Origin of the sequence: Streptomyces sp. NBC_01622, assembly GCF_045209635.1 — a bacterium.
Taxonomy (GTDB): Bacteria; Actinomycetota; Actinomycetes; order Streptomycetales; family Streptomycetaceae; genus Streptomyces.
Window position 1 is genome coordinate 6,735,603 of sequence record NZ_CP109293.1, and the last position, 230,686, is coordinate 6,966,288.

The 230,686-nt window shown below is 69.2% G+C and carries 197 protein-coding genes, 3 rRNA genes, 1 other RNA gene and 3 pseudogenes (2 of these 204 only partly in view); 131 read left to right on the top strand and 73 right to left on the bottom strand.

The features are described from left to right. From OH768_RS31080 to OH768_RS31090, 3 genes are all read right to left on the bottom strand, one after another. On the bottom strand, nt 1–2,174 hold the 5' portion of the coding sequence (locus OH768_RS31080) for a hypothetical protein (protein WP_406459088.1). The gene continues 91 nt to the left of window position 1, outside the view; only the first 2,174 of its 2,265 coding nucleotides appear in the window; its start codon is at nt 2,172–2,174; its stop codon lies beyond the left edge, outside the window. After that, entirely contained in the window at nt 2,171–3,118 is a 948-nt protein-coding gene (locus OH768_RS31085; RefSeq protein WP_406459090.1) for a hypothetical protein, read from the bottom strand. The genes OH768_RS31080 and OH768_RS31085 overlap by 4 nt, the downstream gene beginning before the upstream one ends. Before the next feature lie 141 nt (nt 3,119–3,259). Continuing rightward, a complete protein-coding gene (locus OH768_RS31090) occupies nt 3,260–4,015 on the bottom strand; it encodes a Crp/Fnr family transcriptional regulator (RefSeq protein ID WP_406459092.1) in 756 nt (251 codons plus the stop codon). 230 nt (nt 4,016–4,245) lie between these two features. Here OH768_RS31090 and OH768_RS31095 point away from each other — a divergent pair, with 230 nt between their 5' ends. The 9 genes from OH768_RS31095 (at nt 4,246) to OH768_RS31135 (ending at nt 15,761) form a co-directional block, all read left to right on the top strand. Then, nucleotides 4,246–4,791 carry a DUF1707 and DUF4190 domain-containing protein gene (locus tag OH768_RS31095; protein ID WP_406459094.1) on the top strand — a complete coding sequence of 182 codons (546 nt, stop codon included), beginning with the start codon at nt 4,246–4,248 and terminating at the stop codon, nt 4,789–4,791. 309 nt (nt 4,792–5,100) lie between these two features. Then, nucleotides 5,101–5,472: a 30S ribosomal protein S12 gene (rpsL, locus tag OH768_RS31100; protein WP_003948652.1), complete on the top strand. Its 372-nt coding sequence runs from the start codon at nt 5,101–5,103 to the stop codon at nt 5,470–5,472. A 3-nt stretch (nt 5,473–5,475) separates the two neighbouring features. Further along, nucleotides 5,476–5,946, top strand: coding sequence for a 30S ribosomal protein S7 (gene rpsG, locus OH768_RS31105; RefSeq protein WP_005481264.1), 471 nt, complete (start codon nt 5,476–5,478; stop codon nt 5,944–5,946). A gap of 39 nt (nt 5,947–5,985) precedes the next feature. Further along, a complete protein-coding gene (fusA, locus tag OH768_RS31110; RefSeq protein ID WP_406459096.1) occupies nt 5,986–8,115 on the top strand; it encodes an elongation factor G in 2,130 nt (709 codons plus the stop codon). A 143-nt stretch (nt 8,116–8,258) separates the two neighbouring features. Then, nucleotides 8,259–9,452, top strand: coding sequence for an elongation factor Tu (gene tuf, locus OH768_RS31115; protein ID WP_317880746.1), 1,194 nt, complete (start codon nt 8,259–8,261; stop codon nt 9,450–9,452). Nucleotides 9,453–9,629: 177 nt separating this feature from the next. After that, nucleotides 9,630–12,701: a glycosyl hydrolase 115 family protein gene (locus OH768_RS31120; protein ID WP_406459098.1), complete on the top strand. Its 3,072-nt coding sequence runs from the start codon at nt 9,630–9,632 to the stop codon at nt 12,699–12,701. Nucleotides 12,702–12,773: 72 nt separating this feature from the next. Further along, nucleotides 12,774–13,136, top strand: a complete 363-nt coding sequence (locus OH768_RS31125) for a hypothetical protein (protein WP_406459100.1) — start codon at nt 12,774–12,776, stop codon at nt 13,134–13,136. 73 nt (nt 13,137–13,209) lie between these two features. Then, complete coding sequence (locus OH768_RS31130) at nt 13,210–15,225, top strand: hypothetical protein (RefSeq protein WP_406459102.1); 2,016 nt, start codon at nt 13,210–13,212, stop codon at nt 15,223–15,225. Between the two features lie 8 nt (nt 15,226–15,233). Then, the gene (locus OH768_RS31135) at nt 15,234–15,761 is read left to right on the top strand and encodes a hypothetical protein (RefSeq protein WP_406459104.1); all 528 of its coding nucleotides are present in this window, start codon (nt 15,234–15,236) and stop codon (nt 15,759–15,761) included. Nucleotides 15,762–15,897: 136 nt separating this feature from the next. Here OH768_RS31135 and OH768_RS31140 read toward each other — a convergent pair whose 3' ends face one another. From OH768_RS31140 to OH768_RS31155, 4 genes are all read right to left on the bottom strand, one after another. After that, nucleotides 15,898–17,070: a hypothetical protein gene (locus OH768_RS31140; RefSeq protein WP_406459106.1), complete on the bottom strand. Its 1,173-nt coding sequence runs from the start codon at nt 17,068–17,070 to the stop codon at nt 15,898–15,900. Between the two features lie 17 nt (nt 17,071–17,087). Then, a complete protein-coding gene (locus OH768_RS31145) occupies nt 17,088–19,700 on the bottom strand; it encodes a hypothetical protein (RefSeq protein WP_406459108.1) in 2,613 nt (870 codons plus the stop codon). A gap of 182 nt (nt 19,701–19,882) precedes the next feature. Continuing rightward, on the bottom strand, nt 19,883–20,722 hold the full coding sequence (locus OH768_RS31150; RefSeq protein ID WP_406459110.1) for a helix-turn-helix domain-containing protein: 840 nt from the start codon (nt 20,720–20,722) through the stop codon (nt 19,883–19,885). A 208-nt stretch (nt 20,723–20,930) separates the two neighbouring features. Then, a complete protein-coding gene (locus OH768_RS31155) occupies nt 20,931–21,422 on the bottom strand; it encodes an ATP-binding protein (protein WP_406459112.1) in 492 nt (163 codons plus the stop codon). A 140-nt stretch (nt 21,423–21,562) separates the two neighbouring features. Here OH768_RS31155 and OH768_RS31160 point away from each other — a divergent pair, with 140 nt between their 5' ends. Beyond that, complete coding sequence (locus OH768_RS31160; protein ID WP_406459114.1) at nt 21,563–22,432, top strand: helix-turn-helix domain-containing protein; 870 nt, start codon at nt 21,563–21,565, stop codon at nt 22,430–22,432. Then, nucleotides 22,429–22,620 (top strand): DUF397 domain-containing protein, encoded by a 192-nt coding sequence (locus tag OH768_RS31165; RefSeq protein WP_406459116.1) that lies wholly within the window; start codon nt 22,429–22,431, stop codon nt 22,618–22,620. The genes OH768_RS31160 and OH768_RS31165 overlap by 4 nt, the downstream gene beginning before the upstream one ends. 48 nt (nt 22,621–22,668) lie before the next feature. Here OH768_RS31165 and OH768_RS31170 read toward each other — a convergent pair whose 3' ends face one another. After that, on the bottom strand, nt 22,669–23,823 hold the full coding sequence (locus OH768_RS31170; RefSeq protein ID WP_406459118.1) for a right-handed parallel beta-helix repeat-containing protein: 1,155 nt from the start codon (nt 23,821–23,823) through the stop codon (nt 22,669–22,671). 620 nt (nt 23,824–24,443) lie between these two features. Here OH768_RS31170 and rpsJ point away from each other — a divergent pair. The 31 genes from rpsJ to truA all read left to right on the top strand — a co-directional run bounded on the left by rpsJ (nt 24,444) and on the right by truA (nt 41,810). Next, nucleotides 24,444–24,752, top strand: coding sequence for a 30S ribosomal protein S10 (gene rpsJ, locus OH768_RS31175; RefSeq protein WP_003948644.1), 309 nt, complete (start codon nt 24,444–24,446; stop codon nt 24,750–24,752). Between the two features lie 17 nt (nt 24,753–24,769). Further along, nucleotides 24,770–25,414, top strand: a complete 645-nt coding sequence (gene rplC / locus OH768_RS31180; RefSeq protein WP_262064200.1) for a 50S ribosomal protein L3 — start codon at nt 24,770–24,772, stop codon at nt 25,412–25,414. Nucleotides 25,415–25,419: 5 nt separating this feature from the next. Continuing rightward, a complete protein-coding gene (rplD, locus tag OH768_RS31185) occupies nt 25,420–26,076 on the top strand; it encodes a 50S ribosomal protein L4 (protein ID WP_388113708.1) in 657 nt (218 codons plus the stop codon). Beyond that, the gene (gene rplW / locus OH768_RS31190) at nt 26,076–26,495 is read left to right on the top strand and encodes a 50S ribosomal protein L23 (protein ID WP_200681734.1); all 420 of its coding nucleotides are present in this window, start codon (nt 26,076–26,078) and stop codon (nt 26,493–26,495) included. The genes rplD and rplW overlap by 1 nt, the downstream gene beginning before the upstream one ends. Before the next feature lie 38 nt (nt 26,496–26,533). Further along, on the top strand, nt 26,534–27,370 hold the full coding sequence (rplB, locus tag OH768_RS31195; protein WP_019055517.1) for a 50S ribosomal protein L2: 837 nt from the start codon (nt 26,534–26,536) through the stop codon (nt 27,368–27,370). A 12-nt stretch (nt 27,371–27,382) separates the two neighbouring features. After that, nucleotides 27,383–27,664, top strand: coding sequence for a 30S ribosomal protein S19 (gene rpsS / locus OH768_RS31200; protein ID WP_019055518.1), 282 nt, complete (start codon nt 27,383–27,385; stop codon nt 27,662–27,664). 40 nt (nt 27,665–27,704) lie between these two features. Beyond that, entirely contained in the window at nt 27,705–28,052 is a 348-nt protein-coding gene (gene rplV / locus OH768_RS31205) for a 50S ribosomal protein L22 (protein WP_006604878.1), read from the top strand. Next, nucleotides 28,052–28,903, top strand: coding sequence for a 30S ribosomal protein S3 (rpsC, locus tag OH768_RS31210; RefSeq protein ID WP_019072283.1), 852 nt, complete (start codon nt 28,052–28,054; stop codon nt 28,901–28,903). Before rplV ends, rpsC begins: the two co-directional genes overlap by 1 nt. Nucleotides 28,904–28,908: 5 nt before the next feature. Further along, on the top strand, nt 28,909–29,328 hold the full coding sequence (rplP, locus tag OH768_RS31215) for a 50S ribosomal protein L16 (RefSeq protein ID WP_010986348.1): 420 nt from the start codon (nt 28,909–28,911) through the stop codon (nt 29,326–29,328). Continuing rightward, nucleotides 29,328–29,552: a 50S ribosomal protein L29 gene (gene rpmC / locus OH768_RS31220; RefSeq protein ID WP_003998824.1), complete on the top strand. Its 225-nt coding sequence runs from the start codon at nt 29,328–29,330 to the stop codon at nt 29,550–29,552. Before rplP ends, rpmC begins: the two co-directional genes overlap by 1 nt. Continuing rightward, a complete protein-coding gene (gene rpsQ / locus OH768_RS31225) occupies nt 29,552–29,839 on the top strand; it encodes a 30S ribosomal protein S17 (RefSeq protein WP_019072282.1) in 288 nt (95 codons plus the stop codon). The genes rpmC and rpsQ overlap by 1 nt, the downstream gene beginning before the upstream one ends. A gap of 128 nt (nt 29,840–29,967) precedes the next feature. Next, on the top strand, nt 29,968–30,336 hold the full coding sequence (gene rplN, locus OH768_RS31230; RefSeq protein ID WP_003998823.1) for a 50S ribosomal protein L14: 369 nt from the start codon (nt 29,968–29,970) through the stop codon (nt 30,334–30,336). Between the two features lie 2 nt (nt 30,337–30,338). After that, the gene (gene rplX, locus OH768_RS31235) at nt 30,339–30,662 is read left to right on the top strand and encodes a 50S ribosomal protein L24 (RefSeq protein WP_019072281.1); all 324 of its coding nucleotides are present in this window, start codon (nt 30,339–30,341) and stop codon (nt 30,660–30,662) included. Next, nucleotides 30,662–31,219: a 50S ribosomal protein L5 gene (gene rplE / locus OH768_RS31240; protein WP_019072280.1), complete on the top strand. Its 558-nt coding sequence runs from the start codon at nt 30,662–30,664 to the stop codon at nt 31,217–31,219. The genes rplX and rplE overlap by 1 nt, the downstream gene beginning before the upstream one ends. Nucleotides 31,220–31,224: 5 nt before the next feature. Beyond that, nucleotides 31,225–31,410, top strand: coding sequence for a type Z 30S ribosomal protein S14 (locus OH768_RS31245; protein WP_003948630.1), 186 nt, complete (start codon nt 31,225–31,227; stop codon nt 31,408–31,410). Nucleotides 31,411–31,649: 239 nt separating this feature from the next. Further along, a complete protein-coding gene (rpsH, locus tag OH768_RS31250) occupies nt 31,650–32,048 on the top strand; it encodes a 30S ribosomal protein S8 (protein ID WP_013001411.1) in 399 nt (132 codons plus the stop codon). Between the two features lie 21 nt (nt 32,049–32,069). Continuing rightward, nucleotides 32,070–32,609, top strand: coding sequence for a 50S ribosomal protein L6 (gene rplF / locus OH768_RS31255; RefSeq protein WP_043676830.1), 540 nt, complete (start codon nt 32,070–32,072; stop codon nt 32,607–32,609). A 3-nt stretch (nt 32,610–32,612) separates the two neighbouring features. Then, entirely contained in the window at nt 32,613–32,996 is a 384-nt protein-coding gene (rplR, locus tag OH768_RS31260) for a 50S ribosomal protein L18 (protein WP_019055526.1), read from the top strand. Between the two features lie 37 nt (nt 32,997–33,033). Further along, nucleotides 33,034–33,639 carry a 30S ribosomal protein S5 gene (gene rpsE, locus OH768_RS31265; RefSeq protein WP_006376045.1) on the top strand — a complete coding sequence of 202 codons (606 nt, stop codon included), beginning with the start codon at nt 33,034–33,036 and terminating at the stop codon, nt 33,637–33,639. Beyond that, entirely contained in the window at nt 33,639–33,821 is a 183-nt protein-coding gene (gene rpmD, locus OH768_RS31270; protein ID WP_006376032.1) for a 50S ribosomal protein L30, read from the top strand. Before rpsE ends, rpmD begins: the two co-directional genes overlap by 1 nt. A 2-nt stretch (nt 33,822–33,823) precedes the next feature. Next, on the top strand, nt 33,824–34,279 hold the full coding sequence (gene rplO / locus OH768_RS31275) for a 50S ribosomal protein L15 (protein WP_043676833.1): 456 nt from the start codon (nt 33,824–33,826) through the stop codon (nt 34,277–34,279). Between the two features lie 168 nt (nt 34,280–34,447). Continuing rightward, nucleotides 34,448–35,761, top strand: coding sequence for a preprotein translocase subunit SecY (gene secY, locus OH768_RS31280; RefSeq protein ID WP_406459126.1), 1,314 nt, complete (start codon nt 34,448–34,450; stop codon nt 35,759–35,761). Beyond that, nucleotides 35,761–36,432: an adenylate kinase gene (locus OH768_RS31285; protein WP_359608888.1), complete on the top strand. Its 672-nt coding sequence runs from the start codon at nt 35,761–35,763 to the stop codon at nt 36,430–36,432. The genes secY and OH768_RS31285 overlap by 1 nt, the downstream gene beginning before the upstream one ends. 103 nt (nt 36,433–36,535) lie before the next feature. Next, nucleotides 36,536–37,372, top strand: a complete 837-nt coding sequence (gene map, locus OH768_RS31290; RefSeq protein ID WP_406459128.1) for a type I methionyl aminopeptidase — start codon at nt 36,536–36,538, stop codon at nt 37,370–37,372. A gap of 250 nt (nt 37,373–37,622) precedes the next feature. Next, nucleotides 37,623–37,844 carry a translation initiation factor IF-1 gene (gene infA, locus OH768_RS31295; protein ID WP_003948620.1) on the top strand — a complete coding sequence of 74 codons (222 nt, stop codon included), beginning with the start codon at nt 37,623–37,625 and terminating at the stop codon, nt 37,842–37,844. 59 nt (nt 37,845–37,903) lie between these two features. After that, nucleotides 37,904–38,017: a 50S ribosomal protein L36 gene (rpmJ, locus tag OH768_RS31300; RefSeq protein WP_003998809.1), complete on the top strand. Its 114-nt coding sequence runs from the start codon at nt 37,904–37,906 to the stop codon at nt 38,015–38,017. A 206-nt stretch (nt 38,018–38,223) separates the two neighbouring features. Then, on the top strand, nt 38,224–38,604 hold the full coding sequence (gene rpsM, locus OH768_RS31305; RefSeq protein ID WP_019055531.1) for a 30S ribosomal protein S13: 381 nt from the start codon (nt 38,224–38,226) through the stop codon (nt 38,602–38,604). Nucleotides 38,605–38,673: 69 nt separating this feature from the next. Then, nucleotides 38,674–39,078, top strand: coding sequence for a 30S ribosomal protein S11 (gene rpsK / locus OH768_RS31310; protein ID WP_003956432.1), 405 nt, complete (start codon nt 38,674–38,676; stop codon nt 39,076–39,078). A gap of 120 nt (nt 39,079–39,198) precedes the next feature. Then, complete coding sequence (locus OH768_RS31315) at nt 39,199–40,221, top strand: DNA-directed RNA polymerase subunit alpha (RefSeq protein ID WP_406459131.1); 1,023 nt, start codon at nt 39,199–39,201, stop codon at nt 40,219–40,221. Between the two features lie 83 nt (nt 40,222–40,304). After that, nucleotides 40,305–40,811, top strand: a complete 507-nt coding sequence (gene rplQ, locus OH768_RS31320; RefSeq protein WP_406459133.1) for a 50S ribosomal protein L17 — start codon at nt 40,305–40,307, stop codon at nt 40,809–40,811. Between the two features lie 153 nt (nt 40,812–40,964). Continuing rightward, complete coding sequence (truA, locus tag OH768_RS31325; protein ID WP_406459135.1) at nt 40,965–41,810, top strand: tRNA pseudouridine(38-40) synthase TruA; 846 nt, start codon at nt 40,965–40,967, stop codon at nt 41,808–41,810. On the opposite strand, the gene OH768_RS31330 is transcribed toward truA, so the two are convergent. The 6 genes from OH768_RS31330 to OH768_RS31355 all read right to left on the bottom strand — a co-directional run bounded on the left by OH768_RS31330 (nt 41,811) and on the right by OH768_RS31355 (nt 50,290). Then, the gene (locus OH768_RS31330; protein ID WP_406459137.1) at nt 41,811–43,847 is read right to left on the bottom strand and encodes an acyltransferase family protein; all 2,037 of its coding nucleotides are present in this window, start codon (nt 43,845–43,847) and stop codon (nt 41,811–41,813) included. A gap of 49 nt (nt 43,848–43,896) precedes the next feature. Further along, nucleotides 43,897–44,997: a sugar phosphate nucleotidyltransferase gene (locus tag OH768_RS31335; RefSeq protein ID WP_406459139.1), complete on the bottom strand. Its 1,101-nt coding sequence runs from the start codon at nt 44,995–44,997 to the stop codon at nt 43,897–43,899. A gap of 16 nt (nt 44,998–45,013) precedes the next feature. Further along, nucleotides 45,014–46,243 (bottom strand): glycoside hydrolase family 113, encoded by a 1,230-nt coding sequence (locus OH768_RS31340; RefSeq protein WP_406459141.1) that lies wholly within the window; start codon nt 46,241–46,243, stop codon nt 45,014–45,016. Between the two features lie 24 nt (nt 46,244–46,267). Further along, nucleotides 46,268–47,719, bottom strand: a complete 1,452-nt coding sequence (locus OH768_RS31345; RefSeq protein WP_406459143.1) for a glycosyltransferase family 2 protein — start codon at nt 47,717–47,719, stop codon at nt 46,268–46,270. 234 nt (nt 47,720–47,953) lie between these two features. After that, complete coding sequence (locus tag OH768_RS31350; RefSeq protein WP_406459145.1) at nt 47,954–49,327, bottom strand: glycoside hydrolase family 26 protein; 1,374 nt, start codon at nt 49,325–49,327, stop codon at nt 47,954–47,956. Nucleotides 49,328–49,411: 84 nt separating this feature from the next. Beyond that, on the bottom strand, nt 49,412–50,290 hold the full coding sequence (locus OH768_RS31355; RefSeq protein ID WP_406459147.1) for a hypothetical protein: 879 nt from the start codon (nt 50,288–50,290) through the stop codon (nt 49,412–49,414). Nucleotides 50,291–50,671: 381 nt separating this feature from the next. Here OH768_RS31355 and rplM point away from each other — a divergent pair, with 381 nt between their 5' ends. The 3 genes from rplM to glmM all read left to right on the top strand — a co-directional run bounded on the left by rplM (nt 50,672) and on the right by glmM (nt 53,240). Further along, nucleotides 50,672–51,115, top strand: a complete 444-nt coding sequence (rplM, locus tag OH768_RS31360) for a 50S ribosomal protein L13 (RefSeq protein WP_013001400.1) — start codon at nt 50,672–50,674, stop codon at nt 51,113–51,115. A 44-nt stretch (nt 51,116–51,159) separates the two neighbouring features. After that, on the top strand, nt 51,160–51,687 hold the full coding sequence (gene rpsI / locus OH768_RS31365; RefSeq protein ID WP_262064184.1) for a 30S ribosomal protein S9: 528 nt from the start codon (nt 51,160–51,162) through the stop codon (nt 51,685–51,687). Between the two features lie 194 nt (nt 51,688–51,881). Continuing rightward, nucleotides 51,882–53,240, top strand: a complete 1,359-nt coding sequence (gene glmM, locus OH768_RS31370; RefSeq protein ID WP_406459150.1) for a phosphoglucosamine mutase — start codon at nt 51,882–51,884, stop codon at nt 53,238–53,240. 36 nt (nt 53,241–53,276) lie between these two features. On the opposite strand, the gene OH768_RS31375 is transcribed toward glmM, so the two are convergent. Beyond that, on the bottom strand, nt 53,277–54,221 hold the full coding sequence (locus OH768_RS31375) for a DUF389 domain-containing protein (RefSeq protein WP_406459152.1): 945 nt from the start codon (nt 54,219–54,221) through the stop codon (nt 53,277–53,279). Nucleotides 54,222–54,243: 22 nt separating this feature from the next. After that, a complete protein-coding gene (gene coaA, locus OH768_RS31380; RefSeq protein WP_406459154.1) occupies nt 54,244–55,212 on the bottom strand; it encodes a type I pantothenate kinase in 969 nt (322 codons plus the stop codon). A gap of 178 nt (nt 55,213–55,390) precedes the next feature. Here coaA and glmS point away from each other — a divergent pair, with 178 nt between their 5' ends. Continuing rightward, nucleotides 55,391–57,238 (top strand): glutamine--fructose-6-phosphate transaminase (isomerizing), encoded by a 1,848-nt coding sequence (gene glmS, locus OH768_RS31385; protein ID WP_406459156.1) that lies wholly within the window; start codon nt 55,391–55,393, stop codon nt 57,236–57,238. A 7-nt stretch (nt 57,239–57,245) separates the two neighbouring features. On the opposite strand, the gene OH768_RS31390 is transcribed toward glmS, so the two are convergent. Continuing rightward, nucleotides 57,246–57,641, bottom strand: a complete 396-nt coding sequence (locus OH768_RS31390) for a hypothetical protein (RefSeq protein ID WP_406459158.1) — start codon at nt 57,639–57,641, stop codon at nt 57,246–57,248. 200 nt (nt 57,642–57,841) lie between these two features. Between OH768_RS31390 and OH768_RS31395 the strand changes: the two genes are divergently transcribed. Both OH768_RS31395 and OH768_RS31400 read left to right on the top strand, forming a co-directional pair. Next, nucleotides 57,842–58,255 (top strand): hypothetical protein, encoded by a 414-nt coding sequence (locus OH768_RS31395; RefSeq protein WP_406459160.1) that lies wholly within the window; start codon nt 57,842–57,844, stop codon nt 58,253–58,255. A gap of 22 nt (nt 58,256–58,277) precedes the next feature. Then, entirely contained in the window at nt 58,278–59,258 is a 981-nt protein-coding gene (locus OH768_RS31400) for a CehA/McbA family metallohydrolase (RefSeq protein ID WP_406459162.1), read from the top strand. Here OH768_RS31400 and OH768_RS31405 read toward each other — a convergent pair. Together OH768_RS31405 and OH768_RS31410 are read right to left on the bottom strand one after the other, a co-directional pair. Next, complete coding sequence (locus OH768_RS31405) at nt 59,245–59,445, bottom strand: DUF397 domain-containing protein (RefSeq protein WP_406465514.1); 201 nt, start codon at nt 59,443–59,445, stop codon at nt 59,245–59,247. The genes OH768_RS31400 and OH768_RS31405 overlap by 14 nt on opposite strands. 8 nt (nt 59,446–59,453) lie before the next feature. Next, nucleotides 59,454–60,305: a helix-turn-helix domain-containing protein gene (locus OH768_RS31410; RefSeq protein ID WP_406459164.1), complete on the bottom strand. Its 852-nt coding sequence runs from the start codon at nt 60,303–60,305 to the stop codon at nt 59,454–59,456. Between the two features lie 188 nt (nt 60,306–60,493). On the opposite strand from OH768_RS31410, the gene OH768_RS31415 reads away from it, so the two are divergent. Next, entirely contained in the window at nt 60,494–60,907 is a 414-nt protein-coding gene (locus OH768_RS31415) for an ATP-binding protein (protein WP_406459166.1), read from the top strand. A gap of 136 nt (nt 60,908–61,043) precedes the next feature. On the opposite strand, the pseudogene OH768_RS31420 reads toward OH768_RS31415, so the two are convergent. The 3 genes and pseudogenes from OH768_RS31420 to OH768_RS31430 all read right to left on the bottom strand — a co-directional run bounded on the left by OH768_RS31420 (nt 61,044) and on the right by OH768_RS31430 (nt 63,916). Beyond that, nucleotides 61,044–61,831 (bottom strand): annotated as a pseudogene (locus OH768_RS31420) (DUF5995 family protein). Nucleotides 61,832–61,963: 132 nt separating this feature from the next. Continuing rightward, complete coding sequence (locus tag OH768_RS31425; RefSeq protein ID WP_406459168.1) at nt 61,964–62,881, bottom strand: aminoglycoside phosphotransferase family protein; 918 nt, start codon at nt 62,879–62,881, stop codon at nt 61,964–61,966. A 150-nt stretch (nt 62,882–63,031) separates the two neighbouring features. Further along, nucleotides 63,032–63,916 (bottom strand): RNA polymerase sigma factor SigF, encoded by an 885-nt coding sequence (locus OH768_RS31430; RefSeq protein WP_019072256.1) that lies wholly within the window; start codon nt 63,914–63,916, stop codon nt 63,032–63,034. A gap of 278 nt (nt 63,917–64,194) precedes the next feature. Between OH768_RS31430 and OH768_RS31435 the strand changes: the two genes are divergently transcribed. From OH768_RS31435 to OH768_RS31460, 6 genes are all read left to right on the top strand, one after another. Next, complete coding sequence (locus OH768_RS31435) at nt 64,195–64,566, top strand: STAS domain-containing protein (RefSeq protein WP_406459171.1); 372 nt, start codon at nt 64,195–64,197, stop codon at nt 64,564–64,566. Nucleotides 64,567–64,717: 151 nt separating this feature from the next. Next, nucleotides 64,718–65,245 carry an ATP-binding protein gene (locus OH768_RS31440; protein WP_406459173.1) on the top strand — a complete coding sequence of 176 codons (528 nt, stop codon included), beginning with the start codon at nt 64,718–64,720 and terminating at the stop codon, nt 65,243–65,245. Nucleotides 65,246–65,395: 150 nt separating this feature from the next. Continuing rightward, nucleotides 65,396–66,097 (top strand): LPXTG cell wall anchor domain-containing protein, encoded by a 702-nt coding sequence (locus tag OH768_RS31445; protein WP_406459175.1) that lies wholly within the window; start codon nt 65,396–65,398, stop codon nt 66,095–66,097. A gap of 31 nt (nt 66,098–66,128) precedes the next feature. Beyond that, on the top strand, nt 66,129–66,977 hold the full coding sequence (locus OH768_RS31450; RefSeq protein ID WP_406459177.1) for a hypothetical protein: 849 nt from the start codon (nt 66,129–66,131) through the stop codon (nt 66,975–66,977). Continuing rightward, nucleotides 66,974–68,086 carry a hypothetical protein gene (locus OH768_RS31455; RefSeq protein WP_406459179.1) on the top strand — a complete coding sequence of 371 codons (1,113 nt, stop codon included), beginning with the start codon at nt 66,974–66,976 and terminating at the stop codon, nt 68,084–68,086. Before OH768_RS31450 ends, OH768_RS31455 begins: the two co-directional genes overlap by 4 nt. Next, complete coding sequence (locus tag OH768_RS31460) at nt 68,083–69,420, top strand: hypothetical protein (RefSeq protein WP_406459181.1); 1,338 nt, start codon at nt 68,083–68,085, stop codon at nt 69,418–69,420. Before OH768_RS31455 ends, OH768_RS31460 begins: the two co-directional genes overlap by 4 nt. Before the next feature lie 803 nt (nt 69,421–70,223). On the opposite strand, the gene OH768_RS31465 is transcribed toward OH768_RS31460, so the two are convergent. Further along, nucleotides 70,224–71,720 (bottom strand): oligopeptide:H+ symporter, encoded by a 1,497-nt coding sequence (locus OH768_RS31465; RefSeq protein WP_406459183.1) that lies wholly within the window; start codon nt 71,718–71,720, stop codon nt 70,224–70,226. Between the two features lie 334 nt (nt 71,721–72,054). Here OH768_RS31465 and OH768_RS31470 point away from each other — a divergent pair, with 334 nt between their 5' ends. Then, a complete protein-coding gene (locus OH768_RS31470; protein WP_174447603.1) occupies nt 72,055–72,732 on the top strand; it encodes a response regulator transcription factor in 678 nt (225 codons plus the stop codon). 6 nt (nt 72,733–72,738) lie between these two features. Then, nucleotides 72,739–74,016: an ATP-binding protein gene (locus OH768_RS31475; protein ID WP_406459186.1), complete on the top strand. Its 1,278-nt coding sequence runs from the start codon at nt 72,739–72,741 to the stop codon at nt 74,014–74,016. An 18-nt stretch (nt 74,017–74,034) separates the two neighbouring features. Here OH768_RS31475 and OH768_RS31480 read toward each other — a convergent pair whose 3' ends face one another. Next, nucleotides 74,035–74,544, bottom strand: a complete 510-nt coding sequence (locus tag OH768_RS31480) for a GtrA family protein (RefSeq protein ID WP_406459188.1) — start codon at nt 74,542–74,544, stop codon at nt 74,035–74,037. Nucleotides 74,545–74,720: 176 nt separating this feature from the next. On the opposite strand from OH768_RS31480, the gene OH768_RS31485 reads away from it, so the two are divergent. From OH768_RS31485 to OH768_RS31500, 4 genes are all read left to right on the top strand, one after another. Beyond that, entirely contained in the window at nt 74,721–75,860 is a 1,140-nt protein-coding gene (locus OH768_RS31485) for a 5-(carboxyamino)imidazole ribonucleotide synthase (RefSeq protein WP_406459190.1), read from the top strand. Next, nucleotides 75,857–76,402 carry a 5-(carboxyamino)imidazole ribonucleotide mutase gene (gene purE / locus OH768_RS31490; protein WP_078532605.1) on the top strand — a complete coding sequence of 182 codons (546 nt, stop codon included), beginning with the start codon at nt 75,857–75,859 and terminating at the stop codon, nt 76,400–76,402. Before OH768_RS31485 ends, purE begins: the two co-directional genes overlap by 4 nt. A 5-nt stretch (nt 76,403–76,407) precedes the next feature. Next, nucleotides 76,408–77,586 carry a dipeptidase gene (locus OH768_RS31495; protein ID WP_406459192.1) on the top strand — a complete coding sequence of 393 codons (1,179 nt, stop codon included), beginning with the start codon at nt 76,408–76,410 and terminating at the stop codon, nt 77,584–77,586. A 130-nt stretch (nt 77,587–77,716) separates the two neighbouring features. Further along, nucleotides 77,717–78,859 carry a dipeptidase gene (locus OH768_RS31500; protein WP_406459194.1) on the top strand — a complete coding sequence of 381 codons (1,143 nt, stop codon included), beginning with the start codon at nt 77,717–77,719 and terminating at the stop codon, nt 78,857–78,859. 8 nt (nt 78,860–78,867) lie between these two features. Here OH768_RS31500 and OH768_RS31505 read toward each other — a convergent pair whose 3' ends face one another. Then, entirely contained in the window at nt 78,868–79,245 is a 378-nt protein-coding gene (locus OH768_RS31505; RefSeq protein ID WP_406459196.1) for a VOC family protein, read from the bottom strand. Between the two features lie 14 nt (nt 79,246–79,259). After that, complete coding sequence (locus OH768_RS31510) at nt 79,260–79,625, bottom strand: VOC family protein (RefSeq protein WP_406459198.1); 366 nt, start codon at nt 79,623–79,625, stop codon at nt 79,260–79,262. Nucleotides 79,626–79,709: 84 nt separating this feature from the next. On the opposite strand from OH768_RS31510, the gene OH768_RS31515 reads away from it, so the two are divergent. Then, nucleotides 79,710–80,210: a CGNR zinc finger domain-containing protein gene (locus OH768_RS31515; RefSeq protein WP_406459200.1), complete on the top strand. Its 501-nt coding sequence runs from the start codon at nt 79,710–79,712 to the stop codon at nt 80,208–80,210. A 124-nt stretch (nt 80,211–80,334) separates the two neighbouring features. Here the strand turns inward: OH768_RS31515 and OH768_RS31520 are convergent, their stop codons facing one another. Next, a complete protein-coding gene (locus OH768_RS31520) occupies nt 80,335–81,678 on the bottom strand; it encodes a UDP-glucose dehydrogenase family protein (RefSeq protein ID WP_406459202.1) in 1,344 nt (447 codons plus the stop codon). Nucleotides 81,679–81,854: 176 nt separating this feature from the next. Here OH768_RS31520 and OH768_RS31525 point away from each other — a divergent pair, with 176 nt between their 5' ends. Beyond that, the gene (locus OH768_RS31525) at nt 81,855–83,012 is read left to right on the top strand and encodes an acyl-CoA dehydrogenase (protein ID WP_262064219.1); all 1,158 of its coding nucleotides are present in this window, start codon (nt 81,855–81,857) and stop codon (nt 83,010–83,012) included. Between the two features lie 62 nt (nt 83,013–83,074). Here OH768_RS31525 and OH768_RS31530 read toward each other — a convergent pair whose 3' ends face one another. After that, entirely contained in the window at nt 83,075–84,370 is a 1,296-nt protein-coding gene (locus tag OH768_RS31530; RefSeq protein ID WP_406459205.1) for an LCP family protein, read from the bottom strand. A gap of 119 nt (nt 84,371–84,489) precedes the next feature. Here OH768_RS31530 and OH768_RS31535 point away from each other — a divergent pair, with 119 nt between their 5' ends. Then, the gene (locus OH768_RS31535; RefSeq protein ID WP_406459207.1) at nt 84,490–85,014 is read left to right on the top strand and encodes an acyl-CoA thioesterase; all 525 of its coding nucleotides are present in this window, start codon (nt 84,490–84,492) and stop codon (nt 85,012–85,014) included. A gap of 28 nt (nt 85,015–85,042) precedes the next feature. Here the strand turns inward: OH768_RS31535 and OH768_RS31540 are convergent, their stop codons facing one another. Beyond that, the gene (locus tag OH768_RS31540) at nt 85,043–86,497 is read right to left on the bottom strand and encodes an LCP family protein (protein WP_406459209.1); all 1,455 of its coding nucleotides are present in this window, start codon (nt 86,495–86,497) and stop codon (nt 85,043–85,045) included. A 126-nt stretch (nt 86,498–86,623) separates the two neighbouring features. Here OH768_RS31540 and OH768_RS31545 point away from each other — a divergent pair, with 126 nt between their 5' ends. Next, the gene (locus tag OH768_RS31545) at nt 86,624–87,658 is read left to right on the top strand and encodes a glycosyltransferase family 2 protein (RefSeq protein WP_406459211.1); all 1,035 of its coding nucleotides are present in this window, start codon (nt 86,624–86,626) and stop codon (nt 87,656–87,658) included. A gap of 27 nt (nt 87,659–87,685) precedes the next feature. On the opposite strand, the gene OH768_RS31550 is transcribed toward OH768_RS31545, so the two are convergent. Further along, nucleotides 87,686–89,128: an LCP family protein gene (locus OH768_RS31550; protein WP_406459213.1), complete on the bottom strand. Its 1,443-nt coding sequence runs from the start codon at nt 89,126–89,128 to the stop codon at nt 87,686–87,688. On the opposite strand from OH768_RS31550, the gene OH768_RS31555 reads away from it, so the two are divergent. Continuing rightward, complete coding sequence (locus OH768_RS31555; RefSeq protein WP_406459215.1) at nt 89,121–89,276, top strand: hypothetical protein; 156 nt, start codon at nt 89,121–89,123, stop codon at nt 89,274–89,276. The genes OH768_RS31550 and OH768_RS31555 overlap by 8 nt on opposite strands. A gap of 87 nt (nt 89,277–89,363) precedes the next feature. On the opposite strand, the gene OH768_RS31560 is transcribed toward OH768_RS31555, so the two are convergent. The 3 genes from OH768_RS31560 to OH768_RS31570 form a co-directional block, all read right to left on the bottom strand. Next, on the bottom strand, nt 89,364–91,091 hold the full coding sequence (locus OH768_RS31560; protein ID WP_406459217.1) for an LCP family protein: 1,728 nt from the start codon (nt 91,089–91,091) through the stop codon (nt 89,364–89,366). Between the two features lie 207 nt (nt 91,092–91,298). Further along, the gene (locus tag OH768_RS31565) at nt 91,299–92,423 is read right to left on the bottom strand and encodes an LCP family protein (RefSeq protein ID WP_406465516.1); all 1,125 of its coding nucleotides are present in this window, start codon (nt 92,421–92,423) and stop codon (nt 91,299–91,301) included. 268 nt (nt 92,424–92,691) lie between these two features. Then, the gene (locus OH768_RS31570; RefSeq protein WP_406459219.1) at nt 92,692–93,429 is read right to left on the bottom strand and encodes a TIGR03089 family protein; all 738 of its coding nucleotides are present in this window, start codon (nt 93,427–93,429) and stop codon (nt 92,692–92,694) included. Nucleotides 93,430–93,557: 128 nt separating this feature from the next. Here OH768_RS31570 and OH768_RS31575 point away from each other — a divergent pair, with 128 nt between their 5' ends. Together OH768_RS31575 and OH768_RS31580 are read left to right on the top strand one after the other, a co-directional pair. Then, nucleotides 93,558–94,877 carry a peptidoglycan recognition protein gene (locus OH768_RS31575; protein WP_406459221.1) on the top strand — a complete coding sequence of 440 codons (1,320 nt, stop codon included), beginning with the start codon at nt 93,558–93,560 and terminating at the stop codon, nt 94,875–94,877. A gap of 107 nt (nt 94,878–94,984) precedes the next feature. Then, on the top strand, nt 94,985–96,067 hold the full coding sequence (locus OH768_RS31580) for a sugar phosphate nucleotidyltransferase (RefSeq protein WP_406459223.1): 1,083 nt from the start codon (nt 94,985–94,987) through the stop codon (nt 96,065–96,067). Nucleotides 96,068–96,170: 103 nt separating this feature from the next. Here the strand turns inward: OH768_RS31580 and OH768_RS31585 are convergent, their stop codons facing one another. From OH768_RS31585 to OH768_RS31600, 4 genes are all read right to left on the bottom strand, one after another. Continuing rightward, nucleotides 96,171–97,172 (bottom strand): DNA-3-methyladenine glycosylase family protein, encoded by a 1,002-nt coding sequence (locus OH768_RS31585; protein WP_406459225.1) that lies wholly within the window; start codon nt 97,170–97,172, stop codon nt 96,171–96,173. Between the two features lie 153 nt (nt 97,173–97,325). Further along, nucleotides 97,326–98,642, bottom strand: a complete 1,317-nt coding sequence (locus OH768_RS31590) for a coenzyme F420-0:L-glutamate ligase (protein ID WP_406459227.1) — start codon at nt 98,640–98,642, stop codon at nt 97,326–97,328. Further along, nucleotides 98,639–99,598 carry a 2-phospho-L-lactate transferase gene (gene cofD, locus OH768_RS31595; RefSeq protein WP_262064231.1) on the bottom strand — a complete coding sequence of 320 codons (960 nt, stop codon included), beginning with the start codon at nt 99,596–99,598 and terminating at the stop codon, nt 98,639–98,641. The genes OH768_RS31590 and cofD overlap by 4 nt, the downstream gene beginning before the upstream one ends. A gap of 34 nt (nt 99,599–99,632) precedes the next feature. After that, a complete protein-coding gene (locus OH768_RS31600; RefSeq protein WP_406459230.1) occupies nt 99,633–100,142 on the bottom strand; it encodes a cysteine dioxygenase in 510 nt (169 codons plus the stop codon). Between the two features lie 608 nt (nt 100,143–100,750). On the opposite strand from OH768_RS31600, the gene OH768_RS31605 reads away from it, so the two are divergent. The 3 genes from OH768_RS31605 to OH768_RS31615 all read left to right on the top strand — a co-directional run bounded on the left by OH768_RS31605 (nt 100,751) and on the right by OH768_RS31615 (nt 106,412). Then, nucleotides 100,751–101,014: a WhiB family transcriptional regulator gene (locus OH768_RS31605; RefSeq protein ID WP_406459232.1), complete on the top strand. Its 264-nt coding sequence runs from the start codon at nt 100,751–100,753 to the stop codon at nt 101,012–101,014. 185 nt (nt 101,015–101,199) lie between these two features. Beyond that, nucleotides 101,200–104,919, top strand: a complete 3,720-nt coding sequence (locus tag OH768_RS31610; RefSeq protein ID WP_406459234.1) for a glycosyltransferase — start codon at nt 101,200–101,202, stop codon at nt 104,917–104,919. Then, nucleotides 104,916–106,412 carry a DUF5719 family protein gene (locus OH768_RS31615; protein ID WP_406459236.1) on the top strand — a complete coding sequence of 499 codons (1,497 nt, stop codon included), beginning with the start codon at nt 104,916–104,918 and terminating at the stop codon, nt 106,410–106,412. Before OH768_RS31610 ends, OH768_RS31615 begins: the two co-directional genes overlap by 4 nt. 30 nt (nt 106,413–106,442) lie before the next feature. Here OH768_RS31615 and OH768_RS31620 read toward each other — a convergent pair whose 3' ends face one another. Then, nucleotides 106,443–106,892 carry a metallopeptidase family protein gene (locus OH768_RS31620; RefSeq protein WP_019072215.1) on the bottom strand — a complete coding sequence of 150 codons (450 nt, stop codon included), beginning with the start codon at nt 106,890–106,892 and terminating at the stop codon, nt 106,443–106,445. 279 nt (nt 106,893–107,171) lie between these two features. On the opposite strand from OH768_RS31620, the gene OH768_RS31625 reads away from it, so the two are divergent. The 6 genes from OH768_RS31625 (at nt 107,172) to OH768_RS31650 (ending at nt 113,103) form a co-directional block, all read left to right on the top strand. Beyond that, nucleotides 107,172–107,591, top strand: a complete 420-nt coding sequence (locus OH768_RS31625) for a DUF3499 domain-containing protein (protein WP_406465518.1) — start codon at nt 107,172–107,174, stop codon at nt 107,589–107,591. Nucleotides 107,592–107,801: 210 nt separating this feature from the next. Next, entirely contained in the window at nt 107,802–109,166 is a 1,365-nt protein-coding gene (locus OH768_RS31630; protein ID WP_406459238.1) for a phosphomannomutase/phosphoglucomutase, read from the top strand. Between the two features lie 202 nt (nt 109,167–109,368). Further along, complete coding sequence (locus tag OH768_RS31635) at nt 109,369–109,539, top strand: Trm112 family protein (protein ID WP_019072213.1); 171 nt, start codon at nt 109,369–109,371, stop codon at nt 109,537–109,539. A 31-nt stretch (nt 109,540–109,570) separates the two neighbouring features. Next, nucleotides 109,571–110,698, top strand: a complete 1,128-nt coding sequence (locus tag OH768_RS31640) for an SIS domain-containing protein (protein WP_406459240.1) — start codon at nt 109,571–109,573, stop codon at nt 110,696–110,698. A 109-nt stretch (nt 110,699–110,807) separates the two neighbouring features. After that, entirely contained in the window at nt 110,808–111,959 is a 1,152-nt protein-coding gene (gene manA / locus OH768_RS31645) for a mannose-6-phosphate isomerase, class I (RefSeq protein WP_406459242.1), read from the top strand. Nucleotides 111,960–112,119: 160 nt separating this feature from the next. Beyond that, the gene (locus OH768_RS31650; RefSeq protein WP_406459244.1) at nt 112,120–113,103 is read left to right on the top strand and encodes a cation diffusion facilitator family transporter; all 984 of its coding nucleotides are present in this window, start codon (nt 112,120–112,122) and stop codon (nt 113,101–113,103) included. A 36-nt stretch (nt 113,104–113,139) separates the two neighbouring features. Here OH768_RS31650 and lepB read toward each other — a convergent pair whose 3' ends face one another. Together lepB and OH768_RS31660 are read right to left on the bottom strand one after the other, a co-directional pair. Continuing rightward, nucleotides 113,140–113,700, bottom strand: coding sequence for a signal peptidase I (gene lepB, locus OH768_RS31655; protein ID WP_406459246.1), 561 nt, complete (start codon nt 113,698–113,700; stop codon nt 113,140–113,142). A gap of 103 nt (nt 113,701–113,803) precedes the next feature. Beyond that, nucleotides 113,804–114,253 (bottom strand): annotated as a pseudogene (locus OH768_RS31660) (PTS sugar transporter subunit IIA); the annotation flags it as partial. 376 nt (nt 114,254–114,629) lie between these two features. Here OH768_RS31660 and ahcY point away from each other — a divergent pair. Together ahcY and OH768_RS31670 are read left to right on the top strand one after the other, a co-directional pair. Further along, a complete protein-coding gene (gene ahcY, locus OH768_RS31665; RefSeq protein WP_406459248.1) occupies nt 114,630–116,087 on the top strand; it encodes an adenosylhomocysteinase in 1,458 nt (485 codons plus the stop codon). 163 nt (nt 116,088–116,250) lie between these two features. Beyond that, nucleotides 116,251–116,865, top strand: a complete 615-nt coding sequence (locus OH768_RS31670) for a hypothetical protein (RefSeq protein WP_406459250.1) — start codon at nt 116,251–116,253, stop codon at nt 116,863–116,865. 60 nt (nt 116,866–116,925) lie between these two features. On the opposite strand, the gene OH768_RS31675 is transcribed toward OH768_RS31670, so the two are convergent. After that, on the bottom strand, nt 116,926–118,005 hold the full coding sequence (locus OH768_RS31675) for an RDD family protein (RefSeq protein ID WP_406459252.1): 1,080 nt from the start codon (nt 118,003–118,005) through the stop codon (nt 116,926–116,928). Between the two features lie 128 nt (nt 118,006–118,133). Here OH768_RS31675 and OH768_RS31680 point away from each other — a divergent pair, with 128 nt between their 5' ends. The 4 genes from OH768_RS31680 to rrf all read left to right on the top strand — a co-directional run bounded on the left by OH768_RS31680 (nt 118,134) and on the right by rrf (nt 124,874). Then, nucleotides 118,134–119,141, top strand: coding sequence for a stage II sporulation protein M (locus tag OH768_RS31680; protein ID WP_406459254.1), 1,008 nt, complete (start codon nt 118,134–118,136; stop codon nt 119,139–119,141). Nucleotides 119,142–119,703: 562 nt separating this feature from the next. Then, a 16S ribosomal RNA gene (locus OH768_RS31685) occupies nt 119,704–121,231 on the top strand. A 312-nt stretch (nt 121,232–121,543) separates the two neighbouring features. Next, nucleotides 121,544–124,665 (top strand): 23S ribosomal RNA (locus OH768_RS31690). 92 nt (nt 124,666–124,757) lie between these two features. Further along, nucleotides 124,758–124,874, top strand: a 5S ribosomal RNA gene (rrf, locus tag OH768_RS31695). Together the 16S, 23S and 5S rRNA genes form the textbook arrangement of a ribosomal RNA operon. A 96-nt stretch (nt 124,875–124,970) precedes the next feature. Here rrf and OH768_RS31700 read toward each other — a convergent pair. From OH768_RS31700 to OH768_RS31720, 5 genes are read right to left on the bottom strand one after another with little or no spacing between them, the layout of a single operon-like run. After that, on the bottom strand, nt 124,971–126,281 hold the full coding sequence (locus OH768_RS31700; protein ID WP_406459256.1) for a DUF58 domain-containing protein: 1,311 nt from the start codon (nt 126,279–126,281) through the stop codon (nt 124,971–124,973). After that, nucleotides 126,281–127,273 (bottom strand): AAA family ATPase, encoded by a 993-nt coding sequence (locus tag OH768_RS31705; protein WP_406459258.1) that lies wholly within the window; start codon nt 127,271–127,273, stop codon nt 126,281–126,283. Before OH768_RS31705 ends, OH768_RS31700 begins: the two co-directional genes overlap by 1 nt. Then, a complete protein-coding gene (locus OH768_RS31710; RefSeq protein ID WP_406459260.1) occupies nt 127,270–128,463 on the bottom strand; it encodes a DUF4350 domain-containing protein in 1,194 nt (397 codons plus the stop codon). Before OH768_RS31710 ends, OH768_RS31705 begins: the two co-directional genes overlap by 4 nt. Then, on the bottom strand, nt 128,460–129,245 hold the full coding sequence (locus tag OH768_RS31715; RefSeq protein WP_406459262.1) for a DUF4129 domain-containing protein: 786 nt from the start codon (nt 129,243–129,245) through the stop codon (nt 128,460–128,462). The genes OH768_RS31710 and OH768_RS31715 overlap by 4 nt, the downstream gene beginning before the upstream one ends. A gap of 4 nt (nt 129,246–129,249) precedes the next feature. Continuing rightward, nucleotides 129,250–130,599 (bottom strand): hypothetical protein, encoded by a 1,350-nt coding sequence (locus OH768_RS31720; protein ID WP_406459264.1) that lies wholly within the window; start codon nt 130,597–130,599, stop codon nt 129,250–129,252. A gap of 140 nt (nt 130,600–130,739) precedes the next feature. Between OH768_RS31720 and mtnA the strand changes: the two genes are divergently transcribed. The 7 genes from mtnA to OH768_RS31755 all read left to right on the top strand — a co-directional run bounded on the left by mtnA (nt 130,740) and on the right by OH768_RS31755 (nt 139,811). After that, a complete protein-coding gene (gene mtnA / locus OH768_RS31725) occupies nt 130,740–131,879 on the top strand; it encodes an S-methyl-5-thioribose-1-phosphate isomerase (RefSeq protein WP_406459266.1) in 1,140 nt (379 codons plus the stop codon). An 8-nt stretch (nt 131,880–131,887) separates the two neighbouring features. Continuing rightward, on the top strand, nt 131,888–132,577 hold the full coding sequence (mtrA, locus tag OH768_RS31730) for a two-component system response regulator MtrA (protein ID WP_187284748.1): 690 nt from the start codon (nt 131,888–131,890) through the stop codon (nt 132,575–132,577). A 1-nt stretch (nt 132,578) separates the two neighbouring features. Then, nucleotides 132,579–134,663 (top strand): MtrAB system histidine kinase MtrB, encoded by a 2,085-nt coding sequence (mtrB, locus tag OH768_RS31735; RefSeq protein WP_406459268.1) that lies wholly within the window; start codon nt 132,579–132,581, stop codon nt 134,661–134,663. Further along, nucleotides 134,653–136,491, top strand: a complete 1,839-nt coding sequence (locus OH768_RS31740; protein ID WP_406459270.1) for an LpqB family beta-propeller domain-containing protein — start codon at nt 134,653–134,655, stop codon at nt 136,489–136,491. The genes mtrB and OH768_RS31740 overlap by 11 nt, the downstream gene beginning before the upstream one ends. 243 nt (nt 136,492–136,734) lie before the next feature. Beyond that, nucleotides 136,735–137,856, top strand: a complete 1,122-nt coding sequence (locus tag OH768_RS31745; RefSeq protein ID WP_406459272.1) for a ComF family protein — start codon at nt 136,735–136,737, stop codon at nt 137,854–137,856. Between the two features lie 313 nt (nt 137,857–138,169). Beyond that, complete coding sequence (hpf, locus tag OH768_RS31750; protein WP_406459274.1) at nt 138,170–138,862, top strand: ribosome hibernation-promoting factor, HPF/YfiA family; 693 nt, start codon at nt 138,170–138,172, stop codon at nt 138,860–138,862. Between the two features lie 205 nt (nt 138,863–139,067). Then, nucleotides 139,068–139,811: a response regulator gene (locus OH768_RS31755; protein ID WP_406459276.1), complete on the top strand. Its 744-nt coding sequence runs from the start codon at nt 139,068–139,070 to the stop codon at nt 139,809–139,811. A gap of 3 nt (nt 139,812–139,814) precedes the next feature. Here the strand turns inward: OH768_RS31755 and OH768_RS31760 are convergent, their stop codons facing one another. Together OH768_RS31760 and OH768_RS31765 are read right to left on the bottom strand one after the other, a co-directional pair. Then, nucleotides 139,815–140,990: a winged helix-turn-helix domain-containing protein gene (locus OH768_RS31760; protein ID WP_406459278.1), complete on the bottom strand. Its 1,176-nt coding sequence runs from the start codon at nt 140,988–140,990 to the stop codon at nt 139,815–139,817. A gap of 58 nt (nt 140,991–141,048) precedes the next feature. Next, a complete protein-coding gene (locus OH768_RS31765) occupies nt 141,049–141,618 on the bottom strand; it encodes a GNAT family N-acetyltransferase (protein ID WP_406459280.1) in 570 nt (189 codons plus the stop codon). A 268-nt stretch (nt 141,619–141,886) separates the two neighbouring features. Between OH768_RS31765 and secA the strand changes: the two genes are divergently transcribed. Next, nucleotides 141,887–144,700 (top strand): preprotein translocase subunit SecA, encoded by a 2,814-nt coding sequence (secA, locus tag OH768_RS31770; RefSeq protein ID WP_406459283.1) that lies wholly within the window; start codon nt 141,887–141,889, stop codon nt 144,698–144,700. Between the two features lie 199 nt (nt 144,701–144,899). Here secA and OH768_RS31775 read toward each other — a convergent pair whose 3' ends face one another. Continuing rightward, complete coding sequence (locus OH768_RS31775; RefSeq protein ID WP_406459285.1) at nt 144,900–145,703, bottom strand: Rv3235 family protein; 804 nt, start codon at nt 145,701–145,703, stop codon at nt 144,900–144,902. A 321-nt stretch (nt 145,704–146,024) separates the two neighbouring features. On the opposite strand from OH768_RS31775, the gene OH768_RS31780 reads away from it, so the two are divergent. Together OH768_RS31780 and OH768_RS31785 are read left to right on the top strand one after the other, a co-directional pair. Next, nucleotides 146,025–146,540 carry a DUF6912 family protein gene (locus OH768_RS31780; protein WP_406459287.1) on the top strand — a complete coding sequence of 172 codons (516 nt, stop codon included), beginning with the start codon at nt 146,025–146,027 and terminating at the stop codon, nt 146,538–146,540. Nucleotides 146,541–146,626: 86 nt separating this feature from the next. Then, nucleotides 146,627–147,292 (top strand): HAD family hydrolase, encoded by a 666-nt coding sequence (locus tag OH768_RS31785; protein ID WP_406459289.1) that lies wholly within the window; start codon nt 146,627–146,629, stop codon nt 147,290–147,292. 45 nt (nt 147,293–147,337) lie between these two features. Here the strand turns inward: OH768_RS31785 and OH768_RS31790 are convergent, their stop codons facing one another. Further along, nucleotides 147,338–147,904 carry a DJ-1/PfpI family protein gene (locus OH768_RS31790; RefSeq protein WP_262061144.1) on the bottom strand — a complete coding sequence of 189 codons (567 nt, stop codon included), beginning with the start codon at nt 147,902–147,904 and terminating at the stop codon, nt 147,338–147,340. A gap of 672 nt (nt 147,905–148,576) precedes the next feature. On the opposite strand from OH768_RS31790, the gene OH768_RS31795 reads away from it, so the two are divergent. Both OH768_RS31795 and OH768_RS31800 read left to right on the top strand, forming a co-directional pair. After that, the gene (locus tag OH768_RS31795; protein WP_406459291.1) at nt 148,577–153,508 is read left to right on the top strand and encodes an NAD-glutamate dehydrogenase; all 4,932 of its coding nucleotides are present in this window, start codon (nt 148,577–148,579) and stop codon (nt 153,506–153,508) included. Between the two features lie 136 nt (nt 153,509–153,644). Continuing rightward, nucleotides 153,645–154,112, top strand: coding sequence for a GtrA family protein (locus OH768_RS31800; protein ID WP_406459293.1), 468 nt, complete (start codon nt 153,645–153,647; stop codon nt 154,110–154,112). Here OH768_RS31800 and OH768_RS31805 read toward each other — a convergent pair. Beyond that, nucleotides 154,109–154,957: an ABC transporter ATP-binding protein gene (locus OH768_RS31805; RefSeq protein WP_406459295.1), complete on the bottom strand. Its 849-nt coding sequence runs from the start codon at nt 154,955–154,957 to the stop codon at nt 154,109–154,111. The two genes, OH768_RS31800 and OH768_RS31805, sit on opposite strands and share 4 nt — an antisense overlap. After that, complete coding sequence (locus tag OH768_RS31810) at nt 154,950–155,867, bottom strand: ABC transporter permease (protein WP_406459297.1); 918 nt, start codon at nt 155,865–155,867, stop codon at nt 154,950–154,952. The genes OH768_RS31805 and OH768_RS31810 overlap by 8 nt, the downstream gene beginning before the upstream one ends. 436 nt (nt 155,868–156,303) lie before the next feature. On the opposite strand from OH768_RS31810, the gene OH768_RS31815 reads away from it, so the two are divergent. Then, on the top strand, nt 156,304–156,930 hold the full coding sequence (locus tag OH768_RS31815; protein WP_406459299.1) for a TetR/AcrR family transcriptional regulator: 627 nt from the start codon (nt 156,304–156,306) through the stop codon (nt 156,928–156,930). 20 nt (nt 156,931–156,950) lie between these two features. Here the strand turns inward: OH768_RS31815 and OH768_RS31820 are convergent, their stop codons facing one another. From OH768_RS31820 to OH768_RS31830, 3 genes are all read right to left on the bottom strand, one after another. Next, entirely contained in the window at nt 156,951–157,898 is a 948-nt protein-coding gene (locus tag OH768_RS31820) for an ADP-ribosylglycohydrolase family protein (protein WP_406459301.1), read from the bottom strand. Next, on the bottom strand, nt 157,898–158,878 hold the full coding sequence (gene galE, locus OH768_RS31825; RefSeq protein WP_406459303.1) for a UDP-glucose 4-epimerase GalE: 981 nt from the start codon (nt 158,876–158,878) through the stop codon (nt 157,898–157,900). The genes OH768_RS31820 and galE overlap by 1 nt, the downstream gene beginning before the upstream one ends. 68 nt (nt 158,879–158,946) lie before the next feature. After that, entirely contained in the window at nt 158,947–160,218 is a 1,272-nt protein-coding gene (locus tag OH768_RS31830; RefSeq protein WP_406459305.1) for a glycosyltransferase 87 family protein, read from the bottom strand. A 182-nt stretch (nt 160,219–160,400) separates the two neighbouring features. Between OH768_RS31830 and OH768_RS31835 the strand changes: the two genes are divergently transcribed. Next, nucleotides 160,401–162,086: a hypothetical protein gene (locus OH768_RS31835; protein WP_406465519.1), complete on the top strand. Its 1,686-nt coding sequence runs from the start codon at nt 160,401–160,403 to the stop codon at nt 162,084–162,086. Here OH768_RS31835 and OH768_RS31840 read toward each other — a convergent pair. Then, entirely contained in the window at nt 162,046–162,519 is a 474-nt protein-coding gene (locus OH768_RS31840; protein ID WP_406459307.1) for a MarR family winged helix-turn-helix transcriptional regulator, read from the bottom strand. The two genes, OH768_RS31835 and OH768_RS31840, sit on opposite strands and share 41 nt — an antisense overlap. Nucleotides 162,520–162,648: 129 nt before the next feature. On the opposite strand from OH768_RS31840, the gene OH768_RS31845 reads away from it, so the two are divergent. Next, nucleotides 162,649–163,062: an organic hydroperoxide resistance protein gene (locus tag OH768_RS31845; protein ID WP_362983390.1), complete on the top strand. Its 414-nt coding sequence runs from the start codon at nt 162,649–162,651 to the stop codon at nt 163,060–163,062. 71 nt (nt 163,063–163,133) lie between these two features. On the opposite strand, the gene OH768_RS31850 is transcribed toward OH768_RS31845, so the two are convergent. The 8 genes from OH768_RS31850 to OH768_RS31885 all read right to left on the bottom strand — a co-directional run bounded on the left by OH768_RS31850 (nt 163,134) and on the right by OH768_RS31885 (nt 178,795). Beyond that, nucleotides 163,134–164,396 (bottom strand): hypothetical protein, encoded by a 1,263-nt coding sequence (locus tag OH768_RS31850; RefSeq protein WP_406459310.1) that lies wholly within the window; start codon nt 164,394–164,396, stop codon nt 163,134–163,136. After that, the gene (locus tag OH768_RS31855) at nt 164,393–166,615 is read right to left on the bottom strand and encodes a CDP-glycerol glycerophosphotransferase family protein (RefSeq protein ID WP_406459312.1); all 2,223 of its coding nucleotides are present in this window, start codon (nt 166,613–166,615) and stop codon (nt 164,393–164,395) included. The genes OH768_RS31850 and OH768_RS31855 overlap by 4 nt, the downstream gene beginning before the upstream one ends. Nucleotides 166,616–166,622: 7 nt before the next feature. Next, nucleotides 166,623–168,848, bottom strand: coding sequence for a CDP-glycerol glycerophosphotransferase family protein (locus OH768_RS31860; RefSeq protein ID WP_406459314.1), 2,226 nt, complete (start codon nt 168,846–168,848; stop codon nt 166,623–166,625). Nucleotides 168,849–168,994: 146 nt separating this feature from the next. After that, nucleotides 168,995–171,253 carry a CDP-glycerol glycerophosphotransferase family protein gene (locus OH768_RS31865; RefSeq protein ID WP_406459316.1) on the bottom strand — a complete coding sequence of 753 codons (2,259 nt, stop codon included), beginning with the start codon at nt 171,251–171,253 and terminating at the stop codon, nt 168,995–168,997. A gap of 154 nt (nt 171,254–171,407) precedes the next feature. Further along, nucleotides 171,408–172,316, bottom strand: coding sequence for a carbohydrate ABC transporter permease (locus OH768_RS31870; RefSeq protein WP_406459318.1), 909 nt, complete (start codon nt 172,314–172,316; stop codon nt 171,408–171,410). Further along, entirely contained in the window at nt 172,313–173,653 is a 1,341-nt protein-coding gene (locus OH768_RS31875) for a carbohydrate ABC transporter permease (protein WP_406459320.1), read from the bottom strand. Before OH768_RS31875 ends, OH768_RS31870 begins: the two co-directional genes overlap by 4 nt. A 7-nt stretch (nt 173,654–173,660) precedes the next feature. Next, complete coding sequence (locus OH768_RS31880) at nt 173,661–175,046, bottom strand: ABC transporter substrate-binding protein (RefSeq protein WP_406459322.1); 1,386 nt, start codon at nt 175,044–175,046, stop codon at nt 173,661–173,663. 155 nt (nt 175,047–175,201) lie between these two features. Next, a complete protein-coding gene (locus OH768_RS31885) occupies nt 175,202–178,795 on the bottom strand; it encodes an FHA domain-containing protein (protein WP_406459324.1) in 3,594 nt (1,197 codons plus the stop codon). Between the two features lie 335 nt (nt 178,796–179,130). Between OH768_RS31885 and OH768_RS31890 the strand changes: the two genes are divergently transcribed. The 4 genes from OH768_RS31890 (at nt 179,131) to OH768_RS31905 (ending at nt 184,390) form a co-directional block, all read left to right on the top strand. Continuing rightward, the gene (locus OH768_RS31890) at nt 179,131–180,843 is read left to right on the top strand and encodes a serine/threonine-protein kinase (protein WP_406459326.1); all 1,713 of its coding nucleotides are present in this window, start codon (nt 179,131–179,133) and stop codon (nt 180,841–180,843) included. Between the two features lie 145 nt (nt 180,844–180,988). Continuing rightward, entirely contained in the window at nt 180,989–182,230 is a 1,242-nt protein-coding gene (locus OH768_RS31895; protein ID WP_406459328.1) for a serine/threonine-protein kinase, read from the top strand. A gap of 139 nt (nt 182,231–182,369) precedes the next feature. Further along, nucleotides 182,370–183,476, top strand: coding sequence for a peptide chain release factor 2 (gene prfB / locus OH768_RS31900; protein WP_043679296.1), 1,107 nt, complete (start codon nt 182,370–182,372; stop codon nt 183,474–183,476). A 323-nt stretch (nt 183,477–183,799) separates the two neighbouring features. After that, complete coding sequence (locus OH768_RS31905) at nt 183,800–184,390, top strand: hypothetical protein (RefSeq protein WP_406459331.1); 591 nt, start codon at nt 183,800–183,802, stop codon at nt 184,388–184,390. A 96-nt stretch (nt 184,391–184,486) separates the two neighbouring features. On the opposite strand, the gene OH768_RS31910 is transcribed toward OH768_RS31905, so the two are convergent. Continuing rightward, complete coding sequence (locus OH768_RS31910; RefSeq protein ID WP_043679302.1) at nt 184,487–184,678, bottom strand: hypothetical protein; 192 nt, start codon at nt 184,676–184,678, stop codon at nt 184,487–184,489. Nucleotides 184,679–184,929: 251 nt separating this feature from the next. On the opposite strand from OH768_RS31910, the gene ftsE reads away from it, so the two are divergent. From ftsE to ssrA, 5 genes are all read left to right on the top strand, one after another. After that, nucleotides 184,930–185,619, top strand: a complete 690-nt coding sequence (gene ftsE / locus OH768_RS31915) for a cell division ATP-binding protein FtsE (protein WP_019065989.1) — start codon at nt 184,930–184,932, stop codon at nt 185,617–185,619. A 55-nt stretch (nt 185,620–185,674) separates the two neighbouring features. Further along, nucleotides 185,675–186,592, top strand: coding sequence for a permease-like cell division protein FtsX (gene ftsX / locus OH768_RS31920; protein ID WP_406459333.1), 918 nt, complete (start codon nt 185,675–185,677; stop codon nt 186,590–186,592). A gap of 67 nt (nt 186,593–186,659) precedes the next feature. Then, complete coding sequence (locus OH768_RS31925; protein ID WP_406459335.1) at nt 186,660–187,844, top strand: S41 family peptidase; 1,185 nt, start codon at nt 186,660–186,662, stop codon at nt 187,842–187,844. 81 nt (nt 187,845–187,925) lie between these two features. Beyond that, nucleotides 187,926–188,471, top strand: coding sequence for an SsrA-binding protein SmpB (smpB, locus tag OH768_RS31930; RefSeq protein ID WP_406465521.1), 546 nt, complete (start codon nt 187,926–187,928; stop codon nt 188,469–188,471). A 94-nt stretch (nt 188,472–188,565) separates the two neighbouring features. After that, nucleotides 188,566–188,953: a transfer-messenger RNA gene (gene ssrA / locus OH768_RS31935) on the top strand. Nucleotides 188,954–189,021: 68 nt separating this feature from the next. Here ssrA and OH768_RS31940 read toward each other — a convergent pair. The 6 genes from OH768_RS31940 to OH768_RS31965 all read right to left on the bottom strand — a co-directional run bounded on the left by OH768_RS31940 (nt 189,022) and on the right by OH768_RS31965 (nt 198,345). Further along, on the bottom strand, nt 189,022–191,892 hold the full coding sequence (locus tag OH768_RS31940) for a glycoside hydrolase family 3 C-terminal domain-containing protein (protein ID WP_406459337.1): 2,871 nt from the start codon (nt 191,890–191,892) through the stop codon (nt 189,022–189,024). Nucleotides 191,893–191,999: 107 nt separating this feature from the next. Beyond that, nucleotides 192,000–193,010 (bottom strand): LacI family DNA-binding transcriptional regulator, encoded by a 1,011-nt coding sequence (locus OH768_RS31945; RefSeq protein ID WP_406459339.1) that lies wholly within the window; start codon nt 193,008–193,010, stop codon nt 192,000–192,002. Next, nucleotides 193,010–195,283 (bottom strand): alpha-xylosidase, encoded by a 2,274-nt coding sequence (gene yicI, locus OH768_RS31950; RefSeq protein WP_406459341.1) that lies wholly within the window; start codon nt 195,281–195,283, stop codon nt 193,010–193,012. Before yicI ends, OH768_RS31945 begins: the two co-directional genes overlap by 1 nt. 16 nt (nt 195,284–195,299) lie before the next feature. Further along, nucleotides 195,300–196,124 carry a carbohydrate ABC transporter permease gene (locus OH768_RS31955; RefSeq protein WP_406459343.1) on the bottom strand — a complete coding sequence of 275 codons (825 nt, stop codon included), beginning with the start codon at nt 196,122–196,124 and terminating at the stop codon, nt 195,300–195,302. Beyond that, nucleotides 196,121–197,080, bottom strand: a complete 960-nt coding sequence (locus OH768_RS31960) for a carbohydrate ABC transporter permease (RefSeq protein ID WP_406459345.1) — start codon at nt 197,078–197,080, stop codon at nt 196,121–196,123. Before OH768_RS31960 ends, OH768_RS31955 begins: the two co-directional genes overlap by 4 nt. Then, a complete protein-coding gene (locus OH768_RS31965; RefSeq protein ID WP_406459347.1) occupies nt 197,077–198,345 on the bottom strand; it encodes an ABC transporter substrate-binding protein in 1,269 nt (422 codons plus the stop codon). Before OH768_RS31965 ends, OH768_RS31960 begins: the two co-directional genes overlap by 4 nt. 241 nt (nt 198,346–198,586) lie before the next feature. On the opposite strand from OH768_RS31965, the gene OH768_RS31970 reads away from it, so the two are divergent. Continuing rightward, nucleotides 198,587–198,874 (top strand): hypothetical protein, encoded by a 288-nt coding sequence (locus OH768_RS31970; RefSeq protein WP_406459349.1) that lies wholly within the window; start codon nt 198,587–198,589, stop codon nt 198,872–198,874. Nucleotides 198,875–198,890: 16 nt separating this feature from the next. On the opposite strand, the gene OH768_RS31975 is transcribed toward OH768_RS31970, so the two are convergent. Continuing rightward, on the bottom strand, nt 198,891–200,090 hold the full coding sequence (locus tag OH768_RS31975) for an MFS transporter (protein WP_406459351.1): 1,200 nt from the start codon (nt 200,088–200,090) through the stop codon (nt 198,891–198,893). Between the two features lie 84 nt (nt 200,091–200,174). Here OH768_RS31975 and OH768_RS31980 point away from each other — a divergent pair, with 84 nt between their 5' ends. From OH768_RS31980 to OH768_RS32040, 13 genes and pseudogenes are all read left to right on the top strand, one after another. Then, nucleotides 200,175–201,143 carry a LysR family transcriptional regulator gene (locus OH768_RS31980; protein ID WP_406459353.1) on the top strand — a complete coding sequence of 323 codons (969 nt, stop codon included), beginning with the start codon at nt 200,175–200,177 and terminating at the stop codon, nt 201,141–201,143. A gap of 492 nt (nt 201,144–201,635) precedes the next feature. Then, nucleotides 201,636–202,481 (top strand): hypothetical protein, encoded by an 846-nt coding sequence (locus OH768_RS31985; RefSeq protein ID WP_406459355.1) that lies wholly within the window; start codon nt 201,636–201,638, stop codon nt 202,479–202,481. A 62-nt stretch (nt 202,482–202,543) separates the two neighbouring features. After that, nucleotides 202,544–204,715, top strand: a complete 2,172-nt coding sequence (locus OH768_RS31990) for a bifunctional polysaccharide deacetylase/glycosyltransferase family 2 protein (RefSeq protein ID WP_406459357.1) — start codon at nt 202,544–202,546, stop codon at nt 204,713–204,715. After that, nucleotides 204,712–206,001 carry an acyltransferase gene (locus tag OH768_RS31995; protein ID WP_406459359.1) on the top strand — a complete coding sequence of 430 codons (1,290 nt, stop codon included), beginning with the start codon at nt 204,712–204,714 and terminating at the stop codon, nt 205,999–206,001. Before OH768_RS31990 ends, OH768_RS31995 begins: the two co-directional genes overlap by 4 nt. 145 nt (nt 206,002–206,146) lie before the next feature. Beyond that, nucleotides 206,147–206,284 (top strand): annotated as a pseudogene (locus OH768_RS32000) (hypothetical protein); the annotation flags it as partial. Nucleotides 206,285–207,202: 918 nt separating this feature from the next. Beyond that, nucleotides 207,203–208,558 (top strand): nitrate/nitrite transporter, encoded by a 1,356-nt coding sequence (locus OH768_RS32005; protein ID WP_406465523.1) that lies wholly within the window; start codon nt 207,203–207,205, stop codon nt 208,556–208,558. 127 nt (nt 208,559–208,685) lie between these two features. Continuing rightward, nucleotides 208,686–209,846 (top strand): uroporphyrinogen-III synthase, encoded by a 1,161-nt coding sequence (locus tag OH768_RS32010; RefSeq protein WP_406459361.1) that lies wholly within the window; start codon nt 208,686–208,688, stop codon nt 209,844–209,846. Between the two features lie 340 nt (nt 209,847–210,186). Continuing rightward, nucleotides 210,187–210,780, top strand: a complete 594-nt coding sequence (locus tag OH768_RS32015) for a CGNR zinc finger domain-containing protein (protein WP_406459363.1) — start codon at nt 210,187–210,189, stop codon at nt 210,778–210,780. A gap of 329 nt (nt 210,781–211,109) precedes the next feature. Further along, a complete protein-coding gene (locus tag OH768_RS32020; protein ID WP_019056398.1) occupies nt 211,110–211,631 on the top strand; it encodes a sigma-70 family RNA polymerase sigma factor in 522 nt (173 codons plus the stop codon). A gap of 38 nt (nt 211,632–211,669) precedes the next feature. Beyond that, nucleotides 211,670–212,431 carry an anti-sigma factor family protein gene (locus OH768_RS32025; protein WP_406459365.1) on the top strand — a complete coding sequence of 254 codons (762 nt, stop codon included), beginning with the start codon at nt 211,670–211,672 and terminating at the stop codon, nt 212,429–212,431. Nucleotides 212,432–212,583: 152 nt separating this feature from the next. Then, on the top strand, nt 212,584–214,920 hold the full coding sequence (locus tag OH768_RS32030) for a HelD family protein (RefSeq protein ID WP_406459367.1): 2,337 nt from the start codon (nt 212,584–212,586) through the stop codon (nt 214,918–214,920). A gap of 328 nt (nt 214,921–215,248) precedes the next feature. After that, nucleotides 215,249–216,676, top strand: a complete 1,428-nt coding sequence (locus OH768_RS32035; RefSeq protein WP_406459369.1) for an NAD-dependent malic enzyme — start codon at nt 215,249–215,251, stop codon at nt 216,674–216,676. 405 nt (nt 216,677–217,081) lie between these two features. Next, nucleotides 217,082–217,363, top strand: a complete 282-nt coding sequence (locus OH768_RS32040) for an HU family DNA-binding protein (RefSeq protein ID WP_019056394.1) — start codon at nt 217,082–217,084, stop codon at nt 217,361–217,363. Nucleotides 217,364–217,468: 105 nt separating this feature from the next. Here the strand turns inward: OH768_RS32040 and murA are convergent, their stop codons facing one another. Beyond that, nucleotides 217,469–218,815: a UDP-N-acetylglucosamine 1-carboxyvinyltransferase gene (gene murA, locus OH768_RS32045; RefSeq protein ID WP_043679363.1), complete on the bottom strand. Its 1,347-nt coding sequence runs from the start codon at nt 218,813–218,815 to the stop codon at nt 217,469–217,471. Between the two features lie 254 nt (nt 218,816–219,069). On the opposite strand from murA, the gene OH768_RS32050 reads away from it, so the two are divergent. From OH768_RS32050 to OH768_RS32095, 10 genes are all read left to right on the top strand, one after another. Next, the gene (locus tag OH768_RS32050; protein ID WP_406459372.1) at nt 219,070–219,645 is read left to right on the top strand and encodes a YqgE/AlgH family protein; all 576 of its coding nucleotides are present in this window, start codon (nt 219,070–219,072) and stop codon (nt 219,643–219,645) included. A 29-nt stretch (nt 219,646–219,674) separates the two neighbouring features. Continuing rightward, nucleotides 219,675–219,962 (top strand): DUF3039 domain-containing protein, encoded by a 288-nt coding sequence (locus tag OH768_RS32055; RefSeq protein ID WP_026178118.1) that lies wholly within the window; start codon nt 219,675–219,677, stop codon nt 219,960–219,962. A gap of 194 nt (nt 219,963–220,156) precedes the next feature. Continuing rightward, complete coding sequence (locus OH768_RS32060; protein ID WP_406459374.1) at nt 220,157–221,452, top strand: extracellular solute-binding protein; 1,296 nt, start codon at nt 220,157–220,159, stop codon at nt 221,450–221,452. 4 nt (nt 221,453–221,456) lie between these two features. Further along, the gene (locus tag OH768_RS32065; RefSeq protein WP_406459376.1) at nt 221,457–222,338 is read left to right on the top strand and encodes a carbohydrate ABC transporter permease; all 882 of its coding nucleotides are present in this window, start codon (nt 221,457–221,459) and stop codon (nt 222,336–222,338) included. Next, complete coding sequence (locus tag OH768_RS32070) at nt 222,335–223,180, top strand: carbohydrate ABC transporter permease (protein ID WP_406459378.1); 846 nt, start codon at nt 222,335–222,337, stop codon at nt 223,178–223,180. The genes OH768_RS32065 and OH768_RS32070 overlap by 4 nt, the downstream gene beginning before the upstream one ends. A gap of 52 nt (nt 223,181–223,232) precedes the next feature. Continuing rightward, nucleotides 223,233–224,822 (top strand): beta-N-acetylhexosaminidase, encoded by a 1,590-nt coding sequence (locus tag OH768_RS32075; RefSeq protein WP_406465525.1) that lies wholly within the window; start codon nt 223,233–223,235, stop codon nt 224,820–224,822. 235 nt (nt 224,823–225,057) lie between these two features. Then, entirely contained in the window at nt 225,058–225,951 is an 894-nt protein-coding gene (locus OH768_RS32080; protein WP_200714545.1) for a xanthine dehydrogenase family protein subunit M, read from the top strand. Beyond that, nucleotides 225,948–227,669, top strand: a complete 1,722-nt coding sequence (locus OH768_RS32085) for a 2Fe-2S iron-sulfur cluster-binding protein (RefSeq protein ID WP_406459381.1) — start codon at nt 225,948–225,950, stop codon at nt 227,667–227,669. Before OH768_RS32080 ends, OH768_RS32085 begins: the two co-directional genes overlap by 4 nt. Then, nucleotides 227,666–229,981 carry a xanthine dehydrogenase family protein molybdopterin-binding subunit gene (locus OH768_RS32090; RefSeq protein ID WP_406459383.1) on the top strand — a complete coding sequence of 772 codons (2,316 nt, stop codon included), beginning with the start codon at nt 227,666–227,668 and terminating at the stop codon, nt 229,979–229,981. Before OH768_RS32085 ends, OH768_RS32090 begins: the two co-directional genes overlap by 4 nt. A gap of 257 nt (nt 229,982–230,238) precedes the next feature. Beyond that, nucleotides 230,239–230,686, top strand: partial view of an SUKH-4 family immunity protein gene (locus OH768_RS32095; protein WP_406459385.1) — the 5' end (the start) only. 728 nt of this gene lie beyond the right edge of the window; 448 of the gene's 1,176 nt are visible here — the first part of the coding sequence; its start codon is at nt 230,239–230,241; the stop codon falls past the right edge of the window.

The following is a 230,686-nucleotide window of genomic DNA, read 5'->3' on the forward strand; positions in this document are numbered from 1 at the left end:
AGCCGCTGGTGGTCCTCGGGCGTGGCCACCAGCGCCGGGAGCAGGGCGGCGAGCGCCCACTCGGTGGCCGTGGCGCGGTCGGCGATCAGTACCCACGCCTTCAGCACGTCCAGCGCGGGCCGGGTGGTGCGCAGATCGGCCAGCGCGGCCCGCCAGAGGTAGGGGATGCCGTACGCCGAGGCGCTGCCCGCGGCCACCGCGCGGGCGTACCAGTCGAGGACCAGCGGCATGCCGTAGCGCTCGTCGCCCTCGGTGCGCCCGCAGGCGTTGACGAAGCCGGCGAGCGTGAGGTCGCGGACCGCGCGGTCGTCGTCGAGGTGCTGCCGCAGCTCCGCGAGCACCCGTTCCTCGGCCGAGGAGAGCAGCAACAGCCCTACGGCCTCGGCGAGTTCACGCCCGATCTCCAGGTCCAGGTCCTGGTCGTTGTCGTAGAGCCGGCGTACCGCCTTGCGCAGAGCGGCGAGTGCCTGCTCGGGGCGCTCCGAGCCGATCAGGCCGTACGACCGGACGCCCACCCAGCGGCGGCGCTCGTCGTCGCCCTCGCACCAGTCGTCGAGGATGCGCGGGATGTTGGGGGTGTCGATGAGATGGGCGAGGGTCAGGGAGTTGACGGCGACCAGCCGGTGCCGGAACAGCTTGGAGGTGGCCCACACCTCGATGACCAGGGCCATCGCGGAGGGCAGGTCGGTGCGGGCCAGGATCGCGACGGTGGACGCGGCGCGGGTGCGCACCAGCGGACGGCCGTCGTCGGCGAGCCGGCGCAGCCAGTTGATGAGGGCCGGGCGGGCCGACGGATGGCCGGTCCACAGTTCGCGCAGCAGCACCAGCGAGGCCCGCTCGTCCAGGAATCTGGCCTTCTGCTGGGCGACCGGGCCCCACTCGGTGTGCTCGTCCTCCTCGTATCTCGTGGCGCGGGCGAGCTGGAGGCGCTTGCCGATGTGGGTGCCGAAGACGGGGACCTCGGGGACGCGGGCGGGGTTCTCGGTCTCCTGGAGGAACCGGTAGAGGAGGTCGCTGAGTTCGGCGGTGAGGGCGTACGGGCCGCCGTCGAAGGCGGCGAGCGCGACCAGGAACGCCTTGTCCCGCAGATGGATCGCGCTCTCGTCCTCCTCGAACCACTCCTGGACCTGGTTCTCCAGGGAGATCAGTGAGAACTGCGCGATGGCGTCCTCGGTGATCTCACCGGCCGCGAACCGGCCCAACTGCCGTGCGAACGCGGCTACTTCGCGCAGCTGATGGTCGCGGGTGAGGAACTCGACCACGTCCGGCAGGTCCAGCAGCTTGGCCGCGGTCTCCTCGTCGGTGCGCGTGCGCACATGCGCGGCGAGGACCTCGGCCGCGCTCGGTGGCCGCCACTCGACCTTCGGTACGTCCTCCAGTACGGCGGTGGGGCCGACGGTGATGACCAGATAGGCGTCCTGCTCGACGAGCCGGTCCTTCGAGGCGAGGACGTGCGGTTCGCGCAGGGGGCGGTCGCGGCGGGTGGCGAGGTCGCTGACGAGGTAGCCGCGGGCCTGGTCCTCGGCGCTGAACCCGTCGGCGAGGGAGGCCGGGCTGGTGTCGCGCACCAGGGTGCGGACGGGGTCGGCGCCCAGCCGGTGCAGCAGCATCAGGGCGGCGGTGTGGCGGCCCGTGAAGCGGGCGCCGGACAGCACCAGGACACGGTCGCTGCGCAGCCGTTCGAGCAGTCCGGACATGTACTCCTCGTCGGCGACGAAGGTCTCGGCCAGGCGTTCCAGGACGATCCGCGGGACCTCGCCGGAGGCGGAGGCGGGCGCGGACAGGCCCGGTATCGCGTAGTGGATCTCCGTCTTGCTGCCCATGATGACGTCGCCGGTGACCCGGCCGCCGCTGACGCCGTGCTGGTCGTGGCCGACGAGGCCGCCGCCGAAGCGGGAGCGGTCGCCGACGTGCATGCTGCGCGGGCTGTGGTCGATCAGGTCCCGGCGGGCCGCCCAGGCGGTCTGCGGCTGGTCGCGTTCCTCCGCGTCGTCGTCATCGCCGCCCTGCGGGGTGTCGTCGGCGGCCTGGTCGCCCTGCTTCGAGTCACTGGAACCCTTGGCGCCCTTGGCGCCCTTCTGGTCCTTCGGGCCCTTCTGGTCCTTGGCATCGGCCGTGCCGCCGGACCCCGCTCTCGGCTTCTCCGCCTTCTCCGGTTCCTCCTCGCCGCTCATGCGCCGTCCCTCCGCTCCTGCCCGCCGAGGTGGACGTCGCCGGTGACCTGGCCGCCGCTGACGCCGTGCTGGTCGTGGCCGACCAGGCTGCCGCCGAAGGACGGCGGACCGCCGTTGAAGTTGAAGACGACACCCGGCGCCGGGGCTCCCCGTGTTCCGTCCGGCGCCGGGCGGTTCTCCGGTGACCCGCCCTGCGGCGGCACCCGCTCCTCGCGGTCGTCCGGCGCGGGGGCGTCCGAAGCCGGGGACTGCGATGCGGGGGCATCGGGCGCGGGTGCTTCCGAACCCGGGGCCCGGGGCGCAGGGCGGTCCCCCGATCCGCCCTGCGCCTCCCCCTCCCCCGCGTCACCGTGGTTCTCGCCGGCCGCCCCGTCGGGCACCGGTCCTTGCAGCCAGGCCTCCAGCGGGCCGTTCTTGCTCGCCACCGTCACCCGGTGGAAGTCGTCGGCCGGGATGCCCGGGTGGTCGTGGCGGACGACTCCCGCGTACAGGGCGTCCGAGACGCACAGCGCGAAGTCGGCGGCGCGCTCGCGCAGGGCGGCGCGCAGGACGTCCGCGTCCAGCAGCCGGCAGGCGTGGTTGAGGTCGGAGCCGACCCAGCCGTCGTGCTGGTCGACGGCGACGTAGCCCGTGGCGACGACACCGCGCAGCCGGATCTGCGCGGAGCGGGACGCCATGCGGTTGACCGCCTTCAGCCGGACCGGCACCTCCGTGAGCAGGGCCCGCAGCAGCGCCGTGACGGGGGCGCTCGCGTCGATCAGCTCCATCACCGAGTCGCCGCGGTCGGCCCGCAGCCGCCGGGTCTCGTCGATGCCCGCGCTCTCCAGCGTGCGGTCGGTGATGTCGTAGAGCATGCGGCGCAGATAGGCCTGTTCCACGTCGTCCCGGTCGCTGTACCTCTCGATGTCCAGCAGCAGGATCGTGCGGCTCACGGGGTCGCTCATGGTCGCCTTTCGCGGGGGCGTGCTTGTTCGGACTGCGCGGGGGCGTGCTTGCTCAGAGCAGCAGCGTGAGGCTGACGGGACCTCAGCGGTGAGGGAGGATGACGCACTTGGACTGTGAAGGGGTTCACAGTCCCGGTCCGTTCAGTCGTCCACCGGCCCCGGCGGCGACGGGATCCCCGCGGTCGGGCCCGCGGCGGCTATGCGGCGCAGGATGTCCGGGCGCATGATCAGCATCGCGCGGCGGCCGGTGGACACGGCGCCCTTGTCCCGTAACTCCTTCAGCAGGCGCTGCACCATCTCCCGGGACGCCCCGACCGACCCCGCCAGCTCCTGCTTGCTGAGGGGCACGGCCAGTTCGATGCCCTCCGGAGTGCGGCGGCCGTGGGTGCGGGTCAGGTCCAGGAGCAGCACGGCGAACCGTTCCCGCACACTCATCGACGCGAACTCCAGCCGGCGCCGGTCGGCCGCGCGGGTGCGGTCCGTGGTGAGGCCCAGGAGGGCGAAGGAGGTGGCGGGCGAGCGGTTGAGGAAGCCCTTGAACTGGCCGCGCTCCACCGCCACCGCCCGCACCGGTTCCAGCGCGGTCACCGTGGCCGACCGCGGGCGCCCGGTGAGCGCGGCCGACTCGCCGACGATGTCGCCGGGGCCGCGCAGCGCGAGCAGGGCCTCGTAGCCGTTGGCGGCCGAGGCGGTGACCTTGGTCCAGCCGTGCACGAGAAAGAGCACGTGCGTGGAGGGTTCGTGCTGGCGGACCAGGACCATCCGGGGGGTGAAGTCCAGCGCGCGTCCCAGGGCCAGCAGCGCCGAGCGGTCCTCGGCCTCCAGCCGGGCCAGGAACGGCACCTGGTCGTCCAGACCTCCGTCGTCCGGCGTGTACGCCGTTATCCCCGTTGTCATTTACATCCCCCGAATTCCGACAGTGGGTCGATCAACGTACTGAAAGCACGGAGTCGCGGAGAGTGAAAGCGCGGAAACCGGCCACTGGCGGAAGCGCGTGCGTCAGCATGCCGGTTCGCGCCACTCGGGCCGATGCGGCCGGGGAAGTGCCGGGTGGGGAACCGGTGCCGTTTTCGACACGTTGGAGCATCATGGAGGCATTCGGTCTCCGGCGCCGGGGGAGGTGTTCCGTGTCGTACCCGACACCGTGGCAGGGGCAGGGACCGCAGCCGTGGCACGGACAGGGCGGGGCGTCGATGCTGGCGGCGACCGCCGACCGCGAGCGGGCCGTGGACGTGCTCCGGGCGGGCTTCGCCGAGGGGCGGCTGCGGGAGGACGAGCTGGAGAAGCGGATCGCGCGGGCCTACGACGCCCGTACGGTCGGCGAGCTGATGCTGCTGGTCGCCGATCTGCCCCAGGGTCCGCAGGCGACCGTCGTCCAGGCGCCGCCGCCCGGTTTCCGTCCGGTGCCGCCGACCTTCCTGCCGGCTCCGCTGCCGCCGACCAACGGTAAGGCGGTCGGCGCCCTGGTCTGCGGTCTGCTGATCGTGCCGACGCTGGGCCTGACCGGCATCCCCGCGGTGATCCTGGGTCACACCGCCCGCGCCGAGATACGGCGGACCGACGAGGTCGGTGACGGGCTGGCGCTGACCGGGCTGGTCTTCGGGTGGCTCGCGGTCAGCGCCTGGACCCTGTTCCTCCTGCTGCTCGTGGTGGCCGGAGTGAGCTCCAGCTGACCCCTCCGTACCGTAGATTCGAAGATCGCGGAGGGGGTGCGGCTTCGGCTTGTTCCGTGCCGAGCCGTGGGTGACACCCATTTGTTTTGACCGCAGCGAATGAGGTAGGTACGCTCATACCTTGTGCCTGGGGTGTGCCCTGGCCCTCGTGCGTGCCTTGAACCGCACTAAGGGGGCCGACACTGGCCACCGCAATCTGCGCCCCTTTTGCTGCCCGGCGAAAGTCTGCGGGATTCGACACACCCGACCGCGTGGGTCGGCGACGTTCCAGGTTAGCTTCACCATCGGCACACAGAAACCGGAGAAGTAGTGCCTACGATCCAGCAGCTGGTCCGGAAGGGCCGGCAGGACAAGGTCGAGAAGAACAAGACGCCCGCACTTGAGGGTTCGCCCCAGCGTCGCGGTGTCTGCACGCGTGTGTTCACGACCACCCCGAAGAAGCCGAACTCGGCCCTGCGTAAGGTCGCGCGTGTGCGTCTGACCAGCGGGATCGAGGTCACCGCTTACATTCCGGGTGAGGGACACAACCTGCAGGAGCACTCCATCGTGCTCGTGCGTGGCGGTCGTGTGAAGGACCTGCCCGGTGTTCGCTACAAGATCATCCGCGGCTCCCTTGACACCCAGGGTGTCAAGAACCGCAAGCAGGCCCGCAGCCGCTACGGCGCCAAGAAGGAGAAGTAGAAAATGCCTCGTAAGGGCCCCGCCCCGAAGCGCCCGGTCATCATCGACCCGGTCTACGGTTCTCCTCTTGTCACCTCCCTGATCAACAAGGTGCTGCTGAACGGCAAGCGCTCCACCGCCGAGCGCATCGTGTACGGCGCCATGGAGGGCCTGCGCGAGAAGACCAGCAACGACCCGGTCATCACGCTGAAGCGCGCGCTGGAGAACATCAAGCCCACGCTTGAGGTCAAGTCCCGCCGTGTCGGTGGTGCGACGTACCAGGTTCCGATCGAGGTCAAGCCCGGTCGCGCCAACACGCTCGCGCTGCGCTGGCTGGTCGGCTACTCCCGCGCCCGTCGCGAGAAGACCATGACCGAGCGTCTGCTCAACGAGCTTCTCGACGCTTCGAACGGCCTCGGCGCGGCCGTCAAGAAGCGCGAGGACACCCACAAGATGGCCGAGTCCAACAAGGCCTTCGCGCACTACCGCTGGTAGTCGCAGACCCCATCGAGACCGAGAGAAGACTGAAGCCTTATGGCTACCACTTCACTTGACCTGGCCAAGGTCCGCAACATCGGGATCATGGCCCACATCGACGCGGGCAAGACGACCACCACCGAGCGGATCCTCTTCTACACCGGCGTCAGCTACAAGATCGGTGAAGTCCACGACGGCGCCGCCACCATGGACTGGATGGAGCAGGAGCAGGAGCGTGGCATCACGATCACCTCTGCTGCCACCACCTGTCACTGGCCGCTTGAGGACAACGACTACACGATCAACATCATCGACACCCCGGGGCACGTCGACTTCACCGTCGAGGTGGAGCGCTCGCTGCGCGTCCTCGACGGTGCCGTCACGGTGTTCGACGGTGTCGCCGGTGTCGAGCCGCAGTCCGAGACGGTGTGGCGTCAGGCCGACCGTTACGGCGTCCCGCGCATCTGCTTCGTGAACAAGCTCGACCGGACCGGCGCGGAGTTCCACCGCTGCGTCGACATGATCAAGGACCGCCTCGGCGCGGTGCCGCTGATCATGCAGCTTCCGATCGGTGCCGAGATGGACTTCAAGGGCGTTGTGGACCTGGTCCGCATGAAGGCGCTCGTGTGGTCCGCCGAGGCGGCGAAGGGCGAGATGTACGACGTCGTCGACATCCCGGCCACGCACACCGAGGCTGCCGAGGAGTACCGCGGCAAGCTGGTCGAGGCCGTCGCGGAGAACGACGACGAGATCATGGAGCTGTTCCTGGAGGGCCAGGAGCCCACCGAGGAGCAGCTGTACGCCGCGATCCGTCGTATCACCATCGCGTCCGGCAAGTCCAAGGACGTCACGGTCACCCCGGTGTTCTGTGGCACCGCGTTCAAGAACAAGGGCGTCCAGCCCCTGCTCGACGCGGTCGTGCGCTACCTGCCGACCCCGCTCGACGTCGAGGCCATCGAGGGCCACGACGTCAAGGACCCCGAGGTCGTCGTCAAGCGCAAGCCGTCCGTGGACGAGCCGCTGTCCGCGCTCGCGTTCAAGATCATGAGCGACCCGCACCTGGGCAAGCTCACCTTCGTCCGGGTCTACTCGGGCCGCCTGGAGGCGGGTTCGGCAGTGCTGAACTCGGTCAAGGGCAAGAAGGAGCGCATCGGCAAGATCTACCGCATGCACGCGAACAAGCGTGAGGAGATCGAGTCGGTGGGCGCCGGCGACATCGTCGCCGTCATGGGCCTGAAGCAGACCACCACCGGTGAGACGCTGTCCGACGACAAGAACCCGGTGATCCTGGAGTCCATGGACTTCCCGGCGCCGGTCATCCAGGTCGCGATCGAGCCCAAGTCCAAGGGCGACCAGGAGAAGCTGGGTGTCGCCATCCAGCGTCTCGCGGAGGAGGACCCCTCCTTCCAGGTCCACTCGGACGAGGAGACCGGCCAGACGATCATCGGCGGTATGGGCGAGCTGCACCTCGAGGTGCTGGTCGACCGTATGCGCCGTGAGTTCAAGGTCGAGGCCAACGTCGGCAAGCCGCAGGTCGCCTACCGTGAGACGATCCGTAAGGCCGTCGAGCGCGTGGACTACACCCACAAGAAGCAGACCGGTGGTACCGGTCAGTTCGCCAAGGTGCAGATCGCGATCGAGCCGATCACCGAGACCGACGGTCCGGCGTACGAGTTCGTGAACAAGGTCACCGGTGGCCGTATCCCGCGGGAGTACATCCCGTCGGTGGACGCCGGTGCGCAGGAGGCCATGCAGTTCGGCATCCTCGCCGGGTACGAGATGACGGGCGTCCGCATCACGCTGCTCGACGGTGCCTACCACGAGGTCGACTCCTCCGAGCTCGCGTTCAAGATCGCCGGTTCGCAGGCGTTCAAGGAGGCCGCCCGCAAGGCGTCCCCCGTGCTCCTTGAGCCGATGATGGCCGTCGAGGTCACCACGCCCGAGGACTACATGGGTGACGTCATCGGCGACATCAACTCCCGCCGTGGCCAGATCCAGGCCATGGAGGAGCGTGCCGGTGCCCGCGTCGTGAGGGGCCTCGTGCCGCTCTCGGAGATGTTCGGCTACGTCGGCGACCTCCGCAGCAAGACCTCGGGTCGCGCAAGCTACTCGATGCAGTTCGACTCCTACGCCGAGGTTCCCCGGAACGTCGCCGAGGAGATCATCGCGAAGGCCAAGGGCGAGTAACACACACCGTTTGCACGCTTTAGGCTTGACACCGACCGCCGGGGCTCACCCGGGAGGGCAGACCCCGGCGGACGGCATCCCAGCAAAGATCACCTGGCGCCGATGAGTAAGGCGTACCAGAACCACTCCGCAGGAGGACCCCAGTGGCGAAGGCAAAGTTCGAGCGGACTAAGCCGCACGTCAACATCGGCACCATCGGTCACATCGACCACGGTAAGACGACCCTCACGGCCGCCATTACCAAGGTGCTGCACGACGCGTACCCGGACCTGAACGAGGCCTCGGCCTTCGACCAGATCGACAAGGCTCCTGAGGAGCGCCAGCGCGGTATCACGATCTCGATCGCGCACGTCGAGTACCAGACCGAGACGCGTCACTACGCCCACGTCGACTGCCCCGGTCACGCGGACTACATCAAGAACATGATCACGGGTGCGGCGCAGATGGACGGCGCCATCCTCGTGGTCGCGGCCACCGACGGCCCGATGCCGCAGACCAAGGAGCACGTGCTCCTGGCCCGCCAGGTCGGCGTTCCGTACATCGTCGTCGCCCTGAACAAGGCCGACATGGTGGACGACGAGGAGATCCTGGAGCTCGTCGAGCTCGAGGTCCGTGAGCTCCTCTCCGAGTACGAGTTCCCGGGCGACGACCTGCCGGTCGTCAAGGTCTCGGCGCTCAAGGCTCTCGAGGGCGACAAGGAGTGGGGCCAGACGGTCCTCGACCTGATGGCCGCCGTCGACGAGTCGATCCCGACCCCCGAGCGTGACGTCGACAAGCCGTTCCTCATGCCCGTCGAGGACGTCTTCACGATCACCGGTCGCGGTACGGTCGTCACCGGCCGTATCGAGCGTGGTGTCCTGAAGGTCAACGAGACCGTTGACATCATCGGCATCAAGCAGGAGAAGACCACCACCACGGTCACCGGCATCGAGATGTTCCGCAAGCTGCTCGACGAGGGCCAGGCCGGTGAGAACGTCGGTCTCCTCCTCCGTGGCATCAAGCGCGAGGACGTCGAGCGCGGCCAGGTCATCATCAAGCCCGGCTCGGTCACCCCGCACACGGAGTTCGAGGCCCAGGCGTACATCCTGTCCAAGGACGAGGGTGGCCGTCACACGCCGTTCTTCAACAACTACCGTCCCCAGTTCTACTTCCGCACCACGGACGTGACCGGCGTCGTGACCCTCCCCGAGGGCACCGAGATGGTCATGCCGGGCGACAACACTGAGATGACGGTTACGCTCATCCAGCCCGTCGCCATGGAAGAGGGCCTGAAGTTCGCCATCCGTGAGGGTGGTCGCACGGTGGGCGCCGGCCAGGTCATCAAGATCAACAAGTAGTCCTGATCTGATCTGGTAGCAGTTTCCGGAGGGGCCCGTACGACTTCGGTCGTACGGGCCCCTTCGCCGTGCCCGCTGTTACGAAACTATTCGGCGCGTACGACCCGTTGTCCCCTCCGGTCGCTCGTCCCACCATTTGTCATGCCACTGAGCAAATTCGCTTGGGAGGGATGAGTCATGGGCGAGTATGTGAGCCGAAGAGCCGTTCTGGGAGCGGGACTTGCCGCGGTACCGGTGCTGTCGTCACGGGCGGGGTCGCCGGCGGTGCGGTCCACGGACGCGGGGGCGTACATCTCCTTCTCGCCGAGCGCGGGAGCCTTCCCCCTCGTGGGCGCCCCGGTCGTGGTGGACCCCGACGATCACCCCGGAGTCGTACGGGTAGCAGGGGACCTCCGGGCCGACATCGAACGGGTCGTCGGCGTACGCCCCGGAAGCGCGCCCGCCCGCTTGGCGGTTCTGGTCGGCACGATCGGCCGCAGCGCGCTGATCGACGGGTTGGTGGCCGCCGGAAAACTGGACGTGTCCGGGATCCGTGGCAGCTGGGAGACCTCGCTGCAGACGGTGGTCGAGCGTCCGATGCCGGGCGTGGACCGAGCCTTCGTCGTCGCGGGGAGCGACCCGCGCGGCACGATCTTCGGTGCGTACGACGTGTCGTACGGCATCGGGGTCTCGCCCTGGCACTGGTGGGACGACGTACCGCCGACGCCTCGTGACGAGGTGTGGGTGCTGCCGGGGCGGTACTCGCAGGGGACGCCGGTGGTGAAGTACCGGGGCTTCTTCATCAACGACGAGAACCCGGCGCTGGGGACCTGGGCGCCGGCGTACTTCGGGCCGGGCAAGGCGCCGGGGTATCCGGGCGGGTTCACCGCGGACTTCTACGGCCGGGTCTTCGAGGTGCTGCTGCGGCTGAAGGGGAACTACCTCTGGCCGGCGGTGTGGGGCCGGGCGTTCGCGGAGGACGACCCGCAGAATCACCGGCGGGCGTCGGAGTACGGGATTGTCATGGGCACGTCGCATGAAGCGCCGATGATGCGCGGCATCGAGGAGTGGAACCGGCACGCGGTGGCCGCCGTCCGCGACTCGTCCGGCACGATCGTGACACCGGGACACGATCCGTACGGCGGCACGGGCGAGTGGTCGTACCGGCTCAACTCCCAAGCAATCCAGGCCTATTGGCGGGCCGGAGTGCAACGCATGGTCGACCAGGGCTTCGAGGGCGTCGTCACGCTCGGCATGCGCGGCAACGGCGACACGAGCCTTCCGGACGGCGACGGCATCGAGTTGATGCAGGAGATCATCGCGGCGCAACGGCGGATCATCGAGGAGGTGACGGGCCGCCCGGCGGCGGAGACCCCGCAGGTGTGGACGCTGTACAAGGAGGTCCAGCGGTACTGGGACCGGGGGTTGAGGGCGCCGGACGACGTCACGGTCGTACTGACGGACGACAACTGGGGGAACATCCGCAAGCATCCGGACGCGGCGGAGCACCGGGCTGGTGGTTACGGGCTGTACTACCACTTCGACTATGTGGGCGCCGGGCGGAACTACAAGTGGGTGGACACGGCGAACCTGCGGAACGTGTGGGAGCAACTGCACGCGGCGCACGCGTACGGGAATCGTGGGTTGTGGGTCGCGAATGTGGGCGACCTGAAGGGGAACGAGCTGCCGACCGAGTTCTTCCTCAACTACGCCTGGAATCCGGAGGGTTGGGACCTCGCACGGCTCGGGGAGTGGGAAGGGCGGTACGCGCGGCAGAACTTCGGGGCGGCGGAGGCTGTCCCGATTTCCGAAGTCCTGGCGGAGTACGGGCAGTTGCAGGCGCGCCGCAAGCCGGAACTGCTGAACCGGCGGATCACCCTCGTCGACGGCCAGGTGGTCTACGACGACCAGCGGACGCCGTTCGCCTTCGGGCACCGGGAGTTGGAGCGGGTCACGGAGGAGTGGCGGGAGCTGGGGCGACGGGCCGAGCGGATCGGCCGGCGGTTGCCGGGTGGCGGGGTGCGGGACGCGTGGTTCGAACTAGTCGGGTACGAGGTGCTGGCGACCGCCAACCTGTATGAGCTGCGGTCGGCCGAGTTCACGAACCTGCTCTACGCGGCGCAGGGCCGGGCCGCGACGAACTCCCTGGCGGACGCGGCGGAGGCGGCCCTCGTGCGGGACTTCGCCCTGGCCGACCACTTCAACTCGGCGGTGGCGGGCGGGAAATGGCGCGGCTTCCAGACACAGCCGCACATCGACTACGGGGATGTGGAGCGGTACGGGCCCAATGCCGGGTGGCAGCAGCCGGAGCGGGACAACGTGGCGTTGCCGGATGTGCTGTTTCCGGCGGTGCGGCGGATTGAGGTGGGGGAGGGGGCGGTGGGGGCGGAGTTGGGGGTGGCGGTGGATGGTTCGGAGACGGGGGTGTGGTGGCCGGGGGGTGCGTCGGGGGTGGCGGCCGTACTGCCTGTGTTCAGTCCGTATCAGACGAGGCCGCAGCAGTTTGTCGAGGTGTTCAACCGGGGGCGTACGGCCTTCGACTACCGGATCGATACGTCGTCGGTGCCGTGGTTGGCGGTGGAGCGGGCGCGGGGGCGGGTGGAGCGGCAGGTGCGGGTCGAGGTGGCGGTGGACTGGGCGCGGGTGCCGGTCGGACGTGCGGAGGGGGTGTTGACGGTGACGGGTGCGGGGGTGTCGGTGCCTGTCACCTGCGTCGCCGAGAAGCCGTCGGCCCGGGGGCTGCGGGGGTTCGTGGAGGCGGGCGGCTATGTGGCGATCGATGCGGAGCACTACGACCGGGCGGTCGGCGGGTGGCGGCGTATCGACGGCATCGGCCGGACGGGGGCGGGGGTGACGCCGTGGCCCGTGACGCTGCCCAGGCAGACGCCGGGTGGGGCGGGTTCGCCGCGGCTGGAGTACGAGGTGAGCTTGTTGGCGGCGGGTGAGGTGACGGTGTGGGCGTATCTGTCCCCTCGTAACCCTGTGTTGCCGACGGGCGGTCTGCGCTACGGCGTCTCCCTGGACGACGGGCCGATCGAGACCGTAGACATCAACGTCGGTGCTGATGACGGGCTGTTGAACGCGGTGTGGGCCCGCAACACCTCCGACAACGTCAACGCGACCGCGACGAAACACTCCGTGACGAAGGCGGGGGTCCACCGGTTGAAGTTCTGGATGGTGGACCCGACGGTGGTGCTGCAGCGGCTCGTGATCGACACGGGGGGTCTGCCGGCGCTGTACCTGGGGCCGTTGGAGAGCCGGCGGGTGTAGCCCGTGGTTGTGCGCGGAGGGTGACGGGTGGGCGTTTCGGGTGGCGTGCCGGGTGTGTTGGACATTTCGGGGGTGCCGAATGTGCCGGGGGTTTCGGCGCGGGGGAGGGACCTGGCTTCGTCGCCGGGGGAGAAGCAGGCGGCGGCAAGGGCGATCGAGGACCACATCGAGCCCGGCACGTGTGCGGCGGGGCGGTGGGCGGACGACGAAAACGGTGCCGCTGTACGGGAGTTCGCCGCGAAGGACGGGGACGGCTGGGTGGCGTCGGCGGCCCTGAAGAAGGCGCACGGGGCGTGGGCGGACCAGGTGAAGAACCTGATGGACCGGCTCGGCGCGGAGAAGGACGCGCTGCGGAGCGGGAACGCGGTGCTGACGAGTACGGATCTGGCGGTGGGGTCGACGTTGCGACAGCAGTCCTCGCTGGACACGTACTGAGGCCGGCCGGATACGTGTTGAGGTCATCGGAGCTATTGGGGCGACTGGGCGCATGCCGACGTATCACGAGATCATGACCACCGACCTGGCCGCGCTGACCACGGCGGCCGAGCGCTGGGACGGCATGGCGGGCGAGTTCGAGAAGCAGGAGACGGCGTACCGGCGGGATGTGCACGGCATCTCCATGGGCACGTCGTGGACGGGGCTCAGCGCCGACGCGGCGAACGCCCGCTTCGACACCACGCTCAAGGAGTTCGGGTACGCGCAGACGGAGGCCAAGGCGATCGCGTCGCTGCTGCGGGACGCGTACGAGCGGTTCGTGGAGCTACGGGGCCGGGTGGAGACGGCGCGCTGGGACGCAATCCGGGCGGGCATGCGGGTCTCTGAGCATGGAGTGGTGAGCCCCGGCCCCGACCAGCCGGACACCCCCGCCGATCCGCATACCGCGCAGCAGTGGCAGGACCGCATCACCAAGGCGGTACGTGATGTGACGGACGCGGACACGGGCGTCCGGGTCGCGCTGGCGCGGGTTGTGGTCGACTCCGAACTGCTCGCGGGCGGGCTGGGGTTCAACGGCAGGGCGATGGGTGACGTCGAAGCGTACGAGGCCGAGGAGACGGAGGGGTACCTGCAAAAGCTGGGCAGGGGCGGTGAGTTGACGAGCACTCAACTCGCCGAACTGGAACGGTCGTTCCGCGACAACAGCGAGGACGAGGGGTTCTCGCGGATGGTCCTGGACGACCTCGGGTCCACCGGCACGATCAAGCTCACGAACGAGCTGAACGACCGTATCCACGTTCAGGGCGGCGCGGGTGCGGGGGCGTACTCGGCGATCGAGACGGGCCTGGCGAACACCCTCGCTACGGCGACGAAGGACACGAAGTCTAAGTGGTACGGGAAGTGGCGCACCGAGATGCGGCACGCCGGCCTTGCGCACTACGCCACGGACGCCCAGGGCCTCCACCTGGACAAGGCCGTCGGCTACCAATCACTGGTCACACTGATGCGGAAGGGCCACGGCTACGCCCCGGGGATGGTCGAGGACCTCACCGGCGACATGATCGCGGCGGAGAAGAAACACCCCGGGATCTGGCAGGTGAAGGGTACTTGCGCCGGTTCGCGTGGCGGTTGGTTCGCCAACGACCCCGTCGACGGCATGCTCGGCATCATGAGCCGCGACCCGGCGGAGGCGGCGCGTTACCTTCATTCCGACGCCCACATGAAATACCTCATGAAGGACCGCGACTGGAATGTCACCCTGAACGACGAGGGGGCTTCGAAAGGGGGCCATTATGTGTCCCGGTTGGACGGTGACGATCGGGCTGGGTTCGGGGCGGCGTTGCAGGCGGGGGCTACGGGGATCGATCCTGCGGATTCGGATGGGGTTCGTGTGGGGGATCGGGCGACGAACGATGCGGTGTTCAAGTCGGCGTTGAATTATTTGTCCGACAGTGGGGATAAGTTTCCGCCGTCATTGCGGAGGCCGATGGCCAACGTGCTCATCAATCATGGGGATACGGTGCATGCGGCCATGGGTGAGGTCGACGTCAGCAAATCCCCCCTGGATCAGCACCGGCTTTTCGAGGTCGCGAAGCAGGTGTCCAAGGATGAGGGGGCGTACGGCACACTGAACGGCGGGATGAACCAGGCCATGGTGTCAGCCATTCACCACGACCACTCGAACTCGGCCGACTCCCTCAGCGCGGCCGGCCGCACGGTTGGCTTCCTGGAGGAGGCCCGGGTCCAGGCTGCGGGGGAACCGAAGGTCGCGGAGTTCGAGACCAAGCCGTTTTTTGACAAAGCGATTAGCTATATCCCTGTGGTTAGTGGCGATGTGCAGACTGGGTTCGACTATGTGACGGAGCAGTGGCTGGCTGATGAGCAAAAGAGGCTCGATGACAAGCAGACCGAAGAGAATGTAAAGGTCTACTACAGGAGGAACGGACAGCTCATGGGTCTCTCAGAGGAGTGGAGCAAGACGCATCGAGTCGTTGACAGTCTCTACTTCAACCCGCAGCAGGAAATTCGTCGATCCGCGACCGACGGGATCACGAACGCCAAAGGTGTGTCTGGGGATCAGCCCAAGTGAACTCATGTATGCGCGCCGTTCTCCTAGGCTTGTCCGTACTTGCTGTCTCGGTCTTCGTGGTGTCTTGCGACGACCCGGCCGACCACCAGATCCCGAAAGCCATTTGCGGTACCCATATCGATCCCTCGGTGAGTCGTCCTTTGGTGACATCCGACGCGGACCTGCACGAGTACAACCGTGTGGATCGTTCCGAAGCGATCACAGCCCCCTGCGTCTTGCTGTCCGGCCCTGACCCGGTCCTTGATCTCGGCTTCTCGTGGGACCCGAACCCGACTGACTTGATGTACCTGGCAGAGGGCACCGGGTCGGTCTCGCACGTGACGGATCCCCACGCCATCAACTTCACCTACAAGACGATCGTCGGCACCGACGGAGCCATCTCGACCACTCCCTGTAAAACCAAGGGCGGCGACTACTTCACCCTCACCCTCCAAGTCCCCCAAATCAGCCTCATGGACCAGACCCACCGCAAGGACATCGAGAAGTTCATGCGGGCCTACTTCCCGGCGACCCTCAAGACCTTGGGGTGCAGGTGACAGAGTCCCGCTGTCTGCGAGCCCGTCATGAACTCGAAGCATGAAGAATGCGGCGGCCCGGGCTGCGGAGGCAGGTACGGTCCCCCCAGCCAGGGCCACGACTACTGTGCCCGCGGCGTGGTCGGGATGTCGGCCGTCAGGGCACCTCCAGGATGGTGTCGATGATCCCCTGGGCGTACGCCTGCAGCTGCTCGGACCGTGTCTTGTTGAACTTCGCCGGCAGGATCTTCCGCCCGGGGTTCTTGGCCACCCGTAGCTCCGGCGACGGGGTCTGCAGCAGGGCTTCTCCCTTCTCGGACATCATCTGGACCCCGTCGAGGAAGGCCCAGCTCTCCTGGATGTCGTCGACCTCGACGGTGAACACGGGGGCGCCGGGACGCGCGCCGAGGCCCTTCGAGGAGGGGACTTCGACGGGTCCCCAGTCGCCGAGGGAGAAGGCCTCGGGCGTAGTGCTCGCCTTGGCGTAGTGGACGACGGGAACGGCCTCGGCCACGTGATTGCCGCGTACGAGCGTCGGGTCCAGCTTGGCGATGGCCTGTGCGGCCTTGAGGGCGAGAGCGTCGTCCGCCCTGCCTTCCTGGGTGCGTGCCGAGTCGAAGCGTCGGTCCGTCCCCTTGCCGTCCTTTCCCGCGCTCTGCACCGGGAAGGCAGGGTCCAGGAGGGGGTCGAACTTGCAGATCTCCAGGTCGAACTTCGGGCAGTCCTTGCCGAGTTGGTATCTCGGGTCGACGAAGATGCCCGGGAAGTTCACCCCCTTGATGGCGGAGACGCCGTCCCAGTTCTTGATGTCGTCGTCGCTCATGCCGGTCTGGGCCTTTCTGCCCGGCAGCTGGTCCCTGGTCACCGGATGGGTGCCGTGGACGCTGACGATTCTGATCGGCCGGAACTGCTCGACGAACTGGATGACGTACCGGATCTCCGGCAACTGGGGCAGCGTCCGTTTGGCTTCCCGCAACTCAGTGCCGTCCCGGCCGATCAGCAGCCCTTTCTTCAGGACGCTCAACGGCTCTCCCGGCGGGGGGAAATGGCGGGCGGGGTGAAAGTCCGCACCGCCGGGGCGCGGGATTTCCCGCCAGGTGTTGTCCGTGTCTCCGCGCTTCCACTCGTCGGCGCGGGCAAGGAGCCCCCGTTCGGGAAAGACGTCGGGGATGACGACCGCCCCGAAGCGGGTCGGCTTCTTCCGGGCCGCCAGCTTGGTCCGGATCCAGTGCGCCACCTCGATGCCGCCCTGCTCGCTCTCGTGGATCCCCGCCACGATGAGGACGAACTGCGGCTCCGAGCCGAAGAAGACATAGCTGTTCGCGGTCATGAAGGGTCACCGGCCCTTCACTGAGGGGTCCAGTTGCCGTGGCTGTCGAGCTTCCCGAAGTCGGGGGTCCACTTGCCGGCCACGATGCGGCCGGGCACCCAGAAGTCACGGCCGTCGACCTGGAACTTGCGCCACTCCGGCAGCGTCTCGTCCGCCCTGAGCCTGACGAGGGTGGTCGGCAGCGAGACCTCCCAGGGATCGCCCTGCGGCACCTCGTCGCCGGGCGCGTCGTCGCGGGCGCGGATCTCCTCGGTGATCGGGAGGTAGTCGGTGTCGGTGATGCCCGGCACGGCACCGCCGCTCCAGATCTGCCCGATCATGAGGAAGTACCGTACGTCGCCTTCGAGTTGAGGGCGGACCGGTACGACGACCCGGGCGGCGCCCGCCTTGAGGAATTCGGCGAACAGCGGGTCGGGGTCGTCCGCGAGCGCGTTGGCGTACCACGTCTCGCGGCGGGCCCAGTAGTACGGGTAGAACACGTACATCATGTGTTCCCACTCGAAGGCCTGCTCGAAGAAGCGGATGAACGCCTCCTGGTCGGAGCCGACGACGTTCTGGTTCGAGTGCGGCGGAACGTTCGGGCGCGGGAAGGCGGGCGCGGTGGTGTTCACCTTGACGTCGTCGATGTCCGCGTCGTAGAGATCGGTGCCGGAGAGGAGGGCGATGCACGCCTTCTTGAGTTCCGCGCGCTCGATCAGCCTGTTCTGCGCCGGATTGCGGCCGAGCGACACCGTGCCGGCCGCCTGCACCGCCTGGGCCTTCACCTTGTCCTGGTAGACGCTCACCAGGTTCTCGTGGGCGTTGACCAGCGAGTTGTACGTGTCGAGCCGCCACTGCTCCAGCGCGGTGTCGGTCCGTGCGCACGCCACCTCGACCGTGACCGCGAAGTCCCGTGCCTGCTGGGTCTCCACGGCGATCGGTATGCTGCCCTGCTCGTTGATCAGCGTGTTGTCGGGGTCGGGCAGCAGCGCGGCGCCGGGCGGCAGGGTGCCGGCGCCCTTGCACTCGAAGCGGTGTTTGCCGACGAACACCCACATCCGCTCGTCGCCGTCCTCCTCCTCGAAGAGGGTGAAGGCGCCCTGGGCGGTGATGGCCGTCGCCTGGTACCCCTGCGGGATCGTCAGGTCGTCCACGACCGCCAGGTGGTCGTGGTCGTCCTTGTTCCCGGTGAGGCTCTTCGCGACGGTGGTGAAGGGCTCCGGGGGCGCGTTGACCCCGAGGGCGCCGTACTTGCCCATGAACGTGCCGTAGTACGTGGCCGAGTTGAGCTCCGAGGACACGTCGGCCGGTGTGAGCGGCCGGGAGACGACCGTGGACTTGAGGAGCCCGTCCGGGCCGAGATCACCGGGCCGGACCGCGCGCCAGGGCGGTGTGTTCGCGCTGTCGTTGACGACGACGAAGGGCTCGGGCGGTGTGATCGTCGCCTGGACGCCCTTCACGGTGGTGGCGTCGACGATGAAGGCCGCCGGTTCCGGGACCGTGAGGTCGAACATCAGGCGGCTGCCGTAGTTGAAGGTCTGCGCCTCGTAGACCTTGTTCACCCACTGGTAGACGCCGCTCACGTTCGCGTTGCCCGGGCCGGTGTTCTCGAACGAGTGGAGTTCCCGGTCCTTGAGCACCTCGATGGTGCGGGTCGTCTCCTGCCGCCGCACCGTCTCGGTGACCTTCGTCGCCGCCCGGTTCGTCACGTCCCGCGCGTGATCGGTCGCGACCTTGGTGGACTCCTCCTTCGACAGCTTGTAGGCCACGCTGGCGTTCGCGTTGATCTCCACGGCGCCGTACTTCGCGGAGACGTTCACGCCACCGTTGATCGACAGATCCTCGCTGACGGTGTTCTGCACCTCGTTCTTGAAGTCGAACCGCTCGGTCACGTCGAGCGAGGTCGTCGTCTCCGTCGTCTTCGAGGTCTCCGTCACCACGGTCGTGTCGAGGGTCAGGTTGTGGTGCTTGAGCTTCTCCCGCTTCTCGCCCTTGAGAATGTTCTCGATGTTGGCGACGTCCCCGGGCTCGTACCGGGTGAGCTGCTGCTTGACGACGAGCAGGTCTCCGACGCCGACCGGCTGCGGCAGACCGCTCCGCAACGGGAACACCGCGGTCGGCAGCACCAGCGATTGGCTCAGCGCGCTCTGGATCTCACCGGCGGTCTCCAGGGAGGTGTCGGCTGCCGCCACGCGCGTGATCAGCCCCGTCAAGCGGGTGAGCTGGGCGAGATCGCTGATCGGGTGCGAACGCGTGGCCGGCAGCAGGAAGAGGGCGACGATCGTGTCGTGCACGTTCTGCACGAAGAGCTTGAAACCCGCGTCGGCGACCAGGACCTGCGGCGTCTTCCCGAACCCCGACTTGATCACGGCGGTCAGGTCCGCGGCGTGCTGAGCCGTCGCGGCGGTCGCTGCCAGTTTGTCGTAGGCGCCCTGGTCCGGGATCGCGTCGCTCTCCTTGATGAACCCCGGGCCGTAGTCGCCGATCAGGTACCGCCCGGCGACCGTCTGCGCGGCGTCGACCGGACTCTCGCTCTGACGGGCTGAGGCCAGCGCCTTCTGGAACGCGCTGGACGACTGCAGATCTATGGAATGTGTCGGTGCGGTGCGCGCGGGCGCGCGCAGCGCAACAAAACGGAACAGGTCAGTCACTTTTTTCCCCCGTTGCATACGCATCTAAGGCGTGTGCCGGGAGTCTTACGCTGCGCCGTTGCTGATCGGTACCCCTATGGCCGGATCGGGGTTGTTTGTGCCGGTGAGCGGTCAGTGCTGTTTCGCGGAGCCCTGATCCGGGTAGCGCGGCAGGCCCACCGTCGAGATCGTCCACTCGGCGATCAGAGATCGGATCGGCAGTCGCGGCAGCGACCGGGTTCGGGCGCGCGGAAGGCGTGGTCGCAGCCTTCGCAGTTCTGGAGTGGGTATCGGACTGCCGGTGGTGGTGCCGGGGCGCGGAACGCTGGCGGGGGCGGCAGTTGGGCCGTCAGACGGTGGGCCAGGAGGGCTGCGGGCCGTCGTAGTCCTTCGGGCGGCAGGTCGGTCGTCAGGGCGTGGCGTACGACGCTGGGGGTGACGTCTCGTTCCAGCCAGGCCGCGACCCCGGGGGCGAGGTGGGTCGTGTCGCAGGTCGAGAGGATCAGGCGGGGGTCGTGGCGGCGGAGGTCCGTGAGGAGGTCCGTGGCCCGCTGGATGAGGGCGGGGGAGGGGTAGGCCGGGCGCGGTACGGGCGGCAGCGCCCTGCGGGGTGTGCCCTTCTTCGGCGTCGGCGGTGTGTGGGTGTCTCTACGGTGGCTGCCGGGCTGGTTGCAGGAGATCGTGCGGGTGATGATGCGGCCGTCGGGGATGCGGTGGCGTTCGCGGCGGAGGTAGCCGTGGGTCTCCAACTCCCGTAGCGCGGCGGCGATTCGGGTCGTGCCCTCGGGGAAGCGGGCGGCGAGGGTCTTGATGTCGGCGCGGGCGCCCTTGGGGAGGGACTGGATGTGGACGCCGAGTCCGATCGCGAGAGCCGACAGTTGCGGGTGCTGGGCGAGGTGGTTGCCGATCACCGTGAAGCGGGTGGTGTGGCGGGAGTTGTCGTGCGTGAGCCCGCTGTGCGCACCGTGCCGCTGGTTCGGGTGTTTGTCGGCGGTGTGCCGGGACTGGGCGTGCGGGGGCGCGGTAATGTCGTGTGTATCCATCGGGAAGCTGTATCTCTTCCTTGGTGGTCAGGCCCTCGCCTTGGGATGCCAGTCCCGGCGAGGGCCGTCGTATGTCTGCGGTTGTGTTGGCCTGAGCGTAGATCACGCAACCCGTCCGGAATCCAGCCCAGTTGGCGATGTTCACCCACATGGGTGATCGGCGGGCTGTGCTGCCGGGAGGGTGGGGTGGGGCTTGGTGAGGGTCCTTTCACCGTCGTGGTTCTTGGGAAAGAGCGCCCCTCGCACCGGAGCACGAGGACCCGTGCTCCGGTTCCGGTGTGAGGTCCAGTTCCGCCCAGATCGTCTTGCGTGGGTTCGGTCCCCGAGCTACGCCCCAGCGGTCGGCGAGCGCCTCGACGAGGAGGAGTCCCCGGCCGGACTCGGCGTCGGTGGCTGGGTGTTGGGGACGGGGCGGGCGGTCGCCGCAGGTGTCGGTGACCTCGATGCGCAGGGTGCCGCCGACGACGTAGAGGGTCAGTCTGAAGTCCCGGCCTGGTACGCGGCCGTGCGTGGCCGCGTTGGCCGCCAGTTCGGCAACGACGTGCTCCGCCGGATCCAACGGGAGGTCCCAATCCCGGAGTTGCTGTACCGCGAGCAGGCGGGCCTGGCGGGCTCCGCGGGGTGTGGGTGGCAGGAGTGCGCTGAAGTTGGGGATGGGGTTGGCGAGTTGGACCGCGGGCTCGGCGGTTCCTTGATTCATGTCACTCAGCGTGGCCGAACGTGTTTGCCTTGACGTGCGATGACGCCTGTACGTATCCGCCCTGTCCCGTCGTTGTCTCGCGTTGTCTCGGCTGTCTCCGACGACGTACGGGTACCGGTGCGCGTTGGAGGTGGGTGGCCATGAATGACGAAAGCGTGAGCAACGAGAACGAGGGTGTGGACGAGGCCGGCTGGGACCTCGAACCCGGGGACGAGAGCGCGCCGTTGGTGGAGGCCGTGGGGCGACTCGTCAGGTTCTGCCGGGAGCAGGCCGGGATGCGGGTGGCCGACTTCGCCAAAGTCATGGGGTACGGCGAGGACATGATCCGCAAGATCGAGCGCGGGGCGCGGATTCCTCGGGTGGAATTCCTGGACCGTGCCGACGATGTCCTGAACGCGGGTGGGCATCTGCGGGCGTTCCAGGAGGACGTGGAGAAGGCCCTGTATCCGAAGAAGGTGCGGGATCTGAAGAAGAAGGAGGACATGGCGGTCGAGCTTCAGCTGTACAGCAACCACAACATTCATGGGTTGTTGCAGACACCGGAGTATGCGCGGGCGCTGCTGGGGACGTGGCGGCCGACGTACTCGCAAGGCGAGCTGGAACGCATGCTGGCAGGACGTATGGCGCGCAAGTCCATCTTCGAGCGCGAGCCCGCGCCTGAACTGAGCTTCGTGCAGGAAGAGGTGACCCTGCGCCGCCCGGTCGGAGGCACAATGGTGCTGCGCCGACAGCTTGAGCACATGCTGGAGGTGGCTCAGTTGCCTTACGTAGAACTCCAAGTGATGCCAACGGCCCGCGCAAACCATCCTGGAACGGGCGGACGGATCCAGGTGCTGAAGTTCGCCGACGGTTCGGGGGCAGGGCGTATGGACGACGATTTCGGGGGCCGACCGGTCGACAACCCGAGGCAGCTACGGGTCCTTGAACTGCGGTATGGCATCATCCGGGCCCAGGCTCTCACGCCAGAGGAGTCGCTGGCCTTTATCGAGCAAGTGCTGGGAGAAACATGATCCGCGAGCCTTCTGAGTTGCTGTGGTTCAAGAGCAGCTACAGCGACAGCAGCAACGGCAACGACTGCGTCGAGATAGCCACCACCCCGCACACCATCCACGTCCGCGACTCCAAGAACACCCAGGGCCCCCGCCTCACCCTCGCCCCCACCGCCTGGACCGACTTCGTGGCGTACGCCGCCGAGTAGTACCAAGTCGGCCGGTCCAGGCAGGCAGTCAGTCGGAGGGGGCCGTCCCTACGGGTTCACCACCTTGCCGCCGAACGTCACCGCGAGGTTGCCGCCCGAGGTGAAGGACCAGCCCAGGCTCCCTGAGTAGGGCCCGCAGCGTGCACCGTTCGTCCCCGTCCAGAACTGGTTCGAACTGTCCGCGTCCCCGACGGTCTTGTCGTTCGAGCCGCTGACCGCGAACCGGCACGACGTGTTCGTGCGGAACACCGACGTACCCGTGTCGAACGAGAAGTTGCGCTCCGCGTTGTCGATGCCGACGTTGTTCGAGATCGTCATCGTGCCCGGGTTGCTGTTGTAGGTGAACCCGTGATGGCCGTTGCCGTAGGCGATGTCGTGCCGGACGACGTGGTTGACGGCGATGTCGTCACCGCCGAGCTTGTAGCCGTTGCGGTCGCCGTTCGCGTTCTGGGTGCCGTCGGTGAGGGTGCCGTTGCCGTAGGAGAGGGAGTACTCGATGGTCACCGGGCCGATGGCGCCGGTGTCGGTCTTGGTGTAGAGGTCCCAGCCGTCGTCGATGTTGTTGTGGGAGACGTCGTAGCGGAAGACGTTCCCGGTGCCGGTGGTGAGCTTCGCCGCGAAGCCGTCGGCGTTCTCGCCGCCGGAGTCCTCGTTGTCGTGCGACTCCGAGCTCACGATCAGGTTGTTCGAGGGCCACTGGGAGCTCGGCGTGCTGGAGGAGATGCGGCCCAGCTGCAGACCCGTGTCGCGGTTGTACGCCGTCACCGCGCGCTCGACGACGTTGTTGCTGCCGCCGACGTAGATCCCGTTGTCGCCGGCGTGCTCCACGGTGAGGCCGTAGAGGTGCCAGTAGTTGGCGTTCAGCTGGAGCCCGCGGTTCGACGAACTCTCGCTCTGCGCCGAGAAGTTGAGGACCGGGGTCTCGCCGGAGTAGGCGGTCAGGGTGGTCCGCGCGCTCGACGTGCCGTCGCTGCCCACGGGGACGGTGACGGTCGACGAGTAGTTGTACGTCCCGCCGCGCACATAGATCGTGCCGCCGGACTCGATGCGGCTGATCGCCGTGGCGAGGGTGGTGGGGGCGGAGAGGGTGCCGGCCGCGCTCGCGGTACCGGTCGGTGACACGTACTGGGTGGCGTTCGCGGCCTGCGCCGGGGTGCCGGAGAGTGCTACGAGTGTGCCGGCCACCAGGCCGACACACGCCATGACTGGTCTCACTTGCATCGTTCTGCCTCCAGGGTCGTCCCATGACCAGGGGTGCCGTGCAAGGGAAAGCGCTTTCCCGCGTTCTCGTGAGGGACCGTAAGCGCTTGCTGTGGACGCGTCAATGGATGTGTACTTGATTCTCATTCACAGAGGTGAACGGCGATGGGGGCTGGGCGAGTCGCGTGCCGGGCGCGCGTGTTTGACCTGCGTCACTCCAGGGGTAATCTCTACGCCCCGATTGGCCAGCCCCCTGCCCCATATGGCAGACTGTCCGAGTTGCTCGGTCGAGTGTTGATGCTGCGCGCCTCCCGTCGGGAGGACCGGAAGCGAGTCCCACGGTACTCGTCGTCCCAACTGTCTTAACGGCAGCGCTGGGACGGACGTACGGGAATCTTTCGGGAAGTGTCAGTGCGGCGCCGACCAGGCACCCGGTGGGCTTCTTCGCCCTCGGCCTGCGGTTCCGGAAGGGCCGTGCTTTCCCAGCTGGGAAGTTCCGTATATGGGACTTCTGTGTCGGTGAGAGCGCGACACACCCGACCGCGTGGGTCGGAGGAATCGTGGAGAGCAGAAGGGCGTACCGGGGTGCAGAGCGTTACTAGAGACAGGACTACTGAGTAGCCATGGCGGGACAGAAGATCCGCATCCGGCTCAAGGCCTACGACCACGAGGTCATCGACAGCTCGGCGAAGAAGATCGTCGAGACGGTGACCCGCACTGGTGCGTCGGTCGCGGGCCCGGTGCCGCTGCCCACTGAGAAGAACGTGTACTGCGTCATCAAGTCGCCGCACAAGTACAAGGACTCTCGCGAGCACTTCGAGATGCGCACGCACAAGCGCCTGATCGACATCCTCGACCCCACCCCCAAGACCGTTGACTCTCTGATGCGACTCGACCTCCCGGCCGGTGTCGACATCGAGATCAAGCTCTAGGGGTCGGTGAGCTGAAGATGGCAAAGCAGATCAAGGGCATCCTGGGCGAGAAGCTCGGCATGACGCAGGTTTGGGACGAGAACAACCGTGTTGTTCCCGTGACCGTGGTCAAGGCCGGCCCCAACGTCGTGACCCAGGTCCGTACGAACGACAGTGACGGCTACGAGTCGGTCCAGATCGCCTTCGGCGAGATCGACCCGCGCAAGGTGAACAAGCCCCTCAAGGGTCACTTCGCCAAGGCCGATGTCACGCCGCGTCGCCACCTCGTCGAGATCCGCACCGCGGACGCCTCCGAGTACACGCTCGGCCAGGAGATCACCGCTGAGGTGTTCGAGGCCGGCGTCAAGGTCGACGTGACCGGCAAGAGCAAGGGCAAGGGCTTCGCCGGTGTCATGAAGCGCCACAACTTCCGGGGCCTCGGCGCCGGCCACGGTGTCCAGCGCAAGCACCGCTCTCCCGGCTCCATCGGTGGCTGTGCCACCCCGGGCCGTGTGTTCAAGGGCGTCCGCATGGCGGGCCGCATGGGCAACGAGCGGGTCACCACCCAGAACCTGACCGTTCACGCTGTTGACGCGGAGAAGGGACTGCTCCTCATCAAGGGAGCCATCCCGGGTCCGAACGGCGGCCTCGTCCTGGTCCGTACCGCGGCCAAGGGGGCCTGAGGACTATGAGCACCATTGACATTCAGTCGCCCTCCGGCGACACCGCCGGGACCGTAGAGCTCCCGGCCGAGATCTTCGACGTAGAGAAGATCAGCATCCCGCTGCTTCACCAGGTCGTCGTCGCACAGCTGGCCGCCGCCCGTCAGGGCACGCACAAGGTCAAGCGTCGTGGCGAGGTCCGCGGTGGCGGTAAGAAGCCGTACCGCCAGAAGGGCACCGGCCGCGCCCGTCAGGGTTCGACCCGCGCCCCGCAGTTCGCCGGCGGTGGCGTCGTCCACGGCCCCACGCCGCGTGACTACTCGCAGCGGACCCCGAAGAAGATGAAGGCCGCGGCCCTGCGCCACGCCCTCACCGACCGGGCCCGCAACGCTCGCATCCACGTCATCACCGGCGTGATCGAGGGCGAGACCCCCTCCACCAAGGCCGCCAGGAGTTTCCTCGGCAAGGTCAGCGAGCGCAAGAACGTGCTCCTGGTCATCGAGCGCTCCGACGAGGCCGCGCTGCTTTCCGCGCGCAACCTGCCCCAGGTCCACATCCTGGAGCCGGGCCAGCTGAACACGTACGACGTTCTCGTCTCGGACGACGTGGTCTTCACCCAGGCCGCTTTCGAGTCCTTCGTGTCTGGCCCCCAGGCCGCTGACACCGAAGGGAGCGAAGCCTGATGGCTACGCGTCACCCGAGCATCGCCTCGAAGGCCGCCAAGGCCAAGAAGGTCGCGCGCATCGCCAAGGCGAAGCGCCACGAGACCGAGGGCAAGAACACCGTCGAGACGCCGATCAGCAAGTCGTTCACGGATCCCCGTGACGTGCTGCTGAAGCCGGTCGTCTCGGAGAAGAGCTACGCGCTCCTCGACGAGGGCAAGTACACCTTCATCGTGGCCCCGGGCGCCAACAAGACCCAGATCAAGCAGGCCGTCCAGGCGGTCTTCTCGGTCAAGGTCACCGGGGTCAACACGATCAACCGCCAGGGCAAGCGCAAGCGCACCAAGACCGGTTTCGGTCAGCGCGCGGGCAGCAAGCGCGCGATCGTGACCCTCGCTGAGGGCGACCGTATCGACATCTTCGGCGGTCCGGCCGCGTAAGCGGGTCGGATCGTCCGATATCGGACGAGGACTGAGAAATGGGAATCCGCAAGTACAAGCCGACTACGCCGGGCCGCCGTGGCTCCAGCGTCGCCGACTTCGTCGAGGTCACGCGGTCCACGCCGGAGAAGTCGCTGGTCCGCCCGCTGCACAGCAAGGGCGGCCGTAACAATTCCGGTCGTGTGACCGTTCGCCACCAGGGTGGCGGACACAAGCGCGCCTACCGCGTCATCGACTTCCGTCGCCATGACAAGGACGGCGTGCCGGCGAAGGTCGCGCACATCGAGTACGACCCCAACCGCACCGCGCGCATCGCGCTGCTGCACTACGCGGACGGCGAGAAGCGCTACATCCTCGCCCCGCGCAACCTGCAGCAGGGTGACCGTGTCGAGAACGGTCCCGGGGCCGACATCAAGCCGGGCAACAACCTGGCGCTCCGCAACATCCCGGTCGGTACCACGATCCACGCGATCGAGCTCCGTCCCGGTGGCGGCGCCAAGTTCGCCCGCTCCGCCGGTGCCTCCGTGCAGCTGCTCGCGAAGGAGGGCACGATGGCCCACCTTCGTATGCCTTCCGGTGAGATCCGCCTGGTCGACCAGCGCTGCCGCGCCACGGTCGGCGAGGTCGGCAACGCCGAGCAGAGCAACATCAACTGGGGCAAGGCCGGCCGCAAGCGCTGGCTTGGCGTTCGCCCGTCCGTCCGTGGTGTCGCGATGAACCCGGTCGACCACCCGCACGGTGGTGGTGAGGGCAAGACCTCCGGTGGTCGCCACCCGGTCTCCCCGTGGGGTCAGAAGGAGGGTCGTACTCGTTCGCCGAAGAAGGCTTCGAGCAAGTACATCGTCCGCCGCCGCAAGACGAACAAGAAGCGCTAGGAGCGGGTTTAGATGCCGCGCAGTCTCAAGAAGGGACCCTTCGTCGACGGACACCTCATCAAGAAGGTGGACGTACAGAACGAAGCCGGTTCCAAGAACGTCATCAAGACCTGGTCCCGCCGCTCGATGATCGTCCCGGCCATGCTCGGCCACACGATCGCGGTGCACAACGGCAAGACCCACATCCCGGTGTTTGTCACCGAGTCGATGGTCGGCCACAAGCTCGGCGAGTTCTCGCCGACGCGCACCTTCCGGGGTCACGTCAAGGACGACCGGAAGTCGAAGCGCCGCTAGCGCGGGGTGAACGACCATGACAAACACTGAAGGGACAACCATGGAAGCCAGGGCCCAGGCGCGGTACATCCGCGTCACGCCCATGAAGGCCCGCCGCGTGGTGGACCTCATCCGTGGCATGGACGCCACGGAGGCTCAGGCGGTCCTGCGTTTCGCCCCGCAGGCCGCGAGCGTGCCGGTCGGCAAGGTGCTTGACAGCGCCATTGCCAACGCCGCACACAACTACGACCACACCGACGCCGGCAGCCTCGTCATCTCCGAGGCATACGTCGACGAGGGTCCGACCCTGAAGCGGTTCCGTCCGCGTGCCCAGGGCCGCGCCTACCGGATCCGCAAGCGGACCAGCCACATCACCGTGGTCGTCAGCAGCAAGGAAGGAACCCGGTAATGGGCCAGAAGGTTAACCCGCACGGGTTCCGGCTCGGCATCACCACGGACTTCAAGTCCCGGTGGTACGCCGACAAGCTGTACAAGGACTACGTCAAGGAAGACGTCGCCATCCGTCGGATGATGACGTCCGGCATGGAGCGCGCCGGCATCTCGAAGGTGGAGATCGAGCGCACCCGTGACCGTGTGCGTGTGGACATCCACACCGCGCGCCCGGGCATCGTCATCGGCCGCCGCGGCGCCGAGGCCGACCGCATCCGTGGTGACCTGGAGAAGCTGACCGGCAAGCAGGTCCAGCTGAACATCCTCGAGGTCAAGAACCCGGAGACGGACGCTCAGCTGGTGGCCCAGGCCGTCGCCGAGCAGCTGTCCTCCCGCGTCTCCTTCCGCCGTGCCATGCGCAAGAGCATGCAGTCGGCGATGAAGGCCGGCGCCAAGGGCATCAAGATCCAGTGCGGTGGCCGCCTCGGCGGCGCCGAGATGTCCCGCTCGGAGTTCTACCGCGAGGGCCGTGTGCCCCTGCACACGCTCCGCGCGAACGTCGACTACGGCTTCTTCGAGGCCAAGACGACCTTCGGCCGTATCGGTGTGAAGGTCTGGATCTACAAGGGCGACGTCAAGAACATCGCCGAGGTCCGCGCCGAGAACGCCGCTGCCCGTGCGGGTAACCGCCCGGCTCGCGGTGGCGGCCCGGGCGGCGACCGCCCGGCCCGTGGCGGTGGCCGCGGTGGCGAGCGTGGCGGCCGCGGCCGCAAGCCGCAGCAGCAGTCCGCGCCGGCTGCCGAGGCCCCCAAGGCCGAGGCTCCCGCCGCCGCTGCCGCTCCGGCTGAGAGCACCGGAACGGAGGCCTGACCGAAATGCTGATCCCCCGACGGGTCAAGCACCGCAAGCAGCACCACCCCAAGCGTCGTGGTCAGGCCAAGGGCGGTACGCAGGTTTCGTTCGGCGAGTACGGCATTCAGGCCCTCACGCCGGCGTACGTGACGAACCGCCAGATCGAGGCCGCCCGTATCGCGATGACCCGCCACATCAAGCGTGGCGGCAAGGTCTGGATCAACATCTACCCGGACCGCCCGCTCACGAAGAAGCCCGCCGAGACCCGCATGGGTTCCGGTAAGGGTTCTCCCGAGTGGTGGATCGCGAACGTGCACCCGGGCCGGGTCATGTTCGAGCTGTCCTACCCCAACGAGAAGATCGCCCGTGAGGCCCTCACTCGCGCAGCGCACAAGCTGCCGATGAAGTGCCGGATCGTCAAGCGCGAGGCAGGTGAAGCGTGATGTCGGCCGGTACCAAGGCGTCCGAGCTGCGCGAACTGGGTGACGAGGAGCTTCTCGCGAAGCTCCGCGAAGCCAAGGAAGAGCTGTTCAACCTCCGCTTCCAGGCGGCGACCGGTCAGCTCGAGAACCACGGTCGGCTGAAGGCCGTCCGGAAGGACATCGCGCGGATCTACACCCTGATGCGTGAGCGCGAGCTGGGCATCGAGACGGTGGAGAGCGCCTGATGAGCGAGAGCAACGTGACTGAAGAGCAGACCGCTTCCCGCGGCTTCCGCAAGACCCGTGAGGGTCTCGTCGTCAGCGACAAGATGGACAAGACCGTCGTCGTCGCCGTCGAGGACCGCGTGAAGCACGCGCTGTACGGCAAGGTCATCCGCCGTACGAACAAGCTCAAGGCCCACGACGAGCAGAACGCCGCAGGCGTCGGCGACCGCGTCCTCCTCATGGAGACGCGTCCGCTGTCCGCGACGAAGCGCTGGCGCATCGTCGAGATCCTCGAGAAGGCCAAGTAGGTAATTCCCGCAAGGGAATTCCAATAGATACCGCCTGCGGGGAATTTCCCGCAGGACAGTTCCGCCAGGCTCCAAGGGCCGTTCACCGAACGGCCCTTGGGGAACCGGCAGACGATCAGGAGATAGACGTGATCCAGCAGGAGTCGCGACTGCGCGTCGCCGACAACACTGGTGCGAAGGAAATCCTTTGCATCCGTGTGCTCGGTGGCTCCGGTCGCCGCTACGCGGGCATCGGTGACGTCATCGTCGCCACCGTCAAGGACGCGATCCCCGGTGGCAACGTGAAGAAGGGTGACGTCGTCAAGGCCGTCATCGTTCGCACCGTGAAGGAGCGCCGTCGTCCGGACGGCTCGTACATCCGCTTCGACGAGAACGCCGCCGTCATTCTGAAGAACGACGGCGACCCTCGTGGCACCCGCATCTTCGGCCCGGTCGGGCGTGAGCTGCGCGAGAAGAAGTTCATGAAGATCATCTCGCTGGCTCCGGAGGTGCTGTAAGCATGAAGATCAAGAAGGGTGACACGGTTCAGGTCATCACCGGCAAGGACAAGGGCAAGCAGGGCAAGGTCATTGCCGCTTACCCGCGCGACGAGCGCGTCCTGGTCGAGGGTGTCAACCGGGTCAAGAAGCACACCAAGGCCGGCCCCACCGCAAAGGGCTCGCAGGCCGGTGGCATCGTCACGACCGAGGCGCCGATCCACGTCTCCAACGTCCAGCTGGTCGTTGAGAAGGACGGCAACAAGGTCGTCACGCGTGTCGGCTACCGCTTCGACGACGAGGGCAACAAGGTTCGCGTTGCCAAGCGGACGGGTGAGGACATCTGATGACTACCACCACCACTCCGCGTCTCAAGACGAAGTACCGCGAGGAGATCGCGGGCAAGCTGCGTGAGGAGTTCTCCTACGAGAACGTCATGCAGATCCCCGGCCTCGTCAAGATCGTGGTCAACATGGGTGTCGGCGACGCCGCCCGTGACTCCAAGCTCATGGACGGTGCCGTCCGTGACCTGACCACGATCACCGGTCAGAAGCCGGCCATCACCAAGGCCCGCAAGTCCATCGCGCAGTTCAAGCTGCGCGAGGGTCAGCCGATCGGTGCCCACGTCACGCTCCGTGGCGACCGCATGTGGGAGTTCCTGGACCGCACCCTGTCGCTCGCGCTTCCGCGCATCCGCGACTTCCGTGGTCTGTCTCCCAAGCAGTTCGACGGTCGTGGCAACTACACCTTCGGTCTCACCGAGCAGGTCATGTTCCACGAGATCGACCAGGACAAGATCGACCGCGTCCGGGGTATGGACATCACCGTGGTGACCACGGCGACCAACGACGCCGAAGGCCGTGCCCTTCTCCGTCACCTCGGCTTCCCCTTCAAGGAGGCGTAAGCGAGATGGCGAAGAAGGCTCTGATTGCCAAGGCTGCTCGTAAGCCCAAGTTCGGAGTACGTGGCTACACGCGCTGCCAGCGCTGCGGCCGTCCGCACTCCGTGTACCGCAAGTTCGGCCTCTGCCGCGTGTGCCTTCGTGAGATGGCTCACCGTGGCGAGCTGCCGGGCGTGACCAAGAGCTCCTGGTAGTCCGGTAGTTCCGGACTCCCGAAGCTCTCGGTAAGCAAAGGGTACGGTCAGGTGCCCACCCCTCCATGGCTTAGGCTAGGGGGGTTGGGCGCCTGATTGCCGCCCATACGCACGCGGACCCTGTCCGCTAATGAATGCTTACTACGCCGTAGGTCCACCGCACCGCACCCGCCTCGTCTCGGATCGAGGAGAGGGATGGGCACCTGGAAACCCCGGCGAGAGAGGCCGAAGGCCAATTCATGACCATGACTGATCCGATCGCAGACATGCTTACGCGTCTGCGGAACGCGAACTCGGCATACCACGACTCAGTGACGATGCCGGCGTCCAAGATCAAGTCTCACATCGCGGAGATCCTCCAGCAGGAGGGCTTCATCACGGGCTGGAAGGTCGAGGACGCCGAGGTCGGCAAGAACCTCGTCCTCGAGCTGAAGTTCGGCCCGAACCGTGAGCGCTCCATCGCGGGCATCAAGCGGATCTCCAAGCCCGGTCTCCGGGTGTACGCGAAGTCCACCTCCCTGCCCAAGGTGCTCGGTGGCCTCGGCGTGGCGATCATCTCCACGTCGCACGGTCTCCTCACCGACAAGCAGGCCGGCAAGAAGGGCGTAGGCGGAGAAGTTCTCGCCTACGTCTGGTAGCGGAAGGGAACGGAAGAAGCTATGTCGCGTATTGGCAAGCTCCCCATCACGGTTCCCGCCGGCGTGGACGTCACCATCGACGGCCGTACGGTCTCGGTCAAGGGCCCCAAGGGCTCGCTGACCCACACCGTTGCTTCGCCGATCGACATCGCCAAGGGTGAGGACGGCGTTCTCAACGTCACCCGCCCCAACGACGAGCGTCAGAACAAGGCCCTGCACGGCCTGTCCCGCACGCTGGTGGCGAACATGATCACCGGCGTGACCGAGGGTTACGTGAAGAAGCTCGAGATCAGCGGTGTCGGTTACCGCGTTGCGGCCAAGGGATCGAACCTCGAGTTCGCGCTCGGCTACAGCCACTCGATCACGGTCGAGGCGCCCGAGGGCATCTCGTTCAAGGTCGAGAACCCGACGCACTTCTCGGTCGAGGGCATCGACAAGCAGAAGGTCGGCGAGGTTGCGGCCAACATCCGCAAGCTGCGCAAGCCCGACCCGTACAAGGCCAAGGGCGTCAAGTACGAGGGCGAAGTCATCCGGCGCAAGGTCGGAAAGGCGGGTAAGTAAGCCATGGCATACGGTACGAAGATCGCTAAGGGCGACGCTTACAAGCGTGCTGCCATCAAGCGTCGTCACATCCGCATCCGGAAGCACATTTCCGGTACGGCTGAGCGTCCGCGCCTGGTCGTGACCCGCTCCAACCGCCACATCGTGGCCCAGGTCATCGACGACATCAAGGGTCACACCCTGGCGTCGGCGTCGACCCTGGACACCTCGATCCGCGGCGGCGAGAGCGACAAGTCCGCGCAGGCCAAGTCGGTCGGCGCCCTGGTCGCCGAGCGCGCCAAGGCCGCCGGTGTCGAGGCTGTCGTATTCGACCGTGGCGGCAATCAGTACGCGGGGCGCATCGCCGCCCTGGCGGACGCCGCCCGCGAAGCCGGACTGAAGTTCTAGTCGCTTCCGTAGCTAGCGGAAAGAGAGAGGTAATCCAATGGCTGGACCCCAGCGCCGTGGAAGCGGTGCCGGTGGCGGCGAGCGGCGGGACCGGAAGGGCCGTGACGGCGGCGCTGCTGCCGCCGAGAAGACCGCGTACGTTGAGCGCGTAGTCGCGATCAACCGCGTCGCCAAGGTTGTCAAGGGTGGTCGTCGCTTCAGCTTCACCGCGCTGGTCGTGGTGGGCGACGGTGACGGCACCGTGGGTGTCGGTTACGGCAAGGCCAAGGAGGTGCCGGCCGCCATCGCCAAGGGTGTTGAGGAGGCCAAGAAGCACTTCTTCAAGGTCCCCCGTATCCAGGGCACCATCCCGCACCCGATCACGGGCGAGAAGGCCGCGGGCGTCGTCCTGCTCAAGCCTGCTTCCCCCGGTACCGGCGTTATCGCCGGTGGCCCGGTGCGAGCTGTCCTGGAGTGCGCCGGCGTTCACGACATCCTGTCGAAGTCGCTCGGTTCGTCCAACGCGATCAACATCGTGCACGCGACCGTGGCGGCCCTCAAGGGCCTGCAGCGTCCCGAGGAGATCGCGGCCCGCCGCGGTCTGCCCCTCGAGGACGTCGCCCCCGCGGCTCTCCTTCGTGCACGTGCCGGGGCGGGTGCGTAATGGCTCGCCTCAAGGTCACGCAGACGAAGTCGTACATCGGCAGCAAGCAGAACCACCGTGACACGCTGCGGTCCCTTGGTCTCAAGGGGATCAACACCGTGGTCGTCAAGGAGGACCGCCCCGAGTTCCGCGGAATGGTGCACACCGTCCGCCACCTCGTGACGGTTGAGGAGGTCGACTGATCATGGCGGAGAACAACCCGCTCAAGATCCACAACCTCCGTCCCGCCCCGGGCGCCAAGACCGCCAAGACCCGTGTGGGTCGTGGTGAGGCGTCGAAGGGTAAGACGGCCGGTCGTGGAACCAAGGGTACGAAGGCCCGTTACCAGGTTCCGGAGCGCTTCGAGGGTGGCCAGATGCCCCTCCACATGCGTCTTCCGAAGCTGAAGGGCTTCCGCAACCCGTTCAAGACCGAGTACCAGGTCGTGAACCTCGACAAGCTGGCGTCCCTGTACCCGGAGGGTGGCGAGGTCACCGTAGAGGGTCTCGTCGCCAACGGTGCGGTGCGCAAGAACAGCCTCGTCAAGGTCCTCGGCCAGGGCGAGATCTCCGTTGCGCTGCAGGTGACGGTGGACGCCGTCTCCGGTTCCGCCAAGGAGAAGATCACCGCCGCCGGCGGTACCGTCACCGAGCTCGTCTGAGCGCGATGACATAAGCGATCCCGACCGGGGATACCCCATAACGGGGTATCCCCGGTTGGTCGTTCCACGGGGGCAGAGTCGCCGGTAAGGTGGCCTGCACTGTTCTTATTCGTCGAACCTCAAGACCGTCACCCTTGACGCACGCGCGCGGGGGTCGCAGGAGGCACCGTGCTCACCGCGTTCGCCCGGGCGTTCAGGACGCCCGACCTGCGCAAGAAGCTGCTCTTCACGCTCGCCATCATCGTGGTCTACCGGGTCGGTACCCACGTTCCGATCCCGGGCGTCAACTACACGGCCGTACAGCAGTGTGTGACCGAGGCCTCCGGCAACCAGGGCCTCTTCGGGCTGGTCAACATGTTCTCCGGCGGTGCGCTGCTGCAGATCACGGTCTTCGCGCTCGGCATCATGCCGTACATCACGGCAAGCATCATTCTGCAGCTGCTGACCGTGGTGATCCCGCGTCTGGAGGCCCTCAAGAAGGAGGGCCAGGCCGGTACGGCGAAGATCACGCAGTACACGCGCTATCTGACCGTGGCGCTCGCCATCCTGCAGGGCACCGGCCTGGTGGCCACCGCCCGCAGCGGCGCCCTCTTCTCCGGCTGCACGGTCGCGACGAGCATCGTCCCGGACCGTGCCATCTTCACGACCATCACCATGGTCGTCACCATGACCGCCGGCACCTGCGTCGTGATGTGGCTCGGCGAGCTCATCACCGACCGCGGCATCGGCAACGGCATGTCGATCCTGATGTTCATCTCGATCGCGGCCACCTTCCCGTCCGCGCTGTGGGCCATCAAGAAGCAGGGCACGCTGGCCGGCGGCTGGATCGAGTTCGGCACCGTCATCCTCGTCGGCCTGGTGATGGTCGGCCTGGTGGTCTTCGTCGAACAGGCCCAGCGCCGCATCCCGGTCCAGTACGCGAAGCGCATGATCGGCCGCCGTTCCTACGGCGGTACGTCGACCTACATCCCGCTGAAGGTCAATCAGGCGGGTGTGATTCCCGTCATCTTCGCGTCCTCGCTGCTCTACATCCCGGCTCTGGTCGCGCAGTTCTCCAGCGGCGACTCCGCCTGGAAGACCTGGGTGACACAGAACCTGACCAAGGGTGACCACCCGATCTACCTGGTCAGCTACTTCCTGCTGATCGTTTTCTTCGCGTTCTTCTACGTGGCGATCTCGTTCAACCCCGAGGAAGTCGCCGACAACATGAAGAAGTATGGTGGCTTCATCCCGGGCATCCGGGCTGGCCGGCCCACCGCTGAGTACCTGAGCTACGTACTCAACCGGATCACCTGGCCGGGTTCGCTGTATCTGGGTCTGATCGCTCTCGTACCGACGATGGCGTTGGTCGGTTTCAACGCAAGCGGCAACTTCCCGTTCGGCGGGACCAGCATCCTCATCATCGTGGGCGTCGGTCTCGAGACGGTGAAGCAGATCGAGAGCCAGCTCCAGCAGCGCAATTACGAAGGGTTCCTCCGCTGATGCGAATCGTCCTCGTCGGGCCGCCGGGCGCCGGTAAGGGAACGCAGGCTGTGCGACTGGCCAAGACGCTGCACATCCCGCACATCTCCACGGGCGACCTCTTCCGTGCCAACATCAGTCAGGCCACGGAACTCGGCAAACTGGCGAAGTCCTACATGGACGCGGGCAACCTGGTCCCGGACGAGGTCACCATCGCGATGGCCAAGGACCGCATGGAGCAGCCGGACGCCGTCAACGGCTTCCTCCTGGACGGGTTTCCGCGCAATGTGTCGCAGGCCGAGGCGCTGGACGAACTGCTGAAGACCGAGGGCATCAAGCTGGACGCGGTCCTCGACCTGGAGGTCTCCGAGGAAGAGGTGGTCAAGCGCATCGCCGGCCGCCGCATCTGCCGGAAGGACTCCAGCCACGTCTTCCACGTGACGTACAGCCCGCCCAAGCAGGACGGTGTCTGTGACACCTGCGGCGGCGAGCTGTACCAGCGCGACGACGACTCCGAGGACACGGTCCGCACCCGGCTGGAGGTCTACCACACGCAGACCGAGCCGATCATCGACTACTACAAGGCCCAGGGCCTGGTGGTCACGATCTCCTCGCTCGGCCCGGTGGACGAGATCACCCAGCGCGCGCTGGACGCGCTGAAGCGCGACGACGAGGGCAACGACGACAAGTAGTCGCCCGGCAGATCCGGCCGCGGTGCCCCCAGGGGCGTCGCGGCCGTACTGTTGTGTACAGCCATATCCCAAGTGACGCGGAAGACGGAGAGCGCAGGCCCCCATGGTGCAGATCAAGACCCCCGAGCAGATCGTCAAGATGCGCGAGGCGGGGCTGGTCGTTGCCGCGATCCACGCGGCCACGCGTGAAGCGGCCGTACCCGGCGCGAGCACGAAGGATCTGGACGAGGTCGCCCGCAAGGTCCTCGCCGACCAGAACGCGAAGCCCAACTTCCTCGGCTACGGCGGCTTCCCGGCCACCATCTGCACCTCGGTGAACGAGGTCGTCGTCCATGGCATCCCGTCCGACGAGGTCGTCCTCAAGGACGGCGACATCATCTCCATCGACTGCGGCGCGATCATCGACGGCTGGCACGGCGACGCGGCGTACACCGCGTTCGTCGGCTCCGGCCACGCCCCGGAGCTGATCGAGCTCTCCCGGGTGACCGAGGAGTCGATGTGGGCCGGCATCGCCGCGATGAAGCTCGGCAACCGCCTGGTCGACATCTCCCGCGCGATCGAGACGTACATCCGCCGCCAGCCGAAGCCCGGCGGCGGCAAGTACGGAATCGTCGAGGACTACGGCGGCCACGGCATCGGTACCGAGATGCACATGGACCCGCACTTGCTGAACTACGTGGAGAAGCGGCGCGGCAAGGGCCCCAAGCTGATCCCCGGTTTCTGCCTGGCCATCGAGCCGATGGTGTCGCTCGGTACGCCGAAGACCGAGGTGCTCTCCGACGACTGGACGGTGATCACGACCGACGGGACGTGGTCGTCGCACTGGGAGCACTCGGTCGCTCTGACGGAGGAGGGGCCGCTTGTGCTGACGGCTCCCGACGGGGGTAAGGCGAAGCTGGCTGAGTACGGGATCACGGCTGCGCCGGATCCTGTTGCGTAGTTGTCCGGCTGACCGCCGGTGGGGGCTGGTCGCGCCCACGCGGCGGAGCCGCACATGTCACAGTCCCGCGCCCCTAAATACTCTCAGCGCGCTTAGTGATCTACGCCCCGGGGCATCCTCCATCGATTCGTCTTTCCGAGGGCCCTGACGTAGACTGACTCGTCGGCTCTCGTGCACCCGCATGTCCGCATGCACCCCGCAAGGGGAACGCGCGCGAGTCGATCAAGGTAGTCGATTCGAAGGGCGAAGCGTGGCCAAGAAGCAAGGTGCCATCGAGATCGAGGGCACTGTCGTCGAGTCTCTTCCGAACGCCATGTTCAAGGTCGAGCTCCAGAACGGCCACCAGGTCCTGGCACACATCAGCGGCAAGATGCGTATGCACTACATCCGTATCCTCCCTGACGACCGGGTCGTGGTGGAGCTGTCTCCGTACGACCTCACGCGTGGCCGGATCGTCTACCGCTACAAGTAGATCTTGCCCAGGTTCCGCGCAAGCGGCGCCGCAGGCAACTGACCCGGAGAACCTCACCAATGAAGGTCAAGCCGAGCGTCAAGAAGATCTGCGACAAGTGCAGGGTGATCCGCCGTCACGGTCGGGTCATGGTCATCTGCGAGAACCCGCGCCACAAGCAGCGCCAGGGCTGACGCACGACCTTCCCTCTGCATCGATTCGCAGAGATTCGCGCGACGCGAGCAATACATGTTCATACGCAGGACCCGGGCGTAGTAGGCGCCCGACACCCCCGGCTCGGAGGCTGGGGACCCACGCCGTACCAAATCTTCGAACGAAGAGGCCGGCGGCTGGGGTCCGGTTCTGCGGAAGACCTCCGAAGATCAACTGGAGCCATTGAATGGCACGCGTTTCCGGTGTCGACATCCCGCGCGAAAAGCGCGTGGAGGTCGCCCTCACCTACGTGTTCGGCATTGGTCGGACCCTTTCCCAGCTGACGCTGGCCGAGACCGGCATCGACCCCAACACCCGCGTTCGCGACCTCTCGGAAGAGCAGCTCGTCGCGATTCGCGAGTACGTCGACGCCAACATCAAGACCGAGGGTGACCTCCGTCGCGAGATCCAGGCCGACATCCGCCGCAAGGTGGAGATCGGCTGCTACCAGGGTCTCCGTCACCGTCGTGGTCTGCCCGTTCGCGGTCAGCGCACCAGCACGAACGCTCGTACCCGCAAGGGTCCGCGTCGCGCCATCGCCGGCAAGAAGAAGCCGGGCAAGAAGTAGTCCGCAGCGGACAACGCTTCATCAGCGGTCTTCGCTGTAGGACCGACCACCTCCCCGTAGGAGTAATAGATGCCCCCCAAGGGTCGTCAGGGCGCTGCCAAGAAGGTGCGCCGCAAGGAAAAGAAGAACGTCGCTCACGGCCACGCGCACATCAAGAGCACGTTCAACAACACGATCGTCTCGATCACGGACCCCTCGGGCAACGTGATCTCCTGGGCCTCCGCCGGCCACGTCGGCTTCAAGGGCTCGCGCAAGTCCACCCCCTTCGCCGCGCAGATGGCCGCCGAGTCGGCCGCCCGTCGCGCGCAGGAGCACGGCATGCGCAAGGTCGACGTCTTCGTGAAGGGCCCGGGCTCCGGTCGCGAGACCGCGATCCGCTCCCTCCAGGCCACCGGTCTTGAGGTCGGCTCCATCCAGGACGTCACCCCCACCCCGCACAACGGCTGCCGTCCGCCGAAGCGCCGCCGCGTCTGACGCACGGCCGGTAGTTCTGGGTTTCCGGGCGGTACGGCTTTTCGGAGCCGTATCGCCCGTACCCTTGCAGTAACAGCAGGACATCAAATAGTGGGTGTCCATGACTGAAGGAATCACCTCATGCTGATCGCTCAGCGTCCGTCTCTGACCGAAGAGGTCGTTGACGAGTTCCGTTCCCGGTTCGTGATCGAGCCGCTGGAGCCCGGCTTCGGCTACACCCTCGGCAACTCCCTCCGTCGTACGCTCCTCTCCTCGATCCCCGGTGCCGCTGTCACCAGCATCCGGATCGACGGCGTTCTGCACGAGTTCACCACCGTGCCGGGCGTCAAGGAGGACGTCACCGACCTGATCCTCAACATCAAGCAGCTCGTTGTCTCCTCGGAGCACGACGAGCCGGTCGTGATGTACCTGCGCAAGCAGGGTCCGGGTCTGGTCACCGCCGCCGACATCGCGCCCCCGGCCGGTGTCGAGGTACACAACCCCGACCTGGTCCTCGCCACGCTGAACGGCAAGGGCAAGCTGGAGATGGAGCTCACGGTCGAGCGTGGCCGCGGTTACGTCTCCGCCGTGCAGAACAAGCAGGTGGGTCAGGAGATCGGCCGTATCCCGGTCGACTCGATCTACTCGCCGGTGCTGAAGGTCACGTACAAGGTCGAGGCGACGCGTGTCGAGCAGCGCACCGACTTCGACAAGCTGATCGTCGACGTCGAGACGAAGCAGGCGATGCGTCCGCGTGACGCGATGGCGTCGGCCGGCAAGACCCTGGTGGAGCTGTTCGGTCTCGCGCGCGAGCTGAACATCGACGCCGAGGGCATCGACATGGGCCCGTCCCCCACGGACGCCGCCCTGGCCGCCGACCTCGCCCTGCCGATCGAGGAGCTGGAACTCACCGTCCGCTCCTACAACTGCCTCAAGCGCGAGGGCATCCACTCCGTGGGTGAGCTCGTGGCTCGTTCCGAGGCCGACCTCCTGGACATCCGCAACTTCGGTGCGAAGTCCATCGACGAGGTCAAGGCGAAGCTGACCGGCATGGGCCTGGCCCTGAAGGACAGCCCGCCCGGATTCGACCCGACCGCAGCCGCCGACGCCTTCGGCGCCGACGACGACGTGGACGCGGGTTTTGTGGAGACCGAGCAGTACTGATCGGTTGTTGCCGGTGAGCGTCCGCTCGCCGGGTCCTGACCCCGGTACCTGATACGGCCGGGGCAGATACCAAGGAGAAAGAAATGCCGAAGCCCACCAAGGGTGCCCGTCTGGGCGGCAGTGCCGCGCACGAGAAGCTCCTCCTCGCGAACCTCGCGAAGAGCCTCTTCGAGCACGGCCGTATCACCACCACCGAGGCGAAGGCCCGCAAGCTGCGGCCGTACGCCGAGCGGCTGGTCACCAAGGCGAAGAAGGGCGACCTTCACAACCGCCGTCAGGTGCTCCAGGTGATCACGGACAAGAGCGTCGTCCACACGCTCTTCACCGAGATCGGCCCGCGCTACGAGAACCGTCCCGGTGGCTACACCCGTATCACCAAGATCGGTAACCGTCGTGGTGACAACGCGCCCATGGCTGTCATCGAGCTCGTCGAGGCGCTGACTGTTGCACAGGCTGCGACGGGTGAGGCCGAGGCGGCGACCAAGCGTGCCGCGAAGGATGCCGAGGCTGTTGTCGAGGCTCCGGTTGAGGTCGTCGAGGACGCGAAGCCGGCTGAGGTCGAGGCCGACGAAGAGGCCAAGGACGCGTAAGTAGTCCTTTGGCTGCCGGTCCGTCGTGGCTGGTCGCGCGCACGCGGCGGTAGCCGCAAATCAGCACAGCCCCGCGCCCCTATCGGGGCGCTTCAGTGGGCCCGTTCCTTTCGAGGGACGGGCCCGCTTTTGTGTACCTGAAAGGATCTCGGTGTGAGTGACGAAGTGGCGGCCGGGTTCGTACGCGTACGGCTCGACCTTTCCTACGACGGGACCCTGTTCTCCGGGTGGGCCAAGCAGGCCGGGGGGCGGCGGACCGTTCAGGGGGAGGTCGAGGACGCGTTGCGGACCGTGACGCGGGCGGGGGCGGCGGCGTACGACCTGACCGTGGCGGGGCGGACCGATGCCGGGGTGCATGCGCGGGGGCAGGTGGCGCATGTCGATCTGCCGGGGGAGGTGTGGGCGGAGCACCGGGAGAAGCTGCTGAAGCGGCTCGCGGGGCGGCTGCCGAAGGACGTGCGGGTGTGGGGGGTCGCGGAGGCTCCCGAGGGCTTCAACGCGCGGTTCGCGGCGCTGTGGCGGCGTTACGTCTACCGGGTCGGGGACCGGCCGGGGGGAGTGGACCCCCTGCTGCGGAACCATGTGCTGTGGCACGACTGGGAGTTGGACGTCGACGTGATGGATGCCGCCGCCAAGTCCCTTGTGGGGGAACATGACTTCGCCGCCTACGCCAAGAAGCGCGAGGGGGCGACGACGATCCGGGAGATCCTCGACTTCGGGGTGCGGCGGCGGGGTGATGGTGTCGTCGAGATCGAAGTCCGTGCCGATGCCTTCTGCCACAACCAAGTGCGGTCCATGGCCGGCGCGTTGCTGTTCGTCGGCGACGGGCACCGGGGCGCGGACTGGCCACGGAAGGTGCTGGACGCGGGGGTGCGGGACAGTGCCGTGCATGTCGTACGGCCGCACGGGCTGACGCTGGAGGAGGTCGCGTACCCGGCGGACGAACTGCTGGCGGAGCGGCAGCGGCAGGCCCGCCGGGTGCGGGGGGTCGTGAACTGATCAGCCGGCCAGGGCCTTCTGCAGGGTCGGCTTGAGGTAGGGGGCCAGGGACTTCGCGTAGCCGGCCGTGATGTGGCTGGAGTCGAAGTAGACGATCTGGTGGGAGATCACGGTCGGGCAGACGCCGCTCGCGCAGAACGCGGGCAGTACGTCGATGACCTCGGCGCCGTGCCGTACGGCCACCTTCTGCTCGGTGGCCCGGAACGCGGGGAACTGGATGGCCGCGTCCTGCTTGGGGTTGCAGGCGGGGACGTCGTCGGTGTGGGTGGCGAGGCAGTCCGGGACGTTCCTGCCGGGCTGGGGTGTGTCCGTGATGTAGATGAGCTTGGCGCCGGACGCCTCCAGGACCTTGAAGGCCTTCTCCGCGCCGGACTCCGTCACCTCCTGGCGGATACGGCTGGTGACGACGACCACTTCGGGGTGGAGTGTCTTGATCTCCTCGAACGCCGATTGCCGCCAGCTGTCGCACTCGGAGTACTCGCGGTTCAGCTCGGGGTTGGTGATCGAGTAGATCTCGGGGGAGCAGCCGCCCTTCGCCATGGTCACCACCTTGGTGTGCAGCTGCTGTCCGAGCTGGTGGAAGGCGTCGCCCCACTGCCAGGCGTGCGAGTCGCCGATGACGACCGTCGTGGTCCTGCCCGCGGTGTCGCCGATGACGCAGTTGTCGCGCATGACGAACTTCTTGACGTCGGTGTCGTCGATGCAGCCGTAGTGGGTGTGGTCCTCCTTGGAGTTCGGGAGGGCGTTGAGGGTGGTGGCCGAGAGCTTCTTCTGCAGTACGGAGCTCTTCACCGAGTCGGCGTCGGAGTAGCCGACGCTGCCCGAGCTCGCGACGGAGCCCGAGGTCGAGAGGTTCAGCGGAGCGACCATCGCGAAGGCCATGGCCCCGGCCGCCGCGGCGATGGCGGTGGCGCCGGTGAGGATGCCCTTCCAGGGGCGGGCGACCAGTTCCTTGTTCGTCCTGAAGCGGAGTTCGAAGCTGTAGTACATGAGGATCGCGAGGAAGAACGACAGGAAGACGACGCGGAAGCGGTCCGAGTACGACATGTCCCGGCCCACGATGTCCGGCCAGAGGATGAGGATCGGCCAGTGCCAGAGGTACCAGCCGTAGCTGACGTTTCCGATGAAGTTGAACACCGGGTTGTCCAGCAGCCGTTCCACGCCCAGGCGGGGAGCCGCGCAGCCGCCGGCGATGATCATGCAGGCGCCGAGTACCGGGCCGCCCACCGCGTATCCGGGCAGGGGCGTCTCCTTGGTGATGAGGAGCGCGGTGCCGATCGTGGTGACGAGGCCCAGCCAGGAGACGACGCCCGCGAGACCGACGTTCATCCGGGACAGGAGGGGCGCGCTCAGGGCGAGGAGGATGCCGCAGGCGAGTTCCCAGATACGGGTCTGGGTGCCGAAGTACGCGAGGGGCTGGTTCGAGGCGGTCTGCTTGACGGACAGATACAGCGAGCCGGCCACCACGGCCACGAGGAACACCGCGACCAGGGCGCGGTTGCGGAAGACCAGACGGCTGAGCCAGGCCACGGCGACGAGTGCGATCGGGGCGGCCAGATAGAACTGCTCCTCGATGCCCAGTGACCAGAAGTGCTGGTACGGGGACTGGGTGCCGTCGTTGGCGAAGTAGTCGGTGCCGGTCTCGGCGAGGCGCCAGTTCATGACGCTGAGCGCCGAGGAGAGGCCGTCCTTCATGTCGGAGCGGAACCTGAGCGGGCTGGCGTAGAGCCATGCCAGGCCCGCGGTGACGACGATGACGAGCGCCATGCCCGGGGCGAGCCGCCGCATGCGGCGCGCCCAGAACTTGCTCAGCGACACCTTGCCGGTCTTGTCGATCTCGGCGAGCAGCTGGCTGCCGATCAGGAAGCCGCTCAGCACGAAGCTCACATCCACACCGCCGTGGATGTCGACCAGGCCGACGTGCATGCTGACCACCATCATGATGGCGACGGCACGCAGGCCCTGGATGTCCGGCCGGTACTTGCGAAGACGCTCTGTCTTCGGGGCCGTTGCTCGATGGCGGGTGAGGGTCGTCACGGTTCTCCAGTAACTGTCCGGACGGGCCGGTGGGGGCGGGCCGGTGAATTCAGTGGGCCGTCAGGCAGGCGGCGGCCGTGCCGCTGACGCGGACGCCTTGGGCGGGGATGCGGATGCCGCACGACAGCCGCAGCTGGGCGGGCAGTTCGTTCTCCGCGCCGATGTGCGCGTGGCAGCCGACCACGACCTCGCGCAGGAGCGATTCCCGGCCGATCGTGGAGTCGTGGTCCACCACCGACTCGTGGATCCGGGCGCCCTCGGCCACGGTGACACCGCCGCCGATGATGGAGCGGTCGACGACCACGTGCGGGCCGATGACGGCCTGCGGGCCGATCGTCGAGCCGCCCGTGACACGGGCGGTCGGGGCGATGGTGGCCGTGGGGTGGATCAGGGCCTGGGCGTACCGCTCCACGAGGGGGGAGGTCACCTTGCCGGTGACCAGGTCGGCGGAGCCGTGGACGAAGGCCAGCGGGGTACCGAGGTCGCGCCAGTAGTCGTCGGTCGTGTGGCCGACGATGGGCCGGCCCTGGGCGACGAGCTGCGGGAAGGTCTCCTGCTCGACGGAGACCTCGCGGCCGGCCGGGATGGCGTCGAGGACGGACCGGCGGAACACGTAGCAGCCGGCGTTGACCTGGTCGGTGACGCACTCCTCGGCGGTCTTCGGCTTCTCCAGGAAGGACAGCACCCGGCCGGCCCCGTCGGTGGGGACCAGGCCGAAGGCGCGCGGGTCGGCGACCCGGGTGAGGTGCAGGGTCACGTCCGCTTCCCGGGCCTCGTGGAGTTCCACGATGCCGCCCAGGTCGACGCCGGACAGGATGTCGCCGTTGAGGACGAGGACCGGGGCGTCGGGGGCGTCGCCGCGCAGCAGCCGGCCGGCGTTGCGGATCGCGCCGCCGGTGCCGAGCGGGACCTCCTCGACGGCGTAGGAGATCTCCAGGCCCTGGGCGAAGTTCTTGAACTCCTCCTCGAAGAGGCCGGCGAGATAGGAGGTGGCGAACACGACGTGCTCGACGCCGGCGTCCATCAGCTTGGCGATCTGGTGCCGGATGAAGGAGGAACCCGCCACGCCGAGCAGCGGCTTCGGGGTGTGGTTCGTCAGGGGGCGCAGCCGGGTTCCCTTGCCGCCCACCAGAATGATGGCTTCGCGCATGATTGCCTCGCTCTCGTCAGCCGGCGGTCGTGGTACCGGGGCCCGCGTAGTCGGAGGTGAAACAGGACTTGATGGCCTTCTCGGAGAGCGGGCGACCGGCGAAGTCGAGCCGGGAGGCGATCTTGTCGTCGGGTTTGACGTTCGGGTTGGTGTCGAAGTAGACCGACCACCAATAGACGCCGCTCATCTTCCGTTCCTGGACGACCTTGCAGACGGCCGTGTACCAGTTGGCCTGCACCTGCGGGTTGACGGTCCGCTTGGCGTAGAAGTTGCCGGGGGAGTGGTAGGCGCCGTTCATGGCACCGATGCCGGCCTCGGAGATGGTGATCTTCGGCAGCGGTCCGGTGGCCTTCTTGTCCAGCCAGTCGTTCCAGCCGGCGACGAGGGTGGTCACCGACGCGGTGTCCGCGACCTTCACCGGGAAGTACGCGTCGACACCGAGGTGGGTGACGGGCATGGTGATCGGACCCTCGACGTAGTTGTCCCAGTTCGCGTCGTACGCGACCTCGCCGCTGAAGGTCTGCTCGGCGCCGTGCACGAGCGCCTCCCAACGGGGGTCGCCCTCCATGGAGTTCAGCTCGGTGCCGATGACGAAGCTCGCCGCCCGCTCACTGTGGGCCGCCTTCAGATAGGGCGTCATGAACGCCTTGTAGGAGGCGAACCAGGCGGCGCGGTCGGTGGGCTTGATGTTTCCGCGCCAGCCGCCGTTGGCGGTGTCGAGGGACTTCTCGTCCATGAGCGGCCGTACGGTCGTCCGCAGCCCGGCCTCGTGGAAGATCCGGAGGACCTGGGCGAGCCGCTCGGGGGTGGGGGTCTTGTCGCCCCGGCTGATCTTCGTGGACGTACGGGTGCCGGTGTAGAAGGGGAAGCTCACGCTGATCGAGTTGGCGTGCAGGCCGACCACGTACTCGGCCTGGGTCCTGGCCTGCTGCTCGACGTACTTGAGGGAGTGCTTGGGGTTGTCCTCCCAGTAGAGCTGGACGCCCCACTGCGGCATGCCCTTCTTCCACTCCTCGGTGACCTTGGCGGGGCTCGCGTCGGCCGGGGCCGAGGTGTCCGGGGTGGTGCCGTCGGCGGAGGTGGTCTTCGGCGTCGTGGTCTTGTCCCCCTTGAGGACGAGGGTCGGCAGCATCGAGCCCGATTCCCAGCGCAGCGGATGGTCACCGGCGACGAACGGCACCACGAGCACGAAGGAGATGACGGATACGGGCAGCACGGCGAGCAGAGGCAGGCGGGCGCGCTTCATGACGTGTCGTTTCTTCTCTTCGGATCAGGCGGGCTTGGCGATGACGACGAACTTGTTCTCCTCGCGGCGCACGAACTTCCAGAGGCCCTTGATGCCGCCGATTCCTTCGAGGAGGGAGAACAGGGGCAGCATCAGGAGCACCGCCATGGGCTCCCACCACTTGCGCTTGCCGTTCGCCGAGGCGATCGCGTTGAGCCGCAGCCCTTCCCAGTACGCCCAGATCACATAGGCGAAGCTGATCGACCACAGGATGACCACGGACTGGGTCACGGGCGAGGTGTTCATGTTGCCGATGAACCAGCCGACGAAAATGATCGTGCCGACGTGCTGCAGCGGGCCCAGGATCCAGCTCGTCACGCAGATGGTCAGGAACCAGCGGTAGCGGAGCGGGACTTTGCGGTTGCAGCAGAGGGCGACCAGGCCCCAGGCCCAGCGCTCGCGCTGCTTGATGAAGTCCTTCGCGTTGGCCGGGGAGGCGCCGTAGCAGCGGCCGTTGAACCAGTCGCTGCGGCCGGGGTAGATACGGCAGAACGTCAGCGCCAGCCGGGCGTCCTCGACGATCTCCTTGGGGCCGAAGTCCCAGCCGATCTCGGCCTCGATGGACGCCCGCAGCACGAGCAGTTCGCCGTGCACGCCCGCGGCCGGGGTGCCGAGACCGGTGAAGGCACGGAACCGCGCGATGTCGTCGGCGGGGCGGATGGCGTCGGCGAACCAGGTGAGCTTGGACACCGCGTTCTCGCGCGGGTACGTGAGGATGCCCTGCGCCATGTGCTTGACCTCTTCCGGGGTCGCACGGCGCTGGCGGTTGATGAACTGGGCGAGGGAGGCCGCGGTGTCGGGGCCCACACCGGTGTCGTCGTCCATGTGCAGCACCCACACGTGGTCGAGGGCCTCGCCCTCCTCGATGCGCAGCTCATGGGCGTAGTTGTTGGCGCGGGCCTTGAAGCGGGTGCCGTTCTCGGTCTCGTAGGCCTTCGGCACGGTGACCACCCGGATCAGGGGCGAGGTCGCCGCCAGCGCGTCGATCCGCTCGGCCGCCTCGCAGCCCTCTTCGGTGAGGACGTCCACCCGCATGTACGGGAACCACTCGGGGAGGTGCTCCACGTAGGAGAGGACGGAGCGCTCCAGGGCCGGGTACGTGTCGTGCCGGCCGATGGTGGGCACGAGCGTGATCAGGAAGTCCTGGTCGACCGGAGCGGGCGGGGTCATCAGGTGGGCCCTGCGCAGCCGTCGGCGGATCAGCATGAAGCCCTGGAAGGAGACCAGGACACCGGGTACCGGCAGTGCCCAGCAGATGGTGATCACCCAGGCGAGCGGTGAGTCGCTCGGGGTGTACGACCACAGACTGAAGACGAGCAGGAACACCAGGGGGACGACGAACGGCAGGATCCCCGGCTTCCACGAGGCGGTGCGCTGTGCCAGTTTCGCGTTGTGCCGCGAATGCGGCATACCCCCGTCGACCAGTGTCGTTGTCACGACTGCGGAACTCCCATGAGATCGGTGGTGCGTCGAGGCAGCAGCAGATCTCGGCACGGCACGCCTACGCGCGTCGCGCTCGTTTACTTCGGGTTCTGCCCCCGACGCCTTCGTTGGCGCCTCGGCCACTCAGAAGCCCCCCCGGGCGCCCAAAAAACGCTGGCCGAACAGCTGCACGATCGTCGCACACTTGCTTCACGCAAGGAATACGGGTGTGAAAGGTGTAGTCAAAAGTTAATCAAACTGGCTCTTGTGCAGTGATGTCCATATAGCGGCCGAAGCCGTGATCACCTGCGTGGAGGCGTAGGTTCCGCGCACATCGGCCACCGTGTTCTGGCCCGTCGGCGCGGAGACGTTGTCGTACGACAGAGCCTGCCCCCACACGCTCCACAGCACCCAGGGAGTCCGGCTCAGGGTGTGCGGCTGCGCCGCGTTCAGCGGGACATGGAAGGACTCGGCCATGGCCCTGGGCCTGCGGTACCGCTCCAGCCCCCGGTACCAGACCTCCGTCCAGGCGCCCGGCCCGTACGGCTTCTCCGGGGAGCCGCTGTAGTCGTCGACACCGACCACGTCCACGTAACGGCCACCGGGGTAGTAGGCGTGCGGCGACGGGTGACGCGAGCCGTCCCAGGCGACCGGCGCCCACACGAAGATCAGATTGTGCAGGCCGCGCCGGGTGACGAGATGGTCGTATGTCGCACGCCACAGTTTTTGGTATACGGCCGGATCCTGCCCCGACCACCAGAACCCGTGGCCCAGTGCCGTGTTCATCTCGTGGTACGGCCGCAGCAGCACCGGCACACCGCGTTCCGCCAGGTAGCCGAGGTGGTCCGCGAGATAGTCCAGGTCGTGCAGCAGGGCCCGGTGCTCGGCGGTGCCCTCGGTGACGACCCGGCTGAACCAGCCGGGGTCCTTCGCGGCCGGCGAGTTGCCGTGCAGGGTCTGCGGGAACCCCTTGATCTCGCTGCCCGGGTACGGCTGGTGGAAGGAGAAACCGACGATGCCCGCCGGTGCACCCCCGTTGTGCGGCAGCGAGATCTCCGCGCCGCCCGCACCGCAGTCCGTGTGCGTGCCGGAGGGCCGGTACGAGCCGTCGGCGGCCCGGGGCAGACCCGCCCACACCCCGACCGCGAGATCCACCGCGTCCTCGGCGTACCCCCACAGGCGCCGGCAGCCGGGCCAGGCGCGGGAGTACGAGCGGGACTCGCCCACCGCCCAGCCCGGCTGGCCGTACCCGGGGCCCAGGTCCAGCTCCACGAAGCCGGGCAGCCGGCCGGTGATGTCCTGGGCCTTCTTGTAGTAGTAGCCCGGCTGCTTCAGGCCCCGGTAGTCGCCGTACGACACGTTATAGCGCTCGTTCTGCAGCTCCACGTGCTGGCCGATGACCGTCCGGGAGGCCTCGCCGCGCCGGGCCCTGTTCTCCAGGCCGGCCAGCAGCGCGTAAACGTTCCGGGCGGCGGGCGTCGCCTTGGGATCGCGGTCGCGCAGCTCCGCGGGGACCTCGCCCGGGCCCTGCCCGGTGGACTCGTGCCGGGTCGCCCACCAGGCCAGCGGGGCGAGCGCGGCGGCGGACACCCCGGCCGCGATGAGCTGAACCCGCCCGCGCATGCGCATGATCCCCGACCCCTCCCCGACCGACCCGGGGTGATTCTGCCCCGTACGGGAGAAGAGGGGTCGGCGCGGGCGCCGTTTCTAGTTCTGCGCCGCCGCCGAGGCCTGTGCCTCGCCCCGCCTGCCGATCTGGCGGAACGCGAACTCGGCCAGGTCGTCGCCGGTGGTGAAGACCTTGGTGTCCTTCGTCGTCACGTCCGTGCCGTTGGTGAAGCCGGCGATCGTGAAGTAGGCGTAGCGGCCGTAGGAGTTGGTGGTCGTGCGGCACACCGCGCCGTCGCAGAACGGCTTGACGCCCTTGCCGGACAGCGACCGGATGACGGCCTTCTTGTCCGCCTGGGTCTTGACCTTCGTCGCCTGGGCCTCCGAGTCGAAGACGGCCACGCCGACCGTCACCGCGACGTTGTCCTTGGTGTAGGTGACGCGCATCAGGCGGGTGCAGCCGTTGGCCGTGAGGACCTTCGGGAGGGTCGACTGGGCGGCCGGGGCACAGTTGGTGGTGTCGGCCGTCGGGCCCTTCTTGTACACGGTCGAGCCCATGGTCAACTGCGTGCCGGGGAACAGGAGTTCCGCGCTGAGCGGCGCGGTGTCCTTGGCCTTGCTGGAGATGAACTCCTTCGGGTCCAGCGGCGGCGGCGCGCTGGTCGGCGCGAAGGACGGCGAGGTGGCGCCGACGCTCGGCAGGGACCCGCTCGCGGGCAGGTTCGTCGGCTTCCCGGAGGCGGTGTCGTCGCCGTTCGCCGACACCACGGCCATGGCCACGGCCGTCCCGACGGCTATCGTCGCGACCGCGCCGCCGCCTATGAGCAGCAGTCTCTTGCGTCGGTTGCGCGTCTCCGCCCGGTCGGCGAGCGCGGCCCAGTCCGGGGTCTCGTCGTCGACGTTGCCGCCCCACGGCTGCTGCGATTGCGGTTTCCAGGGATCCCACTGGGACTGGGGTCCCCCCTGCCCAAAGCTCATGGGTCGCATCCTAGACGGGGCAACGGCCGTGCACGTGCGTCTCAATGAGCCCTGGAGCAACTGGCGTTGGAGCCGTCACGGTATGTGTCCGGACCATCGCCGTGCGCTGCCGCGGCGAACGCTTCCGGGCTCCGCGAAATCGCGGGTGGCCGGCAGGTCGCACCCCGTTTTGACCCGTCCGGGGCAGCGCGAGTACTCTTGCGGTTTGTTATGCGTATCGGCTTGGTCGTTCTCACGCGAGAGGCCCTTACGTAGGTTCCCTGGAGCAGTTACCAGTGGGCGGCATACGGGCGCTGGACCCGGCACTGTCGTCCCCAGCTGCACGATCGCTTCAGTGATGCCATGTTTCAGCACCCATCCACTGAAGAAGAAGGCTGCGAAGTGCGTACGTACAGCCCCAAGCCCGGCGATGTGACTCGCCAGTGGCACGTCATCGACGCGCAGGACATCGTCCTGGGCCGTCTGGCTACCACTGCCGCGAACCTCCTCCGTGGCAAGCACAAGCCGACCTATGCCCCGCACATGGACATGGGCGACTTCGTCATCATCATCAACGCCGACAAGGTTCACCTGTCCGGCAACAAGAAGACCCAGAAGCTGGCGTACCGCCACTCCGGCTACCCGGGTGGTCTGCGCTCCGTCCGCTACGACGAGCTGCTGGCGAAGAACCCCGAGAAGGCCGTCGAGAAGGCCATCAAGGGCATGATCCCCAAGAACACCCTGGGCCGTCAGATGATCAGCAAGCTGAAGGTCTACTCGGGCGACCAGCACCCGCACGCTGCCCAGCAGCCGGTGCCGTTCGAGATCACCCAGGTCGCGCAGTAGTTCCGGCCACACCCCCTAAGACAGAAAAGAATCTGAGGAGAACCGTGGCCGAGACCACCGTTGAGCAGCCGGTCGAAGACACCGAGACCGAGCTCGTCGACATCGAGAGCTACACCACCGAGTCCGAGGTGCCCGTCGAGGGCGAGTACACCTCGGAGTCGCTCGCCGGCCGCTTCGGCGACCCGCAGCCGGCCGCCGGCCTGGGCCGCCGCAAGAACGCCATCGCGCGCGTTCGCATCGTGCCCGGCACCGGCAAGTGGAAGGTCAACGGGCGCACGCTCGAGGACTACTTCCCGAACAAGGTCCACCAGCAGGAAGTCAACGAGCCCTTCAAGGTGCTCGAGCTCGACGGCCGCTACGACGTCATCGCCCGCATCTCGGGTGGCGGCGTCTCCGGCCAGGCCGGCGCCCTGCGCCTCGGCGTGGCCCGCGCGCTGAACGAGGCCGACGTGGACAACAACCGCGCCGCCCTCAAGAAGGCCGGTTACCTCCGTCGCGACGACCGTGCGGTCGAGCGCAAGAAGGCCGGTCTCAAGAAGGCCCGCAAGGCTCCGCAGTACAGCAAGCGCTAAATCTCGCCTGCTGTCTGTACTCCGAACGCCCCGGCGGCACGCCACTCGTGCCGTCGGGGCGTTCGTTTATCACAGTCCGGGGCGTATAACGGCACAAGGCGCTCAAAGGCTTGTGTGATCGGATGGCCAGGCATCCTATGCCTGGAACGCAGGACTTTCGCCCTGCAGAACTTTCGCCTTCCTCAGGAGGACAAGTGGGACGACTCTTCGGCACGGACGGCGTGCGCGGTGTCGCCAACGCGGATCTGACGGCCGAACTGGCCCTCGGCCTCTCCGTCGCGGCGGCACATGTGCTCGCCGAGGCGGGCACCTTCGAAGGCCACCGGGCAACGGCCGTGGTCGGGCGGGACCCGCGCGCGTCCGGGGAGTTCCTGGAGGCCGCCGTGGTCGCCGGCCTCGCCAGCTCGGGAGTGGACGTACTGCTCGTCGGTGTGCTGCCCACCCCCGCGGTGGCGTATCTCACCGGTGTGCTGGGCGCCGACCTCGGTGTGGTGCTCTCCGCGAGCCACAACGCCATGCCCGACAACGGACTGAAGTTCCTCGCGCGCGGCGGGCACAAGCTCGACGACGAGCTGGAGGACCGGATCGAGAAGGTCTACGAGGAGCACCGCACCGGCGCCCCCTGGGACCGCCCGACCGGCTCGGGCGTCGGCCGGGTCCGGCACTACAACGAAGGCTTCGACCAGTACGTCGCCCACCTCATCGGCGTGCTCCCGAACCGGCTCGACGGGCTGAAGATCGTCCTCGACGAGGCGCACGGCGCCGCCGCCCGCGTCTCCCCGGAGGCCTTCTCCCGGGCCGGCGCCGAGATCATCACCATCGGCACCGACCCCGACGGCCTCAACATCAACGACGGCTGCGGCTCCACCCACCTCGGGCTGCTCAAGGCCGCCGTCGTCGAGCACGGCGCCGACTTCGGCATCGCGCACGACGGTGACGCCGACCGCTGCCTGGCCGTGGACCACACCGGCGAAGAGGTCGACGGGGACCAGATCATGGCCGTACTCGCGCTGGCGATGCGGGAGCGTTCCGCACTGCGCTCCGACACCGTCGTCGCGACCGTCATGTCGAACCTCGGCTTCAAACTGGCCATGGAACGCGAGGGCCTGACCCTCGTCCAGACCGCGGTCGGCGACCGCTATGTCCTGGAGGAGATGAAGGAACACGGCTACGCGCTGGGCGGCGAGCAGTCCGGGCACGTCATCATCCTGGACCACGCGACCACCGGCGACGGCACGCTGACCGGCCTGATGCTGGCGGCCCGGGTCGCCGACACCGGCCGTACGCTCAAGGACCTCGCGTCCGTGATGGTGCGGCTGCCGCAGGTACTCATCAACGTGCCGGACGTGGACCGGACTCGGGTGGGCACGTCTGCGGATCTGGCGGCTGCGGTTGCCGAGGCTGAGCGTGAACTCGGGTCCACGGGGCGGGTGTTGCTGCGGCCGTCCGGTACGGAGCCGTTGGTACGGGTGATGGTCGAGGCCGCTGACATCGACCAGGCGCGGTCGGTGGCCGGGCGGTTGGCGGATGCCGTGAAGTCGGCGCTCGCTTAAGAGGGTTGAGCCGGTGGTCGTGAAGTCGGCGGCCGGTTACGTGAGTTGAGCGGCGGTGCGCTCACGCTGCCAGGCCCAGATGGTTTTCTGTGCCAGCAGCGTGAGTGTGCCCGCGACCACGATCCCGCCGAGGTTGGCGAGGAGCTGCCAAGTGGAGCCCCACGTCTGGGAGTAGTCCCGGTAGCTGAAGGCCACGGCGGCGTTCGCGGCGGCCGGTACGGTCGTCACCGATATCGCCACGCCGATCAGCGCACCGGACTTGGCGGACGTCAGCGACAGCGTGCCCGCGATGCCGGCCAGGAAGGCCACGACGAAGGACATCCAGTCGGGCTTCCAGATGAAGGCGGTGTTGGGCCGGGCCGCCTCCACCATGGACTTCTCGAACAGTCCGAAGGCGTCCACCAGCCAACTGAAGCCCGCCGTCAGCACCATGGCCGCGGCGAACCCGGCCAGCAGCGCCCACAGCGACCGCCACACCAGCCGCGGCGCCTTCCGCACCAGCGCCGTGGAGATCCCCGCGAGCGGCCCGAACTCCGGTCCCACCGCCATCGCGCCCACGATCAGGATCGCGTTGTCCAGCATCACACCGCAGGCCGCGAGCATCGTGGCGACGGTCAGGAACGCGACGTAGGTGACGGTGAGCGTCGACTCCTCGTGCGTCGCGTCGGCCAGGTGCTCCCACAACACCGCGTCCGCACCCTCGCCGGGCGCCTCGTCCTGAGCGGTGTCCGCCCGCTCCGACAACGACAGGTCGATGTTCTCGACGGCAATCGAGCCGGTCCGGTCGACCCCCAACTCCCTCAGCCCGCCGATGAGTTCGTCACCGGCCTCGCGGGCGACGTCGCACATCACGACATCGCCGGTCGGGTTGCGGGCGGCGCCGGTCAGCACGACGAGGTGCGTGGTGCCGACGGTCGTCTCGATCAGCCGGACCACGTCGTCGGTCCGGTCGGCGGGGGTGATCAGGCGCAGGTGCAGCATGACGCACTTCTATCAGGCCGCTCTACAGCTTCCGCAGGCTGAGTCGCCGCACCTTGTGGTCGGGGCCCTTGCGGACGACCAGGGTGGCGCGGCCCCGGGTGGGGGCGATGTTCTCCACCAGGTTGGGCTTGTTGATGGTGCGCCAGAGGGTGCGGGCGTAGTCGACGGCCTCGTCCTCGGAGACCTGGGTGTACTTGCGGAAGTAGGAGTCCGGGTTCTGGAACGCGGTGGCCCGCAGCTTGCGGAACCGGTTCAGATACCAGCGCTCGATGTCCTCGGCGCTCGCGTCGACGTACACACTGAAGTCGAAGTAGTCGGCGAGACCGACCCGCGTACGGCCGTCCTTGCCGGGGAGCGCGGGCTGCAGCACGTTCAGCCCCTCCACGATCAGGATGTCCGGCCGCCGGACGGTGAGCCGCTGATCGGGCACGATGTCGTAGATGAGATGCGAGTAGACGGGCGCGGTGACCTCGTCCTTGCCCGCCTTGATGTCGGCGACGAAACGGGTGAGCGCCCGCCGGTCGTACGACTCCGGGAAGCCCTTCCGCGACATCAGCCCGCGCGCCCGCAGCTCCCGCGTGGGCAGCAGGAACCCGTCGGTGGTGACCAGCTCGACGCGCGGATGCTCGGGCCAGCGGGAGAGCAGCGCCTGGAGGAGACGTGCGACGGTCGACTTTCCTACGGCCACGGAGCCGGCGACGCCTATCACGAACGGGGTGCCGGACTGGGAGCCCTGCTCGCCCAGGAAGGTGTTCAGCGCGCTTCTGAGGCCGTCCGTGGCGCCGACGTAGAGGTTGAGGAGTCTGGACAGCGGGAGGTAGATGTCCCGCACCTCGTCGAGGTCGATGACATCACCGAGGCCGCGCAGCTTCTCGACCTCGTCGGCGGTGAGCGGCAGCGGCGTCTTGTCGCGCAGCGCGCTCCACTCGGCTCGGGTGAGGTCGACGTAGGGAGTCGCCTCCGGCTTGTGCCGGTGGGCGCTCCGGGGCATCGGGGAGACCGGAGAGATCACAGTCCATTGTTAACGGAGTTTGAACGGGGTGGTGGGTGGGGTGCGTCACCCCGGGTGTCCGAAAGCCCTAGCAGGCGCTTCTGCCGGTGGCCGGAATTTCCGAAATCGGGCACGAAGTGCCGTGTTCGGGCGGGCCTCGGCGCCTAGGCTGCCGCGCATGTGCGGAATCGTGGGATACGTGGGGTCGCAGTCGGCGCTTGATGTGGTGATGGCCGGACTGAAGCGACTGGAGTACCGGGGTTACGACTCGGCGGGCGTCGCCGTGCTCGCCGACGGCGGGCTGGCGGCGGCCAAGAAGGCCGGGAAACTCGTCAATCTGGAGAAGGAACTGGTTGATCGGCCGCTGCCGGCGGGGTCGACCGGTATCGGGCACACACGCTGGGCCACGCACGGCGGTCCTACGGACGCGAATGCGCATCCTCATCTCGACAACGCCGGCCGGGTCGCCGTCGTCCACAACGGCATCATCGAGAACTTCGCCTGTCTGCGGGCCGAGTTGACCGAGCGCGGCCACGATCTCGCCTCCGACACGGACACCGAGGTGGTCGCGCATCTGCTGGCCGAGGAGTTCTCGGCGTGCGCGGACCTCGCGGAGGCGATGCGGCAGGTGTGCCGACGCCTGGAGGGCGCGTTCACGCTGGTCGCCGTGCACGCGGACGAGCCGGACGTGGTCGTCGGCGCGCGCCGCAACTCGCCGCTCGTGGTCGGGGTCGGCGAGGGCGAGGCCTTTCTCGCCTCCGACGTCGCCGCGTTCATCGCCCACACCCGGTCCGCGATCGAACTGGGCCAGGACCAGGTGGTCGAGCTGCGCCGCGACGGGGTGACGGTCACCGGTTTCGACGGCGCTCCGGCCGAGGTCCGCTCCTACCACGTCGACTGGGACGCCTCCGCCGCCGAGAAGGGCGGCTACGACTACTTCATGCTCAAGGAGATCGCCGAGCAGCCGAAGGCGGTCGCCGACACCCTGCTCGGCCGGATCGACGCGGCGGGCCTGCTGACGCTGGACGAGGTCCGCATCCCCGTCCACGAACTCCGCGAGATCGACAAGGTCGTCATCGTCGCCTGCGGTACGGCCTTCCACGCCGGGCTGATCGCCAAGTACGCCATCGAGCACTGGACGCGCATCCCGTGCGAGGTGGAACTGGCGAGCGAGTTCCGCTACCGGGACCCGATCCTGGGCGCGCGGTCCCTGGTCATCGCCATCTCGCAGTCCGGCGAGACGATGGACACGCTGATGGCGCTGCGGCACGCGAGGGAGCAGGGCTCAAAAGTCCTGGCCATCTGCAACACCAACGGGTCGACGATTCCCCGTGAGTCGGACGCGGTGCTCTACACGCACGCCGGCCCGGAGGTCGCCGTGGCGTCGACGAAGGCGTTCCTGACACAGCTGGTGGCGTGCTACCTGGTCGCCCTGTATCTCGGCCAGGTGCGGGGCACCAAGTGGGGCGACGAGATCCAGGCCGTCATCCGCGACCTCTCGCAGATCTCCGGCGAGGTCGAACGGGTGCTGGAAACCATGGAGCCGGTACGGGAGTTGGCGCGATCGGTGGCTGCCAAGAACACCGTGCTCTTCCTGGGACGGCACGTCGGCTACCCGGTCGCTCTCGAAGGTGCCCTGAAACTCAAGGAGTTGGCGTACATGCACGCCGAGGGCTTCGCGGCGGGGGAGTTGAAGCACGGACCGATCGCCCTGATCGAGGAGGGCATGCCGGTCGTGGTCGTCGTGCCGTCCCCGCGCGGCCGTTCCGTCCTCCACGACAAGATCGTGTCCAACATCCAGGAGATCCGGGCGCGGGGCGCGATGACCATCGTGATCGCGGAGGAGGGCGACGAGACGGTCGTCCCGTACGCCGACCACCTGATCCGGATCCCCGCCACCCCGACTCTGCTGCAACCCCTCGTCGCCACCGTCCCGTTGCAGGTCTTCGCCTGCGAACTCGCCACGGCCCGCGGCAACGAGGTGGACCAGCCCCGGAACCTGGCGAAGTCGGTGACGGTGGAGTGAGCGGCCTTCAGTCAACTGCCAGGACTTCAGCGAGACTTACGGCGGGACAGCCGAGCATGCCGGTCGGCGCGCGACGCTGACGCGGCGTCAGAGTGGTCACGAAGACCGCCGCTTCGGCGGCGGTCTTCTCACCGAGCAGCGCTGCTTCCCTGACCTTCCCGTAGGGCAGCAGAGTCCGCGCGGAAAAAGGCAGCGCCATCTTCCTCGCCCCGCCGTCCGAGACACCACGCCGCTGCACGATCCGACCCACGACTCGCGCACCGAGCGTCTCCAACTCCCGCGCCGCCGAATCCATCAGCGCGGCACAGTCCTTCTGCCTGCCGGAGAAACAGCCGACGATCACGACATCGGCATCCGCGACCGCGAAAGCGGGAGCCCGGTGCCGGGCCGCTTCCGCTCCCACGCGATGAGTTGGACGCCGGTCGCGCCGTCGACCCTGATGCATGGCCTACAGGCTAGGGGCACATCATCTGCGGCGATACACGATTTTCCCGTGTTCCGCGTGTGCGCTGAAAGCGCGATGAGGCCGTGGTGAAACCGGCCGGGCGCAAGCTCTGTTCCAGAAGGTCAGAAGGAAGGCCCGCCCACTCCAAGGAGCACACCATGGCTATCACCCTCACCCTCGCCGACCAGGACAAGGCCACTCTGCGTACTGCCGCGTACGGCGCTGTGTCGCTCATGGCGGCGGCGGGTGCGGCCGGCTCGCCGCACCGGATCGCCGCCCGGGGCAGCATCGCACTGACCTCCTCGACCGGTCAGGTCGGCCACGTCCTCGCCGAGAAGTCGAAGATCGGGGGCCTGAGCGGCAGGTCCGTGGCCGAACTCGCCGACCAGGTGCTGCCGGCCCTGACGGCAACCATGCGTCTGCTCGGCCGGCAGGACCCGGCCGAGGCCGACAACTTCCGCACCACCGTCACCCTCGCCGTGGAAGAGTCCGTCCGGACCGTAAAGGGCGAGCCCGGTCCCATCATGACCGAGATGATCCGCAAGATCACGGGAGTGCTGGACGCCGTGTGAACGGGCCGCGTAAGGAGTGAGGATGCCGAGTGAGGTGCGCGTGGCCGGTCGGACGGACGGCTGGTACCGAGGCGACTGCCACGTGCACTCGGTGTCCTCGAACGGCGGTGAGCTGACACCGGAAAGTCTCGCCGGCGAGGCCCGTGCGGCCGGGCTGGACTTTCTCGCGGTCACCGAGCACAACAACGCGGATACGCATGGTACTTGGGGTCGCTGTGCCGGTGACGATCTGCTGGTGGTCCTGGGGCAGGAGGTCACCACCCGTACCGGGCACTGGCTCGCGCTGGGTGTCCGGCACGGGCAAGTGGTCGACTGGCGGTACGGCGTGCGGGACGAGGTGATCGGCCGGTGGCTGGACGAAGTCCATCGGGGCGGTGGGCTGTGTGTCGTGGCCCATCCGCACGCGCCGTACGACTCGGGCACGTTCCTGTATCCGGACCAGGGGTTCGACGCGGTGGAGGTGTGGAACGGGCCATGGAGCTCGGACCTGCCCTGGCAGGCCGACAACGAGGCGGCGTTGGCGGAGTGGGGGCGTGGTCTCGGTGAGGACATCCGGCAGGGCGGGTGGCGGCCGGCGATGGGGAACAGTGACGCGCACTTGTCGGGCCAGATCGGTGTTCCGCACACCGTGGTGCGGGCCGGGGAGTTGAGTAGGGACGCGGTGCTCGCCGGGATTCGGGCCGGGCGGAGTTGGATCGCGGAATCGGCCGTTGTCGAGTTGTCGTTCACGGTCTCAGCCGATGCTCAACGCGTGTGCATCGGTGGGCAGTTGGAGAGCCGCGGTAGACCGGTGGTGGCTCGGGCGGGCGTGCATGGTGTGCCTTCGGGGGTGGTTAGTTTTCACACCGGGTCGGGCAAGGCCCACGTCGCTTCGCTGTCTGCCGCGGGAGTGGGCGCGGTGGAGTGGCGTACCAGTGCGCGGGAGTCGGCGTTCGTCCGCGTCGAGGTGCGTCATCCGGGTAGCCGGATGGCGGCTCTGAGCAACCCGGTCATTCTGCGCTGAGGAACAGGCCCGCCTTCACGCCGCGTATGAGGTGGGTCAACGGGGCGGTGGTGGTGGTGAGTTCGGTGGTGGGGGTGTCGCTTTCGCGGAGGTGGAGGGTGGTGGTGGTGGCGGCGAGTTCGACGCAGGTGTTGCCTTCGCCGCCGTCCGAGAACGTGGACTTCTGCCAGTGCAGGGCGTGGCTCATGGTGCGTCTCACAGCTCCTTCGTCAGGTGGTGGATGAAGTCCCTTGACGCCGTGGGCTCCAGCGATGCCTTCTCCACCTTACGGAAGAGTGTTCGGAGCCGTTTCAACTGTGCTTCGGCATCGATGAACATGGTTCCGCCTGGAGTGTCCCTGAGTCCGGTGTCCAATTGGGCCAGTGGACCGCCCATGTACATCATCGAAGCGCCGGCACCGGCGAAGCCGTCCTGGTCGGTCGGGATGACGCGCACGGTGGCGTGCCCCCGCTCGATCTCGTCCAGGATGCGGCGGAGTTGAGCGATGGACGCCTGGCGGTCGGCCACACGGAGTCGCAGTGCGAACTCGTGGATGATCGTCTGGTACGGCGTCGGGTTGTCGCCCTCGATGACGGCTCGCCGTTTCATTCGGTGGTCCACCCGGTGCGCCAGCTCGCTCTCCGGCAGCTCCGGACGCATGTACCCGAAGACCGCCCGCGCGTAGTCCGGTGTCTGGAGCAGCCCGGGGACATGCGTGATGACGACTTCGCGCAGAAACTTCGCATGATGCTCTGCCTCGGCCACGTCCAGGTTCACCTGTGGCAGGACTCCCTTGTACTCGTCCCACCATCCGCGCGTGCGCTCGGTCGCCATCGCCACGAGGGCTTCGATCAACTCCTCGTCCGTACACGCACAGTGGGCCGCGAGCCTGCGGAGCCGCTCCTCGTTGATCGCTGAACTTCCGGCTTCGATCTGGCTCATGTGCGCCGAACTCGCCCCAAGTAGCCCAGCCACCTCTTTGGCCGGCTTGCCGGCGGCCTCCCGCAGTTTGCGCAGCTCGGAACCCAGACGCGTGTGTCGAGCGGTGGGCTGGTTCCGCATGGTCATCCGAGTAACTGCCTCTCCGGGACTCCTCGTTCGGGGTCAGATTACGCGAGGCGGTTGCGAGGGTATGAATTTACACCCTACTCTCGGTGATGCGACGTACACGCTGCGGAAGCGCACCGCCTCGTCCTGCCATGACGGTTGCGGCAATGCCACCGCCTCTCACTCCTCCCCTCACCTGGAGCTGCCGCATGCCCGAAACCGAGTCCGAACCCTGGGAGTACTTCCTCTCCATCCCGAACGACCGCCGTGCCGTCACTGTCTGCCGCCGCACCCTGCGCCTGGTCCTCACCGTGCACGGACTCATCGGCGTCGCGGACACTGCCGAACTCCTCGCGACGGAGCTCGTGGCCAATGCGGTACTGCACACCAAGGGGTCGGCGATGCTCCGGGTGCGGTGGTCGGCGGGGGTGCTGCGGGTCGGGGCGTGGGACGCGGACCCCGAACCCCCTGAAACGCCGGGTCAGTTGGCGAATCTGCTGGACGCCGAGGCGGGGAGAGGGCTCGCGCTGGTGCGGGCCTGCGCCGACGGCTGGGGCTGGCAGCCGTTGTCGAGGAACGGGCGGCGCGGCAAGTACGTGTGGTGCGATCTGGGCGTGGCATAGTGCCCAGTTCGTCACTTCTGGCGGCACCTGCTGGCGGAGCAGGCGCGGGACGAGGGCAGGGAAGAAGGGCGAGCCGAAGGGTGGGCGGCGGCCATTCTGCATACCCTTCAGCGACGCCAGATCGGGCCGCCGGGCCTCACCCCGTCCCCTTCTGTGCGGAAGCCCGCTTCATCGCACTGTCCAGATGCGTGATGGCCGCCGCCACGTCGTCGCTCTCCGTATGGCGGATCAGTTCCAGGGCCGGGCGGACCAGGGCGCCCGGGCGGGCGATCAGGCGGGCCAGTACGGCGGCTCGGATGTCGAGGCGGTCGATGGTGGCCTCGCGTTCCTTTTCGTTCTGGCCGGCCAGGATGACGGTGTTGTGCCAGGCCTCCTGGCGGGACTGGACGATGCTGAAGTCGAGGATCTGCTCGTCGGTGCGGCCGCCGACCCTGTCCAGGAGTGACAGGAGCGGGGACAGGGCGTCCACCGAGTCCTGCACGGCCAGGACTACCCGCGCGAGGATGTCGTTGATCAGCAGGTAGTCGTGTTGGAGGGCGTGGATGTCCGCGCCGGGGCTGGTCCGCGCGGCGGCGACGGCGAGGTCCAGGTTGATGTGCGGGTTCACGCCGAGGATCAGGTGCTGGACGATGACGGTGTCGCGGTCGTCCAGCAGTCCGAACGTCTCGCGCCAGCAGCGCGGTCCGCCGCGGTCGCGGAGCCAGGCGTCGTGGGCCTCGAAGTAGCGGTTGCCGAAGAGCGTGTCGAAACGGTCCATCCGGGGCCGTCCTCGAACTGACCGGCGTGGATGGCCGTACGGATCTCGACGGTCACCTCTCGGTACAGGGCCGCGAAGTAGCCGATCCGGTCACCGGCGCGGGTCGCCTCCCGCACGATCTCGGCGAGCCCGTCCACCACTTCGTCGATGTTCTGTGCTGCCGCCATGTCCAACTCCCGTTCCCTGGCGCCCAGTTCGGCCCGCGCTCCGGCTGCTGTCCTGTCCGCGACATCGCCTACGGCCCCGTCCTGTCACCGTGCGCCGGAGGCCGAGCCCGTTTTCCCCACCTCCGGTGCCGATCACCGGCCGACCGACGCGGTGAGGCGTCGTAGCGCGGCCTGGGCGGGTGGACCCCAGGTCGGCTTGCCTCCGGGGCGGCCGTGGTCGCCCGCGTGGCCGATGTGGAGGCCGGCCAGCGCGCGCAGCACCGCGCAGCCACGGGCGCGGCGCAGGGTCGCGGCGTCCGGGGCGGGACGGTAGGCCTCGTGGAAGAGGTCCGTGGCGCCGTCCGGGAGGAGGATCCAGGCGGCGGCGAGATCGTAGGCCGGGTCGCCTGCGCAGAGGTCGCCGAAGTCGATCACGCCGGAGAAAGTGCCGTTCGTGGTCAGGACGTTGGCCGGGTGCAGGTCGCAGTGGAGCCACAGTGCGGGACCCGTCCAGCGGGGTGCCGCGACGGCGTCCTCCCAGACCGCCTCGACGGCGGCCGGGTCCCGGATCAGGCCCAGTTCGGTGGCCGAGGCGAGGCCTCGCGCGAAGCCTTCGGAGTGGTCGGCCGGCGGGCCACCGCGGTCCCGGCCCGCGGGCGCTCCCTCGGGCGCCGGGCGGTGCAGGGCGGTCAGGAAGTCGGCCAGCGCTACGGCCGCCTCGGCGGCGCGGGTCGCGGGGGCGCGGTCGGCCGGCTCGCCGGGGACCCAGGTGGTGACGAGCCAGGGCCGGGGAAAACGTTCGGAGGGTTCACCGAGGCGCTGCGGGACCGGGACCGGCAGCGGCAGGCGCGGGGCGAGACCGGGCAGCCAGGCGTGTTCCTTGCGCAGCAGCGCGTCCGCGGACTCCGTCGCCCACGGCAGGCGGACGGCGAGGTCGTCGCCGAGCCGCCACACCTGGTTGTCCCAGCCGAGCGCGCCGAGCTTCAGCGGGCGGTCCGCCAGGTCGGGACACTGCTCGCGCAACAGGTCCCGGATGAGGTGTTCGGTGATGTCCGGCTCGGTGGCTGTCATGGGCAACAACCGTAGTGGGGCGGTGAGTTGACCGACTCCGAAGAGTCCGGACCCGGCAAACGGCCTGAGCGCGGCGCACGCACACGCGCGCCGCGCTCAGCACAGGCAACAGGCAAGGGAGGTCGACTGCCCCGAAGGGGCGGCCGAGGGTCACTCCTCGACCGTCAGTCCCTTTCGCAGCTTCACCAGCGTGCGCGACAGCAGCCGCGACACATGCATCTGCGAGATGCCCAGTTCGTCGCCGATCTCCGACTGCGTCATGTTGGCGACGAAGCGCAGGGAGAGGATCTGCCGGTCCCGCTGCGGGAGTTCGGCGATCAGCGGCTTCAACGACTCGACGTACTCGATGCCTTCGAGCCCGTGGTCCTCGTAGCCGATGCGGTCCGCGAGCGCGCCCTCGGAGTCGTCCTCCTCGGGCTGGGCGTCGAGTGAGCTGGCGGTGTAGGCGTTCGACGCCGCCATGCCCTCGACGACCTCGTCGCGGGAGAGCTTCAGGCGCTCCGCCAGCTCGGCCACGGTGGGGGCGCGGTCGAGTTGCTGGGCCAGTTCGTCGCCGGCCTTGGCCAGGTCGAGCCGGAGTTCCTGCAGTCGGCGCGGGACGCGCACGGACCACGAGGTGTCGCGGAAGAAGCGCTTGATCTCACCGACGATGGTGGGCATCGCGAAGGTGGGGAACTCGACGCCGCGGCTGAGTTCGAAGCGGTCGATCGCCTTGATCAGGCCGATCGTGCCGACCTGGATGATGTCCTCCATCGGCTCGCTGCGCGAACGGAAGCGGGAGGCGGCGAACTTGACCAGCGCGAGGTTGAGTTCGACGAGCGTGTTGCGGACGTACGAGTACGCGTGCGTCCCTTCTTCGAGGGACTCCAGCCGCTCGAAGAGCGTCTTGGACAGAGCACGTGCGTCTACGGCTCCGACCTCGTCGTACGGGGGGATCTCCGGGAGCCCCTCGATGATGGGATTGGGATCCAGTTGTGCCGGTGGGGGTGTCGACGTCGCTGTCGGGGTAGGCGATGCGTCGAGCCGGGGTGACATGGTGTCCTCCATCGTTCTCGGCATATGGCTGCCGGAGCCGGTGCGTGCACTGCGGAGTGCGGCGCCTCCAAAGCCGGTCGTGTCGGTCGGGTCGGTCGTAATCGCATGTCCAAAAACTTGTCTCTACTAGCCCTACCCGTTTTCCGGAGCCCGCCGCAAGTGCGGTGCGTACCCATATGTCCATTTATGGGCGGTTGTTCGGGTGTCGGAGAGTGTGAGGAAGGCGTAGTGTTCCAGGGCGAACGTCAACAGCCACGACCTCGGGAGAGAGAGACGGCATGGACCGCGGGACGGTCGGCAGCGCACAGTCTGGCCGGCTTCTGGTCGAGGTGCGGAAACAGGGCCTCAGCGCCGTCGTGACACCGGCGGGTGAGTTGGATCACCACACCGCCGATCTGTTGCGCGAACCGCTGGACGACCTGCTCGCCCATGGGCACGCACGGCTCGTCGTGGACTGCTCACGGCTGGAGTTCTGCGACTCCACGGGCTTGAACGTACTGCTCGGCGCACGCCTGAAGGCGGAAGCCGCGGACGGCGGAGTGCATCTCGCGGCGATGAAGCCCGCGGTGGCGCGCGTATTCGAGATCACAGGGGCGGATGCGGTCTTCACCGTCCACGACACCCTTGAGGCTGCTCTCGCCGACGAATAAGGGGTGTTTTGCCGGTTCGCCCGGGCAGGAGAACATCTGAACCTGTCGGCGACCGGAGCGACGAAAACGCCCATGGCCCACGTACTACTGACTGTTGAAAACGTACCGACTCTTGACTCGTGAACCGGTGAATCGGTGAGGTGAAGCGCTGATGAGCACCACCCGGCCCTACCCGCCGGGCGACCGCCCGGAGCCCGGTGGCGCTGCGGGGGCGCCCGCGGGGGGCGCTTCCGTGCCGTCCGCCGGGGACGACACCGAACCGGCCGTCGGCCGGCACACCCGCAGACTCAGCTTCGCGGGTGAGAGCGGGGTCGTCCCGCTCGCCCGCGACTTCGCCCGCCAGGCCCTGTACGCCTGGGGCTGGCTGCCCGCCGAGGGCGCCGACCGGCGCGCCGCCGCCGAGGACGTGCTCCTCGTCGTCTCCGAGCTGGTCACCAACGCCTGTCTGCACGCCGAAGGACCGGACGAGATGTGGATCACCTGCGAGAACAAGGTGATCCGGGTCGAGGTCTCCGACCGCGGCACCGGCCAGCCCGCCCCCAGAACCCCGCACCGCGCCGGCCGCCCCGGCGGCCACGGCATGTTCATCGTGCAGCGGCTGTGCCTGGACTGGGGGGTCGTACGGACTCCGGGGGTCACCGGAAAGACCGTGTGGGCGGAGCTGGGAGCACCGGCGTAGCGCGGGCGACGGCCCCACAAGAAAATCGTTTCCCCGACAACTGACGCACGCCGGATCGTCACAACTCCGGCGTGCGCTTTGCCTTCCCTCCTCACGACCCCGGGCGTACCTTGACGGCCGATCTGATGTGCCGTCAGGAATGAGGGGACCGTGTCGTACCAGAAACGAACCGCAGCGCTCGCGTCCGTCGCGGCCCTGGCCGGCTCGGCGGTATTCATGGCCGCCCCCGCAGCCCGGGCCGACGTGGTCGACGTCAACTACAAGTGCCAGACACCGATCGGCGTCAAGACCGCCGTCTCGCCGATCGACATCAAGGGAGTCAAGAGCGGCAGCGGCTACAAGCTCACCATGTCCTGGCAGAAGGGCGTCTCGTCCAGCCCCGTCGAACTCGGCAAGGGCGCGATGAGCCCGAGCGCCACCATCAAGGTGGGCGGCGCCGACAGCGGCACGGTCTCCGTGTCGGGCCCCGCCAACGCCGCCGCGATCCCCGCCAACACCCCCATCAAAATCAACGACTTGACCGGCACGTACACCCCGAAGGCGAGCGGCAAGGTCACGTTCACGGCGGCCATTCTCACCATCAAGGCCCTCGGTACGACGACCACGTGCACCCCCACCAACAGCCCCGGCCCGTCCCTCACGCTGGACGTCACGGCGGCGAGCGGATCATCGGGATCCAGCGGCTCGACCGGAAGCGACACCGGTACGGACTCCGGCGGCACGCTCCCCAAGACCGGCCCCGACGACTCGGTCATCGCCCTCGGCACGCTCGGCGGCACGGTGCTGCTCGCGGGCGCGGCGGGCACCCTGTGGTTGACCCGGCGCAACCAGACGGCCCGCGCCCGCCGTTGACAGCCCCCGCACGTCCGCCGTGGAGCCGCCCATGCTGTCGACCGCCCGCGTCCTGTGCCTGTCCCTCCTCGCCGTGTTGACGGCCGCGCCCACCGCGACGGCCGCCGGCGGCTGGTCCCTCGCGCCCGCGGGCGGCGGACGCCCGGCCTGCTACGCCGAGGGCGAGCCCGGTACGACCCTCCAGGACACGGTGTCCGTGACCAACCCCACCACCCGGCCGGTCACCGTACGGCTGCGCGGCACGGGCGTGCCGGTCACCTTCGCCGCCACGGCAGTTCGCGTACCCGCGCGCACCCGCGCAGACATCCCGTTCACGGTGAACGTCCCCGCGACCGCCGCACCCGGCGACAGCACCGGCACGATCGCGGCCCGCGACACGGACGGCCGGGAGGCGACGGTAGGACTCCAACTCCACGTCAACGGCCCGGAGTTGTCCGCACTGACCGCCGAGCACCTCGCGGTCCACGGCGACCGCATCACCTACGACCTGGTCAACCGCGGCACCACACTCCTCACCCCGAGCCTCGCCGTCCACGCCACCGGCGTCCTCGGCACCCACCTCGACCGCGCCCCGCGCACCCTCTCCGTCCAACTCCCGCCCGGCCGCCGCCTGAAGCTCACCGAACCCTGGCACCACCCCGCCCTCGACGCGGTCGACATCCGCCTCACGGTCACGGCACCGGGCGGCGCCCACGCCACGGCGGAGACGTCGGCACGCTTCGTGCCATGGGGCGCGGTGGCGGGGACCGCGGGTGCGCTGACGGCCGGGGGCGCGCTGTCTCTCCTACGACTACGACGTCGGTGGCGCCGTAGGGGCGACGACGGTCGCGCGGCCGAAGTTCCGCGTACGGAAGCCGAGTTGACGGGAGCGATGATGTGAGCGGCAAGGTGCGGATCTCGGCGCTGGTGGCGGCGGGCGCGCTGCTTCTGCTGCCGTTGGCGGGGGCGACACCGGTCGCGGCGGCCGACGGACCGAAGGTGACGCTCTCCAAGTCGCAGGCGGGGACCGGCGGTTCGATCACCGTCTCCGGCAGCGGGTGGCGGACGCACGCCCTGCTGATGGTGCTGATCTGCGGGCAGGCCACGCCCGCGCGCGGCGTGATCGGTGGCACCAACTCCTGTGCCAACGCGGACGGTCGGGCCGTCACGACCGACGCCAGGGGTGTCTTCAGCAAGAAGCTGCCGGTGTCGGAACCGCCGGTGCCCTGCCCGTGCGTGGTGCATGTGGCGACGGTGACGGGTGCGAGCGCGTCGGCGGACGCCGTCTTCCAGGTGGCCGGACACGCCGTCGAACCGCTCCCCGCAGAGCCCGCCGCCGGACGGCTGTCGGTCCTCTCCGACCCCCGACTGGACGGTTCCAGCGGGCTGCTGACCTGGTTCGGGGCACCGGCGTCCCGCACGCTCGTCTTCACCGTCGGCAACGCCGGCTCGTCCCCCGTCAAGAACCCGGTGTTCCAAGTCGGCACCTCCCACGGGGTGTTCGCACCGCAGTGGGACGACCAGCAGTTCAGCGGCACGATCGCGCCCGGCGGCAAGGCGGAGATCAAACTCCCGGTCGAACTGTCGGCCGGGGCGCACGGCGACTACAGCGTCTCCCTGAAGTACGGCGGCCGGGTGCTCGCCGAGGAGCCGTGGGGTGTGGGCCGTCCCTGGGGAGTGACCCTGTTCTGGATCCTGCTCTGCGTGGTCGTACCGGCGGCGGTGTTCCGCGTCGGCATGGCCGTGGTGGACCGGCTACGGCCGCGCAAGGCCGGCCGCAGCAAGGGCCCGGCCCGGCACCGGGGCCTGCGGCTGCGACCGCGGCTGCCCGAACAACTCGCCCTGCGCCTGCCGAAGTCCGGCACGGCCGTACCGACCACAACCCCCGTGACCTCGACCCTGCCGTGGTTCACCCCGGACTCCGATCCGGGCACGGCCGGCCGGCTCTCCGCACCGCACGACGACAGTCCGACGAGTCCAACGACTCCCACCAGGAAGGGACTTCAGTGAGAAAGCGAAGGAGAGTCATACCGGCCGGCGGACGGCGGGCAGGTGCGGCGGCCGCCGCGTTGATCCTCGGCGGCGCGGGCGTCCTGCTCGGCATGAGCGCCGGGTCCGCGCAGGCCGCCGAGGTGTCCTACGCCACCCACTGCGTGCCGCCCGCGGGCATCGACCCGGTCGACGGCACCACCAAGGTCGAGATCACCGCGCCCGCCACGGCACACGTCGGCGACACGGTCGACATCGTGTGGAAGTTCACGCAGGCCGCGTCCAAGAACCCCGACATCATCGACCTGCCCGCCAACTCCGTTCAGCCGTCGGGGACTTTGAAGGCGGGAGGCGCGCAGACCGCCGACATCGCGATGCTGGGCCCGCGCGAGAACCCGGCGATCCCCAAGGGCGGCGCGATGACGCTGTCCGACATGAAGGGCACCCTGAAACTGACGACGGCCGGCGAGGTGACGCTGACACCGGGCGGGTACACCGTCAACGCGTTCGGGACGGACACCAAGTGCGCGCCGACGGTGACGGTCCCGACGTCGGCGACGATCGACGTGACAGCGGGGGACGGCAGCTCGTCGAGCACATCACCGACCCCGACGGACTCGACATCCGCATCCGCATCGGCGTCGGAGTCCGCGTCCGAATCCGCCTCCGAATCGGCCTCCGAGTCCGCGTCGAGCAGCCCCAGCGACTCGGTGTCCGCGAGCTCGAGCGACGGCACCGGCAGCGGCCAGACCGACTTCACCGGCAAAGAGGTCTCCGTCCCGTACGCGTGCAAGACGCCGATCGGTGACAAGAGCGCGACCTCGCCCGTGCAGATCAACGCCAAGAAGGACGGCGGGAGTTACGACCTCACCGTGCAGTTCAACGGCTCCGTGATGGACAGCCCCGCCGACATCCCGGCGAACTCCGTCAGCCCCTCGATGGAGGTGGTACTCGGCGGCGCCGACAAGGGCACCGTGCATGTGGAGGGACCGACGAACTCCTCTGCCATCAAGTCCGGCGATCCGATCGAGATCCCGGACCTGACGGGCACGTACAAGCCCGGCGCGAGCGGTACGTCGACACTCGCTCCCGGGGTCCTGACGGTCAAGGCCCTCGGCACGACGACGACCTGCACGCCGACCAAGTCCGAGGTCTCCCTGACGCTGGACACCACGGAGCAGGCGAGCGGCGCGTCCGGCAGTACGTCGACGTCGACGTCGACCTCGGGAGGGCTGGCCGAGACAGGATCCGACAGTCACGGGGGTCTCAAGGCGCTCGGGCTGGTGTCCGGTACGGCGATTCTGTTGGGTGTGGCGGTGTTTACGTTCCTGCCTGGGCGGAGGCGGCTGCGGTAGACAAGTGCTGGTTGGCCACTCGCTTCTTTGTCAGTGTCGGGCTTCCGCGGAGCGAGTAAAGGGCGCTCCCTGCGGTCGCGTCGCCTTCGGCGATTCCGCTGCGCTCCACCCTTGACTCGCTCCGCTCCAGCCCGTTTGAGAAGCGAGCGAGCGGCCGGGAGGAATGGGGGGCCGAGGCATACCAGCCCCTTGCCTGTACTGCGTTGCGGGCCGGTACTACGGGGCGCGTCAGCGTCTCGCCGGCACGCCGGGTGTGCTTAGCGGCCAACCGCCGGTGGGGAGAAGGAGGAGGGGCGTGGGGGGTGGGGTGGGGGGTCTGAAAAAGTGTGACACTTCGGATGGAAAGTGACACACTTTTTTGGGACCCCTACCCCACCCCCCGGGCGGTCGTGCCTCGCCCGCCACTCCTGCCTGCTTGAAGCCGTCTGATCCGCGACGTCCTGGAGACCCGGCGTGCGCAGCCTGCCCCCCCCCGACATGAACATGAAGGGGTCCCCCCACTCGCGGTTGGCCGCTGAGCCGGCGCGGCGTGCTGGCGAGACGCGGACGCGCTTCCGCTCCGCCGGTTGCGGACGCAGCCGGCGTGAGGGGTGGGCGGACCTCGGCCCCCCATTCTTCCCGGCCGCTCGCTCGCTTCTGAAACGGGTTGGAGCGGAGCGAGTCAAGGGTGGCCCGCAGGGTCATCGCCGAAGGCGACGCGACCGCAGGGAGCGCCCTTTACTCGGTCCGTGGAGGCCCGATACTGACAAAGAAGCGAGTGGCCAACCAGCACCACCAAAACCCCGGCAGCACGAACACCGGCGTCAGTGCACATCCCCCATAAGCTCCCGCACCTTCTTCCGGTACATCCACACCGCCGCACCCGCAAGCACCGCAAGAACAGCCTGCAACGCGACGATGCCCGTCTTGTTCAGGTCCACTCCGGCGATCGACAGCAGACCCGTCGTCGCGTCGCCCGCCGTGACCGCGAGGAACCAGACGCCCATCATCTGGGAGGCGTACTTGGCCGGAGCCATCTTCGTGGTGACGGAGAGGCCGACGGGGGAGAGGGTCAGTTCGCCGACCGTCTGGACGAAGTAGATCGCCACGAGCCACATCGCCGCCGCCTTGTGACCGCCGTCGGCGATCGCGAGCGGGGCCAGGAAGAGGAAGAAGGACGCGCCGATGAGGATCAGGCCCATCGCGAACTTCGTCGCCGTGCTCGGCTCCTTGCCGCGGCGGGCCAGGGCCAGCCAGGCCCAGGCGAAGACCGGGGCGAGGGCCATGATGAGGACCGGGTTGACCGACTGGTACCAGGAGACCGGGAAGTCCCAGCCGAAGACGGTGTTCTTCGCGGAGGAGTCGGCGAACAGGGACACCGTCGAGCCGCCCTGGTCGTAGATCATCCAGAACACGGCCGCGGCGACGAAGAACCAGATGTACGCGGACATCTTCGACTGGTCGGCGCGGTCGAGGGTCTTGTCGCGCTTGATGCGGGCGATGACCAGCACCGGGATGAGCAGACCGGCGACGGTGATCGGGACCAGCAGCCAGTTCAGCGTGTAGTGGCCGGAGAAGCCGACGACAGCGTAGAAGACGATCGCGACGGCCGCCCAGAGACCCGACTTGCGGAGCGTGGCGGCCTTCTCCTCGGCGGACAGCGGCGTGGGGACGACGTCCGAGCGGGAGCTGAGGTGACGGGTGCCGAGCAGGTACTGCGCGAGGCCCAGCGCCATGCCGACCGCGGCGAGCGCGAAGCCGAGGTGCCAGTTGACGTTCTCGCCGACGGTGCCGATGACCAGTGGTGCGGCGAACGCGCCGACGTTGATGCCGATGTAGAAGAGGGTGAAGCCGCCGTCGCGGCGCGGGTCGTCGGGGCCCTCGTAGAGGTGGCCGACCATCGTGGAGATGTTGGCCTTGAGGAGACCCGAGCCGATCGCCACCAGGCCGAGGCCCGCGAAGAACGTGCCCGAGGTGGGCAGGGCGAGGGTGAGGTGGCCGAGCATGATGATCACGCCGGCGACCGCGACGGTCTTGCGGGGTCCGAGGACCCGGTCCGCGAACCAGCCGCCGGGCAGGGCGAGCAGGTATACGAGGGACAGGTACACCGAGTAGATCGCGGTAGCGGTGGCCGCACTCAGGTGGAGGCCGCCGGGGGCGACCAGGTACAGGGGAAGCAGGGCCCTCATGCCGTAGTAGGAGAAGCGCTCCCACATCTCGGTCATGAAGAGTGTGGCCAGTCCGCGGGGGTGGCCGAAGAAGGTCTTCTCGGAACCGGGGGTGCCCGGAGTCACCGAGTCCTTCGTCAGGCTGGACGCCATGGTCGATCCTTGCTGGTCGGGCCTTGTTGGCCGGGAGGGCCGCACACAAAAAAGACCTTCAGCAGTAAATGCTCGCCAAAGGTCCCCAGTGTCACTACAAGCGGTCAGGTCACCATACGGCAGGACAGTGCCGTATATGGAAGGACTTGAGACACGGATCACAGGAAGAAGTGGAACCGCGGGCGCCGATTCGAAGGTGGATATCAGGATGACATCCCACAGACGCAGGTTCCGACCGCATCCTTCACCGGAGCACACCCGACTTGCCCCAAGGTAAGAATCACTCGTGGCGATCACACCCCGACCGCTGTCCGAGGCGGACTACCATCACCTTATGACCCGTGTACTGCTCGCCGAGGACGACGCGTCCATCTCGGAGCCGCTGGCCCGCGCTTTGCGACGGGAAGGTTACGAGGTCGAGGTGCGCGAGGACGGACCGACAGCCCTCGACGCCGGCATCCAGGGCGGCATCGACCTGTGTGTCCTGGACCTGGGCCTGCCCGGCATGGACGGTCTTGAAGTGGCCCGCCGACTGCGCGCCGAGGGCCACACCGTCCCCATCCTCATCCTGACCGCGCGCGCCGACGAGGTGGACACCGTCGTAGGCCTCGACGCGGGCGCCGACGACTACGTCACCAAACCCTTCCGGCTCGCCGAACTGCTCGCCCGTGTCCGGGCCCTGCTGCGGCGCGGCGCCGCCGAGCCCGCGCAGCCGCCCGCCACGCACGGCGTCCGGATCGACGTCGAGTCGCACCGTGCGTGGATGGGTGACGAGGAACTCCAGCTCACCGCCAAGGAGTTCGACCTGCTGCGGGTTCTGGTGCGGGACGCCGGGCGGGTGGTGACTCGTGACCAGTTGATGCGCGAGGTCTGGGACACCACGTGGTGGTCGTCCACCAAGACCCTCGACATGCACATCTCCTGGCTGCGCAAGAAGCTCGGAGACGACGCGGCGAACCCCCGGTACATCGCCACGGTGCGGGGTGTCGGGTTCCGGTTCGAGAAGAGCTAGCAGCCCGTGCGTCGTCGGCTCATCCAGTCAACGCTCGCCGTGGTGCTCGTGGTCATCGCCGTGTTCGGTGTGTCCCTTGTCATCGTCGAGACACGCACGATCAGCAACAGCGCCCAGGAACGAGTGGATTCCGAGGCGCTCCGGCTGGCCAGCATCGTGGACAGCCGGATCCTCGGCGCGGAGATCGTCGACTCGGAGGTGCTGCGCACCCAGGTCACGGAGGACCGCTACGCCGTGATCCGCATCCCGGGCGACCCGGTGATCGAGGTCGGCACCAAGCCGACGGGTGACGTCATCCACTCCACCGCCAAGGGCGAGGAGGGCGAGACGGTCACCGTGGTGGAGCCGCGCTCGAACGTCACCCGCGAGGTCGGGCGGACGCTGCTCATCATCGGTGCCGTGGCGCTGCTCGCCGTGGTGGCCGCCGTACTGCTCGCGGTACGGCAGGCCAACCGGCTCGCCTCGCCGCTCACCGACCTCGCGGAGACCGCCGAGCGGCTCGGCTCCGGCGACCCGCGGCCCCGGCACAAGCGGTACAGCGTTCCGGAGCTGGACCGGGTCGCCGATGTCCTCGACTCCTCCGCCGAGCGCATCGCCCGCATGCTCACCGCCGAGCGCAGGCTCGCCGCGGACGCCTCGCACCAGTTGCGTACGCCGCTGACCGCGCTGTCCATGCGCCTTGAGGAGATCACCCTCACGGACGACCCGGACACGGTGAAGGAGGAGGCGACGATCGCGCTGACGCAGGTCGAGCGGCTCACCGACGTCGTGGAGCGGCTGCTGACCAACGCGCGTGACCCCCGTACCGGCTCCGCCGTCTCCTTCGACCTCGACGAGGTCATCCAGCAGCAGCTGGCCGAGTGGCGTCCCGCCTACCGCAGCTCCGGCCGCGCGATCGTCAGCTCCGGCAAGCGGCATCTGCAGGCCGTCGGCACCCCGGGCGCGGTCGCCCAGGTGCTGGCCGCGCTGATCGAGAACTCCCTGATGCACGGCGGCGGCACGGTCGCCCTGCGCACCCGGGTCACCGGCAACCAGGCCGTCGTGGAGGTCACGGACGAAGGTCCGGGGGTTCCGACCGATCTCGGTGCAAGGATCTTCGAGCGGACGATCAGCGGCCGCAACTCCACGGGGATCGGCCTGGCGGTCGCGCGTGACCTCGCGGAGGCGGACGGCGGCCGGCTGGAGATGCTGCAGGCGCAGCCGCCGGTGTTCGGCCTGTTCCTGTCGCGCACGCCGCCGACGAAGCGGCTGCCGACGGACGAGGAGGAGCCCACGGTCCGCTGAGGCGGAGAAGGCTGCTGGTCAGCTCACGCGCTGCTTGGGGCGGGGCAGCGGCTCCGACGGCGGCTTAGGGAAAGCCTCGGCCTCCACCACCGGTTCCTCGGCCGGCAGCGCCTTGAACACCCAGCTGCGGTACGACCAGAAGCGGAACAGCGTCGCGATGCCGATGCCGAGCACCTTGAAGACATTGCGCTGCAGCGAGCTGTCCCAGCCGAAGCCGTAGATCGCCGCGAACAGGACGCCGTTCTCGATCACCAGGCCGACCAGGCTGAACGCCAGGAACAGGGTGAGTTCCTTGGTGCGGGCGCTCTTGTCGCGGTCGCGGTAGGTGAAGTAGCGGAAGCCGACGTAGTTGCACCCGATGGCGACGATCGTCGCGATCACGTTGGCGCGCACGGCCTGCAGGCTGGTCAGATGCCACAGCAGGTTGGAGACCGCGAAGTTCACCACGGTGCCCACCACGCCCACCGCGCCGAACTTGGCGACCTCGCGCGCGAGCCGTTTGAAAGGCCCTTCGGAACCACGTTCCATGGGTGTGCAGGCCCCTGTCATCTCGGATGTCATCGCGGATTCGTCGACCCAGCCATGCTAACCATCGCATTCCTCCGCCGCCCGTGAAGCCGCTCACAGGTCGGGAAGAGACGCGGAAAAGAACGGTAAGAGGTACGGAAATCGGGCCGCCGTGGCGTGACCGATACCCTGGGGGAGTGACGTTCCCGGTAGTCGGCATGGTCGGCGGGGGGCAGCTCGCTCGTATGACACACGAGGCGGGCATCCCGCTCGGCATCAAATTCAAGCTTCTGAGTGACACCCCTCAGGATTCCGCGGCGCAGGTCGTCGGCGATGTCGTCATCGGCGACTACCGCGACCTCGACACGCTGCGTGACTTCGCGCGGGGCTGCGATGTGATCACCTTCGATCACGAACACGTACCCACCGAGCATCTGCGCGCCCTGGAGGCGGACGGCATCCCCGTGCGCCCGGGCCCGGACGCGCTCGTGCACGCCCAGGACAAGGGCGTGATGCGGGCCAAGCTCGTCGAGATCGGTGTGCCGTGCCCGAGGCACCGCATCGTCGCCGACCCGGCGGATGTCGTCGCCTTCGCGGCGGAGGGGGACGGCTTCCCGGTCGTCCTCAAGACCGTCCGCGGCGGCTACGACGGCAAGGGCGTGTGGGTCGTCGAGTCGGCGGAGGAGGCAGCCGACCCCTTCCGCGCCGGCGTCCCGGTCCTCGCGGAGGAGAAGGTCGACTTCGTACGGGAGCTGGCGGCGAACGTCGTACGCTCCCCGCACGGCCAGGCCGTCGCCTATCCGGTCGTCGAGTCCCAGCAGGTGAACGGCGTCTGCGACACCGTCATCGCACCCGCCCCCGACCTCGACGAGTCCCTCGCCCTCCAGGCCGAGGAGATGGCGCTGCGCATCGCCAAGGAACTCGGGGTCGTCGGCCATCTCGCCGTCGAACTGTTCCAGACCGGCGACGGCCGCATCCTCGTCAACGAACTCGCCATGCGCCCGCACAACTCCGGCCACTGGACCCAGGACGGCGCGGTCACCAGCCAGTTCGCCAACCATGTCCGCGCGGTCCTCGACCTCCCGCTGGGCGACCCGCGCGCCCGCGCCCCCTGGACCGTCATGTGCAACGTCCTGGGCGGCGACTACCCGGACATGTACTCCGCGTACCTGCACTGCATGGCCCGCGACCCCCAGTTGAAGATCCACATGTACGGCAAGGACGTGAAGCCCGGCCGCAAGGTGGGCCACGTCAACACCTACGGCACCGACCTGGCCGACGTCCTGGACCGCGCCCGCCACGCAGCCGGCTATCTGAGAGGCACGATCACCGAATGAGCTCCGTCGCAGGACCCGCCGTCGTAGGAATCGTCATGGGGTCGGACTCCGACTGGCCCGTCATGGAGGCCGCCGCGAAGGCGCTCGACGAGTTCGAGATCGGCTACGAGGTCGACGTCGTCTCCGCGCACCGCATGCCGCGCGAGATGATCACGTACGGCGAGCAGGCCGACGGCCGCGGCCTCAAGGTGATCATCGCGGGCGCGGGCGGCGCCGCCCACCTCCCGGGCATGCTCGCCTCGGTGACCCCGCTGCCGGTGATCGGTGTCCCCGTACCGCTGAAGTACCTGGACGGCATGGACTCGCTGCTCTCCATCGTGCAGATGCCGGCCGGTGTCCCCGTCGCCACCGTCTCGGTCGCCGGCGCGCGCAACGCGGGCCTGCTCGCGGCCCGCATCCTGGCCACCCACGACGAGGAACTCCTCGTCCGGATGCGGGAGTTCCAGCAGGAGCTGAACGACCAGGCCACCGAGAAGGGCAAGCGGCTGCGCGCCAAGGTCGAGAGCGGCGCCGGCGGCAGCGGCTTCGGCTTCGGGAAGTGACGGGCATGACGTCGCTGGACCAGGCCCGGGAGCTGCTGCGCGAGTTCCCGGTCGTCGACGGGCACAACGACCTGCCCTGGGCGCTGCGCAAGCAGGTCGGCTACGACCTCGACGCCCGCGACATCGCCGTACACCAGAACGCGCATCTGCACACCGACCTCCCGCGGCTGCGCGAGGGCGGTGTCGGTGCGCAGTACTGGTCGGTGTACGTCCGCTCGGACCTGCCCGACCCGGTGCCGATGACGCTCGAACAGATCGACTGCGTACGGCAGTTGCTGGCCCGCTACCCGCAGGAACTGGCGCCCGCGCTGACCGCCGCGGACATGGAGTCGGCGCGCGCGGAAGGCCGTATCGCCTCGTTGATGGGTGCGGAGGGCGGGCACTCGATCGCGGGCTCCCTCGGCACGCTGCGGGGGTTGTACGCCCTCGGCGTCCGCTACATGACGCTCACCCACAACGACAACGTGGCGTGGGCGGACTCGGCGACGGACGAACCGGGGGTCGGCGGGCTGTCGGCGTTCGGCCGGGCGGTCGTGCGGGAGATGAACCGCGAGGGCATGCTCGTCGACCTCTCGCACGTGGCGGCGACGACGATGCGCGACGCGCTGGACACGTCGACGGCCCCGGTGATCTTCTCCCACTCCTCCTCCCGGGCCGTCTGCGATCACCCGCGCAACATCCCGGACGACGTGCTGGAGCGGCTGCCCGCCAACGGCGGTGTGGCGATGGTGACGTTCGTGCCGAAGTTCGTGCTCCAGGCCGCCGTGGACTGGACGGCCGCCGCCGACGACAACATGCGCGCGCACGGGCTGCACCACCTGGAGACCACCGAAGAGGCGATGAAGGTGCACCGCGCCTTCGAGGAGCACCACCCGCGCCCGGTCGCCACGGTCTCCACGGTCGCCGACCACCTCGACCACATGCGCGAGGTCGCGGGCGTCGACCACCTCGGCATCGGCGGCGACTACGACGGCACGGCCTTCACCCCCGACGGCCTCAACGACGTCTCCGGCTACCCGAACCTGATCGCGGAACTGCTCGACCGCGGCTGGTCCAAGGCCGACCTGGCCAAGCTGACCTGGCGGAACGCGGTACGGGTGCTGGGCGCGGCGGAGGACGTGGCGCGGGACGTCCAGGCGACGCGGGGGCCGTCCAACGCGACGATCGAGTCGCTGGACGGCTGACGAACGGGTGGCCGGTACGGCGCGGGAGCGGCCACTCCCGCGCCGTACCCCGAACGCCCCGCCCACCAGGAAGCCCCCACGTCGGCGTGCGACGGTGACCGTATTGCCGTAACGACGTACGGAGCCCGCCATGGCCGACCTCCAGGACCAACTGCATGCCACGACCGAGGTCGGCGAGCTCGACGACTTGGTCCATGAGCCCTTTCCCGCCGGGCCCTTCCCGCCGGACAGCGCGGAACCGTACGACCCCGTCTCCGACCCGGCCGCGGCGCCCCTGGAGCGCGCGCACGCCATCCTCGCCGCGCACCCGGTCGCCGACGGCTACAGCGGGCTGCCGTGGGCGCTGCGGCATCTGCCGTGGTTCGACCTGGAGCTGGGGGAGAGTTCCGTGGACACCGATGTGCCGCGGCTGCGCGAGGGGCATGTCGGCGCGCTGTTCTGGTCGCTGCACCTGCCCGAGGGGCTGGCCGGGGACCGGGCGGTCGGCGCCACCCTGGAGCAGCTGGACCTGGTGAACACGGTGGTCCGCGCCCACCCCGAGGGCCTGCGCCTGGCGTACACCGCGGGGCAGACCACCGACGTGCGCAACTGCGGCCGTATCGCCGTGCTGCTGGGCCCCGCCGGAGCCGCCGCGCTCGGCGACTCGCTGGGCATCCTGCGTTCGCTGCACGCGCTGGGGCTGCGCGTGCTCACGCTGTCCGGGGTGTCCTGGGCGAGCGAGGCGGGGCTGACCCGGTTCGGCGAGGAGGTCGTCCGCGAGATGAACCGGCTCGGGGTGCTCGCCGACCTCTCCGGCGCCTCCGAGGAGACGATCCGCCGCGCGCTCGCGGCCTCGAAGGCGCCGGTGCTGTTCACCCGTTCCGCCGCCCGCACCCTGCGCCCCCACCCGGCGAACCTCTCCGACGGACTCCTCGCCGCGGTCGGCGCCGCCAAGGGCCTGTGCATGGTGCCGCTCACCGCCGAGCAGACCGGCCCGTCCGTCCGGGACGTCGCCGACCACCTCGACCACGTCCGCCGGGTCGCGGGCCCGGAGTCCGTCGCCCTGTCCGGCACCTACGACGCCGGCACCGCCCACCCGCAGGACCTCGCCGACGCCTCCTGCTACCCGAACCTCTTCGCCGAGCTCCTCCACCGCGGCTGGTCCGAGCCCAACCTCGCCCTGCTCAGCTGGGGCAACGTCCAACGCGCCCTGCGCAGCGCCGACTTCACGGCCCACGCCGCACAGCAGCGCCGCGAGCCGTCGACGGCGAAGATCGCCGAGCTGGACGGGTAGATCTTCGGCTAGTGGTCGATCCGGCAGAGGCAGAAGGGGTGCCCTGCCGGATCGGCGTACACCCGGAAGTCCTCCTTGTCCTGCCGCTCCAACAGCCGCGCGCCGAGCGCCAGTACGGCCTTCTCCGCCGCCTCGATCTCCTCCCAGGTCGACCCGGCGTCGAAGTCGAGGTGGAACTGCTGCGGCCGGTCCGTGCGCGGCCACTCGGGCGGGACGTACTCCGTCACCCGCTGGAAGGCGATCCGCGGCCCGTCCGGGATGTCGAGGACGACCCACTCCTCGTCGGCGGCGCGGGGCGTGCCGCCCAGGACGCCGCCGTAGAAGCCGGCGAGCGCGAGCGGGTCCGGGCAGTCGATCACGGTGGAACGGAAACGTACGGCAGTCATGGTGACCTCCTCGGTCAGCAGGCGCAGAGGCAGAACGGGTGCCCCGCGGGGTCGGCGTACACCCGCCAGCTGCGCGAGCGGTCCTCGGTGTCCAGCGGGGTCGCGCCCAGCGTCAGGACGCCCTTCTCGGCCGCGTCCAGGTCCTCTACGGTCAGGTCGAGATGGAACTGCTGCGAGTCGCCGGGCGCCGGCCACTTCGGCGGTACGTGCCCCGGTGCCTCCTGGAACGCCAGCGACTGTCCGCCGGGCACCCTCAGATCCACCCACTCTCCCCCTCCCTCCACTTCGACGGTGCCGCCCAGGACCCCGGCGTAGAACGCGGCGAGCGCGCGCGGGTCGGGACAGTCCAGGACGACGACACCCAAGTCGGCGATGGCCATGACGGACTCCTTCGGGTTACCTATACATGGCTTGAGTCAGTAACGGTTACCTCATGCTCCCGTATAGGAGGTAACATCGCAAGCATGAGTGAGAGAGTTTCCGCGCCCGGCGACCTGGCCCTGATCGAGGACCTGGTGAACACGCTGGACATCGAGGCGGGCACCGACGCACTCGACACGGAGGTCGGCCGGGCCCCCTTCGGACTCACCGCGCACCAGGTCCCGTACGCCCGCGAACTCCGCGAGTCCCTGCGTGCCACCCTGCTCGCCCACGCGGGCCACCCCGCGCACCAGGACGTGACGCCGCTCGGCGAACTCCTCGCGCGTGCCCCGCTGTTGATCGCGCTCGACGCCCGTGACGGTTCCGCCCGGCTCACCCCCGCCGACACGGAATCCCTGCTCTCCCGCGTCGCGGCGGCGATCGCCCTGTCCCTCGTCGCGGGTACCTGGCCCCGCCTCAAGGCCTGCGAGGCCCCGACCTGCCACTGGGCGTACTACGACCGCAGCCCGGCGGGCCGGGGCCGCTGGTGCTCGATGGCGGTGTGCGGGGCGCGCGCGAAGATGCGGCGTTACCGGGCCAAGTAGCCCTTGCAGAAGGCGACTTGGGCGGTCACGACGCCGAGTGCAGCCCAGTGGTGCAGAATGCAGCCAGACGCCGGTCCGGCCGACTGAGCCTCGGCCGGACCGGCGTCGCCTGCCTACGCCCGCGTCATGCGGTGGGACGGCCCATCGCGCGGAACGTCCAGCCCGCCTTCCGCCACAGCTGCGGGTCGAGCGCGTTGCGCCCGTCGAGGACCACCCGGGCGCGTACTGCCTCGCCGAGCGTCGCGGGGTCCAGCTCCCGGAACTCCCGCCACTCCGTCAGGTGCAGGACGACATCGGCGCCCCGCACGGCCTCCACGGCGGTGTCGGCGTAGCCGAGCGTCGGGAACAGCCGCCGGGCGTTGTCCATGCCCTTCGGGTCGTACACCGTGACCTGGCCGCCCTGGAGGTGGATCTGGCCGGCGACATTCAGCGCGGGGGAGTCGCGGACGTCGTCCGAGTCCGGCTTGAAGGCCGCGCCGAGCACGGCGACCCGCTTGCCCAGGAAGGACCCGCCGCCGAGCGCCTCGCGCGCCATCTCGACCATCTGGCCGCGCCGCCGCATGTTGATGGAGTCGATCTCGCGCAGGAAGGTCAGCGCCTGGTCGGCGCCCAGCTCGCCGGCGCGCGCCATGAACGCCCGGATGTCCTTGGGCAGACACCCGCCACCGAAGCCGATCCCGGCCCGCAGGAACTTCTTCCCGATCCGCTCGTCGTGCCCGATCGCCTCGGCCAGCTTCACGACATCGCCGTCCGCGGCCTCGCAGACCTCGGCCATCGCGTTGATGAAGGAGATCTTGGTGGCGAGGAAGGAGTTCGCGGCCGTCTTCACCAGCTCGGCGGTCGGGAAGTCGGTCACGACGAACGGCGCTCCGGCCGCGATCGGCACGGCGTACACCTCGCGCAGCAGCTTCTCGGCCCGCTCGCTCCGTACACCGACCACGATCCGGTCCGGACGCAGCGTGTCCTGGACGGCGAACCCCTCGCGCAGGAACTCCGGGTTCCAGGCCAGCTCGGCGTCCGCACCGGCGGGGGCGTGCGCGGCGAGATAGGCGGCCAGCCGGTCCGCCGAACCGACCGGCACGGTGGACTTGCCGACGACGAGCGCGGGGCGGGTGAGGTGCGGGGCGAGCAGCTCGAAGGCCCGGTCGACGTACGACATGTCGCAGGCGTACTCGCCGTGCTTCTGCGGGGTGTTCGTGCACATGAAGTGGACGTCGCCGAACTCCGCGACCTCCGCCCAGTCCATGGTGAAACGCAGCCGCCCGCTGGATCCCTCGATACCGGCGACATGCTTGCGCAGCAGCTCTTCCAGCCCCGGTTCGTACATCGGGACCTCAGCCCGCTGGAGCATCGCGATCTTCTCGGGCACGACGTCCAGACCCAGCACCTCGAAGCCCAGTTCGGCCATGGCCGCGGCGTGCGTGGCGCCGAGATAGCCGGTGCCGATCACGGTGATCTTGAGGGCCATGGATGCTCCAGAAGGTCTACGGACGGATGCGCGCCCGAGCATAGTCGGACGCTCTGACGGGCAACTTTCCCCTGTCGCCAAGCTCACGTATCACTCCCGTGGGCGGGCCCCTAAAATTTGGGTTACTTAACGGTAATTAGCGCCGTCATCACAGCGTCCTTGGAGCGTGAGAGACCTTGGCCGGATCGGCTGACTTCGACCTGTACCGCCCGTCAGAGGAGCACGACATGCTCCGCGACGCGATCCGCTCACTGGCCGAGGCGAAGATCGCGCCGTACGCCGCAGCGGTGGACGAGGAGTCCCGCTTCCCGCAGGAGGCGCTCGACGCCCTGGTGGCGAACGACCTGCACGCCGTCCACGTGCCCGAGGAGTACGGCGGCGCGGGCGCGGACGCGCTGGCCACGGTGATCGTGATCGAGGAGGTGGCCCGGGTCTGCGCGTCCTCCTCCCTCATCCCCGCGGTGAACAAGCTGGGCTCGCTCCCCGTGATCCTCTCCGGCTCCGAGGACCTGAAGAAGCGGTACATGACGCCGCTCGCCAAGGGCGACGCGATGTTCTCGTACGCCCTCTCCGAGCCGGACGCGGGCTCGGACGCGGCCGGCATGAAGACGAAAGCGGTCCGCGACGGCGACCACTACGTCCTCAACGGTGTGAAGCGCTGGATCACCAACGCGGGCGTCTCCGAGTACTACACGGTGATGGCGGTGACGGACCCCGAGAAGCGCTCCAAGGGCATCAGCGCCTTCGTCGTCGAGAAGTCCGACGAAGGTGTCTCCTTCGGCGCCCCGGAGAAGAAGCTCGGCATAAAGGGCTCCCCGACCCGCGAGGTCTACCTCGACAACGTCCGTATCCCGGCCGACCGCATGATCGGCGCCGAGGGCACCGGTTTCGCCACCGCGATGAAGACCCTGGACCACACCCGCATCACGATCGCGGCGCAGGCCCTCGGTATCGCGCAGGGCGCCCTCGACTACGCCAAGGGCTACGTCAAGGAGCGCAAGCAGTTCGGCAAGCCGATCGCCGACTTCCAGGGCATCCAGTTCATGCTGGCCGACATGGCCATGAAGATCGAGGCCGCCCGCCAGCTGACCTACGCGGCGGCGGCCAAGTCCGAGCGCGGCGACAAGGACCTCACCTTCCAGGGCGCGGCGGCCAAGTGCTTCGCCTCGGACGTGGCGATGGAGGTCACCGTCGACGCGGTCCAGCTCCTCGGCGGCTACGGCTACACCCGCGACTACCCGGTCGAGCGCATGATGCGCGACGCGAAGATCACGCAAATATACGAAGGAACGAACCAGGTTCAGCGCATCGTGATGGCGCGCAACCTGCCGTAACGGCGAATGCGGAAGGGGGCCCTTGGTGGACAAGGGCCCCCTTCCGCATGTGACCGGTCGTGTCAGCTGCCCGAGACGGTCACCTTCTGGTCGTTGTTCAGCTCGTTGACCAGTGTCTTGACCTTCGCCTTGTCCCAGAGGAGGTTGCCGCCGGTGGAGCCGGAGATCGGCATGTTCATCGAGGTGCCGTCGCCGCCGCTGACGCCCTTCATCGCCCAGAACATGGACGCCAGGTCCCAGAGCGACATGTCCTTGTCGACCGAGAGCGAATCCAGGCCCGCGCCGAGCGTCGGGTAGAGCTTGAAGGGGTTCAGCAGGGTCCCCGGGGTCGCCACCTGGTGGGCCAGGGCGGACAGGAACTTCTGCTGGTTCTTCGTGCGCTGCAGGTCGGAGGCGGCGAACGCGTGCCGGGTGCGGACGAAGGCCAGGGCCTCCTCGCCGTTCAGCGTCTGCTTGCCCGCCTTGAAGTTGGCGCCCGAGTACGAGTCCTTGAAGCCCTTGTCGATGTCGATGGTGACCCCGCCGACCGCGTCCACGATGTCCGCGAAGCCGTTGAAGCCGATCTCGACGTAGTGGTCGATGTGCAGGCCCATGTTGTACTCGACCGTGCGGACGAGCAGCGTCGGCCCGTCCTCCGCGTACGCGGCGTTGAGCTTCTCCTGCCGGCCCGTGTTCGGGTACGTCTTGCCGGAGGAGGAGCCCACGTACGACGGGACCGTGACGTTCGAGTCGCGCGGCAGCGAGATCAGCGTGTCGCCGTTGCCGCCGACGTGCAGGATCATCATCGAGTCGGTGCGCTTGCCCGCGGCGGACCCGGTGTGCAGTTTCTTCTTCTCGGCGGCCGTCAGCCCCTCGCGGCTGTCGGAGCCGACGATCAGGTAGTTCGTGCCGTCGCCGCCCGCCGGCCGGTCGATCACCTTCGACAGGTCGACGTCGCGGTTCAGCTTGGAGTCGGCCCAGAAGTAGGTGCCGATGGTGGTCGCGACCAGCACGGTGACCACGGTGATCGCGGTCCACTTGATACGACGCCGCCAGTTCGGCGCGCGCCGCGGACCCCGCCCGTCGTCCGGCCCCTCGGGTCCGCCCGGCCCACCACCGCCGTAGACCTGGCCGGTGTTGTAGCCGTCGTACCCGTTGTTGTCGTAGCCGCCCTGGCCGTAGCCGTTCTGGCCCTCGTCATAGCCCTGGCCGCCCGTGTACGACGGCTGCGGCGGGACTCCGGCGCCGTACGGCGGGGCCTGCGGGCCGCGTCGTACCTGGCGCATCACGCGTGCGCTCTCCGGCTGTGCGTTCGCGCCACCGCGTCCGTACTCGTTGCCGCGGTTGCCGCCGGACCATCCCTCGGGCCAATCGTTCATGGGGCCCAGTGTGCAGGTAGCGGCCATGTCGTTTACAAGGGTCGTAGGAAAATCAGGGCACTGCTGTTGCGAAGCCAACACAAAGTCCGCAGATATCCGCTCGGCATAGGGTGGCGTCCATGACAGATCTGCCGGGCAAGCCGACGTCCGCCTCCCGGACCACCCTCAGCCACATCATGACCAACGCCGACACGAACCTGCTGGGGACCGTGCACGGCGGTGTGATCATGAAGCTGGTCGACGACGCGGCGGGCGCGGTCGCCGGGCGGCACAGCGGCGGCCCGGCCGTCACCGCGTCGATGGACGAGATGGCGTTCCTGGAACCGGTCCGGGTCGGCGACCTCGTCCATGTGAAGGCGCAGGTCAACTGGACCGGCCGGACCTCGATGGAGGTCGGTGTGCGGGTCCTGGCCGAGCGGTGGAACGAGTCGACCCCGGCCACCCAGGTCGGCTCGGCGTATCTGGTGTTCGCCGCCGTCGACGCCGACGGCAAGCCCCGGCCCGTACCGCCGGTGATCCCGGAGACCGAGCGCGACGAGCGCCGCTGCCAGGAGGCCCAGATCCGCCGCACCCACCGCCTGTCCCGCCGCCGCGCCATCATGGAACTGCGCGAGAAGCGGGCGGCGGAGGGCCTCGACGACTGAGGGCGGCTGAGGCCCGGCACCGGCGCCGTTACGAGCAGCCCACCTCGTCCCCCGCCACCACCCCGAACTCGCCCTGCTGCACATCCGCCGCCCGCACCCGAGTGACCTGGTTGAAGTCGCTCCCGGCGATCACCTTCAGCAGCGGCCCCTGACCCTTCACCGCCCGCAGCTCGCTCCCGGGCAGCGCCGCCGCGAGGGACTTCGCGGACCGGTCCCAGCGGGGGTCGTAGGCGACGACCGTCCGTCGTACGGCGTGGTCGGCGGCGCTCGCCGGCTGGTGCGTCGTACGGAAGCCGGTCGCCGCCAGTGCCGCGTCGACCCGCTTGCCGAGGCCGGCGGTCGCCGTCCCGTTCTCCACCTGGACCCGGATCTGCTGCGGGGCCACATCCACCTTCACGGCATTGGCGCGCGGCGCCCGGGGCACGGTCAGCGGCTTGTCGTCGCGCAGGGACTCGAAGAGCTTCGCCGCTTTCGGCTCGTCCCACTTCAGGGTGGAGCCGATGCCCTTCACGACGTGTCCCATCTGCCCGATGGGCACGGTGGTGAACTCGGAGGAGGACGGCGAGAAGGAGCGCATCGCGCGGCCGAGGTCGAGGAGTTCGTCGGTGCCGAAGCCCTTGTCGGCGCGGACCGAGCCGAGCACGGCGCGGGTCACGTCGCGGAACTTCAGCGGGTTCAGCAGCACCCCGGAGGAGGTGGCCTGGTCGATCAGCGCCGCCAGGAAACGCTGCTGGCGCTTCATCCGGCCGAGGTCGGAGGCGCCGTCGACGTGCCGGGAGCGGACGTACTGGAGGGCCTGACCGCCCATCAGGGTGTGCGATCCGGCGGGGAGATCGAGGCCGGTGTACGAGTCCTTCAAGGGTTCGGCGGTGCAGATCTTCACTCCGCCCAGGACGTCGACCGTCTTCATGAAGCTGGTGAAGTCGACCTCCAGGTAGTGGTCGATCTTCACGTGGGTCATGCTCTCGACGGTCTGCACGGTGAGGTTGGGGCCGCCCTCCGCGTACGCCGCGTTGAGCTTGACGGGGTGCGGGCCGTGGCGTTCGCCGGTGGTCCGGTCGGTGTGCGGGGGCGTCTCGGCGTAGGAGTCGCGCGGCAGGCTGACCACGCTGGCCCGCTCCCGGTCCTCCGAGATGTGCACGATCATGATGGTGTCGGTGCAGTGACAGGGGGCGCCGCCGAGGTGGTACTTGTGCCGCTCGTCCTCGGTGATCTTGTCCCGGCCGTCGGTGCCGACGAGCAGGACGTTCATGCCGTGGCCCGCCCGCGGCCGGTTCTTCATGTCCTTGAAGGGGTCGACGCGGGCGATGTCCGCGTCGAGGCTGCTGACCACCGCGTGCCCGATCCCGGCGGAGGCGAGCACCACCACGGACAGCGTCGTCGCCGTCCGCATGGCCCAGCGCGGCTTCTTCGGCCGTACGGGGGGCCGTGGGCGGCGCCGCGGTGGACGGGCGGCGGGGGAGCGGCGGGGCGGCGTGGGCATGGGGGACACCTCCGCGAGGGCCGTACGTGGGATCTTGAGCACCGTAGGCCCATACGATCTGATACCACCGCAGCCGCCCGGGCGGGGCGCGTCCGTGTCCCCCGTTCGCGGTAACGTGAGCCCCCTATGAACGCCAAGCCCGACGTGCGACTCCCCGCCGTTTCTGTGATCATGCCCGTCCTCGACGAGGAGCGGCATCTGCGCGGAGCCGTCCAAGCGATCCTCGCGCAGGAGTACGCCGGCGAGATGGAGGTCGTGCTCGCCCTCGGTCCCTCGAAGGACCGCACGGACGAGATCGCGGCCGAGCTCGTGCGCGAAGACCCCCGTGTCCACACCGTCCCGAACCCGGCCGGCCGCACACCCGCCGCCCTCAACGCCGCGATCAAGGCCTCCCGCCATCCGATCGTCGTCCGCGTCGACGGCCACGGCATGCTCTCGCCGAACTACATCGCCACCGCCGTACGGCTCCTGGAGGAGACCGGCGCGCAGAACGTCGGCGGCATCATGCACGCCGAGGGCGAGAACGCCTGGGAGGACGCGGTCGCCGCCGCGATGACCTCGAAGATCGGCGTGGGCAACGCGGCCTTCCACACGGGCGGCGAGGCCGGCTCCGCCGAGACGGTCTACCTCGGGGTGTTCCGGCGCGAGGCGCTGGAGCAACAGGGCGGTTACAACGAGGAGTTCATCCGCGCCCAGGACTGGGAGCTGAACTTCCGCATCCGCGAGGCGGGCGGCCTGATCTGGTTCTCGCCGGAGCTGAAGGTGTCGTACCGGCCGCGGCCGAGCGTGAAGGCACTGGCCAAGCAGTACAAGGACTACGGCCGCTGGCGGCACGTCGTCGCCCGCTACCACGAGGGCTCCATCAACCTGCGCTACCTCGCCCCGCCGACCGCCGTGTGCGCGATCGCGGCCGGCCTCGTGGTCGGCGCCGCCCTGACGCCCTGGGGCTTCCTGATCCCGGGCGGCTATCTCGCGGCGATCGCGCTGGGCTCCCTCCCGGCGGGCAAGGGCCTCTCGCTGAAGGCCCGCCTGCAGATCCCGGTCGCCCTCGCCACCATGCACATGTCGTGGGGCTACGGCTTCCTCACCAGCCCCAAGTCCCTTGCGAAGCGCGTCATCGCCTCCCGGCGGCCCGCGGTGCTCAGCCCGTCCAACAGCTGAGCACCGCCATGACGACGGCCCGGACCGCTACCAGACGTAGTTCGGGTCGATGTCCATGCACGCCGTGGTGTCCGAGCCGTTGAGGGCGGCGGCCGACGCCGGTGTCGTGTTGTCCTCGGCCGGTGCCTTGTACGTGGTGCCGGTGCTCCAGTCCGCGCCGACGACCAGGGTGACCCCGGAGACGCTCGTGGACTTCTTCACCGCGCTCGTCGGGATGCCGAGCGCCTTGGCGACCCGCTGGGCGTCGCCCTCCAGATCGGCGCTCGGATATCGGACGACCGTCCTGGCCTCGCTGAGGATCGCCGACGAGTCCGCCACCGCCTCCTTGAAGCCCTTGCCGACGAGGAGCTGGGCCACCGCGGTCGCCCGCCCCCGTACCGCGCTCGTCGTGCTGGTGCGGGTGCCGTTCTCCACCTGTACGGCGATCTGGTCGTCGGCGGCGGCCGGATCGGTGGACGCCTTCACCGCGGTCGTCTTCTTCTTGTCCTTGCCGTCCAGCGCGATGTCCTCACGGACCAGCCGGAAGAGCTGCGCCGCGTCGGCCGGCCTGGGCACCACCCGGCCGCTGCTGCCCGAGTACTCCCAAGGCATCGTCGTCATGGTGATCCGCTTGGTCGGAACCTTCTTCAGTTCCTTGCTCAGGTCGTACAGCTTGGCCACGGTCCCGAGACCGTTGTCGACCGTGATCGCCTTGGTGGCCGTCTCGGCGAGGCTGCGCAGCTTGCCCGGGTTGCTCAGCGTGGCGTTCTCACGCAGCTGGCGGACCATCGAGTTCATGTACTGGTGCTGGGCCTTGGTCCGCGCGATGTCGGTGTCGTCCTCGAAGCCGTAGCGCGTGCGCAGCCATTGGAGGGCCTGTTTGCCCTTGACCGGTGTAGTGCCCGCCTTCAGCTTCAGACCGGAGCCCTTGCCCGAGGACGTGTGCGAGTAGACGTTGGCCTTCACACAGACCGGCACCCCGCCGATCGCGTCCGCCATCGACACCACACCCGAGAAGTCGACCATCATGAAGTGGTCGATGTGGATGTCGGTCAGCTTCTCCCAGGTCGCCACCGTACAGCCGGGGCCGCCGCGGCCCAGCGAGTCGTTGGTGATGACGTTCGTCTCGGCCGCGTACTTCTTGCCGGTGTCCGGGTCCGTGCACTTGGGGATGTCCACCAAGGTGTCGCGCGGCATGCTCACGACCGACATGTTCGAGCGGTCGGCCGAGACGTGCAGCAGCATCTGGACGTCGGCGCGGGCCGGGGACCCGAAGGTGTCCTTCGCGCCGCCGAGCTTCTGGTTCTCCGCGGAGTCCCGCGCGTCCGAACCGATCAGCAGGATGTTCAGCGGGGTCTGCCCGGCCGCGTTGGCCTTGGACGCGGCAGCCCGGTCCTTCTCGTCCCCGAGGTTCAGGGGGTCTTTCTTTATGTTGTTGTTGAGGTGCTGGTAGTACAGGTATCCGGCGCCGGCCGTCCCGAGTATGACCACCGCGAGAACGGTCGCCGACCAGCGCAACGCCCGGCGTCTACCGCCCTTGCGTCTGCCCCTGCCACCGTCCGCCCGTCTCTTCCCGTCCGCCGGTGTGAGCGACATCGTGTCCTCAACCGCCGGCACCTCCCCACGCACGCTGCTCTGAGTCAAGTCCCCACCCCTCCCACGCCGCGCCCTGACGCACGGGTCCGCCCCGCGCCCCGTTAGACGCGGAACGGACCCGTGTGGTCACTTACTTGGCGCACTCAACCTTGTCCGCCGTGGACTTCTGGACCCCCTCCGGCGTCGACCCCGCGGTCGAGGTGAGCGGAACGCCGGCTCCCTTGAAGTCCTTGCCCAGGGTCAGCGTCATCGCCGGCAGCCCCTGGGAGTTCTGCACACTCTTGCCCGGCTTCATCGCGGACCCCGAGAGGCCCATGATGGCGGCGAGCCGTCGAGCCTGGTCCGCCTGGTCGGGTGCGTACTCGAGGGTCGTCTTCGCGAGCGCCGCCGGAGCGTTGCCCGCGTTCTCGGACTTGAGCACGCCCTCATCATTCTGCAGCCACGTAAGAGTTTCCTGTGCGCTGCCGGCGACGGCCCCTCCGTTGAGGATCCGCACCCGCACCGCGGAGGCGGCGGACTTGGTGCCCTTGAGCCGGGCGGCCACGGCGGCCTTCTCCTTCGCGGCCTTCTGCTTGACCGCGGTGAAGGAGGTGTCGCTCTTGATCAGCGAGAACACCTGCGGGGCGGTCGTGTTGTTGAGGACGACCGTCACCGGGGTCTTCTCCGCCGGGTTGTCGACGACCGGCACGGTGGTGAAGGTCAGGTTCTTCGGGTTGAGCTTGCCCAGCTCCAGACCGAGGTCCTTCAGCTTGCTTATGCTGTCGAGGTTGTCGTCGACGGTCAGCGCCTTGGTGCCGGCCTCCGCCAGCTTCAGCATCTTCGCGGGGTTGGTGAGCGTGGAGTTGGACTTCAGCTTCCGCATCAGCGCGCTCAGGAACTGCTGCTGCAGCGTGATCCGGCTCAGGTCACCGCCGAAGCCCACCGAGTGCCGGGTCCGCACGAAGGCCAGCGCCTGCTCGCCCGTGAGATTGTGCGTGCCCTTGGACAGCTTCAGATGCGAGTCCGAGTCGTCGATGTTCTTCGCCAGACAGACCTCGACACCGCCGACGGCGTCCGTCAGCGTCTTCACGGCGTTGAAGTCGGCCACCATGAAGTCGTCGGGCTGGATCCCGGTCAGCTCGGTGACGGTGCGCACCGTGCAGCTGGGCGTGCGGCCGCTCTGGCCGAGGCTGGTGTTGAAGCGGACGCCCGTCGAGCCCGGGATGACCTTCGACGTGCCGTCCGACTGGGTCGTAGGACAGTCCGGGACATCGGTGATCAGGTCACGGGGGATGCTGAGCGCGGTCGCGTTCGAGCGGTCCTTGGACACGTGCAGCAGGATCGTGGTGTCCGCGTGGCCGACGCTGCCGGCGTCGCCGTAGCCCTCGTTGCCCGCGCCCGTGCGTTTGTCGGTGCCGATCACCAGCAGGTTGATGGCCTTGCCCTTGCTGAAGCCACCGGTGCTCGCGCCGTCGTCGGAGACGGCCGTGATGTTGTCGTTGAGGTGCTTGATGTAGAGGTAGCCGGCCGCGGAGACGGCCACCAGCACGAAGGCCAGACCGCCGCCGGTCCACATCAGGATCTTCTTGCCCTTGGCCTTCTTCTTCACCGGCCGGCGACCGCGCCGGGCGGGTGGCTCCTCGGGCGCGCCCCGCCGTCTGCGCGGCGCAGGCACCTCACGCCCGGGGGTCCTCGGGACCGTCTCCCGCTCCGGCGCCGCCACGCTGCGGTTCTGCGCAGTGGCTCTACGGGGCCCCGGCACCGCTGACTGCGGTGTGGAAGGAGTCAGTCGCAGTTCGTATTCACCAGTGTTCGGATTGAGTACCCACTGGTCTGCGGGGTCGATGTTGTCCGCCCGCCTACGGCCTTGCGCGTCCACGGTTTACCGAATCCTCCGTCGGGGCCACGCGGCGCCTTCCCCCTTCAGGCGCTCGGGTCTCGTTCATCCGGTGCGCAAGCACACCGGATCGCTCACACTATCCGGCCAGTTGAGCGTCAAGTGACGGCGGTGACAAATTCCACGTCCCTACAACCGGTCAATCCGCCCTATTTTTCGGAACAGAAGTTCGTCGACTTGGTGTGCGCTTTACCCGCAGCCGTCCTCGGCGGCGGTGTTCCCGCGAAATGTCGGCGCGGACGTGGCCCCCGAACCGGGCGCCGGATTAGGGGCGTTTGCACCGGAATCCCGTGGAACTTCGGGAACTTCCCCGGTCACCGCGACCGTCGCGTCCGTACGAATCCGGGCGAACAGCTTTTCGGCCTCGGGCTCCACGAGTTGGTCGCGATTCGCGTTATAGATGTACGACTCCCGCGGAACGGTGAGGAATTGCACATGTTCGGTGGGGATGTCCCGTACGTCGCGCACCAGTTCGTACAGTCCGCGCAGACTCGCGAGATCCGGATCGGTCGTCAGGGACGAGGTGGCGGCGTCCAGCACCGGATACAACTTCGCCGGATTGAACAGCACGTCGTCGCTCTGCACCTTGTTGACAAGTGCGCCCAGGAATCGCTGCTGACGGTCCATCCGGTCGGTGTCACTGCCGTTCCCCAGCGACTTCCGCGCCCGCACGTACCCGAGCGCCTGCTCCCCGTCGAGCGTGACCCGCCCCGCCGGCAGCCTCAACTTGGCAGCCTTGTCGCGAATAGGCGCTTTAAGACAGACCTCCACCCCATCAACAGCATCGACCATGTCCTTGAACCCATGGAAGTCCACCACCATGTGATGGTCGATCCGCACGTCGGTCAGCTTCTCCACGGTCCGGATCGTGCACCCCGAACCCCCCACCTGGAACGCGTAGTTGAACATCGCGAACATCGGCTCGGTCCGCGTCCCGTCCGGCCGCAGACACCCCGGCACATCCACCATCAGATCCCGCGGCAAGGACACCGCGGTGGCGCTGCGCCGGTCGGCCGCCAGATGCAACAGGATCGTCGTGTCCGACCGCTCGGTCCCCGAGTCCCGCCCGTACTTCGCGTTCCCGTCCCCGGACCGCGAGTCGGACCCGATGAGCAGAATGTTCTGCGCCCCCTTCACGAGGGCGGTGGGCCGCTCCTTCTCGTACCGGGCGAGCTCGGCCGCGGCGGCGTTGTCCGGCGTGATGTTCCCGTCGAGCTTCGCGTAGACGGCCCACCCGGCCCCGACGGTCCCGAGAACGACCACGCCGACCCCGAGCCCCACCCCACGCACCCACCGCCGACGCCGCCGCCGCACAAGCCCCGCCCCGGAAGCGGAAGCCCCCGCACCCGGCCCGAGAACCCCTCCTGCGGTGTCGTCGAACACGTGCGGTTCCACCCCTCATGGCCGTCGTGCGAGCGCGTGGTCCTGCGTGTGGTTCTGCTCTTACGACCATGGCGTGGATGGGGTGGGGAGGCGGACGGTGGGGGTCCATTCGGGTGACTGGATGTACCTGGGGGGCGCGGGGAACTGCGCGACCGGCCACAACGGACCCGCACCCGCCGTACGACCCCCGCCACCCCCTTCAGTAGCGCGTCACAGTCACCCGCTCACTCTCAACGCGCTTCGCCAAAGCCCCCTCGCCCAGCTGATCGAGATTCCGGCACAACACCACGGACCCCCCGGAGGCCAGCGGCGCATACAACCCCGCACTCAACCCCTCCCAGGTGTCGTACGACAGCCCGGACAACACCCGGGCCCCCGCCTCGCCGTCGGCCCGAGCCCGCTCGACAACCTGCACACCTGTCAACTCCACCCCGCCCACGACCAGGGCGGGATCCTCAGGATCGACCGGCGAGAACGCCACGAACCGATCCCCCTGGCTCGGCACCTCGACGGCATAGTCGGCGAACCCGGCCGGAGTCTGCGGAAACCGCCCCCCAAGAGGCCGCAGCGCAAGAGCCACCCGCTCCCCACCGCAAGCCCGAGCCGCTTCCAGCGAGTCGGGCCCGCTCACGACCACGTCGGCCGCCGCAGGATCCCCGTCCACGTCCGCGACCACCCCCACCGACGAACACGCCAGCAACCACACCGCCGTCTGCCAGTGCGCCGGCAGCAACAAGACGACCCGATCACCGGGCCCCGCCCCAAGATCCCCCTGAAGGAGATTCGCGGTCTTGGCCACCCAATTGGCGAAGGTGGCCACGGACAATTCGACACGTTCCCCCGTGGCGTCGTCGTAGAAGGTCACCAGGGGGCGGCCGGGATCCGCGGCGAGCGCGGAACGCAGCAGGTCGGCAGGGGTGCGATCGGTGGCGTTCACCCGCGAAAGCGTACGCGGGCGCGCGACCGTACCCGCAGTGCGGGACCACCGGTTCGGACGAACGGCAGCCGACGGTCCGTCAGATCCCAAATAGACAGATATATAAGACTATGTTCAGGATCAGGGGCATGCGTGGATTTCTTGCTTCCTCGATCGGCGTCACCTGCGCCGCCGCACTGGCCCTCCCGCTCACCCTGCCCGCAGCCGCCGTGCCGACCAAGGCTCCGGCTCGGGCGGCGCAGCCGACGAGCGGCGCGAGATCCGCGCCGACGGCCGCCGAACCGGACCTCCCCGGCAGCACCCAGTCGCTGCCCCTCGCCCCCACCACCCGCGACCGCACCCGGGGCGCGGCCCCCGAACAGGGCCTGACCCGCGACGACATCCACCGCTTCGCCCTCGTCGGCGTCACCTGGGACGACCCGGACACGGAACTGCGCGGCCGGGTCCAGGTCCGCACCCGGGCCACCGGCACCGGTCAGTGGTCCGGCTGGCAGGACGTCGACACCCACAACGAGGACCACGGTGCCGACCCCGGCACCGCCGAACGCGATTCGGGCCACGTCCACGGCTCCACGGCTCCGCTGTGGGTGGGCGACTCGGACGGAGTGGACGTACGCGTAAGAGCGGACCGGGGCGCGACACGGGCCGTAGGAGACCAGGCGTCCGCGCTCCCCACCGGACTGCACCTGGAACTCGTGGACCCGGGCGCGGAACCCCCGGCCGCGGGCGCCCGCGCGCCCGCCCGCCGCGCCGCCCTGCCCCTCGCCGCCACCGAGCTCCCGGCGCTGAGCCGGGCGGCCACCGAGCGGGAGGCGGTCACGAGGTACGGCCGGTCCAAGCCGTACATCGGGCCGCGCCCGCGCATCATCACCCGGCGCGGCTGGGGCGCCGACGAGAAGCTGCGGGAGAAGGGGTTCGTGTACACGAAGAAGGTCAAGGCGGTCTTCGTGCACCACACCGCCTCCGGCAACAACTACAGCTGCTCGCAAGCCCCTTCAGTCATTCGCGGTATCTACCGCTACCACGTCAAGAGCAGTGGCTGGCGCGACATCGGCTACAACTTCCTCGTCGACCAGTGCGGAAACATCTACGAGGGGCGCGCCGGGGGAGTGGCGAAGCCGGTCCGGGGCGCACACACCCTCGGTTTCAACACGAACAGCACGGGGATCGCCGTCCTCGGAACCTTCGGCACCGCCAAACCGTCCTCGGCGGCAATGACGGCCATCGCCCGCCTCGCCGCGTGGAAGCTCGGGCTCTACGGAGTCAATCCGCGCGGCAAGACATACCTGAAGTCCGGTGGTGGCAATCTCTACCGAAAAGGAAAGAACGTACGACTCAACGCGATCTCCGGCCATCGGGACGGTTTCGCCACGGAGTGCCCAGGACGGCAGCTCTACGGCAGGCTCGGCTCGGCCCGCTCCACGTCGGCCCGGTTCCAGGGCCGCTGACGGCGGGGGTGCCGGGGAAGGGTCTGCGGGACGCGTGCACGGTCCGCATACACTGGCCGGCCGAAATGGACAGTTCGGCCGGTCCCGGCAGGAAGCAGAGACGACAGGTGACAGAAGCGATCCTCCTGGTCGGCGGCAAGGGCACCAGGCTGCGCCCCCTCACGGTGCACACCCCGAAGCCGATGGTCAGGGCGGCGGGGGTGCCGTTCCTCACGCATCAGCTGGCGCGGGCGAGAGCGGCGGGCGTGGAACACATCGTCCTGGCCACTTCCTATCTGGCGGAGGTGTTCGAACCGCACTTCGGTGACGGTTCGGCCCTCGGCCTCCACATCGAGTACGTCACGGAGGACGAGCCCCTCGGCACGGGCGGCGCCATCCGCAACGTGGCCCCGCGCCTCCACTCGGCCCCCGACGACCCGGTCCTGATCTTCAACGGCGACATCCTGACCGGCCTGAACATCAGGGCCCTGGTGGACACCCACGAGGCGACCGGCGCGGACGTCTCCCTCCACCTCACGAAGGTCACCGACCCGCGTGCCTACGGCCTGGTCCCCACCGACGAGACCGGCCGCGTCCTGGCCTTCCTGGAGAAACCGCAGACCCCCGAGGAGATCGTCACCGACCAGATCAACGCGGGGGCGTACGTCTTCCGCCGCTCGGTCATCGACACGATCCCGGCGGGCCGCCCGGTGTCGGTGGAACGGGAGACCTTCCCGGACCTCCTCGCCGCCGGCGCCCACCTCCAGGGCCTGGTGGACTCGACGTACTGGCTGGACCTCGGCACCCCGGCGGCCTTCGTCCGCGGCTCGGCGGACCTGGTCCTGGGCCGCGCCCCGTCCCCCGCGATCCCCGGCCGCTGCGGCGACCGTCTGGTCCTGCCCACGGCCCGGGTCGCCCCCGACGCCAAGCTGACGGGCGGCACGGTGGTGGGCGAGGGCGCGTTCGTGGCGGAGGGCGCGCGGGTCTTCGGCTCGACGATCCTCCCCGGCGCCGTCATCGAACCCGGCGCCGTCATCACCGACTCCCTCATCGGCACCCGGGCCCGTGTCGGCGAACGCTCCGTCCTCACCGGCACGGTCATCGGCGACGGCGCGGTCATCGGCGCCGACAACGAACTCCGGGACGGCATGCGGGTGTGGTGCGACGCGCGGATTCCGGCGGGGGCGGTGCGGTTCTCTTCGGACCAGTAGGAGGGGACTTTTCGACTTGCCGAGTCGGGTGGTGGGTGGGCATAGGCACGGGGGTCTGGGGGGCAGAGTCCCCAGGGACGCCCGCCCCCACCCACCCGCACGCTCACAACTTCCCGATGTCCCCGCGAGGCATCTTCGGCGCCCGCCGAGCCGGGGTCCGCCCGCTCAGCAGAATCAACCGGGCCGCCCGATGCCGCTGCCCCGCATACGGCTCCAGCAACGACAGCATCACCGCGTCGTCCGCGTCCCGGTCCCCGGCGAGCGCCCACCCCACGATCCCCGGCAGATGCAGATCCCCCACGGTCACCGCGTCCGCCGCCCCATGACTCCGCTGCACGGTCTCCGCGGACGTCCACGGCCCCACCCCCGGCACGACCTCCAGCCGGGCCCGCGCCTCCTCCGCCGGCATCGACACCGCCTGCTCCAGCCGCGCGGCGACCCGTACGGCACGCAGGATCGTCGACGCCCGCTTGTCGTCGACCCCGGCCCGGTGCCACTCCCAGGACGGAATCAACGCCCACGCGCGCGGCGCCGGCATCACCCACATCCGCCCGCCGACGGGCCCCGGCGCGGGTGACCCGAACTTCCGCACCAGCGACCGCCAGGCCCGATACGCCTCGTCGGTCGTCACCTTCTGCTCCAGCACCGACGGAATCAACGACTCCAGCACCAGCCCGGTCCGCGTCAGCCGCAACCCCGGCCGCCGGTGCTGAGCGACAGCCACAAGCCGATGCCGGGGCACGAACGCGTCGGGGTCATCGGCGGCACCGAGCATCTCCGGAAACCGCTCCAACAACCACTCACCGCCGGGCCCCCAGGCCTCGCCGCGAACTTCCGAGCCCCGTGCGGTGACCCGCAAGGTTCCAGGTCCCACAGGCGTGAGGCTGGCCCGCCACAGGGACCCGTCCGCGTCCGCCCGAAACGTGGGATCCCCGGGCCCCCGCCGCAACGGCCCGAGCACCAGCCCGAGATCAAGCGGCCAGTCCGGCACCCACCGCCGCACCCGTCCCGCTTCGGTCACTTGCCGAGGCACACCCCCAGGCACGACAACATCCCCACCCCGCACGGTTGTACGGGTGGGCCGATGAACGAAACGTCCGGCCACAGTGAGATCCAGGGGTGAGGTGAGTTACCTGAGGAGTGTCAGGAGCCTAGGCCCAAAGGGGCGCGGGGCTGTGTCAAGTTGCGGCTCCGCCGCGTGGGCGCGACCAGCGACATACGACCCGCACCCGCAAACGAACACAGCTCCAACGGCGATTCAGCGCACCTCGACAAAAGCCGACGCATCCCGCTCAGCCCGAGCCGCAGGCGACGCGGCCGCATGCCCCACAGCCACCGCCCCCATCGGATCCCACCCCTCCGGCAGCCCCAGCACCTCCCGCACGACATCCCGGCAGAACATCGTCGAAGACACCCACGCCGACCCCAGCCGCTCCCCGGCAAGCGCCACCAGGAAGTTCTGCACACCCGCCCCCACGGCCACCACGAACATCTCCCGCTCGGCCCCGTCCCGCCGCGCGTCCCCGTACGTGTGCGACCCGTCCATGACGAGACACGGCACCACGAGATACGGCGCCCCGCGCAACACGTCCCCACGCCGCACCCGCTTGGCGATGGACTCCTCGGACTTCCCGTCCCGCCGCAGATCCGCGACCCACGCGTCCCGCATCGCGTCCAGCAACGCACCCCGCGACTCGGCCGACTCCAGCAGCACGAACCGCCACGGCGTCGTGTGATGCGGCGCCGGCGCGGTCACCGCCGCGGCCACGGCCCGCCGTACCGCACCGGGGTCGACCGGCTCGTCGGTGAACGCCCGTACCGTACGGCGCTGGGTCACCGCTTCCCGTACCGCCTCCGACGTCCCCAGCCGGAACATGTCGTCGCGCCCGCCCCGCACCATGGCCCGCGCCCCCGTCCCGTCGCCCTCGGAGGTCACGACGTGCGGCAGCCCCCGCACCACCGCGACCGGCAGCCCCGCGGCCTTGCCCTTGACGAGATCACCGGCGGCGGCGAGTTCGTCGGCGGTCGCCACGACCGTCGCGCTGAGCGGGTTGCCGTAGACATCCGTGCCCCCGCGCAGATCGTCCAGCACCCGCACCCCGGCGGCGCCGATCGCGACGTCCGTGAGCCCCGTGCGCCAGGGCCGCCCGAAGGTGTCGGTGACGACGACGCCGATGTCGACGCCGAGCGCGTCCCGCAGGCCGTCCCGGATCGCGCGCGCGGAGGCGTCCGGGTCCTCGGGCAGCAACAGCACTGTCCCGGCAGGGGTGTTGGAGGCGTCGACCCCGGCGGCGGCCATGATCAGACCCTGCCGGTTCTCCACGATCCGCAGAGCGCCGCGCCGCGCCACGACCCGTACGGTCTCGGCGTCGATCGCGGCCTCCCGGTCGGCCGCCTCGACGATCCGCCCCTCCGCCTTGGACACGATCTTCGAGGTGACCAGGAGCACGTCCCCGTCGACGAGCCCGGGCTCGGCGGCGGCGATCAGCTTGGCGAGGTCGTCCCCGGCCGCGACCTCGGGCATCCCGGGCACGGCCCAGACCCGGTAACCCTCCACCGGCGGTTCCTCGCTCATACGGCCCGCACCTCCTCCGCCAGCGCCAGCGCCTCCCGCGCCATCCGCGCGGTCGCCTCGGTGTCGGTCATCATCAGCGGTACGGCCCGGCAGCGGATCCCGGCCGCCTCGACGTCCGGTACGGAGGCGGCGTCCACGGTGTCGACGAGCCAGCCGTCGAGCAGCCCGGAGCCGTAGTGCTCGGCCACCGCGGTCGCCGTGGACTCCACGCCCACCGCCGCGAGGACCTTGTCGGCCATCCCGCGCACGGGCGCGTCCCCGACGATGGGGGAGAGGCCGACCACGGGCACCCCGGCCTCGGCGATCGCCTCCCGGATGCCGGGTACGGCGAGGATGGTGCCGACGGACACGATCGGGTTGGACGGCGGGAAGAGGATGACGTCCGCCTCCGCGATCGCCTCCAGGACGCCGGGCGCGGGCTTGGCCTGCTCGGCCCCGACCGGTACGACGGCTTCGGCGGCGACCGAAGCGCGCAGCCGTACCCAGTACTCCTGGAAGTGGATCACCTTGCGTTCGCCGTCCAGCTCGACGGCGACATGCGTCTCGACGCGGTCGTCCGTCATGGGGATCAGCCGCACCCCGGGCTGCCAGCGGTCGCACAGCGCCTCGGTGACCGCGCTCAGCGGATACCCGGCGCCGATCATCTGCGTCCGCACGATGTGCGTGGCGAAGTCCCGGTCGCCGAGCCCGAACCACTCCGGCCCGACCCCGTACGCCCCGAGCTCCTCCTTGAGGTGGAAGGTCTCGTCGGCACGGCCCCAGCCCTGCTCCTCGTTGATGCCGCCGCCGAGCGTGTACATCACCGTGTCGAGGTCCGGGCAGACCTTCAGCCCGAAGAGGTGGATGTCGTCCCCCGTGTTGCCGATCACCGTGATGTCCGCGTCCGGCACGGCCTGCTGAAGACCGCGCAGGAACCGGGCACCACCGATACCTCCTGCAAGAACCACAATGCGCATGGGCACAAGTCTTGCAGGCGGGTACGACAACGCGTCAGGCAGTCACGGCATCGACTGGTTCGAGCCCCGTCCGCCGCGCGCAGGCCGTGTGCATGGGCATCTCGGTCAGTCCCGGGAAGTAGACGTGCAGGCTTATGGCCGGTTCGAGGGTGTCGTTGACGACCTCGTGGACGTACCCCGGCGCGAACACCCGCTGCGCACCCGCCCCCAGCGCGCGCGTGCCCCGCTCGGTGCGCTCGGTCAGCGTGCCGTCCAGGACGGTCAGCACACCGGAGGAGGGGCCGTGGTCGTGCAGCCCGCTGCCCTGTCCGGGCACCCAGGACAGCAGCCACACCTCGTAGCCGGGGCCGGCGCTCAGCCGGTGGTACCAGCGGGTCGTCGCGTCGTACTCGACGAGATGTTCCCACTGGGCGCGGTCGGCGGCGACCGAGCGCGCCAGGCCGACGAACTCGGCCACGGTGGCCGGGTGTTCGCGCGGGGCCCGGAGGAGGTGCGGGACTTCGAGGATGTCGCCGGCGATCTGGAGGTCGCTGTCGCTGTTCATGGGGGTGCGGTGGTTCCTCGGCGTAAGAAGTAACGGCGGGGGCTGGGTGTCACCAAAAAACGAGAAAACAGGTAGGGCCGGAGCGCGTAGGGCTCAACAGCCGGAACAGCAACAACAGCTACAGCGAGCGTGGGCAGCACCGAGGGACCCGGCGGAGCGGGTCGAGGTGAGTGCCAAGTTCGCGAGCATGCCCACAAGAACATCGGTTCACACCCGCACTGTCAACTCGACGCCCGGTATGTGGGACATGTTTCACCTCATCCGGTTCATCTGGGAGGTGAAAGGTTTGTTCAGGAGGCTATCGGGACACATGGCGCACAACCGGGCGCATAAACCCCGTGGAACGAGATCGAACTCCTGAGCGTCCTCCCCCGTACAGGCTCCGTCCCGGGGTAGGAGGCCCGTGAGGGTCTCTGCCGCCTGTCAAGGTTTATGCCGATTTGAACACTTTCCGCTAGGCCTTGGTTCCGCAGAGTGAATAAGGGGCCCAATAGCAGATCTCGGCTTGACTCGCCCGGATCAGCACACTTGTAATTTCACTCGTGTCGTTCAGCCGACATCGGTAACGGCTACATCACGGGGACGCGAAAGACAGACGAGGGGCGCACATGACCGAGCTGGTGCAGCAACTGCTGGTCGACGACGCGGACGAGGAACTCGGCTGGCAGGAGCGCGCGCTGTGCGCCCAGACCGACCCCGAGTCCTTCTTTCCCGAGAAGGGCGGCTCCACCCGCGAGGCCAAGAAGGTCTGCCTCGCCTGCGAGGTCCGCTCCGAGTGCCTCGAATACGCCCTCGCCAACGACGAACGCTTCGGCATCTGGGGCGGCCTCTCCGAGCGCGAACGCCGCCGGCTCAAGAAGACCGCCGTCTGAAGCGCACGGCATGCCTCGGGACATATCTCGGGATCTACTGAACGGCCCGTCGCAGCTGGGTTATCCACAGGCGGCGGGCCGTCGCTGTGCCCAGCCGATAGTGTGGGCGATCGTCCGAGACGTACCGCAGTCCCCTCGGGACGCATGCGTCCACCGCAGTCCATCGAACCGGGGCCCGTACCTCGATGTCCGTGCACAGCCACACGGCAGCCCAACACGACGCTGCCACTCCTGAGTTCCCGCGTCACGTAGTCACCGCGGTGCTCGTCTCCCACGACGGCGCCCGCTGGCTGCCCGACGCGCTCGCCGGGCTGCTCGGCCAGGAACGCCCCGTGCAGAGCGTCATGGCCGCCGACACCGGCAGCGCGGACGACTCCGCCCAGTTGGTCACCGACACCCTCGGCGCCGACCGCGTGCTGCACCTCGCCCGGCGCACCGGCTTCGGCCAGGCCGTCGAGGAGGCCAACCGCACCGCCCCCGTGCTGACCCCGGACGACCTGCCGTACCTGAAGCGCCCCAGCGGCTGGGACCCCGTCACGCGCACATGGCGCGACGACGCCTACGACATGCCGGAACTCCCGCACGGCGAGCCCGTCCAGTGGCTGTGGCTGCTGCACGACGACTCCGCCCCGGAGCCCGACGCCCTGGCCCAACTGCTGCGCGTGGTGGACCAGGAGCACGAACTCGGCCGCGACGACGTGGCCGTCGTGGGCCCCAAACTGCGCGGCTGGTACGACCGCCGGCAGCTCCTGGAGGTCGGTGTCACCATCGCCCACTCCGGGCGCCGCTGGACCGGCCTCGACCGCCGCGAACAGGACCAGGGACAGCACGACCACGTCCGGCCCGTGCTGTCTGTGTCCACCGCCGGGATGCTCATCCGGCGCGACGTCTTCGACGAACTCGGCGGCTTCGACCGCCGGCTGCCCCTGATGCGCGACGACGTCGACCTGTGCTGGCGCGCCACCGCCGCCGGCCACCGCGTCCTGGTCGCCCCCGAGGCGGTCGTACGGCACGCCGAGGCGGCCTCCCGCGAGCGCCGCGCGGTCGACTGCGCGGGCCGCACCGTCGCCTCCCCGCACAAGGTCGACAAGGCCGGCGCCGTCTACACCCTGCTCGTCAACAGCCGTACGGCCGTGCTGCCCTGGGTCCTCGTCAGGGTCGTCGTCGGCACTGTGCTGCGGACCCTCGCCTATCTCGTCGGCAAAATCCCCGGACAGGCCCTCGACGAGATCCGCGGCCTCCTGGGGACCCTTCTTCGTCCCGAGCGGATCATCGCCGGACGGCGCAGGCGCGGCACCCCGCAGATCGACAAGGCGGAGCTGCGGCCGCTCTTCCCGCCGCCCGGCGCGACCCTGCGGGCCACCTTCGAACAGGCCGCCGCCAGCTTCGTCGACACCTCCGACCCCGAGATCACCTCGGGGGCCGGCCGGCACGGCGGCGCGGTCGAGTCCGGACCCGGCGGCGACGACGCGGACTTCCTGGAGATCGAGCAGTTCGCGCGCGTGAAGCGCATCGCCCGCAAGCCCGGCCCGGTGCTGTTCCTGGTGCTGCTGCTCGTCTCGCTCGTCGCCTGCCGTGGCCTGCTCGGCAGTGGCGCGCTCACGGGCGGCGCGATGCTGCCCGCACCCGGCGACTCCGGCGAACTGTGGTCCCGGTTCCTGGACTCCTGGCACCCGGTGGGCGCCGGCGGCACCCCGTCCGCGCCGCCGTACCTCGCGTTCGTCGCGATGCTCTCCTCGCTGCTGTTCGGCTCGACCGGCCTCGCCGTCACAGTCCTGCTGGTCGCCTCGGTGCCGCTGGCCGGCTTCACCGCCTACTTCGCCTCCCGCCCGCTCGTCGAGTCCCGCCTGCTGCGCGCCTGGGCCGCCGTCGTCTACGCCTTCCTCCCCGCCGCCACCGGCGCTCTCGCGGGCGGTCGCATCGGCACCGCCGTACTCGCCGTGCTGCTCCCGCTGGCGGCCCGCGCGGGCATCGCCGCCAGCGGTCTGACGCACTCCTCGGGCGCCCGCGGCAGCTGGCGCGCCACCTGGGCCTACGCCCTGCTCCTGACGGTCACCACCGCCTTCACGCCGATCATCTGGCCCATCGCCCTGATCCTCGGCATCGCGCTGCTGGTCGTGCGCAGGGGCGACATCACCGCCTACGGCCTGCGCTTCCTGGCCCAGTTGGGCACCCCGCTGCTGATCCTGGCGCCCTGGTCGCTGACGCTGCTCCCGTTCGGCTTCTTCCAGCAGGCAGGCCTGGAGTACGGCTCCGGGTCCGCGTCCCCGCTCGACCTGCTCGGCGCCAGCCCCGGCGGCCCCGGCACGGTCAACAGCCTGATGCTCATCGGCATCGTGCTGGCCGCGCTCGCCGCCCTGCTGCGCAGCGAGCGCACCTTCGGCATCCGGGCCGCCTGGGGCGTCGCCCTGGTGGGCCTCGTCTTCGCCGTCCTGTCCAACAGCTCCACCTGGGCCGGCCCCGCGACCCTCGTCTACGGCCTCGCCCTCCTCGCCGCCGCCGCGCTCGGCGCCGACGGGGCACGCGCGCGTGTCGCCGAGCAGAGCTTCGGCTGGCGCCAGCCGGTGGCCGTCCTGATCGCCTTCGCCTCGGCCGCCGGCCCGCTGCTCGTCGCCGCCGGCTGGATGCTCGGCGGCGCCGACGGCCCCCTGGAGCGCCGCGACCCGACACAGGTGCCTGCGTTCGTCGCCGAGGAGAGCGACACCCAGGACCAGGCCCGCACCCTCGTCCTCGACAGCGACTCCGCCGCCCACGTCGGCTACATGCTGGTGCGCGGCTCCGGCGCCCGCATGGGAGACGGCGAGTTCGCCGCGGCGGACGGCGAGAACAGCAGACTCGACAAGGTCGTCGCCAACCTCGTCGCCGGCTCCGGCGCCGACCAGGCCGACGAACTCGGCGGCTTCGCCGTGCGCTACGTCCTCGTCCACAAGGGCGCGCCCCGCGAGGTCAGCCGCGTCCTGGACGCCACCCCCGGCCTCAGCAGGCTCAGCCAGGCCGACGGCAGCGCCCTGTGGCGGGTCAACGCGCAGGTCTCCCGCGCGGCCATCGTCGCCGGTACCGCCGCCCCCAAGCCGGTCGCCGCAGGACCCGTCGACATCCACACCACGATCCCGTCCGGCGCCACCGGCCGCGTCCTGCGCCTCGCCGACTCGGTCGCCGCCGGCTGGACGGCCACCCTGGACGGCAAGCAGCTCACCCGCACCACTGTCGACGGCTGGGCCCAGGGCTTCGAACTCCCGTCCTCCGGCGGCCGGTTGGACGTCACCTACGACGACCCGATCGGGCACACCGCCTGGCTGTGGACCCAGGGCGCGCTCGCTCTCGTCCTCGTCGTGCTCGCCCTGCCGGGCCGCCGCCGTGACGTCGACGACGACCTCCCCGAGGAGGAGTTGATCCCGGCCCAGGCTGTCGCGGGCGAGGGCCGCCGGGCCCGCCGTCTGCGCGCCCAGGCGGAGACCGAGGCCGCCGCCCAGGCGGACGAGCCCGTCGGCACCGGGGAGTTCGACGCGTTCGGCTCGGACACCACTCCTCCTCCTGCGGAGGAGGCCGCCGCCGCGATCCCGCAGCAGCAGTCCTACAGCGACTGGGACGCCGCGAGCTACGCGGGCGCCGAGTACGGCCCCTACGGCGGCGAGCAGTACCAGGCCGACCAGCAGTACCCGGCGGGCACCTACGACCAGTCGTACCAGGCGGACCCCTACCAGGGCGGCCAGTACGACCCGTACGCCTACGGCGGCCAGCCCCCGGCACCGGCCTACGACCCGACGTACGAACAGGGCTACGACCAGAACCAGGGGCAGGACCAGGGCTACGACCCGAACTACGACCCCGCCTACGACCCGGCGTACGACCCCGCCCAGCAGTATCCGCACGGCAGTGAGCGCCCCGACGGGAGCCAGCAGTGAACCGCACCACCCTGTCCTTCCTCGCCGGCGTGGCCGCGCTCGCCGCCGTCACCGGGTTCGCCGAGATGAAGACACCGGCCGCGCCCGGCGCGCACACCGCCAAGGCGGCCGCCCAGCTGCCCGTGGAGCGCACCAGCCTGCTGTGCCCGGCGCCGAGCACCTCCGACCTCGCCGACACGTCGTACACGTCCTTCACGCCCGTCACGACGGGCACGGACGACAGCGGCAAGGCCGAACTCCAGGCCGCGGGCGAGGAGTCGGGCGACGGCACGAGCAGCAAGAACAAGAAGAAGCCCGCCAAGCCCGTCCTGGCGCCCAAGGCCCCCGGCACGCCGGCCACCGGTGACAGCTCCGGCGCCGACTCGCCCGCGCTGCTCGGCACGGCCGAGGGCAAGTACGCGCCCGGCTGGACCGTCCAGGAGACCACCGAGGTCGCCGCGGGCAACGGACGCGGCCTCCAGGGCGTCAACTGCACCGCCCCGGACACCGAGTTCTGGTTCCCGGGCGCCAGCACCTCCGCCGACCGCACCGACTACGTGAACCTCACCAACCCGGACGACTCCGCCGCCGTCGTCGACATCGACCTCTACGGCAAGGACGGCGACCTCAAGTCGACAGTGGGGGAGGGCATCACGGTCGAGCCGCACGCCGACGAGCCGATCCTGCTGTCCACGCTCACCGACAACCAGGAGACCGACCTGACCGTGCACGTGGTCGTGCGCAGCGGCCGGGTCGGCGCGTCCGTGCAGGCCCTCGACGCCAAGCTCGGCGGCGACTGGCTGGCCGCGTCCACCGACCCGGCGGGCAGCCTGGTCATGCCGGGCATCCCGAAGGACGCCACCTCGGTACGGCTGATCGCCTTCACACCGGGCGACTCGGACGCCGACCTGAAGGTGCGGCTGTCCTCGCCCACCGGGATGATCACGCCGGCCGGGCACGAGACCGTGCACGTCAAGGCGGGCATGACGGTCGGCGTCGACCTCGGCGACGTCACCCGCGGCGACCCGGGCTCCCTGGTCCTGACGCCGACCGACCAGTCCGTGCCGGTCGTCGCCGCGCTGAAGGTCGTACGGGGCAAGGGCAGCAAGCAGGAGACGGCGTTCATCCCGGCGACCGGCGCGGTCGGCACGCGCGCGACGGCCGCCGACAACAGCAGCAAGGGCTCCACGCTGTCCCTGGTCGCGCCCACCCGCACCGCGACCGTCAAGGTCACCGCGTCCGCGGGCAGCGGCGGCGGTACGCCGGTCTCCAAGACGTACACGATCAAGGCCGGTACCACACAGGACGTCGAACTCCCGGTCCCCGGCGGCCTGAAGGGCACCTACGCGCTGACCGTCGAGCCCCAGTCGGGCGGCCCGGTGTACGCGGCCCGGACGCTCTCGGCGACCGAGGAGGGCGTACCGGGCTTCACGATCCAGACACTGCCCGACGACCGGGGGACGGTGTCGGTGCCGCAGACGGACGAGGACCTGTCGGTCCTCCAGAAGAAGTAGCGGCCCGCGATCCCACGCGCGCGGGGAGGGTCAGTCCTCCCCGTAGCGCGGATCCACCGTCTCCGGGGTGAGCCCCAGCAGTTCGGCGACCTGCTCCACGACGATCTCGTGGACCAGGGCCGCGCGTTCGTCGCGCCCCTTCGTGCGGATCTCGACCGGCCGCCGATAGATCACCACGCGCGCGGGCTGCCCCTCACGGGCGGCGATCGTGCCCCCCAGGGGCACCGACTCGTCGTTCCAGCCCTCGCCCGCACCACCCAGTCGAGGGACTTCGAGGACGAGGAAATCGATGTCGGCCAGCTGCGGCCAGCGTCGCTCCAGACGCTCCACGGAGTCCTGCACCAGATCCGCGAACGCCTCGGCCCGGCTCGCGGCCAGCGGAACCTGCGGCGGTGCGATCGGGCCGCGCATGCCCCGGCCGTGGCGATCGCGGCGGCGGGGCCCGGGGCCGGCGGCAGGGGGCGGTACGGGGGTGTCCATCACTGGTGAAGCGTAGTCCCCGTCAGGTCCCGCCGCCGGACTCCACTCGCCGTCCGGGGGCTCGGGCGCCATGTCGCCGGATGACCATTCCAGCCAAGGTTGGGCTCGATTCCGTATGTCTCCAAGTCCGTCGCTCTCAAGGCAATTGACGGTGTTTGTACCGAGTGATGACCGGACCCGATCCCGTTCGAGATCCCGAGAAGGGGCGTTCGCGCAGGTCAGTGGCGTGTTGTCGGAGAGGTGTGTGGGGCGTTTCACAACCCGACACGGTGGAGTGACCTGGGAGAGAGTCGTCGCGGCCCGCTCAAGAGTGCGGTACCGTCCAACGTCGTGAGCCCTGTACGTCGCTGTTCGCGCACCGCTTGCGGCCGGCCCGCCGTCGCGACGCTGACGTACGTCTACGCCGACTCGACCGCGGTCCTCGGCCCGCTCGCCACCTACGCCGAACCCCACTGCTACGACCTGTGCGCCGAGCACTCCGAGCGCCTCACCGCGCCCCGCGGCTGGGAGGTCGTCCGCCTCCTCGACAGCTCCGCTCCGGCGCGCCCGAGCGGCGACGACCTGGAAGCGCTTGCCAACGCGGTCCGCGAGGCGGCCCGCCCGCAGGAGCGGGCGGCCAGGGGCGGGGCTCGTACGGCGGACCCGATGGAGGTCGCGCGCCGGGGGCATCTGCGGGTGCTGCGGTCGCCGGACAACTGAGCTGGACAGCTGAGCCGGACAACTGGGGGCGGCTGTCCGGGAGTTCGTTCAACGATCCCATGGTGACCCTGCCCGCTGGAGGGACTTGCTGCGCAGAGTCCTGCCCCGAGCTCAGGTAAGAGTCTGTGGACGGCTCAGTTACCGCACGTCGCGCTGTCGGTGCGGGCGGGTAGTTTGGGGCGACCGATAGGACTTTCTGGAGGGTTGGCCGTGTCTGCTGATTTGTCGCAGCTCGTGAAGGCGTACGACGTACGGGGCGTCGTCCCGGACCAGTGGGACGAGTCCTTGGCCGAGTTGTTCGGGGCGGTCTTCGTCCAGGTGACCGGCGCCAGTGCGATCGTGACCGGGCACGACATGCGGCCCTCGTCCCCCGGGCTCTCCGCCGCCTTCGCGCGCGGGGCGGCGGCGCGCGGCGTCGACGTGACCGAGATCGGTCTGTGCTCCACGGACCAGCTGTACTACGCCTCGGGCGCGTTCGGCCTCCCCGGCGCCATGTTCACGGCCTCGCACAACCCGGCGAAGTACAACGGCATCAAGATGTGCCGGGCGGGCGCGGCCCCCGTCGGCCAGGACACCGGCCTCGCCGAGATCCGCCAACTCGTGGAGTCCTGGCTGGACTCGGGCGCCCCCGAGGTCTCCGGCCCGACGGGAACGATCACGAAACGGGACACGTTGGAGGACTACGCGGCGCACCTCCGCGGCCTCGTCGACCTGACCTCCATCCGCCCCCTGAAGGTCGTCGTCGACGCGGGCAACGGCATGGGCGGCCACACGGTCCCGACCGTGTTCGCCGGTCTGCCGCTCACCCTGGTCCCGATGTACTTCGAGCTGGACGGCACCTTCCCGAACCACGAGGCCAACCCGCTCGATCCGGCCAACATCGTCGACCTCCAGGCGCGCGTCCGCGAGGAGGGCGCCGACCTCGGTATCGCCTTCGACGGTGACGCCGACCGCTGCTTCGTGGTCGACGAGAACGGCGACCCGGTCCCGCCGTCCGCGATCACCGCCCTGGTGGCCGCCCGCGAGCTGGCGAGGAACGGCGGCACGGGCGTGATCATCCACAACCTGATCACCTCCTGGTCGGTCCCCGAGGTCGTCAAGGAGAACGGCGGCACACCGGTACGCACGCGCGTGGGCCACTCCTTCATCAAGGCCGAGATGGCGAAGTCCGGCGCGATCTTCGGCGGTGAGCACTCCGCGCACTACTACTTCAAGGACTTCTGGAACGCCGACACGGGCATGCTGGCCGCCCTCCACGTCCTCGCCGCGCTGGGCGGCCAGGACGGCCCGCTCTCCGCCCTCGTGGCCCAGTACGACCGTTACGTGGGCTCCGGCGAGATCAACTCCACGGTCGACGACCAGGGGGCCCGCCTCGCGGCGATCCGCGCCGCCTACGAAGGCCAGGACGACGTGACCCTCGACGAACTCGACGGCCTCACCGTCACCTCCGCCGACTGGTGGTTCAACGTCCGCCCCTCCAACACGGAACCGCTGCTGCGGCTCAACACGGAGGCGCGGGACGAGGCGACGATGGGGAAGGTGCGGGACGAGGTGCTGGGGATCATCAGGGGCTGACGGTTTCTTCTCTATGCCGGTCGGGAGGTTTCGGCCCGTCCGGCGTTCGAGAACGAGGCCGTTCAGGCCGAAGCGGGGTCTGGGGGCGCAGCCCCCGGGTCCGTCGGCCCCAACCCCGGCACGCACCCCCCCCACCGGCGGTAACCTGACCAGGCACATCCGCACGCACCGTCGTAGACATTCCGCCTCGGAGGGACACCCCATGCCGCTCGAAGCCGGCCTCCTGGAGATCCTGGCCTGCCCGGCCTGCCATGCCCCCCTCAAGGAGCAGGACACCGAGCTGATCTGCACCGGTGAGGACTGCGGCCTGGCCTACCCCGTACGGGACGGCATCCCCGTCCTCCTCGTCGACGAGGCCCGCCACCCCGCGTAACCGACGACGACGCGATCGGAGGCCGCCGCCCATGCTCGACGAATCGCTGCTCGACTCCCCGGAGGCACTGGCCGAGGCCGACCGCCGAACCCTGCTCCGCGGTGCCGCCGAAGCCGGTGCGAGGGTGCGCACAGCCGCCCGGCACGCCGCCGAGGCCGGAGTCCACGACCTGAAACCGGACGGCCGCCCCCGCGCCATCCTGATCGCGGGCCCCGGCGCCGCCGCCACCTGCGTCGCCGACCTGCTCGGCAAGCTCGCCGGCGCCAGCAGCCCCGTCACCCGCCTGGCACCCACCGGAGTGGCCTCCGCGGCCGGCGCCCTGCGCTGGGAACTCCCGGGCTGGGCGGGCTCCGTGGACCTGCTGCTGATCACCACCCCGGACGGCAGCGAACCCGGCCTCTCCCTGCTCGCCGAACAGGCCTACCGCCGCGGCTGCACCGTCGTCGCCGTGGCCCCGACCCGCAGCCCTCTCGCTGAGGCCGTGGACGGCGCCCACGGCCTCTTCGTACCGATGGCGACCGCACCGTACGAACACGACGAACCGCTGGCCGCCTCCGCCCCCGGAGTCCTCTGGGCGCTGCTCACCCCGCTGCTCGCGCTCCTGGACCGCACCGGCCTGCTCAGCGCGCCGCCGGAGGCCCTGGAGAAGGTCGCCGACCGGCTCGACCAGGTCGCCGAGCGCTGTGGGCCCGCAGTCGTGACGTACAGCAATCCCGCCAAGACCCTGGCCGCCGAACTCGCCGACTCGCTCCCGGTGATCTGGACGGAGGGCGCGTCGGCGGGTCCGGCGGGCCGCCGTTTCGCCGCCGCGCTCGCCGAGTTGGCCGGCCGCCCCGCGCTCGTCTCCGAGCTGCCCGAGGCGCTCGCCGAGCACAACGCCCTGCTGGCCGGCCCGCTCGCCGCGAGCGCCGACCCCGACGACTTCTTCCGCGACCGCGTCGACGAGGCGCCCGCGCTGCACGCGCGCGTGGTGCTGCTCCGGGACCGCCCGATCGGCGGCCTCACCGCGGCCCCGACCGCCCGTGACCTGGCCCTCAGCCACGACACGCCGATCAGCGAGCTGGAGCCCGAGGACGGCGGCGAGTTGGAGACCCTCGCGGAGCTGATCGCCATGACGGATTTCGCCGCCGTTTACCTGGCGCTCGCCTCGGGCGCCTGATCTTGTCGTCGAATCCCTGAGCCGCCGTACACCGTCGTACGGGGCGCGAAGCCACGTCGTACCCAGGTAGTCCTCGGGTCGTACGCAGAGAGAACCGGTAGAGAGCCACATGGACCGCCTCGACAACACCATCCGCCCCTACGCCTGGGGTTCCACCACCGCCATCCCCAAGCTGCTCGGGGTGGAGCCGAGCGGTGAGCCGCAGGCGGAGATGTGGATGGGCGCGCACCCGGGCGCACCCTCGCGCACCGCGCGCGGGACCCTCGTCGAGGTCGTCGAGGCCGCTCCGGAGCGGGAGTTGGGCGAGAAGGCGGTCGCGAAGTTCGGCCCCAGGCTGCCCTTCCTGCTGAAGATCCTCGCCGCCGGCGCCCCGCTGTCCCTCCAGGTGCACCCCAACCTGGAGCAGGCGAAGGAGGGTTACGCCGACGAGGAGCGCAGGGGCATCCCGGTGGACGCCCCGCAGCGCAACTACAAGGACGCCAACCACAAGCCCGAACTGATCTGCGCGCTCACGGAGTTCGACGGCCTGTGCGGCTTCCGCGACCCGTTGGAGGCAGCCGAACTGCTCGCCGGCCTGGGTGTCGACTCCCTGAAGCCGTACGTCGACCTCCTGCACGCGCACCCCGAGGAGGCCGCCCTGCGCGAGGTCCTCACGGCGATCCTCACCGCCGACCCGGAGGAGATGCGCCACACGGTCACCGCGGCGGCGACCGCCTGCACCCGCCTCGGCGGCGACTACACCCCCTACGCCGACATCGCCCACCACTACCCGGGCGACCCCGGCGTCATCGCCGCGATGCTCCTCAACTACGTCCGACTCCAGCCCGGCGAGGCCCTGTTCCTCGGCGCCGGCATCCCGCACGCCTACCTCAACGGGCTCGGCGTCGAGATCATGGCCAACTCCGACAACGTCCTGCGCTGCGGCCTGACCCCCAAGCACGTCGACGTCCCCGAACTCCTGCGCGTCGTCCGCTTCGAGGCGAGCGACCCCGGAGTGCTGCGCCCCGAGGCGTCCCCGGACGGTGAGGAGGTCTACGAGACGCCCATCGAGGAGTTCCGGCTGTCCCGGTACGTCCTCCCGGCGGGCACAGGCGTCCACGACCTCACCCTCGACACCCCGCAGATCCTGCTCTGCACAGCCGGTGCGGTGACGGCGGGCGAGTTCGAACTCGCCCCCGGCCAGTCGGTCTTCGTCCCGGCCGGCGACAAGGCCGAGGTGTCCGGAGTCGGCACGGTCTTCCGGGCCACTGTGATCGTATGACCGGGGCTGTGGATACCTGACGAGTCGCCGCCGGGCAGGGCTGCAAGAATGGCCCACCGGCAAAGGGCGGGCAAAGACGGTCGGACGGCCCATCCGGGGGCAGACGTCCGACGTGGACGTCCGGCACAGACGTACGAAGGCGAAGGGACACCGCGAACACATGAGCGCGTCAGGCGGCACCAGGGCGATCGTGGCGGCACTCGGCGCCAACCTCGCGATCGCGGTATCGAAGTTCGTGGCGTTCGCCTTCAGCGGCTCGTCCTCGATGCTCGCCGAGGGCGTCCACTCCCTCGCCGACTCCGGCAACCAGGCCCTTCTGCTGATCGGCGGCAAGAAGGCCCAGCGCGAGGCCACCCCGCAGCACCCCTTCGGCTACGGCCGCGAGCGGTACATCTACGCCTTCCTCGTCTCGATCGTCCTCTTCTCGGTCGGCGGCATGTTCGCCGTCTACGAGGGCTACGAGAAGATCAAGCACCCTCACGAGATCGAGCACTGGTACTGGCCGGTGGGCGTCCTCGTCTTCGCGATCATCGCCGAGGGCTTCTCCTTCCGTACGGCCATCAAGGAGTCGAACGAACTGCGCGGCACGCACTCCTGGTCGCAGTTCATCCGCCGCGCCAAGGCCCCCGAGCTGCCGGTCGTCCTCCTGGAGGACTTCGGCGCGCTCATCGGCCTGGTCCTCGCCCTCGGCGGCGTCGGCCTGGCCCTGCTCACCGACGACGGCATCTGGGACGGCATCGGCACCCTCTGCATCGGCATCCTGCTCATCCTGATCGCCTTGGTCCTGGCCGCCGAGACCAAGTCGCTGCTGCTCGGTGAGTCCGCCGGCATCGAGGACGTCCAGAAGATCGAGGCCGCCATCGTCGACGGCCACACCGTCACCGGCATCATCCACATGCGCACCCTCCACCTCGGCCCCGAGGAACTGCTCGTCGCCGCCAAGATCGCCGTCCAGCACGACGACACGGCCGCCGAGGTCGCCACCGCGATCAACGCCGCCGAGTCCCGCATCCGCGAAGCGGTCCCGATCGCCCGCGTCATCTACCTCGAACCCGACATCTACAGCGAGTCCGAAGCCACCAAGGGCCCCGACCGCGAAGCCACCCCCGGAGGCCCGGCCCAGCACCCGGCGGCCGGGCACTGACTTCCCCGGCTCCTACGACGGGCTCTCCCCATCCGGCTACCCCTGCTGCACGGGCCACGGCGCCACCGGGGCCGCCCTCCGCCGCCGGACGGCGGACTCGGCCACCGTCCCGTCGTGATCGCTCGCGAAGAAACGCGAGTCCATCGCGTTCGCACGGTTGTCACCGAGCAGGAACAGCCGCCCCTTCGGGACCTTCACGTCGTACGTCTTGTGCACACCGTCGACATCGCCCAGCTCGACATACGGCTCCGACAGCGGCTTTCCGTTCACGGTGATCCGCGCGTCCGTGCCCGATCCAGCGCAGCACACCACCTCGTCGCCGCCCACCCCGACGACCCGCTGCATCACATTCCCCGAGAACCCGTACCGGTCCGGCGCCGAGAACAGCACCACATCACCGCGGCGCACCTCGCCACCGTCCACCTTCTCGAAGATGATCCCGTCACCCGCCTTGTACGTCGGCACCATGCTCTGGCTGCTGATGGTTGAACTCCCTACGAGTTCCGCGCGTACACGCAGGGAGCCGAGCGGCAGCACCACCCCCAACAGCCCCACCAGCACAGCCGCGACCCCCAGTCCCCGCCCCTTGCCCGGCATCGTTTCCCTCCCCACGCGGCACTTCCGCGGCGCAGAGGGTAGCGGGCGACTGTGAACAGACTGTGCAGGCCCGCGACCTGCCGCAGCCGCGGGCCTGCCACCGCTAACCGACCTCGCTCAGCACACCGAGCACCGCCGCCTCGTCACCGGCCGCCAACAGCCGCTTCCGGAACCCGGCATCCGTCAACTTCCGCGACAACAGCGCCAGAATCCGCAGATGCTCATCACCGGCCGCCGCCTCCGGTATGGCGATCATGAAGACCGGCCGGGCCTTCGTACCGTCCAGCGAGTCCCACTCGACCCCCTTCGCCGACCGCGCGAACCCGACGACCGGCGCACTCACCGCATCCGTCTTGGCATGCGGAATCGCGATCTCCTCCCCGAGCCCGGTCGTCCCCAACTCCTCCCGCCGCAACGCGGTCGCCACCAACTCCTCGACGTCCACGACCTTGCCGGTCCGCACCAACAGCCCGGCTACCTCACGGATCGCGGCCTCCTTGCCGACCGCGTTGAGGGGGACCTTCACGGTCTGCTCGGTGAGGCGGCCTGAGACATCCGCCGCCCGACTCAAAGACGCAAACATCCCTGATCGCCCGCATCCACCCCCTTCCCACCGACGTTCGTACGCACCCCGTCGACGCCCTCCCGGAAGCCCGATCCGACGCCGGGCGCCCGCTCGGTTCGGCTGGAACTGTCCGGAGCGGACTGGGGACCGCCGGTCCTACCGGTGTAACTTGGGACGGAGCCAGACGTCGCTGCTGATGGCGGTCGGGCGGTCCCACCGCGGACCGGCCGAGGGAGAGAGGGCCTCCGACGGACTGCGCTGCGCGCACGCGGGCATGCCTGTGTCCTCCTTGGGGCACCCCTGTGTCCGCCGCCGCGCAGACCAGCCGTACCCACCTCGCCCCAACCCCGAGGAGTACCTCGCAATGACGACTGTCGACAACCGACAGGACTTCAAGGTCGCCGATCTCTCCCTGGCCGAGTTCGGCCGCAAGGAGATCACCCTCGCCGAGCACGAGATGCCCGGCCTGATGTCGATCCGCCGGGAGTTCGCCGCCAGCCAGCCGCTGGCCGGCGCCCGCATCATGGGCTCGCTGCACATGACCGTGCAGACCGCCGTCCTCATCGAGACCCTGGTCGCCCTGGGCGCCGAGGTCCGCTGGGTGTCCTGCAACATCTTCTCCACCCAGGACCACGCGGCCGCCGCCATCGCCGTCGGCCCGAACGGCACGCCCGAGAACCCGCAGGGCATCCCGGTCTTCGCCTGGAAGGGCGAGACCCTGGAGGAGTACTGGTGGTGCACGGAGCAGGCGCTGACCTGGCCGAACACCCCCACCGGCGGCCCGAACATGATCCTGGACGACGGCGGCGACGCCACCATGCTCGTCCACAAGGGCGTCGAGTACGAGAAGGCCGGCAAGGTCCCCTCCCTCGACACCGCCGAGTCCGACGAGCACCGCGTCGTCCTCCAGGTCCTGCAGCGCACGATCAGCGACGGCTCGCAGAAGTGGACCCAGCTCGCCTCGGAGATCCGCGGCGTGACTGAGGAGACCACGACCGGCGTCCACCGTCTCTACGAGATGCACCGCGACGGCACCCTCCTGTTCCCGGCGATCAACGTCAACGACGCCGTCACCAAGTCGAAGTTCGACAACAAGTACGGCTGCCGCCACTCCCTGATCGACGGCATCAACCGCGCCACCGACGTCCTCATCGGCGGCAAGACCGCGGTCGTCTGCGGCTACGGCGACGTGGGCAAGGGCTGCGCGGAGTCCCTGCGCGGACAGGGCGCCCGCGTGATCATCACCGAGATCGACCCGATCTGCGCCCTGCAGGCGGCGATGGACGGCTACCAGGTCACGACGCTCGACGAGGTCGTCGACAAGGCCGACATCTTCGTCACCACGACCGGCAACAAGGACATCATCATGGCCGCGGACATGGCCAAGATGAAGCACCAGGCGATCGTCGGCAACATCGGCCACTTCGACAACGAGATCGACATGGCCGGCCTCGCGCAGATCCCGGGCATCGTCAAGGATGAGGTCAAGCCGCAGGTCCACACCTGGACGTTCCCCGACGGCAAGGTCCTCATCGTGCTGTCCGAGGGCCGCCTGCTGAATCTGGGCAACGCCACCGGCCACCCCTCGTTCGTGATGTCCAACTCCTTCGCGGACCAGACCCTGGCCCAGATCGAGTTGTTCACCAAGCCCGAGGAGTACCCGACCGACGTCTACGTGCTGCCCAAGCACCTCGACGAGAAGGTCGCCCGCCTCCACCTGGACGCGCTCGGCGTGAAGCTGACCACGCTCCGCCCCGAGCAGGCCGCCTACATCGGCGTAGAGGTCGAGGGCCCGTACAAGTCGGACCACTACCGCTACTGAGCCGACGACCCTGTCCGCTGTGACCGCGTCCGTGCACTGACGCGGTTCTCAGCGACAGGTCCTCAGCAGCAGATCCTCCGAGGCAGGCCCCCGCACCCCCGTGTCGGGGGCCTGCCCCTTTGGTTCCTTTGGCCGGACCGGCCCGTCAAGACCCAGGACCCCGATGCCCCGCGGCCGATATTCGCTCCACGATCCGCACGATCACACCCCCTTCGCAGACGAGCACTTCCAGTGCGCCCCCGGCCCCTCCGGCTGGCGCTACGTCTCCCAGCTCACCGCTCCCTCCGGCGATCACCACGGCTCTGTCGACCTCACCCTCGACGAACTCGGCCGTCCCATCCGGCTGGAACTCCACGCGGCGGGCTGGCAGGTGCGCGGCGCCGCCCTCGACGGCGTCACCTGGGTCCGCACCGACCCCACCGGCACCGATGCCTCCGAAGGCAATGTCCGCGCCCACGCCTTCACCGGCACCTCCCCCGCGTTCCTCATCGCCACCACCCGTCTCCTGCGCCTCACCCCTTCCTCCGCCGCGACCCGCGTCCGCCTCGTCACCTTCACGGACCCGGTCCTCGCCCCGCGCACCGTGGACCAGTCCTGGGCTCTGCTGAAAAGAGAAACACACGGCACTGACAACGGCCCTCTGACCGTGGACGAATACCAGGTCACAGCCCTGGACACGGGCGAGCAGCACGCCGTGCACATCGCCGGCGACGTCGTGCTCGCGGCCCCCGGCATCGAACTGGAGGAGCTGGAGTCGCCGCCGTCCGTCTTCGGCTGAGCAACGCCGTTCCCGGTCGGCCGACGGGGAGGGGATTCCGGTCCGGCCGGTGAGGGGGGCTCAGGCGGGCGGCGCGAATCCGGTGGAGGGCCGAGGCTCGGCGGGCGATGCCTTCTGCGGCGCTGGGGGCTGCGGGCCGGGCGTCGGTGGGACCGGATCGGCTCCCGTGCCGCCCGCGGTGGGCGAAGGGGGAGTGGCTGGGGCCGACCAGCCAACGGGAGCCGGCGCGGGAACAGAGCCGGAAGTCTGAGGAGGAGCCGAAGACTGCTGAGGAGCCGACGACGGCTGCAGCGCCGCGTTGCCGAAGGCGCCCGGCACACCGGTCCCAGGCCTGACCCCGCCTGCCGACGCGCTCCCGAACGCCTGAGACGGCGAATAGCCGCCTACCCCACGGTTCCCGAAGGCCCGCCGCATGTCCCTCTCCTGCCGCTCCTGCACCACTGCCGCCAGATATGCGGCCGGCGGAACACCTTGCGGCGCCGGGGCTCCCGTACGGGCGACGAGATCCGTGGCAAGCCGCTCGGCCATGGCCCAACCCACCTGCGGATCCAACTGCTGCATCCGCGTCAGGTATTGCCGGATGGCCAGCCACAACCCATCGGGAACGGCGGACAGATCAAGCTCGGCGAAACGTCCCGTCAGCCAGAGTGGCGGAGGCGGCACGAAGGACGTCTGTCCGGCAGGCACCCTTTCCCGTACGACCAAAGTGCCCGCGAACACATCCCCGAGTCGTCGACCACGCGCCGAAACGAGCGAGGCGATACAGGCGACGGTCCCGAACGTCATCAGGATCTCGACCACACCGATGGCACCCCGCACGAGGGCGTGCCGGAACCGGATCGGCCCGCCGTCGTCCCGTACCACGCGCAGCCCGAACGCCAGCTTCCCGAGCGAACGCCCATGACTCAGCGTCTCCACCGCTATGGGCGCGCCCACCAGAACCAGCACGAAGGCCGCGATCGACAGCGCGATCTGCGCCGCGTCGTCCAAAGAGGCCGTGGAGAACATCAGAGCCACGCTCACACCGATGTAAGCGGCCATGGCCACGATCAGATCGAGCAACACCGCCAGCGCCCTGCTGGGCAGCCTCGCGGGGCGCAACTCCAACGCCACCGCCTCGCCCGTCACCAGCTCACTCACGCCTGCCGCCCTTCCCCTGCCCTGCCCCTGGAACAGCCAGTCTGCCAAGCTGAGGGCACATCGCGCCCCAGTACGACAAGCTGATCCACGACCAGTAGTCGACGAGCAGCCGAGGAGCAGGCAACCAGATGGACCTCGACGTCTTCGTCTCGGCCCACCGAGCCGAGTGGGACCGCCTCGACGCGCTGCTCCGCCGCCAGCGTCGCCTCAACGGTGCCGAGGCCGACGAACTAGTCGCCCTCTACCAGCGAACGGCCACCCATCTCTCCCTGATCCAGTCCAGCGCCCCAGACCCCCAGCTCACCGGTCGGCTCAGTCAACTCGTGGCACGCGCGCGTAGTGCGGTGACAGGAACCCGTCGAGCCTCATGGCGTGATGTCACGCACTTCTTGGGGCACAGTTTTCCGGCCGCGGTCTACAGGGCACGCCACTGGTGGGTCCCCACCGCGCTGCTGTCGACGGTGGTCGCGATCCTCCTGGGCTGGTGGATAGGTACCCACCCCGAGGTGCAGTCCTCCATCGCGGCCCCAAGCGAACTGCGCCGGCTCACCCGCCCCGGGGGCGAGTACGAGACCTACTACTCCAGCCACCCGGCAGCCGCCTTCTCGGCGCAGGTCTGGACGAACAATGCCCAAGCCGCCGCGCTGTGCCTGGTCCTGGGAGTCTTCCTGGGCCTACCGGTCCTCTGGATCCTCTTCGAGAACATGCTCAACCTCGGGGTCGGCATCGGCCTGATGTCGTCGGCCGGCCGACTCGACACATTCCTTGGCCTGATCCTTCCGCACGGCTTGCTCGAACTGACGGCAGTCTTCGTAGCGGCGGGTACGGGCATGCGCCTCGGCTGGACCCTCATCGACCCCGGCCCACGCTCGCGCCGCACCGCCCTCGCCGAAGAGGGCCGAGCCGCCGTGGGCATGGCCATCGGCCTGGCCTTGGTCCTCTTCGTCTCCGGCGCCATCGAAGGCTTCGTCACCCCGTCTGGCCTCCCCACCTGGGCCCGCATCGGCATAGGCGTCATCGCCGAAGGCACCTTCCTGTCGTACGTCTACGTCCTGGGCGGTCGTGCCGTACGCGCCGGTGAGACAGGCGACGTCGAGGCATCCGAACGCAGCTCAACCGTCCCTACGGCTGCCTGATGTGCGGGCACTCCCGCTGAGCTGCTAGTCTCCTCTTCGCCCCAAAGGAGCCGTTGACACGGACCGGTCGGGGAGGTAGATTTGAACAGTTGCCTAGAACTGGATCTGGTCCGGTCGGCAGCAGCGAGTGTCTGTCTGCTTCTTGGAACTTTGATTCCGAAGAAGCCACACTCCCGATGAATCGGAAAAGAGCGGCCGGTAAGTCCGGCCCGGAACTTCTGATAAAGTCGGAGTCGCCGGAAAGGGAAACGCGGAAGCGGAAACCTGGAAAGCACCGAGGAAATCGGGACTGGAAACGGTCTGATAGAGTCGGAAACGCAAGACCGAAGGGAAAAGCCCGGAGGAAAGCCCGAGAGGGTGAGTACAAAGGAAGCGTCCGTTCCTTGAGAACTCAACAGCGTGCCAAAAATCAACGCCAGATATGTTGATACCCCGTCTGCCGGACATTGTTCCGGTGGCGAGGTTCCTTTGAAGAAAACATACAGCGAGGACGCTGTGAACGATCATCTTATTCCGGTGGTTGTTCCGCTCTCGTGTGTGTGCACCCGATTACGGGTAAACATTCACGGAGAGTTTGATCCTGGCTCAGGACGAACGCTGGCGGCGTGCTTAACACATGCAAGTCGAACGATGAACCACTTCGGTGGGGATTAGTGGCGAACGGGTGAGTAACACGTGGGCAATCTACCCTGCACTCTGGGACAAGCCCTGGAAACGGGGTCTAATACCGGATGATACTCCCGCACTCATGTGTGGGTGTTGAAAGCTCCGGCGGTGCAGGATGAGCCCGCGGCCTATCAGCTTGTTGGTGAGGTAATGGCTCACCAAGGCGACGACGGGTAGCCGGCCTGAGAGGGCGACCGGCCACACTGGGACTGAGACACGGCCCAGACTCCTACGGGAGGCAGCAGTGGGGAATATTGCACAATGGGCGAAAGCCTGATGCAGCGACGCCGCGTGAGGGATGACGGCCTTCGGGTTGTAAACCTCTTTCAGCAGGGAAGAAGCGCAAGTGACGGTACCTGCAGAAGAAGCGCCGGCTAACTACGTGCCAGCAGCCGCGGTAATACGTAGGGCGCAAGCGTTGTCCGGAATTATTGGGCGTAAAGAGCTCGTAGGCGGCTTGTCACGTCGGGTGTGAAAGCCCGGGGCTTAACCCCGGGTCTGCATTCGATACGGGCTAGCTAGAGTGTGGTAGGGGAGATCGGAATTCCTGGTGTAGCGGTGAAATGCGCAGATATCAGGAGGAACACCGGTGGCGAAGGCGGATCTCTGGGCCATTACTGACGCTGAGGAGCGAAAGCGTGGGGAGCGAACAGGATTAGATACCCTGGTAGTCCACGCCGTAAACGGTGGGAACTAGGTGTTGGCGACATTCCACGTCGTCGGTGCCGCAGCTAACGCATTAAGTTCCCCGCCTGGGGAGTACGGCCGCAAGGCTAAAACTCAAAGGAATTGACGGGGGCCCGCACAAGCAGCGGAGCATGTGGCTTAATTCGACGCAACGCGAAGAACCTTACCAAGGCTTGACATACACCGGAAAGCATTAGAGATAGTGCCCCCCTTGTGGTCGGTGTACAGGTGGTGCATGGCTGTCGTCAGCTCGTGTCGTGAGATGTTGGGTTAAGTCCCGCAACGAGCGCAACCCTTGTCCTGTGTTGCCAGCGTGCCCTTTGGGGTGACGGGGACTCACAGGAGACCGCCGGGGTCAACTCGGAGGAAGGTGGGGACGACGTCAAGTCATCATGCCCCTTATGTCTTGGGCTGCACACGTGCTACAATGGCCGGTACAATGAGCTGCGATACCGTGAGGTGGAGCGAATCTCAAAAAGCCGGTCTCAGTTCGGATTGGGGTCTGCAACTCGACCCCATGAAGTCGGAGTTGCTAGTAATCGCAGATCAGCATTGCTGCGGTGAATACGTTCCCGGGCCTTGTACACACCGCCCGTCACGTCACGAAAGTCGGTAACACCCGAAGCCGGTGGCCCAACCCCCTTGTGGGGAGGGAGCTGTCGAAGGTGGGACTGGCGATTGGGACGAAGTCGTAACAAGGTAGCCGTACCGGAAGGTGCGGCTGGATCACCTCCTTTCTAAGGAGCACTTCTTACCGATCCCTCCGGGGTGAGGTCAGAGGCCAGTACATCGGCGAATGTCCGGTGCTGGTTGCTCAAGGGTGGAACGTTGATTATTCGGCACTCGTGACTGTCTTCTCCTTCCAGTACTGCTCTTCGGAGCGTGGAACGTCGAGGGAAGCAGCAGGAGTGCCGGGCACGCTGTTGGGTGTCTGAGGGTACGGCCGTGAGGCCGCCTTCAGTGCCGGCCCCAGTGAACTCCGGTGCAGACCGGGGGTGATGGGTGGTTGGTCGTTGTTTGAGAACTGCACAGTGGACGCGAGCATCTGTGGCCAAGTTTTTAAGGGCGCACGGTGGATGCCTTGGCACCAGGAACCGATGAAGGACGTGGGAGGCCACGATAGTCCCCGGGGAGTCGTCAACCAGGCTTTGATCCGGGGGTTTCCGAATGGGGAAACCCGGCAGTCGTCATGGGCTGTCACCCACTGCTGAACACATAGGCAGTGTGGAGGGAACGCGGGGAAGTGAAACATCTCAGTACCCGCAGGAAGAGAAAACAACCGTGATTCCGGGAGTAGTGGCGAGCGAAACCGGATGAGGCCAAACCGTATGCGTGTGAGACCCGGCAGGGGTTGCGTATACGGGGTTGTGGGATCTCTCTTCTGTCGTCTGCCGGCGACAGGACGAGTCAGAAACCGTTGATGTAGGCGAAGGACATGCGAAAGGTCCGGCGTAGAGGGTAAGACCCCCGTAGCCGAAACATTGACGGCTCGTTTGAGAGACACCCAAGTAGCACGGGGCCCGAGAAATCCCGTGTGAATCTGGCGGGACCACCCGCTAAGCCTAAATATTCCCTGGTGACCGATAGCGGATAGTACCGTGAGGGAATGGTGAAAAGTACCGCGGGAGCGGAGTGAAATAGTACCTGAAACCGTGTGCCTACAAGCCGTGGGAGCGTCGCGCATCGAGTTTACTCGGTGCGTCGTGACTGCGTGCCTTTTGAAGAATGAGCCTGCGAGTTTGCGGTGTGTTGCGAGGTTAACCCGTGTGGGGAAGCCGTAGCGAAAGCGAGTCCGAACAGGGCGGTATAGTAGCGCGCTCAAGACCCGAAGCGGAGTGATCTAGCCATGGGCAGGTTGAAGCGGCTGTAAGAGGTCGTGGAGGACCGAACCCACCAGGGTTGAAAACCTGGGGGATGACCTGTGGTTAGGGGTGAAAGGCCAATCAAACTCCGTGATAGCTGGTTCTCCCCGAAATGCATTTAGGTGCAGCGTCGTGTGTTTCTTGCCGGAGGTAGAGCACTGGATAGGCGATGGGCCCTACCGGGTTACTGACCTTAGCCAAACTCCGAATGCCGGTAAGTGAGAGCGCGGCAGTGAGACTGTGGGGGATAAGCTCCATGGTCGAGAGGGAAACAGCCCAGAGCATCGACTAAGGCCCCTAAGCGTACGCTAAGTGGGAAAGGATGTGGAGTCGCAGAGACAACCAGGAGGTTGGCTTAGAAGCAGCCACCCTTGAAAGAGTGCGTAATAGCTCACTGGTCTAGTGATTCCGCGCCGACAATGTAGCGGGGCTCAAGCGTACCGCCGAAGTCGTGTCATTCCAGCAATAGCCCCAACGGGTGCTGGGATGGGTAGGGGAGCGTCGTGTGCCGGGTGAAGCCGCAGCGGAAGCTAGTGGTGGACGGTTCACGAGTGAGAATGCAGGCATGAGTAGCGATACACACGTGAGAAACGTGTGCGCCGATTGACTAAGGGTTCCTGGGTCAAGCTGATCTGCCCAGGGTAAGTCGGGACCTAAGGCGAGGCCGACAGGCGTAGTCGATGGATAACCGGTTGATATTCCGGTACCCGCTGTGAAGCGTCAAACATCGAGCCCGTTGATGCTAAGGCCGTGAAGCCGTTCCGGACCCTTCGGGGAAGGGAAAGTGGTGGAGCCGCCGGCCCAAGACGGTAGTAGGTGAGTGATGGGGTGACGCAGGAAGGTAGTCCAGCCCGGGCGGTGGTTGTCCCGGGGTAAGGGTGTAGCCCGTCATCCAGGCAAATCCGGATGACACGAGGGTGAGACCTGATGCCGAGCCGATTGTGGTGAAGTGGATGATCCTATGCTGTCGAGAAAAGCCTCTAGCGAGTTTCATGGCGGCCCGTACCCTAAACCGACTCAGGTGGTCAGGTAGAGAATACCGAGGCGTTCGGGTGAACTATGGTTAAGGAACTCGGCAAAATGCCCCCGTAACTTCGGGAGAAGGGGGGCCATCACCGGTGAGAGGACGTGCTCCTTGAGCTGGGGGTGGCCGCAGAGACCAGCGAGAAGCGACTGTTTACTAAAAACACAGGTCCGTGCGAAGCCGTAAGGCGATGTATACGGACTGACGCCTGCCCGGTGCTGGAACGTTAAGGGGACCGGTTAGTCCGACTTCGGTTGGGCGAAGCTGAGAACTTAAGCGCCAGTAAACGGCGGTGGTAACTATAACCATCCTAAGGTAGCGAAATTCCTTGTCGGGTAAGTTCCGACCTGCACGAATGGCGTAACGACTTCTCGACTGTCTCAACCATAGGCCCGGTGAAATTGCACTACGAGTAAAGATGCTCGTTTCGCGCAGCAGGACGGAAAGACCCCGGGACCTTTACTACAGTTTGATATTGGTGTTCGGTTCGGCTTGTGTAGGATAGCTGGGAGACTGTGAAGCTTGGACGCCAGTTCAGGTGGAGTCGTCGTTGAAATACCAGTCTGGTCGTGCTGGATGTCTAACCTGGGTCCGTGATCCGGATCAGGGACAGTGTCTGATGGGTAGTTTAACTGGGGCGGTTGCCTCCTAAAGAGTAACGGAGGCGCCCAAAGGTTCCCTCAGCCTGGTTGGCAATCAGGTGTTGAGTGTAAGTGCACAAGGGAGCTTGACTGTGAGACCGACGGGTCGAGCAGGGACGAAAGTCGGGACTAGTGATCCGGCGGTGGCTTGTGGAAGCGCCGTCGCTCAACGGATAAAAGGTACCCCGGGGATAACAGGCTGATCTTCCCCAAGAGTCCATATCGACGGGATGGTTTGGCACCTCGATGTCGGCTCGTCGCATCCTGGGGCTGGAGTCGGTCCCAAGGGTTGGGCTGTTCGCCCATTAAAGCGGTACGCGAGCTGGGTTTAGAACGTCGTGAGACAGTTCGGTCCCTATCCGCTGCGCGCGCAGGAACATTGAGAAGGGCTGTCCCTAGTACGAGAGGACCGGGACGGACGAACCTCTGGTGTGCCAGTTGTTCTGCCAAGGGCATGGCTGGTTGGCTACGTTCGGGAGGGATAACCGCTGAAAGCATCTAAGCGGGAAGCCTGCTTCGAGATGAGTGTTCCCACCCACTAGATGGGTTAAGGCTCCCAGTAGACGACTGGGTTGATAGGCCGGATCTGGAAGGCGGGTAACCGCTGGAGGTGACCGGTACTAATAGGCCGAGGGCTTGTCCTCAGTTGCTCGCGTCCACTGTGTTGGTTCTGAAACCACGAACAACCCCATGCCCATGGTCACGGGTGTGGTGCGGTTGATGTGTTTCATAGTGTTTCGGTGGTCATAGCGTGAGGGAAACGCCCGGTTACATTCCGAACCCGGAAGCTAAGCCTTACAGCGCCGATGGTACTGCAGGGGGGACCCTGTGGGAGAGTAGGACGCCGCCGAACAAATATTGCGAAAACCCCTGTACCGTTTATTCGGTACAGGGGTTTTCTGCGTTTAAGGGGTCCTGAAAAGGGTCTGCTTTTCAAGCAAACCCTGGATTACAGACGTCCCGCAGCCTTGAGAGCCAGATATGCGTCCGCCAGTGCCGGTGCGAGGTCGTCCGGTGTCGCGTCGACGATGGTGACGCCATGCCGGCGGAGTTTTTCCGCAGTGCGGTCGCGTTCGGTCTGGGCGCGTGCTGCGGCTGCCGCCTCGTAGACCGCCTCCGTGGTTCCACGGGCCGTAGCCATGCGCGCGATGTGCGAATCTGCTACGGACGCCACCAGAACCGTATGGCGCTGGGTGAGTTGGGCGAGTACGGGAAGCAGGCCCTCTTCGACGGGGGCCGCGTCGAGGCTTGTCAGCAGGACGATCAGGGAGCGGCGGGGTGCCGTGCGGATTGCGGTGGCGGCCAGGCCTCGGGCGTCTGTTTCGACGAGTTCCGGTTCGAGGGTCGCCATCGCGTTGACCAGTGAGGGGAGTACGTCGCGTGCTGTGCGGCCCTGGACGAGGGCGCGGACGCGGCGGTCGTAGGCGAGGAGGTCCACGCGGTCGCCGGCCCGGGATGCCAGGGCTGCCAGGAGCAGGGCGGCGTCCATGGAGGCGTCGAGGCGGGGGGCGTCGCCGACGCGGCCGGCCGAGGTGCGGCCGGTGTCGAGGACCAGGAGGATGTGACGGTCGCGTTCCGGGCGCCAGGTGCGTACCGCGACCGTCGTCTGGCGGGCGGTGGCGCGCCAGTCGATGGAGCGGGTGTCGTCGCCAGGGACGTATTCGCGCAGGCTGTCGAACTCCGTTCCTTCGCCACGGGTCAGCACGCTGGTGCGGCCGTCGAGTTCGCGCAGGCGGGCGAGCTTCGACGGGAGGTGCTTGCGGCTGGTGAACGGGGGCAGGACGCGTACTGCCCAGGGGACCATGTGGGTGCCCTGGCGGGTGAGGAGGCCGAGGGGGCCGTAGGAACGGATGGTCACTCGGTCTGCTTGGCGGTCGCCTCGGCGGGTGGGGCGTAGGCGGGTGGTGAGGCGGCGGCGTTCGCCGGGCGGGACTGTCAGGCGGTGGCGGGAGGCAGCGAATTCCGTGCCGGGGAGCCAGCTGCTGGGGGGCCAGGCGTCCCGGATGCGGGCTTGGAGCAGGCGGCGGGACGGGTTGGTGACGGTCAGGGTGACGTCGGCAGATTCGCCCAGGCGTACGGTGGCGTCGCCCGAACGGGTAAGGCTCAGGCGGCGTACGGGGGCGGCCAGGGCGAAGTCGCAGGCGCAGGCCACCGCCAGGGGGACGTTGACGGCCAGGATGCCTGTCCAGCTGGGTTCCCAGATGCCTACGGGGAGGGAGCCCAGGGCTGCGAGGAGGGCGGCGCGGCCGGTGAGGGCCATCAGCGGGGGACCGGGACGTGGGCGAGGATCGCGTTGATGACGGAGTCCGCTGTCACGCCCTCCATCTCGGCCTCGGGGCGCAGTTGTACGCGGTGGCGGAGGGCGGGGAGTGCCAGGGCCTTCACGTCGTCGGGGATGACGTAGTCGCGGCCTGTGAGCCAGGCCCATGCGCGCGAGGTGGCGAGGAGGGCGGTGGCGCCGCGCGGGGATACGCCGAGAGCGAGGGACGGCGATTCGCGGGTGGCCCGGCAGATGTCGACTACGTAGGCGGTGATTTCGGGGGAGATCGTTGTCTTGGCGACCGCCGCGCGGGCTGCTTCGAGGTCGGCCGCGCTTGCTACGGGGCGCAGGCCGGCGGCGTGCAGGTCGCGTGGGTTGAAGCCTTCGGCGTGGCGGGTGAGGACATCGATCTCGTCCTGGCGGGAGGGGAGAGGGATCGTCAGTTTGAGGAGGAAGCGGTCGAGTTGGGCCTCGGGGAGGGGGTACGTGCCCTCGTACTCGACGGGGTTCTGCGTCGCGGCGACCAGGAAGGGGTCGGGGAGGGGGCGCGGGGTGCCGTCGACCGTGACCTGGCGTTCCTCCATCGCTTCGAGGAGGGACGACTGGGTCTTCGGCGGGGTGCGGTTGATCTCGTCCGCGAGGAGGAGGTTGGTGAAGACCGGGCCGGGCTGGAAGCGGAACTCGGCGGAGCGGGTGTCGTAGACCAGGGAGCCGGTGACGTCGCTGGGCATCAGGTCCGGGGTGAACTGGATGCGCTTGGTGTCGAGTTCGAGTGCGGATGCGAGGGCTCGGACGAGCAACGTTTTGGCGACTCCGGGGACTCCTTCAAGTAGAACGTGTCCGCGGCAGAGGAGGGCGACGACGAGGCCGGTCACGGCGGGGTCCTGGCCGACCACGGCTTTGGCGATCTCGGCGCGCAGGGATTCGAGGGAGGCTCGGGCGGCGCCCGGATTCCCCGCAGGCCCGGCGTTGTCAGTGGTCGGGTCCATCATGGACGGCGTACCTCTCTTTCGAGGGCGTCGAGTTGGTCGGCGAGTGCGATGAGGGCCGCGTCGTCGCTGGGCGGCGGGCCGAAGAGGAGGGCGTGCAGGGTCTGTCCGTCGCCGTGGAGGTGCGCGGAGAGCGCGGGGAGCAGGGCTTCGGGCGCGTGCGCCTGGGAGACGGGGACGCCTACGAGGGGGGCGAGGCGAGTGCGGGTGGTGGAGCGCAGAGAGGTGGCCGCGCGGTCGCGGGCGTTGGCCTTGCGGTAGAGGCGGGCGCGGCCTTCGACGGTTTCGGAGGCGCGGATCGCCACGGGGAGTCTTTCGGGCACCAGGGGGCCGAGTCGGCGTGCCCGCCACAGGGCGGCCAGGGCTGCGGCGATGAACAGCTGCAGGGTGCCCCAGAGCCAGCCCGAGGGGAGCAGGTCGAAGAAGCTCTGGCTGCCGGAGTCGGTGGCCGAGGTGTCGGACAACGAGGGGAGGTACCAGACCAGATGGGGGCGCGAGCCGAGGAGTTGGAGGGCGAGCGAGGCGTTGCCCTGCTTGTCGAGACGCTTGTTGAAGAGGATGTCGGGTGCGCCGATGACGACGGTGTCGCCGCCCCCAGACGTGTCCGGGAGCCGGAGCAGGGTCGGCCGGCCGTCGCTGGGGTAGCACTCGTCGGCGTCGGTGGCCGTCGTCGTGTACCGGTAGTCACCGGTTTCCGCGTCGCCCGCGCGCTGGGCGGCGGGCATCGAGCAGTCGGGGGAGAGCGGCGAGTCGAAGCTGGGCCCGGAGTCCACGGTGACCTTGGGGGCGAGCCGGTTCAGGGACGGGGCGCCGGGGGCGACGAGGACCGTACGGCTGCCGGAGTTCGCGAACGCCGCGTGCAGGCCGGCCTGTTGATGCTTGGTCAGCAGGTCCGGGACGGCGACGAGCAGGGTGGTGTCCGGGCCGGCCGCGGCGCGGGCCTGGGCCAGGGTCGAGACCACGCGCGTGGACACGCCCCGGTCGCCGAGGAGTTCGGCGACGGCGCGGCTGCCGTAGGGGTCGGCGGAGCGCGGGTCGAGGTCGCCGTGCCGGGCGTCGGAGCGGATCGCGGCGATCGCGACGGCGGCTGCCATGAGGAGCACGAGCGCGAGGACGATGCCGCGCGCGCGGGTCCACACCTGGCGGACGGTGGGCGAGGCCGAGGTGGCGGGAAACGTGGCCTCCGTGGTCATTCGGTGGCCCCCTGGCTGGTGTGGTGGGCCGTGCTGTGGGCGCTGCTCGTGAGGACGGACCTGGTCCGTTCCAGGCCGTGGTCGAGTTCGGCGATGCGGCGGTACGACTGCTCGCTCGCGCCGCGTCCGCCGTACGTCACGTCGTCGAAGTGTCCGGCGGCGGCGCGCAGTTCGTCCGTGTGCGACGGGAGTGCGCGGCCGGCTTCGGCCACCGCCTCGTCGGCGGTGCGGCCGGGGCGGACATCGAGCAGGGCGCGTTCCTCCAGGGAGCGGACGATGGCACGCATGCGTTCCTGCACAGCGGGGTTCCAGTGTCCCTGCGCGGCGTGTGCCTCGGCGGCCGAGCGGTGTTCGGCGGCGCTTCGGGGCCGGTCGTCGAACAGGGCGGCGGTGGAGGCGGGTTCGCGGCGCGGGGTGCCGAGGCGCCACCACAGGGCGGCCACAACCGCGAGGACGACCAGGATGACGACGATCAGGCCGAGCGTTCCGCCGGGTGTCGCCTCCGATGCCCTGCTGAACAGTTTGTCGACCCAGCGCGAGATGGCGTCCAGGGCTCGTTGCACCAGGCTGGGGTCGTTCTCGTGGTACATCTGCTTGGACAGTTCACGCCGGGCCGCCTCCCGCGCGGGGTCGCGCGGGATCGTCACCGGCGGCTCGTCCCCCGAAAGGGCCGACGACCGTACGACCGTGCCGTGGGCGCGCAGCAGTGCCCTCGTGGCCGATTCGACGGTGTGCGGCAGCGCCGCGGGCACCGCTGTGAGAACTCCCCCCGCCAGGCTCACCGCATCAGCTCCCCGGGGTGGGGCCGGGGGCGGCGGTGCCGTAGTCCTGGACGCCGGCGGCACGGGCCAGGTCGAGGTCGAGGGCCTCGCGACGGATGCGCTGGTCGATGTACAGGAGCACGGTGACGCCCGCCGTGATCGGGAACGAGATCATGCGGCCGATCACCGCGCCGAGGCCGCTGATGATGAGGTACGTCCAGCCGACGTCGCCGGTGCCGTTGACGAGGCCGCTGAGGCCGTCGCCGCTCAGCAGTCCGGCGATGAAGGCGAACGGGATCACGAGGATGGACGACAGGATGCTCGCGATGATCTGGGCGAGCAGCTGGATGCCGAAGATCCGCCACCAGGAGCCGCGCACCAGCTTCGCGGAGCGGCTCATCGACTTCACGATGCCCTGCTTCTCCAGCATCAGCGCGGGCGAGGCCAGGGAGAAGCGGATCGCCAGCCAGAGGGTGACGACGCAGCCGGCGAGGCCACCGATGACGGCGAGTGCGATGCCCCCGTCCTGGGATCCCGTGACGGCCACGATGATGCCGGGCACGGTGGGGATGCCGATCAGGGCGATGGCCATGAGGATCAGCAGGCAGATCAGGCCGAACAGCTTGAGCACCTGGGGGCGGGCGTCACGCCAGGCTTCCGTGGCGGTGACCGGCTTGCCGAGGACGGCGCGGCTGGTGACGGCCGTGAGCAGGGCGGTGGCGATCACCGTGCCGATGAGGGCGACCAAGTAGACGACGCCGGTGCTGAGGAAGGCCTCGCTCATCGCGCGGGTGACTTCGGAGGCGCTGGCGTTCGGGTCGTCGAGGGCGCTGGTGCTGCTGAGGTCGCTGAAGGCGAAGCCCTGGACGAGGACGACGATGGTCTGCATGACGACCGCGACGGTGAGCGAGATGCCCAGGACCGTGCGCCAGTAGGTGCGCATGGTGGAGACGGCGCCGTCGAGGATCTCGCCGACGCCGAGCGGGCGGAGCGGGATCACACCGGGCTTGGCCGCGGGCGGGGGACCGCCCCAGCCGGCTCCCCAGCCGGGAGCGCCGTAGCCGCCGGGCCCGCCGTATCCCCCAGCGCCTCCGGGGCCCGCCGGGCCGCCGGGGTGGCCTCCGCCCCAGCCCGGGCCGGGTGGTGGGGGCGGTGGCTGGCCCGGGCCCGGGGCGCCGGTGGGCGCGGACCACTGGGCGGGTGGCGGCTGCTCCTTGGACCACTGAGGGCCGGTGCCCGACGGGTCCGTGCCGGGCTGGTCCGCGGGCTGTGCGGGGCCGGAGCTGTCGGTCGGCTCGGCGGGACCGGAGGCGCCGGGCTCGGGCCCGTCGGGTGGGGCGGATCCGGGCGAGGCCCAGCCCGGAGTGTCGTTCATCGTCGCTCCTTCACGGTGCCCGTCCGCGGGCGCGGCGGCAGGTTGGCAGCCATCGTGCCATGGGGTGGTCGACCGGTGACCGGCCGCGGTATGGGCTGCACACCTTCAATTGTCCGCCGGATACGGGGCAGACTGACCGCATGGCTGATCAGTACGCGCAATCCGGCGAGGACGGCCGGCCGACCGAGATACCCGCGATCCGCTGGGACGAGCCCCCCGAGGGGCCCGTACTGGTCCTGCTCGACCAGACGAGACTGCCGGCCGAGGAGGTCGAGCTGGTGTGCACGGACGCCTCCGCGCTGGTGGACGCGATCCGCTCGCTGGCGGTGCGCGGGGCGCCGCTGCTCGGCATCGCGGGGGCGTACGGCGTCGCGCTCGCCGCCGCGCGGGGCTTCGACGTGGACGAGGCCGCGATCGCGCTGGCGGGCGCCCGGCCCACCGCGGTGAACCTCTCCGTCGGCGTGCGCAGGGCCCAGGCGGCACACCGTAACGCGGTGGCCAAGGGGGGTGATCCCGAGCAGGCGGCCGGGGCCGCGCTGGCGGCGGCGCGGCGGTTGCACCGGGAAGACGCCGAGGCCAGCGCACGGATGGCCGCACACGGGCTGGCCCTGCTGGACGAGCTGTTGCCCGGCGGCGGGCACCGGATTCTGACGCACTGCAACACCGGAGCGCTGGTGTCGGGCGGAGAGGGCACGGCCTTCGCGGTGGCGCTCGCGGCGCACCGGGACGGGCGGCTGCGGCGGCTCTGGGTGGACGAAACGCGTCCATTGCTGCAAGGTGCTCGCCTGACGGCTTATGAGGCGGCACGCAATGGAATGGCGTACACCTTGCTCACGGACAACGCGGCGGGCTCCTTGTTCGCGGCCGGGGAGGTGGATGCGGTGCTGATCGGGGCGGACCGGATCGCCGCCGACGGTTCGGTGGCGAACAAGGTGGGGAGCTATCCGCTCGCCGTGCTCGCCCGGTACCACCATGTGCCGTTCATCGTGGTGGCGCCGGTGACGACGGTGGACCCGGACACGCCGGACGGGGCGTCCATCGAGGTGGAACAGCGCCCGGGTTTTGAGGTGACCGAGGTCACAGCACCCCAGGTGCCGGTGACGGGAGCGGGAGGCGGGATTCCGGTGGCACCCCTGGGGACCCAGGCGTACAACCCGGCGTTCGATGTGACGCCTCCAGAGCTGGTGACGGCGATCGTCACCGAAGAAGGCGCTGTTTCGCCTGTGACGGCGGAGGCGCTGGCAGAGCTGTGTGACAGGTCACGACAGGTAACGATTTAGTTAATGGGATGATGTCGTTTATGAAGGGACGAGTCCTTGTCGTCGATGACGACACCGCACTGGCCGAGATGCTCGGCATTGTGTTGCGTGGTGAAGGTTTTGAGCCGTCTTTCGTAGCCGACGGCGACAAGGCGCTGGCCGCTTTCCGTGAGAGCAAGCCCGACCTGGTGCTCCTGGACCTGATGCTGCCCGGACGGGACGGTATCGAGGTGTGCCGCCTGATCAGGGCGGAGTCCGGGGTGCCGATCGTGATGCTCACGGCGAAGAGCGACACCGTCGATGTCGTGGTGGGCCTGGAGTCGGGCGCCGACGACTACATCGTGAAGCCGTTCAAGCCGAAGGAGCTGGTCGCCCGGATCCGGGCGCGGCTGCGGAGGTCCGAGGAGCCGGCGCCCGAGCAGCTCGCCATAGGCGATCTGGTCATCGATGTGGCCGGTCACTCCGTGAAGCGCGACGGGCAGTCGATCGCGCTGACGCCGCTGGAGTTCGACCTGCTGGTCGCGCTGGCCCGTAAACCGTGGCAGGTGTTCACGCGTGAGGTGCTCCTGGAGCAGGTCTGGGGCTACCGGCACGCGGCGGACACCCGTCTGGTCAACGTGCATGTCCAGCGGCTGCGTTCCAAGGTCGAGAAGGACCCGGAGCGGCCGGAGATCGTGGTGACCGTCCGTGGCGTCGGTTACAAGGCGGGACCGAGCTGACATGTCCAGGGACAGTGCCGCTTCGGCACCCGGGGGGACCGGGGCCCGCCCGAGGCGGCCTGTCGGCCGGACGGCGGCGGGCTCCCGCTGGGCACGCCTGTTGGAGGGCGGGCTGCTGCAGGGCGGGGTCCACGGTAGCCCGGTCCTCCGCCTGTTCATGCGCTGGGTGCGCCGGCCGCTGTTGCCGGTCATGCGGCTGTGGCGGCGCAACATCCAGCTCAAGGTCGTCGTCACCACCCTGCTGATGTCGCTGGGCGTCGTCCTGCTGCTCGGCTTCGTCGTCATCGGACAGGTGCGCAACGGCCTGCTGGACGCCAAGGTGAAGGCCTCGCAGAGCCAGGCCACGGGTGGGTTCGCCGTGGCCAAGCAGCGGGCCGACGAGGCGGCCAGCGGGACCGCGGACGACGGCTCCGCGACCGACGGCAACTCCACACAGAACGTCATCTCCTGGATGAGCGACCTCGTGTCGTCGCTGTCCAGCGGCGGTCAGGGAGCCTTCGACGTGGTGACGCTGCCGGCGGGCGCGGACAGCGGCGGCGGTCGCAGTCCGCGCGGTTCCGGGTACGTCGACCCGTCCGCCAGCGTGCCCGAGGACCTGCGCGCCCGCGTCAACGACAACACGTCGGCGGCCCAGAGCTACACCCGGATCATCTACAGCAACGGCAAGGAGTCCCAGCCCGCGCTGGTCGTCGGCAAGCAGGTCAACGACCCGAACAACAACCCGTACCAGCTGTACTACCTCTTCCCGCTCACCCAGGAGGAGAAGTCGCTCAGCCTGGTCAAGGGGACACTCGCGACGGCCGGGCTCTTCGTCGTCGTACTTCTCGGGGCCATTGCCTGGCTCGTGGTGCGGCAGGTCGTCACGCCGGTGCGGATGGCCGCCGGAATCGCCGAGCGGCTGTCCGCCGGGCGCCTCCAGGAGCGGATGAAGGTCACCGGTGAGGACGACATCGCGCGGCTCGGCGAGGCCTTCAACAAGATGGCGCAGAACCTCCAGCTGAAGATCCAGCAGCTGGAGGACCTGTCGCGGATGCAGCGCCGGTTCGTGTCCGACGTGTCGCACGAGCTGCGGACGCCGCTGACGACCGTACGCATGGCGGCCGATGTCATCCATGACGCGCGCGTGGACTTCGATCCGATGACCGCGCGGTCGGCCGAACTGCTGGCCGACCAGCTGGACCGGTTCGAGACGCTGCTCGCCGACCTGCTGGAGATCAGCCGCTTCGACGCGGGAGCGGCGGCCCTGGAGGCCGAGGCGATAGACCTCAGGGAGGTCGTACGGCGGGTCATCAGTGGGGCCGAGCCGCTCGCCGAGCGCAAGGGCACGCAGATACGCGTCGTCGGCGACCAGCAGCCCGTGGTCGCCGAGGCCGATGCCCGGCGGGTGGAGCGGGTGCTGCGCAATCTCGTCGTCAACGCCGTGGAGCACGGTGAGGGCAAGGACGTCACAGTCAAACTCGCCACGGCGGGCGGGGCGGTCGCCATCGCGGTGCGCGACTACGGGGTGGGGCTCAAGCCCGGCGAGGCGACCCGGGTGTTCAGCCGCTTCTGGCGGGCGGACCCGGCACGCGCGCGTACCACCGGTGGTACGGGGCTGGGGCTGTCCATCGCCCTGGAGGACGCGCGGCTGCATGGCGGCTGGCTGCAGGCGTGGGGTGAGCCGGGCGGTGGTTCGCAGTTCCGGCTGACGCTGCCGAGGACCGCCGACGAACCGCTGCGGGGCTCGCCGATACCCCTGGAGCCCAAGGACTCACGCCGTAATCGTGGACTTAATGACGCCGGTCTGCCGAGCGGGGGTGGGGACAAGCGCGCGACGGTCCCGGTGCAGCCGATGGGTGACCAGGGACCGCCGATACCCGCGCGGACCCCGATCGCCCCGAGGCTGACCGCCACGACCGCGACAGCCGACCCGACGGCGCTGCCCGGCAACGGCGCCCGCGTGGTGCCCCGGCCGACCGGCGGCACACGGCGCCAGGAGGACCGGCCGACCGCGGACGCGCCTCGGAGCGACACCGGGCGCGGTACGGACCCGGGCGTCGTACCGGAGGAATCGAACAAGCAGGGGGAGGCATCTCGTGGGCGCTGACCGCGACGGGGGCGCCCGGCGAAAGCCGGCACGCGCGGCGGCTTACGTCGCGTGTGCCGTCGTAGTGCTGGCGGGATGTGCCTCGATGCCGGACAGCGGGGACCTCCGGGGTGTCGAGTCGACGCCGCGGCAGGACACCCAGGTGCGGGTTTTCGCGATGCCTCCCCGGGAGGACGCGACGCAGGCGGAGATCGTGCAGGGCTTCCTGGAGGCGCTGACCAGCGACGATCCGAACTACAAGACGGCACGCCTGTACCTGACCGCCAAGGCGGCGCGGAACTGGCAGCCGGAGGCGTCCACCACGGTGCTCGCCGACGGGCCGAGCACGGAGGTCGTCCATCCCCCCGGGGGCCGGGAGGACAGTGACGCCTTCACGTACGCGCTGACCGGTGACCGGGTCGCCACGGTGGACTCGCAGCAGGCGTACTCGCCGGCGGACGGGCAGTACAGCCAGCGGGTGCACCTGGAGAGGGACGCGAAGAGCGGGCAGTGGCGCATCGACGGGCTGCCCCAGGGCGTCGTCATGGGCAGCTCGGACTTCCAGCGCAACTACATGTCGGTCAACAAGTACTACTTCGCGTCGAACACGACAGCTGGGACGACCTCGCAGCCGATCGCCGTGGCGGACCCCGTGTTCGTACGGCGGCGGGTGGACCCCATGACGCAGATGGTGCGTTCGCTACTCGACGGGCCCACCAGCTGGCTCGGGCCCGTGGTCAGGTCGAGCTTCCCCACCGGGACGGCTCTGCGCAAGGGGGTCACTTCGCTGACCCCCGACGACCAGAACAAGCTGACCGTCCCGTTGAACCAGAAAGCCTCGCGGGTAGGGCTGACCCGGTGCAACGAGATGGCGACCCAGATCCTCTACACGCTTCAGACCATGACCCCCACGGTGGACGAGGTCGAGCTGCAGGCCGCCAACGGCGCACAGCTGTGCGTGTACTCCGAGAACAACGCGGAGTCCCTCGTGACACGCGGCCCCGTGAACCACCCCGTGTACCTGTACTTCCTCGACGACAAGCACCGGGTGGTGCGGATACCCGGCGGGAGCAGGGGCACGCACACCGAGGCGGTGCCGGGTGCGCTGGGTGAGGGCACCAAGCCGCTGGGATCGGTGGCGGTGTCGCGCGACGAGGAGAGCGGGGCCGGGGTCGGTCTCGACGGGAAGTCGCTCTACGTCGGGTCGATGGTGTCGGGCGCGTCGCTCGGGGACCCCGTGCTGACCAGCCAGGGCAAGACGGCGGCCGACCGGCTGACGGCTCCCAGCTGGGATGTGCAGGGCGACCTCTGGGTGGCCGACCGGGACCCGAAGAACCCCCGGCTGCTCCTGCTGCAGAAGGGCGCCGGCCAGCCGATCGCGGTCGACACCCTGGGGCTGGACGGCCGGATCGAGTCAGTTCGGGTGGCGGCCGACGGGGTGCGGATCGCGCTCGTTGTGGAGAAGGACGGCAAGCGGTCCCTGCTGGTCGGGCGGATCCAGCGGAGCGGCGCGACCGGGGAGCAGCCGGTGGTCTCGGTCCTCGAACTGCGTTCCGCGACCCCGGACCTGGAGGAGATCACGGCCATGTCGTGGGCCGGGGACAGCCGGCTCGTGGTGGTCGGGCGCGCGAAGGGCGGCGTGCAGCAGATGCGGTACGTCCAGGTCGACGGCTCCACTCCGGAGGGCCCGGCACCCACGGCCCTGACCGGCGTGAAGGAGATCGCCGCGTCCGACGACGACAAGCTGCCGCTGGTGGCCTACTCGGAGGACGGGATCGTACGGCTGCCCACCGGGGCGCAGTGGCAGAAGGTGGTCAAGACGGGGTCGGCGCCGGTTTACCCGGGGTGAGGACGATCGCTGGTCCAACCGGGTTGAGATGCTTGCCGGTTGACCTGGGGTGAAGCAGTGAGGAGCGGCCGTCTCCGGTCGGGCTGAGGCTCGGCGGGAGACGGCCGTTCGCGTGTTCCGGGGCGAGGTCGCACTCGTGTGGGGGACGGCTGTCGGCGGTTGCGCGGAGTTGTCCACAGGTAGGCGTCCACCGGTTGTCCACAGGGGTGGCCGGTCGGCGAGGGCCTTGGCACAGTGGTGGCCATGCGGGGGTGGTGGCGGGACCTCACGGATCTGGTGCTGCCGGCCGAGTGCGGAGGCTGCGGGACGCCTCGTACGGTGCTCTGCCCGGAGTGCCGTGCCGCCCTGAGCGGGGTCGTACCGAGCCGGGTGCGACCGGTGCCCGAGCCGTCCGGGCTGCCGGCGACGTATGCGGCGGCTCCTTACGCGGACGAGGTGCGCGCGATGCTCCTCGCCCACAAGGAACGAGGCTCACTGGCCCTCGCGGGGCCACTGGGCGCCGCTCTCGCGGGCGCTGTGCGGGCGGGACTCCGAGAGTGCCGGGCGCGGGGCCATGGGGCTGTGACGGGGCAGGACAGGGGGTTGGCGGGCCAACCCGGGAGTTCGGCGGGGTGGGGTGGAGGTTCGGCGGGGTTGGACGGGGACTGGGTGCCGGGATTCGGCGAACTGGGAGAGGAAGGCGACGAGGGCGAGTGGGAAGACTGGGCTGAGGGGGTGGCGGGGGCGCGGCAGGCACCCGTGGGAGCACGGCGGGCAGCTGCGGGGAGACACGGGCCGGTCGTAGACGGCGCCCCGTTCCGGAGCGGTGTCGAGGCGCCGGTGTTGCTTGTTCCCGTGCCCTCCGCGCGTGGCGTGGTGCGGGCTCGCGGGCATGATCCGGCGCGGCGGATCGCTCTCGCGGCGGCGGGGGAGTTGCGGCGGAGCGGAACGCCGGTCCGGGTGGTGGCCGTGCTCCGGCAGCGGCGGTGGGTGGCCGACCAGTCGGGGCTCAACTCCCGGCAGCGGCTGGAGAATCTCGCCGACGCCCTGGAGGTGGTCGCTGGTGGTGCCCGGTTGCTGGTCGGCGGTCCGGTCGTGCTCGTCGACGACCTGATGACGACGGGGGCCTCGTTGCGGGAGGCGGCGCGTGCCGTGCGTGAGGCGATCACCCGCGACGGACCAGGAGGGGCAGTTGGAGCAACTACGGCTGTGTACGCGGGTGTGTCCCGGGAAGGCAGAGGGGAACAGATGCAGGCATCAAAGGAGAAGGGGAGACACATGGCACTCAGTGCACCGGGAATCGTGGGTGTGAACGGCCCCGGTGACCTGATCTGCGCAGCCGTGATCGCGGCGTCGCCAGATTCCTTCGAAATAAACCGGAACTGACTGCAAACTTGCGTCGTTGCAGGTAACGACAGGGCCAATTCACCTGAACGGAGGTACGCCGCGGTAGAGGGTGACGACATCCGTCCGGGCGAGATATGTTCGGTTGTGAGAGAAAGGCGCAGGCCGCACCTCTCCTATCCGAATGCCGTGCTGCGGGTTTTCTGCAATCACCCGCGGCCATGGGGTGGAGATCTTGCCCCTGGGGGAGGAGGAGGTGGAAGTCACCGAGTCCGAGGTTCCGGGGTGACCGGGGCCTGGTGCAAAAGGGAGACGCTCCGCAGCGAAGCGGAGTGATCCGGGAACGGAGTTCTGCGTGGACATCGTCGTCAAGGGCCGCAAGACCGAGGTGCCCGAGCGGTTCCGCAAGCACGTGGCCGAGAAGCTGAAGCTGGAGAAGATCCAGAAGCTCGACGGCAAGGTGATCAGCCTCGACGTCGAGGTGTCCAAGGAGCCCAACCCCCGACAGGCCGACCGTTGCGACCGAGTGGAGATCACACTCCGCTCCCGCGGTCCGGTGATCCGGGCGGAGGCATCGGCCAACGATCCGTACGCGGCGCTCGACCTCGCGGCGGAGAAGCTGGATGCCCGGCTGCGCAAGCAGCACGACAAGCGTCACACGCGCCGCGGTGCCCGTCGGCTCACGGCCGCCGAGGTCCCCGACCACGTCCCGGGCGCGGCGACGCTCAACGGCAACGGCCACGCCGCCCCCGACGAGCAGTCGGACGGTGTGCCCACCAAGAAGATCGGTTCGCTGGAAGTGAAGGGCGAAGGGCCCCTCATCGTCCGAGAGAAGACCCACGTCGCTTCCCCGATGTCCCTCGACCAGGCCCTCTACGAGATGGAACTGGTCGGACATGACTTCTACCTGTTCGTCGACTCCGAGACCAAGGAACCGAGTGTCGTCTATCGACGGCACGCCTACGACTACGGCGTCATCCACCTCAGCACGGACCCGATGGTCACCCAGGCGCAACCGCCCGCGGCGGGCGGCACGTTGCGCGGCTGACCCACCCGGCGACAGCTGAGCCGGTGCCCCTGGAGCGTGTGTGCGCCCCCAGGGGCACCGGTGTGCGACCACTTCGCGCCCCGCTCCGTGACCGCACTGTCGTCCAGGCATGGAATCATGGCCGCACAGGGCCCAACCGGTGGGCCGCTGCCTTGGGTTGGCGATGGCGCAGGACCACAGGCCACAGCCTTCAGGGGGAGGAACGATGGCGGAAAGCTTCGGACCGATGCATGTCGAGGATGCCGATGGCGTCGTCGCCATGGGCCCGGAAGCGGGCTCGACACGCAAGGAGCCGATCAGAGTCCTTGTCGTGGACGACCACGCCCTCTTCCGCCGAGGCCTGGAGATCGTGCTGGCGGCCGAGGAGGACATCCAGGTCGTCGGCGAGGCGGGCGACGGTGCCGAGGCCGTGGACAAGGCCGCGGATCTGCTGCCGGACATCGTCCTGATGGACGTACGGATGCCGAAGCGGGGCGGAATCGAGGCGTGCACCTCCATCAAGGAGGTGGCGCCCAGCGCGAAGATCATCATGCTGACGATCAGCGACGAAGAGGCCGATCTCTACGACGCGATCAAGGCGGGTGCGACGGGTTATCTCCTCAAGGAGATCTCGACCGACGAAGTGGCTACCGCCATTCGCGCCGTGGCCGACGGACAGTCGCAGATCAGCCCCTCCATGGCGTCGAAGCTGCTCACCGAGTTCAAGTCGATGATCCAGCGCACCGACGAACGCCGATTGGTGCCCGCGCCACGGCTCACCGACCGTGAGCTGGAGGTTCTCAAACTCGTCGCCACCGGAATGAACAACCGCGATATCGCCAAGCAGTTGTTCATCTCCGAGAACACCGTGAAGAACCATGTGCGCAACATCCTGGAGAAGCTGCAGCTGCACTCCAGGATGGAGGCCGTCGTCTACGCGATGCGGGAGAAGATCCTCGAAATCCGGTGACCCTCACGCCAGCAGGCGCAGGAGCTCTCCGGCGAGGGGCGCACGCAGTTCGGGGGCGTCGACCCGCTCCACGCGTACGTCCGTGCAGTCCACCCAGCTCGCGGCCTCGACCAGGGCCTGCGCCACGGACGGGACGGCCTTCGCGCCGTCCAGGGTGACCTGCTTGGCCACCAGGGTGCGGCCCTCCCGCGCCGGATCGACGCGGCCGACCAACTGGCCGCCGGCGAGGACCGGCATCGCGAAGTAGCCGTGGATCCGCTTCGGCTTGGGGACGTAGGCCTCCAGGCGGTGGGTGAAGCCGAAGATCCGCTCCGTGCGTGCCCGCTCCCAGATCAGGGAGTCGAACGGGGACAGGAGCGTGGTGCGATGCCGACCGCGCAGGGAGGTCTCCAGGGCCGCCGGGTCGGCCCACGCCGACTTGCCCCAGCCCTCCACCGTGACCGGGACCAGGCCCGAGTCGGCGATCACCGTGTCGACCTGCTCGCCCTTGAGGCGGTGGTAGTCGGCGATGTCCGCGCGCGTGCCGACGCCCAGTGACTGGCCCGCCAGCCGGACCAGACGGCGGAGGCACTCGGTGTCATCCAGCTCGTCGTGCAGCAGCGGCTCCGGGATCGCGCGCTCGGCGAGGTCGTACACCCGCTTCCAGCCGCGGCGTTCCACGCACACCACCTCGCCGTACATGAGCGCGCGCTCGACGGCGACCTTGGCGCCGGACCAGTCCCACCACTCGCTGGTGCGCTTGGCGCCGCCCAACTCGGTGGAGGTGAGGGGGCCTTCGGCGCGGAGCTGCTTGATCACCTGGTCGTAGGTGCCGTCCGGGAGGTCGTGGTTCCAGTGCGGCCGACTGCGGTAGGCGCGACGGCGGAAGGCGAAGTGGGGCCACTCCTCGACGGGGAGGATGCAGGCCGCGTGGGACCAGTACTCGAAGGCGTGCGTCTGGGTCCAGTACGCATCCTCGACCGTCTTGCGGGGGACGGCGCCCAGGCGGGCGTACGGGATGAGTTCGTGGGAGCGGGAGAGGACCGAGATGGTGTCGAGCTGGACCGCGCCGAGATGGCGGAGCACGCCGCGCACGCCCGCGCGGCGGTCGGGGGCGCCGAGGAAACCCTGTGCGCGCAGGGCGATGCGGCGGGCGTCGGCTGCCGACAGGTCGGTCGTGGGGCGCGGGGCACTCGTCATGTCTCCGCACGATAGAGGGTGCCACTGACAATGCGCGCTGACCTGCGGATTCGCCTCGCTACGGCTGCGCGGGCAGGTAGGGCGCGGTCGAGGGCAGGCCCAGGTCCGACGGGAGCAGGGAGGCGACCCAGCAGTCCCGTCGTACGCCCTTGTTGTTGATCGCGGAGCGGAGCGTGCCCTCGATGGTGAAGCCGGCGTGTTCGGCGACCGCGCGGGAGCCCTTGTTGCCGACCTCCGCGCGCCATTCCACGCGGTCGATCGACAGCCGGGTGAAGGCCCAGCGGGAGACGGCGACGGTGGCCTCCGTGATGTAGCCGTTGCCGCGGTACTGCTTGGTGGCCCAGAAGCCGACCTCGCCGACGCCGAGCGAGCGCATCGTGATGCCGAGCATGCCCACCAACTCCCCTTCGGGGAGAAAGACGCCGAAGGTGAACATCGAACAGTTCGCCCAGCCCTCGGGCACCAGCTGCTCGGTGAAACTCCGCGCGTGCTCCGGGAGGTAGGGCGAGGGGATCGTCGTCCAGCGCTGGATCTCGGGGTCCTGGGCCGCGGAATACACGACATCGGTGTCCTGCGGGCCGACGCTGCGCAGGAGGAGGCGGTCGGTCGTGAGTGTGACGGGTTCCATCGGCCGATTCTGCTCGGGGGCGCACAAGGACGCCATGCTTTTGCGCTGCGTGAGCGAGTGATCACATTTCGCGCAATTCCTCGGAATGACGCGGCACCATCGGCGACTCCCGGCCGTTGTCCCCTTTGAAGCGTTTTTGAAGTAGTGGACGGTCGGCGTCCCCGGCAGGCTCCCGGCGTGGCGGGGTCCTCGCATACGATGGCCGTTGCTCAGCCATGTCATTGGAAACCGACCGTCCCAGGCCCGACCGGCAAGGAGACCAACCCCCGTGTCCGTCCTCTCGAAGATCATGCGTGCAGGCGAAGGCAAGATCCTGCGCAAGCTGCACCGCATCGCGGACCAGGTCAACTCCATCGAAGAGGACTTCGTCGACCTCTCCGACTCCGAGCTGAAGGCCCTCACCGAGGAGTACAAGCAGCGCTACGCCGATGGTGAGACCCTGGACGACCTGCTCCCCGAGGCGTTCGCCACCGTGCGCGAGGCCGCCAAGCGCGTCCTCGGCCAGCGTCACTACGACGTGCAGATGATGGGCGGCGCGGCCCTGCACCTCGGCTACGTCGCCGAGATGAAGACCGGCGAGGGCAAGACTCTGGTCGGCACCCTGCCCGCGTATCTGAACGCTCTCTCCGGGGACGGCGTCCACCTCATCACGGTCAACGACTACCTGGCCGAGCGCGACTCCGAGATGATGGGGCGCGTCCACAAGTTCCTGGGCCTCGAGGTCGGCTGCATCCTCGCCAACATGACCCCGGCCCAGCGCCGCGAGCAGTACGCGTGCGACATCACCTACGGCACGAACAACGAGTTCGGCTTCGACTACCTGCGCGACAACATGGCGTGGTCGCAGGACGAACTGGTGCAGCGCGGCCACAACTTCGCGATCGTCGACGAGGTCGACTCGATCCTCATCGACGAGGCCCGTACGCCGCTGATCATCTCCGGCCCGGCCGACCAGGCCACCAAGTGGTACGGCGACTTCGCCAAGCTGGTCACCCGCCTGAAGAAGGGCGAGGCCGGCAACCCGCTCAAGGGCCTGGAGGAGACGGGCGACTACGACGTCGACGAGAAGAAGCGCACGGTCGCCATCCACGAGGGCGGTGTCAGCAAGGTCGAGGACTGGCTGGGCATCGACAACCTCTACGAGTCGGTGAACACCCCGCTGGTGGGCTACCTGAACAACGCCATCAAGGCCAAGGAGCTCTTCAAGAAGGACAAGGACTACGTCGTCATCGACGGCGAGGTCATGATCGTCGACGAGCACACCGGCCGTATCCTCGCCGGCCGCCGCTACAACGAGGGCATGCACCAGGCGATCGAGGCGAAGGAGGGGGTGGACATCAAGGACGAGAACCAGACGCTCGCGACGATCACCCTCCAGAACTTCTTCCGCCTCTACGGCAAGCTCTCCGGCATGACCGGCACGGCGATGACCGAGGCCGCCGAGTTCCACCAGATCTACAAGCTCGGCGTCGTCCCGATCCCGACCAACCGGCCGATGGTCCGCAACGACCAGTCCGACCTGATCTACCGCACCGAGGTCGCGAAGTTCGAGGCGGTCGTCGACGACATCGCCGAGAAGCACGAGAAGGGGCAGCCGATCCTCGTCGGTACGACGTCGGTCGAGAAGTCCGAGTACCTCTCGCAGCAGCTCGCCAAGCGCGGCATCCAGCACGAGGTGCTGAACGCCAAGCAGCACGACCGTGAGGCGCCGATCATCGCCCAGGCCGGCCGCAAGGGCGCCGTGACGGTCGCCACCAACATGGCCGGCCGCGGTACGGACATCAAGCTCGGCGGCAACCCCGACGACCTCGCCGAGGCGGAGCTGCGGCAGCGCGGCCTCGACCCCGAGGAGCACATCGAGGAGTGGGCCCAGGCCCTGCCCGCTGCCCTGGAGAACGCCGAGCAGGCGGTCAGGGACGAGTTCGAGGAGGTCAAGGACCTCGGCGGCCTCTACGTCCTCGGCACCGAGCGGCACGAGTCGCGGCGTATCGACAACCAGCTGCGCGGTCGCTCCGGCCGCCAGGGCGACCCGGGCGAGTCCCGCTTCTACCTCTCCCTCGGCGACGACCTGATGCGGCTGTTCAAGGCCCAGATGGTCGAGCGCGTGATGTCCATGGCGAACGTCCCGGACGACGTGCCGATCGAGAACAAGATGGTCACGCGCGCGATCGCGTCTGCCCAGTCGCAGGTCGAGCAGCAGAACTTCGAGACCCGCAAGAACGTCCTCAAGTACGACGAGGTCCTCAACCGGCAGCGCGAGGTCATCTACGGCGAGCGCCGCCGCGTCCTGGAGGGCGAGGACCTGCAGGACCAGGTCGTGCACTTCATGGACGACACGATCGACGCGTACATCACCGCGGAGACCACCGAGGGCTTCCCGGAGGACTGGGACCTCGACCGGCTGTGGGGCGCGTTCAAGCAGCTCTACCCGGTGAAGGTCACCGTGGAGGAGCTGGAGGAGGCGGCCGGGGACCGGGCCGGTCTGACCGCCGAGTTCATCTCCGAGTCCATCAAGGACGACATCCACGAGCAGTACTCGGGCCGCGAGGAGCAGCTCGGCTCCGAGATCATGCGTGAGCTGGAGCGCCGGGTCGTGCTGTCGGTCCTGGACCGCAAGTGGCGCGAGCACCTCTACGAGATGGACTACCTCCAGGAGGGCATCGGCCTGCGCGCGATGGCGCAGAAGGACCCCCTGGTCGAGTACCAGCGCGAGGGCTTCGACATGTTCACCGCCATGATGGACGGCATCAAGGAGGAGTCCGTCGGCTATCTGTTCAACCTGGAGGTCCAGGTCGAGCAGCAGGTCGAGGAAGTCCCCGTGGAGGACGACAAGCCGTCGCTCGACAAGGAGGACACGGTGCCCGCGCAGGCGAGCGCCCGTCCCGAGATCCGCGCCAAGGGGCTCGACGCACCGCAGCGGCCGGACCGGCTGCACTTCTCCGCGCCCAGCGTGGACGGCGAGGGCGGCATCGTCGAGGGCGACTTCACCAGCGACGACGAGCCGGTGCGCTCCGAGGCGGACGGCCTCACGCGCGCGGAGCGCCGCAAGCAGGGGCGCAGGGGCAGCCGTCGCAAGAAGTGACGGTCGCTCCGCGCGGGCGCGGCGAGGCGTGACAGGCGCCCCTGAGTGAGGGGCTGAGCCTGTCGGGGCCGCTGCCCGTGGCGAGACCTTGAAGGGCCGGGCATCGTGAAGGTGCCCGGCCCTTCGGCGTGCGTGTGCGTGCGCGGGCTGCGGCGAGCGAGCCCCGCCCGTCAACTGCCGTCGGCCGCGCGAGCCTTCCTCAGTCGTCGTCCGGGGTGTGCGGAGCGCGAGGTCCGCCCCGTTCCACCGCCGTGCAGCGCCAGCGGAGGTCCGCGCCCCGTTCCAGCCGGAAGGCCATCGCCCGTACCTGATCACCGGCGCTGATCCGGGCGAAGGCCTCCACGGCGCCAGGGCGGGCGACGTAGTAGCCGATGTCGCGGACAACCGGGCGGGTGCCCCGGGTGGCACGCAGGGGGCCGTGTTCGGCGAGCCGGATCAGCTCGTCGTAGGCGCGGCCGGCGGTGTGCCGGAGCATCCAGTGGACGGGCCGCTGGCCGCTCAGCACGGCGAGGAGGCGGTCGGCGAAGAGGTCGGTGGGGCGAGGCTGCGGAACACGGCTCGGTGCGGCCTGGGCGGGCACGGTGCGGGGTACGGCCCGGCCCGCGGTGGGCGTTGACGTGGCAGGCGCTGTGCTGCGACCCGGCGCCGGCGCGAGAGCGGTCGGGACCGAGCCCTGGCCGGACGTGACCGTGGGTGTCGCACGAGCCGCGCCCTGGCCAGACGCGGCTGTGGGCGACGTGCGCGCTGCGCCCCGGCCCGCCGTCGCGGAGGGGGAGGTCGCGCGGGGCGCCGGGGTCGCGTCGTAGGCCGCCTCGGTTCCGGGCGTCGCGAGACGTGCGTCCCCGACGGCGGCGGGCGCGATCGGCAGGGCCTCGCCGGTCGTCGTACGGGACGTGCCCCCGCCCTGTCCGCGTGGCGAAGCCGTGCCCGGGCGGCGTGGGTCGCGGCGGGTCGGAGGGCGGGTCGGGGTGTGCTGGGCGGCCCTGGTCATGACTTTGTGCATGGAGGTCCCCGTGTCGTCGGCCCGGGATGTACCGGGAAGTAACTTGCTGGTTGGGGATCTTGTACGGGGCCGTGGACGAGGGTGGCAAGGACGGGGAGGGGCGGGTCGGAGGGGCCGGATTGTTCACTTATCCGAGTGATTGGTGGGCCTCCTGGCCCATCAGTGCAGGGGTGCTCCGGGTGAATTTCCGGCGTGGGGTGGACGCCTCCAGTGGTGCGGGTGGGGACTCGATGGGGGACGCGCGCACGTATCCTGGAGGCCCTCCCGGAGGCATGGCACCGTCCTCCGCGAGGCACTCTCCGACTACGAAAGCGGCCAGCCATGCGCGTCTACGTCCCCCTGACCCTCCCCGGTCTCGCCGAGGCGTACAAGACGGGTGAGCTGGGGACGGGACCCTTCGTCGCGTACGCCGTCACACCCGCGCTGCGCGAGTGGTATCTCTCCGACGACATCGAGGAGTTGGAGTACGCGGCGCTGAACCGGGCCGCGCTGGCCTCGCTGCGACTGCTCGCGGCCGACGTCGACGCGCCGCGGCGGCGGGTCGTGGTCGCCGTCGACGTACCCGACGGCGCGGCGCACGCCGACCCCGACCGCGGACTCGACCCGGCGGCGCTCGGCGAGGTGCGGGTGAGCGGAACTGTGGCGCTGGCCAAGGCGGCGGCCGTGCACGTGGATCTGGGTGACGCGGAGAAGGACGTGAGCGCCGCCGCCGACGCGCTCGCGGCGGCGGACCGCGGGGACGACGACGCGCAGTTCGTCGTGGACGGGGCCGAGGACCACGAGCTGCTCTGGTACGCGACGCAGGAGATCCCGAACCTCGTCGGGCTGGCCGACTGAGCCCGCCCGGCGGCGGCCGACCGGCCGGAGATAGCCGTTGACCTGCGGTTCTCTTGATTGTCAGTGGCGGCGGGTACGTTTTTGGCATGGGGATGCAAGCAAACGCGCACATCGTCTGGGACTGGAACGGCACGCTGTTCCACGACAATGACGCGATCATCGGGGCGACCAACGCGGCGTTCGCCGAGCTCGGGCTCAAGGCGATCACGATGGAGGAGTACCGGACGCTGTACTGCGTGCCGGTGCCGAAGTTCTACGAGCGGCTGCTGGGGCGGCTGCCCACCGACGCCGAGTGGGAGGTCATGGACGACACCTTCCACCGGTACTACGCCGAGCACCGGGTCGTCTGCGGACTGACTGAGGGCGCTGCGGACCTGCTCGCGGGCTGGCGGACGGCGGGGCGCAGCCAGTCGATCCTCAGCATGTACGTCCATGACGAACTCGTCCCGCTGGTACGGGAGTTCGGGATAGAACCGCACTTCATACGGGTCGACGGGCGCACCGGGCCCTCGGGTGGCAGCAAGGCCGAGCACATGGTGCGGCACCTGGAGGCGCTGGCCGGCGTGGACCCCGCGCGCACGGTGGTGATCGGCGACGCGGCCGACGACGCCGTGGCCGCCCTGCACGTGGGGGCCCGGGCCGTGCTGTACACCGGCGGTTCGCACGGCCGGGCCAGCCTCGAAGTGGTCGGCGTGCCGGTGGTGGACTCGCTGGCGGAGGCCGTCGCGGAGGCGGAGCGGCTGGCGGCGTAAGGCGGCCTGTCAGCGTGGTGCCGCAAGAGCCACCGCGCCCCCAGGTCACGTCACCGGCGCCTTCGCCCGCAGCACCGTGAGGAACTCCCGCATCCAGCTGGAGTGATCCGGCCAGGCGCGGGCGGAGACCAGCGTGCCGTCGACGACGGTCTCGGCGTCCTGGAAGGTCGCGCCGGCGGACTGCATGTCGAGTTCAAGGGCGGGGTAGGCCGTGACGCGCCGGCCGCGCAGGCCGTCGATCGCGGCGGTGAGCAGGGGGCCGTGGCAGATCTGGGCCACGGGCTTGTCCGTGTCGAAGAAGGATTTGAGGATCTTGCGGAGTTCGGGATCGTTGCGGAGGTACTCGGGGGCCCGGCCGCCGGGGATGACGAGGGCCGCGTACTGGCCGGGATCGACCTCGGAGAAGGCGAGATCGGCGGGCCAGGTGTAGCCGGGTTTCTCGGTGTAGGTGTCGAAGCCGGGTTCGAAGTCATGGACGACGAACTGGAGCTTCTTGCGCTCGGGGGCCGCGATGTGGACGTCGTAGCCCTCCTCGCGCAGGCGCTGGTAGGGGTAAAGGACCTCCAGCGACTCCGCTGCGTCGCCGGTGACGATGAGGATCTTCGCTGTCATGTCGGTGCGCTCCTCCGTGGCCGTGGCGGGTGTCTTCGCCGGGCGTCATGGATCCGCGGGTTCGGCGGCTCAAGGGCCTGAGTGCTCAAGGGCTCATGGGTCCAAGGATCCAAGGGCTCATGAGCAACGTGCCGCGTGCTGGAGTGCTTGCCAAGGGCCCTCGTCGCGCGGACGCCGTCACCGTCCCGCCTGCCCGTGAATACGACGATTTCACTCTCTACGCCCCTGTGCATAACGTCAAAGTTCCACCCTCTGTTTTGTACACATCCGGCTCGTGACGAGCCCCCGGTGAGGAGCGATAGCCTTGTGGCGTGATCAGCGCGATATTTCGCGGGGGCATCGTCGCCCCTGCTCCGCGCCCGGCGAACACGGACGACATCCGTGACCGGGCGGCGGTCGCTGGTCCCAGGGCCTGTTCCACAGGTCCGCGCGGGCGGGACGGAGCTCCAAGGGCTCCCAGGACGCCGTGTACACCCCTGGTACCGGCGCGGCAGAGAGCAGCGTCACACCCTTCGGGCGTGCCGAAAATGGCTGATAACCCACCGCTCATCTCACCTTGCGGCATAGCGTCTCAGCAGACCGGACACCCCGGGCCGTGGCGTCGAGCCGCAGGGGAAGACATCGAACTTCCTTCTACGTCACGCAACGGCGCGCGACAGGAGCCAGAGGACAATGCAGACCAAGCTGGACGAAGCCAAGGCCGAGCTGCTCGAACGGGCTGCCCGGGTAGCTGAGAACAGCCCGGTCGGGGGGCACCTACCGACCGGGAAGACGGACGAGAGCACCCCGGACCGGGACACCGTGCTCGCGTTCCTCCAGCGCTACTACCTGCACACCGCCCCGGAGGACCTCGCCGACCGCGACCCGGTCGACGTCTTCGGTGCCGCCTACTCCCACTACCGGCTGGCCGAGACCCGACCCCAGGGCACGGCGAACGTACGGGTGCACACCCCGACGGTCGAGGAGAACGGCTGGACGTGCAGCCACACCGTCGTCGAGGTCGTCACCGACGACATGCCCTTCCTTGTCGACTCCGTGACCAATGAACTGACCCGCCAGGACCGCGGCATCCACGTCGTGATCCACCCGCAGGTCGTCGTCCGCCGTGACCTCACCGGCAAGCTCATCGAGGTGCTCACCACCCCGCCCTCCGGCGAGCTGCCGCACGACGCGCACACCGAGTCCTGGATCCACGTCCAGATCGACCGCGAGACCGACCGAGCAGACCTGAAGCAGATCACCGCCGACCTGCTGCGCGTCCTGTCCGACGTCCGCGAGGCCGTCGAGGACTGGGAGAAGATGCGCGACCTGGCGCTGCGGATGGCCGACGAGCTGCCCGCCGAGCCAACCGCCTCCGACCTGCCCTCCAGCGAGGTCGGCGAGGCCCGCGAGCTGCTGCGCTGGCTGGCCGCCGACCACTTCACCTTCCTCGGCTACCGCGAGTATCAGCTCCGCGAGGACGACTCCCTCGCCGCGGTCCCCGGCACCGGCCTCGGCATCCTGCGCTCCGACCCGCAGCACGGCGGCGAGGATCACCACCCGGTGAGCCCGTCCTTCGAGCGGCTCCCGGCCGACGCCCGCGCCAAGGCCCGCGAGCACAAGCTACTCGTCCTGACGAAGGCCAACAGCCGTTCCACGGTGCACCGGCCGTCGTATCTCGACTACGTGGGCGTGAAGAAGTTCGGCGAGAACGGCGAGGTCGTCGGCGAGCGCCGCTTCCTGGGCCTGTTCTCCTCGGCCGCCTACACCGAGTCCGTCCGCCGGGTTCCCGTGATCCGGCGCACGGTCGACGAGGTGCTGGAGGGCGCCGGCTTCTCGCCCAACAGCCATGACGGGCGCGACCTGCTGCAGATCCTGGAGACGTACCCGCGCGACGAGCTGTTCCAGACCCCGGTCGACGAACTCCGCTCGATCGTCACGTCCGTGCTCTACCTCCAGGAACGCCGCAGGCTGCGCCTCTACCTGCGCCAGGACGAGTACGGCCGCTACTACTCGGCCCTCGTCTACCTCCCGCGCGACCGCTACACCACCGGCGTCCGCCTCAGGATCATCGACATCCTCAAGGAAGAACTCGGCGGCACCAGTGTCGACTTCACCGCCTGGAACACCGAGTCGATCCTCTCCCGGCTGCACTTCGTGGTCCGCGTCCCGCAGGGCACCGAACTGCCCGAGCTGTCCGACGCCGACAAGGACCGCATCGAGGCCCGCCTGGTGGAGGCCGCCCGCTCCTGGGCCGACGGTTTCGGCGAGGCGCTGAACGCCGAGTGCGGCGAGGAGCGCGCCGCCGAACTGCTGCGCAGCTACGGCAACGCCTTCCCCGAGGGCTACAAGGCCGACCACAACCCGCGCGCCGCCGTGGCCGACCTGGTCCACCTGGAACAGCTCACCGAGGAGCAGGCCTTCGCGCTCAGCCTCTACGAGCCGGTGGGCGCGGCTCCCGACGAGCGCCGCTTCAAGATCTACCGCAAGGGCGAGTCGGTCTCCCTCTCCGCCGTGCTGCCGGTCCTCAGCCGCCTCGGCGTCGAGGTCGTCGACGAGCGGCCGTACGAACTGCGCTGCTCGGACCGTACGACGGCGTGGATCTACGACTTCGGGCTGCGGATGCCCAAGTCGCAGAACGGCAACGGGGATTACCTCGGCGACGACGGCCGCGAGCGGTTCCAGGAGGCGTTCGCCGCGACCTGGACCGGGCAGGCGGAGAACGACGGCTTCAACGCGCTGGTGCTGAGCGCCGGGATCGACTGGCGGCAGGCGATGGTGCTGCGGGCGTACGCCAAGTACCTGCGGCAGGCCGGTTCGACCTTCAGCCAGGACTACATGGAGGACACCCTCCGCAACAACGTCCACACCACCCGGCTGCTCGTCTCCCTGTTCGAGGCGCGGATGTCGCCGGACCGGCAGCGCGCCGGGCGCGAGATCGTGGACGCCCTCCTCGAAGAGCTCGACGCGGCCCTCGACCAGGTGGCGAGCCTCGACGAGGACCGCATCCTGCGGTCCTTCCTGACCGTCATCAAGGCGACCCTGCGCACCAACTTCTTCCAGGAGGCACGCGGCGGGCACGCGCACGCGTACGTCTCGATGAAGTTCGACCCGCAGGCCATCCCGGACCTGCCCGCGCCGCGGCCGGCGTACGAGATCTGGGTGTACTCGCCGCGCGTCGAGGGCGTGCACCTGCGCTTCGGCAAGGTCGCGCGCGGCGGGCTGCGCTGGTCGGACCGGCGCGAGGACTTCCGCACCGAGATCCTCGGCCTGGTCAAGGCGCAGATGGTGAAGAACACCGTCATCGTGCCGGTCGGCGCCAAGGGCGGCTTCGTCGCCAAGCAGTTGCCGGACCCGAGCGTGGACCGCGACGCGTGGCTCGCCGAGGGCATCGCCAGCTACAAGATGTTCATCTCGGCCCTGCTCGACATCACCGACAACCTGGTGGCCGGCGAGGTCGTCCCCCCGGCGGACGTCGTCCGGCACGACGAGGACGACACCTACCTGGTGGTCGCCGCCGACAAGGGCACCGCGACCTTCTCGGACATCGCCAACGGGGTCGCCGAGAGCTACAACTTCTGGCTCGGCGACGCCTTCGCCTCCGGCGGCAGCGCGGGCTACGACCACAAGAAGATGGGCATCACCGCGCGCGGTGCCTGGGAGTCCGTCAAGCGGCACTTCCGTGAGCTGGGCGTCGACACCCAGACCGAGGACTTCACGGTCGTCGGCGTCGGCGACATGTCCGGTGACGTGTTCGGCAACGGCATGCTGCTCAGCGAGCACATCCGCCTGGTCGCCGCCTTCGACCACCGGCACATCTTCCTCGACCCGACCCCGGACGCGGCCGTCTCGTACGCCGAGCGGCGCCGCATGTTCGAGCTGCCGCGCTCCAGCTGGGCCGACTACAACACCGACCTGCTGTCGGCCGGCGGTGGCGTCTTCCCCCGTACGGCCAAGGCGATCCCGGTCAACGCCCACGTCCGCGAGGCCCTCGGTATCGAGGACAAGGTCGCCAAGATGACGCCGGCCGACCTGATGAAGGCGATCCTCAAGTCGCGGGTCGACCTGCTGTGGAACGGCGGAATCGGCACGTACGTCAAGGCCAGCACCGAGTCCCACGCGGACGTCGGCGACAAGGCCAACGACGCGATCCGGGTCGACGGCGCCGATCTGCGCGTCAAGGTCGTCGGCGAGGGCGGCAACCTGGGCCTGACCCAGCTCGGCCGGATCGAGTTCGCCCAGCATGGCGGCAAGATCAACACGGACGCGATCGACAACAGCGCGGGCGTGGACACCTCCGACCACGAGGTGAACATCAAGATCCTGCTCAACGGCCTGGTCACCGACGGCGAGATGACCGTGAAGCAGCGCAACAAGATCCTCGCCGAGATGACCGACGAGGTCGGCGCGCTCGTCCTGCGCAACAACTACGCGCAGAACACCGCGATCGCCAACGCGCTGGCCCAGTCCAAGGACATGCTCCACGCCCAGCAGCGCTTCATGCGCACCCTGGTCCGCGAGGGCCACCTCGACCGGGCCCTGGAGTTTCTGCCCACCGACCGCCAGATCCGTGAACGCCTCGCCCAGGGACAGGGGTTGACCGGTCCCGAGACGGCCGTCCTGCTGGCGTATACGAAGATCACGGTCTCGGACGAACTCCTGCACACCACGCTGCCCGACGACCCCTACCTGCGTACCCTGCTGCACGCCTACTTCCCGACCGCGCTGCGTGAGAAGTTCGCCGAGCAGATCGACACCCACGCGCTGCACCGCGAGATCGTCACCACGGTCCTCGTCAACGACACGGTCAACACCGGCGGTACGAGCTTCCTGCACCGCCTCCGCGAGGAGACCGGGGCCTCCCTGGAGGAGATCGTCCGGGCGCAGACCGCGGCCCGCGCGATCTTCCACGCCGCCGAGGTGTGGGACGGCGTCGAGGCCCTCGACAACACCGTCGAGGCCCCCGTCCAGACCCGCATCCGGCTGCACTCGCGCCGCCTGTGCGAGCGAGGCACCCGCTGGCTGCTCAACAACCGGCCGCAGCCGCTCCAGCTCGCCGAGACCGTCGACTTCTTCGGCGACCGCGTCGAGCAGGTCTGGTCCCAGCTGCCCAAGCTGCTGCGCGGCGCGGACCTGGAGTGGTACCAGCAGATCTACGACGAGCTGACCGGCGCCGGCGTCCCCGCCGAACTCGCCACCCGCGTGGCCGGCTTCTCCTCCGCCTTCCCGGCGCTCGACATCGTCTCGGTGGCCGACCGCACGGGCAAGGACCCGATGGACGTCGCCGAGGTCTACTACGACCTCGCCGACCGCCTCCACATCACCCAGCTCATGGACCGCATCATCGAGCTGCCCCGCGCGGACCGCTGGCAGTCCATGGCCCGCGCCTCCATCCGCGAGGACCTGTACGCGGCCCACGCGGCCCTCACCGCCGACATCCTCACGTCCGGCAACGGCACCTCGACCCCCGAGCAGCGCTTCGCCGCGTGGGAGAAGAAGAACGCCGCGATCCTCGGCCGCGCCCGCACCACCCTGGACGAGATCCAGGGCTCGGAGATGTTCGACCTCGCCAACCTGTCGGTGGCGATGCGGACGATGCGCACCCTGCTGCGGACGCATTCGTAGTCCCTACGACCGTCTCGTCGTAGTCCCTGCGACGGCACAGGCGCCCCGGGCCGCAATGGCTCGGGGCGCCGTTTTCATGGGGTGTCTTAGGCGTATTCAGGGGGAGCGCTTACTCAGCCCCGCTAAGCCTGGTGGTGTGACTCTGAACCTCACCGAGGAACGCGCGACCGCCGCCCCCGTACGGCCGGTGCGGAAGGTCGTCCTGGAAGTCGTGAGATTCGGGATCGTCGGCGGCAGCGGCGTTCTCGTCAACTTCGCGGTCTTCAACGCCCTGCTGCACGGCCTGCGCTGGCCCGCGATGCTCGCGACCGTCCTGGCCAGCTGCGTCGCCATGGGCGCCAACTACCTCGGCTTCCGCTACTACACCTACCGCGACCGCGACGCCCCAGGCGCCCGCCGCATCGCCCTGTTCTTCGCCTTCAGCGGCATCGGCGTCCTCATGGAGAGCGGACTCTTCTACGTCGGCTACCACGGGCTGGGCCTCCACGGTCCGCTCGGGGCGAATGCCGTGAAGGCCCTGTCGATCGTGCTCGCGTCCGCGTTCCGTTTCCTGGTCTACCGCACCTGGGTGTTCCAGGACGAGGACGTCCAGAAGGACTTCTAGGCGGCCTTCTCCTTGGGCTTGTCGGCGCCGCCCGTGAAGGCCTCGTAGGCCTCCAGGACTTCTTCGGTCGGCCCGTCCATCCGCAGCTCGCCGCGCTCCAGCCACAGCACGCGGTCGCAGGTGTCGCGGATCGACTTGTTGTTGTGGCTGACGAGGAAGACCGTGCCCGCGTGCTGCCGCAGCTCGCGGATCCGCTCCTCGGAACGCCGCTGGAACGACCGGTCGCCCGTCGCGAGTGCCTCGTCGATCAGCAGGACGTCGTGGTCCTTGGCGGCGGCGATGGAGAACCGCAGCCGGGCGCCCATGCCGGAGGAGTAGGTCCGCATGGGGAGGGTGATGAAGTCGCCCTTCTCGTTGATCCCGGAGAAGTCGACGATGCCCTGGTAGCGCTCCTTGACCTGCTCCCGGGACATGCCCATGGCCAGGCCCCCGAGGTAGACGTTGCGCTCGCCGGTCAGGTCGCCCATCAGGGCCGCGTTGACGCCGAGGAGGGAGGGCTGACCGTGGGTGTAGATGCGGCCGTTCTCGACCGGGAGCAGGCCGGCGACCGCCTTGAGCAGGGTCGACTTGCCGGAGCCGTTGGTGCCGATCAGGCCGATCGCCTCGCCCTTGTAGGCGACGAAGGACACCTTCTTGACCGCGTGCACCTTGCGCACGCCCGCCGCCTTCTCGGCCTTCTCGCGGCGCAGCATGCGGTTGAGGGCGGCGGTCGCGGAGCCGCGTCCGGCGCCGGTTCCGTTGACCCGGTAGACGATGTCGACGCTGTCGCAGACGACGGTCGGGATCGTGCTGTCCGCGGCCACGGGGGTCCGCTCGGTGTGGTACTCGATGGTCTGCTCAGCCACGGCCGTACGTCTCCTCAGCCTTCCAGAAGTAGATGAAGCCGCCGACTCCGGCGATCAGCGCCCAGCCCAGTGCGGCCGGCCACACGTGTGGGGGGAGCTGGCTGGCGTGGAAGCTGTCGATCAGCGAGTAGCGCATCAGGTCGATGTAGACGGCCGCCGGGTTGGTCTCCAGGGCGAGCGTCACGATGTGCGGCAGGTGGTCCTTGCTGGTCAGCTTGTCGATGCTCCACATGACGCCGGATACGTACATCCAGGTGCGCAGCACGAACGGCATCAGCTGCGCGATGTCCGGCGTCTTCGCACCCATCCGGGCCATGATCATCGAGACGCCCGCGTTGAACGTGAACTGGAGGATCAGCACCGGGATCGCCATCAGCCAGGAGAAGCTGATCGGCACACCGAAGCAGAGCAGGATCACGACGAGGGCGGCCATCGAGAACAGCAGCTGCTGGAGCTGCTGCAGCGCGAACGAGATCGGCAGCGCGGCCCGCGGGAAGTGCAGGGCCCGGACCAGGCCGAGGTTGCCGGAGATCGCCCGGGTGCCCGCCATGATCGAGCTCTGCGTGAACGTCCAGATGAACACGCCCGTCACCAGGAACGGGATGTAGTCCGGCACGCCGCGCTTCGTCCCCAGCAGGATGCCGAAGATGAAGTAGTACACCGCCGCGTTCAACAGCGGCGTCATCACCTGCCAGATCTGGCCCAGCTTCGCCTGGCTGTACTGCGCGGTCAGCTTGGCGGTGGCGAACGCGGTGATGAAGTGGCGCCGCTCCCACAACTGCCGGACGTACTCGGGCAGGGAAGGGCGGGCGCCACTGACCGTGAGGCCGTGGCGGGCGGCGAGCGCCGCGAGGTCGTCTTCGTCGGCCGGGGCCGGCGAATGGGGCGGTGTGTGGAGGACCTGGCTCACATCCGCTGCTTTCGCTCGGGGGGAGGGGGTGCGCGCGTCCGGCTGCCGTGTTCCGTTGCCCGGCGTTTCCTTACGTTTCTCTTTACGTTCTCTTACGTCGGGACGGGACCGTATCGTCGCAACGTGAGCGTAGGCCGATTCGGCGTCGGAACGCAACCGTTTCGTCGTGACGGATGTGATCGGGTCGTTAGGGTCGTTGGGTTTGCGTCGGGACGGGTCTGTTGCGTCGATACGGGGTGGGGCGGGGGCGTTGTGGCGACGGGCCGGTTCCGTCCCCGCGACGAGCCGGTAGCGTCGCAACGCCCCGCCTCCGCCGTCGGCCGCCCCCCATAACCGGCCGGCCGCCGTCCGCGTCACGGCGAGTCCGTTTCGTCGCGACGCGCCCCACCCGCGTCGGAACGCAACCGTTTCGTCGCAACGCCCCTATGCTTGAGCTATGACGACGAACGCCGACGAGCCCAAGACACGTCAGCGCCGCCGAACCCCCGCCGGGGCGGCCGTACTCCGCGAGGATGTGACCGAAGCCATTCGGGCGGCGGTCTTCGAGGAGCTGGCGGCGGTCGGGTATGCCCGGATGTCGATCGAGGGGATCGCGCGCCGCGCCGGAGTGGGCAAGACGGCGGTGTACCGCCGCTGGCGTTCGAAGCTGCACCTGGTGCTCGACGTCGTGTCGGCGATCGCGGTGATGGGGCTGCCGACGCCGGACACCGGTTCGCTGGAGGGTGACCTCCGGATGCTGTACGAGGTGACGTCGCGGGCCCTGCGCCACCCGGTGGCCTCGCAGATCATCCCGGACCTGCAGGCCGAGGCGGCCCGGAATCCGGAGATCGCCGACGCGATGCAGAAGGCGTTGCGCGAGGGTCAGGAGGGTGTGGCCAGCAAGATCCTCGCGGCGGCGGAGCACCGTGGTGAGATCCGCCCCGGCATGGACGAGGACTTGGCGCTGGACCTGATCTCAGGCCCCCTCTACTGGCGCGCTGTGGTGATCCGCAGCCCGAAGCTGCCGAAGGGATACCTGGGGTCGCTGGCCCGGGCCACCACGGCGGGACTGAAGGCGCTGTAGGGCTCGACCGACCCGGCGAGTCACCCTTCTTGTCGGTCCAGCCGCCGCGCCAGTTCCCCGAGTTCAGCCGCCCGCAGCACCCGTCCGCCGAACCCCGGCAGCGGTACGTGCAGGGCCTCGCTCCAGCGTTCAGGGATCGCCGCGCTCCCGTACACCGCCCCGGCGAGCCCGCCCGTCACGGCGGCGACGGTGTCCGTGTCGCCGCCGAGGTCGATCGCGGCGCGCAGGGCGTCCTCGTAGGAGGACGTGGTGCGTACGGCCCAGAGGGCGGAGCCGAGGCAGGGCCAGACGGCGCCGTTGAACTCCGTTGCCAGGTCGGGGTGCCAGTCGGGGGAGAGGACGACGGCGTACCGCTCCCGGTGGTCGGGGTGGACGTACCCGAGGGTCTCCTCGACGGCGTCGAGAGGGTCGCGGTCCTCCAGCGCGACGCGCACCAACTCGTGGAGGACGGCGGTGCCCTCCCAGGCCGCGCGGTCTCCGTGGGTGAGGGCGGAGATACGGCGGGCCGCGTCCATCGTGGCGTGGCGTCCCGCGCGCGAGAAGTGGACGGCCGACGGGGCGGCGCGCATCAACGCGCCGTTCCCGGCGCCCCGTTGGCTCGTCCGGAAGTGCAGGGCGGCGGCCAGGTCCCAGGGGTCGCCGCTGCTCAGCACGGCCTCGGTCTGCAGGCCGATGTCCTTCGGATCGGCGGCTGCCCATCGCCGGAACCGCCCGAACATGTCCGGGAGTTGGAGCCCGTCGCACTCCAACAACGACTCCGCGACGAGTACGGCCATCTGCGTGTCGTCGGTCGCCTCGCCCGGGTCCCAGCCGCCGCCCCCGCACATCTCACCGCCGTCGCCAGGCGCCGGAAACCGGGCGGAGAAGGCGCCCTCGGGCCCGAACTCGAAGGGCGCGCCCAGCGCGTCGCCGACGGCGGAGCCGACGACGGCGCCCACGGCGCGCTCCGCCCTGGAGGAACGGTCCATCAGGCTCGCGCGGCCCCCGGATACAGCCGCACCCACCCCTCCCACGCCGACGCGATCATGTCCTGGACGTCGTGCTTGGCCTTCCAGCCCAGTTCGGTGGCGATGCGGTCGGCGGAGGCGACGACGCGGGCCGGGTCGCCGGGGCGGCGGGGGTGGATGGTCGGAGGACGGTCGTAGCCGGTGATCGCGTTGATGCGGTCGATCATCTCGCGGACCGAAACGCCTTCCCCGCGGCCGATGTTGAGGGTGAGGGCGCGGCCGGGGGAGGCCTGGAGGGCGCGGGCCGCGGCGACATGTGCCTCGGCCAGGTCGACGACATGGATGTAGTCGCGGACGCAGGTGCCGTCCGGGGTGGCGTAGTCGTCGCCGAAGATGCGCGGAGGCGCGTCCTCGGTGAGCTTCTCGAAGACCATGGGGACGAGGTTGAAGACGCCCGTGTCCGCGAGTTCGGGGCTCGCGGCCCCGGCCACGTTGAAGTAGCGCAGAGAGGCCGTGGACAGGCCGGTCGCCCGGCCCGTCGCGCGGACCAGCCACTCACCCGCCAGCTTCGTCTCGCCGTACGGCGACATGGGGACGCACGGTGTCTCCTCGGTGACCAGTTCCACGTCCGGCATGCCGTATACGGCCGCCGAGGACGAGAACACGAAGGACGGGACGCCGGCCGTGGTCACCGCCTCCAGGAGGACGCGCAGGCCCTCGACGTTCTCCCGGTAGTAGTGCAGCGGCTGGTCGACCGACTCGCCGATCTGTTTCTTCGCCGCGAGGTGGACGACTCCGGTGACGTCCTGGTCGGCGAGGGTGCGGGCCACGAGGTCCGCGTCCAGGGTCGAACCCAGCACCAGGGGCACGCCGTCGGGCACGCGCGCGGCGATGCCGGTGGACAGGTCGTCGTAGACGACGGTCTGTTCGCCCGCCTCGGTCATCGCCCTTACGACGTGTGCCCCGATGTAGCCGGCTCCGCCGGTGATCAGCCAGGTCATGTGCGGCCGTCCCATCCGTCACTCGATCAGTGGAGGCGCGTCCCTCACGCTCCCCGGGCCTCAGTCAATCAGGCGCCGGAGTGTGCCGCGGTCAACTGCTGGGACTCCCCGTGGGGGCCGGAGGGCCGCACGCGCGCGTGCGGAGTCGCCGGAACCGCCCTCGATGACCGCCACAGACGGACGAAGGAGAGGACGGCCGCGGTGGCCAGCAGACCGTTGCGTACGACCATCAGGGCGCAGCCCGTCCACGTGCTGTGGATGACGTCTCCGTACAGGGCGGGGAACTCGACGGAGCTGATCGCGGTCGCCGCCACGATCAGCGCGGCCACCGGGCGCTGCACGGTGTGCCGGGAGGTCAGGCAGACGGCGGCCAGGCCGAGCAGCCAGATCATGTACTGGGGGCTGATCACCCGGCTGGTCACGGTGAACAGCAGGACGGCGCTCAGCGCGGCGTCGTAGGGGGTCGCGTCGGTCCAGCGGCGGGCCCGGATCCGCCACAGCAGCAGGAACCCGAAGGCGACCGCCGTGAGCGCGAGGGAGGCGTCGGCGACGGCGGCGACGTGCGGTCCCGTGAACTCCATCGCGCCGTACTGGTAGTGCGCCCGGCCCGGCCAGCCGACGTGGGTCGCCAGGCCGAGGAGCGTGCCGCCCAGTGACTCGATCTGTACGCCTCTGCCGCCCTGTTGGCGCAAGAAGGCGAAAGGATTGTTGAACAAGGCTACGAGCATCATGAGCGACAAGACCCCCGTCCCCACCGCCCACGACCACACCGACCGCGTCGCCCGCCCCCTCGGCACCCCCAGCAGCACCAGCGCCGGCCACACCTTCACCAGCGCGCCCAGTGCCGCGAACGCGCCGCACGCGCGCGTGGAGCGCGACAACGTCAACAGGGAGATGACGGCGAACGCTGTGACCTGCACGTCGTAGCGGACGAGCGGCATGTGCAGGAGGAGGGGGAGGCAGGCGATCCAGTAGGCGGCGCCGCGCAGGCTGTGGCCGGAGCGGGTGCCCGCGCGGGCCAGGACCACGGTGATCAGCGCGTCGGTGGCGAGGGTGAAGGCGACGAACGCCTGGAAGTACGTCAGGTCCGGCAGCAGCGCGGGGGCCAGCAGGACCGGTCCTGCACCCGGCGGGTACTGCCACAGGTGGTCGTGGGCCGGGAACGCGCCCTGCGACAGGACCCCGTACCAGTGGTAGTAGAGGCGCCACACCTCCCGGGCGACCGCGCCCCGGCCGAGCAGGGGCAGGCCGTTGTACGCGAGGAGGAGCAGCATTCCGGCGCGGGTGGCGAGCCAGGCGAGCGTGAGGGCGGGGAGGCGGTGTCTGCGGACGGCGTTCATCACAGCGGATCGTAAGCCGGGTGAATGCCGCAGGAATGCTAATACACCGTCAATCGCCGGTAAGAGCTTGCTAACAGTACAAAATCAGCCAGGTGGACAGCCAAGGTGAGGGCGAGTACGGGCACGGGCGCGGGCGACGGACGCGTGCGGAGGTCGTGGCCGTCGTCGTGCCGGTGGTCGTCATGCTCGCGTTGGGGCTGTGGGGGCTCGACCGTGGCGGGATGTGGGGCGACGAGGGCGTCACGTTCCTGGTGGGGCGGCGCACGGTGCCGCAGATCTGGCGCCTGTTGCACGGCGTCGACGCGGTGCACGGCCTGTACTACCTGCTCATGCACGCCGTCCTCGCCGTCCACCCCGGCGAGGTGGCCCTCCGCCTGCCGTCGGTGTGCGGCGCGGCGGCGGCGGCGGGCCTGGTCGCGGCCCTCGGCATCCGGTTGGCCCGCCCCCGGGTCGGCCTCTGGGCCGGCCTGCTCTACGCGATCACCCCGCTGACCGGCCACTACGCACAGGAGGGCCGGTCGTACGCCATTGTCGCGGCCGGAGTCGCCGGGGCGACGCTGCTGCTCGTGCGGGCGCTGGAAGGGCGCTCGTGGTGGCCGTACGGCGCCGTCCTCGCCGTGACCTTTCTGCTGCACGAGTTCGCCGTACTGGTGCTCTGCGCGCACGCGTTGACGCTGGCGGCGGCGCGGGTGCCCAGGGCGGTGTGGGCCGGCTGGGGGCGTGCGGCGGGCGTGGTGGTGGGGGTGCTGCTGCCGTTGGCGTGGGTGTCCCAGCGGCAGTCGGGGCAGGTGGCGTGGCTGCGGGTGCCGGACCGGGACACCACCGAGCGGCTGGCCCGGGGCTTCCTTGCCGTCGCCCCGACCGGAGTCGCCTTCTGGACCTCGGTCCTGCTGATCCTGCTGGGACTCGGCGGGGGACGGCTCGCGTCGGTCGCGCTGCCGTTACTGGTGGTGCCGCCGGTGATCCTGCTGACGGTCTCGCAGTTCCGGCCGCTGTTCCATGAGCGGTATGTGCTGTACGCGCTGGCGGGGGCGCCGTTGCTGGTGGCAGCGGGGGCGGACTGGCTGGTGGGGATGGTGGGCCGGCTGTGGCCGGGTGGTCTCCCGAGTCCGGAAATCGCCCATGAGGCGGGCCGAGTGGCTGGGGTCGAACGCCACCCCCAGCTGGTCGGTGCCCTGGTCCCGGGCGGTCACCGCTCACCACTCGACCGTACGTCCGAAGCCGAAGCCGAAGCCGAAGCCGAAGCCGGAAGCCGCCCACCGCGCCCCGCACAGCCGGACGCCCGCCGCCCGCCCCGCCGCACCGCCCTCCCCCTCCTCACCCTCGCCGGCGTGTTGGCCGTAGCCGTCCCCTTCCTTCACGGCCTCCCCGCCTACCGGAACGACCGCCTGGCGGCCCACCGTCCCGAGAACCTCGCCGCGGTCTCCGCGCTGGCCGGTCGTGAGCTGCGGCCCGGCGACCCCGTGCTGTTCCTGCCGTCGTTCTGGCGGGTGACGGAGTTGGCGTATCCGAGGCCGTTCGCCGGGGTGCGGGACCTGGCGCTGGCGGAGTCGGGGGCCCGGTCCGGGACGCTGAGCGGGCGTGAGGTGGCGCCGGGGGAGTTGCGGCGGCGGCTGGACGCCGTGGACCGGGTGTGGATCGTCGCGCAGTCGAATCTGCTGCCGTCCCGCTGGGTGCCGGGCGACCCGGCCGACCGGGTCAAACTCGACGTCGTGGACGGGGAGTTCGCGTGTCGGCGGCAGTATGTGAGCGGACGCGTGAAGCTGGCTCTCTACATCCGCCGAATGCCTCCGCAGCACCTGGTCGTGCCTGCTCCAGAACCCATGGTCATGCCTGCTCCAGCGCCGCCGAGTCCAGCGCGTCGGTGAGTTCGTCGAGGCGTGCCCGCAGCGCGCGGATCTCGTCGACGTCGAAGCCGGTCGCGCCGAGGATGCGGCGCGGCACGTCGAGGGCGCGTTCGCGCAGGGCGACGCCCTCGTCCGTGAGCCGCACGTCCACCGAGCGCTCGTCGCGGGCGCTGCGCTCACGCCGTACCAGACCGGCCGTCTCCAGCCGCTTGAGCAGCGGGGACAGGGTGCCGGAGTCGAGCCGCAGGTGTTCGCCGAGCTTCTTGACGGGCAGCTCGCCGTGCTCCCACAGCACCAGCATCACCAGGTACTGCGGGTACGTGAGCCCGAGATCCTTGAGGAGCACGCGGTAGACGCCGCCGAAGGCGCGTGACGCGGCGTTCAGAGAGAAGCAGATCTGCTGGTCCAGGTGGAGCCAGTCGCTGGTGGGCGTGTCGGCGGGAGTGGTGGTCATGGTTCCAGGGTAGCGCTAGCGGGCCATTTAGTTGTGTGCAATTAAATTGTGTGCTCTACTTGTCGTCGTGAGGGGGCCCGGACACCCGGGCCGAACGCCTCGTAAAGACTTCCGAGAGGGATGGTTTCCATGGACGCGATCTACACCGCCGTAGCCACCGCCACCCACGGCCGTGACGGCCGCGCGGTCAGCAACGACGGCAAGATCGACCTTCAGCTCGGCATTCCGGTCGAAATGGGCGGCAACGGCCAGGGCACCAACCCTGAGCAGCTGTTCGCCGCCGGCTACGCCGCCTGTTTCGGCAGCGCCCTCGGCCTCGTCGGCCGGCAGTCCAAGGTCGACGTCACCGACGCGGCCGTGACCGCCGAGGTCGGCATAGGCAAGCAGGGTGAGGGCTTCGGCCTCAAGGTGACGCTGCGCGTCGAGCTCCCCGACACGGTGGACGAGGCGACCGGCCGCAAGCTGGTCGAGACCGCCCACCAGGTCTGCCCCTACTCGAACGCCACCCGCGGCAACATCGAGGTCGACCTCGTCATCGAGTAGTCACATCGAGTACGACGCTTCTACGACCCCGGCGACGAGCGCTGATCACCTCGTCGCCGGGGTCGACCGCGTCACCTCACCGGCTGAGCCTGCTGCCCGTGCGCCTGCACCGGCACGGCAGCGACCGCCTTCCCCCGCGCCACGCTCTCCAGCAACAACGGCACCCCCACCACCGGCAGCAGCCACACCAGTACGACCAGCCGCCCGCCCCACACGCTGATGTCCGGGTGCGCGGCCTGCGTGAGGATCCCGGTGAACGCGGCCCCGATCAGGAACACCCCGAACACCGGCCGCCGCAGCGCGCCCCACGCACCGGCGCCGAGCGCCGCCGCGAGCACCGGCTGCCACAGCTGCTGCCGCGTCCACTCCAGCCAGAAGTTCGCTTCCAGGTGCAGGAATTCGGGGTACAGCCGGGTGCGGTCGGGCAGCGCGTAGTGATCGGTCAGCAGGTCCTGGAGGCTGTCGGTCTGCGACGGGTAGTTCAGCAGGCTCGCCAGCAGCAGCGTGCCTACGGCCGCCGCCGCGCCGAGTGCCGCGATCACCACCCACGCCCGCCGCCGCTGTCGTACGGCGATCAGCGCGCCCGCACCGGCCAGGCACAGCCCGAGGAACAGGGCCTGCGAGTGCTTGACCGTGAAGAGCAGGAGCAAGGAACCGCCGACCAGGGCGAGCCCGGCACGCGTACGGCGGCCCTGCGACACCAGCGCGCAGCCCCACACCGCTGCCAGAGTCAGGACCATCATCAGGCCCTCGGTCATGGGGCGCATCGCGGTCGTCCCGCACGGCAGGACGTAGTAGAGGGCCTGCCCGGTCAGCGCGAGCGGCACCGACACGGACAGCGTGCGCAGGATCAGGAACACGAGGATCCCGCCCGCGACGGTGAGGAGGACACTCGACGTCCACAGCCCCCACACCGGCCCGAGCAGCGTGACGAACGGGACCAGGAACACCGGGTATCCGGGCCGCACTTCGAAGATCCGCATGAACCGCTCGGGCATGAACGGCGTGATGAACCCGCCGCTGTTCCCGGCCCGCAACTGCGCGTCCACCACCCGCCATTGGGCGGCCCGGCACTTCTTCGCGACCCGCGCGGCCGGGTCCTTGCCGTGGAAGTTCAGCACGTTCACGCTCTGGTCCCGCCGCGCGATCGCTCCCCTGCTCGCGCAGTAGTAGTCGATGGTGACCGTCGCCGCCCCGCGCTTGCTCTCACCGCTCAGACTCAGCGCGTACGACAGGTAGTTCTTGGTGTCGGGGGTGTCCCGGCCGGTGACGTTGGCGAGTTGGAGCACCGCGAACACGGCGGCCAGCACCAGCACCCACGTGCGGGGCCTCATGAGGACGCCAACTGGTCGTGACCGGCGGTGGGGGAGGGTACGCGCGTGACGGATCCGGCCGGCGGCTGCCAGTCGTCCTCACCCAGCAGCAGTGTCCGTACGACCCTCTCGGCGGCGTTCCCGTCGTCGAACTCGCAGTAGCGCGACCGGAATTCGGCCCGCAGCCGCGTCGAGTCCTCGTCCCGCCAGGCACCCGAGGCGAACAGCCACGCCAACTCCCGGTAGGAACCGGACACATGGCCCGGTGGCGCGGCGGTGACGTCGAAGTACGTGCCCCGGCTCGCCGCGTACACCTCCCGGTCGTCGGCGTGGAGGACGATCGGGCGGTCGAGGTTGGCGTAGTCGAACATCAGGGCCGAGTAGTCGGTGACCAGGGCGTCGGACGCCAACATGAGGTCTTCCACGGAGGGTTCGTCGGTCGCGTCGACCAGCACACCCCGCCGGTGCAGGTCCGCGAGACCCATGCCTCGCGCGGGACCGGTCGACAGCGACGGATGCAGGCGTACGACGAGGGTATGTTCCGGGCCGAGATCCTCCGCGAACCGGGCCAGGTCGAGGCGGTCGACGTGGCCGCTCCGGACGTACTCGCGGCGGGTCGGCGCGTACAGCACGACGGTGTGCTCGGCGGGGATGCCGAGCCGTTCCCGAACCGCCGCCCCCGCCCCCGGTGTTGCTCGGACGAGGACGTCGTTGCGCGGGCTGCCCGTCCGCTCCGATGCGAAGTGGCACGGATACGCCCGCTCCCACACCAGCTCCGAGTGCCGGTTGGCGACCAGGCTGTGGTCCCAGCGGTCGGCACGGCGCAGCATCTGCGGCACGTCGACGCCGTAGCGGGCGCCGGGCTTGTCCAGCAGGTCGGCCGCCATGTACTTGAGCGGGGTGCCCTGATGGGTGTGGATGTGGACGCTGCCGGGGCGCTTGGTGAGGGTGCCGGGCCAGTTGACGTTGTTCACGAAGTACTTTGCCCGCGCGGTGACTTGGTGATAGCGCGGGGTGTTGAGGAGGACGTGCTCGACGTCCGGCGGCAGCAACGCGGCCTGTTCCGCGTCCTGTACGACCCACACGCCCCGGAGCTGCGGCGCGATCTCCCGCGCCTTGTAGTACACGGCGGCCGGGTCGCCGAGCACCCCGCGGTGCGAAAAGGCCGAGTACACGACGAGGTTGGGGTCGAGCGACCGGCGGGCGTGCAGCGCGGCCCAGCCGCCCTTGACCCGCCCCGCCGCCGACTTGCGTGCTTGCAGCGCCCGCCGTTCGAGCTGCCGTGCGGCCCGGCCCGCCTGCCGCCTGACCTGGTACAGCGCGTAACTGCCCTCCAGGACACGGACTTCGGCGTCCACCGCCACGCCCGCCGGCTTGTGCTTGGCGAACAGTTCGGCCGTACGGCGGAAGAACTCGGCCTTGTCGGACGGGGGCAGGCGGTCCGGCTTGCCGAGGATGTCGAGACAGTGCTCGCCCATCTTGCGGTGCAGGTAGGGGCGCCAACTCGCCAGCTCCGGGCGGGAGTCGACGAACGCGAAGACCCGCTCGTACTGGTCGTGGATGTCGAAGTGCTTGCGGCTGGTGGTGGACAGGATGTTGCCCTGCCGCCGCTGCCGGTAGTTGAGGCAGATCCGGTCGAGGGTGGCGATCCGCTCGGCGCTGAGCAGCACCGGGAACGTCCAGGGCGTGTCCTCGTAGTAGCCCGGCGGGAACTCGAAGGCGTGCTTGTGCACGAACTCCCGGCGGTACACCTTGTTCCACACGACCATCAACAGGTCCAGGATCTCCGGGTGTTCGGCGACCGTGAAGGTGTCGTCGACCTCCGTCAGGACGTGCGCGAGGACATTGCGCCGGGTGCCGCCCCACCAGTAGGTGCGCGCGTAGTCGAAGACCAGCACGTCCGGGTCGCCGCTCGCGTCGAGCCGGTCGGCCATCGCGCGCAGCGCGCCGGGCGTGAGGGTGTCGTCGCTGTCGAGGAAGAAGAGGAAGTCGCCGGTGGCCAGGGGCATTCCGGCGTTGCGGGCGCGGCCGAGGCCGACGTTCTCCGGCTGGTGCAGCACCTGTACGCGCGGGTCGCGGGCCGCGTACTCGTCGAGGATCGCGCCGCAGCCGTCCGGCGAGCAGTCGTTCACGGCGATCACCTCGATGTCCCGGTAGGACTGCTCCAGGACCGAGTCGAGGCACTCGCGCAGAAAGCCCTGCACCTTGAAGACGGGGACGATGACGCTGAAGCGGGGCACTTCGGGTTCAGCTCCTTACGAGGGTGGCGGCGGGGGCCGGGACGCGCTCCGCGAGCGGGATCACGGGCGGGACCGCCGCCGGCGGCTCACCGAGGAACACCCGGCGCACGACCCGTTCGGCGGCCAGTCCGTCGTCGAACTCGCAGAAGCGGGACCGGAATTCGGCCCGCAGGGCGGTGGACGCCTTGTTCGCGTACGAGCCGTCGCGGAACACCTGGGCCAGTTCCTCGGGCGTGCGGGCCACCGGGCCCGGCGGGGCCTCCATGAGGTCGAAGTAGACGCCCCGCGTCTCCCGGTAGACCTCCCAGTCGTCGGCGTACACGACGATCGGCCGGTCGAGGTTGGCGTAGTCGAACATGATCGACGAGTAGTCCGTGACCAGCGCGTCGGCGGCCAGGCACACGTCCTCGGAGGAGCGGTGCCCGGTCACGTCGATGATCCGGCCGCTGCTCTTCGCCCGTCCCTGGTCGTGGAAGTAGTGGGCGCGCAGCAGCACGACCACGTCCTCACCGGCCGCCGCGCAGAAGGCCTCCAGGTCGAGGCCGGTGTCGAAGCCGGTCCGGTAGTCGCGGTGGGTGGGCGCGTACAGGACGGCCGTCTTGCCCTCCGGTACGCCCAACTCCCGCCGGACGCGGGCCACTTCGTCGGCCGTCGCCGTGTAGTACACGTCGTTGCGCGGATAGCCGTACTCCAGCGCCTCGTAGGAACCCGGGAAGGCGCGCTCCCACATCTGCGTGGAGTGCCGGTTGGAGGAGATGTTGTAGTCCCAACGGTCCACCCGGCCGAGCAACTTGGCGAAGCTGCCGGTCGCGGCGGCCACCACCGGGTACGTCGACTGGTCCACGCCCATCTTCTTCAGCGGGGTCCCGTGCTGCGTCTGGACGTGCACGCTGCCGGGCCGCTTGACGACGCCCTCCGCGAAGTTGGCGTTGTTCACCAGGTACTTGGCGCGGGCCAGCACCTCCCAGTACTTCCGGCTGCCGATGACGGCGTGCTCGACGCCCTCCGGGACGGCGTCCACCGCGTCCGGCTCGACCAGGAACACCGAGCGGATGTGCGGGGCGAGTTCACGTGCCTTGGCGTGGATCGCGGCCGGGCTGCACGCGTAGCCCCGGCCCCAGTAGGCGCTGTAGACCGCCAAGTTGGGGTCGAGGGGGCGGCGCAGGTCTAGGGCGTAGCGCAGGCGGGTGCGGAGCATCCAGGGGCGGGGGACCCTCCCCCAAGCTCTCGACTTCGCTCGACTCGGGGGGACCCCCATGGCCGCCCCCGACGCCGCCCGGTTGGCGCCTCGCAGCGCCCGGAACGCCGAGTACGCCCCCGACGCCAGCAGTCGGTGCTGGACCCCCACACTCCCGCCCGGCGCGCGGAAACCGGCGGGCCGGTGCGTGCGGTACAGCCGCCCCGCCCGGCGGAAGAAGGCGCGGTGCCCGGAGGGGAGGCGCTCGGGCCGGGAGGCCGTCTTCAGCACCACCGCGAAGAGCTGTTCGAACAGGGCGCCGGACAGCTCGCTCCCGGCGGCACGCGTCAGCACCATGTCGACCTGGTCGAGGAGTTGGTGGTGGTGCGCGCCCGGCAGGTTGAGCCGGCTGCCCTGCCGCCGCAGCAGATGCCGTACGACCACCGAGCGCAGCACCGCCACCCGCTCGGCGGCGACGGTGACCAGCCCGCCCCAGCCGAGGTCGGTGAACGGGCCCTCCGGGAACGTGAGTTGGTGGTCGGCGAGGAAGACGCGGCGGTAGGCCGCGCTCCAGGCCGGGAGCTGAACGCCCGTCAACTGCGGTGCCTGGGCGGGGGAGAAGGCGCCGGCCGGGGTCTTCGCCAGCAGCGGGGCGGCCGGGTTTGTGGGTTCGCCCTCCCACCACGGGGTCCGCTCGTGCTCGAAGTACAGGACGTCGACGTCGCTCGTCTCCGTCAGCCGGGCGTGCAGTGCGGCCAGCGCGCCCGGGGCGAGGGTGTCGTCGCCGTCCAGGAACACGACGTAGGCGCCGGTCGCCGCCCGCAGGCCGGTGTTGCGTGCCCCGCTCAGGCCCGCCGAGGGTGGTGAGTGGACCGGGGCCACCCGGGAGTCCCGTCCGGCGTGGGCGTCGGCGACGTCGCCGGCCGGGGAGCCGGGGGCGTCACAGACCGGGATCAGCTCGAAGTCGCCGTAGGACTGCGCGAGGACCGAGTCCAGGGCCTGGGAGAGCCGGCCGGCGACCCCGTGGGACGGGACGATGATGCTGAAGCGGGGCATTCTGTTCTTTCTCCAGTGGTCCGGAGGGGTCCGGGTCAGTGCGCGCGGTGGCCGGGTCGCCCGGTCGGACGCCAGGTGGACGGCCGGGTCGGTGTCGGCCGCGAGGGGCTTGATGGCATGCGAACTCCCCGGTGTGGGAACGGCGTTCAGAGGCGGTCGGTGACGGGCTGGGACGCCGTGGGCTGCGGCACGGTGGCGAGCGGGGAGGGCGTGAGGCTCGCGGCGGCGGACGGGACCGGGTGGCGGTCGGCGAGCGGTACGACGGGCGGGAGGTCTCTCTCGCCCAACACCACGTGGCGTACGACCCGTTCGGCGGCGCGGCCGTCGTCGTAGGGGCAGAAGCGCTCGCGGAACGCGGTGCGGAGTTGGGTCGAGCGGGAGCCGCGCCAGTGGTCTGTCGCGAAGATGTCGATCAGTTCGTCCTCACTGCGCGCGACGGCGCCCGGCGGGAAGGCGCGCAGGTCGAAGTAGGTGCCGCGGGCCGCCTCGTAGGCCTCCCAGTCGTCGGCGTGGATGACGATCGGGCGGTCGAGGTTGGCGTAGTCGAACATCAGGGACGAGTAGTCGGTGACCAGCGCGTCCGAGGCGAGGCAGAGCGATTCGACGCTGGGGTGGTCGGTGACGTCGATGATCCGGCCGGACGCGGGGGCGAGGGGGCCCTCGTGCCAGTAGTGGGCGCGGGCCAGCACGACGAAGCGCGGGCCGAGGCGGCGCAGTACGCGGTCGAGGTCGACGTGGGCGCGCTGGACGCGGCGGTAGTCGCGGTGGGTCGGTGCGTAGAGGAGGGCGATGGCGTCCTGCGGGATGCCGAGCGACTCGCGCAGGCGGTGCACGTCGGCCGAAGTCGCCTGCTGGAACACGTCGTTGCGGGGATAGCCGTAGGCGAGCGTGGTGTAGCTGCCGGGGTAGACCCGCTCCCAGGTCAGGGTGGTGTGGCGGTTGGGGGACAGGACGTGGTCCCACTTGTCGACGCCCTTGAGGAGTTCGTCGAAGTCCATGTCCCGTGCGGCGGCCGGGCGTTCCTGGAGGTCGAGGCCCATGTGCTTGAGCGGGGTGCCGTGTTGGGTCTGGATCAGCACCTGGCCGGGGCGCTTGACCAGCCGGCGGTCGAAGTTGACGTTGTTGACGAGGTACTTGGAGCGTGCGAGCGCCGTCCAGTAGGAGGCGGTGTTGGGGCGCAGCCTGCGGGTGGCGGCCGGGATCGTGTGGTGGTGCTCGGGGCGGGCGACCCACGCGGTGCGGATGTGCGGGGCGTGGGTGCGGAACGCGGTCTCCAGCGCGCCCGGGTTGCAGCTGTGGCCGCGCCCCCAGTAGGCGGCGAACACCGCGCGATCCCTTAGCGGGAGCCGGAGTTGGACGCGGTAGTGGAGCTGGAGAACGGCTGCCCTGAGCGTGCGGAGGGCCTTCGCGGTGAGCTTGACCGTGCTGCGCCGCCAGCTCATCGCCTTCTGCACGGCCCGGAACGTGCGGTGCACGCCGAAGTGCACGAACGTGTGCCGCATCCGGGTGCGCAGCGGGACCGAGGTTCCGGGGATGCGGTAACGGCGGTAGTGGGCACGGGCCTTGCGCAGGAACTCGGCGCGGCTGCCGCGCGGCAGCCGGTCCGGCTTGGTGAACACCGTCGCGAGGTGGTCGACCATACGGCGGAACAACACCGGCCGCCACTGCGCGAGTTCGGGGCGCGCGTCGACGAACGCGAAGACCCGGTCGTACTGGTCGAAGACGTCGAAGTGCTTACGGCTGGTGGTGCCGAGGATGTTGCCCTGGCGGCGCTGGCGGTAGTGGACGCAGACCCGGTCGAGGGTCGCGATCGTCTCCGCCGCCATCAGCACCGGATAGGTCCACGGGGTGTCCTCGTAGTAGCCGGGCGGGAAGGCGAAGCCCTGGCGCTCGACGAACTCCCGGCGGTACGCCTTGTTCCAGGCGACCATGATGACCCGCAGCAGCCCGGGGCGGTCCTCCAGGCGGAAGGGGGCCGGGCCCTGTTCGGTCAACTGGGCGGCGGTCTTGTTGCGTTGGGCCTCGCCGGACCAGTAGGTGCGGGCGTAGTCGAAGACGAGGACGTCGGGTTCGCCGGTCTCCTTGACGCGGTCGGCGATCGAGCGCAGCGCGTCGGGCGTGAGCGTGTCGTCGCTGTCGAGGAAGACCAGATAGTCGCCGGTCGTCTGTGCCAGACCGGCGTTGCGGGCGCGGCCGAGGCCCTGGTTCTCGGGGAGGTGGACGGCGCGTACGCGGGCGTCGCGGGCCGCGAACTCGTCGATGATCGCGCCGCAGGCGTCCGGCGAGCAGTCGTCGACCGCGATCAGCTCCAGATCGGGATACGACTGGGAGAGCACCGATTCCAGGCATTCGTGCAGGTACGCCTGGACCTTGTACGCGGGGACAATGACACTGAACCTGGGCAAGGGACATCCATGGGTCGGTCGGCGCGGGCGTTCTGCCCGGGAACGGCCGATGGAGTGACTTGGTTACGCCGCGTACGGCATACGGGGGACGCACGGTGAACGCGAAGGGGCGGGCCGGTGACGGCCCACCCCTTGAGCTATGTGCGGTTTATTACTATTTGACCGCGCCCGCCATGACACCGGACACGAACTGCCGCTGGAACGCGAAGAACACGGCCAGCGGGATCACCATGGAGATGAACGCACCGGGTGCCAGTACGTCGATGTTGTTGCCGAACTGGCGTACCTGGGTCTGTAGTGCGACCGTGATCGGCTGGGTGCTGGACTTGGTGAACACCAGCGCGACCAGCATGTCGTTCCACACCCACAGGAACTGGAAGATGCCCAGGCTCGCGATCGCGGGCCCGCCGAGCGGCATCACGACCCGCGCGAACAGCCGGAGTTCGCCGGCTCCGTCGAGGCGGGCCGCTTCCAGCAACTCGCGCGGGATCTCGGCGAAGAAGTTCCGCAGCAGGAACACCGCGAACGGCAGCCCGTACCCCACATGGAACAGGATCACCCCGAAGATGGTCCCGAACAGGCCGATCTTGCCGAAGAGTTCGGCGATCGGGATCAGCGCCACCTGCACCGGCACGACCAACAGGCTGACCACGCCCAGGAACCACCAGTCGCGGCCCGGGAACTCCATCCACGCGAACGCGTAGCCCGCGAGTGCGCCGATCACCACGACGAGGACCGTCGCCGGGACGGTGATCAGGACGGTGTTCCACAGCGAGCTGGTGATGTCGCTGTTCTCCAGCAGTGTCTTGTAGCTGTGGAAGGTGAGTTGGGAGGGCTGGCTGAAGACCTTCCACCAGCCGCTCGCGTTCATGTCCTCCGGGCTGCGCAGCGAGGACAGCAGCAGCCCGATCGTCGGCACCAGCCAGAACAGGCCGACGACGATCAGGAACACCCGGACCAGACCCCCGCTCGCCGCCGCCGCGAGCCGTCCGCCGAGCGACTCCCGTGCCTTGACGACCTCAACAGGCCCTGTTTTCCCCAGAGTTCCGGCATCCGTCGTCATCGCCGCACCTCCCGCCGCAGCCGGCGCACATTGAAGAGCATCACCGGGATCACCAGCAGGAGCAGGAACACCGAGATCGCGCTGGCGATCCCCGGCTGGCCCTCCGAGAAGCCCTTCCGGTACAGCTCAAGGGCGAGCACGTTGGCGTCGTCCTGCGAGGAGCCGGGGGCGATGATGAAGACCAGGTCGAAGATCTTCAGCACATTGATCATCAGCGTGACGGCGACGACCGCGAGCACCGGTGCGAGGAGCGGTACCGTGACCCGCCGGAACACCTGCCACTCGTTGGCACCGTCGACCCGCGCCGCCTCCAGCAACTCCCTTGGCACACCCGCGAGTCCGGCCGCGATCAGCACCATCGCGAACCCGGCCCACATCCACACGTACGACCCGATGATGGCCGGCGTCACCAACGACGGGCCGAGCCACTCCACACCGTTGTACGGCGCCTTGAAGTTGCTTGCCGGGAGCCGTAGTTGGGCTCCGTCGGCGCTCGCGGGCAGCGTGAAGGCGCCGTCGCCCGCGGCCTTGGTCGAGGCGACCACCTTGCCGTCCTTGACGGCCTCGATGCGCATCCCGCCGTAGCCGAGCTCCGACGGGTCGACCGCGCCGAGCTTGCCGACGCCCTTGCCGCGGGTGAAGTCCTGCCAGGTCGTGCCGGTGATCTTCCCGGGCTCGGGCTTCGCGGCTACGGCCTTCTTCGCGCTGTCGGGCATCTGGTCGGGGGCGACGCCGACCAGCGGGAGTGTGACGGTCTGGCCGGTGTGGACCGTCGTACTGGTGATGAAGCCGCCGTGGTCCGCCTTGAGCGGGGACTGGCGGCCCGGGTGGGCGTTGGGGAACGCCGACGACGAGACGAACGTGTCGTGGATGCCTACCCAGACCGCGTTGGCGACGCCCTTGTGCGGGTCCTGGTCGTAGACGAGGCGGAAGATGATGCCGGCGGCGAGCATCGAGATCGCCATCGGCATGAAGACGACCAGCTTGAACGCCGTTCCCCAGCGCACGCGTTCGGTCAGCACCGCGAAGATCAGACCGAGGGCGGTGGCGACCGTCGGCGCGAAGATCACCCAGATGATGTTGTTCTTCAGGGCGGTGCGGATGCCGTCGTCGGTGAACAGGGCCTTGTAGTTGTCGATGCCGGCGAAGCCGTCGCCGGCCTGGTTGCCGAAGCTGCGGACCAGCGAGTACCCGATCGGGTAGACCACGAGCGCGCCGAGCAGCACCAGGGCGGGCAGCAGGAACAGCACTGCCACGGTCCTGCGGGTGCCGGTCACGCTCTTGCGGTTGCGGGGAGGGACGGAGGCCCCGGGAGCCTCCGCCGCTGCCGATGCCATCGCCGGCTCAGCTCCCGCTCGCGTACGCCGCCGCCGCGTCCTTCTCCAGCTGCGTCTGCGTGCCCGCGATGTTCGTCGGGTTCTTCAGGAAGTCCTGGAGGTCCTTCCACTCGCCCTTGCCCGGGGTACCGCCGAAGGACTGCGGGGCCTGGTCGGACATGTCGAAGCGGAAGTCGTCACCGGCCGCGATCAGCGACTTGGCGATCGTCCGCTGCACCGCGTTCGGGTACGCCGAGTCCGGCACGTTCTTGTTCGGGGAGAGATAGCCGCCCAGCTTCGCCTGGATCGTCGCTGCGTCCGGCGAGGCCAGGAACGTGGCCAGCGCCTGGGCCGCCTTGGAGTCCTTCAGGATGACGGCCGCGTCGCCGCCGGAGACCACCGGCGCGGTCGAGCCCACCGACGGGAACGGGAACACCTTGGCGTCGGTGCCCACCTTCGCCTTTGTCTCACCGATGTTGACCTGCACGAAGTCGCCCTCGTAGACCATCGCGGATTTCGGCTGGTCGCCGCCGGTGAAGGTCTGGGTGACCGAGGCGGGGAACTCCGTCTGCAGCGCGCCGTTCTGGCCGCCCGCGATGTACGCCTTCTTGCCCCAGATCTGCGCCAGCGTGGTCAGCGCCTCCTTCACGGAGGGGTCCGTCCACTTGATCTTGTGCTGGGCGAGCTCGTCGTACTTCTCCGGGCCCGCCTGCGACAGATACACGTTCTCGAACCAGTCGGTGAGCGGCCAGCCGTCCGCGCCCGCGATCGAGAAGGGGGTGACGCCGGAGTCGTAGACCGTCTGTGCGGTGGTCAGCAACTCCTGCCAGGTCTTGGGCTCCTTGGCGCCCGCGTTCTCGAAGACCTTGGCGTTGTACCAGATCAGCGACTTGTTGGCGGCCTTGTAGTACACGCCGTACTGCTTGCCGCCGACCTTGCCGATGTCCTGCCAGCCCTGCGAGTAGTTCTTCTGCAACTCCGCGAGCGCGTCGGCTCCGAGGGGCTTGGCCCACTTCTTGTCGACGGCCTGTTTGATCGCGCCGGGCTGCGGGAGCATCGCGACGTCCGGCGGCTGGCCGCCCGCGATCTTCGAGCCGAGGAAGTTGATGATCGGGTCCTGGGCGGGCACGAAGGTGACCTTGGCACCCGTGCGCTTCTCGAACTCCGCGAGGACCGCCTTGAAGTTCTTCTGCTCGGCACCCGTCCACACGGCGGCCACTTCGAGGCTTTCGCCGTTCAGTTTGGGGAGGGCGACCGTGCCGGTGCTCTCCGAAGGGGTGCTGGACTTGCCGCTGTCGCTCTTGTTGTCGCTGCCTCCACAGGCGGTCAGCGAGAGCGCCAGTGCTCCCGCGGCGACAACTGCCGCTGTGCGTACGGTGGTGCGTGTCCCGTTTGTGCTGCTCGTGCTGCGCATCACTGCCCCGTTCTTCGTTCCTCGTCGAACGCTCGAACGCTTCCGTGCGCACTGGTCTACGCCCGGTGCTTGAACGCGGCAAGATGGCGTTCGCTGTCAAGACCGCGATCGTGATTGGGTCGTGACGTGGGGTTGTGTGGGCGACCTGTGAACGATCAGAGGAGTGACGGGACCTCCGCCGCCGACACCGAACGCGTCGCCCGCTCCAGCGCGCTGGCCAGCAGCGCCAAGTCCGTGGGCCCGTTGCCCAGTTCGCGGACCGGGCGGCGGGCCGGGGGGTCGCCCATGCGCTGCCACTCCAGGGGGACGACCGTGGGGCGGAGCGTCGCCGTGCGCGGGATACGGCCCGTGACGCGACCGCCCTGGAAGGGGGTGCTCCGGCCGTCCGGGAGGGTCAGCCGACCGCGGCCGGGCGCCGGTTCCTCCGGACCCTGGGTCGTCGGGTCGAGGGTGACGCGGAGGGTGGCGTGCCGGGCGGGTTCCGTCTCGGCCGTACGGGCGTCCAGCGTGGCCACCGCCACCAGGTGCACGCCGAGCCGCTCGCCCTCGCGGGCCACCGCCTCCAGCGCGCGTATGACGGAACCGGCGGCGGGGCGGCCGGGCGAGCCCAACGGCGGCTTCACCAGGGCGTCCAGGTCGTCGACGACCACGACAAGACGGGGCAGCGGCGGTGCCGCCTCCGTCTGCTGCCGGGCCGCCGCCGGGCGCAGCCGGATCGTCGAACTCGTCGGACTCTCCAGATCCCCGGCACCGGACGTGCCGCGCTGAGCGACGATCCGGCCCGACACCTCGTGCCGGGAGTGCCACTCGGCGAACCCGATCCGGCCCAGCAGCTCGGCCCGCCGCTTCAGCTCCGCGCTCAGGGACTGCGCGAACTCCCGCATCCGCACAGGGTCGTTGGCCGTGAGATGGGTGGTGACATGCGGTACGTCCGTGCAGACCCGCAGGCCCTCGCCGTGACCGCCGCCCGCGCCGACACTGTCCCGGCCGTCGATCAGCACGATGCCCAGCCGGTCGGGACGCTCGGCCGCCGCGAGCGAGGCGACCACCGCCCGCAGCGACTCCGTACGGCCGCTGCCCGGCGGGCCCTCGATCAGCAGATGCGGGCCCTCGGAGGCGAGGTCCGCGCTGACCGGCCCGCGCGGTCCGGCCCCGAGCACCGCCCAGGCCCGGCCGCCGAGCGCGTCCTTGTCGTCACCCGCGTCCGCCCAACGCGCCAGCAGGGACGCCGGGGTGGCCCGCGCCAGCCCCAACTCGTCCAGCAGCCGCGCCGATTGGGGCAACGGCGCCGACACGCGTGCGTGCCGCTCATCCGTCGCGCCGTCGGCCCTGAGCGGCGCCAGCGCCCGCGCGAACCGCTCGGCCCACGCGAGCGAGACCGCGTCCACGGCGGCTACGGTGCCTTCGCCTACGGGGCCGTTGGAGTCGGGCCCGACCGGAGTGGAGTCCGCCGAGCCGGGATCGGACACATGCGAGGCAGGCGCACTGGGGCGTGCCTCCACCGCGCCGGGCTGCTGAGCTCCGCCGTGCGCGACCCGCAGCAGCCGCAGGGCCGTCGCCACGTCACCGCTGAGCAGCGCGACCGCGCCGCACTCCCGGAACGTCGGCGCCGCCGCGCAGGCCGCCTCGTAGGTCTCCGTCACCGGTGAGGTGGGCGAGGCGGCCTCCGTCTCGGCGAGGCACACGACGTGGATACCGGCCCGGGGCCCGTCGTGGGCCAGCCGCGCCACCGCCTCGCGCACATCGGCCCCACCGGGGTCACCGTCCACCACCAGCACGGTGTACGGCCCCGCGAACCCGTCCGCCGAGCCGTCACCGTCGTCGGTGCGGGCCCAGGAGGGTCGGTGGACGGCCCCACGCACGGGGTCGGCGGTGTCGGACGAACGGGGCCGGGTGGCACCGGAGTCCGGATCGTCGAAGGCGCGTGGGCCGGGTGCGCCGGAGCGGTCGTGATGGGCCTCGTCGGTGATCGAGTACGCGGTGGAGGCGCTCGCGCCCGGCTGGTGACGGTCCTCCGGGTGCCGTGCGGTGCCCGGCCGTCCCTCCGCCGGACCGCGCTGCGCGCCGATCCCCGGAGTACGCCGGCCGGCGTTGAAGGAGTTCCCGTAGGTGGCCCTCGGCCCGCCCCCGACGTGCGTGTCCGTGGCGTGGTCCTCCAGGCGCCGCAGGAGCTCGTCCGTGCGGGCCGTGGCCTGTTCGCGGTCGTAGGCCAGCAGGAGGCGGCAGTCCTGGCCGTGCCCGGGACGCAGATGCGGCAGCCAGCCGAGCCAGGACCACTCGGCGGTGCGCTCGGCCACCGGACGCGCCCGGTCCGTGCTGATCAGCACGATCTCCAAGGCGTCCGGGGAGTGCAGCGCGGCGAGCTGGGCCACCACCGCGCGGGCAAGCCCGGCCAGCCGTGTGCGCGGTCCGGCCAGGCCCAGCGCGCCGACCTCGCGGAGCCCGGAGGTCACCGGCACCGCGGGCAGTAGCGTCGAGCCGTCCGGTGTCGCCCGGTCGGCGGTGCCGAGCCGCACGGTGAGCGCCTCGGGGTGACCGGGGCCGCGCTCCCACAGCCGGGGTCCCGGGCCCAGGGCGGTGAGCAGCAGGGCGGCCGGGTCGGGCCAGGTGTCCGGCTGCTGGGCGGGCACGGGCGGGGTCGGCGCGTTCTTGCCGGCGCCCTCCCCGTCGTAGGAGTCGTAGGAGTCGTAGGAGTCGCCGTACGAGCTGTCGTACGGCGAATCGGGGTCCTCGGCCGGTGACTCGCCGCGTGCGCCCGTCAGGCGGCGGGCCCACTTGCCGATGCCGCCGCGCCTGCGCACGCCCTGCGGCACCTCGGTGCCCCGGAGGGGGGTGCCCTTGCGTCCGCCGTCGCCGGGTTCGTCGTGCGCGGGGATGTGGGAGGTCGTCGTCCGCGCGGAGAACGATTCCTCGGCGCGGACGTCCCCGGGGGCCTCGCCGAGCGTTCCGAAGCGGCCGGCGTGGGTGTCCCCGCCGTAGGGGACCACGCGGTGCTCGATGCCCGGGGCGGCGCCCTGGCCGGGCACCACGGGCGGCTGCGCGCGGGGGCCCGCGGGGGTGCCGGGGGACACGCGTACGTGGCCCTCGCCGTCGGGGGTCGTCTCGGCGCGCGCTCCCGGGCCGCCGGACGGGGTCAGCCGCAGGGCGGACTCGCCGATCCGCAGCAGCGCGCCCGGGGCGAAGCGCACCGGGCGGGTGCCCACGCGCGTGCCCGACAGCGTGGTGCCGTTCGTCGAGCCCAGGTCGGCGACCGAGACCCGGCCGCCGGGGTCGACCGTGACCGCGCAGTGCAGCCGGGAGACGTCCGGGTCGTCGAGCGGGACGTCGGCGTCGGCGGAGCGGCCGATGTGGATCTGGCCGCCGTGGAGCAGGTGCACCCCGCCCGCGTCCGGGCCCGCGACGACATGGAGCTGGGTCGGGGCGTCGTCCAGCTCGGGGTGTGCCTCGGGCTCGGCGGGGGCGCCCAGGGACAGCACCGCGCCGTCCGTCAGCGGGGGCTCGCCGAGTGTGCAGCGCTGGGTGTCCAGGCGCTCCACGCCCGCGTAGAGCACGATCGGGGCGCCGGACTCGCGGCTCCGCTCGGGCGTGGACGCGGCCGGGTCGGCGGAGACCGCCGAGGCCAGCGCCGACGCCACCGCGGCCAGGGCCGTGCCGGCGGGCGCGGTGACCAGCACATCGCAGCTCGCGGAGCGGCCCCGCGGCTGCGCGGGCGGCCCCAGCGGGTCTACGACGGTCAGCCGGATCTGCATCGCCGTCAGCGGTCCCTTCTGCCCCGGGCGCGGAATATTCCCCCACCCCGCGCGAGCACATCGGCCAGTTCTGCACGCATCCTCGCACCTGCCACTGACAATGCGCCCGGGGCCCGGCAGCAAGTGATCTTGATTGGTCAGCTCTGTCCCCAAAAGTGCCTGACCAGTGCCGCACCGGTAATCGAGTGAGACCGGTCATGTCCGGGCTTCGGCAACCAGGAGACCGGGGTAAGCGTCTTTCCTTCGAACATGTACGGCAGCGCTTACGTAGGTAGCCCCAAGAGGGGCGGCACTACAGTGGACCGGAACACAGACAAGCAGCAGGGAGCGCAGACGTGCGGCCGGTAGGCAGCAAGTACCTCCTGGAGGAGCCGCTCGGACGCGGCGCCACGGGCACCGTCTGGCGGGCCCGCCAGCGTGAGACCGCGGGCGCCGAGGCGGCTGTCCAGGGTCAGCCCGGCGAGACCGTCGCGATCAAGGTCCTCAAGGAAGAACTCGCGAGCGATCCCGACATCGTGATGCGGTTCCTGCGCGAGCGGTCGGTGCTGCTGCGCCTGACCCACCCGAACATCGTCCGGGTCCGCGACCTGGTCGTCGAGGGCGATCTCCTGGCGCTTGTCATGGACATCATCGAGGGCCCCGACCTCCACCGCTATCTGCGCGAGAACGGCCCCTTCAGCCCCGTCGGCGCCGCGCTGCTCACCGCGCAGATCGCCGACGCGCTCGCCGCCAGCCACGCCGACGGCGTCGTCCACCGCGACCTGAAGCCGGCGAACGTCCTGCTCAAGCAGGGCGGCGGCCAGATGCACCCGATGCTCACCGACTTCGGCATCGCCCGCCTCGCCGACTCCCCGGGCCTGACCCGCACCCACGAGTTCGTCGGCACGCCCGCGTACATCGCGCCGGAGTCAGCCGAGGGCCGCCCGCAGACCTCCGCCGTGGACATCTACGGCGCCGGCATCCTGATGTACGAGCTGGTCACCGGCCATCCGCCGTTCTCCGGCGGCTCCGCCCTCGAAGTCCTGCACCAGCACCTGAGCGCCGAACCGCGCCGCCCCTCGACCGTCCCCGACCCGCTGTGGACGGTCATCGAGCGCTGCCTGCGGAAGAACCCGGACGAACGGCCCAGCGCCGAGAACCTCGCCCGCGGACTGCGCACCGTCGCCGAGGGCATTGGCGTGCACGCCAACTCCGCGCAGATCGCCGCCGCCGAGAACGTCGGCAGGCTGCTCGCCCCCGACCCCGCGCCCGCCGCCGTACCGGGCGTGCCCGGCGCCGCGGACCCGACGCAGGTCCTCTCGCACGGCGCGGGCGGCTTCGACCCGAACGCGGCGACCAGCGTCCTCCCGCACACCGGCGGCCCGTTGGGCGCCGCCGACCCGACCACCGTGCTGCCGAGCCGGGGCGCGGCCGACCCGACCACGGTCATGCCGCAGAACCCGTACGGCCAGCAGGGACAACAGGACCAGCAGGGACAACAGGGCCAGCCCGGCGGCCCCGGCCCCGAGCAGCCGCACCCCTGGCAGAACCAGCTGCGCGCCGCCCGCGACCGCAACGAACAGACGCAGTTCCAGCCCTACCTCGACCCGGGCGAGGACCCGCTGCGCCGCCGCCCCCAGCGCCAGGTCTCCCGCCCCCAGCAGCCGCCGCAGCAGCCCCGCCAGGCCGCCCAGCAGCGCCCGCAGCAGCGGCCCTCACAGCGCCAGCAGCCCCAGCAGGGCTACGGCTATCCGCAGCAGCAACAGCCGCAGCAGTACGCCCCGCCGAGGCAGCCGCAGCAACCCCAGCAGCGGCCGCAGGAACCGGCGCGCGAGCCCCGTCAGTCGCGGCAGCGCAATGCCAACCCGATGAAGATCCCCGGGCTGGGCTGCCTGAAGGGCTGCCTTTTCACGATCGTCCTGCTGTTCGTCGCGGGCTGGCTGGTCTGGGAGCTGACCCCGCTTCAGGACTGGATCGGCACCGGCAGGAGCTACTGGCGGGAGATCAGCCACGTCGCCGGACAGGTGAGCGGCTGGGTCAAGGATCTGAGTTCCGCCGGGGGCAACTGACCGCCGATCGACCGCCGTAAAGCCCCAAGTCCGGCGTTGTGTTGGTGATTTGTCGACACCCAGTGGGTGATTTCCGCCCTGGCGGTGAAGGTTGGCTCATCCGACGCGTAGTTTTAACGACAACACGCGTCTGGATGGAGCAGTCTTGGCACGGAAGATCGGCAGCCGGTACACCGCCAACCAGATCCTGGGGCGGGGCAGCGCCGGCACGGTGTGGCTGGGCGAGGGTCCCGAGGGGCCCGTCGCCGTCAAGCTGCTGCGCGAGGACCTCGCGTCCGACCAGGAGCTCGTCGGCCGCTTCGTGCAGGAGCGCACCGCCCTGCTCGGCCTGGAGCACCCGAACATCGTGTCCGTACGGGACCTGGTCGTCGACGGCAACGACCTCGCCCTCGTCATGGACCTGGTCCGCGGCACCGACCTGCGCACCCGCCTCGACCGGGAACGCCGGCTCGCCCCCGAGGCGGCGGTCGCGATCGTCGCCGACATCGCGGACGGACTCGCGGCGGCCCACGCGGCAGGCGTCGTGCACCGGGACGTCAAGCCGGAGAACGTGCTCCTCGACATGCAGGGCCCGCTCGGCCCCGGCGGCGCGCACCCCGCCCTGCTGACGGACTTCGGGGTCGCCAAACTCATCGACTCCCCGCGCCGCACCCGCGCCACGAAGATCATCGGCACGCCCGACTACCTCGCCCCCGAGATCGTCGAGGGCCTGCCCCCGCGCGCGGCCGTCGACATCTACGCCCTGGCGACCGTCCTCTACGAACTCCTCGCCGGATTCACCCCGTTCGGCGGCGGCCACCCCGGCGCGGTCCTACGACGCCACGTCACCGAGACCGTCGTACCGCTGCCGGGGATCCCCGAGGAGCTGTGGGCGCTGCTCGTCCAGTGCCTGGCGAAGGCCCCGGCGTCCCGGCTGCGCGCCTCCGAGCTCGCGGCCCGGCTGCGTGAACAGCTGCCGCTGCTCGCCGGGATGCCCCCGCTGGACGTCGACGAGCCCGACACCGAGCAGGAGGACGCGGAGCCGGAGGAGGCCCCGGTGGCCACGCCGGCGCGCGGCGAGCGGGTCCGGCGGGGGGCCGTACCGCTGGTGCCCGGCGCCAAGCCCGCCGACTCCAACCGGGACACGCACACCTCGATGCGGGTGCCCGCGCCGGACGAACTGGCCGGCGGGGCGCGCGGGACGGCACGGGCCCCGCGCGCGGCGGGCGCCCCGCGCCCCGGCTCGGCCCGGCACCGGGCGGCGACCCGGCGCCGACGGCTGACGCTCGGGGCGGCGGCGGTGGTGCTGGTCGCGGCGGTGGGGGTCGGTACGTGGGCGGCGACGTCGGGGGGCGACTCCGGCGCGAACTCCCCGGACACGAAGAACTCGGCACCGGCTTCGCCGTAGGGGGCCTTCGGCACTTCTCGGCCGACCGAGACGGGTGGTGGGCGGGCATAGGCCGGGGTCCGGGGGGCGTAGCCCCCGGTGACGTCCAGTCGCCGCAGGCCCGGCGCACCCCGCTTGGCGGAGCCGTTACGCTGGAGGCGTGGCAGTCGTCGATGTTTCCGAAGAGCTCAAGTCCCTCTCCTCGACCATGGAGTCGATCGAGGCCGTCCTGGACCTGGACAAGCTGAGGGCAGATGTCGTCGTCCTTGAGGAGCAGGCGGCAGCGCCCTCCCTGTGGGACGACCCGGAGGCGGCGCAGAAGGTCACCAGCAAGCTGAGCCACCTCCAGGCCGAGATCCGCAAGACCGAGGCCCTGCGCGGCCGGATCGACGACCTCTCGGTCCTCTTCGAGATGGCCGAGGAGGAGGACGACCCGGACACCCGCGCCGAGGCGGAGAACGAGCTGACCGCCGTCAAGAAGGCGCTGGACGAGATGGAGGTCCGCACCCTTCTCTCCGGCGAGTACGACTCCCGCGAGGCCGTCGTCACCATCCGCGCCGAGGCCGGCGGCGTCGACGCCTCCGACTTCACCGAGAAGCTCCAGCGCATGTACCTGCGCTGGGCCGAGCGCCACGGCTACAAGACGGAGCTCTACGAGACGTCGTACGCCGAAGAGGCCGGCATCAAGTCGACCACCTTCGCCGTGCACGTCCCGTACGCCTACGGCACGCTCTCGGTCGAGCAGGGCACCCACCGGCTTGTCCGGATCTCGCCCTTCGACAACCAGGGGCGCCGTCAGACCTCCTTCGCCGGTGTCGAGATCCTGCCGGTCGTCGAGCAGACCGACCACATCGAGATCGACGAGTCCGAGCTGCGAGTGGATGTCTACCGGTCCTCCGGTCCCGGCGGCCAGGGCGTCAACACCACCGACTCCGCGGTCCGCCTCACCCACCTCCCCACGGGCATCGTCGTCTCCTGCCAGAACGAGCGCTCGCAGATCCAGAACAAGGCCAGCGCGATGAACGTGCTCCAGGCCAAGCTGCTTGAGCGGCGCCGCCAGGAGGAGCAGGCCCGGATGGACGCCCTCAAGGGCGACGGCGGCAACTCCTGGGGCAACCAGATGCGTTCGTACGTCCTGCACCCGTACCAGATGGTCAAGGACCTGCGTACGGAGTACGAGGTCGGTAACCCTGAGGCCGTGTTCAACGGCGAGATCGACGGCTTCCTGGAGGCCGGAATTCGCTGGCGCAAGCAGCAGGAGAAGTAACTCCGAGAGTCGCTTTCGAGTGACTTTGTCGACTTGGCAACTGCCGTCCACCGGGCGGCAGTTGCCTTTCGTGTATCCGGATGTCTGGGTTTTACATCACACTCACAGGTTCCATCCACCAGCAAAGAACCCGTAGTTGGACATTGCGCTCGCAACGGCCTTGACGTTGCTGTGAAAAATGGGAAGGGTGAAGCGTGGCATGCGTGTCTCTGGGGCGCATGTGAACCGGGGGAGCCGAGCTTTCGCCAGCCGCTACCCCTGTCGATCACGGCCCCGGACACCGACGCACCACTGACGACGAGCTACATGGGGGTAGCAACCTAATGACGAAGAAGACGCGGATCCGTGTCGCGCGCATAGCGGCGGGCGCGATCATCGCCGCCGGCGCCTCGCTGACCGCCGCGGGTGCCGCATCGGCGCTCGACCTCACCGCGAGCGCGGACGACAGCGGGATCTCCGTGAACGTCAACCTCGACGACACGACTCCGCCCGCGACCCCGACCGACACGGGCGTCCCGACCATCCCGGACAGCACGCCGCCGGCCACCCCGACGTCCACGCCCGTCTCGACGCCTCCCACCGACGAGCCGACCGAGCCCACGGACAACCCCACCGAGCCGACGGACGAGCCGACGACCGACAGCCCGTCGGACGGCAGCACCAGCGGCTCCGGCTCCACCGGTGGCAACAACACCGACCCCGACGGCGGCTCCTCCGCCCAGGAGGCCGGCACCTCCGCCCTCACCGACACCGGTTCCGACACCTCGGCCCAGGGCAGCGGTGACGAGCTGGCCGAGACCGGCGCGGGCCAGACCGCGTTCCTGCTGATCGGCGCCGCGACGATGATCGCCGGCGGCATCGGCTTCCGCGTGCTCCCGCGTCTCGCGAGCGGCCGCGGCGGTGCGGCTGCCTGACGGTAGCCGTCCTCGCACGGACCGTACGCACGTCGTACGACGAAGGGCCCGGAGCTTGTCGCTCCGGGCCCTTCTGCGTGTCCTCGTCCAGGCCGCCTACGCGGTCTGGTGCGCCACCAGCGCCAGCGCCGCGATCAGCACCGCGAGCAGGGCGATCAACGCCATGGGGTTGAGATTGCCCCACGGGTTCTCCTGCTGCAGCCGCTCGCGGTTCGCGCGGCAGACGGGACAGCGGCCCTCGTTCACGGGCGCCGCGCAGTTCGCGCACACCAACCGGTCGTACGTCATGCGCTCGCCCTCCTTGCACCGGCTTCCACAGACACAACGCCTCGGGAAACTAGAACGTTCCCCCTCCACTGTGCCAGGTTCCGCGGGATTCGGCGCGGCTCGCCTTATCCTGCCCCGACCTTGTGCGTTCCAGCCCTTCAAATCCGCGACAAAACGTGCAAGCCTCGCACAACCCCGGAGGGCGACTGCGCGGGCACACCCGGGTCGCGTATGGTCACGCTCACCTACCCCCGGCTACCCGTGGTGCTCCCGTGATCCGATTCGACAGTGTCTCCAAGGTCTACCCCAAGCAGACCCGCCCCGCTCTCAGGGACGTCTCCCTGGAAGTGGAGAAGGGCGAGTTCGTGTTCCTGGTGGGGTCCTCCGGCTCCGGAAAGTCCACCTTCCTGAGGCTGGTCCTCCGCGAGGAGCGGTGCAGCCAGGGCCAGGTGCACGTGCTGGGCAAGGACCTCGCCCGCATCTCCAACTGGAAGGTGCCGCAGATGCGCCGCCAGCTGGGTACCGTCTTCCAGGACTTCCGCCTGCTGCCCAACAAGACGGTCGCCGAGAACGTGGCCTTCGCGCAGGAGGTCATCGGCAAGTCCAAGGGCGAGATCCGCAAGTCCGTGCCCCAGGTGCTCGACCTCGTCGGCCTCGGCGGCAAGGAGGACCGCAGGCCCGGTGAACTGTCCGGTGGTGAGCAGCAGCGCGTGGCCATCGCGAGAGCCTTCGTGAACCGGCCCAAGCTCCTCATCGCGGACGAGCCCACCGGCAACCTCGACCCGCAGACCTCCGTCGGCATCATGAAGCTGCTCGACCGGATCAACCGGACGGGCACCACCGTGGTGATGGCGACGCACGACCAGAACATCGTGGACCAGATGCGCAAGCGCGTCATCGAGCTGGAGGGCGGCCGCCTCGTCCGTGACCAGGCGCGTGGCGTCTACGGCTACCAGCACTGACCGCCGTTCGACCGCCGTCTGATGTCCGTCCACGGAAAGGCCTGAAGAAGCCGCCATGCGCGCCCAGTTCGTACTGTCCGAGATCGGTGTCGGTCTCCGCCGCAACCTGACGATGACCTTCGCGGTCGTCGTCTCCGTAGCCCTGTCCCTGGCCCTGTTCGGCGGCTCGCTCCTGATGAGCGACCAGGTCACCACCATGAAGGGCTACTGGTACGACAAGGTCAACGTCTCGATCTTCCTCTGCAACAAGAGCGACGCCGAGTCCGACCCCAACTGCGCCAAGGGCGCGGTGACCGACGACCAGAAGGCGCAGATCAAGTCCGACCTCGGCAAGATGTCGGTCGTCCAGAAGGTCACGTACGAGTCGCAGGACGAGGCGTACAAGCACTACAAGCAGCAGTTCGGCGACTCCCCGCTGGCCAGTTCGCTGACGCCGGACCAGATGCAGGAGTCGTACCGCATCAAGCTGAAGGACCCGCAGAAGTACCAGGTCATCGCGACCGCCTTCGACGGCCGTGACGGCGTCCAGTCGGTGCAGGACCAGAAGGGCATCCTGGACAACCTCTTCGGCCTCCTGAACGGCATGAACTGGGCCGCCCGCGCGGTCATGGCGCTCATGCTCGTCGTCGCCCTGATGCTGATCGTCAACACGGTGCGCGTCTCGGCGTTCAGCCGTCGCCGTGAGACCGGCATCATGCGGCTGGTCGGCGCGTCCGGCTTCTACATCCAGGCCCCGTTCATCATGGAGGCCGCGGTCGCCGGGCTCATCGGCGGCACGGTCGCCTGCGGATTCCTGGTGATCGGCCGGTACTTCATCATCGACCACGGCCTGGACCTGTCCCACAAACTCAATCTGATCAACTTCATCGGCTGGGACGCCGTCCTCACCAAGCTCCCGCTCATCCTCGCGACGAGCCTCCTGATGCCTGCGCTGGCAGCGTTTTTCGCGCTGCGCAAGTACCTCAAGGTGTGACGCATGCCAAGAGGGCCGTACGGGCAACCGCCCGTGCGGCCCTTCCCGTTGTCCTAGACTCACCGCCATGTCAGGCCGCGACCTGTTCTGTCAGCCCCGCCGCATCCGCCGCGGGGCCGCCCTGACATTGGTGTTCGCGAGCGTGCTCGTCGCCGGTGCGGCGACCGGGTCGTTCGAGGAACCCGCCCGGCCGGACCGCAAATCGGCGTCCGGTACGGCCCGTTCGGCATCCATCGGCCGTACCGAGGACGTCGCGAAGGCCGCCGCCGAGGCCAAGGCCGACGGCAAGTCGCCCATGGAGGCCGCCGAGCGCGCCGTCAGCCGCAGCGGGGACCGCTGGGGTGCCGTGTACTCCCAGGGGGAGTACGAGGAGTTCGAGGAGGCCCTCGACGGCCAGTACACCGGCGTCGGGCTCTGGGCCCGCCGGGAGCGAGACGGCCGGATCGAGGTGACCAAGGTGCAGTCCGGGTCGCCCGCGGCCACCGCCGGGGTCCGCAAGGGCGACCGGCTGCACACGATCGACGGCGAGAACGTCGACGGACAGCCCGTCACCGAGGTCGTGGCCCTACTCCGCGGTGATGCCCAGGAGGCCGCCGCCGGCACCACCGTCACCCTCGGCCTGGAGCGCGGCACGCACGCGTGGAGCGAGACCGTACGGCGCGCCCGCCTCTCCACCGACTCCGTGACCGTCACCAGGCCGGCCGGCGAGGTCACCGTCATCAGGATCGCCGCGTTCACCAAGGGCGTCGGCGACATCGTCCGCACCGCCGTCCGCCAGGCCCCCGCCGACTCCGGGTTCATCCTCGACCTGCGCGGCAACTCCGGCGGCCTGGTCGCCGAGGCCGTCACCACCGCCTCCGCCTTCCTCGACGGCGGCCTCGTCGCGACGTACGACGTCGACGGCGAGCAGCAGGTCCTGCACGCGGCCACCGGCGGCGACACCACCAGACCCTTGGTCGCGCTCGTCGACGGCGGCACGATGAGCGCGGCCGAGATGCTCACCGGCGCCCTCCAGGACCGCGGTCGCGCGGTCGTCGTGGGCTCCAGGACCTTCGGCAAGGGCTCGGTCCAGATGCCGAGCCGACTCCCGGACGGCGTCGTCGCCGAGCTCACCGTCGGCCACTACCGCACCCCCTCCGGCCACACCGTCGACGGCCGGGGCATCACCCCAGACCTCGATGTCACCGCACAGGGGCAGGCCGCCGTAGAGCGGGCGGAGACGGTGTTGAGCGGGCTCGGGGACGCTTCGTAGCCGTCTGCCGGCGCCGTTCGTAATCACCTTTCCCTCCGGCCCCCTTGTGGTGCGAAAATGGGGAGCACTATGAGCAAGGGAATGTACGTACCCAAGGAGTCCCAGCCCAAGCAGGGCGGCGGGACCGTCGGCAAGGCCAGGGACGGCGAGAAGGGCGGCAAGCGCAAGATCGTCGCCCAGAACAAGAAGGCCCGGCACGACTACGCGATCATCGACACCTACGAGGCCGGGATCGTCCTCTCCGGCACCGAGGTCAAGTCGCTGCGTGAGGGTCGGACCTCGCTGGCCGACGGCTTCGTCCAGATCGACGGGGGCGAGGCGTGGCTGCACAACGCCCACATCCCCGAGTACCACCAGGGCACCTGGACCAACCACTCCGTGCGCCGCAAGCGCAAGCTGCTGCTGCACCGCGAGGAGATCGACAAGCTGGAGTCCAAGACCCAGGAGACGGGTCACACGATCGTGCCCCTCGCCCTGTACTTCAAGGACGGCCGGGCGAAGGCCGAGATCGCCCTCGCCCGCGGCAAGAAGGAGTACGACAAGCGGCAGACCCTGCGCGAGAAGCAGGACCGCCGGGAGTCGGACCGCGCGATCGCGGCGGCGAAGCGCAAGCAGCGCGGCGAGTAGCCACGAGGAATACGGTGGCATCGGCGTGCGTTGGTCACGTACGATGGCTACTGCACCCCACAGCGGGCGCAGCAGTAGATTGAAAAAACAACATGGGGATGATCGGTTTCGACAGCGGATGTCGAAGCAGGGGAAGCGTGTCGAGGAAGCGGCAATGATCTCGTTAACCATATGTCGCAACCAATAATCGCCAATTCCAACAGCGATTCCCGCGCCTTCGCCCTCGCTGCCTAATAAGCAGTGAGTGAAGGCCCTTAACGGGTGTCAGCCCGGGAGTGTTCCCGACCCGGATCCTGGCATAATCTAGGGGACTAAACCATCGAGCCCGGTCACGGGGTTCGATGGGAAATCAAACAGTGACTGGGCCCGTCGGCGACTTGTTCGCGTGATCACCGGGGCCGAGAAAATCACAGCGAACTGCACACGGAGAAGCCCTGTTTCAGCACCGGTGGACGCGGGTTCGATTCCCGCCATCTCCACTCATCCCATGTTTGTAATTGAGCACAGCGGTAAAGCCCCTCACTGTTTCGGCAGTGAGGGGCTTTTCCTGTCACTTGACAGCAAAGGTTGACATACGCAGGCCGTTGCTCAGGATCAGATAGACGTCCGTACGGCCTTTCGCCGCACCCGAGAGTTCCGCGGTCACTGTCTGGTAGTCGTACGGCGATGGAGTCGCCGCCGTGTGAACCGTCCCCAGGAGCTTTCCCGTCGGGGAACCCAGCCTGACCTTGAGCGTGCCGGCGGCCGTACCCGCCACCCGGGCCGTGAACTTCGTTGCCCCCGCGCCCAGTTGGGTGTCCGCGAACTTCAGCCACGCGCCGTCCGCCGCCGCGCCCACCGCCGTGCCGCTCGCCTTGGACTCGTCGACGAGATGGACGGCGGAGTAGTCGTCGAAGTTCTCGGCGCGGGTCGTTCGGGACAGGTTCCGGGGCGGGATGGTCTCCCCGTGGACCTGCCAGGTCGTACGGGTGCGGATGTCGGCGGAAGAGGCTCCGGCCATGACGTCGTACGTGCCGGATTCCACGACCCATTTCGAGCGCGTGACGTCCCAGTGGGCCAGGTCCCGCTGCCGGAGCTTCAGGTGGACCGTTTTCGTCTCGCCGGGTTTGAGGGACACCCGCTGGAAGGCCTTCAGCTGTTTCAGGGGTTCCTTGTCGCGGGACGTGCGCTGGTGCGTGTAGAGCTGCACGACTTCGTCGCCCGCTCGTGTGCCGGTGTTCGTGACCGGGACCTCGTAGCCGCCGGCGACGGGTTTCAGGGTGCCGTAGTGGAAGGTCGTGTACGAGAGGCCGTAGCCGAAGGGGTAGAGGGGTGTGCCCTGGAAGTACTGGTAGGTGCGGTCGGACTTGATGATGTCGTAGTCGAGGATCGACGGGAGGTCGGCGTCCGAGCGGTACCAGGTCTGGGTGAGGCGGCCGGACGGGTTGACGTCGCCGTAGAGGACGTCGGCGAGGGCGTTGCCCGTCTCCTGGCCGGCGTGGGAGGTCCAGAGGAGGGCCGGGACTTCCTTCTGCACAGCACCCAGCGTGGTGGGATAGCTGTTCTCGACGATCACGACCGTCTTCGGGTTGGCCTGGTGCACCGCCTTGACCAGGGCTTCCTGGGAGGGGGCCAGGGACATGTCCGTGCGGTCGTGGGCCTCGCGGCCGTTGATCGACGGCATCGAGCCGATGACGACGACCGCTGTGTCCTTGCCCTTCACCGCGGCCACGGCGTCATCGATGCCGTTGCGGACCACGTCCTTCGTGTAGTGCGCCGCCTGGTCCTTGGGTACTAGGCCCAGGGTGCCGTTGGCGTCGGTCGGGCCGAGGTAGACCGGGTTCGACCACCAGGACTCGGCCGTCTCGTAGCCCGCGTATCTCAGCAAGTACGTTCCGTCGTCCTGCTGTTCCAGCTTGAACTGCTGCTGGACGTACCAACCGTTGGGCTGGGTCTGGTCGTTGACGAAGTTCGACCAGTTGTAGCCGACGTACCTGCCGTTGGCGGCCGAGCGCAGGGTGACGATGCCCGAGCCCCAGTCGAAGGCGTCGAACTGGGCTGTGGTCGTTGGGGTGTTGGTGGTCTCCTGCAAGGGGGCGCCCGTGTCGCCGGTGCCGGCCGTGACGTACTTGCCGGTCGCCGTGTCGCGCAGCGCGATGCGGTCGACTCCCTCGCTGGTGGCCACTGGCGTGCCGAGTTTCGAGGCGATGCCCTGCGCGGGCGTGACGGAGTAGGGGAGTGTGCCCGAGTACCAGTCGGTGTAGAGCGTGTCGGCGAGGGGGCCGACCACTGCCACGTTTTTCTGTGTCGCTTTCAGCGGAAGTGACACACTTTTTTTGAGCAGTACCGTCCCCTCGGCCGCCGCCTTGCGCGCCAGTTGCCGATGCGCCGGGCTGTCGATGACCGACGCGTCGATCGAGCCGTACTTGCCGCCGCCGGGGTCGAATTCACCGAGCCGGACGCGGACGGAGAGGATGTCCGACACCGCCCTGTCGATGTCCGACACCTTCAACAGGCCCTGCTGCAGTGCCGAGTTGATCGCGGAAGTCGTCGGGCCGGGGTCGGCGCTGTTGTCCGTGAAGCTGTCGACGCCCGCCTTGAGCGCCGCCGCGTCGCCCTCCGCGATCGTGGGGTAGTACTGCTGGGGAGCGACGAGATTGCCTGGGGCGAAGGCGTCGGTGACGTTCAGCAGATCCTGCCCGGTCCAGGTCCTCACTACGTCGTTCAGGTCCGGATTGACCGTGGCGGGACGGCCGTTGACCAGGTTGTACGACGTCATCACGCCCGTGGCCGCGTCCGCCGCGATCGCCGGTTCGAAGGCGGCCTCGTCGTACTCCTTCTCCACCCGTGGGCGCAGGTCGGAGGAGGTCGTCGCGCGGTCTGCCTCGTTGTTGTAGGCGAGGTAGTGCTTGAGGGTGGGGGCCGTCTTGAGATGGTTCGGGTCGCCGCCGGTCAGGCCCTCGCCGTAGGCCGTGGACAGGGCGCCGGTCAGTTCGGGGTCCTCGCTGTAGCCCTCCTCGTTGCGGCCCCAGCGCGGGTCGCGCAACAAATTCACCACCGGGGCCCAGAGGTTCAACCCCCAGCCGTCCGGGCGCTGTTGCTGGAAACCACGGGCCTCGTCGCCGACCGCCGAGCCGACCTGTTCCATCAGCGCCGGGTCCCAGGTCGAGGCGAGTCCGACGGCCTGCGGGAAGACGGTGGCCTTGCCGAGCCAGGCCACGCCGTGCAGCGCCTCGGTGCCGGTGCGGAAGGACTGGATGCCGAGGCGGGGGATCGCCGGCTCGTACTGGTGGAGGAGGGAGATCTTCTCGTCAAGGGTCAGCCGGCCGAGCAGGTCGTCAACGCGCTTGCTGACGGAGAGAGCTGGATCGCGGAAGGGGTACGGGGTGTCGGCCGTCGCCGGGACCGTCGCTCCCAGACCGACGATCAGGGCGAACGCCACGGCGAGCGTGGTTCTGTGACTTGTTCTGTGACTTGTTCTGTGACTTCTTCTCTTGCCTTCCATGTCGCGGCTCCTTCGGGTAGGGCCTTGCTCCAACGGTGGTGAGGTCAGGGCGCGTTGCGCGGTGCCGTGCTCGCTCGTTCCGTCAGCCGGGGTGCGAGCAGCGTCGCGTCGGGCACGGTCTTGCCGCCCAGCTTCTTCATCAGCAACTCGACGGCCCTGGAACCGAGTTCGGCGGCGGGCAGCGCGACCGAGGTGACCGGGACCCGTACGGACTCGGCGAGTTCGTCGGGACAGATCGCGGTGACCGACAGATCGCCGGGGACACGCAGACCGAGCTGCTCGAAGGCGTCGACGAGGGGTTCCAGGAGCGGTTCGTTGTGGACGACGACTCCGGTCAACGCGGGCTGCTCGCACAGCAGTTGTTCGGCTACGGCGGCTGCCGCGGCGGGCGCCGGCTCGCAGGGGTGGACGCAGGAGATGAGCCCGTTGCGGTGCGCGGCGGCCGTGAAGCCCTGAACGACCCGCTGGGCGAAGGCGGTTCGGCGGACGTACACCTCGGGCGGTGACCCGACGAGGGCGACGACCCGGTGCCCGAGCCCCGCGAGCCGTTCCACGCACAGCTCACCGGCCGCCTTGAAGTCGAGGTCGATGCAGGTCAGCCCGTCGGCCTCGGCGGGGAAGCCGATCAGCACGGACGGCCGGTCCAGGGAACGGAGCAACGGCAGCCGGGGGTCGTCCAGTTGGACGTCCATCACGATCAACGCGTCCACGAGCGCCGAGTCCGCGACCCGCCGCAGGCCCTCCTCGCCCTCCTCCTGGGTGAGCAGCAGTACGTCGTGGTCGTGGCGGCGGGCCGTGGTCGCCACCGACATCGCGAACTGCATGACCACGGGGACATGGATGCCGGTCCGTAAGGGGATGACGAGGGCCAGCACGTTCGACCGGCTGCTGGCCAGGGCGCGGGCACCGGCGTGCGGCCGGTAGCCCAGCTCGCGGATGGACGCCTCGACGCGCTGCCGGGTCTCCTCGGAGATCGGGCGCTTGCCGCTCAGCGCGTACGACACGGTGCTGGGGGAGACCCCGGCGTGCCGGGCCACATCAGTGATCTTCACCATCAGCCCAGCTCCAGGGTCAGGAACCCGCTGCCCGACTTCGACCGTTCCCCGGCGGCCAGCGCCCACGCCACGGACGGGTCACTGCAGGACGCCCGGAGCGTGTCCCCCTCCCGTACGACGGTGAAGGTCACGTCGCCGACCGGCACCGTCACCTGCGCGCCCCGCTCCAGGCCGTACGCCCGCAGGGTCACCCCGTCGGCGAAGTCGTAGTCGGGCCGGTCGGCCACCGCGCCCACCGGGATCACCGCGCCCGGCCGGACCAGGAGCGGCACGCTGTCGAACCCGTGCTTCTCGCGCGTCCAGCGCGGCCCGGTGACCGTACGGCCGGTGAGGTAGTGGGTCCAGGTGCCCTCGGGGACGTAGTACGAGACGTCCCCGTCGTCGCTGAAGACGGGCGCGACCAGCAGATCGCTGCCGAGCATGTACTGCCGTTCCAGATGCGCGCACCCCGGGTCGTCCGGGAACTCCAGGACCATCGCCCGCATCATCGGCACGCCCTCGGCGGAGGCGGTGCGCGCGGTCTCGTAGAGATACGGCATGAGGCTCAGCTTCAGGCGGGTGAACTGCCGTAGTACGTCAACGGATTCCTCGTCGAAGAGCCACGGGACGCGGTACGAGGAACTGCCGTGCAGGCGGCTGTGGGAGGACAACAGGCCGAAGGCCAGCCAGCGTTTGAAGAGGGCGGGGGTCGGGGTGCCCTCGAAGCCGCCGATGTCGTGGCTCCAGTAGCCGAAGCCGGACAGGCCGAGCGAGAGCCCGCCGCGCAGCGACTCGGCCATCGACTCGTAGGTCGCCTCGCAGTCGCCGCCCCAGTGAACGGGGTACTTCTGGCTGCCCGTTGTGGCCGAGCGTGCGAAGACGACCGCCTCGCCCTCGCCCCGGTGTTTGCGCAGGACGTCGAAGACCGTGCGGTTGTAGAGGTAGGTGTAGTAGTTGTGCATACGCTCGGGGTCCGCGCCGTCCGCGTAGGCGACATCGACCGGTACCCGCTCGCCGAAGTCGGTCTTGAAGCAGTCGACGCCCTGCGCGAGCAGCGCCTCCAGCTTTCCGGCGTACCAGTCGCGGGCGGCCGGGCTGGTGAAGTCGACCAGGGCCATGCCGGGCTGCCACAGGTCCCACTGCCAGACGCTGCCGTCCGGCCGGCGCAGCAGATGCCCGAGCGCCTTGCCCTCGGCGAAGAGCGGCGAGCGCTGTGCGATGTACGGGTTGATCCAGACGCAGATGTGCAGCCCGCGGTCCTTCAGCCGGGCGAGCATGCCCTCCGGGTCGGGGAAGACCCGCGGATCCCACTGGAAGTCGCACCAGTTGAACTCGCGCATCCAGAAACAGTCGAAGTGGAAGACGGACAGCGGGAGTTCACGCTCCCGCATGCCCTCGATGAAGGACGTCACCGTCTCCTCGTCGTAGGAGGTGGTGAACGACGTCGACAGCCACAGGCCGAACGACCAGGCGGGCGGGAGTGCCGGGCGGCCGGTGAGGGCGGAGTACTTGCGGAGGATGTCCTTGGGGGTCGGGCCGTAGATGACGTAGTACGTCAACTGTTGGCTCTCCACGCTGAATTGGACCCGGGACACGGCCTCCGAGCCGACCTCGAAGGAGACCCGGCCGGGGTGGTCGACGAAGACGCCGTAGCCCGCGTCGGTGAGGTAGAACGGGACGTTCTTGTAGGCCTGTTCGGTCGCGGTGCCGCCGTCGGCGTTCCACATGTCGACGACCTGGCCGTTCTTGACGAGCGGGCCGAAACGTTCGCCAAGTCCATAGACGGAGGTGCCCACTTGGAGCCCCAGCTGCTCGCGCAGATAGTGGGCGCCGGTCGCGTCCCGCATGATGCCCATGCCCTTGGGGCCGCTGCTGGTGAGGGTCCGGCCGTGCGCGAGGAAGCCGACGTGCCAGGGCCCGGTGCGCGCCACCTGGACCGACAGCGCCCCGGAGGTGAGGGTGGCGTGCTCGTCGTCGTAGGAGGTGTGTACGGCGCTGTGCTTTTCTGGGGGACATCCCCCAGACCCCCGGACGGTCTTCTGGACGTCGAATTGGGGGCCGCGCGGCTGTTCGCCCTCGAAGTGGGTGAAGGTGACGCCGATGACGTCGGGCATCGGGGCGTGGGCGCTGATCGTCACGACCGGTCCCTTCAGCAGGTCGCCGCGGTGGCGGATGGGGACGGTCGGTGCGTGGATCTCCAACGCGCCGTCCGGAGCGGTGACATCGAGGACTTCTACCGGGTGGGCGGCGGTGACGCCCTCGCGCAGCAGCCAGTAGCCGTCGGTGAACTTCACGTGGGGGGTCCCCTTACTACTTGACGGCACCCACGGCGATGCCGCGCGTGAGGGTCCGCTGGAAGACGAGGAAGAAGACGATGGCGGGCAACACACCGAGCAGAGCGGCCGCGTTGGTCATCGTGGCGTCCATCAGACGCTGGCCCTGGAGGACACCGAGGGCCACCGACACGGTCTGGTTGTCGTTGGAGATCAGCATGACCAGGGGGAGCAGGAACTCGTTCCAGGTCCAGATGAAGAAGAAGACCAGGAGGACGCCGATCGTGGGGCGGCTGACCGGGACCACGATCCGCCACAGCACCTGCCACTTGTTGGCGCCGTCGATCCGGGCCGCCTCGATGATCTCGCGGGGGAACTGGCCGAGCACGGACGAGAGGAGATACGTGCCGAACGCCGCCTGGATCACCGTGAAGACGATGATGACGCTCAACCTGGTGTCGTACAGGCCGACTTGCTTGCCCAGGTAGTAGATCGGGTAGACCAGCGCTTCCTGCGGCAGCATGTTGGCGAGGACGTAGAAGGCCAGGACCCAAGTGCGGCCCCGGATACGGCCGATGCCGATCGCGTACGAGTTGAGTACGGAGAGCACGGCGGCGAGGACGGCCACCGAGCCGCTGATCAGCACCGAGTTGAAGAGTTTCCGGCCGTAGTCGACGCGCTGCCAGAAGTCCTTGAGACCGTCCAGGTAGAGGCCCTTGGGGAGGCTGAGCGGGCCGTGTTCGGAGTACTCGGCCGGTGACTTCACGGCGTTGATCAGGACGATCAGGAACGGGACGACCATGAAGAGGGCGGCGATACAGAGGGCGATGAGCACCGGGTAGCGGCGCAGGGCGGTCGTCATGCGCGGTCACCTTCCTCCGCGCGGGTCTGGAGTTTCAGGAAGGCGAGGGAGAGCACCAGGATGATCACGGTCAAGACCGTGGAGATCGCGGCGCCGTAGCCGACCTGGGTCTTCTCGAAGAACGTGGTGAAGGAGAAGTAGGAGGGCACGTCGGTCGCGCCGCCGGGTCCGCCTTTCGTGAGCACGTACACCGCGCCGAACACCTTGAGCGCGGCGATCGTGCACCAGGTGAGGACGACGTAGATCTCGGGGCGGATCTGCGGCAGCGTGATGTGCCAGAAGCGGCGCCACCAGCCGGCGCCGTCCAGCTCGGCGGCCTCGTACAGCTGGGGGTCGACACGTTGCAGCCCGGCCATGAACACCACGAGCGGGAAGCCGAGTTGGACCCAGACCATGACGCCCATGACGCTGTAGAGCGCGATGTCGGGGTCGCCGAGCCAGTCCTGCTGCCAGGAGCCCAACCCGACTGTCTTCAGCAGGGTGTTGAGGGAGCCGTTGTCGGGGGCGAGGATCCAGCTCCAGACGATGCCGGCGACCGCGATCGGGAGCACCTGCGGGAGGTAGAAGCAGGCGCGGAGGATCGAGGCGATACGGGTGCCGAAGTGCTTGCCGATGTAGTCGAACAGGGCGGCGGCGAGGACGAGTCCGACGATCGTCGGTACGGCCGCCATCGCCACGACCATGAACAGGCTGTGCCGGAAGGACGCCCAGAACTCCGAATCGTCCAGCAGGTCACGGTAGTTGGCGAGCCCGGTCCACTTGGGGTCGCCTACGCCCTGCCAACTCGTGAAGCTCACGGCCGTGTTCATCAGGAACGGGACGACGATCACGGCGAGGGCGGCCAGGGCGCCGGGGAGCAGGAACAGGGCGTACGAGTTTCGCGGGCGAGGGCGGTGCGGGCCGGTGGTGTGGTGCCTGCCGTCGGCCCGCGCGCCCTTCTCGACGGTGACCGTCATGTCGACGGAACGCCCTTGTCGTACGCCTTCTGCAGGTTGCTGAGATAGGCGTCCGGTTTCTCGCTGCTGGTGATCAGCTTCTGGGTCTCGGAGACAAGGACGTCGTAGAAGCCGGGGACCGGCCAGTCCGGGTAGAAGGCGAGGCCGTCACGGGCCGTGAGGGTGTTGAAGTTGGCGATGAGTTCCTTGGACTTGGGGTCGGTGATCGCGGAGGTGTCGGCCGCGACCGGGATGCCGCCCTTGTTGCCCATCAGGTTCTGGATCTTCTTCGACAGGGTGATGTCGATGAAGTCGTAGGCGAGTTGTTTGTTCTTGGCGCCCTTGGGGACGACCCAGATGTTGCCGCCGGAGCCGAGGGTGAGGTTCGAGCCGGGCCACAGGGTCGTGTCCCAGTCGAACTTGGCCTCCGTCTGGAAGCGGCCGTACCACCAGCTGCCGGAGAACAGGATCGGCGCCTTGCCCTGGATCCAGGAGACACCGGCGTCCTCGGCCTTGGTGGAGCTGGAGGTCTTGGCGATGTAGCCCTTCTTCACCCAGTCGGCGAAGGTGGTCGCCGCGTACGTCCAGGCCGGGTCGTGGAAGTCCGTCTTGCCCTTGTACAGCTCGTACTTGTCGACCCAGGTGCGGTCGGCCTTCGACAGCGCGAGCTGGTAGAGGTACTGCTGGGCCGGGTACTCGGCGCCCGCGTTGGCGAGCGGGGTGACGCCCTTCGCCGCGAACTGGTCCATGGCGGCGGTGAGTTCGTCGAACGTCTTCGGCTCGGCGATCTTGTACTTCTTGAAGAGGTCCTTGTTGTAGTAGACCATCGTGTACTCGCCGTAGTCGGTCACGCCGTACCACTTGCCGGAGCCCATCACTCCGTTGGTGTCGTACAGGTCCGTGGCGCCGACGCTCGCGGGGATCTTCTTGTCCCAGCCGCGCGCCTTCGCTTCGGCGGTGAGGTCGGTCAGCAGGCCTTGCTTGGAGAGCAGGCCGGCGGTCGCGTTGCCCTTGTTGTACTCCATGACGTCCGGCGCGTCCGAGGAGTTGAGGACCATCGGGGCCGTCTTCTGGATCTGCTCGAAGCCCTTCTCCTCGAACTTCACCTTGACGCCCGGATGTTGGGCCTCGAACTCCTTGATGGCCTCGTTCCAGGCCACGCCCATCGCACTGTCGGGGCCCTCGTAGTGCCAGAGCTTCAGGGTCTTGCCGTCTGAACTACCACTGTCCGAACTGCCGCAGGACGTGAGCAGCAGGGCTCCCGTCACGATCACTGCGGCCGTCATCGTTCGCCTTCGGGTCGTCAACATCCAGGGCCTCCGGGGGAGTCGGATGGGTGTCGAAGCGCTTCGATGAAGGAACGTATGTAGGCGGTGCTGGTGCGTCAATGGGTTAGGCGGAGATTGGCGCAAGCGATTCGATAGAGGGATCAGGTCGCGCGGGCCGCGTCCGGGAACTCGGTGTCGCCGGCGTCCGTGACCGGTTGAATGGGGCGGTATGGACGCGCAGAAGGTGGCCTTGCGGAAAATGACGCCGTCGGAGTACGACGCGGCGACCGAGCACCGTGAAGCCGAGACGGTCCGTGAGCTCGGCAGGTTCATGCCCCAGGAGCCGGCGTGGGAGCGGACCCGGCAGGGCACAGCCCAGTTTCTCCCGGACGGGCTCGACACGGCCGGTCACCATCTCGTGGTGGCGGAGAACGGTTCGGGCGAGGTCGTGGGAAACGCGTGGATCGGTCCGGATCCGCGCCAGGCCGCGGGCACCGCCGGTTCGGCCATCGACGCCACGGCTATGACGTGTCGTCCATGTACCTGACCAAGAGCGTGCGAGGTTAGAGCGGACGACGGGGTCTTCCCCTGATCCGTGAGGCCGACCTGCTCGGCACCGCTGTCAGTAGCGCCGTTGCGGCCGCCACGACCGGTACTGCGAAGCCGGCCGTCGGGGACGTGTGGTCCGCTGTCCAGCCGCCCGCCGCCGACCCGCACGCGATGCCCATCAGCAGGCCTGTCACCGCGAGGCTCATGCCCTCGTTCAACCTGCCCTCGGGCGTACGGTGTTGGACCAGGGTCATGGCGGTGACCATCGTCGGAGCCGTTGCCATGCCTGCAACCAGCAGGGCAACCGCCAGTGCGAGGAGGGAACCGAGTGTGCTCGCGGCAAGCAGCGGCAGAGTCATCAGAGCCGTCATCGCCAACAGGCACCACCGCAGCCGGAGTTCCGGCGTCCCCGTCGGTTTCAGCCTCCCGTACAGCAGGCCCGCCGCGCACGAGCCGGCCGCCTGGAGTGCCAACACCGCACCGCCCACCGCACGGTGACCCGTCGCGTTCGCGTACGCGAGCGTGGCGACCTCCATCGAACCGAAGACCCCGCCCGTCGCCACGAAACCGGCGAGAAGGGGAGGGATGCCGGGCACGCGCAAGGGCGGACCGCCCCTCGGGGTCGGGCTCGGCGGCGGCTCCGTCGAGCGCTGTGCCGTGAAGATCAGGATGCCGGTGAGCAGCAGCGCCGCCCCGGTCAACGTCCCCGCCTCCGGGAAGAACGTGCCGCACAGGAACGCCGCCAGAGCCGGGCCCAGCATGAAGCACAGTTCGTCGGCCGCCTGCTCGAAGGAGTTCGCGGTGTGCAGGGCCTCGGTGTCGCCGGCGAGGAGGTGGGCCCAGCGGGCGCGGGACATGCCGCCGGTGTTGGGGGTCGTCGCGGTGGCCGCGTACGCGGCGAACAGGGTCCAGTCGGGGGCGCCGTAGCGCACGCAGAGGAGGAGGGCCACCGAGCCGAGGACCGCAATCGCCGTTGCCGGTACGGCCGTTCGGGACTGGCCGTGGCGGTCGGTCAGGCGCGCGAGCCACGGGCCGGCGAGCGCTGTCGCCGCGAGGCCGGTCGCGGTGACAGCGCCGGCGAGGGCGTACGAGCCCCGTGAACCGGCGATCATCACGACCGCGCTCACGCTGAACATGCCCGCGGGGAGGCGGGCGATCAGGTTCCCGGCGGTGAACGCGCGGGTGCCGGGGAGGGAGAAGAGGTGGCGGTACATGTCTCCCACCGTCACCCCCGGACGATCAAGGGGTCCAACACCTCTTCCGCGCCGATTCACGCACCTGCGTTGTAAGTTCGCCGGATGCCCTGGATACCGGCCCACGTGGACCCCCGACTCCTCCGCGCCTTTCTCGTCGTCGCCGAGGAACTGCACTTCACCCGTGCCGCCACCCGCCTGTACGTCGCTCAGCAGGCGCTGAGTCGTGATGTGCGCCGCCTGGAGCGGGAGTTGGGGACCGAGCTGTTCGTGCGGACCACCCGGCAGGTGACGCTGACGGCGGACGGTGCGCGGCTGGTGCCGTATGCCCGGCAAGTGCTCGCCGCGCAGGACGAGTTGCTCGCCGCGTTCCGGCAGGCCCGGCCCCTGCTCGTGGATCTGAACTCGCCGGGGCTGGGCACCGGACGCCGGGTGCTGCACCGGGCCCGCGAACTCGCCCCGGAACAGGAGCTGATGGCCCGCTACGAGAGCGGACTGACGGGCGCCGCGGGGGAGTTGCTGGCGGGTCGGCTCGACGTGTCGTTCGGGCGGTTCGCCGGGCTCGATCCGGTCTTGCGGGCCGGGCTCGACCATCAACTCGTGCGGTACGAGCCGATGGCGGTCGTACTGCCCGAGGACCACCGCCTGGCGTCGCTCGCGGAGGTGCCGGTGGACGCGCTCAAGGGGGAGGCCGTGTACGCGGGGGCCGGGAATCCGCGTACTCCGGAGTGGACGGATCTCGCGCGGCGTTTGTTCGAGGGGCGTGACATCGAGGTTGCGGCGCCCGCACCGATGGCCGTAGGGGAGGAGGAATTCGAACGGGTGATGGGTCGGACGCGGAACCCGATTCTTGCTGTAGTGGACTTTCCGGCCATGCGTCGGACGGTGTTGCGGCCCCTGGTGAAGCCGGTGCCCTTGTCTCCCGTGTCGCTCGTGTGGCGAAAGGGCCTGGTGCACCCCGGATTCGACGCGCTTCGACGGGCCTCGGTGGAGATCGGCAGTGCCGAGGGGTGGTTGCGTCGGCCCGCCGATGGGTGGATTCCAGCCATGGACGTGGACATGCTAAAGACGTAGAAAATACGCATCCCAGTACATGTGACGTCCCGTTGCGCTACCTTCGGGGACCTGAGCACGGTGTGGTAAGGGGGGCGCGTGGACCGGGTGGGGGCCCGGTTCGACGGCGTGTGCTCAGGGTCGTCTGCGCGCCCGGAACAGTTCCGTGGGGGGATGTGCGTGCGCGTGGATAAGTGGCGAGAAGACGCCCAACCGGAATGGCCCCAGGCTGCATCCGCGACCAGAGACGTACCGGTCGTAGGCGGAGAGGCCCAGGCGTTCCCGGAGACCGGAGCGGTCGGAGGAGCCGGAACGGTCGGAGTGACCGGAGCGGCCGGGGGATCGGAGATCCTGGAGGGCGGCCGGCCTGGCCGGCACGGTGGTCGCGCCAGTCATGCCGGCCACGGCAGTCATGGGACTCATGGCAGTCATGGCAGTCATGGCAGTCATGGCGGCCGTATACGGACCGAGTCGTCCGAGCCGTCCGGACCGCCGGGGGCGTCCTGGCCCGTCGTGCCCAAGGGAGTACGCAAGGGACCGGCAGGGTCGCTCACCGGTCCGCCCATCGGTTCGCCCATCGGGCCTTCCGGCGCCCTGGCCGATCCCTGGGGCGTGCCCGCGGCGAACGACCCCGACGAGGTGACCGTCCAACTCGACGGCCCCGCCGAGGAGTTGGACGATCCGGGCGCGAAGGGCGCCGGTCATGACGGATCGGACGGGCCCGTCTTCGTCGACGAGTCCGGCCGCCGCAGCCGTAGGTACCGCCGGATCGGCATGGCCGTCGGCATCGCCTGCGCGGTGTACGCCGTCGTCATCGTCGCCACGCTGCTGTCCGGCAGCTCCGACGCGCCGTGGCTCCCGGTGCCGGGGCAGAAGGACGACCCGCCCGCGAGCAAGGTCGACACCTCGCCGCTGCCCGCCGAGTCGGGCCGGCCGTCCGGTGGCGGCGGCAGCGTGGCGCCGGGGAACATCCCGACGGCGAGCGACGGTACGACACCGTCGCCGGGCGCGAGCGCGAGCGCGACCGGCGCGTCCAAGGCCCCTGGCAGCAAGGCGACCACGTCCGCGTCTCCCAAGCCGTCCGCGAGCAAGACATCGTCGGCGCCGGTCGGCGGGACCGTGAGCAATCCCGTCGTACAGCCCTCGCATCCGCAGGACACCCCGTCGTCCGGCCCGAGCACACCGACGGGCGGTACGAGCGCCCCGGCGGAGCCCACGCCCACCCCGACCCCGACGGCGGGCACCGGCACGGTCGCCGACGCCCCGAACACGCCGTCGCCCGTGGCACAGGGGCCGGCCGCGTCCTCCGAACCGGCACCGGCACCGGCCCCGTCCACGACCCCGGAGCACATCGTCTGATGGCATCGCACAACCGCCGCCCCGCAGCCACGAACACGGCCCCGGGCGGCCGTCACGGAGGCATGCCCAAAGCGGCACGCGGCTCCCGGCGGCGCCGCCTCTCCATGCGGTTCCTGCTGCCGATGCTGCTCCTTGTCGCGATGCTGGCGATGCTGATGCTGCGCGGCTATGTGCACAGCGAGATCCTCGCCGACCACCGCATCCGCCCCGAGGCCGCGACGAACAAGGTGCCGGACAAGATCCTCGACGGCGGCCCGGTCATCGACACCCGCAGCGGCCGTACGACGAGTCTGGACGTGCCGGACCACGACATCGTCCTCACCTTCGACGACGGCCCCGACCCGACCTGGACCCCCAAGGTCCTGGACGTGCTCAAGAAGCATCACGCGCACGGCGTCTTCTTCGTCACCGGCACCATGACCTCGCGCTACCCGGACCTGGTCAAACGCATCGTGGACGAGGGCAACGAGGTCGGCGTGCACACCTTCAGCCACCCCGACCTCTCCTTCCAGTCCAAGAAGCGCATCGACTGGGAGCTGTCGCAGACCCAGCTCGCGATCACCGGCGCGGCCGGTATCCGCACGTCGCTGTTCCGGCCGCCGTACTCGTCCTCCGCCGACGCGATGGACAACCTGTCCTGGCCGGTGACCGAGTACATCGGCACGCGCGGCTACATCACCGCCGTCAACAACACGGACAGCGAGGACTGGCAGAAGCCCGGCGTCGCGAAGATCATCAGCAATGCCACCCCGCGCGACGGCAAGGGCGCGATCGTCCTCATGCACGACTCGGGCGGCGACCGCCACCAGACCGTGCAGGCGCTCGACAAGTTCCTGCCGGAGATGCGGGCCAAGGGCTACACGTTCGACAACCTCACCGAGGCCCTCGGCGCGCCCAGCGCGCTCACCCCGGTGACCGGCGTGAACCTGTGGAAGGGCAAGACGTGGATCTTCCTGGTCCAGGCCTCGGACAACATCACCGACATCCTGGTGGTCGGACTCGCGATCACCGGGTCCCTCGTCATCGCCCGCTTCGCGCTGATGCTCCTGCTCTCCGTGATCCACGCCCGCCGGGTCCGCCGCAAGGACTTCGCCTGGGGCCCGCCGGTCACCGAACAGGTCACGGTCCTCGTCCCGGCGTACAACGAGGCCAAGTGCATTGAGAACACGGTCCGTTCACTGATGGCGAGCGAGCATCCCGTCGAGGTGATCGTCGTCGACGACGGCTCGGCGGACGGCACGGCGAGAATCGTGGAGGCGATGGACCTCCCGAACGTCCGGGTCGTACGCCAGCACAACGCGGGCAAACCGGCCGCCCTCAACCGCGGCCTGGCGAACGCCAGTCACGACCTCGTCGTCATGATGGACGGCGACACGGTCTTCGAACCGGCCACCGTACGGGAGCTGGTCCAGCCCTTCGGCGACCCGCGCGTCGGCGCGGTGGCGGGCAACGCGAAGGTGGGCAACCGGGATTCGCTGATCGGCGCCTGGCAGCACATCGAGTACGTGATGGGCTTCAACCTCGACCGCCGGATGTACGACGTCCTCCGCTGCATGCCGACGATCCCGGGCGCCGTGGGGGCCTTCAGGAGAAGCGCGCTGGAGCGGGTCGGCGGCATGAGCGACGACACCCTCGCCGAGGACACCGACATCACGATGGCGATGCACCGCGACGGCTGGCGCGTCGTCTACGCCGAGCGGGCCCGCGCCTGGACGGAGGCCCCGGAGACGGTCCAGCAGTTGTGGTCCCAGCGCTACCGGTGGTCGTACGGCACGATGCAGGCGATCTGGAAACACCGGGGCGCGCTGCTCGACCGCGGCCCGTCCGGCCGCTTCGGCAGGGTCGGTCTGCCACTGGTGGCCCTGTTCATGGTCGTGGCGCCCATCCTGGCCCCGCTGATCGACGTGTTCCTGCTCTACGGCCTGGTGTTCGGCCCGACGGAGAAGACGTTCCTGGCCTGGCTGGGCGTCCTCGCCGTCCAGGCGTTCTGCGCGGCGTACGCCTTCCGCCTGGACCGTGAACGCATGACCCACCTCGTCTCGCTGCCGCTCCAGCAGATCCTCTACCGCCAACTCATGTACGTCGTACTGCTCCAGTCCTGGATCACCGCGCTCACCGGAGGCCGCCTGCGCTGGCAGAAGCTGCGGCGCACGGGAGTTGTGGAGGCACCCGGCGGTCCGGTACCGACCCAGCGCAGCCGCAGTGGCAGTGACGATCGGAGGCCGGTCGCATGACGCACGGATACACGACGGGGACGAACCAGGGCTCCGGGTCCGATCCCGACTCGACGCCGGCCTACGGGATTCCCCAACAGCGGCAGCAGGAACCGGAGTTGGCGCCGGATCCGACAAAGGCGAAGGCCAAGGCGGGCGGCGGCGGCCGGGACCGCTACCTCGACCTCCTCCGCTCGATCGCGCTGGTCCGGGTGGTTGTCTACCACCTCTTCGGCTGGGCCTGGCTGTCGGTCCTGTTCCCTTCCATGGGCGTGATGTTCGCGCTGGCGGGTTCCCTGATGGCCCGCTCGCTGAACCGTCCCGCGCTGGGGGTGATCAAGGGTCGGCTACGGCGACTGCTGCCCCCGCTCTGGGCGTTCAGCGCGGTGGTGCTCGTGATGATGTTCGCGAGCGGCTGGAATCCCCTCAAGGACCCTGACCTGGGCGGCACTTGGTGGGGTGCGGCGAAGGTGCTCGACTACCTCGTGCCGTTCGGCGCACCGCCGTACCCCGAGCATCTGGGCTCCGAATCGGGCCTGTTGGAGAGCACGTGGGCGGACCAGGCGGCGGGACCGCTCTGGTACCTGCGGGCGTATCTGTGGTTCGTGATCGCGTCACCGCTGCTGCTGTGGGCGTTCCGCAGGGTTCCGTGGGCGACGCTGCTGGCGCCTCTGCTGCTGACGGCGGTCGTAGGCACGGGTGTTGTGACGATCCCAGGTGAGACGGGCAACGCGCTGTCGGACTTCGCGGTGTACGGCGGCTGTTGGGTCCTGGGCTTCGCCCACCACGAGGGCGTGTTGAAGCAAGTCCCGCGCTATCTCGCGGTGTCGGGCGCGACCGTCATCATGGGCTTCGGTCTGTGGTGGGCGTCGGGTCATCTGGGCCCGGACGGCTGGGACCTGAACGACATCCCGTTGGCGCAGGCGGCATGGTCCTTCGGGATCGTGGTGATCCTGCTCCAATACGCCCCGTCCTGGCAGGAGTTGCCCGGCCGCCTGGCCCGCTGGGACAAGCTGGTGACCCTCTCCAACAACCGCGCCGTCACGATCTACCTGTGGCACAACCTCCTCATCATGGCCACGGTCCCGATCATCGACCAGCTGTACAACCTGCCGTTCATGGAGAGCGACAGCGCGACAGCCCTGCTCGACAAGGCGGACACGTTCCTGATGTTCCTGCTGATCTGGCCGCTCATCGCGGTGGCGATCCTGGCGTTCGGGTGGATCGAGGACATCGCGGCGAAGCGGGGGCCGAGGTTGTGGCCGAACGGGGTCAGTGGTGGGGGGAGTCGGCGGAGGGGGACTTGAGGGCACGTATCAGGTGCCGTAGGCCGGCGGGTGTGGTGGTGAGGATGGTGTCGGGGGTGTCGCTTTCGCGAATGCGGATCGTGCCTGTGGGGTCGCCGGTGCCGTAGTCGCCGTTCCCGTACAGCAGGAGACGGAGCGCGATGCGATCACCGCGTTGGACACGGCCACCGGCAAGGCGCGCTGGACCCGCCGCGAGAGTGTCCTGTGCAGGGTCGCCGCCATCGGCGATTCGACCTTCGTCGTGTGGAGCGGCACGTCCGAGGAACGCGGATCGGTCGCAGGCGTCGACGCGCTCACCGGCGAGACATTGTGGGAGCACGAGTTCGAGGGGATCGAAGGGCTCATGGTGCGGGGGGAGCTGGTGATTCTGGACGCCGGTCGCTTCCGGGCACTGCACGGCCGTAGCGGCGACGAGATCCGGAGCGGAGGGGACGGGACGCTGCTCAGCCGGGCCGGGGGTGTCGAGGACGCGGCCGTCTTCCTCCGCTGGCGCAGCGGGTACTACGGGCCCAAGAGTCTCGTCGTAGGAGCCTCGGACACCGGTGCGGAACTCACCGAGACCCGGTTCCCCGAGAAGGCCCTGAAGCACTTCTGGGGACACCCCGAACTCGTCGACGGCGGGCGCGTGTTGTTCGCCCGGTCCTGCGAGCGCAGGATCCAGTTGTTCGCCTACGCGGGCCTGGACCGGGCCGAGTCGCTGGGGAGTCGGAAGCACACCACTTCATTGAGGGTGCCGTGCCGCAGGCGACCCAGCAGCCGGGGTCTGCGGCGGTTGACGATGCGGGGCGCGTACGAGCAGGTCGTACGGAATCCGCTGTACCTCACCGCCGGGCCCGGGTATGTGCTCGCCTCGGGCTGGGACGGGGTGGGCATGCTCCGTGACGGCCGCGCGCTGTGGGCGTCGCACACCATCCGGCCGGACCTCCGGCCGGACCTCCGGCCGGTGCCGCTCGACGGCGACCGTGTCCTTGTTCAGGGCCCGCAGCAGAAACGGCAAGGAGATCCGCCTGTACTGCGCCGACGTGGAGACCGGCCGGCGCCTGCTGCCCTGAAGACCTCGGCACGACCTCACCGCGCCCACTCTCCGCCGGTGAGAGCAACGTTCCCTTCCGGTCACTCACAGCCACAGCGTGGAAACCCGCCCTCCCTACCTTCGGGAAGCATCACCGCTCGTTACCCCGTAGTGCACCGTGGAGGCGTCATGACAGCCACTGGCAAGTGGATCGAGCACTGGGATCCGGAGGACGAGACCTTCTGGCGGGAAACCGGCGAGAAGGTCGCCCGCCGCAACCTGCTCTTCTCCGTGCTCTCCGAGCACATCGGCTTCTCGATCTGGACCCTGTGGTCCGTGCTGGTGCTCTTCATGGGCCCGGAGTACGGGCTGACCCCGGCCGACAAGTTCCTGCTGACCTCGATGGTCACGCTCGTCGGCGCGGTCGTCCGGGTGCCGTACACCTTCGCGGTCGCCATATTCGGCGGGCGGAACTGGACGATCGTCTCCGCGAGCCTGCTGCTCATCCCCACCATCGCCGCCTTCGTGGTGATGAAGCCGGGGACCTCCTTCGACACCTTCCTCTGGATCGGCCTGCTGGCCGGCATCGGCGGCGGCAACTTCGCCTCCTCCATGACCAACATCAACGCCTTCTTCCCGCTGCGGAAGAAGGGCTGGGCGCTCGGGCTCAACGCCGGCGGCGGCAACATCGGGGTTCCCGTGATCCAGTTGATCGCCCTCGCGATCATCGGAGCCAGCGGCGGGCCGCGCGTGCTCCTCGGGATCTACATCCCGCTGATCCTCGTCGCCGCCACCCTCGCCGCCCTCTTCATGGACAACCTCACCTCCGTGAAGAACGACACCGGCGCCGCCAAGGACGCCGCGCGGGACTGGCACACCTGGATCATGGCGTTCCTGTACATCGGCACGTTCGGGTCGTTCATCGGCTACGCGTTCGCGTTCGGCCAGGTCCTTCAGGTCCAGTTCGGCCGTACGCCGCTGCAGGCCGCGTACCTCACCTTCATCGGCCCGCTGCTCGGCTCGCTGATCCGCCCCGTCGGCGGCTGGCTCGCCGACCGCTACGGCGGCGCGAAGATCACCCTGTGGAACTTCGTCGCCATGGCCGCCGCCACCGCCATCCTGGTCGTCGCCAGCATGCAGAAGTCGCTGCCGCTGTTCGTCACCGTGTTCATCGTCCTGTTCGTGCTCAGCGGGCTCGGCAACGGGTCGACGTACAAGATGATCCCCGGCATCTTCCAGACCAAGGCCCTCGCGAAGGGGCTTGAGGGAGACGAGGCGGCTGCCTACGGCCGGCGGCTCTCCGGTGCCTCCATGGGGCTCATCGGGGCCGTCGGCGCGCTCGGCGGCGTCGGCATCAACCTCGCCTTCCGCCAGTCCTTCCTCTCCTACGGCTCCGGAACCGGCGCGTTCGTCGCCTTCCTCGCCTTCTACGGCCTCTGCTTCGCGGTCACCTGGGCCGTATACCTTCGCCGCCCGACCGCCCAGGCGCAGGCCAAAGCTTCCGCATCGGAGGCGAAGCCGCAGCTCAGCTATGCCGAGGTGTGACGTAACACCGTCGACATAAAGTCGAACCGAGCCTGTCACGCACCGTTGACAGGCTCGTTCGGCATGTAGGCACCGCCGCACCATCCCCTGCACGACTGCATGTACGACTACGTTCGGGACGAGAGCCATGTACGAACAACCGCAGCGACCGGAGAGCGCGCCCCACGGCCCCCTCTCCGGCTTCACCGTGGGCGTCACCGCCGCGCGCCGCGCCGACGAGCTGGGGGTTCTGCTCCAGCGGCGCGGCGCGGTGGTCGTGCACGCGCCCGCGCTGCGCATCGTTCCCCTCGCCGACGACAGCGAACTGCTCGCCGCCACCAAGGAGTTGATCGACCAGGCGCCCGATGTGGTGGTGGCCACCACCGCCATCGGGTTCCGGGGGTGGGTCGAGGCCGCCGACGGATGGGGGCTCGGCGAAGCCCTCCTCGACCGGCTGCGCGGGGTGGAACTGCTCGCCCGCGGGCCCAAGGTCAAAGGGGCGGTACGGGCCGCCGGCCTCACCGAGGAGTGGTCCCCGTCGTCCGAGTCCATGGCCGAGGTGCTCGACCGGCTCCTGGAGGAGGGCGTCGACGGCCGCCGGGTCGCCGTACAGCTGCACGGCGAACCGCTGCCCGGGTTCGTGGAGTCGTTGCGGGCCGGGGGAGCGGACGTCGTGGTGGTCCCCGTGTACCGGTGGATGCCGCCCGAGGACATCGCCCCGGTGGACCGGCTGCTGGACGCGGCGGTCTCGCGCGGCCTGGACGCGCTGACCTTCACCAGCGCGCCGGCCGCCGCCTCGCTCCTCTCCCGCGCCGAGACCCGGGGCCTGCTGCCCGAACTCCTCGCCGCCCTGCACCACGACGTCCTCCCGGCCTGCGTCGGCCCCGTCACCGCGCTCCCGCTCCAGAACCACGGCGTCACCACGGTCCAGCCCGAGCGCTTCCGCCTCGGCCCGCTCGTCCAGCTCCTCTGCCAGGAACTCCCCGCCCGCGCCCGCACCCTGCCCGTCGCGGGCCACCGGGTGGAGATCCGCGGCCACGCGGTCCTGGTCGACGGCGCGCTACGGCCCGTCCCGCCGGCCGGCATGTCCCTGCTCCGCGCCCTGTCCCGCCGCCCCGGCTGGGTCGTCGCCCGCGCGGAACTCCTCCGCGCCCTCCCCGGCGCCGGGCGCGACGAGCACGCCGTAGAGACGGCGATGGCCCGCCTCCGTACGGCACTGGGTGCGCCGAAGCTGATCCAGACGGTGGTGAAACGGGGGTACAGGTTGGCACTGGACCCCGCCGCCGACGCGAAGTACTCCGACGGTTGAGCGGGTGGTTGATGCGGGCGTTGCTGGGGGCTGCCGCCCCCAGGCCCCCGCTTCGGCCCCGAAAGGGCCTCGTCCTCAAACGCCGGACGGGCTGCATTTTGTCGGCCTGCGTCAAGAAGTGAGCCGAGACGAGGAAAGCAAGCGCGTACGCCACCAGCCCCGCCCACACCCACCCCCGGTACGGCCGCCCGCGCGCCAGCCCCGACATCGCCGAGCCGCGCACGCGCATACGCGGCCGTCCACGCGCGCTCGGTACGAGGGGTTCCGGCCGCGCGAGCGGGCAGGCACTGTAGAGGTAACGGTTTCCCGACCGGGGTAATCCCTAGGCGGTGACAGGCACATGGCACTGGGTACGACCATGGCCCCGTACGAGCTGCGCTTCGACGCCGGGCGGATCTGCCTGGATCTCCTCGCGACCACGCATCCCGAGGAACGGCTCGACGCACCGGAGCCGCTGCGCGCGTGGATCGTCCGCTCCGGGCTCGTCCCGGCGGCCACCGGGCTCACGCACGTCGACGCGATCTGGCTCGTCGGCTTCCGCGAACTGCGGGGACGGATCGGACAGTTGGTGCGCAGCAGGCCGCCGGTGGAGGGCGGGTCCTACGATCTCGCGCTCGCCCACCTCAACGACCGTGCCCGCGCCGAGCCCCCGGCACCCCGTGCCGTACAGGCCGAAGACGGGGTGCTGGTGCGGGAGTTGGCCGGTCCGCCGGGGTGCGAGGCGCTGCTCGCGGTGATCGCCAGGGACGCCGTCGAGCTGCTCACCGACCCGGTCGCGCGGGCCTCGCTGCGGGAGTGCGAAGGCGACAACTGCCCCATCGTGTACCTGGATACGTCACGGGGACGCAGGAGGCGCTGGTGCTCCAGTGAGGTCTGCGGGAACCGCGAAAGAGTGGCCCGGCACCGACGGCGCGCGGCCCTCGCCCGAGCCTGAGAATCCCATATGCGGCTTCTGTGAAGTGACGGATCATCAATTGATGAAGTGATTTTGACAACAGTGCGTTTCACTCAGCCGTCGCACGGGCAGCCCGCGTGATCTTGCTGATGTGGTGGAAATGTAAAGATCGTACGGCTGGAATGTGCACTCATGTCCCGCTCGTCACGTCACTTCAAAGAAAACTGTCGCCTCACGTTGAACACCCGCCCACCCCTCCGCGTACCTCTCCTTGAGCGACCGACCGGGGCAACCCCCGGACACCGGAGGTGGGCGTGCGCAAGGATTCCGTCGTGGCCAATGAACAAGCGCCGAGGGCCCGACATCGCATGTCCCAGTCCTCGGAACCTGATGAGGAGCTGATGCGTGCCCTGTACCGAGAGCACGCCGGACCCTTGCTCGCCTATGTGCTGCGGCTCGTCGCCGGCGACCGGCAACGTGCCGAGGACGTGGTGCAGGAGACGCTCATCCGGGCCTGGAAGAACGCCGGCCAGCTCAACCGGGCGACCGGATCGGTACGACCCTGGCTGGTGACGGTCGCACGGCGCATCGTCATCGACGGTCACCGCAGCCGGCAGGCCCGGCCGCAGGAGGTGGACCCGTCGCCGCTGGAGGTCATCCCCGCGGAGGACGAGATCGACAAGGCGTTGTGGCTGATGACACTGTCGGACGCGCTGGACGACCTGACCCCGGCCCACCGGGAGGTGCTCGTCGAGACGTACTTCAAGGGGCGTACCGTCAATGAGGCGGCCGAGACGCTTGGCATCCCCAGTGGCACGGTGCGCTCAAGGGTGTTCTACGCCCTTCGATCGATGAAGCTTGCTCTGGAGGAGCGGGGGGTGACGGCATGAGCATTTACGGGGGATACGGAACGGGTAGTCCTGGTTCCATGCAGGGATCTCAGGGCTCGAACGAACACGAGACCGTCGGCGCCTATGCCCTCGGGATTCTCGACGACGCCGAAGCAACCGCTTTCGAGGCACACCTCGCCACCTGCGAGTGGTGCGCCCAGCAGCTCGACGAGCTGGCCGGGATGGAACCGATGCTCGCGGCGCTCGCGGACCTGCCGGGCTCCGGCACCCCCGCGATCGGTGAGTCCCTGTCCGCCAAGCCGAGCCCGCGGCTGGTGGAGCGGCTGGTCGACGACGTAGGTGAACGCCGGGCCATGAAGCGCCGGCGCAGCTTCTACATGATCGCCGCGGCGGCTGCCCTGATCATCGCAGGCCCGCTGGCCGTCATCGCGGCCAACGGCGGTGACGACTCCGGTCAGAAGGGCACCGTGGCCGCGGCGACCGCGAAGGACACCTTCGAAACTCTGTCCGACAAGGTCACTGCCACGGACAAGAGCACCAAGGTCACCGCGACCGTGGCGATGACCAAGAAGGACTGGGGCACCCTCGGAGTCGTGGAGCTCAAGAACGTCAAGGGCCCCCTGAAGTGCTCCCTGATCGCCGTCGGCAAGAACGGCGAACGCGAGACCATGAGCTCCTGGTCGGTCCCGGCCTGGGGTTACGGCATCGCGAACGCCACCAAGGCGGAGGCCAAGGCGCCGCTCTACGCCCAGGGCGGAGCGGCCCTCACGCCCAACCAGATCGACCACTTCGAGGTCATGACCTTCGACGGCAAGAAGCTCGTGGAAGTGGACGCCTGACAGCCGGCCGACTGTGCTCGACGGGGTCCGGAGCGCGCCAGGCGCGCACCGGACCCCGCGTCTTTGTCAGGATCCGCCGGGCGGGCCCCTCGCCTCGGCGGCCTCCCTTCGCGTACGGTTGACGGCTGCCCAGCACGTCAGAAGGGGGCCCGGTGGCCGCACAGGCTCAACAGGAGACCGCGCTCGATGCGGTGTCCGACAAATCCGCCCAGGATTCACTACGGGACCGGGAGATCAGCGGCGAACAGGCACACCTGGACCGGGTGTACCGGCGTCTCGAGGAGAAGATCCGCGAGGCCGAGTTCCTCATGAACGACGCCGCCAAGCGCGGCCAGGTCGGCACACCCGGCGCGCTCGCCGAACGCGACGCGCAGGTGTTCCGCGCCGGTATCCACCTCAACCGGCTCAACAACGAGTTCGAGGACTTCCTCTTCGGCAGGATCGACCTGCTGCTCGGCAAGGACGGCCAGAAGGGGCCCGACGGCGCGTACACCGCCGTCGAACCCGCCGACGGCTCCGTGCGCGACGACAACACGGCCGACATCGCCGAGACCCTGCACATCGGCCGCATCGGAGTCCTCGACACCGAGTACGCGCCCCTGGTCATCGACTGGCGGGCGCCCGCCGCCGCCCCGTTCTACCGCTCGACCCCGGTCGACCCCGGCCGGGTCGTACGGCGTCGCGTCATCCGCTCCAAGGGCCGCCGGGTCCTCGGTGTCGAGGACGACCTGATGCGGCCCGAGCTGACCGCCTTCCTCGACGGCGACAAGCTGGCCGTCATCGGCGACGGCGCCCTGATGGCCGCGCTCGGCCAGGCCCGCAGCCACACCATGCGCGACATCGTGGCGTCCATCCAGGCCGAACAGGACCTGGTGATCCGCGCCCCCGCCGCCTCGGTGACCTACGTCGAGGGCGGCCCGGGGACCGGCAAGACCGCCGTCGCCCTGCACCGCGCCGCCTATCTGCTCTACCAGGACCGGCGCCGCTACGCGGGCGGCATCCTCATCGTCTCGCCCACCCCGCTGCTGGTCGCGTACACCGAGGGCGTCCTGCCGTCCCTCGGCGAGGAGGGCCAGGTCGCCATCCGGGCCATCGGCTCGCTCGTCGACGGCGCCGAGGCCACCCTCTACGACTCCCCGGCCGTCGCCCGCACCAAGGGCTCGTACCGCATGCTCCGCGTACTGCGGAAGGCCGCGCGCGGAGCCCTCGAAGCAAACGAATCACCGGCCAGGCTGCGGGTCGTCGCCTTCGGCCGCCGGCTCGAACTGGAGGCCGCCGACCTGGAGCGAGTCCGGCAGAACGCCCTCAGCGGTACGGCCCCGGTCAACATGCTGCGCCCGCGCGCCCGCAAGCTGCTCCTGGACGCCCTGTGGGAGCGCTCCGGCTCGGCCGGCCGGCACACCGACCCCGAACTCGCCGCCGAACTGCGCTCCTCCTTCGACGAGGACGTGGCGAGCGAGGACGAGTTCATCGCGTTCCTCGACGCCTGGTGGCCCGAACTCACCCCGCGCGCCGTCCTGGAGGCGATGTCCGACGAGCGGAAGCTCGGCCGCTGGGCCCGGCGCATCCTCAACCCCGGCGAGGTCCGCAGGACCGCCCGCGCCCTGAAGCGGGACGGACTCTCCGTCCACGACGTGGCGATCCTCGACGAACTACAGGCGATCCTCGGCACCCCGGCCCGCCCCCGCAAGCGGCGCGACCTGGACCCGCTGGACCAGCTCGCCGGCCTCGAGGAGCTGATGCCCGTACGCGAGGAGACGCAGCGCGAACGGGCCGAGCGGCTCGCCCAGGAGCGCGTCGAGTACGCGCACGTCATCGTGGACGAGGCCCAGGACCTCACCCCGATGCAGTGGCGCATGGTCGGCCGCCGCGGCAGGCACGCCACCTGGACGGTCGTCGGCGACCCGGCCCAGTCCTCCTGGTCCGACCCCGACGAGGCGGCCGAGGCCCGCGACGAGGCCCTCGGCTCCCGCCCCCGCCGCCGCTTCACCCTCACCGTCAACTACCGCAACCCGGCCGAGATCGCGGAGCTGGCGGCCAAGGTCCTGGCCCTCGCGATGCCCGGCTCCGAGTCCCCGTCCGCGGTCCGCTCGACGGGTGTGAAGCCGCGTTTCGTGGCTACGAACAATGAGCACAGTGCCGTCGTACGGAACTCGTTGTCGGAGTCGGTCCGCGCGGAGGCGGCCCGGCTGCTCGACCAGGTGGACGGCACGGTCGGCGTGGTCGTCGCCATGAACCGCCGCGAGGAGGCCCGCCGCTGGCTCGCAGGTCTCGGCGACCGGGTCGTCGCCCTCGGCAGCCTGGAGGCCAAGGGCCTGGAGTACGACGCGACAGTCGTCGTATCGCCGGCGGAGATCGCCGACGAGTCGCCCGCCGGCCTCCGTGTCCTCTACGTCGCCCTCACCCGCGCGACCCAGCAGCTCACGGTCGTCTCCGCCGAGCGCGACGAGCCGGACGCGAACGGGGTGCCGGATCTTCTGCGGGACTGATTCTGTGAACCTGCGGGATGGGAATGGCCTTACGGGATCCGTTTGTTAGCCTGGGTGTGACACCGGCCCGATCCAAGCCCCCGGGCCCAACCTTCGTCGCTACGAGCGACCACTTGCCGCGAGGCGAGCATGGCGGGTCGGTGTCACTGAACGACAGGAGAGGCCCGCGTCACGGGAAAGTGACGCGGGCCTCTTCTTGTGGTGAATCTCTTTGTGGGTCGCCGCGAACAAAACGTTCGCAATCGGGGGCGGCTAACGCCTACCGGGCAGTAGGTGCGACCATCGGAGCGCGTACTCAGCTCAACGGTGAAAGCAGAGGAAGTCGGCCATGGCTACGGCGCCCAGCGTCTCCTACTCGATCACGGTCCGTCTGGAGGTGCCCGCGAGCGGAACCGCGGTCTCCCAGATCACCACGGCCGTGGAGTCCCACGGAGGCTCGGTGACCGGCCTCGACGTGACCGCCTCCGGCCACGAGAAGCTCCGGATCGACGTCACCATCGCGGCGTCCTCCACCGCCCACGCCGACGAGATCGTCCAGCAGCTGCGCGGCATCGAGGGCGTCACCCTCGGCAAGGTCTCCGACCGTACGTTCCTCATGCACCTCGGCGGCAAGATCGAGATGCAGTCCAAGCACCCGATCCGCAACCGTGACGACCTCTCCATGATCTACACGCCGGGTGTCGCCCGGGTGTGCATGGCGATCGCCGAGAACCCCGAGGACGCCCGTCGCCTCACCATCAAGCGCAACTCCGTCGCCGTCGTGACGGACGGCTCGGCGGTGCTGGGCCTGGGCAACATCGGCCCCATGGCCGCGCTGCCGGTGATGGAGGGCAAGGCGGCCCTGTTCAAGCGGTTCGCCGGGATCGACGCCTGGCCGCTGTGCCTGGACACCCAGGACACCGACGCGATCGTCGAGATCGTCAAGGCGATAGCCCCGGGCTTCGCCGGCATCAACCTGGAGGACATCTCCGCGCCGCGCTGCTTCGAGATCGAGGCCCGGCTGCGCGAGGCCCTCGACATCCCCGTCTTCCACGACGACCAGCACGGCACCGCGATCGTGGTCCTCGCCGCGTTGACGAACGCGCTGCGGGTCGCCGGCAAGGACATCGGTGACATCCGGGTCGTCATGTCCGGCGCGGGCGCGGCCGGTACGGCCATCCTCAAGCTGCTGCTCGCCGCCGGCGTCAAGAACGCGGTCGTGGCCGACATCCACGGTGTCGTGCACGCCGGCCGCGAGGACCTGGTGGAGGCCAAGGCCGACTCGCCGCTGCGCTGGATCGCCGACAACACCAACCTTGAGGGCCTGACGGGCACGCTGAAGGAGGCCGTGCGCGGCGCCGACGTCTTCATCGGCGTCTCCGCCCCGAACGTCCTCGACGGCGACGACGTGGCCGCGATGGCCGAGCGCGCGATCGTGTTCGCGCTCGCGAACCCCGACCCCGAGGTCGACCCGGCAATCGCCCGTCAGACGGCGGCGGTTGTCGCCACCGGCCGCTCGGACTTCCCGAACCAGATCAACAACGTGCTGGTCTTCCCGGGTGTCTTCCGCGGTCTGCTGGACGCCCAGTCCCGCACCGTCAACACCGAGATGATGCTCGCCGCCGCGACCGCACTCGCGAACGTGGTGACCGAGGACGAGCTGAACGCGAACTACATCATCCCCAGCGTCTTCAACGACAAGGTCGCCGGTGCGGTGGCCGGTGCGGTCCGCGAGGCCGCGAAGGCGGCGGGAGCGGCGGCGCCCTCGGCGTCGTAGCCCATCAGGCCGCGTGTGTGCGGCGGCTGTGAGGATCGCCACGGTCGCCCGCGCATCGGCGCGTCGCGGAACCCGGGGCCTTGGGCGGCCGTTTATCGTGGCGGCCAGGCTTCGGGCCTTCCAGGCCCGGCCCTCGCCGCCGGGAGCGGACGAAGCGTCACCACGCTGACGCGGTGGCGCTCTTCGTGTGACTCCCAAGGGTGTTCTCGCGACTCCTACGGGTGCCGGATTGGCTTTCCCGCCGCAGGTAGGGGCAGGATGCGTCTTCGGGCGCGAGGGTCTGGACGACGGACCCGGGTCCGGGGACTCACCGAGGACCCTGGCAGCATCGGCTTCACCGTGCCCGATATGCGGCTCCGCCGCGTGGCACGCCTCAAACGGCAAGAAGAACACGGGAGTAACAACATGAACCGCAGTGAGCTGGTGGCCGCGCTGGCCGACCGTGCCGAGGTGACCCGCAAGGACGCCGACGCCGTTCTGGCCGCGTTCGCCGAGACCGTCGGCGAGATCGTTTCCAAGGGTGACGAGAAGGTCACCATCCCCGGCTTCCTGACCTTCGAGCGCACCCACCGTGCCGCTCGCACCGCGCGCAACCCGCAGACCGGCGACCCGATCAACATCCCCGCCGGTTACAGCGTCAAGGTGTCCGCGGGCTCGAAGCTCAAGGAAGCCGCCAAGGGCAAGTAGGCCTTCGCGTGCGCGACGGGATTGCGTACGAGGCTCAGTAACGCGAATGGGGCGGCCACCCGGTCAGGGTGGCCGCCCCATCGTCGTAGGAGCACTTCTTTACGGCTATCCCAGGGCCTTGCCCGGGAGTTCGACCTTCGCGCCCAGCTCCACGAGCTTCTCCATGAAGTTCTCGTAGCCGCGGTTGATGAGGTCGATGCCGTGGACGCGGGACGTGCCCTGGGCCGCGAGGGCCGCGATGAGGTACGAGAAGCCGCCGCGGAGGTCGGGGATGACCAGGTCGGCGCCCTGGAGGCGGGTCGGGCCCGAGACGACTGCCGAGTGGAGGAAGTTGCGCTGGCCGAAGCGGCAGTGCGAACCGCCGAGGCACTCGCGGTAGAGCTGGATGTGCGCGCCCATCTGGTTGAGCGCGGAGGTGAAGCCGAGCCGGGACTCGTAGACGGTCTCGTGGACGATGGAGAGGCCGGTCGCCTGCGTCAGGGCGACGACCAGCGGCTGCTGCCAGTCCGTCTGGAAGCCCGGGTGCACGTCCGTTTCGAGCGCGATGGACTTCAACTGCCCGCCGGGGTGCCAGAAGCGGATGCCCTCGTCGTCGATCGCGAAGGCGCCGCCCACCTTCCGGTAGGTGTTGAGGAACGTCATCATCGAGCGCTGCTGCGCGCCCCGGACGTAGATGTTGCCCTCGGTCGCCAGCGCCGCGGACGCCCAGGACGCGGCCTCCAGGCGGTCCGGGAGGGCCGCGTGGGTGTAGCCACCGAGCGAGTCCACACCGGTGATGCGGATCGTCCGGTCGGTGTCCATGGCGATGATCGCGCCCATCTTCTGCAGTACGCAGATGAGGTCTTCGATCTCCGGTTCCACGGCCGCGTTGGCGAGTTCGGTGACGCCCTCCGCCAACACCGCCGTCAGCAGCACCTGTTCGGTCGCGCCCACGGACGGGTACGGCAGCTGGATCTTCGTACCGCGCAGCCGCTGCGGCGCCTCCAGATACTGCCCGTCCGCCCGCTTCTCGATCTTCGCGCCGAACTGCCGCAGCACCTCGAAGTGGAAGTCGATCGGCCGGCCGCCGATGTCACAGCCGCCCAGACCCGGGATGAACGCGTGGCCGAGCCGGTGAAGGAGCGGACCGCAGAACAGGATCGGGATGCGTGACGAGCCCGCGTGGGCATCGATGTCGGCGACGTTGGCGCTCTCGACGTGCGACGGATCGAGCACCAGCTCGCCCGGCTCCTCACCCGGACGGACCGTCACCCCGTGCAGTTGCAGCAGTCCGCGTACGACCCGAACGTCTCGGATGTCCGGTACGTTGCGCAGTCGACTTGGCTCACTGCCCAGCAGGGCGGCGACCATGGCCTTCGGTACGAGGTTCTTCGCACCGCGGACACGGATCTCGCCCTCCAGCGGGGTTCCGCCGTGGACAAGCAGTACGTCGTCTGAGCCGTTGACGGTCATGAATCTCGCGTTCCGTGGAGTTGGGCAGGGGCCGAAGACGTAAGCGTAATGGCCGCCCACCCCCCTTCAGAAAGCCCGAGGACCCCTCAGCTACGTCATAGCTGTGTCACAACACGAACCGTTCTCAATCGGGCACATGGGGTCACCGGGCGGGTGGTGTGCGCGTCGGACGCTTCAGTGCGCCCTGAGCTGCGTTCACTCAGGTACCCGCATTGCCTCCCCCATCACGGGGAAGATGCGGGATCATGTCTGGCATGACCGAGGTGTCCTCGCTCACAGGGCGGTTGCTCGTGGCAACACCCGCCCTGGCGGACCCGAACTTCGACCGCGCGGTGGTGCTCCTTCTCGACCACGACGAGGAGGGCTCCCTCGGTGTCGTCCTCAACCGGCCCACCCCTGTGGACGTCGGCGACATCCTGGAGGGCTGGGCGGACCTCGCCGGCGAACCGGGAGTCGTCTTCCAGGGCGGCCCGGTCCAGTTGGACTCGGCCCTCGGTGTCGCCGTCATCCCGGGCGGCGCGTCGTCCAGCGAGCGCGCCCCGCTCGGCTGGCGGCGGGTGCACGGCGCGATCGGCCTCGTCGACCTGGAGGCCCCGCCGGAACTGCTGGCCTCGGCGCTCGGCTCACTGAGAATCTTCGCCGGGTACGCCGGCTGGGGCCCCGGTCAGCTGGAGGACGAACTCGTGGACGGCGCCTGGTACGTCGTCGAGTCGGAGCCCGGTGACGTCTCCTCGCCGTCCCCGGAGCGGCTCTGGCGCGAGGTGCTGCGCCGCCAGCGCAGCGACCTCGCGATGGTGGCGACCTATCCGGACGACCCTTCGCTGAACTGATGCCGGTGGGCTTCAGTACCCTTGGCCGTATGAGCACTCTTGAGCCCGAGCGCGGGACTGGTACGGGGACCCTCGTAGAGCCGACGCCCCAGGTGTCGCACGGCGACGGGGACCATGAGCGCTTCGCCCATTACGTCCAGAAGGACAAGATCATGGCGAGCGCCCTGGACGGCACTCCTGTGGTGGCGTTGTGCGGGAAGGTCTGGGTTCCGGGCCGCGACCCGAAGAAGTACCCGGTGTGTCCCATGTGCAAGGAGATCTACGAGTCCATGGGCTCGGGCGGGGACGGCGACAAGGGCAAGGGCGGCGACAAGTAGCCGTTCGGCCGGTCTGACTTTCCAGGCCCTCGGGGCACGCTTCGGCGTGCCCCGAGGGCCTTTTGCGTGTCACGAAGTGGTTGAGACCTCTTGTGGCCGCGTTCATCTACTCCTTAATCTCCGTGGTGTTGTGCAGAGCGAAACGCCCATTGCATATGTTGCAACGCACGCCCGGATTCCCGGAGGAACGCTCCATGAAGCTCGCCCCCAGATTCGCCCTACTCCTGGCCACCGCCGCCGTCGTGGCGGGCTGCGCGCCCCAGACCTCCGACAACTCGTCCTCGGACAAGGACGACCAGAGCGGCACCCTGCGGGTGTGGCTCTTCCAAGAGGTCGGCAACGACCCGAAGGCGAAGGTCGTCGACTCCGTAGTCGCCGCTTTTGAGAAGGCTCACAAAGACACCCGGGTCGACCTGGAGTACATCCCGATCGACACCCGCGCCCAGCGCGTCAAGGCCGCCTTCAACGACCCGAAGTCCGCGCCCGACGTCATGGAGTACGGCAACACCGACACGGCCGGCTATGTGAAGGACGGCGGACTCCTCGACGTCACCAAGGAGTTCGGCGCCTGGAGCGAGGCCAAGGACACCGACCCCACCGCGAAGCAGTCCGTCACGGTCGACGGCAAGCTCTACGGCTCCCCGTTCTACGTCGGCGTCCGCGCCCTCTACTACCGCACCGACGTCTTCACGGACCTCGGCCTCCAACCCCCCAAAACCATGGCCGAGTTGGCGTCCACCGCCCGGAAGATCCACAAGGCGAAGTCCGACCTCTACGGCCTCGTCGTCGGCGGTGCCTACACGTACGGCGCGATGCCCTTCGTCTGGGCCAACGGCGGTGAACTCGCCACCGCCCAGGGCGGCACGTACACCTCCGCGATCGACAGCGCCGCCGCCCAGAAGGGCATCAAGGCCTACACCTCGCTCTTCACGAGCGACAACTGTCCCGCCGCCAAGTGCGCGGTCATGGGCGGCAACGACACGATCACCGCGTTCGCGGCAGGCAAGGCGGGCATGGCGATCGGCGGCGACTTCAGCCACAGCGCTGTCGAGGCCGGCAAGGTCAAGGGCAAGTACGCGGTCGTCCCGCTGCCGGGAGTCGCGTCCGGCTCGGTCGCCCCCGCGTTCGCCGGCGGCAACAACATCGGTGTCCTGAAGAGCACTTCGCACCGCACACTCGCGGTGGACCTCATGGAGCAGCTCACCTCGAAGGCGACACAGGCCTCGATGTTCGAGGCGATGGGCTTCCTGCCGACGTTCACCGACGTCCGCGACGCCGCCGCCGCGAAGGTGCCGTTCGAGAAGCCCTTCGTGCAGACCCTGGCCGCCGGCACCAAGTTCGTTCCCGCGTCGCCGGGTTGGTCCGAGATCGACTCCTCGCTGGTGCTGCCGACGATGCTGCAAGAGGTCATCAGCGGGAAGAAGAGCGTGGCGGCGGCTTCGAAGGACGCGGCGAAGAAGATGAACTCCGCGTTCAGCTCCGCGGGTTGAGCGGATGCGTACGCGAACGACCTGGACCCCCTGGCTCTATCTCGCCCCCGCCCTTGTCGTCCTCGGCGGTCTGCTCGTCTACCCCATCTACCAGCTCGGCCTGATCTCGTTCTTCCAGTACACGCAGGCCCAGGTCAGCGGTGGCGAGCCGACGACCTTCAAGGGGTTCGGGAACTACGCGGAACTGTTCTCCGACAGCCAGTTCTGGCAGGTGCTGCTGTCGACCGTGCTGTTCGCCGGGGCCTGCGTGGTCTCGACGCTCGCGGTCGGCTGCGCCCTCGCCGTGCTGCTCACGCGGGTGCGGGCCGTGCCCCGACTCGTGCTGATGCTGGCCGCGTTGGGGGCGTGGGCGACACCCGCGGTGACGGGTTCGACGGTCTGGCTGCTGCTGTTCGACCCGGACTTCGGTCCGGTGAACCGCATCCTCGGCCTTGGTGACCACTCCTGGACGTACGGGCGCCTCAGCGCGTTCTTCCTCGTCCTGCTCGAAGTGGTGTGGTGCTCCTTCCCGTTCGTGATGGTGACGGTCTACGCCGGCATCCGCGCCGTACCCTCCGAGGTCCTGGAGGCCGCGGCCCTGGACGGCGCCTCGCAGTGGCGGATCTGGCGCTCGATCCTCACGCCGATGCTCCGCCCGATCCTGACCGTCGTCACCATCCAGTCCGTCATCTGGGACTTCAAGGTCTTCACCCAGATCTACGTCATGACCAACGGCGGCGGCATCGCGGGCCAGAACCTCGTCCTCAACGTGTACGCCTACCAACAGGCGTTCGCCTCCTCGAAGTACAGCCTCGGCTCGGCGATCGGCGTCGTCATGCTGCTGATGCTGCTCGCCGTCACGCTGGTCTATCTGCGCCTGCTCCGCAGGCAGGGGGAGGAGTTGTGAGTACGCTCCGCGGTTTTGTACGACGGCCCTGGCGGCTCGCGGCCGAGGCCTCGGCGCTGCTGATCGCGGTCGTGGTCGCGTTCCCCCTCTATTGGATGGTGCTCAGCGCCTTCAAACCGGCCGGGGAAATCGAGTCGAGCGAGCCCCGGCCATGGACGCTGGCGCCCTCCCTGGACTCGTTCCGGCGGGTCTTCGGGCAGCAGGAATTCGGCCGTTACTTCGTCAACAGCCTTGTCGTGGCGGGCACCGTGGTCATCGTCTCGGCACTGATCGCCTTTCTCGCCGCGACCGCCGTGACCCGATTCCGGTTCCGCTTCCGGACCACCCTCCTGATCATGTTCCTGGTGGCCCAGATGGTGCCCGTGGAAGCGCTGACGATCCCCCTGTTCTTCACCATGCGGGGCCTCGGCCTGCTGAACACCCTGGGGTCCCTGATCCTGCCCCAGATTGCCTTCTCGCTGCCGTTCGCGATCTGGATGCTGCGGGGGTTCGTGAAAGCCGTACCGGACGCGCTGGAGGAGGCCGCGTACATCGACGGGGCGAGCCGGACGCGATTCCTGTGGCAGATCCTTTTCCCGCTCGTCTTCCCTGGGCTGGTCGCCACGAGCGTGTTTTCCTTCATCTCGGCCTGGAACGACTTCCTGTTCGCCAAGTCCTTCATCATCAGCGACACTTCCCAGTCGACCCTGCCGATGGCCCTCCTCGTCTTCTACAAGCCCGACGACCCGGACTGGGGCGGGGTCATGGCGGCCTCCACGGTGATGACGATTCCGGTGCTGGTGTTCTTCGTACTCGTACAGCGACGTCTGGTCTCGGGGCTGGGCGGAGCGGTTAAGGACTGACGTGACTTCAGAGACGGAACTGATTCCGGCGCCGAACAGTGTCGCGCCGGCACTGCCCGGCGGGGGCGTGGGCTACGTCCTCGACGCCGGGACGGAGATCGACGCGGGCCCCGGCACCGAGCGGGTGGCGCAGTGGCTGCGGGCCACCGTCGGCGCGGCGACCGGACTGCCACTGACGCCGCACAAGGACAGCGGAAACCGCATCATGCTGCGCGTCGGCCCGGGCGAGTCCGACGACCCCGAGGCGTACACCGTGATCGTCGACGGGTATCTGGTCCACCTCTGGGGAGCCGATGAACCCGGGCTGTTCTACGCCGCCCAGACCCTCCGTCAATTGCTCGGCCCCGAGGCCTTCCGCCGTGCCCCGGTCACCTCTAAGCGCCGTTGGGAACTACCCGCGGTCAGCATCCGCGACGCGCCCCGCTTCCGCTGGCGCGGCCTCATGCTCGACGTCGCCCGGCACTTCATGCCCAAGGAAGGCGTCCTGCGCTACCTGGATCTGATGGCGGCGCACAAACTCAACGTCTTCCACTTCCACTTGACGGACGACCAGGGCTGGCGCGTACAGATCAAGCGGTACCCGAAGCTGACCGAGATCGGCTCCTGGCGGGCCCGTACGAAATTCGGCCACCGCGCCTCACCCCTGTGGGACGACAAGCCCCACGGCGGCCACTACACACAGGACGACATCCGCGAGATCGTCGCCTACGCCGCCGAGCGGCATATCACCGTGGTCCCCGAAATCGACGTACCGGGACACTCGCAGGCCGCGATCGCCGCGTATCCGGAACTCGGCAACACAGACGTCATCGACACCAACTCCCTCTCCGTCTGGGACACCTGGGGCGTCAACCCGAACGTACTCGCCCCCACTGACAACACCCTGCGCTTCTACGAGGGGGTGTTCGAGGAACTCCTCGACCTGTTCCCCTCGGAGTTCATTCACCTCGGCGGCGACGAATGCCCCAAGGACCAGTGGAAGCGGTCGCCGACCGCGCAGGCACGCATCAAGGAACTCGGGCTCGCGGACGAGGACGAGTTGCAGTCGTGGTTCATCGGACACTTCGACAAGTGGTTCTCCGCGCGCGGGAGGAGGCTCGTCGGCTGGGACGAGATCCTGGAGGGCGGTCTCGCGGACGGGGCCGTCGTGTCGTCCTGGCGCGGCTACGAGGGCGGGATCACCGCCGCGCGCGCGGGCCACGACGTCGTCATGTGCCCTGAACAGCACGTGTACTTGGACTGGCGGCAGGACGCCGGCGAGGACGAGCCGGTGCCGATCGCCCATGTGCGCACCCTGGAGGACGTCTACCGCTTCGAGCCCGTTCCCTCGCAGCTCACCGAGGCCGAGGCCCGTCATGTGCTGGGCGCGCAGGCCAACGTGTGGACCGAGGTGATGGAGGATCACGCGCGCGTGGACTACCAGACGTTCCCCAGGCTGGCCGCGTTCGCCGAGGTCGCCTGGAGCGCCCTTCCGGCGCCCGCGGAACGGGACTTCGCCGACTTCGAACGCCGGATGACCGCCCACTATCCGCGACTCGACGCCCTGGGTGTCGCCTACCGCCCGCCCACCGGACCCCTGCCGTGGCAGCGCCGCCCCGGAGTGCTCGGACGGCCCAAGGACGGCCCGCCCCCGAACGCCTAGAACACAGAAGGGAAAAAGGCCCCCAGGGGTCACCGATGAGTGGCAATTCGCGCGTACCGGTGATGCCGTACCAAAACGGACCATCTCGCTGATGAGGCGGGCGAATGCCTCCTAGCGGACCCCCGCGTTCGGGTCTTGCGAAGATGTGCCAGAGTTGCCACGTCCGCCCTGTCAGCACGTACCGTACGGCAGCAACAGGTGGGACCAGGTGGGGCAGCGGGAAGGGGCAGCCGGTTTGACCACGCACGCACCGCAGGCGGGGCAGTCCGTCACGCTGCCCACAACGCTGGACGAGGCCGTGGCGGCGCTCACGGCCCTGCCCACGGCCGTTCCCGTGGCCGGCGGCACCGACCTCATGGCGGCCGTCAACTCGGGCCAGCTGAGGCCCAGCGCGCTGGTCGGTCTCGGGCGGATCAGCGAGATCCGCGGCTGGCAGTACCAGGACGGCCACGCGCTGCTCGGCGCGGGCCTCACGCACGCCCGCATGGGCCGCCCCGACTTCGCCGCCCTCATCCCGGCGCTCGCGGCCTCCGCGCGCGCCGCGGGCCCGCCGCAGATCCGCAACGCGGGCACCCTGGGCGGCAACATCGCCTCGGCCGCGCCCACCGGGGACGCGCTGCCCGTACTGGCCGCCCTGGAAGCGACGCTGATCATCGCGGGCCCGGGCGGCGCCCGCCGGGAGATCCCGGTGTCGCACCTCCTGGCCGGCGTCGAGATGCTGCGCGGCGGCGAACTCATCGGCTTCGTGCGCGTGCCCCTGCTGCACGCCCCGCAGGTCTTCCTGAAGGCGACCGGCCGGACCGGACCCGGGCGCTCGGTCGCGTCCGTCGCGGTCGTCCTCGACCCCGCCAGGCGCGGCGTCAGGTGCGCCGTCGGCGCCATAGCGCCGATGCCGCTCAGACCCCTGGACGCCGAGCAGTGGGTGGCCCGGCTGATCGACTGGGACAACGGCCGCGCGATCGTCCCCGAGGCGCTGACCGCCTTCGGGGAGTACGTCGCCGCGGCCTGCATCCCCGACCCGGCCCCGGCCGAGGACGGCTCCGTGGAACAGCTTCCGCCCGCGGTACTGCACCTGCGGCGCACCGTCGCCGCACTTGCCCGACGAGCACTCGGGAGGGCGCTGTCGTGACCGACGACCAGCACGGAGAGGGCACCCCCCAGGGCGGCGGACGCTGGGACCCGCTGCCCCAGGGCGACTACGACGACGGTGCCACGGCCTTCGTGAAACTCCCCGAAGGGGGCATCGACGCCCTCCTCGCCGCCCCGGGCCACGGCTATGTGCCGCCGCCCATAGCGGCCGGCCCCGCCCCGGACGACCCGTCGGGCACCGGCTCCTGGGCCGTGCCCGCCGAGGGCGTCCAGTGGCCCGACCCGAACGCCGTACCGCAGCAGGGGACGGCCGGGGGCGACCAGTTCGCGTACCACCCCGGGGCCACCGGCCAGTGGACCTTCCAGGACACCAACGCCCAGGACGCGGGCGCCGCGCCCGGTCACGACGTGACCGGGGAGTGGTCGATCCCCGTCGCCGGGGGCGATCTCCCGGACGAATCGGGCGAGTTCACCACCTCCGCCCTGGTCGAGCAGTGGGGCGGCACCCCGCCCGCCACCCTGCCCGGCGGCGCGCCCGCGCCCTGGGCGACGGACGGCGCGGGCCAGAACTGGGCACAGCAGGCGTCCGGCACGGGTGTGACGGAGCGGCCCGGACAGCCCGAGGCGCACCCGGCCGAGCACACCGACGGCCGGGGTGCGGCCTACCCGGCGACGGGCACCGACGGGCGGGGCACGGCGTACCCGGCCACGGACACCGACGGGCGGGGTGTCGCACACCCGGCCGACGAGGTGTCGGCGCGCGCGGCCACCCGACCGGCCGCCGACGCGACCCGCCGGCCGTACGAGGAAGCCCAGGGCAGCGACCCGTACGCGCACGCCCGCACCGAGGCCGCCGGCGACCCCTACGGGGACGCGCGCGGCGACCGTCACGACGACGCCTCCGCCGAACTGGCCGCGGCCGACGCGCAGTCGGCCGACGAGAACGGCGCGGCGGGCGGCGATGCCGAAGGGGCCGAGGGCGCCGCTGAGAGGCCCGCTGGGCCGTCGGTGGCGGCCGACGCGTCCGACGGTGCCGAAGCCGCCCCGGAGGCCGCTGAGGCGCCCGTGACGGCCGCGGACGCCGACGTGTCGGACGAGGCCGCCGAGCCCGGCCCGAAGCTCTCCGGCGACGAACACCCGCTCGCCTCCTACGTGTTGCGCGTCAACGGCGCCGACCGGCCTGTCACCGACGCCTGGATCGGCGAGTCGCTGCTCTACGTGCTCCGCGAACGCCTCGGCCTCGCGGGCGCCAAGGACGGCTGCTCCCAGGGCGAGTGCGGGGCCTGCAACGTCCAGGTCGACGGACGGCTCGTCGCCTCCTGCCTGGTGCCCGCCGTCACCGCCGCCGGCTCCGAGGTCCGTACGGTCGAGGGTCTCGCCGTCGAGGGACAGCCCTCGGACGTGCAGCGGGCGCTCGCCAAGTGCGGGGCCGTGCAGTGCGGTTTCTGCGTGCCCGGCATGGCGATGACCGTGCACGACCTCCTGGAGGGCAACCCGGCCCCCACCGAACTAGAGGCGCGGCAGGCCCTGTGCGGCAACCTGTGCCGCTGCTCCGGCTACCGGGGCGTCCTGGACGCCGTACAGGAAGTCGTCGCCGAACGGGAGGCGCACGCCGCTGCCGCCGAACCTGAGTCGGACGGCGACGAGGCGCGTATTCCCCACCAGGCGGGCCCCGGAGCCGGTGGTGTCCACCAGTCGGCGTTCGAGTCCCCGCGCACGCAGGACCAGGTGTACGGCCAGGACGGAGGTCAGGCGTGAGCAACGAAGCCGCCACCGCGACCACGGAGGCCGCGCCCGCCGCGGAGCATCCGGGCCACGGCCTGGGCGCCTCGCTCCCGGCCGCCGACGCCCGCGCCAAGACCGAGGGCACCTTCCCGTACGCGGCCGACCTGTGGGCCGAGGGCCTCCTGTGGGCGGCCGTCCTGCGCTCGCCGCACCCGCACGCGCGCATCGTGTCCGTCGACACGTCCCACGCGCGGGACATGCCCGGCGTACGGGCCGTCATCACCCACGAGGACGTGCCGGGCCAGGACCGCTACGGCCGGGGCACCGCCGACCGCCCGGTGTTCGCCTTCGAAGTGGTGCGCCACCACGGGGAGCCCATCGCCGCCGTCGCCGCCGACCACCCGGACACCGCGCGGATGGCCGCCGCCGCCATCATGGTCGAGTACGAAGTACTCGACCCGGTGACCGACCCCGAGCAGGCCTTCGAGGCCGAACCGCTGCACCCCGACGGCAACCTGATCCGGCACATCCCGCTGCGCCACGGCGACCCGGACGCGGCCGGCGACATCGTCGTCGAGGGCCTGTACCGCATCGGCCGCCAGGACCCCGCACCCATCGGCGCCGAGGCCGGCCTCGCCGTGCCCCGCCCCGACGGCGGCGTCGAGCTCTACATCGCCTCCACGGACCCGCACACCGACCGCGACACGGCCGCCGCCTGCTACGGCCTGGAGCCCGACCGCGTGAAGGTCGTCGTCACCGGCGTCCCCGGGGCCACCGCCGACCGCGAGGACCAGGGCTTCCAACTCCCGCTCGGCCTGCTCGCGTTGAAGACCGGCTGCCCGGTCAAACTCACCGCCACGCGCGAGGAGTCCTTCCTCGGCCACACCCACCGCCACCCCACGCTCCTGCGCTACCGCCACCACGCCGACGAGGACGGCCGCCTGGTCAAGGTCGAGGCCCAGGTGCTGCTCGACGCGGGCGCCTACGCCGACACCTCGTCGGAGGCCCTGGCCGCCGCCGTCTCCTTCGCCTGCGGCCCCTACGTCGTCCCGAACGCCTTCATCGAGGGCTGGGCCGTCCGCACCAACAACCCGCCCTCCGGGCACGTGCGCGGCGAGGGCGCCATGCAGGTCTGCGCCGCCTACGAGGCGCAGATGGACAAGCTCGCCAAGAAGCTCGCCATGGACCCGGCCGAACTGCGCCTGCGCAACGCCATGGCCACCGGGGACGTCCTCCCCACCGGCCAGACGGTGACCTGCCCGGCACCGGTCGCCGAACTCCTCCAGGCCGTACGGGACTTCCCGCTGCCGCAGCTCCCCAAGGACACCCCCGAGGACGAGTGGCTGCTGCCCGGCGGCCCCGAGGGCGCGGGCGAACCGGGCGCGGTGCGCCGGGGCGTCGGCTACGGCCTCGGCATGGTTCACATGCTCGGCGCGGAGGGCGCCGACGAGGTCTCCACGGCCACCGTGAAGGTCCACGACGGCATCGCGACCGTCCTGTGCGCGGCCGTCGAGACCGGCCAGGGCTTCACCACCCTCGCCCGCCAGATCGTCCAGGAGACCCTGGGCATCGACGAGGTGCACGTCGCCCCTGTAGACACCGATCAGCCCCCCGCCGGCCCCGGCTGCCGGGGCCGCCACACCTGGGTCTCGGGCGGCGCGGTCGAACGGGCCGCGAAAATGGTCCGCACCCAACTGCTCCAGCCCCTGGCGCACAAGTTCGGCATGTCCACCGAACTCCTCCAGATCACCGACGGCAAGATCACCTCGTACGACGGCGTCCTCTCGACGACCGTCACCGAGGCCCTGGACGGCAAGGAACTGTGGGCCACCGCCCAGTGCCGCCCGCACCCGACCGAGCCCTTGGACGAGGCGGGCCAGGGCGACGCCTTCGTAGGCCTCGCGTTCTGCGCGATCCGCGCGGTAGTCGACGTCGACATCGAACTCGGCTCCGTCCGGGTCGTCGAACTGGCCCTCGCCCAGGACGTCGGCCGCATCCTGAACCCGACCCAACTGGTCGCCCGCATCGAGGGCGGGGTGACTCAGGGCGTAGGCATCGCGTTGACGGAAAACCTGCGCACCGCGCGCGGGTTGATCCGCCACCCCGACCTCACTGGCTACGCCCTTCCCACCGCCCTGGACACCCCCGACATCAAGATCGTGAAACTCGTCGAGGAACGTGACGTGGTCGCGCCCTTCGGGGCGAAGGCGGTCAGCGCGGTACCGGTGGTCACCTCCCCGGCGGCGATCGCCTCCGCCGTACGCGCCGCGACCGGCCGCCCCGTGAACCGCCTGCCGATCCGCCCCCAGGCGGCGGTTGTGACGAACGGGCAGTACGGGCAGTAGGCGGCGCCGGCAGAGCGGTTACCGAGGGACGGGAACGTTCACGGGTGGTCTGAGCGTCTGACGGGGTGAGGATGTCTCGGACGTTTCGCGTCCGTCCGCGCCCTGCGAGGCGTTTTCGTTGCGGGTTCACCGCGTTTTCGCTGGTCAGGGCCATTGTCAGTGGTGCCGCGTAGTGTTCTGGGCAGTGGGGACGACCGCGGAACACCGGTGCCGCACGGGGAAGATTCACGCACGGGGGAACCATGCACGGGGGAACGATGAGCAGGACCGACGCCGGTTCTACGGCGATCACGATCACCTTGACCGAGGACGACCTCGATCCGTACGTCACGCACGCGTCCACGCGCCGCTGGCTGACGGGCCCCGGACTGCCGGGCGACAGCGCCCTGTTGACCTTCGAGGAGCTGCGCAGGGAGGGCCTGCGGACGGTCGCGGACTCGCTGGGCGATCCCGACCCGCTGGCGGAGGAGCTCCGGGACCAGCTGGTGATAGGCGCGCTCTGGGGACCCGACGGCGGCGAGGCTGAGTCGATCCTGCTGGACGGCGAGACGGGCGCGATCGCCACGACGTACTTCCTCCACGACCGCCCTGACCTGATGGAGGCCGGCCCGCTGGCCCCGTCGGTCGAAACGCTGGCCCGCTTCACCACGACCACCGACGAACTGACCGCCCTGCGCGGCCAGTTCGCGTCATACGAGGGCCGCC

Bases quoted from the DNA above. Each gene is read 5' to 3' on its own strand.
- OH768_RS31085 (WP_406459090.1), bottom strand. From the start codon at position 3,118: ATGAGCGACCCCGTGAGCCGCACGATCCTGCTGCTGGACATCGAGAGG.
- OH768_RS31090 (WP_406459092.1), bottom strand. From the start codon at position 4,015: ATGACAACGGGGATAACGGCGTACACGCCGGACGACGGAGGTCTGGAC.
- rpsG (WP_005481264.1), top strand. From the start codon at position 5,476: ATGCCTCGTAAGGGCCCCGCCCCGAAGCGCCCGGTCATCATCGACCCG.
- fusA (WP_406459096.1), top strand. From the start codon at position 5,986: ATGGCTACCACTTCACTTGACCTGGCCAAGGTCCGCAACATCGGGATC.
- OH768_RS31120 (WP_406459098.1), top strand. From the start codon at position 9,630: ATGGGCGAGTATGTGAGCCGAAGAGCCGTTCTGGGAGCGGGACTTGCC.
- OH768_RS31130 (WP_406459102.1), top strand. From the start codon at position 13,210: ATGACCACCGACCTGGCCGCGCTGACCACGGCGGCCGAGCGCTGGGAC.
- OH768_RS31135 (WP_406459104.1), top strand. From the start codon at position 15,234: ATGCGCGCCGTTCTCCTAGGCTTGTCCGTACTTGCTGTCTCGGTCTTC.
- OH768_RS31140 (WP_406459106.1), bottom strand. From the start codon at position 17,070: ATGACCGCGAACAGCTATGTCTTCTTCGGCTCGGAGCCGCAGTTCGTC.
- OH768_RS31150 (WP_406459110.1), bottom strand. From the start codon at position 20,722: ATGGATACACACGACATTACCGCGCCCCCGCACGCCCAGTCCCGGCAC.
- OH768_RS31155 (WP_406459112.1), bottom strand. From the start codon at position 21,422: ATGAATCAAGGAACCGCCGAGCCCGCGGTCCAACTCGCCAACCCCATC.
- OH768_RS31160 (WP_406459114.1), top strand. From the start codon at position 21,563: ATGAATGACGAAAGCGTGAGCAACGAGAACGAGGGTGTGGACGAGGCC.
- OH768_RS31165 (WP_406459116.1), top strand. From the start codon at position 22,429: ATGATCCGCGAGCCTTCTGAGTTGCTGTGGTTCAAGAGCAGCTACAGC.
- OH768_RS31170 (WP_406459118.1), bottom strand. From the start codon at position 23,823: ATGGCGTGTGTCGGCCTGGTGGCCGGCACACTCGTAGCACTCTCCGGC.
- rpsJ (WP_003948644.1), top strand. From the start codon at position 24,444: ATGGCGGGACAGAAGATCCGCATCCGGCTCAAGGCCTACGACCACGAG.
- rplC (WP_262064200.1), top strand. From the start codon at position 24,770: ATGGCAAAGCAGATCAAGGGCATCCTGGGCGAGAAGCTCGGCATGACG.
- rplD (WP_388113708.1), top strand. From the start codon at position 25,420: ATGAGCACCATTGACATTCAGTCGCCCTCCGGCGACACCGCCGGGACC.
- rplW (WP_200681734.1), top strand. From the start codon at position 26,076: ATGGCTACGCGTCACCCGAGCATCGCCTCGAAGGCCGCCAAGGCCAAG.
- rplB (WP_019055517.1), top strand. From the start codon at position 26,534: ATGGGAATCCGCAAGTACAAGCCGACTACGCCGGGCCGCCGTGGCTCC.
- rpsS (WP_019055518.1), top strand. From the start codon at position 27,383: ATGCCGCGCAGTCTCAAGAAGGGACCCTTCGTCGACGGACACCTCATC.
- rplV (WP_006604878.1), top strand. From the start codon at position 27,705: ATGGAAGCCAGGGCCCAGGCGCGGTACATCCGCGTCACGCCCATGAAG.
- rpsC (WP_019072283.1), top strand. From the start codon at position 28,052: ATGGGCCAGAAGGTTAACCCGCACGGGTTCCGGCTCGGCATCACCACG.
- rplP (WP_010986348.1), top strand. From the start codon at position 28,909: ATGCTGATCCCCCGACGGGTCAAGCACCGCAAGCAGCACCACCCCAAG.
- rpmC (WP_003998824.1), top strand. From the start codon at position 29,328: ATGTCGGCCGGTACCAAGGCGTCCGAGCTGCGCGAACTGGGTGACGAG.
- rpsQ (WP_019072282.1), top strand. From the start codon at position 29,552: ATGAGCGAGAGCAACGTGACTGAAGAGCAGACCGCTTCCCGCGGCTTC.
- rplX (WP_019072281.1), top strand. From the start codon at position 30,339: ATGAAGATCAAGAAGGGTGACACGGTTCAGGTCATCACCGGCAAGGAC.
- rplE (WP_019072280.1), top strand. From the start codon at position 30,662: ATGACTACCACCACCACTCCGCGTCTCAAGACGAAGTACCGCGAGGAG.
- OH768_RS31245 (WP_003948630.1), top strand. From the start codon at position 31,225: ATGGCGAAGAAGGCTCTGATTGCCAAGGCTGCTCGTAAGCCCAAGTTC.
- rpsH (WP_013001411.1), top strand. From the start codon at position 31,650: ATGACCATGACTGATCCGATCGCAGACATGCTTACGCGTCTGCGGAAC.
- rplF (WP_043676830.1), top strand. From the start codon at position 32,070: ATGTCGCGTATTGGCAAGCTCCCCATCACGGTTCCCGCCGGCGTGGAC.
- rplR (WP_019055526.1), top strand. From the start codon at position 32,613: ATGGCATACGGTACGAAGATCGCTAAGGGCGACGCTTACAAGCGTGCT.
- rpsE (WP_006376045.1), top strand. From the start codon at position 33,034: ATGGCTGGACCCCAGCGCCGTGGAAGCGGTGCCGGTGGCGGCGAGCGG.
- rpmD (WP_006376032.1), top strand. From the start codon at position 33,639: ATGGCTCGCCTCAAGGTCACGCAGACGAAGTCGTACATCGGCAGCAAG.
- rplO (WP_043676833.1), top strand. From the start codon at position 33,824: ATGGCGGAGAACAACCCGCTCAAGATCCACAACCTCCGTCCCGCCCCG.
- OH768_RS31285 (WP_359608888.1), top strand. From the start codon at position 35,761: ATGCGAATCGTCCTCGTCGGGCCGCCGGGCGCCGGTAAGGGAACGCAG.
- map (WP_406459128.1), top strand. From the start codon at position 36,536: ATGGTGCAGATCAAGACCCCCGAGCAGATCGTCAAGATGCGCGAGGCG.
- rpmJ (WP_003998809.1), top strand. From the start codon at position 37,904: ATGAAGGTCAAGCCGAGCGTCAAGAAGATCTGCGACAAGTGCAGGGTG.
- rpsM (WP_019055531.1), top strand. From the start codon at position 38,224: ATGGCACGCGTTTCCGGTGTCGACATCCCGCGCGAAAAGCGCGTGGAG.
- rpsK (WP_003956432.1), top strand. From the start codon at position 38,674: ATGCCCCCCAAGGGTCGTCAGGGCGCTGCCAAGAAGGTGCGCCGCAAG.
- OH768_RS31315 (WP_406459131.1), top strand. From the start codon at position 39,199: ATGCTGATCGCTCAGCGTCCGTCTCTGACCGAAGAGGTCGTTGACGAG.
- rplQ (WP_406459133.1), top strand. From the start codon at position 40,305: ATGCCGAAGCCCACCAAGGGTGCCCGTCTGGGCGGCAGTGCCGCGCAC.
- OH768_RS31335 (WP_406459139.1), bottom strand. From the start codon at position 44,997: ATGCGCGAAGCCATCATTCTGGTGGGCGGCAAGGGAACCCGGCTGCGC.
- OH768_RS31340 (WP_406459141.1), bottom strand. From the start codon at position 46,243: ATGAAGCGCGCCCGCCTGCCTCTGCTCGCCGTGCTGCCCGTATCCGTC.
- OH768_RS31350 (WP_406459145.1), bottom strand. From the start codon at position 49,327: ATGCGCGGGCGGGTTCAGCTCATCGCGGCCGGGGTGTCCGCCGCCGCG.
- OH768_RS31355 (WP_406459147.1), bottom strand. From the start codon at position 50,290: ATGAGCTTTGGGCAGGGGGGACCCCAGTCCCAGTGGGATCCCTGGAAA.
- OH768_RS31375 (WP_406459152.1), bottom strand. From the start codon at position 54,221: ATGCTGCACCTGCGCCTGATCACCCCCGCCGACCGGACCGACGACGTG.
- coaA (WP_406459154.1), bottom strand. From the start codon at position 55,212: ATGCCCCGGAGCGCCCACCGGCACAAGCCGGAGGCGACTCCCTACGTC.
- glmS (WP_406459156.1), top strand. From the start codon at position 55,391: ATGTGCGGAATCGTGGGATACGTGGGGTCGCAGTCGGCGCTTGATGTG.
- OH768_RS31395 (WP_406459160.1), top strand. From the start codon at position 57,842: ATGGCTATCACCCTCACCCTCGCCGACCAGGACAAGGCCACTCTGCGT.
- OH768_RS31400 (WP_406459162.1), top strand. From the start codon at position 58,278: ATGCCGAGTGAGGTGCGCGTGGCCGGTCGGACGGACGGCTGGTACCGA.
- OH768_RS31405 (WP_406465514.1), bottom strand. From the start codon at position 59,445: ATGAGCCACGCCCTGCACTGGCAGAAGTCCACGTTCTCGGACGGCGGC.
- OH768_RS31410 (WP_406459164.1), bottom strand. From the start codon at position 60,305: ATGACCATGCGGAACCAGCCCACCGCTCGACACACGCGTCTGGGTTCC.
- OH768_RS31415 (WP_406459166.1), top strand. From the start codon at position 60,494: ATGCCCGAAACCGAGTCCGAACCCTGGGAGTACTTCCTCTCCATCCCG.
- OH768_RS31425 (WP_406459168.1), bottom strand. From the start codon at position 62,881: ATGACAGCCACCGAGCCGGACATCACCGAACACCTCATCCGGGACCTG.
- OH768_RS31430 (WP_019072256.1), bottom strand. From the start codon at position 63,916: ATGTCACCCCGGCTCGACGCATCGCCTACCCCGACAGCGACGTCGACA.
- OH768_RS31435 (WP_406459171.1), top strand. From the start codon at position 64,195: ATGGACCGCGGGACGGTCGGCAGCGCACAGTCTGGCCGGCTTCTGGTC.
- OH768_RS31440 (WP_406459173.1), top strand. From the start codon at position 64,718: ATGAGCACCACCCGGCCCTACCCGCCGGGCGACCGCCCGGAGCCCGGT.
- OH768_RS31450 (WP_406459177.1), top strand. From the start codon at position 66,129: ATGCTGTCGACCGCCCGCGTCCTGTGCCTGTCCCTCCTCGCCGTGTTG.
- OH768_RS31465 (WP_406459183.1), bottom strand. From the start codon at position 71,720: ATGGCGTCCAGCCTGACGAAGGACTCGGTGACTCCGGGCACCCCCGGT.
- OH768_RS31470 (WP_174447603.1), top strand. From the start codon at position 72,055: ATGACCCGTGTACTGCTCGCCGAGGACGACGCGTCCATCTCGGAGCCG.
- OH768_RS31480 (WP_406459188.1), bottom strand. From the start codon at position 74,544: ATGGAACGTGGTTCCGAAGGGCCTTTCAAACGGCTCGCGCGCGAGGTC.
- purE (WP_078532605.1), top strand. From the start codon at position 75,857: ATGAGCTCCGTCGCAGGACCCGCCGTCGTAGGAATCGTCATGGGGTCG.
- OH768_RS31495 (WP_406459192.1), top strand. From the start codon at position 76,408: ATGACGTCGCTGGACCAGGCCCGGGAGCTGCTGCGCGAGTTCCCGGTC.
- OH768_RS31500 (WP_406459194.1), top strand. From the start codon at position 77,717: ATGGCCGACCTCCAGGACCAACTGCATGCCACGACCGAGGTCGGCGAG.
- OH768_RS31505 (WP_406459196.1), bottom strand. From the start codon at position 79,245: ATGACTGCCGTACGTTTCCGTTCCACCGTGATCGACTGCCCGGACCCG.
- OH768_RS31510 (WP_406459198.1), bottom strand. From the start codon at position 79,625: ATGGCCATCGCCGACTTGGGTGTCGTCGTCCTGGACTGTCCCGACCCG.
- OH768_RS31515 (WP_406459200.1), top strand. From the start codon at position 79,710: ATGAGTGAGAGAGTTTCCGCGCCCGGCGACCTGGCCCTGATCGAGGAC.
- OH768_RS31520 (WP_406459202.1), bottom strand. From the start codon at position 81,678: ATGGCCCTCAAGATCACCGTGATCGGCACCGGCTATCTCGGCGCCACG.
- OH768_RS31530 (WP_406459205.1), bottom strand. From the start codon at position 84,370: ATGAACGATTGGCCCGAGGGATGGTCCGGCGGCAACCGCGGCAACGAG.
- OH768_RS31535 (WP_406459207.1), top strand. From the start codon at position 84,490: ATGACAGATCTGCCGGGCAAGCCGACGTCCGCCTCCCGGACCACCCTC.
- OH768_RS31540 (WP_406459209.1), bottom strand. From the start codon at position 86,497: ATGCCCACGCCGCCCCGCCGCTCCCCCGCCGCCCGTCCACCGCGGCGC.
- OH768_RS31545 (WP_406459211.1), top strand. From the start codon at position 86,624: ATGAACGCCAAGCCCGACGTGCGACTCCCCGCCGTTTCTGTGATCATG.
- OH768_RS31555 (WP_406459215.1), top strand. From the start codon at position 89,121: ATGACCACCGCGAGAACGGTCGCCGACCAGCGCAACGCCCGGCGTCTA.
- OH768_RS31575 (WP_406459221.1), top strand. From the start codon at position 93,558: ATGCGTGGATTTCTTGCTTCCTCGATCGGCGTCACCTGCGCCGCCGCA.
- OH768_RS31590 (WP_406459227.1), bottom strand. From the start codon at position 98,642: ATGAGCGAGGAACCGCCGGTGGAGGGTTACCGGGTCTGGGCCGTGCCC.
- cofD (WP_262064231.1), bottom strand. From the start codon at position 99,598: ATGCGCATTGTGGTTCTTGCAGGAGGTATCGGTGGTGCCCGGTTCCTG.
- OH768_RS31600 (WP_406459230.1), bottom strand. From the start codon at position 100,142: ATGAACAGCGACAGCGACCTCCAGATCGCCGGCGACATCCTCGAAGTC.
- OH768_RS31605 (WP_406459232.1), top strand. From the start codon at position 100,751: ATGACCGAGCTGGTGCAGCAACTGCTGGTCGACGACGCGGACGAGGAA.
- OH768_RS31610 (WP_406459234.1), top strand. From the start codon at position 101,200: ATGTCCGTGCACAGCCACACGGCAGCCCAACACGACGCTGCCACTCCT.
- OH768_RS31620 (WP_019072215.1), bottom strand. From the start codon at position 106,892: ATGGACACCCCCGTACCGCCCCCTGCCGCCGGCCCCGGGCCCCGCCGC.
- OH768_RS31635 (WP_019072213.1), top strand. From the start codon at position 109,369: ATGCCGCTCGAAGCCGGCCTCCTGGAGATCCTGGCCTGCCCGGCCTGC.
- OH768_RS31640 (WP_406459240.1), top strand. From the start codon at position 109,571: ATGCTCGACGAATCGCTGCTCGACTCCCCGGAGGCACTGGCCGAGGCC.
- manA (WP_406459242.1), top strand. From the start codon at position 110,808: ATGGACCGCCTCGACAACACCATCCGCCCCTACGCCTGGGGTTCCACC.
- OH768_RS31650 (WP_406459244.1), top strand. From the start codon at position 112,120: ATGAGCGCGTCAGGCGGCACCAGGGCGATCGTGGCGGCACTCGGCGCC.
- lepB (WP_406459246.1), bottom strand. From the start codon at position 113,700: ATGCCGGGCAAGGGGCGGGGACTGGGGGTCGCGGCTGTGCTGGTGGGG.
- ahcY (WP_406459248.1), top strand. From the start codon at position 114,630: ATGACGACTGTCGACAACCGACAGGACTTCAAGGTCGCCGATCTCTCC.
- OH768_RS31670 (WP_406459250.1), top strand. From the start codon at position 116,251: ATGCCCCGCGGCCGATATTCGCTCCACGATCCGCACGATCACACCCCC.
- OH768_RS31680 (WP_406459254.1), top strand. From the start codon at position 118,134: ATGGACCTCGACGTCTTCGTCTCGGCCCACCGAGCCGAGTGGGACCGC.
- OH768_RS31700 (WP_406459256.1), bottom strand. From the start codon at position 126,281: ATGGCCCTCACCGGCCGCGCCGCCCTCCTCGCAGCCCTGGGCTCCCTC.
- OH768_RS31705 (WP_406459258.1), bottom strand. From the start codon at position 127,273: ATGATGGACCCGACCACTGACAACGCCGGGCCTGCGGGGAATCCGGGC.
- OH768_RS31710 (WP_406459260.1), bottom strand. From the start codon at position 128,463: ATGACCACGGAGGCCACGTTTCCCGCCACCTCGGCCTCGCCCACCGTC.
- OH768_RS31720 (WP_406459264.1), bottom strand. From the start codon at position 130,599: ATGAACGACACTCCGGGCTGGGCCTCGCCCGGATCCGCCCCACCCGAC.
- mtnA (WP_406459266.1), top strand. From the start codon at position 130,740: ATGGCTGATCAGTACGCGCAATCCGGCGAGGACGGCCGGCCGACCGAG.
- mtrA (WP_187284748.1), top strand. From the start codon at position 131,888: ATGATGTCGTTTATGAAGGGACGAGTCCTTGTCGTCGATGACGACACC.
- mtrB (WP_406459268.1), top strand. From the start codon at position 132,579: ATGTCCAGGGACAGTGCCGCTTCGGCACCCGGGGGGACCGGGGCCCGC.
- OH768_RS31745 (WP_406459272.1), top strand. From the start codon at position 136,735: ATGCGGGGGTGGTGGCGGGACCTCACGGATCTGGTGCTGCCGGCCGAG.
- OH768_RS31755 (WP_406459276.1), top strand. From the start codon at position 139,068: ATGGCGGAAAGCTTCGGACCGATGCATGTCGAGGATGCCGATGGCGTC.
- OH768_RS31760 (WP_406459278.1), bottom strand. From the start codon at position 140,990: ATGACGAGTGCCCCGCGCCCCACGACCGACCTGTCGGCAGCCGACGCC.
- OH768_RS31765 (WP_406459280.1), bottom strand. From the start codon at position 141,618: ATGGAACCCGTCACACTCACGACCGACCGCCTCCTCCTGCGCAGCGTC.
- OH768_RS31775 (WP_406459285.1), bottom strand. From the start codon at position 145,703: ATGCACAAAGTCATGACCAGGGCCGCCCAGCACACCCCGACCCGCCCT.
- OH768_RS31780 (WP_406459287.1), top strand. From the start codon at position 146,025: ATGCGCGTCTACGTCCCCCTGACCCTCCCCGGTCTCGCCGAGGCGTAC.
- OH768_RS31785 (WP_406459289.1), top strand. From the start codon at position 146,627: ATGGGGATGCAAGCAAACGCGCACATCGTCTGGGACTGGAACGGCACG.
- OH768_RS31790 (WP_262061144.1), bottom strand. From the start codon at position 147,904: ATGACAGCGAAGATCCTCATCGTCACCGGCGACGCAGCGGAGTCGCTG.
- OH768_RS31795 (WP_406459291.1), top strand. From the start codon at position 148,577: ATGCAGACCAAGCTGGACGAAGCCAAGGCCGAGCTGCTCGAACGGGCT.
- OH768_RS31815 (WP_406459299.1), top strand. From the start codon at position 156,304: ATGACGACGAACGCCGACGAGCCCAAGACACGTCAGCGCCGCCGAACC.
- OH768_RS31820 (WP_406459301.1), bottom strand. From the start codon at position 157,898: ATGGACCGTTCCTCCAGGGCGGAGCGCGCCGTGGGCGCCGTCGTCGGC.
- galE (WP_406459303.1), bottom strand. From the start codon at position 158,878: ATGACCTGGCTGATCACCGGCGGAGCCGGCTACATCGGGGCACACGTC.
- OH768_RS31830 (WP_406459305.1), bottom strand. From the start codon at position 160,218: ATGAACGCCGTCCGCAGACACCGCCTCCCCGCCCTCACGCTCGCCTGG.
- OH768_RS31835 (WP_406465519.1), top strand. From the start codon at position 160,401: ATGCTCGCGTTGGGGCTGTGGGGGCTCGACCGTGGCGGGATGTGGGGC.
- OH768_RS31840 (WP_406459307.1), bottom strand. From the start codon at position 162,519: ATGACCACCACTCCCGCCGACACGCCCACCAGCGACTGGCTCCACCTG.
- OH768_RS31845 (WP_362983390.1), top strand. From the start codon at position 162,649: ATGGACGCGATCTACACCGCCGTAGCCACCGCCACCCACGGCCGTGAC.
- OH768_RS31850 (WP_406459310.1), bottom strand. From the start codon at position 164,396: ATGAGGCCCCGCACGTGGGTGCTGGTGCTGGCCGCCGTGTTCGCGGTG.
- OH768_RS31860 (WP_406459314.1), bottom strand. From the start codon at position 168,848: ATGCCCCGCTTCAGCATCATCGTCCCGTCCCACGGGGTCGCCGGCCGG.
- OH768_RS31870 (WP_406459318.1), bottom strand. From the start codon at position 172,316: ATGACGACGGATGCCGGAACTCTGGGGAAAACAGGGCCTGTTGAGGTC.
- OH768_RS31875 (WP_406459320.1), bottom strand. From the start codon at position 173,653: ATGGCATCGGCAGCGGCGGAGGCTCCCGGGGCCTCCGTCCCTCCCCGC.
- OH768_RS31880 (WP_406459322.1), bottom strand. From the start codon at position 175,046: ATGCGCAGCACGAGCAGCACAAACGGGACACGCACCACCGTACGCACA.
- OH768_RS31885 (WP_406459324.1), bottom strand. From the start codon at position 178,795: ATGCAGATCCGGCTGACCGTCGTAGACCCGCTGGGGCCGCCCGCGCAG.
- OH768_RS31905 (WP_406459331.1), top strand. From the start codon at position 183,800: ATGACGAAGAAGACGCGGATCCGTGTCGCGCGCATAGCGGCGGGCGCG.
- OH768_RS31910 (WP_043679302.1), bottom strand. From the start codon at position 184,678: ATGACGTACGACCGGTTGGTGTGCGCGAACTGCGCGGCGCCCGTGAAC.
- ftsX (WP_406459333.1), top strand. From the start codon at position 185,675: ATGCGCGCCCAGTTCGTACTGTCCGAGATCGGTGTCGGTCTCCGCCGC.
- OH768_RS31925 (WP_406459335.1), top strand. From the start codon at position 186,660: ATGTCAGGCCGCGACCTGTTCTGTCAGCCCCGCCGCATCCGCCGCGGG.
- smpB (WP_406465521.1), top strand. From the start codon at position 187,926: ATGTACGTACCCAAGGAGTCCCAGCCCAAGCAGGGCGGCGGGACCGTC.
- OH768_RS31945 (WP_406459339.1), bottom strand. From the start codon at position 193,010: ATGGTGAAGATCACTGATGTGGCCCGGCACGCCGGGGTCTCCCCCAGC.
- OH768_RS31955 (WP_406459343.1), bottom strand. From the start codon at position 196,124: ATGACGACCGCCCTGCGCCGCTACCCGGTGCTCATCGCCCTCTGTATC.
- OH768_RS31960 (WP_406459345.1), bottom strand. From the start codon at position 197,080: ATGACGGTCACCGTCGAGAAGGGCGCGCGGGCCGACGGCAGGCACCAC.
- OH768_RS31965 (WP_406459347.1), bottom strand. From the start codon at position 198,345: ATGACGGCCGCAGTGATCGTGACGGGAGCCCTGCTGCTCACGTCCTGC.
- OH768_RS31970 (WP_406459349.1), top strand. From the start codon at position 198,587: ATGACGCCGTCGGAGTACGACGCGGCGACCGAGCACCGTGAAGCCGAG.
- OH768_RS31975 (WP_406459351.1), bottom strand. From the start codon at position 200,090: ATGTACCGCCACCTCTTCTCCCTCCCCGGCACCCGCGCGTTCACCGCC.
- OH768_RS31980 (WP_406459353.1), top strand. From the start codon at position 200,175: ATGCCCTGGATACCGGCCCACGTGGACCCCCGACTCCTCCGCGCCTTT.
- OH768_RS31990 (WP_406459357.1), top strand. From the start codon at position 202,544: ATGCCCAAAGCGGCACGCGGCTCCCGGCGGCGCCGCCTCTCCATGCGG.
- OH768_RS31995 (WP_406459359.1), top strand. From the start codon at position 204,712: ATGACGCACGGATACACGACGGGGACGAACCAGGGCTCCGGGTCCGAT.
- OH768_RS32005 (WP_406465523.1), top strand. From the start codon at position 207,203: ATGACAGCCACTGGCAAGTGGATCGAGCACTGGGATCCGGAGGACGAG.
- OH768_RS32010 (WP_406459361.1), top strand. From the start codon at position 208,686: ATGTACGAACAACCGCAGCGACCGGAGAGCGCGCCCCACGGCCCCCTC.
- OH768_RS32015 (WP_406459363.1), top strand. From the start codon at position 210,187: ATGGCACTGGGTACGACCATGGCCCCGTACGAGCTGCGCTTCGACGCC.
- OH768_RS32020 (WP_019056398.1), top strand. From the start codon at position 211,110: ATGTCCCAGTCCTCGGAACCTGATGAGGAGCTGATGCGTGCCCTGTAC.
- OH768_RS32025 (WP_406459365.1), top strand. From the start codon at position 211,670: ATGCAGGGATCTCAGGGCTCGAACGAACACGAGACCGTCGGCGCCTAT.
- OH768_RS32035 (WP_406459369.1), top strand. From the start codon at position 215,249: ATGGCTACGGCGCCCAGCGTCTCCTACTCGATCACGGTCCGTCTGGAG.
- OH768_RS32040 (WP_019056394.1), top strand. From the start codon at position 217,082: ATGAACCGCAGTGAGCTGGTGGCCGCGCTGGCCGACCGTGCCGAGGTG.
- murA (WP_043679363.1), bottom strand. From the start codon at position 218,815: ATGACCGTCAACGGCTCAGACGACGTACTGCTTGTCCACGGCGGAACC.
- OH768_RS32050 (WP_406459372.1), top strand. From the start codon at position 219,070: ATGACCGAGGTGTCCTCGCTCACAGGGCGGTTGCTCGTGGCAACACCC.
- OH768_RS32055 (WP_026178118.1), top strand. From the start codon at position 219,675: ATGAGCACTCTTGAGCCCGAGCGCGGGACTGGTACGGGGACCCTCGTA.
- OH768_RS32060 (WP_406459374.1), top strand. From the start codon at position 220,157: ATGAAGCTCGCCCCCAGATTCGCCCTACTCCTGGCCACCGCCGCCGTC.
- OH768_RS32065 (WP_406459376.1), top strand. From the start codon at position 221,457: ATGCGTACGCGAACGACCTGGACCCCCTGGCTCTATCTCGCCCCCGCC.